The sequence below is a fragment of the Janthinobacterium sp. Ant5-2-1 genome, assembly GCF_001445815.1.
Classification (GTDB): Bacteria; Pseudomonadota; Gammaproteobacteria; order Burkholderiales; family Burkholderiaceae_D; genus Janthinobacterium; species Janthinobacterium lividum_E.
Map to the genome: position 1 here is coordinate 56,718 of NZ_LNCE01000010.1, position 229,294 is coordinate 286,011.

Consider the following 229,294-nt stretch of genomic DNA (forward strand, 5'->3'; position numbering starts at 1 on the left):
CGGCGGACAGCCAGCTTTCCAGGGCCGGGATGCCCAGGTCTTCATATACGCCGCCGCTGGCGCGGTCCGAGATCGACACGAGGCCGATAATCAATTCGTCTTCTATCGTGGTCATGGGGCACCTGTCTATGTCGTAAAAAAACCGGGTTGATCCCGGTTTTTCGTCAATGCTGGGGTCAGACCCCAGTTTTTTTACTCGTCGTCTTCGCCTTCAACGTCATCTTCGTCGGCATCTTTCTTGCCGCCGTTTTTCTTCTTGGCGATCTCTTTCAAGATCTGGAAGATTTCGCGGTAGGCTTTTGGCGGCTTGTTCTCGGCTTGCTCCTTGCGGGCATTGCGGATCAGGGTGCGCAGGTGCTGCACGTCCAGCTCCGGGTTTTCCGACAGCAAGACGGTCAATGCCTTGTCGTCCGTCAACAGCTTGTCGCGGCGGCGTTCCATCGCGTGCATATTGGCCGTGTCGGCTTTCGACAAGCCTTTCCAGCTATCGATGGTGCGTTGGATGGCGGCAACTTCTTCCTCATCCAGGGTGCGCATCTTCTTGCCCACGTATTGCAGCTGGCGGCGGCGGCCTTCGTGGTCCTTGATTTGCTGGCATTCGAGAATGGCGTCGCGCACGTCTTCCGGCATCGGGACGCGCTTGACGCGGTCACGTGCCTCATTGACGAGTTCTTCGCCCAGCTTTTGCAGGACGGTCATCTGGCGCTTGAGTTCCGACTTCGAAGGACGTTCATATTCCTGTTCGAATTCGGTCGATTGGAAGCCGCAAGCTCCCCGGTTTGGATTTGGCATGATAAGGCGGGATTGGCCGCGTAGGCCGCACCTGTAAACTGTAAACGACTGCTATGATAACCTTTTTAGCGGCTTTCCGAAGAAAACAGCGCATGAACGACTCCGTATTTACCCATAGTCAAGAGCAATTGCAGCAACTGGCCCGTGATGTGTTGTCTTTTGCGCGGGAAGCGGGCGGTACCGACGCTGCCGTCGAAGTCAGCGAAGGCGGTGGCCTGTCCGTTTCTGTACGAAAAGGCAAGATCGAGACGATCGAGCAAAACAAGGACAAGGGCATGGGCGTCACCGTGTTTGTCGGCAAGAAGCGCGGCAATGCCAGCACCTCCGACTTTTCGCCGTCCGCCCTGCGCGCCACGGTGGACGCCGCCTACAACATCGCCCGTTTCACGGCCGAGGACGATTGCGCCGGCCTGGCCGACGCCGACATGCTGGAAATGTCCCCCCGCGACTTGCAACTGTTCTATCCCTGGCTCATTTCGACCGAGGAAGCCGTCGTACTGGCCCAGCGGGCCGAAGCGGCCGCGTTCGCCGTCGACCCGCGCATCACCAACAGCGAGGGCGCCAGCGTGCACGTGCAGCAATCGCACTTCGTTTCCGCCAATTCGCGCGGCTTCATCGGCGGCTACCCGTTTTCGCGCCACACCCTGTCCGTGGCGCCCATCGCCGGCAAGGGGGCCAAGATGCAGCGCGACGACTGGTATTCATCCGTGCGCGACGCCGCCAAGATGTCGAGCCCGGAAGCCATCGGCCGCTACGCCGCCGAACGCGCCCTGTCGCGCCTGAATGCGCGCAAACTGGGCACGCGCACTTGCCCCGTGCTGTTCGAGGCGCCGCTGGCGGCCGGTTTGCTGGGGACCTATGTGCAAGCGACCTCGGGCGGCGCCCTGTACCGCAAGTCCACGTTCCTGAACGATTCCCTGGGCACGCAAGTGCTGCCCTCGCACGTGCAGATCTTCGAAGACCCGCACGTGATCGGTGGCGTCGGTTCGGCGCCGTTCGATGAAGAGGGCGTGAAAACCGTCAGTCGCGACGTCGTCAAGGATGGCGTGGTGCAAGGCTATTTCCTGTCGACTTACACGGCCCGCAAGCTGGGCATGCAAACGACGGGCAACGCGGGCGGCTCGCACAATCTGTACCTGACTTCGAAGCTGACGGCCGCCACCGACGATTTTGTTGTCATGCTGAAAAAGCTTGGCACGGGCTTGCTGGTGACGGAACTGATGGGACAAGGAACGAACTACGTGACGGGCGACTATTCGCGCGGCGCGTCCGGTTTCTGGGTGGAAAATGGCGTAATTCAATACCCGGTGGAAGAAATCACCATCGCCGGCAACATGAAGGACATGCTGCGCAACATCGTGGCCGTGGGCGCCGACGCCTTGCGCCGTGGCACCAAAGAGACGGGTTCCATCCTCATCGAGAGCATGGTGGTGGCGGGCGGCTGAGCTGTTGCCTGTCAACCGCGGCAACGCCGGGCAGGCGCCTCTTTACTGCTGGACCTGATAGCCATCCGTCAGGGTAGCCAGGAATTTCACCATATCCTCGATCTCGCCCGCCGTCAGCGCGGGCGCCATGCCACGCTTGCGGTCGAACGGCGCTTCGCTGACGTTCACGTTGGCGCGATACCTGGCGGGTACGTCATTGAATTTCTGCACTTTTCCCCGCTTGTCGCGCGGATACCATTCTTGCGGATGGGTATCGCGCCGCACATAGAAACGCAGGGCATCCGTCAGGTTGTCGAATACGCCGTTGTGGAAAAACACCTGCCGCGTTGCCACATTGCGCAGGCTGGGTACCTTGAAGGCGCCGCATAACTCGCCTTTCGTCGTCAGGTCCGTGCGGTCGGGGCCGCACAAGCCCAGGTCGAAATAGGCGGGGTCGGCCGTGGCGGGAATGCGCGTATTGCGCGGCACGCCCAGATTGTCGAAGCTGAAGTCCGTAAACAAGGGCGGCGCGCCCTGTTCGCCACGCACGCTGGGGTGGCAAGCGGCGCAATTGCCCTTGCGTTCATCGTTGAACAGGGCCAGGCCCCGCAGTTCGGCCAGCTCCAGCGGAACTTTGTTGGCCATGTAGAGGTCATATTTGGAATCGTAGCGGTGGAAGTCCGGTTCTTCCTGTTGGAATTGCTGCAAGGCATAGGTGATGCGCTTGAATGCCTGTTGTGGCTGCGCAAAGATGGCATCGCCAAAGACGCGCTGGAATGCTTGCGCGTAACTGCCCTTGCGCAGCCGTTCCACCACCGCATCCGTGCTGGCATTGGCCATTTCGTGCGCTGCCAGGAATGGCCGCTCCGCCTGTTCTGCCAGGCTGGCGGCGCGGCCGTCGCGGTTGATGCCGCCGTTGGGTGCGCCTTCCTCATCAAAGCGGAAGGGCGGAGTGTGTTCGAGGTAGCGCAGCGATGGCGTGGCGCGGTAGCCGTGCGCCTGGCCATCGACACCCCCCAGTTGCACGGCCAGCTTGTTGCCAGGTGCATAGGCGTGGGCCGGGTCGTGGCAGCTGGCGCACGACTGCTTGCCCGAGGCGGACAGGCTGGCATCGTGGAAGATGCGCTTCCCCAGCTGTGCGGCAGGGCTGAGTTCGGCCGCCGTGCCTGACATGCCATGCAAGCTGGCAAACAAGAATATGCACACGTGTGCAAATTTGCTGCTGAAAAAGCGCGCCACGGCGCATGGCTGGTCTCGAGTGGTCATAGGCAGGATGAGTTGTCGGCAAGAAGGAGGACAGAAGTGCTGGGGCCAGTATAGGCAGCAATGGGCGGTGTGGCAACGATTTACGATGTTGCGCTGCGCAAGAAAGTGGCAGGAAAATAGCCGGCGGCAGGGGCGCCGCCGGCCTGGCCTGACCCGTCACAGTATGTGTGGCGGGCCAGTATCTCGCGGGATCAGGCGCGCAAGGTCGACAGGATAGGTTGCAGCACGGCCGCGCCCAGGGCGGCGCTGCGTGCGCCGCTCCAGCCCGTTTGCGGGTCGGGATCGTTGGCATTGTCCTTGAACGGCAGTTCCAGGGTCAGCGACAGGCAACCGAAGGCGTGGGTGATGTGGGGCGAGCCCATGGTCAGCACTTCCGGCGTGAACGGGCCGTCTTCGTAGCCATGCTCATCCTGGAAGTCGGGGCTGGCCACCTTGAAGTCGGCGATGAAGCGGTCTTGCTCGGCTTTTTGTGCTGGCGTGAAATTTTCCAGCGCGTCGCTTCCGGCCACGAAGACGTAAGGCAAGCCTTCGTCGCCATGCACGTCGAGGAACAGGTCGCAGCCGATTTCATGCATTTTCTGTTTCACCAGGAACACTTCCGGGCTGCGCTCCATCGTCGGCGTCATCCATTCGCGGTTAAGGTTGGCGCCGGCCGCGTTGGTACGCAGGTTGCCATGCACGGAACCGTCCGGGTTCATGTTCGGCACCACGTAGAAGACGGCGTCCTGCAGGCACTGGCGGGCAAACGGATTGGCCTGGTCCAGCAAGGCTTCCAGCATGCCTTCGACAAACCATTCAGCCATCGTTTCGCCCGGATGCTGGCGCGCGATGACCCAGACTTTTTTCTCCGCATCGGCGTCGCCGACCACCAGCAGATTCATGTCGCGGCCTTCCACGGTGCTGCCCAGGTCGATCAGGCGCACCAGCGGGGACGCTTGCGCGCTGTCGATCAGGGCCAGGTGGCGGTCCCATGGATACGGCTCGAAGTAGGCGTAGTACACGCTTTCTTCTTCCGGCGTATGTTCGATGGTCATCACCGTGCCGTCAAAGCTGGTCGGCACGCGGAACCAGGTTTCGCGGTCGTAGCTGGCGACGGCCTGGTAATCTTTCCAGCCGTCCGGGTAGGCCGACTTGCCTGCGTTCATGAAGCGGATCGTGCACGCTTCGCCTTGCGCACCTTGCAGGCGGAAGTAAAACCACTGCGTGATGTCGGCGTGGGAATCCTTGCGGATGTTCAGCTCGATGGATTGGGCATCGTCGGCGCGCAGCACCTCGATCGCGCCGGCGTCGAATTGCTGGCTGATTTTAATGGTCATGTGTGTTCCTGATAAAAACGTATGGGTTTTGCATCGTGTGCAATGGCGCGATGATACCCGTTTTAGCCGCGCCTTTGTGCTGGCGCAAACGACGACGGACGTGCTTTGCTAACGTGGAAGTTCCAACACGGGAGAGCATCATGGACGATAACGGCAACCACATACGCGAGCTGGAAAAGAAAGTCAGCGCCCTCAGCGACGCCCTGGCGCACCTGGGCAAGGGCACGACCTTGCAGGAATTGCTGCGCATCCTGCGTTTCCCCGGCTATACCACGCCGGCCGAATTCACCTTCAACGTCGCCATCCTCGACACCATGCTGGTGCAGGCCAACGCGCTGGAAAAGCTGGGGCAGGATTTATTGGCGGGCGCGAAACAGGTGGTGGTAAAGCAGTGAGCAGGCAGTGACTTATTCCTGAACGCCTGAAAAATGTTCAGGGCAAGGCGCAGGGTCGCAGGCAGTACGAACGTACGCCCAGGCCCTGCAACGCCGCCATGGACGTTTTGTCAGGTGTTCAGGCCGCCGAAACGTTCGTAGAACCACGGCTCGACATCCGGCGCCTGCGCATCCTCGCGCCGCAATGTCGCCAGGATATGTTCCTCGGCCGCAGCATACGTGATGCGATACAGGTCACGCGCCAGCGCATAGGCTTGCGTGCCGGGCCACGGTTCGGGCAGCAGTTCGACGGGCAGTTGCGGGTCGTGCAATTGCACGCGGCGGTAGGCGTGCGTCAGCAGCGAGCGAATGACGAATGCCTGCTCCGCGTCGAACACGGGTTCTTCCTGCAGCAGGGTCAGCAGGGGCTGGAAGCTGGCGATGAATTTTTCGTAGCCGGCCATCACTTCCGACAAGTCCCAGCAGTCGCCCACCATGTCGCGCAGGGGGCGCGTGCTCACGCCCGGCAATTCCGTGGTGTGGCAGACGTACAGCTTGCCCTGCACCTCGTTGCGCACGAGGATATCTTCCAGCGCTTCCGCATTGCTGGCCGGGTGGCCAAAGATGCCGGGAGAGATCAAGCCATAGCCGGCCCATAATAATTCCTTGCGCAGCGCCCCCCGCTCGGCCGCGCCGATGCTGCCGGCCGGCCCGATCACCAGGGTCCAGCTGCCATCCCAATGCACAACCAGCGGCGCATAGATGCGGCGGTAGGCGCGTTCGAAGCGGGCCAGCGCCTCCGGGCGTATCGTATAGGCGCTGCGGCGGCCATCGCGCTGCGAGCTGAGCCAGCCTTCCTGCGCCAGGCGGAACACGCTGGTGCGCAATAGCCGGTCATTGACGCCGAATGGCGCCAGCAGTTCGATCAGGCTGCCCAGCCAGATGGCGCCGCCGCGCGGCACGATAGCGTCGCCAAAGATGGTCATCACCAGGGACTTCGAGCGCGGTGGGTCGCTTTCCAGGAAATCGGCTATCCATGCCGTGCAACGGGTGTTCTTCATGTGGTTCCGGTCTGGCCGTGTTGCGGTCGAATCAATAAAAGCAGCAGTTTACTTGGCTGCGCGGGTAGCGCGGCAATAATTTGCCGGAAGCGCTGGTGGCGCCTCATGGTGTTTTCTCATAAGCAATATCATACGCACAAAAAAGCGGCACAAGATACGATTTTTTAAAATGATTCATATCAAGTGTATGCAAATCGTTTTTTGTATCGTATTATTGCTTCATCGCGCTGCGCTGCTGCGCAACATCAAGACATGGGAGACACATCATGTACGCACAAATGGTTGAAACCGGCCTCAAGAACGTCCGTTCCCTCGACGATATGGGCCAGGAAGAGCGCGCTTTCCAGGCGCGCATCGACGAAGGCATCAAGATCGAGGCCAAGGACTGGATGCCGGATGCCTACCGCAAGACCCTGATTCGCCAGATTTCGCAGCACGCGCACTCGGAAATCGTCGGCCAATTGCCCGAAGGTAACTGGGTCACGCGCGCACCGACCCTGAAACGCAAATCCATCCTGCTGGCGAAGATCCAGGACGAAGCAGGCCACGGCCTGTACCTGTATAGCGCCGCAGAAACCCTGGGCGTGTCGCGCGACGACTTGCTGGCTGCCTTGCACTCGGGCAAAGCCAAGTATTCCAGCATCTTCAACTATCCCACCCTGTCGTGGGCCGACATGGGCGCCATCGGCTGGCTCGTCGACGGTTCCGCCATCATCAACCAGATTCCCCTGTGCCGCTGCTCGTATGGGCCGTATGCGCGCGCCATGATTCGCGTGTGCAAGGAAGAGTCGTTCCATGCGCGCCAGGGCTACGACATCATGATGTCGCTGTGCAAGGGCACGCCCGCGCAAAAAGCCATGGCGCAAGATGCCTTGAACCGCTGGTGGTGGCCTTCCTTGATGATGTTCGGCCCGTCCGACGCCGCCTCCGTCAACAGCGCCCAATCGGCGCAATGGCGCATCAAGCTGTTCTCGAACGATGAATTGCGCCAGCGCATGGTCGACCAGACCGTGCCGCAGATCGAATACCTGGGCCTGACCGTACCCGATCCCGACCTGAAGTTCAATGCGGAAACGGGCCACTATGAATTCGGCGAGATCGACTGGTCCGAGTTCAACAATGTCCTGAAGGGCAATGGCCCGTGCAACCGCGAACGCCTGCAAACGCGCGTCAAAGCGTATGAAGACGGCGCATGGTTCCGCGATGCCTTGGTCGCGTATGCAGACAAGCAAGCTGCTAACAAAGCGGCAGCGTAAATACACAAGACAGATAGGGGATAGCAACATGAGCAAAGAATGGCCATTGTGGGAAGTTTTCATCCGCAGCCAGCACGGCCTGGCGCACAAGCATGTGGGCAGCCTGCACGCCTCCGACGCCACCATGGCGGTCAACCACGCGCGCGACGTCTACACGCGCCGCAATGAAGGCGTGAGCATCTGGGTGGTGCGCGCGGCCGATATCGTCGCCAGCAGCCCCGGCGACAAGGGCGCCCTGTTCGAACCGTCGAACAGCAAGGTGTACCGCCATCCCACCTTCTTCCCGATGCCGGAAGAAGTCAAGAACCTGTGATGGGAGCGCCTGCAATGGATGACAAGGTCAATTACCTCTTGCGCCTGGGCGACAATGCCCTGATTCTCAGCCAGCAGCTGTCGCAGCTGTGCGGCAAGGGGCCGGCGCTGGAAGAAGACATGGCGCTGACCAACGTGGCGCTGGACTTGCTGGGCCAGACGCGCTTGTGGTTCAGCTATGCGGCCGAGCTGGAAAACGCGGGCCGCGACGAGGACGACATCGCCTTTTTACGCGACGCCCACGACTTCAAGAACTGCCTGCTGGTCGAACAGCCGAACGGCAATTACGCCGACACCATGATGCGCCAGTTCTTCTTCGACAGCTGGCACTACTTCCAGCTGCTGGAACTGACCAAATCGACGGATGCACGCATCGTCGAGGTGGCGCAAAAGTCGATCAAGGAAGTGACCTATCACTTGCGCCGCAGCGGCGACCTGATCGTGCGCCTCGGCGACGGCACGGCCGACAGCCACGCGAAAACGCAGGCCGCGGCCGACAAGCTGTGGATGTACACGGGCGAGATGTTCAAGTACGACGCCGTCGACCAGGCCATGGTTGCCGCCGGCATCGCGCCGCCATCGGACGTGCTGCGCCGGGCTTTCCTCGAACACGTGGCCGAGATCTTCGCCGAAGCCACCTTGACCATGCCGGCGCCCGACGCCTGGATGCAAAAGGGCGGCAAGCAGGGCACGCACACGGAGCACCTGGGTTTTATTTTGGCCGAGATGCAGTTTCTGCAGCGCGCCTACCCCGGGGCGGAGTGGTAATGAACGCGGCCACGGCAGCGCTGGACGCCGCCCAGGTCTGGGCCTGGCTGGGCGACGTGCCGGACCCGGAAATCCCCGTCATTTCGGTGGTGGACCTGGGCATCGTGCGCGCCGTCGATGTGGTCAGTGGCGAAGAGTGCATCGTGACGATCACGCCCACGTATTCGGGCTGCCCGGCCATGCAGGTGATCGCCGACGCCGTCACGGATGCCTTGCGCAGCCACGGCGTGGCCAAGGTCACGCTGGTGAACCAGCTGGCGCCCGCCTGGACGACGGACTGGATGAGCGAAGCGGGCAAGGCCAAGCTGAAAGGCTATGGCATCGCCCCGCCGCAGCAGCAGGTGATCGATATCAGTGGTTTGCGTGGTGGCGTCAAGCGCCAGGCGATGCCGAAACTGGATGTGATCTGCCCGAACTGCGGCTCGACGCACACGCAGCTGACCAGCCAGTTCGGCTCCACGCCGTGCAAGGCCCTGTACAAATGCATGGCTTGCCGCGAACCGTTTGACTACTTCAAGTGCCACTAAAAAAACAGGCACACGTTCCGAAGAAACTGGAGATGAAGCATGAGTAAATTTTATCCGCTGTGCGTAGCGAACGTGCGCAACGAAACGCGCGACACCATCGCCGTCACGTTCGACGTGCCATTTGAGTTGCAGCAGCAGTTCCGCTTCCAGCAAGGCCAGTACCTGACCCTGCGCGCCAACATCAATGCGGAAGACGTGCGCCGCTCGTATTCCATCTGTTCGGCGGTGCAGGACGGCACCTTGCGCGTGGCCATCAAGCGCACGCCCGGCGGCGCCTTTTCGACTTGGGCGAACGACACCCTGAAGGCCGGCGCCACCATCGAGGTGATGCCGCCCATGGGCCACTTCAACGTGCCGCTCGACTGCGTCAACCGCAAGCACTACCTGGCGTTCGCGGCCGGCAGCGGCATCACGCCCATCCTCTCCATCATCAAGACGACCCTGCTGACGGAACCCCTGAGCCGCTTTACCCTGTTCTACGGTAACCGCGCCTCGTCATCCGTCATCTTCAAGGAAGAATTGACGGACTTGAAGGATGTGTACCTGGAGCGTCTGAACCTCGTCTACGTGATGAGCCGCGAGCAGCAGGATATCGAATTGTTCAACGGCCGCATCACGCAGGAAAAATGCGAACAGTTCCTGCAGCACTGGATCAAGGTCGAAGACTACGACAACGCCTTCATCTGCGGCCCGGAAGACATGATGCTGGGCGTGTCCGCCGCCCTGCAGGCGGCCGGCATGCCCAAGCAGAATATCAAGATCGAACTGTTCGCCGCCAGCATCCCGAAAAACGCCCACAAGCCGCGCGCCCAGTTGGCCGCCGACGCCGTGCAGGAAACGGAAGTGACCGTCATCATGGACGGCAACCACACCACCTTCACGATGGACAAGGACAAGGAATCCCTCCTCGACGCGGGCCTGCGCGCCGGGCTGGACATGCGCTACTCGTGCAAGGGCGGCGTATGCTCGACCTGCCGCTGCAAGATCCTCGACGGCAAGGTCGAAATGGACGTCAACTACGCGCTGGAAGACTACGAAGTGGCGCGCGGTTTCGTCCTCAGTTGCCAGAGTTTTCCGCTGACCGACAAGGTGGTGGTCGACTTCGACCAGGCTGAATAACATCAGACCCCAAGCGAAGACTGGGGTCGGACCTTAAGGTCCGACCCCGGCACTTGTCCTTGGGTTGAAAACTAAAAACCGAGACACGCCATGACCTACCAAAACATCCTTTTCACCATCGAACAGGGTATCGCCACCCTGACCCTGAACCGTCCCGACAAGCTCAATAGCTTTACGCAAGCCATGCACGAGGAAGTGCGTGATGCGATCGCCAAGGTGAACGCCGACAGCACCGTGCGCGTCTTCGTGCTGACGGGCGCGGGCCGCGGTTTTTGCGCGGGCCAGGATTTGTCCGATCGCGCCGTGGAACCCGGCTCGAAGGGCGTGGACCTGGGCGAATCGGTGGAAAAGAACTATGCGCCGCTGGTGCTGGCCTTGAGGGCATTGCCGATGCCTGTCATCTGCGCCGTCAACGGCGTGGCCGCCGGCGCGGGCGCCAACCTGGCGCTGGCCTGCGACATTGTCATCGCCGGCAAGTCGGCCAGCTTTGTCGAAGTGTTCTGCAAGCTGGGCCTGATCCCGGACACGGGCGGCACCTTCTTCCTGCCGCGCTTGATCGGTTCGGCGCGCGCCATGGGACTGGCCATGCTCGGTGAAAAACTGACGGCGGAAAAAGCGGAAGACTGGGGCCTGATCTGGAAATGTGTCGAGGATGCAGAACTGGCGCAGGAAACGCGCAAGCTGGCCGTGCACTTTTCCACGGCGCCGACCAAGGGCCTGGCCTACACCAAGCAGGCGCTGGCCGCCAGCGGCGCCAATACCCTGCCGCAGCAGCTGGCGCTGGAAGCGCGCATGATGAGCGATCTCGGTAACAGCGACGATTACCGCGAAGGCGTGGCCGCCTTCATGGAAAAGCGCGCACCGCAATTCAAGGGACATTGATATGGCAGCTCTGGACAACAACAGTATCGTCGCCGTCATCGGCAGCGGCGCCATGGGCGCCGGCATCGCGCAGGTGGCGGCGGCCGCCGGCTATCGCGTCAAACTGTACGATACGCGCGCGGAAGCCGTCAGCAAGGCCTTGCTCGACATCGGCAAGATGTACGCGAAGCTGGCCGAGAAGGGGCGCATGACGGCGGACGAAGCCACGGCCGCCACGGCGCGCCTGCAGGCGGCCGGCAGCCTGGCCGATGTGAGCGATTGCGCCCTGGTGGTGGAAGCCATCGTGGAAAACCTCGACGTCAAGCGCGGCCTGTTCGCCGAACTGGAAGCCTTGGTCAGCGACGACTGCATCCTGGCGACGAATACGTCGTCGATTTCCGTCACGGCGATTGCCGCCAAGCTGCGCCGCCCGGAACGCCTGGTCGGCATGCATTTCTTTAATCCCGTGCCCCTGATGGCGCTGGTGGAAGTGATCAGTGGCCTGGCCACCAGCGAGCAGGTCGCCGCCACCGTCTATGACACGTCCATCGCCTGGGGCAAGAACCCCGTGCATGCGAAATCGACACCGGGTTTCATCGTCAACAGAGTCGCCCGTCCGTTTTACGCGGAAGGCTGGCGCTTGTTGAACGAGCAGGCGGGCGACGCCGCCACCATCGATGCCGTGTTGCGCGAAGCGGGCGGTTTCCGCATGGGGCCCTTCGAATTGATGGACCTGATCGGCCACGACGTGAATTTCTCCGTCACCCAATCCGTGTTCGGCGCCTATTTCAACGACCCGCGCTTCACGCCTTCCGTGCTGCAGCAGGAAATGGTCAACGCCGGTTTCCTCGGCCGCAAATCGGGCCGTGGCTTTTACCCGTACGGCGAAGGCGCCAGCGCGCCTGTGGCGCAGGCGGAAGGCGCGCAAGCGAAACCGGAATTCGTCGCCCTGTCGGCCGCCATCGGCGGCGATGGCCGTGGCCACAGCGGCATCATCCACAGTCTGGTGCAGCGCCTGGAGCAGGCGGGCATCACCGTCAGCCGCCGCGTGACGCAGGAAGGCCAGGCGCATGACGAGGCGCCCGCCCTGCATTGCCACGGCGCCGCGATTTACCTCACCGATGGGCGCAGCGCCACCCAGCGTGCGCACGACAACCAGCATCCGGACACGGTGCTGTTCGACCTGGCGCTCGATTACGCCGGTGCCAAGCGCATCGCCGTGGCCCGTGCCGACCAGTGCAGCGACGCCGCCTACGCGGCCGTCGTTGGCCTGTTCCAGGCGGCCGGTTTCATCGTCACGCGCCTGGACGACGTGCCTGGCCTGGCCGTCATGCGCACGGTCGCCATGCTGGCCAACGAGGCGGCCGACGCCGTCAACCAGGGCGTGTGCACGGCGGCCGCCGTCGATATCGCCATGCAGAAGGGCGTCAACTATCCGCGCGGACCGCTGGCCTGGGCCGATGCCGTCGGCGTCCAGCACATCGTCACCGTATTGCAGCACCTGGCGCTGGGCTATGGCGAAGACCGCTACCGGGTCTCGCCGCTGCTGCGCCGCAAACTCGCCAATGGAGTACCGTTTCATGCCGAATGATATGTCAAATAAGGACCACAACATGACCGCGCAAGCCCTGGCCGAAGCGGCCGCCGCTTCCATGCTGTCGCGCGATAACGCCACCGCCGCCATGGGCATTGCCCTGTCCGACGTGGGTCCTGGCCATGCGCGCATGACGATGACGGTGCGCGCCGATATGCTCAACGGCCACCAGACTTGCCACGGCGGTTTTATCTTCGCCCTGGCCGACAGCGCTTTCGCCTTTGCCTGCAACAGCTACAACATGAACACCGTGGGCGCCGGCTGCACCATCGACTACCTGGCGCCGGGCCGCGAAGGCGACGTGCTGACGGCGCATGCCGTCGAGCAGGCGCTGGCCGGCAAGAGCGGCGTCTATGACGTCAAGGTCAGCAACCAGGAAGGGCGCGCCATTGCGCTCTTCCGCGGCAAGTCGATCCGCGTGGCGGGTGAAGTCATCAGCAATTGAAGTGACAAGAGCAGGCTTGAACTGCCGGTACAAATTACACAGTGATAGTAACGATTCAGGAGACAGAGATGGTCCAGAGAACCCCAGCACCGAATGACCTCGAGCCGATCGAGCGCGCCAGCAAGGATGAACTGCAGGCGCTGCAACTCGAACGCATGAAATGGACGCTCAAGCACGCGTATGACAACGTGCCCCATTACCGCGCCGCTTTTGACGAAGCAGGCGTGCATCCGGACGACCTGAAATCGCTGGCCGACCTGGCCAAATTCCCGTTCACCGATAAAAAGGTCTTGCGCGACAATTACCCGTTCGGCCTGTTCGCCGTGCCGCGCGAGCAAGTGGTGCGCATCCACGCGTCGAGCGGCACGACTGGCAAGGCCACGGTGGTCGGCTACACGCAGAACGACATCGATACCTGGGCCAACGTGGTGGCGCGTTCGATCCGCGCCGGTGGCGGCCGCGCGGGCGACATGGTGCACATCTCCTACGGCTACGGCCTGTTCACGGGCGGCCTGGGCGCGCACTACGGCGCCGAGCGCCTGGGCTGCACGGTCATCCCGATGTCGGGCGGGCAGACGGAAAAGCAGGTGCAATTGATCCAGGATTTCAAGCCATCGATCATCATGGTCACGCCATCGTACATGCTTAACATCATCGAGGAATTCACGCGCCAGGGTCTCGATCCGGCCGAATCGTCGCTGAAGGTGGGCATCTTCGGCGCCGAACCGTGGACGGACGCCATGCGTTCGGAAATCGAGGCGCGCGCCGGCATCGACGCCGTCGATATCTACGGCCTGTCCGAAGTGATGGGCCCTGGCGTCGCGTCCGAATGCATCGAAAGCAAGGACGGTCCCGTCATCTGGGAAGACCATTTCTACCCCGAGATCATCGACCCGGAAACGGGCGAAGTGCTGCCGGACGGCGAAGAGGGCGAACTGGTGTTTACCTCGCTGTCGAAAGAGGCGCTGCCCATCATCCGCTACCGCACGCGCGACCTGACGCGCTTACTGCCGCCGACGTCGCGCTCGATGCGCCGCATCGGCAAGATCACGGGCCGTTCCGACGACATGCTGATCATCCGCGGCGTGAACGTCTTCCCCACGCAGATCGAAGAGCTGATCCTCAAGATGCCGCGTCTGGCGCCGCAATACCAACTGGTGGTCACGCGCGACGGCCACCTCGACAAGCTGGAAGTGATCGCCGAGCTGCGTATCGACCTGACGGCCACCATCTCGGCCAGCGAAACGGACGCGCTGGCGCGCGAGCTGGAACACCGCATCAAGACCCACGTGGGCGTGAGCACGCGCGTGCGCCTGGTGGCCGCTGCCGGCATCGAGCGCACCTTGACGGGCAAGGCCCGCCGCGTGGTCGACCAGCGCCCGAAGATTTTCTCCTGATAGCCCGAACAAGGAAGCAAACATGAACGAAGCCTTTATCTGTGACGCCGTACGTACTCCGTTTGGCCGCTATGGCGGCGCGCTGTCCAGCGTGCGCGCGGACGACCTGGGTGCGCTGCCGATCGCCGCGCTGATCGCCCGCAACCCGTCCGTCGACTGGTCCGCCATCGACGACGTGTTCTACGGCTGCGCCAACCAGGCGGGCGAAGACAACCGCAACGTGGGCCGCATGGCCGCGCTGCTGGCCGGCTTGCCGGCGGCCGTACCGGCCAATACCATCAACCGCCTGTGCGGCTCCAGCCTGGATGCCGTCGGCATGGCTGCCCGCTCCATCAAGGCGGGCGAGGCGGAACTGATCATCGCCGGCGGCGTGGAAAGCATGACGCGCGCGCCTTTCGTGATGGGCAAGGCCGACAGCGCATTTTCGCGCGCGGCGAAGATCGAAGACACGACCCTGGGCTGGCGCTTCGTGAACGGCAAGATGAAGGCGCAGTACGGCATCGACACCATGCCGGAAACGGCGGAAAACGTGGCCGTGGAATTTGGCATTAGCCGCGCCGACCAGGATGCGCTGGCCTTGCGCAGCCAGCAGCGCTGGGCCGCCGCCCATGCGGCCGGCGTGTTCGAGCGTGAAATCGTGCCCGTCGCCGTGCCGCAAAAAAAGGGCGACCCGAAGATGGTCACCAGCGACGAACATCCGCGCCCGGATACGTCGATCGAGATGCTGGCAAAGCTCAAGGGCGTGGTCAAGCCGGATGGCACCGTCACGGCTGGCAATGCATCGGGCTTGAACGATGGCGCTTGCGCCATCCTGCTGGCGTCCGCCGCCGCCGTGGACAAATACAAGCTGACGCCGCGCGCAAAAGTGCTGGGCATGGCCACGGCCGGCCTGGCGCCGCGCATCATGGGCTTTGGCCCTTCGCCCGCGTCGCGCAAGGTGCTGGTGCAAACGGGCCTCACCATCGAGCAGATGGACGTGATCGAACTCAATGAAGCGTTTGCGGCGCAGGCCCTGGCCGTCACGCGCGACCTGGGCCTGGCCGACGACGCGGCCCACGTGAACCCGAATGGCGGCGCCATTGCCATCGGCCACCCGTTGGGCGCATCGGGTGCGCGCCTGGTGATGGCGGCTCTGAACCAGCTGGAACGCACGGGCGGGCGCTATGCGCTGTGCACCATGTGCATCGGCGTGGGGCAGGGTATTGCTGTAGTAATTGAACGCGTATAAAAATGAAAACAAAAGGCGCAGGCTTGTAAGAAAAGCGCCGACCATAATTGACCGTAGTGCCAACCTGGTGGAGACCACAATGATTGCCAATATCTTCAAGAAAACCCTGATCGCCGGCGTGCTGGCCATGTCCGCAGCGGGTGCGTATGCGGCCGACAACATCAAGATCGGCTCCGTGCTGTCCGTCACGGGACCGGCCGCCTTCCTGGGCGACCCTGAACTGAAAACCCTGCAGCTGTATATCGAGAAGATCAACGCAGCCGGTGGCGTCCTGGGACGCAAGCTGGAACTCGTGCATTACGACGATGGCAGCGATGCGGCCAAGGCCAACGGTTTTACCAAGCGTTTGATCGAGTCCGACAAGGTCGACGTGCTGATCGGCGGCACGACCACGGGCGCGACGATGGCGATGGCGCCGCTGGTGGACCGCGCCAGCATGCCCTTCATTTCGCTGGCGGGCGCCGTGGTGATCATCGACCCGGTCAAGAAATGGGTCTTCAAGACGCCGCATACGGACCGCATGGCGGCCGAGAAGGTGTTCGAGGACATGAAGAAGCGCGGCATCAGCAAGGTGGGCCTGCTGTCGGAAACGAGCGGCTTTGGCGCCTCGGGCCGCAAGGAATCGCAAATCGTCGCCTCGAAATACGGCATTACCCTGGTGGCCGATGAAACCTACGGCCCGAAAGATACGGACATCACGGCGCAACTGACCCGCATCAAGAACACCAAGGGTGTGCAAGCCGTCTTCGTCTTTGGCCTGGGCCAGGGCCCGGCCGTCGTGACCAAGAACTATGGCCAACTGGGCATGGCCGCGCTGCCGCTGTACCAATCGCATGGCGTGGCGTCGGACGAGTATCTGAAACTGTCGGGCAAAGCCGCCGAAGGCGTGCGCCTGCCAACGCCGGCCCTCTTGATCGGCGCCATGCTGCCAGACAGCGACGCACAGAAGGCTGTCGTCGTCGGCTACGACAAGACGTACAAGGATCGCTACAAGATCGATCCGTCGACCTTTGGCGGCTATGCGCTCGACGCCCTGAACCTGTCCGTCGACGCCATCAAGCGCGCCGGCGGCACGGACCGCGAAAAAGTGCGCGCGGCGCTGGAGTCGACCAAGGGCTTTGTCGGCACGACGGGCGTGTTCAACATGTCGGCCAAAGACCACATGGGCCTGGACCTGTCGGCGTTCCGCATGGTGGAAGTGAAGAACGGCGAATGGCAATTGTCGAAATGATGTTCGAAATACGGTAAGCCAGAAGTACCTGCGCGAGGCCGCCCTCGAGGCGGCCCGCGCGTAGCCGAACATATTGGAGACACCATGGAAGTCGCACAATTTCTACAATTTCTGTATTCCGGGATGACGGTCGGTTCCGCCTATGCGCTGGCTGCGCTGGGCTTTACCATCATCTACAACACCAGCGGCGTGATCAACTTCGCCCAAGGCGAATTCATCATGCTGGGCGGGATGCTGGCCGCCGTGATGTCGGCCGCCGGCGTGCCGCTGCCGCTGGCCATCATTCTGGCCGTCATCGCCACCGGCCTCGTTGGCCTGTTGATGGAAAAAACCGTGATCGAGCCGGCGCAAAATGCGCAGGTCATCACCCTCCTGATCATCACCATCGGCGCCTCGCTCGTGCTGCGCGGCCTCGTGCAAATCTGGCTGGGCAAGGATACACATTCGTTGCCGGCGTTTTCCGGCGATGCGCCGATCGAATTCCTCGGCGCCAGCCTGCTGCCGCAAAGCCTGTGGGTGCTGGGCGTGACGGTCGTCATCGTGCTGGTGCTGGGCTGGTTCTTCGGCCGCACCCTGATGGGCAAGGCCATGCTGGCCACGTCGCACAACAAGCTGGCCGCGCAGCTGGTGGGCATCAATACGCGCAAGGTGCTGTTGTTCTCGTTCGGCCTGTCGGCCCTGCTGGGCGCGGCCGGCGGCATTCTGGTCGCACCGATCACTTACACGTCCTACGACGCGGGCATCATGCTGGGCCTGAAAGGCTTTGTCGCCGCCGTCCTCGGTGGTCTCGGTGGCGGCGCGGGCGCGATTGCCGGTGGCCTGATCCTTGGCATCGCCGAAGCCATGACGGCCGGTTACATCTCCTCGGCCTACAAGGACGCGGTGCCCTTCGTGCTGATCCTGCTGATCCTGTTCTTCCTGCCGCAAGGCTTGTTCGGCGCTAAAAATTCGGAGCGTGTATGACTAATTTTTTCACACGCTCGCGTCACGGCGGCCTGGTATTACTGGCCCTGGTGCTGGCCATCCTGCCCCTGTTCCTCACGAATGCGTTCTACTATGACGTGGCGATCCGCATTGCCCTGAACGCCATCGTCGTCATCGGTCTGAATCTGTTGATGGGCTACACGGGCCAGATCAGCCTCGGTCACGCGGGTTTCTATGGCCTGGGCGCGTATGCGTCGGCCGTGCTGACCACGCACTATGGCTGGCCGCCGCTGGCCGCCCTGGCCGCCGGCGCTGTCGCCACGGGGCTGCTGGCGTTGCTGCTGGCGCGCCCGGTCTTGAAGCTCAAAGGCCATACCTTGGCCATGGCGACCCTGGGCCTGGGCATCATCATCTCGATTGTCATCAACAACGAGACGCAGTGGACGGGCGGCCCGGACGGCATCGGCGTCTCCGCCTTCAGTGTCGCCGGCCTGGACATCGCCGGTGAAAAATCGTGGTATCTGGTGTGCGCCGTACTGCTGTTGCTGGTCACGTGGCTGGCCCTGAACCTGATCGATTCGCCCGTCGGCCGCGCGCTGCAGGCGATTCACGGTTCGGAAGTGGCGGCCCGCGTGGTCGGCGTCGATACGACCCGCTTCAAGGTGCGGGTGTTCGTGCTGTCGGCCGTCGTTGCCAGCATCGCGGGCAGCATCAGCGCCCATTACATCGGTTTCATCACGCCCAACCTGGCCGGTTTCTTCCACTCGATCGAGCTGGTGACGATGGTGGTGGTGGGCGGCATGGCGTCGATCTTCGGCTCCATCATCGGTGCGGCGCTATTGACGATCTTGCCGCAACTGCTGTCCAGCTTTGAAGGATGGGAAACGGTGGTGTTTGGCGTGATCCTGATGGCCACCATGATCTTCATGCCGAAAGGCCTGGTGCCGAGCCTGGCCAGCCGTTCGCGCAAGCGTTCTGCTACGCCGAAAGCACCGCCCAAATCTGCACAGGAGGTCTGAGATGCTGACGATTAATAACCTGAGCAAGAGCTTCGGCGGCGTGCACGCGGTGCAGGATGTGAGCTTTACCGTCAAGGAAGGCAATATCCACTCCGTGATCGGGCCGAACGGCGCCGGCAAGACGACCCTGTTCAACCTGATCACCGGTGTCTACACGCCGACCAAGGGCGAGATCCTGCTTAATGGCGAGAACGTGGCCGCCATGTCGCCCGATGCGTTGGCGCGGCGCGGCATGAGCCGTACCTTCCAGAATCTGCAAGTGTGCATGAACATGACTGCCATCGATAACGTGATGGTGGGCGCGCATCTGCGCCTGAACCAGAACCTGTTCGCCTCCATGCTGCGCTTGCCGTCCGTGCGCCGCGCGGATGCGGCCTGCCGCGACGAGGCGGCGGGCCTGATGGAGTTTGTCGGCGTGGGCCGGCATATCGATGACGAGGCGGGGCAGATGTCGTATGGTGCCTTGAAACGCCTGGAAATCGCCCGCGCGCTGGCGGCCAAGCCGAAAGTGCTGCTGCTCGATGAACCGGCGGCCGGCTTGAACCACACGGAGACGGGCGAGATCGAAACCCTGATCCGCAAGGTGGCGCAATCGGGCGTGACGGTGGTGCTGGTCGAGCATGACATGAAGCTGGTGATGAATCTGTCGGACCATATCCTGGTGCTCGACTATGGCAAGAAGCTGGCCGAAGGGACCGCCGCCGAAGTGCGCGCGAATCCCGACGTGGTGGCGGCGTATCTGGGAGTGGCGGCATGATGAAGATGGAAAAACCTCAGACACCGCTGGTGCTCGACATCCAGGGATTGACCAGCCATTATGGCCGCATCCAGGCCCTGCACGGCATCGACCTGCAGGTGCGCCAGGGCCAGCTGGTGGCGCTGGTAGGCGCGAATGGCGCCGGCAAGACCACCCTGCTGCGGGCGATTTCCGGCGTGCAGCCGATCAGCGCCGGCAGCATCGTTTTCGCCGGCCAGGACGTCAGCCGCATGAGCGCGGACAAGCGCGTGCGCGCGGGCATTTGCCAGGTGCCGGAAGGGCGGCAAGTATTCGGCCCCATGACGGTGGAAGACAATCTGCGCCTGGGCGCGTTTACCCGTCCGCCGCAGGACGTGGCGGGCGACATGGAGCGCATGTACGGCCTGTTCCCGATTTTGAAGGAAAAGCGTTTGCTGCTGGCCGGGACGCTATCTGGCGGACAGCAGCAGATGCTGGCCATGGCGCGCGCGCTGATGGGCCGCCCGCAACTGTTGCTGCTCGACGAGCCGAGCATGGGCCTGGCGCCGCTCCTGATCGCGGAGATCTTCCGCATCGTGGCCGAACTGCGCGACCAGGGCATCACCATCTTCCTCGTCGAGCAGAACGCGCACGCCGCCCTGTCGATTGCCGACGTGGGCTACGTGATCGAGACGGGCGCCATCACCTTGTCCGGGCCTGGTCCCGAATTGCTGCATAACGAGCAGGTACAGAGCGCGTACTTGGGTATGTGAAGACGTAGGTCGGATTAGCGCTTGCGCGTAATCCGACATCAGCCGCTACGGCTGGCAATAATGTTTTGGAGAGCAACATGGTCAAAGTCTACGAAATCAACGGCGTCACCCCCGTCGTCCACCCCAGCGCCTATGTGCACCCGTCGGCCGTGCTGATCGGCGACGTGATCGTCGGTCCGCGCTGCTATATCGGTCCGCTGGCCTCGATCCGCGGCGACTTCGGCCGATTGATCCTGGAAGAGGGGGCGAACCTGCAGGACACCTGCGTCATGCACGGTTTCCCTGGCTGCGACACGGTGGTCGAAGTCGACGGCCATATCGGCCACGGGGCCGTGCTGCACGGCTGCCGCATCGGCCGCAATGCGCTCGTCGGCATGAACGCCGTGGTGATGGATAACGCCGTCATCGGCGAGGAATCGATCGTCGCGGCCATGAGTTTTGTGAAGGCGGGCATGATCGTTGCACCGCGCAGCATGGTCGTCGGCACGCCCGCCAAGATCATCCGCGCGCTGACCGACGATGAAATCAAATGGAAAAGCTCGGGCACGGGCCAGTACCACGAACTGGCCGTGCGCTCGATGCAGACGATGCGCGAAGTGGAAGCCCTGACGCAAGTCGAGGCGAACCGCCAGCGATTGAATTTCGAATCCGCCTTGCCGCTGCACCTGCACAAGAACGCAGCGGCGCAGTAAGCAATATGGGCGTAGGTCGGATTAGCGGGGCCAAGCCCCGCGTAATCCGACGCCACCGCCAACATCATTTATGGAGAAAAAAATGGCTCAAATATCCACCCTGCAAAGCCTGATCGCCGGCCGCTGGCTGGGCGAAAGCGCCGCCGTGCCTCTGCACAGCGCCTTGAACAACCGCGTCATCTATCACACGCATGCGGAAAAGATCGACTTCGACGAAGCCGTCACGTATGCGCGCAAGACGGGCGTGCCGGGCCTGATGGCGCTCGATTTCCAGCAGCGCGCCGCGCGCCTGAAGGCGCTGGCCCTGTACCTGGTCGAACGCAAGGAAGAGCTGTACGCGATCTCGCACCTGTCGGGCGCCACGCGCGCCGACAGCTGGGTCGATATCGAAGGCGGCACGGGCACCCTGTTCGCCTACGCCAGCATGGGCAGCAACGAGCTGCCATCGTCGAACGTGCTGCACGAAGGGCCGGCCATCGCGCTTGGTAAAAAAGGCGGTTTCGCCGGCACGCACATCCTGGTGCCGCGCGGCGGCCTGGCCGTGCATATCAACGCCTTCAACTTCCCCATCTGGGGTTTGCTGGAAAAATTCGCGCCCAGCTTTCTGGCGGCCATGCCCTGTATCGCCAAGCCGGCCACGGCGACTAGCTATCTGACGCAGGCCGTCGTGCGCATGATGCATGAATCGGGCTTGCTGCCGGCCGGCAGTTTGCAGCTGGTGATCGGCTCCACGGGCGACTTGCTGGACCGCCTGAACGGCCAGGATTTCGTCACGTTTACGGGATCGGCCGCGACGGCCGCCAAGCTGCGCACGAATCCCAACCTGATCGGCCAGTCCGTGCCCTTCAACGGCGAAGCCGATTCGCTCAACTGTGCCATCCTGGCGCCGGACGTCACGCCCGACGACGTGGAATTCGACCTGTTCGTCAAGGAAGTCGTGCGCGAGATGACGGGCAAGTCGGGCCAGAAGTGCACGGCGATTCGCCGCATCATCGTGCCCGAGCACCTGATGGACGCCGTCGGCACGCGCTTGCGCGAGCGGCTGGCCAAGGTGGTGGTGGGCGATCCGTCCATCGAAGGCGTGCGCATGGGGGCGCTGGCGTCGAAAGAGCAGCAGAACGACGTGGCCGAGCGCGTCGCCACCCTGTCGCAGGGGAATGAAGTGGTGTTCGGCGCGGCCGACGGTTTCAATCCGCTCGGTGATGGCGCGCAGGACGGCAGCTTCTTCTCGCCGACCTTGCTGATGTGCCGCGACGCCTTCGGCAACGACGCCGTGCATGACGTCGAAGCGTTCGGCCCTGTCAGCACCATGATGGGCTACCACGATATCGACGAAGCGCTGGCCCTGGCCGCACGCGGCAAGGGCAGCCTGGTGAGCACCCTGGTGACGCGCGATCCGAAGATCGCCGCGCGCGTGGTGCCGCAAGTGGCGGCCACGCATGGCCGCGTGCACGTGCTCGAGCGCGTCGCGTCCGTCGATTCGACGGGCCATGGCTCGCCCCTGCCGCAACTGAAGCACGGCGGCCCTGGCCGCGCGGGCGGCGGCGAAGAGCTGGGCGGCGTGCGCGCCGTGCGCCACTACCTGCAACGGGCGGCCGTGCAAGGCTCGCCAACCATGCTGGCGGCCATCACGGGTGAATATGTGCGCGGCGCGGACGTCAACGAAAGCCCGATCCATCCGTTCCGCAAGCACTTCGAGGATTTGAAGACGGGCGACTCGCTGCTCACGCACCGCCGCACCGTCAGCGAAGCGGACATCGTCGCTTTTGGCGGCATCTCGGGCGACTTCTTCTACATGCACTTCGACGAAATCGCAGCGAAAGAGTCGCAGTTCGGCAAGCGCATCGCCCACGGCTACTTCGTGCTGTCGGCCGCCGCCGGCCTGTTCGTCTCGCCCGGCGTTGGCCCCGTGCTGGCCAACTATGGCTTGGACAACCTGCGCTTCGTCGCGCCGGTGGCGATTGGCGACACCATCCGCGCCCGCCTGACGTGCAAGCGCAAGGTCGACCGCAACCGCAAGGACGTCTTTGGCGTGGGCCAGGGCGTGGTCGCGTGGGACGTGCAGGTGACGAACCAGAACGAGGAACTGGTGGCCAGCTACGACATCCTGACCCTGGTCTCGAAGCGCGAATAAGCATCGACTGCAGCACTGGTGTGAACGGCGCCGCCCGCGATCTTCGCGCGGGCGGCGTTTTTTATTCGGCTTGTCTTGAATTATCCATAAGTGTATGAAAAATATAGCGTAAGTGTGGTTTTGCACCGCGTGCTATTTAGATAAACCCCTCTAGAACGCGTGCTTTTTCCGTGAAAAGAGGTGAATTCGTTCATTGCCTCAAGAAAACTTTCCAACGTAAAACCTTTTCTCTGTAGCATGGTTTTACTCACTGGTTACGCCGCCATCACGCCCAAGGCGATGGCGGCGCGAAAAAAACGGACCCGGCCTTTTACGGCCGGTGAGCCATCGACCTCGAGCCCACTCCACGTTCACCGCTACGGGTATTTAATTACTATGAATAAACACGTCCTGATTTTCCTGCTGGCCATGCCCCTGGCCATCAGCCATGCCTATGCCGAAGAGGCCACCGGCCCCGCGGTCAAAGTCAGCGGCTACGGCACGGCCGCCCTGACCATGGCCGATACCGACAATGCGCAGTTCGCGCGCCCGAACCAGGCTGCCGGCGCCGGCCGCACTGCCCGCACGGGCGTCGATTCCAACCTGGGACTGCAAGCCAATGTGACCGTCAATCCATGGCTGTCGGCCACCGTGCAGGGCTTGGCGCGCAAGGATGGCGAGGATGATTTCGGCGCCGAACTGGCGTGGGCCTTCGCCAAGGCCAAGGTATCGGACAGCTTCAGCGTGCGCGTCGGCCGCATGGGCCTGCCCGTCTTCATGATTTCCGATTACCGCAACGTCGGCTATGCCAACACCATGCTGCGTCCGCCCGGCGAAATGTATTCGCAGGTACCGCTGAACAGCATTGACGGCATTGACGGCACCTACCAGTTCAGCGCGGGCGACACCAGCATCACCACGCAGCTGGCGCTGGGCCGCACCAAGGCCACCCTGGCCACGGGCCCCGCTTCGACGGTGCAGGTGGAAGGCAAGTCCATCGTCGCCCTCAACGTGGTGGCCGAGCATGGCCCCGTCACCGTGCGCTTTGGCCGTGCCGAGACCAAGCTGACGATCAACGATTCGCCGAGCCTGAATACCCTGATGGGCAGCTTGCGCGCGGCCGGCAGCGGCTACAGGATGGTTCAGCTGGGCGCCCTGGCCGATGCGCTGGAAGTCAAGGACAAGAAGGCGTCCTTCACGTCCGTTGGCCTGGGCCTGGACTGGAACAACGTGCTGCTGCAGTCCGAATATGCGAAGCGCAAGACGGACAGCTATGTCAGCGACAGTACCTCGTGGTACGTGATGGGCGGCTACCGCATCGGCGCCTTTTTGCCCTACTACAGCCACGCCAGCCTGAAGGCCGACGGCCGCGTGAACAACACCGTGCCCGCATCCTGCCCGGCGGGCTATCCGGCCGCCTGCACGCCGACCCTGCGCGCGCTGTCGGCCGGCGTCGACACCCTGGCTTATACGCGCAACCAGCTCGAGCAATCGACGGACAGCATCGGCGTGCGCTGGGATTTCCACCGCTCGGCCGCGCTGAAGGTGCAGATCGACCGCATCAAGCCGAAGAATGGCCCGGGCCTGTTCGTGCAAGCCAAGCCAGGATTCCATGGCCCCGTCACGGTGGCTGCCGCCGCCATCGATTTTGTTTTCTAAGGAGCGCCGCATGAAACCTTACATTTTTGCGGTTGCCTTGCTGGCGCTGTCGACCGCTGTTCCCACCATGGCCGAAGTGGTCGTGGTGGTCAATGCTAAGAGCGCCGCCGGCGCCATGACGAATGAACAGGTGGCGCAATTTTTCCTCGGTAAGTCGACGGCCATGACGCCGGTCGACCAGCCGGAAAGCGCTCCCGTGCGCGCCGAATTCTACAAGAAGGTGACGGACAAGGAACCGTCGCAAGCGAAGGCCCTGTGGTCCAAGCTGGTCTTCACGGGCAAGGCCACTTTGCCGAAGGAAGTGGCCAATAGCGCCGACGTGAAGAAGGCCGTGGCCGCCGATCCGAAAGCCATCGGCTATATCGAAAAGAGTGCCGTCGACGCCAGCGTCAAAGTGGTGCTGACGGCGCCATAAAGCCGGCCCGGGCCGCGCGACATGCGGCGGCCCGGTACACATACATCAGGAGACAGCAATGAGCATCAAACGCAAGATATGGGCGCTGCCTGTCGTCTCGGCCGTGATTTTCGGACTGGGCCTGGCCGTCAGCGCCTATCTGTCCACGGCCACGCTCAATTCCATCCACGCCACGGAAAGCGCTGACTATCCCGTGCTCGACATGGCCAAGTCGCTGACCCTGGACGTGGCTGCCGTGGGCGACGCCTTGCGCGACGCCGTCAGCGAAGGCGACAAGGAGCGCATCGGCCAGGTCGGCGGCCAGGCCGTCAAGCTGCGCGAAAAATTGGCCGCCTTTGCGGCGATTCCCGGCCAGCGCGAGCAGGGCCAGCGCCTGGCCAGGGAATTCGATGCCTATTACGCGCCGGCCCTGAGCGCGGCGCGCATCATGCTGGAAATGGAAGAGGGCGACCCGCAAGCGACCGTGGCGCGCATGCAGGGCGCGCTGGCCGTGCTCAACACGGACCTGGCCAAGACCAACGAACAGGCGCAATTGCAGTTCAAGCAGGGCATCGAACGCAGCGCGGCCAATGTGCGCAATGCGCTCAATACCAGCATCGCCGTGGCGCTGGCCGTCATCGTCTGCCTGGTGGCCGTGTCGCATTTCGTCGTGCGCGCCATCTGGCAGCAGCTGGGCGGCGAACCCGAATACGCGCGCCAGATCGCGCGGGCCGTGGCCGATGGCGACCTCTCGATGGAAATCGCCACCGAGCCGGGCGATCAGGCCAGCTTGCTGGCGGCGTTAAAGGAGATGCGTGGCCGGCTGGCCGGTATGGTGTCCGGTATCAAGGCGTCGGCTGAAACCATCCAGGTGGCCAGCGCTGAAATCGCCCAGGGCAATGCGGACCTGGCCGCGCGTACGGAATCGCAGGCGGGCAGCCTGGATCAGACGGCGCGCAGCATGGACAGCCTGACCTCCACCGTGCGCGACAACGCCGCCAACGCGGGCCAGGCGCACGAACTGGTGATGTCGGCATCGTCTGTGGCCGTGAAGGGCGGGCAAGTGGTCAGCCAGGTGGTCACCACCATGGGCGAGATCAATGATTCCTCGAAACGCATCGTCGACATCATCGGCGTCATCGACGGCATCGCCTTCCAGACGAACATCCTGGCCTTGAACGCGGCCGTGGAAGCGGCGCGCGCCGGCGAGCAGGGACGCGGCTTTGCCGTGGTGGCCTCCGAAGTGCGCAGCCTCGCGCAGCGCAGCGCGGCAGCGGCGCGCGAGATCAAGCAGCTGATCGGCGATTCGGTCGCCAAGGTCAACGTGGGTTCGAAGCTGGTCGACGAGGCGGGGCTGACCATGGGGCAGATCGTCGATTCCGTGAAAAAGGTGGCCGACATCATGGCCGAGATCAGCGCCGCGAGCCAGGCGCAAAGCGCCGGCATCGGCGACATCGGCGTGGCCATCGGCAGCATGGATCAGATGACGCAGCAAAATTCCGCGCTGGTGGAAGAAGCGTCGGCGGCCGCCGAATCGCTGCAGGAGCAAGCCGTGCAGCTGGGTACGGCGCTGGCCGTGTTCAAGCTGGCGCAGGGCGTTGTGGTGTCGGATTACGCGCGCAGCGCTCCTGCGGCTTACCTGGCGTTGCGGTGATGTCGGATTACGCGCAAGGCGCTAATCCGACCTACCTGACATTGGTGTGTGCGTAGGTTGGATTAGCGCAGCGTAATCCAACACCCGGCTTAAGCTTGCAAGCCGAACGGATCGTCGATGCTGTGCGCTGGCTGCGTGAACCAGCGGGGACCGTTTTCCGTCATGTAAAAATGGTCTTCGTGGCGGATGCCGAATTCGCCGGGGATGCAGATCATCGGTTCGTTCGAAAAGCACATGCCCACGTCGAGCGGCGTCGTGTCATTGCCCACCAGGTAGGGCCACTCGTGGATGTCGAGGCCGATGCCGTGGCCCGTGCGGTGCGGCAGGCCCGGCAGCTTGTAGCCGGGGCCGAAGCCGTCTGCCTCCAGCGACACGCGGGCGGCGCGGTCCACGTCGCCGCAGGGTACGCCCAGCTGCGCGGCGGCGAATGCGGCGGCCTGCGCGGCTTTTTCGCTGTTCCACACGCTGCGCTGGCGTTCGCTGATGGCGCCAAACACATAGGTGCGCGTGATGTCGGAGATGTAGTTCATCACCTGGCAGCCCGTGTCGATCAGCACCGTGTCGCCTGCCTTCAAGGTCTGCACGTAGTTGACGCCATGCGGATACGCGGTCGCTTCACCGAACAGCACGATGCAGAAATACGAGCGGGGCGCGCCTACCTTGCGGTGCGCGCGCTGGATGAATTCTTCCACTTCCACTGTCGTGATGCCTTCGTACAGCATGCTGGCCGTGGCCACGTGCACGGCCAGGGTCATGTCCATCACGCGCTGCATCAGGGCGATTTCCGCAGCCGACTTGCGGCTGCGGCAGTAGGCCGTGACGGCGCGCGCGTTTTCCAGCGCATAGCCGGGCGCCAGCGGCTTGATGCCATCGTAGATGAAGAAGGCGGCGCTTTCGCAGATGCCCACGCGCGGCGGGGCAGCCGCATCCTGAGCCACGCCCATGCGCGCCAGCACGTCGACGAACAGCCGGTACGGGCTTTCATGCTCTTCCCAGCAATTGACACGGCCTTCAATGAGCATGAAGCCTTGCAAGGTGCTTTCCTCGAACGCGGGAGCGATGTATTCGATGTCGCCGCTGGCCGGCAGGATGGCGCCCACCATGCGTTCGCTGGCATACCATTTGGTGCCCGTGAAATAGGTGAGGTTGGCGCCCGCGTTCAGGTAGATCGCGGCGATGCCCTGCTGGCGCATGAACGCTTGCGCCTTGGCGATGCGTTGCGCATGTTCGTCCTTGCCGATGGCGACCATGCCGCCCGTCATGTCCGACAGCGATGCCAATGCCTGTTCGATGGAAGTGCCACCTATGCTCATGCCTGCTCCTTTGATCGATGCTGAATATGGAATGCGGGCATGATATCAGTTCGCGCCTTTCGGCTTGAGCCCGGGCGCGCCGCCGGCGGCATCGGGCGGGGCCAGCACCAGGTCGTGCGGATACGTGAAGTGCCAGTCCGCGTAGCGTTGCTTGCGGCGCAGGCTGGCGTCTTCGTCGAGAAAATTGTCCTGCTTGATGGGCAGTTGCGGCGACAGCGAATGGATGCCGACGATGCGTCCCTCCTGCCGCAGCAGGCCCCATTCCGCCTTGCCCGTGACGGGGTCCGCATACACGCGGCGCAAGTGCCGCCGGGCGTTGGCAAAGCGCGGGTCGCGCAGCAGCTCCTGCAGGGTCAAGGGATAGCGGGGCCGCCCGTCGCCCGGTGTGCTGTCGTAGTAGCGGCCCAGCGCATTGCGGAATTCATGGCCGATGAACAGCAGCTCGCGCTCCTTGTCGCGCCGCGCGGCCGTGGCATGCAATTCGCTGGCCAGCACCAGGCCCACGCCCATGAAGGCCACCAGCATCAGGGTCCAGATATATGCGAAGCCCCGTGCGCGGCGCCGAAAATCACAGCTGCTCAAAGGGAATGCCCTCGCGCGTCTTGCCCTTGGCGCCGCTGCGCACGTCGGCCACGCCGCCGATCTCGCCATTCGGTGAAGGGATCAATTGCCAGGTGGCGGCGGACTCAGTGACGGGATCGAGCGGCACGCTGCGGAAGTAATGGTGGGTCACCAGGTCGTCCAGCGCGGCCGGATATTCTCCCTTGTCGGCATAGTATTTATCGAGGCCGCTCCTGAGCACCTGCAGGTTTTCTTTCAGTGCGACTTCCTTCGATTTTTCCACGGAACCGAAATAGCGGGGGATGGCGATCGTCAGCAGCAGCGAAATGATCGCCAGCACCACCAGCAGTTCGACCAGGGTAAAGCCGCGGCGTAGAGAAGAGGCAGGCATCGGGTTCACCATTGATTGAGCGGCACGCCGTTCAGGCCCACCTTGGTCGAGCGCGAGGCGACGTCGAACACGTCCTCGCCTTCGCTGGGATTGTCGGGCGGCGAGGCATAGGCGCGCTTGCTCCAGCTGTCGGCGGCGCTGCCTTCTTCCCTGGGCTGGAACGGGTCGCGCGGCAAGCGGCGAAGGAAATAGATGTTTTGCTTGGACGGGCTGCGCTGGTCGGGCACGCCCTCGACCAGTTCCTCGAGTTTTTTCGGATAGCCGGAGGCGCCCAGCGACAGCTTGATGCGGCCATTGTCCGAAGCGCGCTTGTAGGCATCGATCGCTTCGCGCATCTCGATCAGGGCGCTGCGCAACTGCTGTTCCTTGGACCGTTGCAATGCCACCTGCGCCATCGGCACGGCCACCGTGGCCAGGGTCGCCATGATGGCCAGGGTGATCATCAGCTCGATGAAGGTAAATCCCCTTGGCTTCACTGGCCACCCTTGCCTGATTTTTCGCCGGCGGCGGGCGCCTCGTCGCCGCCCGTCATGGGCGAGCCGGTGCGCGGCGCTGCCTGCTCGGGTGCGGCAATCGCCTCGGGAGAGCCGCCCACGCTGGCGCGTCCGCCCACGGATGCCTCGGTGCCCGAGTTGAATTCGGCCGTCATCAGGTCCGGGCGGCGGATGCTGCGCAGCAGGCGCGGCGTGATCGACAGCACGATCTCGCTGCGCATGGCGTCGTCCTTCTGGCTGCCGAACAGGCGGTTCAGCACGGGCAGTTCGCCCACGCCCGGCACCTTGTTGGCCGTGCCACGGTCTTCATCGCTGATCAGGCCTGCCAGCACCTGGGTCTCGCCATCCTTCAGGCGCAGGACGGTGGACGCGCTGCGCGTGCCGATCTGGTAAGCCTGCGTGCCCGTCTTGCTGATCACTTCCTTGACGACGTTCGACACTTCCAGGTTGATCTTGATGGCCACTTCGTCGTCCAGGTAGACGTTCGGTTCCACGTCGAGCTTCAAGCCCACGTCGATGTAGTTGACGCTGTCGGAACTGACGCCGTTATTCGTCGTGACGGTGATGACGGGCACGCGGTCGCCGATGAGGATCTTGGCTTTTTCCTTGTTGCGCACGCGGATGCGCGGGTTGGCGAGGATATTGCTGTCGCTGTCCGTCTTGTTGGCGTTCAGGGTGACGCCGCCGATGCCCAGGTTGATATTGTCGCCATTGATGCGGTGTAGGTCCGCCACTTTCAGGCCACCCAGGCCTCCCGTAATACCTGCAGCACCGGCCAGTGTCAGGCTGGCCTGGTCCGGCCAGCGCACACCCAGTTCCATCAGGCGCGTGCGCTTGACTTCCAGTACTTCCACTTCCAGCATCACTTCCGGGTCGGCCAGGTCTTGCACGTTGATGATGCGCTCGGCCATGCGCACCATTTCCGGCGTATCGCGCAGCATGATGATGCCCAGGCGTTCATCCGTGACGACATCCTTGGCCTTGAGCAGGGTCTTGATGGAAAACGCCACCGTCTTGACATCGGCATTGGCGAGGAAAAAAGTGCGCACGACGAGCTGCTGGTAATCCTTCACTTTTTGCGGCGTGTTCGGGTAGATCGTGATCGACTTGTCGCTGGTGACGCTTTGCTCCAGCTGGTTCGCTCCCAGCAGCATGGCAATCGCCTCTTCGATGCTGGTATCGCGCACGGAGATCGTGGCGCGCAGGGCCGGGTCGACCTCCTTGTCGAAGACGAAGTTCAGGCCCGACACCTTGCTGATGAAGTCGAACACGGAGCGCAGCGGCGCGTCGCGAAACTCGAGGGTGACGGGTTTGCGGTAGGCCGCCGCCAGCTTGCCGCCGGCCGGCAGGCTTTTCGACTGCGCCTCGCCGATGCGGCTTTTCAGAGCCAGCGCCTCGCGCTGCGCGGGGCGCTCCTGCAGCACCTGGCGCAAGGCTTCCTGCGCCTGCGCGACATTCGCCTCGCCACCGCGCTGGTAGCTGGCCTGCGCTTCCTGCACCAGCTTGCGGTGCCGTTCATCCTGCGCCACGCCGGCCAGGCCCCGCTGCGCCACGTCGTTGCTGGCATCCAGTGCCAGCGCCTGCTGGTACAGCGCCTGTGCTTCGGGCAGCTTGCCTTGCTGGCGCAGCGCCTCGGCGCGGCCATTGAGGTTGTTCAGCGCGCGCATCCTGCCGTTGGTGACGGCGATGCGGTACTTGGCGTTGGTCGGCTCGGCTTGCGCCGCCTGTTCCAGCAGGGCCAGGCCCTGTTCCGTGCGGCCGGCGCCCAGCATGGCCTGGCCATCGTTATAGGCCTGGTTGCCGGCGCAGGCTGCCAGCAGGGACAGCATCGGCAGCAGGGTGATGAGATTACGAGACATGGGTGCGGCGCGTCGTTTCAATTGAGATCCCCTACGGCGAGTGTCTGTTTCAGGTTAAGCGGCAGATAGGTAAATTGCAGAGAACCCTGCACCATGCCGTCGAAGCGGTAACGCTCTTCGAGCGTGTCGCCTGGGCGCGCCACGACATTGCGTTCACCCGCTTGCAGGAAGTAGGCCGCCTTGCCTTCGTCGACAAAGCGGCCAAGGAATTGAAATGGCAGCGGTGGCGGCGCGTTCGCATCGACGCGGGCAACGGGCAGCGCGGCCTGGGCCACCTGCTGGTCGAGCATGATCTTTTTTGGCGTCTCCGGCTGCCAGCTTTGCTTGGCGAACAGGTTGGCCGCTTCCTCGTCGTCGAGTCCCCGGCGCGGTTCGATGGCCAGCGCGCGATTCGTTTGCGCAGCTGCAGCGGCGGCGATGGGCGCTGGCGCCACCCGCTCCACCTGGCGTGGCGTGGCCGTGGCCGGTCCCACGATGCTGCCTTCGTCCTCTGGCGCGAAGAGAGCGGCCAGCAAGGTCGTCACGGCGGCGGCTCCCAGTACGGCTTTTTTCATCGACGCACCTCCGCCTTCTTCACCAGCAGGATGAACTGGATGCGCGCGTCGATTTCGCCCGCCTCGATCTGCTCGCGCTTGAAGAGCACAGAGTCCAAGGTCAGGGTGGGCAGCGCTTGCAGGGCATCGACGATAAAGGTTTGCAGCTGCGCGTATTCGGCCTTGACGGGCAGGGTGATCTGGTAACGTAAAAAGGCCGTGTTGCCGTCTTCCTGCGGCTTGTAGTCGGCCTTGGCCAGGGTGACGCCGCTCTTTTGCGCCACTTCCAGCAATGCCTTCAATTGTTCGGGAATGCTGTCATGCGCGGGCAGGTAGGCGTGAAAGGCGGCCAGGCTGTCGGCATCCGCATCGAGCGTGACAGGTGCCGGCGGCAGCGCCGCCTGTTTCGCCATCATGGCCAGCTGCGCGCGTAATTGCTGCTGGCGTCCGGCCAATGCATCGCCCTGCTGCACGGCGAAAGCGGCCAGCGCCAGGCAGGCCGCGCCGAGGGTACAAGGCCAGCCCAGGGTGCGCCCCAGCCGCTGCGCTTCCCACGCCAGCCGCGGCGGCACGTGCAGCTGCAGGCGCGCGCGGGCCACGGGCGTGCCGGCTTTTAACACGGGTTTTATTGCCGCCATTGCGCCTCCAGCTGAAAACGGTAAGGGTGTTCGGGGGCGTTCGCATTCATCTCGTGCTTGAGCAGATACACGGAGCTGAACATGGGTTGCTGGTTCAGGAAGGCCAGGTAATTGAGCATGTCTTGCGGCGTTTCCGCCTCGGCGGCGATCTTCAGGACGCTGGCGCCATCCTGTCCCTGCTGTGCGTTCAGGTCCAGCCCCAGCAGGGCCACGCGCACGTCACGCGGCGCCTGCACTGTCTTGATCAGGCGCGTGACGGGCAGGTTAAGCTGGCGCACGGCGGCGGCCACCTGTTTCAGTTCGAGGTCGCGTTCGCGCTGCTGGCTCACCGACAAGGGCGCGCGCACGGGGCGCGCGGGCTGCAGCTGCGCCAGTTGCGCTTCCAGGCGCCGCGTTTCCTGCGCCTGCACCAGCCAGTACCCGGCGGCCAGCAGCAGCATCAAGCCGCCCGCCAGGCACAGGGCCAGGCGCCAGCCCTTGAAGGTCTGCATTGCGCTGGGTGGCAAAAATTCCAGGCGGCTCAGGCCCATGCGGCCTCCCGCATCAGGTGGGCACCGCTGGCCACGGCGACGGGCACGAAGCGCTCCGGCACGTTCGCTTGCGGCACGCCGCTCAAGTCGAGCAGCGTCACCTGTTCGATGGCGTCGAGCTGCGGCGCGCGCAAGTTCCAGCGCCGCCAGGCCCGTTCCAGTTCATCGCCCCAGTCCGCGGCGCAGGACTGGCTGTGCAGGGCCGTGATGCGTCCGTCGCTCGCCGTTGCCAGCAGCAGCCTGCCCGCTTCCACCAGGGCGAAGGCGGCCGGTTTGCCGCCGGCGATGCTGCGCCAGGCCGGTCCGGCGATCGGCTCGATGGACAGGCAGCGCCGGCCATGTGCTGCCGCCGCATCCTGCACGCCTTGCAGCAGGGCCGCATCGATGCCGCAGGCCAGGCGCGGCTTGCCATAGGGGGCGTCGTCGGCAGCCAGGCGCCAGGCGCGTGCGCCCTCGCCATACACGGCGCCGAACTGGCTGTGCAGGAAGCGCTGTGCGCTGGCCCGGTCGAGCAGGGCGCCGCTCCACGGCACCACCTGCATGGCGCACCAGCGGCTGGCCAGGCTGACGGCCAGCGGCAGTTTTTTAGCGCCAGCGTGTTCAAGCCAGCCGCGCAGGGCGGCCAGCGCCACTTCCCAGCTGGCGTCGGGATTCGCAATGGGCAGGTGGAAGGCGCTGTCCGCCACGGGACGGCCGGCGCGGCGCAGCACGCCGTGCAGCCCGTGCGGCGCCAGGTGCAGGCACACGGTGGCGCGGGCAAGGTGTTCAATAAGTGACACGATTGAGCTCCGCTAAAGTGGTTTCGCCGCGCCGCACCAGGTCCAGGCCCGCTTCGCGCGCCAGGCGAAAACCGTTGCGCGCCGCTTCTTCCTTCATCTGGCTCAGGGGCGCGCGCGTGCAGATCATTTCGCGCATGGCGTCGCTGAGCATCAAGACTTCGGCGACGGCCTTGCGGCCCTTGTAGCCGGTGCCGCGGCAATGGCCGCAGCCCTTGCCGGCCATGAACTGCCAGTCCTGCACCTGGTGCAGGGCCAGGCCGCTGTCGCGCAATTGCTGCGCATCGGCCAGCACCTCGGCGCTGGCGTCGACGGCGCAATGGGCGCAATTGAGGCGCAGCAGGCGCTGCGCCACGATACCGTTCAGGGCCGCCGCAAAGCTGTAGGCGTCGACGCCCATGTGCAGGAAGCGCCCGACCACGTCAAAGACGTTGTTTGCATGTACGGTGGTAAACACCAGGTGGCCCGTGAGCGCTGCCTGCACGGCGATCTGCGCCGTTTCATCGTCGCGGATTTCGCCGATCATGATCTTGTCCGGGTCGTGGCGCAGGATGGAGCGCAGGCCGCGCGCGAACGTCAGCCCCTTCTTTTCGTTGACGGGAATCTGCAGCACGCGCGGCAAGCGGTATTCGACGGGGTCCTCGATGGTGACGATCTTGTCGCGTCCCGTATTGATTTCAGTGATGGCCGCGTACAGGGTGGTGGTCTTGCCGGAACCCGTGGGTCCCGTCACCAGCAGCATGCCGTGCGGCTTGGCGGCCAGGCGGCGGATCTGCTCGATGGCGTCCTCGTTCAGGCCCAGGCTTTCCAGGCGCAGCGCCTGCGCCGCCTCCGTCAGCGCGCGCCGGTCCAGCAGGCGCAGCACGGCGTCTTCGCCAAAGATATTGGGCATGATGGAAACGCGAAAATCGATCTCCGCCCCTTTCACGCGCACCTTGAAGCGGCCATCCTGGGGGATGCGCCGCTCGGCGATATCGAGATCGGCCATGACCTTGATGCGCGAGATAATCTGCTCGGCCATCTGTAGCCCCTGCACCTGGCCCGCCTGCACCAGCACGCCGTCGACGCGGTATTTGATGACGAGGCTGGCCACGTCGCATTCGAGGTGGATGTCGCTGGCCTGGAATTTCAGGGCGTCGTAGATGGTGGAGTTCACCAGTTTGACCACCGGGCTGCTGTCCTCGCTGATGCGGATCAGCGAGATGTCCTCGATGCTCTGGTCCAGCCCTGGAATGTCATCCCCATGCTGCATTTCCTGCATCGCCTGCTGCACGCTTTCCTGTTGCAGCAGATAGGCGGCCAGGTCGTCCGGGTGCGCCAGCGCCACCGTGAAGGGCGTGGACAGGGCGAAGTCGGCCCACTGCAGCAAGTCTTCGGCAAACGGGTTGCCGATGACGAGCACGGGCGGCGCGCCGGGGACGCCTGGCTGCAGCAGCACGCAGTCGCGTTGGGCGCAATCCGTGTAGGGCAGCAGGCCGAACGCGGGCAAGGCTGCCTGCAGCTCGGCCATCGTCCACGCCGGGTAGCGGAACAGGGCGGCCAGCTGGCGCAAAAAGACTTCGGGCGGCAGGGCCGCCGTTTCCTGCAGCACGGCCATCTGCGGGCGGCCCTGTTGCAGCGCGCTGGCGTGGGCGCGGCGCAGCATGGCGGCATCGAGCACGGCCCGTTCCTCGTCGCGTGCGTTCATGTCATGACTCTCACGATAAGCTCCCGGCCAGTTCAAAGATCGGCATGTACATCAGCACCACCACGCCGCCGATGACGACACCGATGATGGTCATCAAGAGCGGTTCGAGCAGGCGCGACGCCCAGTCCACCCAGCGGGCGAATTCCTCGTCGTGGAACTTGGCCGAGCGTTCCAGCATGTCGCCCAGGCGGCCCGTGTTCTCTCCCACTTTCAGCAGCGATTGCGCCACCGGCGTAGCCATGTCGGCCTGTTCCAGCGCCGTGGAAAACGGCATGCCTTCCTGTACCGCGCGGCGCGCCAGCGCCAGTTGCTCCTGCTGCGCCGGCAGCAGCATGGGGCCGACCATGGCCAGCGCCTTGTGCAGCGGGATGCCGGCGTGCAGCAGCAGGCTGAGGGCGCGGTAGAAGCGGGCCAGGCGGAATTCCGCCGCCTTCCCGGCCAGCACGGGCAGGCGCAAGAGGCGCAGCACCAGCGCCATGCGCATGGCGCGGTTGGCGATGCCAAAGACCACGGCGCCGACCACGGCGGCCAGCGCGCCGGCGCACAGCAGCGGATGCGCGGCCAGGGTCTGGCCAAAGCCGAGCAGCATTTGCGACATCCACGGAATCTCGCGGCCCGAGCTTTCGTAGACAACGCTGAACTTGGGCACCACGTAGCCGAGCAGGAACAGGGTCACGAGGCCGCCGACGACGAGCAGCATGCACGGGTAGATGGCGGCGGAAATGAGTTTTTTGCGGATGGCGTCGAACTGCAGCTGGTAGGCGACGAAGCGCGCCAGCGCCTCGGGCAGGTTGCCCGAGCGTTCGGCCGCGTGCACGGTGGCGATGTAAATGTCGGGGAAGATGTCGGGAAAACCGGCCAGGGTGTCGGAAAAGCTTAGGCCCTGCTGCAGGGTGAGGACGATGGCGGCCAGGGTGGCCTTGGCGCCCGCGCGCGTTTCCTTGTTGTGCAGGGTGGCCATGGCCTCGCCCAGGTTCAGGCCCGCTTCGAGCAGGGCCAGCAGCTCCTGGCTGAATTGCAGCAGGGGCAGGCCCTGTTTGCCGGGACGCAGCGCGACGCCCGCGTCCTGCGCAGCGCCGTCATCGACTGCCAGCACGCGCCAGCCGCCGCGCACGGCCGCGCGGATCGCCTCGGCCTCGCTGGCGGCGTCGATGGCCAGCGCCTGGCTGCCCGCCGGACCCTGCACCTGGAGGTGGAACTGCATCGTCGGCTCAGGCGAGCATGGCGAGGGCCTGGGGCGTGAAAATGGGGTGATGTGAAAAGGGTACAGCGCGTGCGGACAAGGTCGAAGTAGGCATCGGTCAGGAACAATCCAAAAAAAAGTTCAATTCGTCGCGGGTACCGGCAGCAGGCAGGAGGCAATCACGGCCTCAGGGTAGACTGGAATTGCCAGGAAATCAATCGTGCCGTGCGGGCAAGCCCTGTATCGATGGCTTGCCCGCATGTTCAGCCGCTTACTGGGTAACCAGGCTGACCTTGTCGATCACGAACGAGGTTTGCAGCGATGCATCCTCGGTCGCGGCAAACGAGATCTGCACGGTCTGGCCCTTGTAGGCGATCAGGTCGAAGGTGCGGATCTGGTAGCCGGCAGCCTTGTTCACGTTCGAGTACGAGGCCAGGGTGCCCAGCACCGTACCGGCGCTGTTCTTCACGGTGACGACCAGCTTGTCGTACACGGTATTGCCCGTTTCAGCCGTGTCGATATGCAGCGCGAAGGTCAGGCTGGCGGACGTGGTGGCGGCCGGAATGGCCACGCTTTGCGTCAGCGATTCGCTGGCCGTGGCGCCATTGCCGCCCAGCCAGGCGTACTTCGTGCCTTCGTACGCGGTCTGGCCCGTGAAGGTGCCGATGGCGCCCGTGGTGCCGCTCCAGCCCGTGGCGCCGGACTCGAAGCCGCCGTTCGTCACGCGCTCGGTGGCGCTGCTCGTGCCGACCGTCAGGGTGGCGTTGTTCGACGTGGCCGTCACGGCAGGCGAGGACGAATCCGTCACCGTGGCCTTGAAGACGGCGCCGCTGTCGGCCGCCACGGTCGTGAAGCTGTAGGCTGGCGACGTGGCGCCGCTGATCACGGCGCCGTTGCGGTACCACTTGTAGGTGTACGGCGCCGTGCCGCCGCCCGCGCCCACGGCGAACGAGGCGGTGGCGCCCGGTGCGACGGTGATGCTGGCCGGCTGGCTGGTGATGGTCACCGCGCCGCCCGTCGTCGATTCATCGACGTCGGCGCCCACGTTGATGGCCGCATACGCGCGCTTGACGGCGATGGACTCGGCGCTGCCCACGCCATACAGTTCCTCGGCTGCCTGCAGCACCTTGTTGCGCGCGTCGGCGTAGTTGGTCGACGAGGTGAACTTGGTGGTGGCTGCCTTGAACCAGATGCGGTACGCCTTGTCGCTGCCGATACCGGTCATGGCCAGCGGGCTTTTGTTCAGGTAGGAGCTGTAGTAGTCGCTGCTGGACGTGGAATTCGAACCTTGCGACAGGAAGTAGAACATGCGGTTGTTTGGACCGCTGCTGTAGTGGACGTCCAGGTTCTTGATGGTGCTGCTCCACGCATTCGGGCTGCTGCCATCCTTGCTCGGCTTGTACAGCCAGCGCAGCGGCTGGCCATTCTTGGCGATTTCCTTGCCCGTCATCCAATCGTTGCCCGTGTTCGGAATCGTCGTGCCCGTGCCGCCGGCGCGCGCATAGGCTTCCACCATTTCGCCGGCGATGTCCGAGCTCGATTCGTTCAAGCCGCCCGACTCCTGCGAGTAGATCAGGCCCGAGGTGGCGTCCGTGATGCCGTGGCCCATTTCATGGCCGATCACGTCGATGGAACCGAGGTTGTTGAACGAGCTGCCGCCGTCGCCGATGTACATGCACTTGCAGTTGCTGTCGTAGTAGGCGTTGTCGTAGGCCGTGTTGACGTGGGCGGCGATGTGGGTGGCTGTGTTGTTGCCGTCCAGGCTGGACCAGCCCAGCACGTTCTTGTGCGTGTCGTAGGTGTTCATCAGGCCCCACATCGCGTTCACGGCCGCCGTCTGTCCGTTGGCGTTGGTGGTGCTGCCGCCGTTGATGTATTGCTGGCCGTCGCCCCAGGTATTGCTGGTGCTGCTGTACACGCTGCCCGAGGTGGTGCCGTGGTTGGCATTCGTGATGGCCATGCCGCCGAAGCTGCCGCCCGTGCCGCGGCTGGGGTCCTTCATGGTGTAGGTGCTGCCCGTGAGCGTGGTGTTGAGCGGCACCTGGCCGTTGTACTGGCTGTTGCCGATGCCGGCCACGGTTTTCAGGGCTTTCCATTGACGCAGGATGCGGCCATCCCTGGCGCTGACGACGGTGTCGTAGTAGACCGGTTTGCTGCCGCTGATCATGCGCGTCTGCACCAGGTAGGCCAGCTCGTAATGGTCGACCACGTCCTGCACGTCGAGGGCGTTCAGCGCGGCTTCCGACTTGTTCTCGGCGCCGGCCACGCGCACGGTTTTCATGACGGGGTAGATCAGCAGCTGCGCATGCGGCGGCACGTGGTCGACGGCGCGCACGCCAATGCTGTCCACGGCGGCGGCGATGGCGGCGGCGGCGCTGATGGCCGGCGTGGTGTCGATATCGGTGGTGGCGCTGCGGGTGACGGAATTGACGCCGCCGCTACCGAGGCCGGACGCGCGGTCCGACACGGATTCGCTGACGATGTCGCCGGCGCTGTTGCTGACCACGACCGTTTCGGAACCGAAGACGGGCAAGCCCTTGTAGGTGTGCTGTACGCGGCTCACGCGCGTGCCGCTGACACCAGGATGCTGGGCGCCGACGGCAAAGCCATGTTCGGTATTCAGGCCGCGGCTGCGCGCCTGCGCTGCCAGCTTGTTGACCAGGCTGGCGGTCTCTTGTGGAGAAGCCAGGGCGACCGGGGCAGCCATCAGGGTGTGTGGCAGCGGCGTGGCGGCGTCTGCCGTGGTGGCCATCAGCGGCAGGGCGGCGATGGATGCGGCAACTATCGTCAAACGTAAATTCATTTCTGCTCCATGGTATCGGTTAAGGAAATGGTGAATGAGCTGGCCGCGATGCCTGATGGCCACCCCGGCGTGCCTGGCGGCGGGCGGATAGCCTGCCGTTTTGTGGTGGCATGACGCCGGGTAGGGCGACACTAAACTTGTCGAGATCGCCATGTCAAAAAATTCAAGAAATGGGTCACTCCACGAATTTTTGTTAAAAATTGAACATTTATCGGCGCCGGATCGTTGGAAAGTTTGATCTACCACAAGCTGCAACTTTTGTTATGGACTACTTCCCCTAATGGAGCGTTCTGTTGGAAAAACACTGTTGCCTTTTCTAAATGTTGCGATCTACACTAGCTCTTCGCGTTGTCCCCAGTGGACCAGGCGAAAACAAAAAAAGCGCACGCGGCAATGACCGCGTCCAGATACAGCGCATCGGGAAAAAAATCGGGAGTTTCACATGACGTCAGTTCTATTTTCTGCTGTGGGTTTCAGCCATTTCCCCTCTGGAGCGGCATTCATGCTGCATCCGCCTTCCTAGCGGCCGCCAGCCGGCTCTTCCCCCGCGAGGGGTTCTTTTCCGCGAGTCCGACCGCGCCGCCCGGCGTGGCCGCTGGCGCAGTGCATCCTTTTTTCAGGAAGGGTTGCCGGCTCCTGGTGCGTGCACCGGAATCACCGGCCCGAAGAACTATGCTTTCGATAGCGACCAAAGTGGAACAGATCGTGATGGAATCGGCCTTTCTCAGCGAGGGATTGGGCCGAGGCTTGCTGAACCTGTCGGAACTGGCGCGCCAGCTGCAGCCGCAATTGCAGACCGACTTGTGGAAGCCGGTGGGGCAGGCCGCCGTGGTGATGGCGCTGCGCCGCCTGGCCGAACGCATGCCGCAGCAGAAAAGCGGCGAGATCATGGTGGCGCATCGCGCGGGCGAACTGTCCACGCGCAGCGAATTGATGATTTTTACCTACCGCTATTCCGACCAGACCTATGACTGCCAGCGCCAGTTGCTGGCGCTGGCGGCACCCCAGCGCGGCACCTTCATTACCGTCACGCGCGGCGTCAACGAGGTGATGGTGATCTGCAGCCGTTCGCTGCATGCGCTGGTGGAAGAGGTTTTCGGCGAAGAGCAGGAACTGGCGCGCCTGGAGCGGGTGACGGCCGTGACCTTGCACCTGGCGCCCGAAACCTGCTATACGCCGGGCGTGTATCACGCCATCCTCAAGCGCCTGGCGTGGGAGCGGATCAACCTGATCAACATCATCTGCACGTATACGGAGCTGACCTTGCTGCTGGAGGCGTCGCAGACGGGGGCGGCTTTTTCCGTGCTGTCGAAAATCGTCGCGCAATGAAAAACGCCCCGCTGCATCGCTGCAGCGGGGCGCTGGCGGTACGCAGCCCGTTTATTTTTCCAGCTGCGTACGCACGCGGGCGATCGCGGCGCGTACCTGGCGTGGCGCGGTGCCGCCCACGTGGTCGCGCGCGGCAACGGAGCCTTCCAGGGTCAGCACGGCAAACACGTCTTCGTCCGTCAACGGGGAAAACGCGCGCAGCTGCTCGAGCGACAGGTCGGCCAGGTCGCAGCCGGCGTCAACGCAGGCGCGCACGGCCAGGGCCACCGCTTCATGCGCGTCGCGGAACGGCAAGCCCTTCTTGACCAGGTAGTCGGCCAGGTCGGTCGCCGTGGCGTAGCCCTGCAGGGCGGCCGCGCGCATCGCTTCCGGTTTCACCGTGATGCCGCCAGCCATGTCGGCGAAGATGCGCAAGGTGTCGATGACGGTGTCGACGGTGTCGAACAGCGGTTCCTTGTCTTCCTGGTTGTCCTTGTTGTAGGCCAGCGGCTGGCCTTTCATCAGGGTCAACAGACCAATCAGGTGACCGTAGACGCGGCCCGTCTTGCCACGCGCCAGTTCCGGTACGTCCGGGTTTTTCTTTTGCGGCATGATCGACGAGCCGGTGCAGAAGCGGTCGGCGATGTCGATGAAGCCGATGCGTGGGCTCATCCAGATCACCAGTTCTTCGGCCATGCGCGACACGTGCATCATCAGCACGGCGGAGGCGGCGCAAAATTCGATGGCGAAGTCGCGGTCCGACACGGCGTCGAGCGAGTTGTGGCACACGTCGTCAAAGCCCAGCGTTTTTGCCACGCGCAGGCGGTCGATGGGGAAGGTGGTGCCGGCCAGGGCGGCGGCGCCCAGCGGCAGGCGGTTGACGCGCTTGCGGCAGTCGGCCATGCGCTCGGCGTCGCGGCCGAACATTTCGACATACGCCAGCATGTGGTGGCCGAAGGTGATCGGCTGGGCCACCTGCATGTGGGTAAAGCCCGGCATGATGGTGTCGGCATGCTGCTCGGCCAGGTCCGTCAGCGCGCTGCGGAACGTCGCCAGCAGGGCGGTGATGTCATCGATGGCGGAACGCACGTACAGACGGATATCGGTCGCCACCTGGTCGTTGCGCGAACGGCCCGTGTGCAAGCGCTTGCCCGCATCGCCTACCAGTTCGGTCAGGCGTTTTTCAATATTCAGGTGGACATCTTCCAGGTCCAGCAGCCATTCGAACTGGCCGGCGGCGATTTCCTGCGAGATTTGCGCCATGCCGCGCTGGATTTCCGCGTAGTCGGCCGGGCTGATGATGGCTTGCGCATGCAGCATTTCCGCATGGGCCAGCGAACCTTCGATGTCGAACAGCGCCAGGCGCTTGTCAAAAAATACAGAAGCTGTGTAGCGCTTGACGAGGTCCGAGACCGGTTCGGAAAACCGGGCCGACCAGGCTTCGCCCTTTTTGGAGAATTGATCAGTCATGAAAGAAGTCCTTTAGTGTAGGGCGATTATAAACAAGGTTGGCCGGCGGTAGGGCTTTTAGGGGCTTGCAGGGCGCTGAAATGGCCAGGAATGGGGCTGGCAAGCGTCAAATGCCGCGGCGATGGCCTGTTACGCGTTTCATCCGGGCTTTTTGTATTCTGTCCCGCGTATCGTGCGTTTGGTCGCAATCCGATGGCAGTTCAGGGGCGATCGGCCTACAGTTCAATCATCGCAGCACACAACCAGCCACCCAAAGGACACCATCATGAACATCGCTAAAAACATGGAAGCCATCTTCGTTGCCATCATCGCCGTTGCCGCCGCCACCAGCCTGGCCACCGCCGCCGTGCCGAAGTTCCGTGCCGCGCCAGCCGCTTCCGCCGCCCTCGCCGCCAGCGCCGATCAAGCCACCATGCACACCGTGTATGTCAGCGCCAAGCGTTTGAATGCGGAAGAAAAAGCCGCCCTGTAAGCGTGGCGGCGTAACGCCGGCATGATCAGTAGCAGCAGGCCGGACACCATCACCGGCAGTCGGGACGGGCGGCGCCTCCGGTCCTAGCCAGCCCGGATGACAGCAGCGCGCAAATCGCCGATGATCATATGTTTTCACGACAGGCGGACAGTGCGATGCCACATTTGAATATCAGCAGCGACAAGGCAGAACTCGACGTTCCAGCCATCCATCATTTTCTCAGTACCCAATCTACATGGGCCATCGGCATCCAGCTGGCCACCGTGCAGCGCGCCATCGAGCATTCGCTCTGCGTGGGCGGCTATATCGACGGCCGCCAGATGGCGTTCGCCCGCGTGGTCAGCGACTACGCCACGTTTGCCTATCTGGTCGATGTGTATGTGCTGGAAGAATACCGCGGCCGCGGTTACAGCAAACGCCTGATGGAGGCCGTGATGGAGCATCCTGACTTGCAGGGCCTGCGCCGCTTCATGCTGGCCACTAGCACGGCGCATGATTTGTATGGACGCTACGGCTTTACGGCGCCGCTCAGGCCGGGGACGCTGATGGAGCGGTATTTCCCGGACATATACCAGCGTTGACAGCTGGCGCGGTTTGCGCGTGGCCCCGGTCTTGCTCTGATATCCCGATTTTCTTGATCAACAACGCGACAGCCCACTATCGGACCCTGATTCCATGACATCCTCCTTCCTTTGGCCTCTCCTTGCCGTTTCAATGACGGCGACTGGCGCACCCATGCCGGAGGCATTCAGCCCGGCGCCTTGCGAGACGGGGATATTTCGCAAGGATCAGGCGACCTTCGTCTCCCTGACGAAAGGGGGCAAGGGATACGGCTACACCTTCAGCGACGGGACGGTCGGCAACACACAGGATGCGGGCGCCCTGGTCGCATGCGGCAAGGACGAGCTGCTTGTCGGCGGCTGGGAGCGCTGGCCGAAAGTGGCATTGCTCGAATCGGATACGCGCTTCGAGTCGCATGGCGTTATGCTCGCCGGCCGCCTGATGGAAGCGCCGGGAGCAGGCAAGGACACGCCGCTGGTCGTGTATGCCCATGGCTCCGAAGGCAGCGGCTGGATAGACCGCGCGCGCGATCCTTACCAGATGGTCGGCCGCGGTGTGTCGGTGTTCGTGTACGACAAGCGCGGCAGCGGTCTGTCCGAGGGGGAGTACACGCAGAATTTCCCGCGCCTGGCCGATGACCTGGTGGCCGCGTCGCGTGAAGCCAGGCGGCTGGCGCAAGGCCGCCACGGCCGTTTCGGTCTGTTAGGCGTCAGCCAGGGCGGCTGGATTGTCCCGCTGGCGCAGGCGCGCGCCAAGGCCGACTTCATCGGTATCGGCTATGGTCTGGCGGTCGATATCGCGGAGCAGGATGCGGCGCAGGTTGCCAGGGAAATGCGGGAGCGCGGTTACGGCGATGACATTGTCGCCAAGGCCCGTGGCGCGACGGATATTACGGCGCGGCTGGTGAAATCCGGCTACAAGGACGGCCTGGACGACTTGTCGGTATTCCAGCAGCAGTTTGGCAAGGAACCGTGGTTTGTCCTCATCAAGGGTGGCTACACGGGCGTGTTGCTGGGCATGCCCGTCGAGGAACTGCGCAACCATGGCGTGCCGCAGTTCGACAAGCTTGGCGTCGACTGGTCGCAAGATCCCGTGCAGGTCTTGCGCCAGGTGACGGTACCGCAGTTGTGGGCACTGGCAGAGGAGGACCACCAGGCCCCGCCGGCCGTCACCGTGGAGCGCTTGACGGCGTTGCGCGGCCAGGGCCAGGCCATTTCGATCTATCTTTTCCCGCAGACCGATCACGGCATGCGCAGCTACGCCCAGGCACCGGATGGCACGCGCAAGCCCACCGTCATCACGCCCGGGTTTTACGACCTGATGGCCGACTGGGTAAAGGGCCGGGTCCAGGGAAATTACGGACAGGCATATCGCAAATGAAGCAAAAGCCACGGCGACCGTGCATCGTCGTGGCTTTTTTTATTGCCAGTGCATCAGGCACGGTGGTATCAATAGCAGCAGCGCCAGCACCAAGTAAATCAGCTGCAGCGGGATCATCCACTTGGCCCAGGTAATCCAGGGCACGCGCGCCAGCGCCAGCACGCCGACGGTGATGCCGGAAGTGGGGATCATCGGCGTGGTGAATTCGCCGAACTGGAAGGCCAGTATGGCGGTCTGGCGCGTCACGCCCACGAGGTCGGCCAGCGGCGCCATGATGGGCATGGTGAGCGCCGCCTGGCCGCTGCCCGAGTGGATGAAGAAGTTGATCACCGACTGCATGAAGAACATCTTTTGCGCGGCGAAGACGGGGCTGGACGAGGCCACCAGGGGCGTGAGCGCATGCAGTATGGTGTCGATGATCTGCGCGTCGCGCGCCAGGATCATGGTGCCGCGCGCCAGCGCGATGACGAGCGCCACGCTGACCATGTCGCGCGCGCCCTGCACGAAGGACGCCACCAGGCTGTCCATGTCGAGCCGGCCGACCAGGCCGACGATGATGGCCATCACCAGGAACAGGGCGGCGATTTCATCGATGAACCAGTCGTACTTGACGACGCCGACGACCATCGTCAGCAGGGTCGCCATGAAAATCCACAGCACGGCGCGGTGCGTGCGCGTCATGCCGGCAAAGCTGTCCAGGTCCATCGAGTGCTCGCTGCGCTTCTCGATATCGAGCAGGTAGGTCGGGCTTTTCTCCGGATGGCGCTTGATGCGCGCCGCATACCACATCAGGAATACGATGCTGACCGCCGTGGCGATGGCCCACACGATCAGGCGATAGCCGATGCCGGAAAAGATCGGCACGCCCGCGATACCCTGTGCGATGCCGACGTTGAACGGGTTCAAAAAGGCGGCGGAAAAGCCCACCTGCGAGCCGATGAAGGGAATCGACACGCCCGTGATGGTGTCATAGCCCAGGGCCAGGGCCAGCGGCACGAAGATCAGGATGAAGGGGATCGCTTCCTCGTTCATGCCAAAAGTAGCTCCGCCCAGCGAGAACATGGTGAAGAAGACGGGGATGATGGCGGCGCGCACGAAGCGCGAACTGGTGTGCGCCTTGGCGATGGCCTTGATCAGCGCATCGAAGGCTTCCGTTTTTTGCAGCACGGCGAAGGCGCCGCCGACGATCAGCACGAAGCCGATGATCAGGCTGGCATCGACGAAGCCCTTGATGGGCGCCATCATCAGGGCGGCCAGGCCCTGCGGCTTGTTGTCGACGTAATGAAACGTGCCGGGGACGATCAGCTGCTTGCCGTTCACCAGCTGGGTGTCGAATTTCCCGCCCGGCACCAGCCACGTCGCCACGGCGATCATGGCCAGGATGGCGCACAGCAGGACGAAGGTATTGGGGAGCTTGAATTTTCTCATGGGTGTCACTTATTGGCTCAGCAGGCTGCCGCCGCGGAAGGCTATGCTGCCGGCGACCTTGCCGACGTTCATGCCGCGCAAGACGTGGCGGTGGGCGCTGCGCGCAAAAAAGACACCGGCCACGGTGCAGCGCAAGGTTGTCGTCTCGCCGCTGACGGGGTCGATCAGGTCGGCCACCGCGTCGCCGGCGGCCAGCACGTCGCCCATTTCGCGCAGGTAGACCAGTACGCCGTGATGCGGCGCGAGGATCGGTTCCACGCCGGCCAGCGGCGTCGGCTGGCATTGCGGCGCGGGCAGGTTGTCGCCGGCGCCGGCTATCTCCAGCACGCCCTCGATGGCGAGAAAGCGCAGCAGGGCGGCAGCGTCGCGTTCGGCCAGGGCGTAGCTCACTTCCACTTCGCCGCGCAATTCGACGGTGGTCGACAGGCAGGCGGCGGGAATCGGATAGCGGCCGCCGAAGTGCGCATCGAGGTCCCACCATAACCGGCTGCAGGCTTCGTCGAACGGCTCTTCGCCGGCCGCCAGTTCCAGCAGCACGGCACGCGCGCCCAGGAGCGCGGACAGGGGCGCGATCTGCGCCGCCAGCGGCGTGCCCGTATAGATGTGCAGGGCCGCCTCGTTATCGCAGTGCAGGTCGAGCACGATGTCGGCGTCGATGGCCATGCCCAGCAGGATTTTCTTCAGGGTTTCCGCATCCGTGCCCGGCCGCCAGGCGGCGACGGCGGCGCGCGCGTGCTCGCGTATCAGCGCCACATTGACTTGCGCATCCTGTCCCAGCTTGTCCGCCAGCGTGGTTTTCAGTTCATCGGCCACGTGGCGGTAGGCGCGGTTGAAGTTGATGCCGGTGGTCAAGTCGAAGCGGCCGAACGGCGCGCCATGGATGGCTTGCGCCAGGCCGATCGGGTTGGCGGCCGGCACCAGGATGATTTCGCCGTGGATCTTGCCGGCCGCCTCCAGCGCCAGCAGTTCGCGGCGCAGGAATTGCGACACCAGCATGCCCGGGACCTCGTCCGCGTGCAGGGCCGCCTGGATGTACACCTTCTTTCCGCTGCGGCTAGTGGCGGCCGCAGTGCCGAAGTGGAAGCTGCTCAATTGGCTGGACATGCTGGCGTGCGCGGTGGAGATGGGATGCTGTTGTACGTGCATGGTGGGTGCCCCGAAAAGGTGCATGGTTGATGGATTCCGGTCGATTATGTAGCAATATTTTCACGAAGTAAATCAATGAAAATCCTTTTACAAATATTTGTTGAGTTTTCTTTTTGATATGAGTACAGTAAGTTCCAGCGACCCGATTTCGCCTTCCGCCAGTGATACGCCGTACCCAAGAATACAGGCCGCCAGTGATATGAGAGCATCCGCCAGTCCTGCCTGCAGCAGCGCATCCACGCCAGTGGCCACCACGCTGGCGTCGCCCGATGCCGCGTTCGCGCAATCGCCGCTGGGGCAGGCGCTGATGCATGTGCTGGCCAGCGGCTCGGCGTCGCAGCGGCAGATCGCCGATTACCTGCTGCGCAACCAGATGCGCGTGACGGCGCTGGGCATCGAGGAGCTGGCCGACAGCTGCCAGGTATCGACGGCCACCATCAGCCGCTTCGCGCGCGATATCGGCCAGAAGAATTATTCGGCCATGCGCGGTGCCATGGCCGAAACCCTGCAATCGCTGCTGCAGCCGGTCGACAAACTGCGCCGCACGATAGAACGGCGCGCGCGCGCCACATCGCCCGTCACGGAAAGCCTGGAATATGCGGCCGCGAACATCGCCGCCACCTCCGACGCCCTGTCGCCGCCCGCCATGCAGGCCGTGGTGCGCCGCCTGACGCGCGCCAAGGTGGTGTATGTGATGGGTTTTGGCCTGTCGGCCAATCTGGCCGGCATGCTGGTGCAGCATCTGCAGCCGTTTTGCCCGCACGTGGTGGAAGTGGTGGGTTTCGGCGGCTCGGAAGTGGCGGCCGGCCACCTGGTCAACCTGACGGCGCACGACGTGCTGGTGGTGATCTCGTTCCCCCGTTACACGCTCGACTGCATCGGCCTGGCCAGCTTCGCGCGCGACCGCGGCGCCTGCATCGTGGCGCTCACCGACTCGCCCGCGTCGCCCCTGGCCGAACTTGCCGACCACGCGCTGTACGCGCAAAGCACGCATCCCGTCCTGCCCAGCAGCGCCAGCACGGCCCTGGCCATGATCGAGGCGCTGGCCGTGGCGCTGATGGTATCGAACAGGAAGAACGTAGAAAAAGCGGCCCGCTTGAACGAAGTCATCGCCGCCTATCTGTATGGCGGTGAACATGGCATGCAGGGGACGCGCAAAGCAGCTTCAAAACAACGCAAGGCAGCCGCAAAATCATTATAAAAGTCAGGCATCAACATCCGGGGAGAATGACAATGCAAATGAAAAGACAGGAGGGCGGCTCCTTGCCGCGCGAGTCGGTGCTGGCGCAAGGCGTGCGCCTCGCGCTGGGCACCTTGAGCGTGTCGGCGGCGCTGGGCATGCTGGCCGGCGGCGCGCAGGCACAAGAGCAGGCGCAGGCGCAGGATGGCGAACCTGCGCCGAAAAAAATGCAGCGTGTGGAGATCACGGGTTCGGCCATCAAGCGCTTGGAGTCGGAGACGGCGCTGCCCGTGCAGATCATCACGCGCGCCGAGATCGAAAAGGCGGGCGTGACGACGGCGGCCGAGCTGATGGCGCGCGTGTCGGCCAACGTGGGCGGCCTGACGGACGGCGCCAGCATCAACGTGGGCGGCGACCAGCGCGGCTTCAACAGCGCCAACCTGCGCGGCGTGGGCACCTCGTCGACCCTGGTGCTGCTCAATGGCCGGCGCATGGCCAACTTTGCCTCGCCCGGCGACGATGCGGGCGTGGACTTGAATAACATTCCCGCCGCCGCCCTGCAGCGCGTGGAAGTGCTGCTCGACGGCGCTTCGGCCCTGTACGGCACGGACGCCATCGGCGGCGTCATCAATTTCATTACGCGCAAGGATTACCAGGGCGTGGAGCTGAACGTCTATGGCAGCCGCACCGATGAAGGCGGCGCGGGCAAACGCACGGCCAGCATCACGGCCGGCACGGGCGACCTGGCCACGGATGGCTACAATATCTTTGCCGTGGTCGACCTGCAAAAAACGGACCGCCTGCGCTCCTCGCAGCGCAAGTTCATCCCGAACCTGCAGATTCCGCAGCGCCTCGGGCATTTGCTGTCGAACTTTACCAGCCCGGCGAATATCCGTCTGTCCAGCGCCCAGCGCGATCACCTGCAGGACAATGGTTTCCTGCTCAATGGCCAGCCGATCACCAACCGCCAGATCAATTTTGGTATCCCGAACTGCGCGCCGCCGGCCAATCTGTACCTGCCGGCGGGCACGGGTGGCGTCGATGCCTGCACCTACGACTACATGGGCGACACGGAGCTGTATCCGAAGACGGACAAGCAGAATCTGCTCACGCGCGGCGTGCTGAAACTGAATAACGATCACCAGCTGTACGCGGAAGTGGCGCTGAGCCGCTCGCGCAGCCATTACGTGGGCTCGTCGGCGCGCGTGACCGGTTTTCTTGATTACAGCAAGGTGCCGCAGCTGGCCAATGCGGGCTTCGATACGCTGCTCGATGACGATGGCAAGCAGGTGGAGCGTGAACTGGAGCTGCGCATGCGCCTGAACGAGGCGGGCATGCGCACCAGCCAGCTGACCAGCGAAAGCCAGCGCTTCGTGGTGGGCGCCACCGGCACGCTCGCCGGCTGGGATTACGACGTGGGCTTCAATCACAGCGTCAACGTCGTCAAGGACCGCGATACGCATGGCTACGTCCTGTACGACAAGCTGATCGAAGGGATCGCCGCCGGCGACATCAACCCGTTCGGGCCCTCCGGCGCAAAAGGCCGGGCGCTGCTCGACAGCATCCAGATCGACGACGAGGTGCGCCATGCGCGCGGCACCATGGATGGCGTGGACTTCAAGGCCTCGCGCGCGCTGATGGCCATGGGCGGGGGCGACATGGCGCTGGCCGTGGGCGGCGAAGTGCGGCGCGAACGCACCGAGTTCCGTCCATCGGCACTGCTGATGAGCGACAACATCAACAACGATGCGGCGCCGGAAGGCGGCAAGGGCACCAGCGACAGCCGCAACGTACAAGCCGTCTACGGCGAATTGCTGCTGCCGTTTACCAGGCAATGGCAGGCGCAGTTGTCTGGCCGCTACGACCATTACGAGCAGGTGGGCGGCGCCCTCAGTCCCAAGGTGGGCCTGACCTACATGCCCAGCAAGCAGGTGCTGCTGCGGGCCTCCGCCGGCAAGGGCTTCCGCGCGCCGTCCATGTCGGACTTGCACCGCCCCACCGTCTACAGCAGTACGGCGACCTTGCCCGATCCCGTGCTGTGCGCCACCGTGGAAAACAATTATGCCGATTGCGCGCAGAACTGGGATACGCGCCGCTACAGCAACGACAAGCTGAAACCGGAACGCAGCCGCCAGTTTTCGGCCGGCCTGGTGCTCGAACCGAGCCAGCACTGGACCTTCAGCGTCGATTACTGGAACATCAAGCGCACGGACCTGATCAGCGAAATCGGCGACGACATCATCCTGGGCAACCTGGCCAAATATGGCGACCTCGTACACCGCAACGGGGACGATGAAATCGACTACATCGAGCTGCGCAAGGAAAACCGCGGCGCGCAAAAAGCCTCGGGCATCGATATCACGGCCGACCTGCATGGCGTGAAAACGGCATGGGGACGCTTTGGCGGGCACCTGAGCGGCACCTATGTGCTGGACTCGAAAATCCAGACCAGCCCTGGCGACACCTTTGTCAGCAATCTCAATCGTTTCGTCACGGACGGCGTGGTGCAGCGCTGGCGCCACACGATCACCCTCGATTGGGACAACGGCCCGTACTCGGCCAGCCTGTCGAACACCTATTCGAGCGGCTACGCTGACCAGAACTCGGCCATCAACACGGACGACGGCAGCGTCGTCAAACCGAACCGGGTGAAGGCGTACACCTTGTGGGACATGTCGGCGGCTTATGCGGTCAGCCAGCAGTTCAAGCTGCGCGCTGGCATACAGAATCTGTTCAATACCAGCCCGCCGTACTCGAACCAGGCCTACTTTTTCCTGTCCGGCTATGACCCCAGCTACACGGACCCGCGCGGCCGGCGTTTCTATGCGAGCGCCAATTACAGCTTCAAGTAAGCGGTTTTACATAGAAGCGCGGAGATACCGCAACAACGCCGTCATCTGCGGCGGGTAGTATCGTCATTCGGTGGAGTTGGGTTGCAAGCAGCAGTTTTGGCAGCAAGGGCGCGCGCCTGTATCGACAAGTGCGCGCCACTTTCCTTGTATTCGAAAGGCACCATGAAATCATCTTCAAGCCTGTATCACACCTTCCGCGCCGCGCTGCTGTTCGTGCTGGCATTGTGCAGCGTCCATGCCGTGGCGGCACCCGCAGGCAGCGCCATCGGCAGCGCGCCGCAGGGCACCCTCGTCATTATTGGCGGCGGCCTGCGCGCCGACAATGCCGAAGTCTGGCAGCGCATCGTCAAGCTGTCGGGCGGGCCGGGCGCGCGTATCGCCGTGCTGGCATCGGCCGCGATGAACCCGGAAAAATCCGGTGAAAGCATCATCAGGAAACTCAATCAATATGGCGCCGACGCCTTTTTCGTGCCGCTGGCCGTCAAGCTGGCCAATCGCGATTACCGCAAGGCGGCCGAAGACCCCGCCATCGTCGCGCAGATCAAGTCGGCCACCGGCATCTACTTTGCCGGCGGCGACCAGGGGCGCATCACGCAAGCCTTGCTGCGCCCGGACGGCAGCCGCACGGCCGCGCTGGAAGCCATCTGGTCGGTATACCGCAACGGCGGCGTGATCGCCGGTTCCAGCGCCGGCGCTGCCATCATGAGCACGACCATGTTCTACGACGCCAAACCCGTGCTCGACATGCTCAAGATGGGCGTGACGGATGGCCGCGAGATCGCGCCGGGCCTGGGCTTCATCGGCAGCGACGTTTTTGTGGACCAGCATCTGCTGGTGCGCGGGCGCTTTGCCCGCATGATTCCCGTGATGCTGAAAAAAGGCTATCACCTGGGACTGGGCATCGATGAAAACAGCGCCATGGTGGTCGACGCCATGCGCGACGTGGAAGTCATCGGTTACAGCGGCGCGCTGCTGATCGACCTGTCTGGCGCCATCAGCGACCGTGGCGTGAAAAATTTCAATATCAGTAATGCGGCCATCAGCTATCTGGACCGGGGCGACAAATTCAACCTCGTTACGCGCGTGTTTACGCCGTCACCGGACAAGGCAGACAACAAGCTCGATCCGAATCAGCCCGACATGCGCGAACCCGTGTTTACCAACGATATCCTCGGCAACAACGCCGTGCTCGACCTGATGGGCAATTTGATCGACAACGCGCAGCAGGAAGCCATCGGCATCGCCTTTGGCAATCCGCGCGACCCGTACCCGGACCTGGGCTTCGAATTCCGCTTCAGTAAAACCGTCAACAGCGTCGGCTACAGCTCGACCGAGGCGGAAGCGTATTCCGTGCTGAAGTTGCGCCTCGACATCCGCCCGATCCAGCTGCGCCAGCCGCTGTACCGCTACAAGTAAGCGGCGCGCTGGCGCCGCCAGCGCGGCCACGCGGCGATCGTCAGGGCCCGCAGCAGCCATTCGACGGGGCCATAAGCGTGGCCGCGCAGCCACCAGCGGCTCAAAGGCAGCTGCACGCCAAAGATGACGGCGGCCAGCGCCAGGGCGCCCAGCGGCGAGACGCTGCCCATCAACCGCGCGCCGTATGCAAGGAACAGCACGGCGCAGACGGCCGACTGCAGCAGGTAGTTCGACAGGGCCATGCGGCCCGTATCGGCCAGCAGCGCAAACAGCGCGCCGTCGCGCAGGCGCTCGAACAGGGCCAGCGCCAGCGAAAGGTAGGCGCCCGCCAGCAGCGGCGCGGTGGCCAGGCCCACGGCCAGTCCCGCCACCTGCCATGCCTGGCTGTCGCCATACACGGAGGTCCACGCATAGAAGGCGGCGCCGGGCAGGCCCACCAGTGCGCCGGCCCGCAGCAGGCGGCGGCGCAGCGGCAGATAGTCGCTCGCGTGCAGCAGCATTTCGCGCTTGCCGGCGACCAGGCCGCACAGGAACATGGCCAGCGCACACGGCGCCTGCACCAGCAGCAGGACGAGCCAGATGTCACTCAGTTCGCGCAGGTGCTGATGGACGACGGCGGCCGGCGTGGCGCGGTAGGCGGCCAGCGCACTTGCCGCCTTTTGCGCCATCGCCACGGCGTTGTCCGCGGCGTCGCCTGCCGGCTGCAGGCTTTGCAGCCATGCCATGCCTGCCCAGAACGCCACGCAGACGGCGACGAGCATCAACGCCAGCGACAGTGCCTGGCGTTCGCCGCAGCGGTGCAGCGCCAGCAGCACGATGCCCAGCACGGCGTAGGTGGTCAGTATGTCGCCATGAAACAGGAGAACGGCATGCAGGGCGCCTATCCCCCACAGGCCCGCTTGACGGCGCAGCATGCGCGGTACGAACGGCGCACCGGCGCGCGCGGCCGCCTGCAACTGCAGGGTGAAGCTGTAGCCGAACAAAAAGGAAAACAGCAGGTAGAACTTGGTCTCGAACAGGAGGGCGACGAGAAAGTGCGTGGCGCGGTCCACGCCGCCGTGAAAGGCGGGATCGGTCAAGCCCAGGCCGAACCAGGGCGTGGCGAAGGCGCCGATGTTGACGACCAAAATGCCGAACAGGGCGCAGCCGCGCAGGGCGTCGACGTCGGCGATGCGCGCGGGCGGCGTACTCAGTGAGCTGCTCATGGTGGCGCTCATGTCAAAGCAGGGCGCAGGAAGCGCGCCAGTAACAGACGCAGGCTGGCCTGCTGCGCCAGCGGCGCGTAATCGGGATCGACGGCGACCCGGTTGAAGATGCCGTCGATCAGCGCGGCGATCCAGCTGGCCGTTTGCGCGGCGTCCAGCGTGGCGTCCGTCTGGCACTGCGCGGCCGCTTCTTCCAGCAAGGTTTGCAGACCGCCGCGCAGGCTGGCGTCGTTGCGCGCCACCCTGGCCGCGATGTCCGTGTCGCGCATCGCTTCGGCCGCGATGTCCAGCGCCAGTCCCGCAAAATCCGCGTCGGCCGCCAGCGCCAGCACCAGGTCCATGAAGTCGAGCAGGGCGCCGTAGGCATCGGCGCTGCCTTGGACGCCGGCGAAATAGGCTGCCGTCTCGCTGCCTTCCTGGTCGACGATGGCGGCGATGATCGCTTGCTTGGTGGGGAAGTAATGAAACAGGTTACCGGGACTCATGCCCGCCTGCGCACAGATGGCGGCGGTGCTGGTCTGGTGAAAGCCCTTGCGCGCGAAGCAGTGGCGCGCAGCGGCGAGAATGGCGTCGCGGCGCGCCGCATGTTTGTCGGGATCGATGGTGCGCATGGGCTTACCCTTTTAATTAGTAGACTGGTCAATCTAATATAAGCCGATTGCCTTGCCGGGTCAAGCAAATCGCGTGAAATGGCCGCTTTGCACGCCCGCTTCCTGTCGCTACAATGTGCCGCAGCGGTTTTTCCCGCGCCTAGCGGCAGGCCCGCCGATTGTTTGGAAAACCGATCCCTTTACCTGTTTTTCTACCGTTTTAGGAATGACATGCAGCAGACCTCGATTCGATCCTTCCTCTGCGCGCTGGCGCTGGCCGCCGGCATCGTCCCTGCCGCGCAAGCAGCCAGTGCCGCCCAGCCGGCCACCATGCGTCTCGATTACCAGCACAGCGGCAATGCGCTGGGCGAGCATTATGCGGTCGAGCGCGTGCTGGTCGAGCCCCTGCCATGGGCGGGCAACCTGGCGCGTCCCATCGACGACAGCAACCGTGGCAACAATATGCTGGAAGTGGTCGACATCAAGTCGGGAAAGGTGCTGTACTCGCGCGGTTTTTCCACCATCTTCGGCGAGTGGGCCAGTACGGATGAAGCGAAAACCACCACGCGCGCCTTCCAGGAGTCCGTGCGCTTCCCGCAGCCCGAGCAGCCCGTACGCGTGCGCATCCTCAAGCGCGACGAGCGCGGCCTGTTTTCCATTGTATGGAGCACGGACGTCGATCCTGCCGCGCAGGACGTGATCCGCAAGCAGCCGCCGGCGCCCGTCAAGCCGATCCCGATCCGCATCAGCGGTCCATCGTCCGGCAAGGTCGACCTCTTGATCATGGGCGACGGCTATACGGCGGCGGAAATGGGCAAGTTCGAAGCGACGGCGCGCAAGCTGGCCGAGCATCTTTTCACGGTGTCGCCGTTCCGCGAGCGGGCCAATGACTTCAATGTATGGGCCATGGCCGCGCCCACGCAGGAGTCGGGCGTGTCGCGCCCATCGACGGGCGTGCACCACGCTTCGCCACTGGGCACGCGCTACGACATCTTCGGCAGCGAGCGTTATGTGTTGACGACGGACAACCGCGCGCTGCGCGACCTGGCGCAGTACGCGCCGTACGAATTCATCGAAATCCTCGTCAATAACGATACCTACGGCGGCGGCGGCATCTTCGGCCAGTTCAGCACGGCGGCGGCGAACAATGACTGGGCCAATTACCTGTTCGTGCATGAATTCGGCCACCATTTCGCCGGCCTGGCCGACGAGTACTACACTTCGCCCGTGGCCTATCAGTCGAATGGCGAACGCCAGGAACCGTGGGAGCCGAACGCCACGGCGCTGCGCGATCCGGCCAAGCTGAAATGGAAGAGCCATGTGACGGCTGGCACGCCGCTGCCGACGCCATGGCCGAAGGAAGCGTACGACAGCCATGCGCGCGAATACCAGAAACAGCGCGCGGCCCTGCGCGCGGCCAACCGCCCGGAAAGTGAAATGAGCGGCTTGTTCAAGGCCGACCTGGCGTACACGCAGCAGCTGTTCTCGAAGGCGCCGCAGCGCCATGCGGTGGGCGCCTTCGAAGGCGCCCACTACGAGTCGTCCGGCTACTACCGGCCCGAAATGCAATGCATCATGTTCGATCGCAGCGAAACGTTCTGCTCCGTATGCCAGGACGGCATCAGCACCATCATCGACCTGTATTCGCGTCCCGCCCCGGTGGCGGAGAAATAAGGCTGCTCTGTCGTTTTAGTAAAGCATGGTGGGCCATGTTGCATCGCAATAGCATGGCCCCCATTTTTGCCCGTTCCCGCCTGGCGCCTCGTGCCAGGTCGCCCCACCGCTTGTTTTCCAGGCAATCTCTCCTTCTTTTGCACGGCCGCTTTTCTGTGTGCCAGCCCCACGATGTTATCAAACAAGCACCGCGATTCGCTTGCTTGTCAATTAGTTCATTTAAATAATATTGATGTAGAATTTGATGTATATCAATGTTGCATTGCCGCAATCGCACTTATAGTTGACCTAGCTCAAAACGATAAGCATGCGGACCGGACTCATCGCGAATCACGTATCTAAATGCTGTAGAGTAATTTTCGCCCTGTACCAGTTCCCCGAGAATGCACTGGTGCCGGCCTCGAATTTCAGTCACGGAAGCCGATTCATGAAGATGCAGACCCCCGCGCCTGACGCGTGCAGTACCCTCCATCCCCACACTCCGATTGCCTTGCCGTATGCGCGCGCCGGCGGCGTTACGCTGGCCATGTGCGCCGCCGCCATGCGCGCCGGTGCCGTGCGTAGCGTGCAGGCGGCTACGCCGTGGCCCGCCCTGCGTCCGGTCCCGGCATGACGGCCCCCTTGCCGCACCTGCCCTTGCAGGGCAAGCGGGGGCTGGTGGTGGGCATCGCCAATGCGCAAAGCATCGCTTGGGGCTGTGCCAGCGCCCTGCGCGCGGCCGGCGCCGAACTGGCCGTCACCTGGCTCAATGACAAGGCCAGGCCGCACGTGGAACCGCTGGCGCTGCAAGTGCAGGCGTCCATCATGGCGCCGCTCGACGTGGCCGTGCCGGGTCAATTGGAAGCGCTGTTTGCGCAGATCGAACGGCAGTGGGGGCGCATCGACTTCGTCGTCCATTCCATCGCCTATGCGCCAAAACACGACCTGCATGGCCGCGTGACGGACAGTTCGGCCGACGGCTTTGCGCAGGCGATGGATGTCTCTTGCCACTCCTTCATGCGCATGGCGAAACTGGCCGAACCGCTGATGCCGGACGGCGGCAGTTTGATGACCATGAGTTATCTGGGCGCCGAGGAAGTCATCGCCGACTACGGCCTGATGGGGCCCGTGAAGGCGGCGCTGGAAGCATCCGTGCGTTACCTGGCCGCCGAACTGGGGCCGCAAGGCATCAGAGTCAACGCCATTTCTCCTGGCCCACTGGAGACGCGGGCCGCTTCCGGCATCGCCCATTTCGACCGCCTGATGGCCGACGCCATCGAACGTTCGCCCATGCGCCGCTTGGCCACCATCGAGGACGTGGGCGCGCTGTGCGCCTTCCTCGCCGGCGACGGCGCCCGCGCGATTACGGGCGGCACACTGTACGTCGATGGCGGCTACAACATTCTGAATTGACTGGAAGATGATGACCATGGCTGTTTTCACTTTGCCGCACCGCGCCATGCTGGCCGCGCTGGCAACCACGCTGTCCCTGGCCGGCTGCGCCTCGATGGCGCCGCCGTATGCGCCGCCGCCGCTGCCCGTGGCGGCGCAGTATCCGGAAAGCGATCCGGCCGGCGCGCATGCGCCCGACGTCGCCTGGCAAAGCTACTTTGCCGATCCGCGCCTGCAGGCGCTGATTGCGCAGGCGCTGGCCAGCAACCGCGACATCCGCATCGCCGCCTTGCGCGTGGAAGAGGCGCGCGCCGCGTATGGCATCCAGCGCGCGGAGCAATTTCCCACCATCGCGCTGGGCGCCTCGGGCAGCCGCGCACGTGTGCCCGGCGACCTGAGTCCGACGGGCCGCGCCATGACGAGCGCGCAGTACCAGGCGGGCTTGAACGTGAGCGCCTGGGAACTCGATTTCTGGGGCAGGGTGCGCAGCCTGAAAGACAGCGCTCTGCAAACCCTGCTGGCCAGCGACGAGGCGCGCCGCGCCGTCGGCGTGGCCCTGGTGGCGCAGGTGGCCAACGGCTACCTGGGCTTGCGCGAACTCGACGAAAGGGTGGAACTGGCGCGCGCCACCGTCGACAGCCGCGCAGAATCGCTGCGCATCTTCACGCGCCGTTTTGAAGTCGGGTCGATTTCCAAGCTGGACCTGACGCAGGTGGAAACCCTGCTCAGCCAGGCCCTCTCGCTGTCGGCCCAGCTGGAACAGGCGCGCGCCGTGCAGGCGCACGCGCTGGCCCAACTGGTGGGCGGCCCCGTCGATCTGACGCCGGTGGCCGGTGAGGTGCGCCGCTTCGACGACGCCAGCGTGCTGCAGCCGCTGCATGCGGGCTTGCCTTCGTCCCTGCTGGCGCAGCGTCCCGACCTGATCGCGGCCGAACACCAGTTGCGCGCCGCGCAAGCCAATATCGGCGCCGCGCGCGCCGCCTTCTTCCCGACGATTTCGCTGACGGCCGCCTATGGCACGGCCAGCGCGGAATTGAACGGTTTGTTCGATTCGGGCAGCGGCGCCTGGAATCTCGCGCCGCGCCTGGTGCTGCCGATCTTTGATGCGGGCCGCCTGCGCGCCAATATGGATCTGGCCGAGGTGCGCCGCGACATGGCCGTGGCCAATTATGAAAAAAGCGTGCAGGGCGCCTTCCGCGAAGTGGCCGACGCGCTGTCGAACCGGCGCTGGCTGGCGCTGCAGGTCGACATCGGCAAGACGACCCTGGCCGCGCAAAGCGAACGGGCGCGTCTGGCCAAGCTGCGCTACGACAATGGCGCCGCGCCCTACCTGGAAGTGCTCGATGCGCAGCGCGACTTGCTGACGGTCGAGCAGCAGCTGGTGCAGACGCGCCGCGCGCTGCTCTCGAGCCAGGTCAGCCTGTATGCGGCCCTGGGCGGCGGCGCGCCCGTCGCTTCCGCCGCCGCTTCCACCCACTAATTTGATCGCCCCGATACCATGAATGCTCAACTGAAGAAAAAACTCATCCCCGCGGCGCTCGTCGCGGCCGTTCTCGTGCTGGGGTATGTGGCCTGGCAAAAAATGCGTCCCACGGGCCCCGGCGAAGGTTTTGTCAGCGGCAATGGCCGCATCGAAGCAACGGAAATCGACGTCGCCACCAAGCTGGCCGGCAGGGTCAAGGAGATCCTCGTGCGCGAGGGCGACTTCGTCAAGGCGGGCCAGCCGCTGGCCACCATGCAGGTGGACTCGCTGGCGGCCCAGCGCGACGAGGCCCGTGCGCGCCAGCAGCAGGCATCCGATGCGGTGGTCGGCGCGCAGGCGCAGGTGGCCGTGCGCGAGAGCGACAAGGCGGCCGCGCTGGCCATGGTGGCGCAGCGCGAAAGCGAACTCGATGCGGCCAAGCGCCGCCTGGCCCGTTCCGACATCCTGTCGAAAGAGGGCGCGTCTTCGGTGCAGGAACTCGACGACGACCGCGCCCGCGTGCGCAGCGTGGCCGCCGCCCTGAATGCGGCCAGGGCGCAGGTGACGGCGGCGCAGGCTGCCATCGACGCGGCAAAAGCGCAGGTGGTCGGCTCGCGTTCCGCCGTCGTGGCGGCCGAGGCGACGACGGCGCGCATCGATGCAGACCTGGCCGATGGCCAGCTGGCGGCGCCGCGCGACGGCCGCGTGCAATACCTGGTGGCGCAGCAGGGCGAAGTATTGGCCGGCGGCGGCAAGGTGCTCAACCTGGTCGACCTGTCGGACGTCTACATGACCTTCTTCCTGCCCGAGACGGCGGCCGGCAAGGTGGCGCTGGGCGGCGAAGTGCGCATCATCCTCGATGCGGCGCCCCAGTACGTGATACCGGCGACGATCTCGTTCGTCGCCGCCAGCGCGCAGTTCACGCCGAAGACGGTGGAAACGGCCAGCGAACGCCAGAAACTGATGTTCCGCGTGAAGGCGCAGATCAGTCGCGAACTGCTGCAAAAGCATCTGGCGCTGGTGAAAGTAGGCTTGCCCGGCGTGGCCTGGGTGCGTCTCGATGCGAAGCAGGCTTGGCCCGCTGAACTGACGGCGAAGGTTCCGCAGTGACTGTGGCTTCCACTTCCCCTGTCGTCAGCATCCGCGGCGTCAGCCAGCATTACGGCAAGACGGTGGCGCTGGCCGGCATCGACCTCGACGTGCCGGCCGGCCGCATGGTGGGCTTGATCGGTCCCGATGGCGTGGGCAAATCGAGTCTGCTGTCGCTGGTGGCCGGCGCGCGCGCCGTGCAGCAGGGCAGCGTGATGGCGCTGGGCGGCGACATGCGCGATGCGCGCCACCGCGACGACGTCTGCCCCCGCATTGCCTACATGCCGCAAGGCCTGGGCAAGAATCTGTATCCGACCCTGTCGGTCGAGGAAAACCTGCAGTTTTTCGCGCGCCTGTTCGGCCACGACGCGGCCGAACGCCGCCGCCGCATCGACCAGCTGACCCGCAGCACGGGCTTGCAGCCGTTCCTCACGCGCCCGGCGGGCAAGCTGTCGGGCGGCATGAAGCAGAAGCTGGGCCTGTGCTGCGCGCTGATCCACGATCCCGACCTGCTGATTCTCGACGAGCCGACCACCGGCGTCGATCCGCTGGCGCGCGCCCAGTTCTGGGACCTGATCGCCGGCATCCGCGTGCAGCGCCCGCAAATGAGCGTGATGGTGGCCACCGCCTACATGGACGAAGCGCAGCGCTTCGACTGGTTGGTGGCCATGGACGACGGTAAGGTGCTCGACACGGGCACGCCGGCCGAACTGCTGGCGCGCACGGACAGCGGCAACCTGGAAGCGGCCTTCATCAAGCTGCTGCCAGAAGCGAAGCGGGCGGGCCACCAGCCCGTCGTCATTACCCCGCTGGACGCCGCCAGCGCGCAGGACGTCGCCATCGAAGCGCAAGACCTGACCATGCGCTTCGGCGATTTTACGGCCGTCGATCATGTGAATTTCCGCATCGGTCGCGGCGAAATCTTCGGTTTTCTCGGCTCGAACGGCTGCGGCAAGTCGACCACCATGAAGATGCTCACGGGCTTGCTGCCGGCCACGGAAGGCAAGGCCTGGCTGTTCGGCAAGCAGGTCGATTCCAGCGATATCGACACGCGCCGCCGGGTCGGCTACATGTCGCAGGCGTTCTCGCTGTACAGCGAACTGACGGTGCGCCAGAACCTCGTGTTGCACGCGCGCCTGTTCCACGTGCCAGAGGGCGAGATACCTGCGCGCATCGACGAGATGGCGCAGCGCTTCGACTTGCGCGCGGTGATGGACGACTTGCCCGACAGCCTGCCGCTGGGCATACGCCAGCGCTTGTCGCTGGCCGTGGCCATGGTGCACAAGCCGGAAATGCTGATCCTTGACGAGCCCACGTCCGGCGTCGACCCCATCGCACGCGACAATTTCTGGCGCCTGATGATCGAGCTGGCGCGGCGCGACCACGTCACCATTTTCATTTCCACCCACTTCATGAACGAGGCCGAGCGCTGCGACCGCATCTCGCTGATGCATGCGGGGAAAGTGCTGGTCAGCGATGCGCCGGCCGAACTGGTGCGCAAGAAGGGCGCGCCTTCGCTGGAAGCGGCTTTCATCGCCTACCTGGAAGAGGCGGGCGGCGGCACGGCAGCGGCGGCAGTGGAGGACACACCGGCGCGGGAAGCTGCAGTTCAGGCGCCGCAGCAGGAACACCGGCGCAGCCGCTTCAGCCTGGGCCGCATGCTCAGCTACATGTGGCGCGAGACGCTGGAATTGCGCCGCGATCCCGTGCGCCTGACCCTGGCGCTGGGTGGCTCCGTGCTGCTGCTGTTCGTCATCGGCTTCGGCATCAGCCTCGATGTGGAAGACTTGAGTTACGCGGTGCTCGACCACGACCAGACCACGTTGAGCCAGAATTACACGAACAACCTGGCCGGCTCGCGCTATTTCATCGAGCGAGCACCCCTGCGCGACTACGCCGATATCGACAAGCGCATGCGCAGCGGTGAACTGTCGCTGGCCATCGAAATCCCGCCCGGCTTCGCGCGCGACGTGCAGCGCGGCGCTCCCGCCCAGGTGGGCGCGTGGATCGACGGCGCCATGCCGATGCGCGCGGAAACCGTGCAAGGCTACGTGCAGGGCATGCACCAGCTGTGGCTGGCGGACCAGGCCCTGCACCGCTATGGCGTCACAATGAGCAATCCCGTCGCCATCCAGACGCGCTTTCGCTACAACCCCGACGTGAAAAGCCTGCCCGCCATGGTGCCGGCCGTGATTCCCTTGCTGCTGCTGATGCTGCCGGCCATGCTGGCGGCGCTGTCCGTCGTGCGCGAAAAGGAACTGGGGTCCATCATCAACCTGTACGTGACGCCCGTCACGCGCCTGGAATTCTTGCTCGGCAAGCAGGTGCCGTATGTGGCGCTGGCCATGTTCAACTTCCTTCTCATGGCGCTGCTGGCCGTCACCGCCTTTGGCGTGCCGGTCAAGGGCAGCCTGGCGGCCCTGATCGGCGCCACCTTCATCTTCAATATCTGCGCCACCGGCATCGGCCTGTTCGCCTCGACGTTTACGCGCAGCCAGATCGCGGCCCTGTTCGTGACCATGATCGGCACCATGATCCCGGCCATCCAGTTTTCCGGCCTGCTCAACCCCGTCTCGTCGATGGAGGGCGTGGGCAAAGCCATCGGCCTGATGTACCCGGCCACGCACATGCTCAATATCAGCCGGGGCGTGTTCAACAAGGCGCTGGGGTTGGGCGACCTGCACGCCTCGTTCTGGCCGTTGATCGTGGCGATACCCGTGATCCTCGGCGTGACCGTGGCGCTGTTGAAGAAGCAGGAGAGTTGACATGCGCCACCTTGAAAATATCTACCGCCTGGGCGTGAAGGAAATCTGGAGCCTGATCCGCGATCCGATGATGCTGATCCTGATCCTCTACACGTTCACTTTGGCGATCTACGTGGCCGCCACGGCCAAGCCGGAAACCCTGCACATGGCGTCGATCGCCATCGTCGACGAGGATGGCTCGCCCCTGTCCGGGCGCATCGCCTCGGCCTTCTTCCCGCCCCAGTTCACGCCGCCGGCCATGATCAACCAGAGCCAGGTCGACGCGGGCCTGGACGCGGGCCAGTACACCTTCGTGCTGACGATCCCGCCCAAGCTGCAGGCCGACGTGCTGGGCGGACGCCAGGCGGAATTGCAGCTGAACGTGGACGCCACGCGCATGAGCCAGGCCTTCAGCGGCAGCGGCTACATCCAGCAGATCGTCGCCGGCGAAATATCGGAATTCGCCAAGCGCTACCGGGGCGCAACCGTCTCGCCCGTGGAGCTGGTGATGCGCGCGCGCTTCAATCCGTCGCTGAGCCAGGCCTGGTTTGGCTCGCTGATGGAGCTCATCAACCAAGTGACGATGCTGTCGATCATCCTCACCGGCGCGGCGCTGATACGCGAACGTGAACACGGCACCATCGAGCACTTGCTGGTGATGCCCGTGACGCCGGCCGAAATCATGCTGGGCAAGGTCTGGTCGATGGGCCTCGTGGTGCTGCTGGCCGCCGCCCTGTCGCTGAACCTCGTGGTGCGCGGCATGCTGCACGTCCCGATCGAGGGCTCGATCGCGCTGTTCCTGTGCGGCGCGGCCCTGCACCTGTTCGCCACGACGTCGATGGGCATTTTCCTCGCCACCGTGGCGCGCAGCATGCCGCAGTTCGGCATGCTCTTGATCCTCGTGCTGCTGCCGCTGCAGATGCTGTCGGGCGGCAGCACGCCGCGCGAAAGCATGCCGCAACTGGTGCAGAACATCATGCTGATCGCCCCGACCACGCATTTCGTCGAATTGAGCCAGGCGATTTTGTACCGGGGCGCCGGCATCGATGTGGTGTGGAAACCGTTCCTGGCCCTGCTGGCCATCGGCACGGCGCTGTTCACGTTTGCCCTTGCCCGTTTTCGCAAGACCATCAGCCAGATGGCGTAGCCCCCGCGCCGGAATGGTCCGGCGTGTGTTTGCATGAAAAGGATAGCCATGAAGACCGAAGCTGCACCATTTTTTTCCGCCGGCGGCTTGCCGTCGCTGGGCGTGCTGGGCGACTATGCGCGCGACTCGTGGCAGCGCATCGTGCTGTACGCGGACGTGATGCGCCGGCGCGGCAACCAGTACCAGGAACACATGGCCGAGGAAGTGCCGAACGTGCTGGACTTCCCCGCCGAACTGGTGATGTCGGGCCTGGAGCTGCCGCGCCCCGTCAACTACGGCCTGGCGCGCATTCTGACGCCCGATGCGCCCGAACCTGATCCATCGAAACGCCCATTCGTCGTCGTCGATCCGCGCGCGGGACACGGTCCCGGCATCGGCGGCTTCAAGGCTGAGAGCGAGATCGGCGTGGCCCTGCGCGCCGGCCATCCATGCTACTTCATCGGCTTCCTGCCCGATCCCGTGCCGGGACAGACGGTGGAAGACGTGATGCACGCCGAGGCGGCCTTCCTGGAAAAAGTCATCGCCCTGCATCCGCTCAGCGAGGGGAAACCCGTCGTCATCGGCAATTGCCAGGCGGGCTGGCAAATCCTCATGACGGCGGCCATGCGCCCGGAATTGTTCGGTCCCATCATCGTGGCCGGCGCGCCCGTCTCGTACTGGGCCGGCTGGCATGGCCGCAATCCGATGCGCTACGCGGGCGGCCTGATGGGCGGTAGCTGGGCCACGGCGCTGGCGGGCGACCTGGGCAACGGCCGCTTCGACGGCGCCAGCCTGGTGCAGAATTTCGAGAAGCTGAACCCGGCCAACACCCTGTGGAGCAAGCAGTACAACTTGTACGCGAACATCGACACGGAAGCGCCCCGTTACCTGGAATTTGAAAAATACTGGGGCGGCCACGTCTTCCTCAACGACGTCGAGATGCAGTACATCGTTGACAATCTGTTTATCGGCAACCGCCTGGCCACGGCCGAATTGATCACCTCCGACGGCGTGCGCCTGGACTTGCGCAATATCCGTTCGCCCATCGTCGTGTTCTGCTCGAACGGCGACAACATCACGCCGCCGCCGCAGGCCCTGGGCTGGATCACGGACCTGTACCGCGACGACAAGGACGTGCTGATGCACGACCAGACCATCGTCTACGCCGTGCATGACAGCATCGGCCACCTGGGCATTTTCGTGTCGGCCAAGGTGGGGCACAAGGAACACCAGAAATTCGCCAGCAATATCGACCTGATCAACCTGCTGCCGGCCGGTATCTACGAAGCGCGGATCGTCGACAAGACGCCCGATACGCCGAACGCGGACCTGGCCAGCGGCGACTACGTGTTGCAGGTCGAGCACCGCGGCATCGACGACGTGCGCGCCATTGTGCAACCGAGCGTGGAAAACGACCGCAAATTCGCCGCCGCCGCGCGCGTGTCCGAGGTGAATCTGGCCCTGTACCGCACGTTTGCGCAGCCGTGGGTGCGCGCCATGGTCACGCCGCAGACGGCGCGCTTCCTGCAGCTCGCGCATCCGCTGCGCGTGTCGTACGAGCGCTGGACGGACCACAATCCGCTGGCCAGGCTGGTGGCCAGGGAAGCGGAAAAAGTGCGCGCCCAGCGTCAGCCGGTGGCGCCCGATAATCCGCTGCTGGCCATGCAGGAGGCCGTCTCCGGCGCCATCATGGCGGGCTTGAACGGCTGGCGCGACTGGCGTGACATGGTGCAGGAAACGACCTTCGACCTGGTGTACGGTTCGCCCCTGGTGCAGGCGCTGACGGGACAAGCCATCGGCGACACGACGCCGCCGCGCCCCCATCCCGGCATCTCGCCCGAGCATTGCGAATACGTGCGCTGCGAAACGCGCAAGATGGACGAGGACATGCAGCGGGGCGGCCTGGTGGAAGCGGCCGTGCGCGCGCTGTTCTACATCTACCGCTTCCGCATGATCGCCGACGAACGCAGGGTCAACCTGGCCCTCAAACTGATCAAGCCGCAATACCGGCAGGATGTCGGCATGGAGGAATTCCGCGCTATCGTGCGCCAGCAGGCACGCCTGATGCTGCATGATTTCGACGCCGCCATCGCCGCCTTGCCGGCCTTGCTGTCGCGCGCCGATCCAGATGACATCGGCGCGCTGGCCGAATGGCTGCAGCAAGTGCTGCAAGTACCCGAAGCGCCGACGCCGGACGAGGAAGCGAGCCTGCTGCAGATGCTGGACGTCTTCGACCGCGCGGTCAAGGCGCAGTCTCCGGCAGTGGGCGCATCTGAAGTCGCACCCCAGTCTGGCCCCAAAGCCAAACCGGCCAAACACATTACCCCTGCATAGAAGACCACGATGACTACTCCTCAAGACGATGATCTGAATATCGTACGCAACCGCACCTTCGACCAGATCGCCGTCGGCGACACGGCCAGCATCACGCGCACCCTGAGCATGGACGATATCGCCCTGTTCGCGGTGATGTCGGGCGATGACAACCCGCAGCACCTCGATACGGAATTTGCCGCCGCCACCCGCTACGAGGGCGTGATCGCCCACGGCATGTGGGGCGCGGCCCTCATTTCCGCCGTGCTGGGCACGCGCCTGCCCGGCGCCGGCACCGTCTACACGGGCCAGACCTTGCGCTTTTTGCAGCCCGTGCGCGTGGGCGATACCCTGGCCATCAGCGTCACCGTCACGGCGCTCGAGCCGCGCAACCGCCACGTGACCCTCGCTTGCCGCTGCGTCAACCAGCATGGTGCCGTGGTGCTCGATGGCGAGGCGCAGGTGATCGCGCCGGCCGAGCAGATCGAACGGGCGCGCGCCACCTTGCCCGAAGTGCGCCTGCATAACGGCGACGGCACGCGGCGCCTGCTCGAGCACGCGCGCACCCTGGGCCCGATCAGGGTGGCCGTGATCCACCCTTGCGATGAACTGAGCCTGTCAGGCGCGCTTGACGCCTACGCGGCCGGCCTGATCACGCCCGTGCTGGTGGCGCCGCGCGCGCGCCTGGAAGCCGTGGCGCTGGAAGCGGGGCTGAGCCTGGATGGCATCGCCATCGAGGACGTCGAACATAGCCATGCCGCCGCCGCGCGCGGCGCCGAACTGGCGGGCAAGGGCGAAGTGGAAGCCTTGATGAAGGGCAGCCTGCACACGGATGAACTGATGTCGGCCGTGCTGTCGGCCAGCGCCGGCCTGCGCACCAAGCGCCGCATCAGCCACTGCTTCCTGATGCAGACGCCCGCGTATCCGCGCCCCTTCATCATCACGGATGCGGCCATCAATATCGCGCCGAACCTGGCCATGAAGGCCGACATCGTACGCAACGCCATCGACCTGGCGCACGTGATCGGCGTAGCCTGCCCGCGCGTTGCCATCCTGGCCGCCGTGGAAACGGTGAATGCGGACATGCCGGCGACCCTGGACGCGGCCGCCCTGTGCAAGATGGCCGACCGTGGCCAGATCACGGGCGCGATCCTCGACGGCCCGCTGGCTTTTGATAACGCCGTGTCGATCGCCGCCGCCACCGTCAAAGGCATCGTCTCGGAAGTGGCGGGTCGTGCCGACATCTTGCTCGTGCCCGACCTGGAAAGCGGCAACATGCTGGCCAAGCAGCTCGAATACATGGGCGACGCGGACAGCGCCGGCATCGTGCTGGGCGCGAAAATTCCCGTCATCCTCACCAGCCGCGCCGACTCGCGCGCCAGCCGCATCGCCTCGTGCGCCATCGCCGTGATGCTGGCCAAGCATTACCGGAGCACGCCGCCATGAACGCAGCAGTCCAACATGCCGATGTCACCCTGATCCTGGTGCTCAATTGCGGCTCGTCGAGCATCAAGTTCGCCCTGTTCGAGCAGGCGGGCGGCGTGCTGCCGCAGCAGGCGCAATGGAGCGGCAAGGTCGAAGGCATCGGCCGTGAAAACGCCACGTACCGCGCCGGCGGCCTGCCGGCAGTCGCCTTGCAGCTCGATGCGACGCAGCCGCATCACGCGGCCCTCGAATACATCCGCGCGCAAGTCGTGGCGCAGCTGGATGGGCGCCCGCTGCGCGCCGTGGCGCACCGCGTGGTGCACGGCGGCAGCAAGTATTTCGCCCCCGTGCGCATCGATTTCACCGTGCTGGCCGACCTGAAAAGTTATGTGCCGCTGGCGCCCCTGCACCAGCCGTTCGCGCTGGAGGCGATCGAGGTGCTGCTCGAATCGCGCCCCGACATCGCCCAGGTGGCGTGCTTCGACACGGCCTTCCACCACACGGTGCCGCAGGTCGAGCAGATGCTGGCCCTGCCTTACGACGCGTGGGAGCGGGGCTTGCGCCGCTATGGCTTCCACGGTCTGTCGTACGAATACCAGTCGCTGGTGCTGGAGCAGCGCTTCGGTCCAGTCGCGCGCGGCAAGGTCATCGTGGCCCACCTCGGCAGCGGCGCCAGCCTGTGCGCCATGGACAATTTGCACAGCGTGGCCACCACCATGGGTTTTTCCGCGCTCGACGGCCTGATGATGGGCACGCGCTGCGGTTCGCTCGATCCGGGCGCCGTCATCTACCTGATGGAGATCGAAAAGCTGTCGCTGGAAAAAGTGGCGCACGTGCTGTACCACGAGTCGGGCTTGCTGGGCGTGTCGGGCGTGTCGGCCGACCCGCCGGTGTTGCTGGCGCAGCAGGACCGGCAGGATGCCACGGGCGAGCGCATCCGCGCTGCGCTGGCTTTGTATATCCGCCGCATCGTGCGCGAAATCGGCGCCCTGACGGCCGTGCTGGGGGGGCTGGACATGCTGGTGTTTACGGCCGGTATCGGCGAGCACAGCGCCGAGCTGCGCCAGCGCATCTGCGACGAGCTGGGGTTTATCGGCCCCGTGCTCGACGGGGAGGCGAATGCGCGTAACGCCAGCCGCATTTCCACCGATGCCAGCCGCATCGTGGTGGGCGTGGAGCCGGCCAACGAGGAGTGGGTGGCTGCCCGCCACGCGGCCCTGGCCGTGGGCGCATGAGGATATGAGGCCTGCATCGCACCCAATGGGGAATTTGCCGAATTGCACATATTTTCCGTTGAGTGCGCTAACGCACTGTGTGGTTTGCCAGATATCTTTACTATGAAGTCATGCCATTGCGCTACATCAAGAAACAGCGCGATGCCTGGCAAATTTTGAACATTTTGCCCGCCTTTAGTAAGAATAAAATTAAACCATATTGAAAGGTCTCATCATGAACAAATTACTCGCCACCCTGATCGCTACCCTGTTTGCCACCGCTGCCATCGCGCAAACGGCGCCAGCTACCCCAGCCGTTGCCAGCGCCCAGGCGTCTGCGCAGCATGACATCAACAAGGCTGCCAACAAGGAAGCCAAAGTCGATGCCAAGGCCGACGCCAACGTCGCCAAGGCCGAAATGAAGGCCGACGAAAAGAAAGCCGACGCTCAGCACAAGGCAAATAAAACCAAGGCCAAGGCCCACGATAAAGTGGTCGACGCTGATCCGGAAGACAAGATGAAGGCGCAAGCCAAGGCTGACAAGGCCGCTGCCAAAGCCGATGCGAAATCGCACAAGGCCGCCGTGAATGCGGATGCCAAAGTGGCCAAGGAAAAAGTGGAAGCTAACCAGGATAAAGCCATCGCCGCCACCAAGACGGAAGAAGCCAAGGCCAAGGCCGACGCTGAAGTCAAGGCTGCCGCCGCCAAGTAATGCACCGTTTGCGGGCCACGGCCTGCAAGCCCCCAAAGACAGCTTCGGCTGTCTTTTTTTTCGTCCGCCACTTTTCCCTGGCCCCGCTTGCCAGTCTTGATCTTGCGCAAATGCTCCTCTTTTCGCCGTGCCATAGTGAATTGGCACACAGACGAAGGAGACATCATGAGCACCGTTAAAACGAAAAAAACGCCTGCCACCGGTTCGGCGGAAGGCGCGCCAGCCATGTCCGCCACGCAGTCCATGCCGGTTGAAGGCGACATGCAGGCCGGCGCCGATGCGGCGGGCGGCGACGCCATGCCGGGGCAGCGCCTGGGCGTGTCGTATGCGGACCAGGCGGCGCTCGCCCAGGGCGCGACGGCCGCGAATGGCGGCGACATGCCGGGCGGCGGCATGCAGCAGGCATCGCAGGCCATGGCCGGCGCCAGTTGCATGCAGGTGGGAGGTGGCGGCGGCATGGGGGGCGATGGTGGCGGGAGTGGCGGCATGGGTGGTGATGGAGGACAGGGCGGCGGGCAGGGCGGCGGCACCCCGCAGACGCGCACCTGCGCCACGATGGACGTGCATCGCCGCCTGCTCACAGAAGATCCGGCGTACGCGAACGTGCGCGCCGATATCGAAAACCTGGCCGGACTGTACGAGGGCGACGGCAGCATTGCCGGGCGTGCCGGCGTGACCCACATCCCGGTGGTCGTGCACGTGGTGTGGAATACGGCCGCGCAGAATATCTCGGATGCGCAGGTCGCCAGCCAGATCGATGTGCTCAATCGCGACTTCCGGCGCGTCAATCCGGACGTTAACAGCACGCCGGCGCCGTTCTTGCCGCTGACGGCTGATGCGCGCGTGGAGTTTGCGCTGGCCACGACCGATCCGCATGGCGCGGCCACCAGCGGCATCGAGCGGCGTCAGACGACGGTGGCCTCGTTTGGCGCGGACGATGCCGTCAAGTCGCAGGCGACGGGCGGCATGGATGCCTGGCCGGCCGACAGCTACCTGAATATCTGGGTCTGCCAGCTCGGTGGCGGCTTGCTCGGTTACGCGCAGTTTCCCGGCGGCCCGGCCGCCACCGATGGCGTGGTGATACTGCAATCGGCCTTTGGCACGACGGGCACGGCGGCGCCGCCGTTTCACCTGGGGCGCACGGCCACGCATGAAATCGGCCACTGGCTGAACCTGAACCATATCTGGGGCGACGACGGCACCGGGTGCTCGGGCACGGACAACGTGTCCGACACGCCGAACCAGGGCGGGCCGAACACGGGCCAGCCCTCGTTTCCCCAGGTGTCGTGCAATAACGGGCCGAATGGCGACATGTTCATGAACTACATGGATTACGTCGACGATCCCGCCATGTTCATGTTCACGGCAGGTCAGGTGGCGCGCATGCAGGCTTGCCTCGATGGCCCGCGTGCCAGCATCGGCACGGGCGGGACGGGCGCAGGCGCTACGCCGCGCCAGAGTTCTTCCCCCGTCGTGGCCTGGGGCGCAAGCCGCCTCGACGTCTTCGTGGTGGGCACCGACCGCGCGCTCTTCCACAAGGCCTGGAATGGTACGGCCTGGGCGCCGTCCGTCACCGGCTATGAAGCGCAGGGCGGCATTTGCACCAGTGCGCCGCAGGTGGTGTCGTGGGGGCCGAACCGGCTCGACGTGTTCGTCACGGGCACCGACAGCGGCTTGTTCCACAAATGGTGGAACGGCACGGCCTGGGGACCGTCTCTGACCGGCTATGAAGCGATGGGCGGCCTGTGCGTGGGCGACCCGCGCGCCGTGGCCTGGGGCCCGAACCGCCTCGACGTGTTTGTCGTCGGCACGGACCGCGGCCTGTATCACAAGTGGTGGAACGGGTCCGCCTGGGGGCCATCCTTGACGGGCTATGAAGCCATGGGCGGTCTGTGCCTGGGGCAGCCGGAAGCCGTGGCCTGGGGGCCGAACCGCCTCGATGTCTTCGTCGTCGGCACGGACCGGGCCCTGTACCACAAGTGGTGGGACGGCACGGCCTGGGGACCGTCGCTGACGGGCTATGAACGCCTGGGCGGCATCTGCACCTCGTCGCCGAGGGCCGTGGCGTGGGGACCGAACCGCCTCGACGTCTTCGTCACGGGTACCGACGGCGCGCTGTACCATAAATGGTGGGATGGCGCGAAATGGGGGCCTTCCAACGATGGTTTCGAACGCCTGGGCGGTGTCTGCGTGGGCGAGGTGGAAGCCGTGTCGTGGGCGCCCAACCGGCTCGACCTGTTCGTCATCGGCACGGATAGCGCCCTGTATCACAAGGCGTGGAATGGCACGGCCTGGGCACCGTCCCTGACGGGCTTTGAAAACCTGGGCGGCGTGTGCACCTCGCGTCCGCGCGCCACGGCCTGGGCGCCAAACCGCCTCGACGTCTTTGTCACGGGCACGAATGGCGCCCTGTTCCACAAGGCGTGGAACGGCACGGCCTGGTCGCCCTCCGTGACTGGCTATGAAAACCTGGGCGGCGTGGTATCGTGTTTCTGAGGGAGGGATCGCCATGCATGGCATGACAACGGCACTGCCCAGCGGTAGCTGGACGCACTCGTTCGAGGAGGATGCGGACGGCATCGAGGTGTACCGGCCCACGGCCACGTTCGCCTTTCCTCCCAGCCGCAAGGGGCGCAAGGTGCTGGAATTCGGCGCGCCCGCCGGCGCCATGGCGCAAGGGGCTGCGACCTTGACGTCGATGGCGCCCGGCCCCGACGACCGGCCCCGCGCCGGCCCCGTGTCCCGGCTGGTGCCCCTGGGCATGGGCCGCTATGCGCTCGGTGATGGCGCCGGCGCGCAAGACGTGATCGACATCGTCGAAGCGACGCCCGAGGTGCTGCGCCTGTCGCGGCGCTAAGGCTGGCCGCGCAGCTTGTGCGCGAGCGCCGTGCGGTTGCCCACGTCCAGTTTCTGGTAAATCGCATGCAGCTGGTTGCGCACGGTGGCCGGCGACTTCCCCAGTTCCCTGGCGATGCTTTTATACGGCAAGCCTTCGGCCGCCATGGCAGCCACCAGCCGCTCGGCCGGGGTCAAACGCTGCATGGCGCCGTGCCTGAAAATTGACTTGTCATCGCTGTTCTCCTGTCCGGGGGCGGCATGCCGGTGACATGCCTGCAGGGATAACGGGGACGCGGCGCGTATTTGTAAAACTATTTGTAAAACTATTTTTCCCGCGGTGATGGGCGAAAAAAAAGACAGGCGAACCTGTCTTTTTTGTATGGCGCGATGCCGGTCAGCCGATGGCTGCCATGGACACAGGTTTCAGCTTGGCCGCCAGCGCCTTGCCTTTCTTCGAACGCTTGCCGAAGTGGTCGGCCAGGGCCGTGGCGCCCAGCGATGCATCCTGCGGTTTCGACGCCCGGCCGATGCCCGAGACCACCACGCCGCGCTGCGTGATCGGTTGCACGGCCAGCAGCTTGTCCTTGGTATCGAGGTCGATCAGCTTGACGCCGGTGCCGCCCTTGGAGAGGGTCTTCATCTCATCGAGGCCGAACACCAGCAGACGCGCGCCTTCCGTCAGGCAGGCCAGGGCGCTGGCTGTCTCGGCGATGACCTTCGGTTCGAGCGGCACGTCGCCGTCGTCCAGGGTGATGAAGGCCTTGCCGCCTTTCAGACGGCTCGTCATGTCGCCCGCCTTGGCGATGAAGCCGTAGCCGGCGCTCGACGCCAGCAGCAAATTGGTGGCGCCATTGCCCGCAAAGTAGTGCAAGATGCGCACGGCGTTGCCCGGGGTGCCGCCGCTCAGGTCGCACAAGGTCGTGATCGGCACGCCGTCGCCGCGCGCGTTGGGCAGCGCCGAGACGGGAACCGAGTAAATCTTGCCGTTGTTGCCAAAGCCCAGCAGGGTGTCGACCGTGCGGCACTCGAAGGCGCCATGCAGGCTGTCGCCCGCCTTGAAGGTGAACTGCGCCGCATCGTGGCCGATGCCGGTACGCGCGCGCACCCAGCCTTTTTCCGAAATGATGACGGTGACCGGTTCATCGACGACCTTCTGTTCGGCCACTGCTTTCTGCGCTTCCTCGATCAGGGTGCGGCGCGCGTCGCCGAACTGCTTGGCGTCCGCTTCGATTTCGCGGATGATGGCGCGCTTCATCGAGCCCGGGTTGTCGAGCAGGTCTTGCAGCGATTTTTCTTCCTTGCGCAGCTCGGCCAGCTCCTGCTGGATCTTGATCGTTTCCAGGCGCGCCAGCTGGCGCAAACGGATTTCCAGGATGTCGTCGGCCTGGCGTTCGGACAGATTGAACGCGTCGATCAGGGCCGCCTTCGGTTCATCCGAATTGCGGATGATCTGGATCACCTTGTCGATATTGAGCAGGATCGCTTCGCGCCCTTCCAGGATATGGATGCGGTCCTTGACCTTGCCCAGTTTGTAGCCGGTGCGGCGCGTGACGGTTTCGAAGCGGAAGTCGATCCACTCGCGCAGGATGTCGCCCAGGCCTTTCTGGCGTGGACGGCCGTCGCCGCCTATCATCACCAGGTTGATCGACGTCGACGATTCCAGCGAGGTGTGCGCCAGCAGCATCAGCATGAATTCCGTCTGGTCCTGGTTCTTCGACTTCGGCTCGAACACGAGGCGCACGGGCGCGGCGCGGCCCGATTCGTCGCGGATGGTGTCGAGCGAATTGAGGATCAGCGCCTTCAGGGCCACCTGGTCCGGCGACAGCGCCTTCTTGCCCAGCTTGATCTTCGGATTCGTCAGTTCTTCGATTTCTTCCAGCACTTTTTGCGACGAGGTGCCAGGCGGCAGTTCCGTCACGACGGCTTGCCACTGGCCGCGCGCCAGTTCCTCGATCTTCCAGCGCGCGCGCACCTTCATGCTGCCACGGCCGCTCGCGTACATGTCCTGGATCTGCGACGGCGGCGTGATGATCTGGCCGCCGCCGGGGAAGTCCGGGCCGGGAATGATGGCCATCAGCTCGGCGTGCGTCATCTTCGGATCGCGGATCATGGCGACGGCCGCTTTCGCCACTTCCGCCAGGTTGTGCGACGGGATTTCCGTCGCCAGGCCCACGGCAATGCCGGAGGCGCCGTTCAGCAGCACCATCGGCAGGCGCGCCGGCAGCAGCTTCGGTTCTTCCGTCGAGCCGTCGTAGTTGGGCTGGAAGTCCACCGTGCCCATGCCGATTTCATCCATCAGCAGCTTGGCGATCGGCGTCAGACGCGCTTCCGTGTAACGCATGGCCGCCGCGCCGTCGCCGTCGCGCGAGCCGAAGTTGCCCTGGCCATCGATCAGCGGGTAGCGCAGCGAGAAATCCTGCGCCATGCGCACCAGCGCGTCGTACACGGACTGGTCGCCGTGCGGATGCAATTTACCGAGCACGTCGCCGACCACGGCCGCCGATTTGCGGGGCTTCGCGGTGGAATTGAGACCCAGCTCGTTCATCGCATACAGGATGCGGCGCTGCACGGGCTTCTGGCCGTCGCAGACGTCGGGCAGGGCGCGGCCCTTCACGACGGAGATGGCGTAATCGAGATAGGCGCGCTCGGCAAAGGTGGACAGGGTCAGCGCTTCGCCGTCGAATACCGGTTCATCCGGCTCGATCGGCTCAGGCTGGGCATCGTCAAATAAATTGGTTTGTGTGGACATGGCGCTTGTTTCGGTGTTGAGTGGTTGCGGTTGAATTCGTGGGGCTGATTATGACAGCCGGGATTTGGAAAAGGACTTGCCGTACGTCAGATACATATAGCGCAAGGTCAGATACAGCACGGCCAGGGCCAGCTCGACGCTGTGATGCATCACGGGCATGGCGCGGATGGCGGGGGCATGGCCGGCCAGCACGACGCTGGCGAGGGACGGCACCAGCACGACCGGCCAGATCGTCTTCCATTTGAAATCGGTGGGGGAAAACAGCAAGCCGGCGCACGACCAGGCATACAGCGCGGCGCCGACGAGGGCGGCCGGCAACTGCTGCACATACAGCAAGGACAGCAAGCCCGCACAGCCGATCAGCCATGCGGCGCGCAGGCGGGGCAAGAGCGATTCGCGCCAGCCGCAATCGCCATACAGGCCGGTGGCGCAGCGCAAGGCCAGGGCCGCCAGGCAAAACATCAGCGGCATGGCATCGCCGATGGCCAGCGCCGACGGGCCTTTGCCGCTCATGAACATGGCCGCGAACAGCGATAGGCCCAGACACAGGAGCAGCAGCATGCCATGCAGCAGCTGGCGGTTCATCGCATACGCGAGCAGGGCGGACGCGCACAAGCCGGCGGCGGTGACGAGGCGCATGCTGTCGCTGCGCTCGGGCAGGAACAGCAGCAGTGTCAGCACGAGGTAGGGCGCGATCCAGCCCAGTTGCCGCAAGCCGGGCCGCTGCCACAGCACGGGCAGGCGGTTCTGCAGCGATTCTTGCAGCATGTCGAGTTGCGCAAACAGGGGCGCCGGCCAGCGCAAGGCATGCATGGCCAGCAGGGCAAAGGCCAGCGCCTGGAAGCCCAGCAGGCTGGCATAGGCGGCCGTGTCGCCGAGCTTGAAGCCGGCCGCATCGAGCACGCCCGCGAGCATGAAGTGCAGCACGAAACCGAGGCCGCCCGAGGCCAGCGCCGTCTGCTTGAAGTAGCGCTTGGCATGGACGGCGTGTTCCCATCGTTCGAACAGGTCCGTATCGAGGTTGTAAGCGAGCATCTCGCCGTGCTGCCAGCGTATCGCATGCAGCAGTTCGCGCAGTTGCAGCGTGAATTTTTGGTCGAACAGCTGGCGCGCGTAGGCCGAAGGCGGCTGTTGCGACATGATGCAGTCCAGGCCTGGGTAGCTGTCGCGGTTGTCGCTGAAATGGGCGAACGAGCGGTCGGCCCGGTAGCGCTGCACTGCGCTGCGCACCAGATCCCCATGGCTGCGCGCCAGGTAGGAAAAATCGCGGTCCCAGCCCAGTTGCTCGAACAGGGCCTGGCGCAGCGACAGGTCATAGCCGGCGCTGGCGCAGTAGCGCAGCGCGCATAGCTCGAATTCCTCGCGTACGTCGAGGTTGAGCATGGCGTCGTCATGCAGGATGCCGGCCAGTACCTCGCTGCCATCCGCGTGCCGCGACTGTTCCAGGAATGCCTGCCACAGGCTGGCCGCTTCCTGCGCCGGATCGATGGCGACCACGCCCCATAGTTCCGGCGGCGGTGCGGGCTCCTGGGCAATGACGCCCCACAGTTCCGCAGGCGCCTCCTGCGCTTCCTGCGCGGGTTCGTCGATGACGCCCCACAGCTCGGCCGGTTCCATGGGCGGCGCTTCTGGCGCTGCCGCTTTGGCTTCGACTTCGGCTTCGGCCGCTTGCGCTTCCGGGAACTCCTCGGCAAACAGGTGGGCATGGCGCAGCGCGTATTCATACGCGTCGCGCAGTTCCTGGAAGGCGGCCGGATCGTCCTCGGGACGCGTCACCTTCAGGCGCTTCGCATACGCGCGCTTGAGGGCGCGCTCGTCGCCGGTCGGCTCCGTGCCCAGGATTGCCCACAGGCTGCGCTGTCCGTTGTCCATGCCGCCGTCCATTTACAGGAAGCTCTCGCTCTCGACCTGGCGCAACACGTCATCCAATGCCTGGCGCGCCTTGCGGATGGTGTTCGGGTCCTGCGTTTCCAGCGCGGCCTGGAAGTTGGCCGTGTGCGCCGCCAGGTACTGGCGCACGTCGCCCAGAGACTGTTCGTACAGGCGGTCGGCGCGCGTGACCAAGGTACGGTTTTCCAGCTGCTCGCGCGGGTGGATCTTCAGGTCGGCCAATTCCGCAAAGCGCTGCTCGATCTGTTCCGGCGTCATCACGCCCGCGTTGTCGCTGATGATCATCTTGTGGCGTTCCTGCGTGGCCAGCACCGTCACTTCCGCTTCCAGCACGCCGCTGATGTCATAGGTGAAGCGCACGTCGATGCCGATCTCGCCCGCCTTTTTCGCGGGGATCGGAAAGCTGATCTTGCCGAGGAAAACATTGTCGGCCACCAGGCGCGATTCGCCCTGGAAGATCGCCACGTTGATTTCCTTCTGGTTGTCGTGGATGGTGGTGATGTTTTCCGTGCGCGAGACGGGCACCACGGAATTGCGCTCGATGATGGGCAGGTAATGCCCGCCTTCATACTGGTTCGCGCCGACCTGGCGCGAAATGGAAATGCCCAGCGAGTACGGCGCCACGTCCGTCATGACCACTTCGTCGAGGGCCGCGTCGCGCATTTTCAGGCCCGCCTGCACGGCGGCGCCCAGCGCCACGGCTTCGTCCGGGTCCAGGTGAATGGCGGGGAAGCGGCCGAACATGCGCGAGACGAGCTTGCGCACCAGCGGCATGCGCGTGGCGCCGCCGGCCAGCACCACTTCATTCAATTCCGCGGCGCGGATGGTGGCGTCGCGCAGCGCCCGTTCCACGGGCAGGCGCAGGCGGGCCAGCAGCGGCTCGCACAATTGCGCCAGCTTGTCTTCGCCGATCTCCCAGCTGTACTCCCTGTCCTGGTAGCGCGTGGCCATGCGCACGGACGGCTGCTCCGACAGCAAACGCTTGACGCGCTCGGCCTCATCGCGCAGCAGCTGCTGCTGGCGCGGGTCGAGCAGGCGGCTGCCGACGGCGTCGCGCAAGCCGCTGCCTTCCATGAAAGCGTCGACCAGCACGGTAACGAAGTCTTCGCCGCCCAGAAAATTGTCGCCGGCCGAGGCGCGCACTTCCATCACGCCTTCGAACAGCTCCAGGATCGACACGTCGAAGGTGCCGCCGCCCAGGTCGAAGACGAGGAATTTGCTTTCCTGTTCCTTGTCGCGGATGCCGTAGGCCAGCGCGGCGGCCGTTGGTTCGTTCAGCAACCGCTCCACGCGCAAGCCCGCCAGTTGGCCGGCGATGCGCGTGGCCTTGCGCTGCGCATCGCTGAAATACGCGGGCACGGTGATGATGGCTTCCTCGACCTTGTGGCCGAGGAAGGCTTCGGCATCTTCCTTCAGCGCGCGCAGCACCATCGACGACAGCTCTTCCGGACGGAATTGCTGCGTGCCGAGGGTGATCTTCTTTTCACTGCCCATGTAGCGCTTGAAGACGGCCGCCGTCAGTTGCGGGTGCGTCTGCAGGCGTTCGCGCGCGGCGCGGCCCACCAGTACGGTGCCGTCGTCATCGATGCTGACGCACGATGGCGTCAGGTGTTCACCGAGCGCATTCGGGATGATGGAAGCCTTGCCGTCGCGCCAGATGGCGACCAGGCTGTTGGTGGTGCCCAGGTCGATGCCGATGATCATCAGATATCCGCCTCCGCCTCATTGCCGTGTTCCTCGATCCAGGCGCGGCGTCCGGCCGCTTCGCCCTTGCCCATCAACATATTGAAGCGCGAGGCCGAGGCCATGTGGTCGACTTCACCGAGCGTGACGGGCAGCAAACGGCGCGTGTCCGGGTTCATCGTCGTTTCCCACAGCTGTTCGGCGTTCATCTCGCCCAGGCCCTTGAAGCGCGAGATCGACCAGGCGCCCTGTTTCACGCCTTCCTTGCGCAGCTTGTCCTCGATGGCCACCAGTTCTCCGTCGTCGAGCGCATAGATCTTCTGCATCGGCTTCTTGCCGCGTGCCGGCGCGTCCACGCGGTACAAGGGCGGGCGGGCGATGCAGATGTGGCCCTTGTTGATCAGGACGGGGAAGTGCTTGAAGAACAAGGTCAGCAGCAGTACCTGGATGTGCGAGCCGTCCACGTCAGCATCGGACAGGATGCAGATCTTGCCGTAGCGCAGGCCGGACAGGTCGGGTGTATCGCCCACGCTGTGCGGATCGACGCCGATGGCCACGGCGATGTCGTGGATCTCGTTATTGGCGAACAGGCGGTCGCGGTCCGTTTCCCACGAGTTCAAGACCTTGCCGCGCAGGGGCAAAATCGCCTGGAACTCCTTGTCGCGGCCCATCTTGGCCGAACCGCCCGCCGAGTCGCCCTCGACGAGGAACAGTTCATTGCGCGTGATGTCCGACGATTCGCAGTCGGTCAGCTTGCCGGGAAGGACGGCGACGCCCGAGGATTTTTTCTTTTCCACTTTTTGCAGCGAGCGCTGGCGCGACTGCGCCTGCTTGATCACGAGTTCGGCCAGCTTCTTGCCGTAATCGACGTGCTGGTTCAGCCACAGTTCCAGCGGCGGCTTGGTGAAGGTCGAGACGAGGCGCACGGCGTCGCGCGAGTTCAGGCGCTCCTTGATCTGGCCCTGGAATTGCGGGTCCAGCACCTTGGCCGACAACACGAACGAGGCGCGCGCGAACACGTCTTCCGGCAGCAGCTTCACGCCTTTCGGCAGCAGCGAGTGCATTTCGACGAAGTTTTTCACGGCGCCGAACAGGCCGTCGCGCAAGCCCGATTCGTGCGTGCCGCCATTCGAGGTGGGGATCAGGTTGACATACGATTCGCGCACGATGGCGCCTTCTTCCGTCCATGCCACCACCCAGGCCGCGCCTTCGCCTTCGGCAAAGCCTTCCGAGTCCGGGCCCGCGTATTGCGCGCCTTCGAACAGGGGAATCAGGGTTTCGCCATTTGATACCTGCGCCAGCGTTTCGGTCAGGTAGCCGCGCAAGCCTTCCGCGTACTGCCAGGTCTGCGTGTCGCCCGTCTTCGCGTTGGTCAAGGTGACGGTCACGCCCGGCAGCAGCACGGCTTTCGAGCGCAGCAGGCGTTGCAGCTCCGTTTGCGAGATGTTGGGCGAATCAAAATATTTTGCATCGGGCCAGGCCGTGACGCGCGTGCCGGACTTCTTGCCGTCGCGCGGGGCGGGGCGGGAATTCAATGGCTCGATCACGTCCCCATTCGCAAACACCATGTGGTGCAAGCCGTTGCCGTCGCTTTCCTTGCGCCAGACGGTGATTTCCAGGCGCGTGGACAGCGCATTGGTGACGGACACGCCGACGCCGTGCAGACCGCCCGAGAACGCGTAGGCGCCGCCCGAACCCTTGTCGAACTTGCCGCCCGCGTGCAGCCGTGTAAACACGATTTCCACCGTCGGCACACCTTCTTCCGGGTGCAGGCCGACGGGAATGCCGCGGCCATTGTCTTCGACGGTGATGCTGCCATCCGTGTTTTGCGTGACGGCGATATGCGTGCAATGACCGCCCAACGCCTCGTCGGAGGCATTGTCGATCACTTCCTGAATGATGTGCAGCGGATTTTCAGTGCGGGTGTACATCCCCGGGCGCTGCTTGACGGGTTCCAGTCCTTTCAGGACACGGATGGATGATTCGCTGTAGTCGGATGCTGGTTTTTTAGTGGCCATACGTGTTCAAGCTAAGTAAAGACAGTGGTTGGAACGCCAGGCCAGGGCACTGCGGGCGCAATGACAGCGGCGGCGATAACTGTATGAATATACAGTATATCCCGTCCAGCGTCACTGGGGGAGGGCAGTGCGGCAGGCTTGGCGTCCTTGTGCGGACGCTCGCGCATTCTATCTTGATCGGCGGGCAATAGCGCTACTCCAAGGCAACAACAGTGCGCCGCGCGCGTGCTTTTGCGCCAATTGTGATGGATTTTATGCGGTAAAGCCGCCGTTTTTACATCTTGTTTACAGCCGCCTCCCCAGTCTTTACGAATTTTTTAGACCCTTTTGGCTAATCTGCTCACTATCAAAACAAACCTGTGTGAGGGTGGGAATGGATCTCGTGTATCTCGGCTTGATTGCCGTGTTTTTCGTCCTGGCGGCCGGCTTTGCCGTCGCCTGCGACAAATTAGGGAGCGTCAAATGAACGCGTTTTATGTGCTGGGTGCCGTTGTCTCGGCTTGCCTGCTCGTGTACCTGCTGGTGGCGCTGCTGAAGGCGGAGGAACTGTGATGACGACGCAATCGATACTCTTATTGGTGGCCTTCCTGGCCGTGCTGCTGGCCGCCGGCTATCCGCTGGGCCTGTACATGGCCAAGGTGGCCGGCGATGCGCCCGTGCGCGGCCTTGGCTGGCTGCAAAAGCTGGAAAACCTGCTGTACCGCTGGTCCGGCCTGCCCGCCGACAAGGCCATGGGCTGGAAAAGCTATGCCATCGCCCTGATTGTCTTCAATACCGTGGGCGCCGTCTTCGTCTACGGCCTGCAGCGCCTGCAGGGCTTCCTGCCCTTGAATCCGCAGGGACTTGGCGCCGTCAGCCCCGATTCCTCGTTCAATACCACCGTCAGCTTCGTCGCCAACACCAACTGGCAGGGCTACGGCGGCGAACAGACCATGAGCTACCTGACCCAGATGCTGGGCATGGCATGCCAGAACTTCTTTTCGGCGGCCACCGGCATCGCCGTGATCTTCGCGTTGGTGCGCGGCTTCGCCTCGCGCTCGGGCAAATCGATCGGCAATTTCTGGGTCGACCTGGTGCGCTCGACCCTGTACATCCTGCTGCCGCTGTCGCTGGCCCTGTCCATCGTCTTCATGGGCGAAGGCATGATTCAGAATTTTTCCGCCTACAAGGAAGTGACCCTGCTCGACCACGTGTCGTATGAAACGCCGAAAATGACGGCAGACGGCCAGCCCGTGCTGGATGCGGCCGGCAAGCCCGTGATGGAAGCGCAAGTGGCGACGACGCAGACGATCGCCATGGGCCCTGTCGCATCGCAGGAATCGATCAAGCTGCTGGGCACGAATGGCGGCGGCTTCTTCAACGCCAATTCCTCGCACCCGTATGAAAACCCCACCGTGCTGTCGAACTTCCTGCAGATGCTGGCCATCTTCCTCATTCCCGCCGGCCTGTGCTTCACCTTCGGCAGCATGGTGGGCGACATGCGCCAGGGTTGGGCCGTGCTGGCCGCCATGACCCTGATCTTTGTCGTCATGACGGCCGGCGTGATGAGCGCCGAGCAGCAAGCCAATCCGGCCCTGCAAACGCTGGGCGTGGACCAGCAGGCCAGCAGCCTGCAATCGGGCGGCAACATGGAAGGCAAGGAAACGCGTTTCGGCATCAGCTCCTCGACCCTGTTCGCGGCGGTGACGACGGCTGCGTCGTGCGGCGCCGTCAACTCCATGCACGACTCCTACATGCCACTGGGCGGCATGGTGCCGCTGCTGCTGATGCAGTTCGGCGAAGTGATTTTCGGCGGCGTGGGCACGGGCCTGTACGGCATGCTGATGTTCGCCATCCTGGCCGTCTTCATCGCCGGCCTGATGATAGGCCGCACGCCTGAATACCTGGGCAAGAAAATCCAGGCCTATGAAATGAAGATGGTCTCGCTGGCCATCCTGATTACGCCAGCCCTGGTCTTGACGGGTACGGCGATCGCCGTGATGGTCGAACCGGGCAAGATTGGCGTGGCCAATCCGGGCGCGCATGGTTTCTCGGAAATCCTGTACGCCTTCACGTCGGCGGCCAACAACAACGGCAGCGCGTTTGCCGGCCTGTCCGCCAACACGCCGTTCTATAACGTGATGCTGGCGATCGCCATGTGGTTCGGCCGCTTCGGCGTGATCGTGCCCGTGCTGGCGGTGGCCGGTTCGCTGGCGGCCAAGCAGCGCCTGTCGGCCAATGCCGGCACCATGCCCACGCACGGCCCCATGTTCATCGGCCTGCTGATCGGCGTCGTCGTGCTCGTCGGCGTGCTCAATTACGTTCCCGCGCTGGCCCTGGGCCCGATCGTCGAACACCTGCAACTTTTTACAAAATAAGAGGCTACCATGTCACGCACAAGCCTGACCTTGTTTGATTCCGCACTGATTGGCCCCGCCATCGTCGATGCGTTCAAAAAACTCGACCCTCGCACGCAGTGGCGCAGCCCCGTGATGTTCGTCGTCTACGTGGGCAGCATCATCACGACCCTGCTGGCCATCCAAGCCCTCAATGGCCAGGGTGAAGCGCCGTTCGGCTTCATCGTTGCCGTCGCCGTGTGGCTATGGTTTACCGTGCTGTTCGCGAACTTCGCCGAAGCGCTGGCCGAAGGCCGCAGCAAGGCGCAGGCGGCATCGCTGCGCGCCCTCAAGCAGACGGTGATGGCAAAGAAAATGCAAACGCCGAAATACGGTACCTCCTGGCTGCCCACGCCGGCGACCGACCTGCGCAAGGGCATGACGGTGCTGGTCGAAGCCGGCGACGTGATTCCCGCCGACGGCGAAGTGACGGCCGGTGTGGCCTCCGTCGATGAAAGCGCCATCACGGGCGAATCGGCGCCCGTCATCCGCGAATCGGGCGGCGATTTTTCCGCCGTCACGGGCGGCACCCGCGTGCTGTCGGACTGGCTGCTGGTGCGCGTCTCCGTCAATCCTGGCGAAGCCTTCATCGACCGCATGATTGCCATGGTCGAAGGCGCCAAGCGCCAGAAGACGCCGAACGAAATCGCCCTGACGATTCTGCTCGTCGCCCTGTCGATCGTCTTCCTGATCGTCACTGTGACCCTGCTGCCGTATTCGCTGTTTTCCGTGGCGGCGGCCGGCACTGGCACGCCCGTGACGATCACGGTGCTGATCGCGCTGCTCGTGTGCCTGATTCCAACCACCATCGGCGGTCTGTTGTCCGCCATCGGCGTGGCCGGCATGAGCCGCATGATGCAGGCCAATGTGATCGCCACGTCGGGTCGCGCCGTGGAAGCGGCCGGCGACGTGGACGTGCTGCTGCTCGATAAAACGGGCACCATCACACTGGGCAACCGCCAGGCGTCGAGCTTCGTGCCGGCGCCCGGCGTGACGGAGCAGCAGCTGGCCGATGCGGCGCAGCTGGCCTCCCTGGCCGATGAAACGCCGGAAGGGCGTAGCATCGTCGTGCTGGCCAAGCAGAAGTTCAATATCCGCGAACGCGAAATGGCCAGCCTGCACGCCACCTTCGTGCCTTTCACGGCGCAAACGCGCATGAGCGGCGTGGATATCCCGGGCGAGCAGCAGGTGCGCCAGTTGCGCAAGGGCGCGGCCGATTCCATGAAAAAGTACGTGGAAGCGCTGGGCCAGCCGTATCCGGCCGAGGTGGGGCGCGCCGTCGACGATATCGCGCGCCGCGGCAGCACGCCGCTGGTGGTGGTCGACGACGGCCGCGTGATGGGCGCCGTGGAGCTGAAGGATATCGTCAAGGGCGGCATCAAGGAACGCTTCGCGGAATTGCGCCGCATGGGCATCAAGACCGTCATGATCACGGGCGACAACAAGCTGACGGCCGCCGCCATTGCGGCCGAAGCGGGCGTGGACGATTTCCTTGCCGAGGCGACGCCGGAAGACAAGCTGAAACTGATCCGCAGCTACCAGGCCGAAGGCCGCCTGGTGGCGATGACGGGCGACGGCACCAACGACGCCCCGGCGCTGGCGCAGGCCGACGTGGCCGTGGCCATGAACTCGGGCACGCAGGCGGCAAAGGAGGCGGGCAATATGGTCGACCTCGATTCGAACCCGACCAAGCTGCTGGAAATCGTTGAAATCGGCAAGCAGATGCTGATGACGCGCGGTTCGCTGACGACGTTCTCGATTTCGAACGACATCGCCAAGTACTTCGCCATCATCCCGGCCGCCTTCGTGGGTACCTATCCACAGTTAAAGGCGCTGGACATCATGCATTTGGCCAGCCCCGCCTCGGCCATCATGTCGGCCGTGATCTTCAATGCATTGATCATCGTCGTGCTCATTCCGCTGGCGCTCAAAGGCGTGCAATACCGGGCCATCGGCGCGGCCAGCCTGTTGCGCCGCAACCTGCTGATCTATGGCCTGGGCGGCATCGTCCTGCCCTTCATCGGCATCAAGCTGATCGACATGCTGCTGTCCGCACTCAATTTAGTCTAAAGGAACCATCATGAGCACCATCGTACGTCCCGCCCTGGTCCTGTTTGCCGCGCTGACCGTGATCTGCGGCGTCGTCTATCCATTCGCCACGGCCGGCATCGGCCAGCTGGCTTTCAGCGATGAAGTCAACGGCAGTATCGTCGAGCGTGGCGGAAAACCCGTCGGCTCGACCCTGATCGGCCAGTCATTCACCTCGCCCAAGTACTTCTGGGGCCGTCCATCGGCCACCGCGCCGATGGCGAATAACGGCGCCGGTTCGGGCGGCTCGAACCAGGGGCCGACCAATCCGGCCCTGGTGGACGCCGTCAAGGCGCGCATCGCGGCCCTGAAGGAAGCTGACCCGGGCAATCGCAATCCGATTCCCGTCGACCTGGTGACGGCGTCGGGCAGCGGCCTGGATCCTGAAATCAGCCTGGCGGGCGCCCTGTACCAGGCGCCACGCGTGGCCCGTGTGCGCGCCGTGCCGCTGGCGCAGGTGGAAAACGCCATCGCCAAGGTGCAGAAAACCGCGTATATCGGCTTTTTCGGCGAACCGCGCGTCAATGTGCTGGAACTGAATCTGGCGCTCGATGCGGCCGCAAAGTAAGCTGGCAACGGCGCGCAGGTCAGCAAACGTCGGCCTGGGTCGGCGTAGGTCGGCTTAGCGCAGCGTAAGCCGACACCGCCACTGTCCAGGCCAACGATGTTGTCGGATTACGCGCTTGCGCGCTAATCCGACCTACAAAGCCCAAGAAGATTAAAATACAACATGCTCCCCAACGACAGCCAACGCCCCGACCCTGATGCCCTGCTGGCGCAAGTGCAGGCACAGGAAAAGAAAGCCGCGCGCGGCCGGCTGCGCATCTATTTTGGCGCCTCGGCCGGCGTCGGCAAGACCTATGCGATGCTGGCGGCCGCGCGCAAGCTGCTGGCCGATGGCCAGGATTTGCTGGTGGGCGTGGTGGAGACGCATGGGCGCCAGGATACGGCGGCCCAGCTGGACGGTTTGCCCGTGCTGCCCCTGAAGGCCATCGAGTACCGGGGCAAGACCCTGTACGAGTTCGACCTTGACGAAGCGTTGCGCCGCGCGCCGCCTTTGATACTGATGGATGAACTGGCCCACTCGAACGTGGCCGGTTCGCGCCATCCGAAGCGCTGGCAGGATGTCGAGGAATTGCTGGCGGCCGGCATCGACGTGCTGTCCACCGTGAACGTGCAGCACCTGGAAAGCCTGAACGACGTGGTGGGCGGGATCACGGGCGTGCGAGTGGCCGAAACCTTGCCAGACACGGTGTTCGACCGCGCCGACGAAGTGGTGCTGGTCGATATTCCCGCCGACGAACTGCTGCGCCGCCTGAAGCAGGGCAAGGTGTATCAGCCGCTGCAGGCCGAGCGGGCGTCGCAGCATTTTTTCCGCAAGGGCAATCTGATCGCCTTGCGCGAACTGGCCTTGCGCCGCACGGCGGATCGGGTACAGGACGACGTGCAGGCCTACCGCGTCGAAAAATCGATCAACCCCGTATGGAAGACGGGCGCCGCGCTGCTGGCCTGCGTGGGACCGCACGCGGGAGGCGAACACGTGATCCGCAGCACGGCGCGCCTGGCCAGCCAGCTGAATGCGGAATGGCATGCGCTGTACGTGGAAACGCCGCGTTTGCAGCGCCTGCCGGCGGGCCAGCGCGAGCGTATTTTGAAAACCCTGAAACTGGCGCAGGACCTGGGCGCGCGCACTGCCATTGTGCCGTCGGCCGACATCGCCGGCGCCGTGGTCGAGTATGCGCGCAGCGCGAATATCTCGAAAGTCATCGTGGGCCGTGGCCGTGCCAACTTCAATGCGCTGGCGCGCCTGTGGCAGGCGTCGCCGGCCGCGCGCATGGCCAGCCTGGCGCCCGATATCGATCTGATCGAGGTGGGCTTGCCGCCAGCCGATGCGGCGCCCCGGCGCGCAGCCGGCGACGATGCGGAAGCGCCGCGCCGGCCATCGCGCCATTGGCGCTACATCCTGGCCGCCGGCGCCAGCCTGGCCACGGCCCTCGCCTCCGTTCCATTGCAGCCTTATCTTGACCTGGCCAATATCGCCATGCTGTCCTTGCTGACGGTGGTGCTGGTGGCCGTGCGCCTGGGGCGCGGGCCGGCGGCGTTGGCCAGCCTGGTGGGCGTTGCCTGCTTCGATTTCGTCTTCGTGCCACCGCGCTTTTCGTTTGCCGTGGGCGACTTCCAGTACGTGATCACGTTTGGCGTGATGCTGGCCGTGGGCCTGATCACGGGCCACCTGACGGCTGGCCTGCGCTTCCAGGCGCGCGTGGCTTCGCACCGCGAAGCGCGCGCCCGCGCCCTGTATGAATTTTCGCGCGAGCTGTCCGGCGTGCTGCAGACGGAACAGATTTTCGACATCACGAAAAGCGCCATCGAACGGGCTTTCCGTGCGCGCGCCACCTTGCTGCTGCCCGATGACGAGGGAAGCTTGCAGGCCCCGAACGGCGGCGAGGCCCTGGATATCGGCATCGCGCAGTGGGCCTTCGACCATGCGCAGGCGGCGGGGACGGGCACCGACACCTTGCCGGCGTCGCCCATTTTCTACCTGCCGCTGATTGCACCGATGCGCACGCGGGGCGTGCTGGCGCTGCTGCCGCTCGAGGGAACGCAGCGTGGACGCTGGCTGCTGGTGCCGGAACAGCGCCAGCACCTCGATACCTTTGCCGCCCTGGCGGCCATCGCCCTCGAGCGCGTGCACTACATCGACGTGGCCCAGGGCGCGCTGCTGCAGATGGAGTCCGAGCGGCTGCGCAATTCGCTGCTGGCGGCCCTGTCGCACGACTTGCGCACGCCCTTGACGTCGCTCGTGGGCCTGGCCGAATCGCTGGCCTTGTCCCGGCCCGCGCTGTCGCCCGCGCAGCTGGACATGGCGCGCTCGCTGCAGTCCGAGACCGTGCGCATGAGCGCCCTGGTGGCAAACTTGCTGGACATGGCGCGCATCGAGAGCGGCCAGGTACGCCTGAACCTGCAATGGCAGGCGCTGGAAGAAGTGGTGGGCAGCGCGCTGCGCGCCAGCGGCCCGCAATTGCAGCAGCATGCCGTGCAGACGCAGCTGGCGCCGGACTTGCCGCTGGTGCGCTACGACGCCGTGCTGGTCGAGCGTGTGCTGTGCAACCTGCTGGAAAACGCGGCCAAGTACACGCCGGCCGGCAGCACCATCACTGTCGCGGCCGGGGTGCACGGCCAGTTCCTGCAGGTGACGGTGCTTGACGATGGCCCGGGCTTGCCGCCGGGCCGGGAAGAGGCCATCTTTGAAAAATTCACGCGCGGCGAGCGCGAATCGAACAAGCCGGGTGTCGGCCTGGGGCTGGCCATCTGCCGCGCCATCGTCGAAGCCCACGGCGGCACCATCCACGCGCAGCCGCACGCGCCGGGACAGGGCGCCGCCATCGTCTTCAGCCTGCCGCTGGGCACGCCGCCGGCGCCGCCGGAGCTCGAGCTCGATGACGCGAACGACTTTGAAACAGGAAAACCAATATGAACGAACCTTCCGCCACCGCCTTGCTGGTCGAGGATGAACCGCAAATCCGCCGCTTCGTGCGCGCCGCGCTGGAAGACGAGGGCTGGCAGATTTTCGAATCGGCCAACATGCAGCGGGGCTTGATCGATGCGGGCACGCGCCGGCCCGACCTGATCGTGCTGGACCTGGGGCTGCCCGACGGCGACGGCATCGATTTTATCGCCGACATCCGCAAATGGTCGGCCGTGCCCATCATCGTGCTGTCGGCGCGTGTCGACGAGCAGGACAAGATACGCGCGCTCGACGCGGGCGCCGATGATTACTTGACCAAGCCGTTTGGCGTGGGCGAATTGCTGGCCCGCGTGCGCGCCACCCTGCGCCGCCAGCGCCAGCCCGCCGCCAGCGACGATGGCGTGGTGCAGTTTGGCGACGTGCGCGTCGACCTGAAGGACCGGCTGGTGACGCGCAACAAGCAGCTGGTGCACATGACGCCGACGGAATTCCGTTTGCTGTCGGTGCTGGTGAAAAACGCCGGCAGGGTGGTCACCAATCCGCAGCTGCTGCGCGAAGTGTGGGGGCCGTCGAACAGTGAAAACGGCCACTATCTGCGCATCTACATGGGCCATCTGCGCCAGAAGCTGGAAGCCGATCCGGCCCAGCCGCAGTACCTGCTGACGGAAACGGCCGTCGGCTACCGGCTGCTGCTGCCGCTCTAACACCTGTTATTTCCCCTGTTTGAAAACAGGCGCCGCGCGCGCCAGGGGGACGCTTTACTTAAAATTTTGCAGCGATTTTTTGCAGCGGCGGGCCAGCTGCGCCATGTTGGCAAAGGCCCATACCACCCATGAAGAAGAACAACCATGAACAAAATGCTACTTGCACTTGCCGTCGCCACTGCTTTTACGGGCAGCCTGGCCCACGCGGACGAGGCCAAGCCGGACAATGAAGTGAGTTTCAACGTGGCCGGCGTGTCCGATTACCGCTACCGCGGCATCTCGCAGACGCGTTTGAAACCCGCGCTGCAGGGTGGCGTCGATTATGTCAACAACCCCACGGGCCTGTACGCGGGCGCCTGGGCTTCCACCATCAAGTGGACCAAGGATGCGGGCGGCAGCGGCGACGTGGAAGTGGACCTGTATGCGGGCAAGCGCGGCCAGCTGACCAGCGATGTTGGCTATGACGTGGGCGTGCTCGCCTATGTGTATGCGGACAACGGCTTGAAGCACGTCGCAGGTCTGGCCGACGCGGATACGCAGGAAGTCTACGGCCAGCTGTCGTATGGCCCCGCTTATATCAAGTATTCGCATGCCGTCTCGAACCTGTTCGGCATCGTCAACAGCAAGAACAGCGGCTACCTGGACATCGGCGCGAATATCGACCTGACGAACGGCTGGACCGGCAACCTGCACGCGGGCCACCAGAAGGTCAAGAACAATGATGCATCGAGCTACACGGACTGGAAAGTGGGCGTCACGCGCGACTTCGGCTTTGTTTCGGGTGCGCTGGCCGTGATCGGCACGAACGCGGGCAAGTCGGCCTATGCCTCGCCCGTGAATGGCAAATTCATGGGCAAGACGGCGTTGCAGCTGACGCTCAGCAAGACGTTTTAATTGACAGAGAAGAGAGGCGGCGCATGCGCCGCCTTTTTTGCGTGCCAGGCCAGGCTAAGTAGGCAGGTTGAAAACGGCGCAGTACAGCTGCCCCAGGCTGACCACGCGGGCGGCGGGAATCTGCGCGGCCAGGGCATGGACGGGCGCCGCTTGCGTGTCCGTTGCCAGCAGCACGCGCAGGCCCGGATTGACGCCGCGCGCATGTGCGATGCGGCGCGCCAGGCCTGATTGCGCGGCGGCGTCGACGACACCGTCGAGCGGCACCACCAGCACGCGCGCGGCGATCAGGGCCGAACGGCTGCCCATGGAGTCGCGGCCTTCGCTGTCGATGACGATGTCGTGGTAGCAGCGCACCAGGTGTTCCAGTTCCGGCTGCAAGCCCTTGGCGCTGATGGCGCGCGCCATCAGGCGCGGCCGCGTCAGGCTGCCGTGCATGGCGCCGTCGTGCATATTGCTCGCCTGCGCCATGGCGCCCTGGCGCGGATCTGCATCGAGCAGCAAGACCTTGCGCCCGGCCAGCGCGCGCGACGCGGCCAGCCGCCCGGCCAGGATGGATTTCTCCATCCCTCCGCGTTCATCCGTGATGGCGATGATCATCTTGGCGCACGGCTGGCATGATGTTGGCAGGGGAAACCAGCTGCAGCAGACAGCCTTCGCGCGGCTCTTCCCTGTCGCTGGCCGTCCATACGGGCAGTTCCAGCAGTGGCTCGAGCGCCGCGGCCAGGGCGGCCTGGCCGGCTGCCGACATGGGTGTCATCGGCAGGCGCAAGGCGTTGCGCACCTTGCCCTGCATGGCCAGCGCTGCTTTGACGGGAGCGGGATTCGGTTCGGCAAACAGCAGGCGGATGGCGGGCAGCATGGTCTTGAACAGGGCGCCTGCCGCGCCGTGGCGACCCTGCTTGACGAGGTGATACAGCTGCGCATACAGGTCGGGACGCACCTGGGCGGCGGCCGACATGGCGCCGTGGCCGCCCATGGACAGGCTGGCCAGCAGCAGCGCATCGTCGCCGCACAGCACGTCCAGGCGCGTGTCGAGCAGCAGTTCGCCCAGCTGCTGCAGCTTGCCGCCCGCTTCCTTGATGGCGACGAAGTGCGAGTCGCGCGCCAGCAGGGCGGCCGTTTGCGGTTCGATATTGACGCCCGTGCGGGCCGGCACGTTGTACAGCACGATGGACTGGTCGGTGGCGCCGGCGACGGCCTGGAAGTGGCGCACGATGCCGTCCTGCGAAGGGCGCACATAGGCGGGTGCGGAGACCAGCAGGCCGGCCAGCGGATGGTCGTTGTAGCGCTGCACCGTGGCGACGACGCTGCGCGTATCGCTGCCGCCTATTCCCATCACGACGGGGAAGCGGGGGCCGACGGCTTCGAGCACGCTGTCTAACAGCATGGTCTGTTCGGCGGCGCTCAGCATGGCCGCTTCGCCCGTGGTGCCGCACACCACCAGGCCGTCGATGCCGCTGGCGGCCAGCTCGCACGCGAGCTGCTGGGCCGCGTCGAAGTCGATGTCGCCATCGCCATCGCGGAAGGGCGTGACCATCGGCACCCAGATGCCCTGGAAGTGCGCGGTGATGCGCAACGAGGACATCGCCTGCTCGCAGGAATACTGGTTCATAGCGATTTCCCCTGGCTGATGCGGCCAAATTCCGCTGCCGGCAACAGGCGCATGACGGCGTCCATCGTCAGGCGCAGGGCCGGTTCCGTCACGCACAGCCACACTTTCATGCGTTCGGCGTGGTCGACCGCCTCGACGCGCATGAACGACAGCATGCCGCCGCACGTCCTGACGACCAGCTGGCGCAGCTCGGCCAGGCAGGCTTTGTCGACCGTGATATGCATGAGGAAGGTGGGCAGGCGAGGGTGGCGGTGGGGCAGTGCGTGATGTGCGGACAGGCGTGAATGGGGTTCCATGGTGGCTTTGCAGCGGTGGTTGAGGTACGTTCAAGATTAGCAGCGGGGGCGTAAAGATTCTCTAAAAAGCGGGGCCGCCGGCGTAAACGGATCGTATGCGTTTGCCGCCGGCGTGTTGCGTGGATGCCCCGCAGGTATGCTTTTGTTACAAAATTGAATCGTGCTTTTGAAGGCAGGGGTTTATATTGAAACCGTTCTCCGCTTTCAGTCAGCCCCGCCATGTCAGACGAAAAAGATCCCCAGCAGCCCCCGTCCACCGATCAAGCGGCGCCAGAGCCGGCACCGGCGCGGCCCGACCGGGTGGGCCGCCGGGCGCCCGATGACGAGCACCGCGCGCGCGACGCCGCCCCCCGCTACCTGAAGGATAACGACACGCCGCTGGCGCTGGCCTGGCGGGTTATCTCGTCGCGCTACCGTTCCATGCGCGACAAGGCCAGCCGCGATTTCATGCGGCGCACCCTGCGCATCGGCATCTCGGCGCGCATTTTCCACCCCGAGCCTGGCGCCACTGGCCTGCGCAGCAAGAACCTGCAATACCTGGAAGAGTCGATCGCGCAGTGGGTCATGTCGCGCGACGTGCTGGTATTCATGATCCCGACGGTCAATACCAGCGGCCAGCTACATCCGAGTAACATCACCCTGCGCCACTATGCGCGCCACCTCGATGGCCTGGTGCTGCAGGGCGGCGCCGACGTCTCGCCGCAGACGTATTCCGAGGCTGCCACGCGGCCCGAATGGAACGGCGACCGCGCGCGCGACCTGTACGAACTGGAACTGCTGCACGAATTCGTCGACGCGGGCAAACCCGTGCTGGGTATATGCCGCGGCTGCCAACTGATCAACGTGGGCTTTGGCGGCACCCTGTACCAGGACATCGCCTCGGACGTGGAAGGCGCCACCTCGCACGTCAACGACCTGTATGACCGTCACCGCCACACCATCGTCTTCCCGAAAGGCTCGTCGCTGGCGGGCATGTTCCCGAAGGCGGGCGAGGCGCTCGTCAATTCCATCCACCACCAGTCGGTCAAGGACCTGGGGCGCGACGTCACCGTGGAAGCGTATTCGCAAGGGGACAACATCGTCGAAGCCATCCGCTACCAGCGGGCGCGCTTCGTCATGGGCTTGCAGTGGCACCCGGAATTCCATTCGGCGGGCGGCGTCGAACTGCTCGATTGCACGCCCATCCTCGATAACTTTTTGCGCGCGGCGCGGGAGACGCGGTTTTGAGTGCGCACCTGATCCGCCGGCGCACGCTGCTGGCCGGCCTGCTGGCGCTGCCCCTGGCGGGCTTGCGCGCGGCGCCGCGCCCGCACGACGGCCCGCTGCCGTTTGCGCTGACCTCCGCCGCGCGGGCCCGCACGCTCAAGGCGCAGGTGGCGCCGGCCATTGCCGAACAGGTGCTCAAGGCGGCGCGCAAGGATGCGGCGCGGCCCGTGCACCTGATGGCCGAAGTGCGCACGGGCGGCTTGCTGAAGGGAGAGGGCGGACGCGAAACCAGCCAGAAGGCGCAGGAAGACTGGCGCCAGGCGCGCTTGCAGGCCCTGGCCTGGCGTCTGTCGGGCGAGATGGCGCATTTCGAGGCGGCGCGCCAGCTGCTGCTGGCCTGGAGCGGCAGTTATCAGCCCTCGTTCAGTCCCGTCGACGAGACGGAGCTGGCCAGCTTGCTGATGGGCTTTGACCTGGTCCAGGAACGCTTGAACGGCGCCGAACGCGAGCAGGTGCAGGCGTTTTGCCGCACCCTGGCGAACGGCTATCTGAGTGATCCCATCAAGGTGGGCGGCCCGTCCACGGCGCGCAATAACTGGCACAGTCACCGCATCAAGATCGGTACGGCCGCCGCGTATGTCACCGGCGACGCCTTGCTGATCGCGCGCGCGAAGGAGCGCTTCCTGGCGCATGTGCCGCGCAATATCGGCGCCGGTGGCGTGCCGTTCGACTTCGAGCAGCGCGACGCCATGCACTACACCACCTACAGCCTGGAGCCGCTGCTGACGACGGCCCTGATGGCGCAGGCGCATGGCGACGACTGGTATGGCGCGCCTGAAGCGCGGCGCCTGGCCGAGGCGCTGGCCTGGCTGGCGCCGTATGCGCAGGGCAAAAAGACGCACGAGGAATTCGCGAAAAGCGCCGTACCCTTCGATCGCAAGCGCGTGGCGGCCGGCGAAAAGGGCTTTACGGGGAATTGGGAACCGAAGGGCGCCGCCAATGTGTATTTGCTGGCGGCGCGCTTCGATCCCGCTTACCTGTCCCTGGCGCTGGAATTGCGTCCGCCAGCTTGGGCGCTGGCGCTGTATGGCAGCTGATTAAAACTTCGTGCGCACGGTCAGCATGACATTGCGCGGTTCGCCGTAAAAGCCCGTCTGGAACAGGCCCAGGCCCGTCATGTTCTTTTATCCCGCGCTCGCAATGTTGTCGGATTACGGTTCCAGAGGGAGCAACATCAGTAATTCATGCGTTGTCGGGGTAAAAGCGGGTAGGTCGGATTAGGTCCGAAGGACCGTAATCCGACAACACTGTTGACGGCGCCAGTCGGATTACGCTTGGGCTGCGTCAGTAGTTCATCGGCTCGCCCCGGAAGCAGCGGATCGCCGAATCGACCATGCCCTCGGCGCTGCCCTGCACATTGCGCTGCTTGCGCAGGTATTGCGCGTCGCTCCATTGCTTGGCTACGTCTGACAGGTGTTTCAGGGCTGGCGTGCTGCCCAGCGCCTCGGCGTGCGGCTCCATCTTGCGCAGGGTGGTCATGATGTCTTCGCGCAGCGACATCGTTTCGTAGGTTTTCGGATGCGTGATGGCGCCATCGAGGCCGAAGCGGCAAGCCTGGAAGCGGTTGTAGTTATACACGAGGTAATCGTCTTCCACCGGCGGGGTTTCGCGTCGTTCGAGCAGGTAGCGGCATAGCGCCTGCAGATAGGCGGCCAGCGCGGCGGCCCGTTCCACCGTCAGTGGCGTGTCGCACACGCGCAGTTCGATGGTGCCGAATTCCGGCTTGGGACGGATATCCCAGTAAAAATCCTTCATGCTCTTGATGATGCCCGTGTTCTCCATCTTGGCGAAATACTCGTTGGAGAACTGGTCCCAGCTCAGGGTGAATGGCGCGCGCCCGCTCATGGGAAACGCGAACACGGAGTTCAGGCGGGCCGAATCGAACAGGGTGTCGCGCCCCTGCACGTAGGGCGAGGACGCCGACAGGGCGATGAAGTGGGGGATGTAGCGGTTCAGCGAATGCAGCAGGAACATGGCGTCATCGCCCGAGGCGCAGCCGATGTGCACGTGCTGGCCGAAGATGGTGAACTGCTTGGCCAGGTAGCCGTACAGTTCCGAGATTTCCTGGAAGCGGGGCTTGGAAAAGATCTTTTGCGAGGACCATTGCTGGAACGGATGCGTGCCGCCGCCCGCGATGCCGATATTGAGCTTGTCGCCGGCCGTGATCAGGGTGTCGCGGATTTCCTGCAACTGCTCCAGCAAAGGGCCGTGATGCGTGTGCACGCTCGAGTTGATCTCGATCATGCTCTCGGTGATTTCCGGCGTGACGTTGCCGGGGAACGGCTTTTTATTCAGCAGATGCAGCAGGTCGGGACTGGCGGCCGTCAAGTCGTAGTCCGACAGGTTCACCAGTTGCAGTTCGAGTTCGACGCCGAAGGTCAGCGCGGCCGATTGGCCAAAGGGTTCCAGCGGCATTTAGCGCTCCTTGATTTCGTGGGTTTCTTTGGCCAGCATCAGCACGCGCTGCACCAGCACGGGGCCGACCAGTTCCAGGCCCAGGGTGACGGCGGCCAGGGCGTTCAATTCGTCGCCGAAGTTCACGCCGTGCTGGCGCGCGTGTTCGAGCAGCAGGATGATGAAGACGGAAACGGGCGTCAGCGCCACGCCCGTCAGCACGCCCTTGCGCCAGGAAATGCCGCTGACGTGCGAAAACGCGGCCACGCCGGCGACCTTCGTCAGCAAGCGTCCGCCGACGACGGCCAGGGCCAGGCCCGCGCCGGCCGTCACGCTGGCCCACTCCAGGGTCGAGGCGGCATACACGAACAGCAGCACCGTCAGCAGCTCGCCCATGGCGCCGAAATTGCGCTGCGCCTGGCTGAAGGCCACCCTGCGGTGGCGCGCCACCAGGCCGAAGGTGAGCGTGGCCAGCAGCGGCGACAGGCTGGTGGTGTAGGTCAGGGCGACGAGCAGCATCACCGACAGCGCGAACGCCACGGTGGCGTCCTGCGCCATGTTGCCCAGGCGGCGCAGCATGGCCGGCACGACGATGCCGAAGACGGTGCCAGCGGCCACCGAGGCGGCCAGCACGGCGGCGCTACTGCTGCTCGCCTCGATCAAATCGGTGGAACTCTGGAACATCCAGAAGCCGACGATGATGTTGAACGTGAAGACAGCCAGCACGCAATTCAAGGCCGTGAGGTGGACGATGCGTTCCGTGACCTGGCCCGAGCTGCGTTCCTCGTTGATGACGCGCATGATGGTGGCCGGGGAGGTGGACATGGCCAGCGATGCCAGCAGCAGCGCCGTCATCGAGGTGCTGCCGAATTCGATGCCGATGAAGTAGACGACGGCAAAGGTCAGAAGGGATTCGACCAGGCCCGTGACGGCGATCCACGGATTGTTCTTCAGCCAGCGCAGGTTGATGCGGTAGCCCACCTCGAACAGGATCAGGCCGAAGGCCACATCGGCCAGCACCAGCATGGGGCCGGCGTCCGTCTGCGGCAGGATGCCGACCTGCGTTTGCGCGAGGACGAAGCCGATCACGCCGTAAAAACTGATGCGCGGCAGGCCCGTCCAGCGGTGGCCGAATTCGCCCACCACCCAGGCCAGGGTAATGGCGAACGGCCAGGACAGGTCGGCGGCGATCGAGATCAGACTTTGCATGCTCATTCCTTTGAAAATGGCGCTGGCACCGGCCGGCAGCACGGGGGCTGGCGCGGCTATGTCGTGGTGCAGCGATGGTGCATTGTTTGCGCAGAGCGATGCGCCGATTCTACCGGAGCAGAAGGCGCGCACGATGTGCGCAATCGAACAGTGTCGCGGCCATGGCGGCCGCGCACAGGATGCAGCAGGGTAGGGCAGGGCTGGTATCAGCGTATGGTACCCGCCCGCGGCGGAGATGCTCCGCACGGTAGTGCCGTGTCGCAGTGTACGGCATGGCGGCCCCCTGCCGCCATGGACTTTTTGTTAGGCGCTTTTATTTACTGAGCAGGCGCATGCCCCGCTCCAGCCCGTCGATCGACAGGGGGAACATGCGGTTGTTCATCAACTGCCGCATCACGCCGATGGACTGGCGGTATTGCCACAAGCCTTCCGATTCCGGATTGAGCCAGATGAATTTCGGGAACGCCTGGGTAAAGCGCGCCAGCCACGTCGATCCCGCTTCCTCGTTGTTGTATTCGACGCTGCCGCCCGGCTGCAGGATTTCGTAAGGGCTCATGGTGGCGTCGCCGACGAAGATCAGCTTGGTGTCGGGCGGGTATTTGCGCAGCACGTCCCAGGTGGGAAAACGCTCGGCGTTGCGGCGCCGGTTGTTCTTCCACAGGTAGTCGTAGACGCAGTTATGGAAGTAAAAGAACTCCATGTTCTTGAATTCCGTCTTCGCCGCCGAAAACAGTTCCTCGGTGCGCTCGATATGGTCATCCATGCTGCCGCCCACGTCCAACAGCATCAGCACCTTGATGCGGTTCTTGCGCTCGGGCCGCATCCTGATGTCGAGGTAGCCCGCGTTGTTCGCCGTGGCGGCGATGGTGGCGTCCAGCGCCAGTTCGTCTTCCGCCCCTTCGCGCGCGAACTTGCGCAGGCGGCGCAGCGCCACCTTGATGTTGCGCGTGCCCAGTTCGCGCTCGCCGTCGTAATCCTTGTAGCTGCGCGCTTCCCACACTTTCACCGCCGTGCGGTTGCCGCCCTTGCCGCCGATGCGGATGCCTTCCGGATTCGTGCCGCCATTGCCGAACGGCGACGTGCCGCCCGTGCCGATCCACTTGCTGCCGCCTTCGTGGCGCTCCTTCTGCTCCTTCAGCAGCTCGTTCAGGCGATCCATCAGCTTGTCGTAGCCGAATTTTTCCAGCTGCGCCTTCTGCTCCTCGGACAGCTCGCGCTGCATGCGTTTCAGCAGCCAGTCGAGCGGAATCGCCGCGTTCGTGTCGAAGGCCGCGTTGACGCCCTTGAAATACTGGGCAAACGCGCGGTCGAACTTGTCGAAATGGGCTTCATCCTTGACCAGGGTCAGGCGCGACAGATAGTAAAAATCATCCATCGAGGCTTCGATGACGTTCTTTTGCAGCGCCTCAAGCAAGGTCAAAAATTCCTTGATCGAGACGGGAATCTTCGCGTCCTTGAGCGTGAAGAAGAAATCGATCAGCATGGCGACCGCTCTCCCGCGCGGGGCAGCGCGGCGATGGGGCGCTGCGCCAGCTTGTAGCGCAGGTGGGCGGCAATCTCGGGCCACTCGCCGCGCGTGATGCTGTACATGACGGTGTCGCGCACGGTGCCGTCGCGGCGCAGCGCATGGTGGCGCAGCACGCCATCCTTTTTCGCGCCCAGGCGTTCGATGGCCGCCTGCGAGGCGTGGTTGAAATTATCGGTGCGCAGGCCCACCAGCGCGCAGCCGAGCGTGTCGAAGGCGTGCGTCAGCAGCAGCAATTTGCAGGTGGTGTTGACGTGGCTGCGCTGGCAGCGCTTCGCATACCAGGTGTAGCCGATTTCCAGGCGCCCGATGGCAGGCACCACGTCGTGGTAGCTGGTGGTGCCGAGCACCTCGCCGCTGGCCGCGTCGACGACGGCAAAGGCGAAGCGCGTGGGGCGCATCTCGATGCCCTTGAAAATGTACTGGTCCACCTGGTCCGGCTCGGGCACGGAGGTGACGCGCAGATTCCACAGTTCGCCATCCATGGCCGCCGCGCGCAGGCCGGCCGCATGGTGCGGCGCCAGCGCTTCGAGGCGGATGCCGTGCAGTTCCAGGGGGACGAAGACTTTGTCGGGGCTGATGTCGTTCACCGGCGCTCCTTAACGGTTGGTGCGCGACATGAACATCAGGCGCTCGAACAGGTGCACATCCTGCTCGTTTTTCAGCAGCGCGCCGTGCAGCGGCGGCACGACGGCCTTGTTGTCCTTGCTGCGTAACGCTTCGGCGGGAATGTCCTCGGCCAGCAGGAGTTTCAGCCAGTCGAGGAATTCCGACGTCGACGGCTTTTTCTTTAGTCCCGGCACGTCGCGCACTTCATAGAAGGTTTGCAGCGCCTGCGCCAGCAATTCCTGTTTCAGGTGCGGGTAGTGGACGGCGACGATCTGCTCCATCGTGTCCTTGTCCGGGAATTTGATGTAGTGGAAGAAGCAGCGGCGCAAAAAGGCGTCCGGCAATTCCTTCTCGTTGTTCGAGGTGATGATGACGAGCGGACGGTGGCGCGCCGTGACCATTTCGCGCGTCTCGTACACATAGAATTCCATGCGGTCCAGTTCGCGCAGCAAGTCGTTCGGGAATTCGATGTCGGCCTTGTCGATCTCGTCGATCAGGAGCACCACCGGTTCGGGCGCCGTGAACGCCTGCCACAGCACGCCCTTGACGATGTAGTTCTGGATGTCGCGCACGCGCTCGTCGCCCAGCTGCGAATCGCGCAGGCGCGACACGGCGTCGTATTCGTACAGGCCCTGCTGCGCCTTGGTGGTCGATTTGATATGCCATTGCATCAGCGGCATGTTCAGCGCGGCGGCCACTTCCTCGGCCAGCATGGTCTTGCCCGTGCCCGGTTCGCCCTTGATCAGCAGCGGGCGTTGCAGGGTCAGCGCCGCATTCACGGCCAGTTTCAGGTCGGCGGTGGCGACGTAGCTGTCGGAACCTTCGAAGCGTTGGCCTTGCTGGGTGTGCTGTGCTTGCATGAGCGGTCTGCCAAAGTGGGGAAATGGTGAGTATAAACAGAACTGTGGCGCAGCGTCACGCGGACGGCCTGTGCCTGCCTGCCTACAATGCGGGTTTTATAGGTGGACTTGCAAGAATATCTTGGCTAGAATCGGCAAGCAGCAGATTAATTGGCAACCTTAATTGTCAACACATAAAATCAATAAAAACCAGCTCTGGCGTTTCTCCGATTACCTTTGTTCACATTGCCACTATGAAAAAAATATTTGCACTTCTCGTGCTTGCCGGCATAGCAAATGCCGTCACAGCGGCTGACATTGTAGGAAACGCCAAGGCAGCCCCTGCCAAGGTGGAAATGTGTATCGGCTGCCACGGCATCCCCGGTTACAAGGCAACCTTCCCTGAAGTATTCCAGGTGCCGATGATCGGCGGCCAGCCGGCAAAATATATCGAGAATGCGCTGCAAGCCTACAAGAAGGGCGACCGCAAGCACCCCAGCATGAAGGGCATCGCCAGCAGCCTGTCGGACCAGGATATCGCCGATGTCGCCGCATATTACGCGCAACAAGCCAAGCCGAACTGAGGACCAGCCAGATGATGAAAACACTACTCGCCGCCCTCGTTTGCGCCACCGTCTCGTTCGGCGCCAGCGCCGCAGGCAATATCAATACGGGCAAGGCCCTGGCCGAAAAATACAGCTGCGCCACCTGCCACGGCAAGGATTACGGCTCGCCCATCGACCCGTCGTACCCGAAGCTGGCAGGCCAGCACAAGGATTACCTGGAACACGCGCTGACCGCGTATAAACGGGGCGACAAGGCCAACGGCCGCAACAACGCCATCATGACGGGCCAGGTAAAACCGTTGAGCAACCAGGACATCAAGGACCTGGCCGCCTATCTGCACAGCTTGCCGACCAGCCTGGTGACCCACCGCTGAGCGGTAACGCCGGCTCAGGCTTTTAGCCCCACCCGGCGAGCAAGTTTATGCAGATTGCTGGCGTCCAGCCCCAGCTGCCGCGCGGCAGCAGCCCAGTTATCCTGATGCAGCACCAGCGCTTGCCGGACGGCCTGGCGCTGGCTCGCTTCCACGATCTGATGCATCGATAGCAGCGGTGCCGCCGGCGTGCCGCACGCGGCCGGCGCCAACGGCAGCGCGTCCGTGCCGGCCGGCGCTTCCAGCGCATCGAGGTCGAGCATATCCGTTTCCAGGGTCACGATATCCTTGCGGTCCGCGCCGCGTATGACGGCTTTCAGCGCGGCCCGGCTGATCACATGTTCCAGTTCGCGCACATTGCCCGGCCAGCGGTAGTGGCACAAGGCGTTTTCCGCCGCGGCGGACAGGCGCAGGCTGCGCAAGCCCAGGCGCGCGCGGTTCAGTTCCAGGAAGCCGCCGGCCAGCAGCAGCACGTCATTGCCCCGCTCGCGCAGCGGCGGAATCGGCACGGGATACACGGATAAACGGTGATACAGGTCGGCGCGGAACGAGCCGTCGCGCACATGTTCGCGCAAGCTGCGGTTGGTGGCGGCGATCACGCGCACGTTGACCCGGCGCGGCCGGTCCGCGCCCAGGCGCTGGATTTCGCCATTTTGCAAGGTGCGCAGCAGCTTGGCCTGTATCGACAATGGCAATTCACCCACTTCATCGAGAAACAGGGTCCCTCCTTCGGCCGCCTCGAAGCGCCCGGGCCGGTCGCTGACGGCGCCGGAAAACGCACCGCGCACATGGCCGAATAATTCGCTTTCGGCCAGGGACTCGGGCAAGGCCGCGCAATTGACGTGGATCAGGGGCTTGCCCGCGCGGCGCGACAGGCGGTGCAGGCGGTGCGCGCACAATTCCTTGCCCACGCCTGTTTCTCCCAGCAGCAGCACGGGCAGCTCGGAATCGGCCACCACCTGCAATTCGTGCAGCAAGTGCGTGATGGCGCCGCTCTGGCCGACGAAATCGTGTTCCTCGCGCGGCGCCTGCGCATCGGCCAGCAGGGCGCCGCCCGACAGGCGCAGGGCGCGGATTTCCGTTTCCAGGCGGGTCACGCGCACGGCTGCCTCGATGGCGCAGGCCAGTTCGCCCAGGTCGCGCTGCGCCTGCGTATCGAAGGTGCCCACCTGCAGAGCGTCGAGCGTGATCACGCCCCAGCGTTCGCCTTCCAGGTCCAGCGCCATGCCCATGCAGTCGTGCACGGGCAGCGGCTCGCCGGCCCGCTCGGCGATCAGGCCATCGTAGGGATCGGGCAGCGAGCTGTCGTGATGGAAGCACAGCACGCCGCGCCGCTGCAGGATGGCGGCCAGGCGCGGATGGTCGGCGACGGCGAAGCGGCGTCCCAGCGCGTCGCTGGCCAGGCCGGCCATCGCCACGGGGCGCAAATGCTCGCCATCGAGCTTGAGCAAGGCCACGGCTTCGCAGCCGAAGTGCGCGCGCAGGCTGCCGACGAGGCGCTGCAGGCGCACGGCCACGGGCAGGTCGGCGACCAGGTCGGTGAGCAGCAGCAGGTGGATGGCGGTGGTGGTCATAAGTACCATGCAGGGTACAACGGACCACGCTCAAAGAGGGTCATACCGACCCTGCATTTTTCAAATCGTTGATTTAAAACAAGTTTTCCCTGGCACACGGTTTGCCTAGGTAAGAGTGCCGAACCGGCATACAAGACCAAGGAAAGCTTGATGAAAACGACTCCCTCCCTCCGCGCCATTGCCGCCGCCGTCTGCGTGCTGGCCATGCCCCTGTCCGTGCAAGCCCAGGCCAGCCTCCCGGCTAGCGCCGCCACCACCGCCGTCAAACCCGCTACCGCCGCAGTCAAGCGCTATGAACTGCAAACCAATATCGTCGACGGCAAGATGGTGTTCATCGACGCCAAGGGCCAGGTCAACCCCGTGCTGGCGGCCAAGGTGGGCGACACGGTGGAACTGGTGCTGAAAAGCGGCGAAGGCGCCGAGCACGATCTGCTGATCCCGGAACTGAACGTCGCATCCGCCAAGTTCAGCGCCAATAGCGGCAGCACCACCGTGCGCTTCAAGGTCACGCGCGCCGGCACGTTCACCTATTACTGCTCGATCCCCGGCCACCGCCAGATCGGCATGGAAGGCAAGCTGGAAGTGAGCGGCACCTCGCTGGCCGAAGCCGGTGCACCGAAGGCTGCCGGTGCCGGCAGCGCTGCCAGCGAATCGAGCCAGGCCGCCGCGCTGGCCCTGTACACGCCCGCGCCGTCGCCGATGCGCGGCCCCGACCCATCGGCCGTCAACGTGGCGGCCAATCCCGCCTCCGTGCCAACCGCCATCGGCGCGCGTGCGCCGCAAACCTTGAAATACCGGATGGAGACGGTGGAATTGCCGGGCAAGCTCGATGACGGCACCAGTTTTACCTACTGGACATTCAACCGGCAAGTGCCCGGCCCCATGCTGCGCGCGAAGGTGGGCGACACGGTGGAACTGACCCTGTTCAACGCCAAGGACAGCAAGATGATCCATTCGATCGACCTGCACGCCGTGACGGGCGGCCATGGCGGCGGACAGCATACGCAAGTGGCGCCGGGGCAGGAAAAAACCGTCACCTTCAAGGCGCTCAATCCGGGCCTGTTCGTGTACCACTGCGCCACGCCGCTGGTGCCGCAGCATATCGCGGCCGGCATGTACGGCATGATCCTGGTCGAACCGGAAGGCGGCCTGTCGAAGGTCGACCGCGAGTACTACGTCATGCAGGGCGAGATGTACACGGGCCGTCCGCACGGCGCACCCGTACACCAGGAAGCGAACCTGGAAAAAATGGCCAATGAACTGCCCGACTACTACGTCTTCAACGGTGAAGTGGGTGCTCTGAGCAAGACGCACAAACTGCAGGCGAAAGTGGGCGAGACGGTGCGCATCTATTTCGGCGTCGGCGGCCCGAACAAGATTTCATCGTTCCACATCATCGGCGAGATCTTCGACAAGGTGTACAGCGAAGGCTCGATCAGCAGCCCGAAACACGACGTGCAGACCACCCTGGTGGCGCCGGGCGGCGCGACCATCGTCGAACTCAAGGTACAGCATCCGGGCAGCTATCTGCTGGTCGACCATGCGCTGTCGCGCGCCGGTAAGGGCGCCGTGGGCGTGCTGGAAGTGACTGGCGAACCCGTACCCGGCGTCTACCACGCGGGCGCGGTGCAATAAATCTACCTATTCATCCTCAAGGAACCATTATGGAAATGATCGAGCTATCCCTGGGCCAACTGGCCCGCCGCATCCCCGGCGCCACGCGCCTGTTCGATGCCCACCGCCTGGATTTCTGCTGCGGTGGCAACAAGACCCTGCGCGCGGCGGCCGAAGCGGCCGGCGTGGACACGGCGCCCATCGTCAAGGAACTGCAACTGCTGGCAGGGCGGGCTGACGCCAGCGGCGAGCGTGACTGGCAGGAGGCTTCGGCCACGGAACTGGTGGAACATATCCTGTCGCGCTACCACGCCGTGCACCGCGAGCAGCTGCCCGAGCTGATACGCCTGGCACGCAAGGTCGAGCAGGTGCATGGCGACCGTGCCGACTGTCCGCACGGGCTGGCGGAACACCTGTCGGCCATGGCGCAGGAGCTGGAAAGCCATATGCGCAAGGAAGAAGACGTGCTGTTTCCCATGATCGTGCGCGGCCAGGGCCCCCGGGCCGGCGCGCCCATCAACGTGATGCGCATGGAGCACGACGACCACGGCGTGGCCTTGCGCGCGATGGAGGAAATGACGAACGATATCACCGCACCTGGCGGCGCCTGCACCACCTGGCGCGCGCTGTACACGGGCTTGCGCACCTTCCGTGAAGACCTGATGGCGCATATCCATACTGAAAACAATATCCTGTTCGAGCGCTTTGCGCCGGCCGTGGTGCACTGACAAAGGAAAGACCCATGGGGCAATACAAAAAACTCTGGTTCACCCTGATCGGTGTACTGATCGTGACGTTTTCGCTGCTCGGCTACTACGGCGCCGAAGTGTACCGGCAGGCGCCGCCCATCCCCTCGCAAGTGCTGGCGCAGGATGGCCGGCAGCTGTTCGACCGCGAGGGCATCCTCGACGGCCAGACGGCCTGGCAATCCGTCGGCGGCATGCAGCTCGGTTCCATCTGGGGCCACGGCGCCTACCAGGCGCCCGACTGGACGGCCGACTGGCTGCACCGCGAACTGACGGCCTGGCTGGAACTGGCTGCGCAAGAGCAGCATGGCAAGGCCTACGCGGCGCTCGACGGCCCCGCACAGGCGGCGCTGCGCGAAGCGCTCAAGCTCGAATACCGGGGCAACCGGACCGATGATGCGCAAGTGCTGCGCCTGTCGCCGCGCCGCGTGCAAGCGATCGCCAACACGGCGTACTATTACGACCAGCTGTTCTCCGACGCGCCGGCGCTGCAAAAAAGCCGCGAGCATTTCGCCATGAAGGAAAACACCCTGCCCAGCGTCGAGCGGCGCGCGCAGATGACGCAATTCTTCTTCTGGACGGCGTGGGCTGCCGCCACCGAGCGCCCTGGCCAGAAAGTGACCTATACGAACAACTGGCCGCACGAACCGCTGATCGGCAACCAGCCCAGCGGCGAAAACCTCGTCTGGTCGGTTGCCAGCGTGGTGGTGCTGCTGGCCGGCGTGGGCTTCCTCGTCTGGGGCTGGGCCTTCTTGCGCGACCATGACGAAGCGCTGCCGGCTGCCGGTCCGCGCGACCCGCTCACCACGTTCGCGCTGACGCCTTCGCAGCGGGGACTGGGGAAATATCTGTTCCTGGTCGTGGCGCTGTTCATCTTCCAGGTCTTCATCGGCGGCTTCACGGCGCACTACACGGTGGAAGGGCAGCAGTTCTACGGCATCGACGTGTCGCGCTGGTTCCCGTATGCGCTCACGCGCACCTGGCACATCCAGGCCGCGCTGTTCTGGATCGCCACGGGCTTCCTGGCCGCCGGCCTGTTCCTCGCGCCCCTGATCAACGGCGGCAAGGATCCCAAGTGGCAGCGCCTCGGTGTCGACGTGCTGTTCTGGGCCCTCGTCGCCGTCGTCGTCGGTTCCTTCATCGGCAACTACTTGGCCATCGCGCAAGTGATGCCGCCCGAGTGGAATTTCTGGCTGGGCCACCAGGGTTATGAGTATGTGGACCTGGGACGCTTGTGGCAGATCGGTAAATACATCGGCATCCTGTTGTGGCTCGTGCTGATGCTGCGCGGCGTCGTGCCGGCCCTGCGCAAGCCGGGCGGCGACAAGAACCTGCTGGCGCTGTTGACCGCATCCGTGGGCGCCATCGGCCTGTTCTATGGCGCCGGCCTGTTCTACGGCGAGCGCACGCACCTGTCCGTGATGGAGTACTGGCGCTGGTGGGTGGTGCACCTGTGGGTGGAGGGTTTCTTCGAAGTGTTCGCCACGACGGCGCTGGCCTTCATCTTCTCGACCCTGGGCCTGGTGTCGGTGCGCATGGCTACGGCGGCCAGCCTGGCGTCGGCGTCGCTGTTCATGCTGGGCGGGATACCCGGCACCTTCCACCACCTGTACTTCGCCGGCACCACCACGCCCGTGATGGCCATCGGCGCGAGCTTCAGCGCGCTGGAAGTGGTGCCGCTGATCGTGCTGGGCCATGAAGCGTGGGAAAACTGGCGCCTGAAGGAACGCGCGCCATGGATGGAAAGCCTGCGCTGGCCCATGATGTGCTTTGTCGCCGTCGCCTTCTGGAACATGCTGGGCGCAGGCGTGCTGGGCTTCATGATCAACCCGCCCGTGGCCCTGTACTATATCCAGGGCCTGAATACGACCCCCGTGCATGCGCATGCGGCGCTGTTCGGCGTGTACGGTTTCCTGGCGCTGGGCTTTACCTTGCTGGTGCTGCGCTATCTGCGTCCCGACTACCGTTTCAGCCCTGCCTTGATGAAGACGGCGTTCTGGGGCTTGAATGTGGGCCTGGTGCTGATGATCTTTACCAGCTTGCTGCCGATAGGCATCATCCAGTTCCACGCCAGCGTGACGGAAGGCCTGTGGTATGCGCGCAGCGAAGCGTTCATGCAGCAGCCGCTGCTGCAGAACCTGCGCTGGGTGCGTACTTTCGGCGACGTGGTCTTCATCGGCGGCGCCATCGCCATGGCGCTGCAGGTGGTGCTGGGGTTGCTGGACAAGGCGCCGAAAGCGCCTGTACTGCAGCCGCAGGCGGTGCGGCCCGGTTAACGCCTGCGGACGCAGTCGATGTAGGCTTCAGTATCCGGCGGCAAGCCCGAGCGCTGTGAAGCCCAGATCATCTGGCCCAGGCATTCCATCACTTCGTGCTGGGCCGCATGGGCCGAATCGAGGCGCTGGGTCAGTTGCTGGACGGCCGGGCGGATGCCGCGCGGCTGGTCCACCTGCACCTGCTCCGTGATCGACAGATGCATGGACAGGTGCAGGAACGGGTTGGCCTGGCCCCCTTCGACGGAGTAGTCGCGCGCCAGCGCCGCTTCGACGTCGGAGAGCTCGTTTTCATACTCGGGGTGTTCGAGGATCCAGTCGAGCGCGATGGCTTCCATCGGCGTGAGGATTTCATGAGCGCGGTGCTTGCGCAAGGTGTCGCAAAAGAAGCGGCGCACGTCGTCGGAAGAGGGGTTGAACATGGCTGAATGGCTATGGCTAAAGGGCAGCCGGCATTGTACCGCGTACGTCAACGAAGGGCATCGAGGATGCCCTTTTTGCCGTCTGGCGTCCGCTTTCATGACCCGATAGTCACCGAAATTTAATACCCTGCAGTAAGTATTATCCACTACCGCCACGGCCCGGCGGCGCCAAATAACGGTGATAAAATCGCCGCTCTTGATATTTGCACTGGACATGGCGGCGATTTTATTGCCATTCCCCTGTTTCCATTGCCCGCACTTTTGCCACCAGATCTTGCTCCTGGCTTATCCCGGAGCGCGGCAGCATGCCTATCACCATCGACCTTGACCTGTCCGGCCGCCCTGGCGTTCCGGCTGGCTGGCTGTTTGCATTTCATACAGCGATGGTGCCGCCACGGTGGCGCGCAAGAATCATCCTTCAGTATTCATAAACGGAGTTACGTATGCGTAAATCGCTATTACTTTTGATGTCGTGCCTGATCCTGGCGGCATGTAACAAGACCCCTCCGGCTTCGTCCGAAAAACCGGTCGACGTGCTGCTGATCGGCGCCGGCACCATGAGCGCCACCCTGGGCAGCATGCTCAAGGAACTCGACCCGTCGCTGACGATGGAAATGGTCGAGCGCCTCGATTCCGTGGCCGCCGAAAGCTCGGACGCGATGAACAACGCAGGCACGGGCCACTCGGCGTTTGCCGAACTGAACTACACGCCGGAAGCGGCCGATGGCAGCATCGAGACCAAGAAAGCCGTTGCCATCAACGAGCAATTCGAAATTTCCAAGCAATTCTGGGCCTATCAGGTGGCCAACAAGCACCTAGGCGCGCCGCAAACCTTCATCAACAATGTGCCGCACATGGCCTTTGTCTGGGGCGACGACAATATTGCCTTTTTGAAGAAGCGCTATGCCGCGCTGCAAAAGGAAAACCTGTTCAAGGGCATGCTGTACTCGGAAGACCAGGCGCAGATCGAGCAATGGGCGCCGCTCGTCATGCAAGGCCGTGACAAGGGCCAGAAAGTGGCGGCGACGCGCATGGAAATCGGTACCGACGTCAATTTCGGCAACCTCACGCGCGGTCTCGTGAAATACCTGACGGACAGCCATGGCATGGTCCTGCACCTGCGCCACCAGGTGGAAAACATCCAGCGCGGCGCCGATGGCGTGTGGAACGTGACGGTGAAAGACTTGAACGCAGGCAAGGAAAAGACCATGCGCGCCAAGTTCGTCTTCATCGGCGCCGGCGGCGGTTCGCTGCCGCTGCTGGAAAAATCGGGCATCCCTGAAGCCAAGGGCTACGGCGGCGTGCCGGTGGGCGGCCAATGGCTGGTGACGACCAATCCGGAACTGGTGGCGGCGCATGCGGCCAAGGTCTACGGCAAGGCGTCCGTCGGTTCGCCGCCGATGTCCGTGCCGCATCTGGACACGCGCATCATCGATGGCAAGAAAGCCTTGCTGTTTGGCCCGTTTGCCACCTTCTCGACCAAGTTCCTGAAAAACGGTTCGTGGATCGACTTGCCTGCCTCGATCGGTACGGGCAACGTGAAACCGATGCTGCAAGCCGGCTATGACAATATTCCGTTGACGAAATACCTGGTGGAACAGGTCATGAACACGCCGGAAGACCGTTTGAAAACCCTGCGCGAATACTTGCCGAACGCCAAGATGGAAGACTGGACCTTGCAAAACGCCGGCCAGCGCGTGCAGATCGTCAAGGATGACCCTGTCAAAGGCGGCTTGCTGCAGTTCGGCACGGAAGTCGTCGGCGCCGCCGATGGCAGCATCGTCGCCCTGCTGGGTGCATCGCCAGGCGCTTCGACCGCGCCGCCGATCATGATCAAGGTGCTGCAAACGGCATTCAAGAGCCGTCTGGCAACACCGGAATGGCAAGCGAAGATGGTGGAAATGGTGCCGTCGTACGGCCAAAAGCTGAACAACGACCCTGCCCTGGCCAACAAGATCCGCCACTACAGCAGCAATATCCTGGGCTTGAAAGCGATCACCCTGGACGTTCCCGCCGCTGCGCCAGCGCCGGCAGCAAACTAAGCCAGCCTGACCGGCAGGGAAGTTTCCTGCCGGCATGAAAAAAGGGGCAGCCTGTTCAGGCTGCCCCTTTTGCGTGGGAGAGTGCGTTCATTGCGGCGGACTACTCCTTGCCCGGCAGAATCAGCTCCGGCGTACACCCTTCGGCGGCAATGCCGTCGCAAGGCTTGGCCACAGTCGTACCGTCCTGCGCCCGTGGCGCATGGGGCTGGCGCAGGTAGCGCGATGTGTGGCGGTGCGCTTGCTGTGCGTTGCCATGCACGGGCCAGGTCAGGAAGCGGGACAGCTCCTGCAAGGCGCGCTGGTAAACATCGCGTTTAAATTCAATGACGACATCGAGCGGGACCCAGTATTCATGCCAGCGCCAGGCGTCGAACTCGGGATGGTCGGTCAGGCGCAGATTGACGTCGTTATCGCGCGCGCACATTCTCAGCAGAAACCAAATCTGCTTCTGGCCACGGTAATGGCCGCGAATCTCGCGCTTGATGAAGTGGTCTGGCACTTCATAGCGCAGCCAGTCGCGGGTGCGGCCGACAATTTTGACGTGTTCCTGTCTGAGTCCGATTTCCTCTTCAAGTTCGCGAAACATGGCTTGTTCCGGTGTTTCGCCATATTTGATACCGCCTTGCGGAAACTGCCATGAGTGCTCGCGCACCCGCTTGCCCCACCACACCTCGTTCTGGGCGTTTAGCAGGATGATGCCGACGTTGGGCCGAAACCCTTCACGGTCGAGCATAATGCACCTCAAACTTTCTGCGACAGTGCGTCCTTTTTTACATAATTACCCACAACTTCGCAAGCCGGTGACCTTTTCGGGGTGCGAAAAGCGCCGGAATCGCACCAATTGAGCGCATTTGTGTAAAGTATGGACGCATCAGCCAGCTAATCCTTTAAAATTAGGTTGATTATAACCCTCTCTTTTTAAAAAGAATTCACCGTTATGCGCGCCTCCCGTTTTTTTATTTCCACACTTAAAGATGCACCTTCTGACGCGGAAATCGTCAGCCACCAATTGATGATGCGTGCAGGCATGATCAAACGCCTCGGTTCCGGCATCTATACCTACATGCCGATGGGCTTGCGCGTGATCCGCAAGGTGGAAGCCATCATCCGTGACGAGATGAACAAAGCCGCCGGTATCGAACTGCTGATGCCGCTCGTGCAGCCAGCCGAACTGTGGCAAGAGACGGGCCGCTGGACCAAGATGGGCGACGAACTGATGCGCGTGAAAGACCGCCACGGCCGCGAATACGCGATCCAGCCGACGTCGGAAGAAGTCATCACGGACGTCGTGCGCACGGAAATCAAGTCCTACCGCCAGCTGCCGTTGAATTTTTATCACATCCAGACCAAGTTCCGCGATGAGCGCCGCCCGCGCTTCGGCCTGATGCGCGGCCGCGAATTCACGATGAAAGACGCCTATTCGTTCGACCGCGACCTGGCCGGCATGCAAGCGTCGTACAAGGTCATGTTTGACGCCTACACGCGCATCTTCACGCGCTTCGGCCTGAAATTCCGCGCCGTGGCAGCCGACAACGGCGCCATCGGCGGTTCCGGTTCGCATGAATTCCACGTCATCGCCCACACGGGCGAAGACGCGCTCGTGTACTGCCCGACGTCCGACTACGCGGCCAACATGGAAGCGGCCGAAGCGCTGCCGCCAGCCGGCGAGCGCCCGGCTGCCGTCCAGGCACTGACGAAAACGGCTACGCCGGACACCGTCAAGTGCGAAACCGTGGCTGCCCTGCTGGGTATCGAGCTGTCGCGCACCGTGAAAACCATCGCCCTGACCGTGGAAACGACGGGCAAGGACGAGAAAGTCACGAAACAGCATTTCATGTTGCTGCTGCGCGGCGACCATGAATTGAACGAGATCAAGGTGGGCAAAGTTGCCGGCCTGGCCGGTCACCGTTTCTCGACGGAAGCGGAAATCCTGGAAGTCTACGGCACGATTCCCGGTTACCTGGGCCCGATCGGCACGAAAGCCCCCGTCACCGTGGTGGCGGACCGCACGGTTGCCCACATGAGCGACTTCGTGTGCGGCGCGAATGACGCCGGTTTCCACTACACGGGCGCCAACTGGGGCCGTGACGTGGCCGAGCCTGCCATCGTGGCCGACTTGCGCAACGTCGTCGCCGGCGACGCTTCGCCGGACGGCCAGGGCGCGCTGGCGATCGAACGCGGCATCGAGGTGGGCCACGTGTTCCAGCTGGGTACGGCGTACTCGGAAAGCATGAAAGCTACCTTCCTCGATGAAAACGGCAAGCCTGCGCCGCTGCAGATGGGCTGCTACGGTATCGGCGTGACGCGCATCCTGGGCGCCGCCATCGAACAGAACTTCGACGACAAGGGCATCATCTGGCCAGCGTCGATCGCGCCGTTCGAGGTCGTGCTGTGCCCGATGGGCATGGACCGCAGCGAACTGGTCAAGGAAGAGACGGAGAAGCTGTACGCAGCCCTGCAAGGCGCTGGCGTGGACGTCATCGTCGACGACCGCGGCTTGCGTCCAGGTGCCATGTTCGCCGACTGGGAACTGATCGGCGTGCCGCACCGCATCGTCATCGGCGAGCGCGGCCTGAAAGAAGGCAAGCTGGAATACCAGGGCCGCCGCGATGCGGAAGCGACCGGTGTGGCGCCGGACGAGATCGTCGCCTTCATCCAGGGCCAAATGGCGCAGTGAAGCGCCTATCAGTAAGCAAGACGGCTGGCGCGCTCGCGCTGGCCGCCTGCCTGGCCTGCGTCTCTCCGGCGCAGGCTGGCAACCAGAAGGAGGAGGCGCTGGCCGACTCCGTCCGCCTGGCCCTGTCGCATGCGATCCGCGACGAACGCCCGCCGCAACCCAAATTTGCCACGCCCGCCGACTTGCAGCGCTACCAGCAATGGCTGGCGCAGATGTCGCAGCGCCTGCAGCGCAAGCTGCCGGACGCCCAGCTGCGCACGGAATTCCTGGAAACCGTATGGTACGAATCGCGCCGCGCGGGCCTGGAGCCGGCCCTCGTGCTGGGCCTGATCCAGGTCGAGTCGGCCTACCGCAAATACGCCGTCTCGCTGGCTGGCGCGCGCGGCTACATGCAGGTGATGCCGTTCTGGACGGGCGTCATCGGCGACCATGACCGCAGCAAGCTGTTCCACATGCAGACGAACCTGCGCTACGGCTGCGCCATCCTGCGCATGTATCTGGATATGGAACGAGGGGATTTATACCTGGCGCTGGGGCGGTACAACGGCAGCCGGGGGCGTGCCGAGTATCCGAATGCCGTGCGGGCGGCTTGGCGGCAGTGGGAATTCAAATGAAGGCTGGGGTCGGACCCCAAGGCAGCGTTGGCGCAGAGCTCTGTGTTAACGGTGTTGAGGGTCTGACCCCGGGTAAATGGCAGCCAAAAAAAATGCCCCGCTCGCAGTAAAGCGGCGGGGCACTCACACGGCGCAAAACGCCCTGTGCGTATCTGATTATTTCAAATGATCGGAGATCAGTTTGGTCATTTCAAACATGGAGACTTGGGCTTTGCCGCCGAAAACTGCTTTCAGCTTGTCGTCCGCATTGATCATGCGGCGGTTGGCCGGATCTTGCAGATCGAGTTTTTTGATGTAATCCCATACCTTTTTGGTCACTTCCGTGCGCGGCAGTGGTGCTGCGCCAACAACGGCGGCCAGCTCTTTCGATGGCGTCATTGCTTTCATGAATGCTGCGTTTGGCTTGCGTGGTGTTGCCGGTGCTGCCGCTTTCTTCGCCGCTGCTGGTTTAGCTGCTGCCTTGGCTGCGGGTGCTGCTTTCTTGGCGGCTGCAGGCTTGGCTGCTGCTGCTTTGGCTGGCGCTGCTACTGGGGTTTTTTTGGCTGTTGCCATCTTCGAGCCTCCTTAACAAACACATGGGAAATTGCGCAATTAATCGCACGGCTAATATTGGTGTGGATTTACCTTGTATGCAAGTGTTTTTCACGTTTTCACGAGGAAAAAGCAGGGAAATGGCCATGCTGTCGCCCGGGCGCACCGCTTGGGAGCGCAGAACGGCGTTTTTGCCCCTAAATGGCATGGTTGCTGGCTATGCGGGGAGGGGTGCTGCGGAGGGAGGGAAGAGTGATGCCGGACACATGAAAATGCAATCCGGCATTATTTAGAACGATGTTTTTTGACTTGAACTACGCCTCACGCGGCGTAAAAAAGGCCTTCAAAATCACAGCGAGCGGATGGTATTTGTGGCCGAGAAGCGCAACCGTACTAAAGTACGGTGAGCATCGCCGGCCGCAAAGACCACCGCGCAGCGGATTTTGAAGCCTTTCCTCATAGCGGATTTTGACGCCTTACCTCATTCCCGGCATCATGCCTTTCATACTGCGCATCATCTTCATCATCCCGCCGCCCGACAATTTCTTCATCATCGTCTGCATTTGCTCGAATTGCGTCAGCATGCGGTTTACTTCCTGCACCTGCACGCCGGCGCCGGCGGCGATGCGGCGCTTGCGCGTGGCCTTGATCAGTTCAGGCTTGGCGCGTTCCTGCGGCGTCATCGAATCGATGATGCCGCACATGCGGCGCACCTGTTTGTCGGCTTGATCCATGTTCTTGCCGCCTGCCGCCTGCTGGAACTGGGCCGGCAGCTTGTCCATCAGGTTGGCCATGCCGCCCATTTTCTTCATCTGGCCCAGTTGCGCCTTGAAGTCGTTCATGTCGAACTTGCCGCCGACCTTGATCTTTTGCGCCAGGTCGGCCGCCGCCTTGCTGTCGACGCCCTTGCGCGCTTCTTCCACCAGCGCGAGGATGTCGCCCATGCCCAGGATGCGGTTGGCCATGCGGGTCGGGTCGAACGCTTCCAGGCCGTCGAGTTTTTCCGAGACACCGGCAAACTTGATCGGTTTGCCCGTGATGTGGCGCACGGACAGGGCGGCACCGCCGCGCGCATCGCCATCGAGCTTGGTCAGCACGATACCGGTCAGCGGCAGCGCATCGTTAAAGGCTTTCGCCGTGTTGATGGCGTCCTGGCCCAGCATGGCGTCGACGACAAACAGGGTTTCGATCGGTTTCACGGCGCCGTGGACGGCGGCGATTTCGCGCATCATCTCTTCGTCGATACCGAGACGGCCTGCCGTATCGATGATCAGCACGTCGTGGTAATGCTTTTTCGCCCAGTCCAGCGCGGCCAGCGCGATATCGACCGGCTTGTCCGTGCTGGTGGACGGGAAGAAGTCGGCGCCCACCTGGGCGGTGACCGATTGCAGCTGGGCGATCGCGGCTGGGCGATACACGTCGGCCGAAACGGTCAGCACTTTCTTCTTCTTTTCTTCCTTCAGGTACTTTGCCAGCTTGCCGACGGTGGTGGTTTTACCCACACCCTGCAAACCGGCCATCAGGATGATGGCGGGCGGCTGCTGGGCAAAGCTGATCTGCGACGCTTCCGGTCCCAGGTCGGCGCCCATCAGGGCGGCCAGCTCGCGCTGCACCACGCCCACCAGGGCCTGGCCTGGCGTGAGCGAGGAAATGACATCCTCGCCCATGGCTTTTTCTTTGACTTTGGCGATGAATTCGCGCACGGCGGGCAGGGCGACGTCGGCTTCGAGCAGCGCCAGGCGCACTTCGCGCAGCATGTCGGCGGTGTTCGCTTCGGTCAGGCGCGCCTCGCCGCGCATGGTCTTGACGACTTTGGCAAGCCGTTGGGTGAGATTATCTAGCATGATGAACCTGCAATGAAAAGCTTGGGAGTGGGCGGCGCAAGCCGGACGATGGCCGCCATTTTACCCCATCGCGGGTGGCTGGCGGTCCCGCGCTGCACCGCCTGGCGGTTGGCCGGCGTTTGAATTAGTTGGTATTTCTGGCAATGCCGCGATTGCATGAATGGCAGTAACGCGGTTAGAATGAGAATAATTCTTATTTACATTCTCGGGCGCCGCACGCCCGGGCGGAAAGGGATGCCATGTCGGCCGCCGATTTTGCACAGCAACAAGACCTGCACGCGCTCTACAGCAGCCATCACGGCTGGCTGCAGGGCTGGCTGCGGCATAAGCTGGGCAATGCGGGCGAGGCGGCGGACCTGGCGCAAGACACCTTCGTCAGCGTGCTGACGGCCGATACCGCGCCGCAGATCCGTGAAGCGCGGCCTTTTCTCGCCACCATCGCGCGCCGCCTGGTGGCGCATCGCCACCGCCGGCAAGTGCTGGAAGACGCCTATCTGGAAGCGCTGGCCTGCCTGCCGCCCGAAGTGGCGCCCGCGCCGGAAGAGCGGCTGCTGGCGCTGGAAGCCTTGCAGGAAATCGACCAGGCCCTGGCTGGCTTGCCCGCGCCCGTGCGCACGGCGTTCCTTATGGCGCAACTGGAAGGACTCAGCTATGCCGAGATCGCCGCGCGCCTGAAGGTGTCGGCCAGCTCGGTCAAGCAATACCTGACGCGCGCCAACCGCCAGGTGTTTTTCTCGCTGCCGGCATGAGCAAGGTGGGCAATGCTGCGGCCCCGGCGGCCATCCGCGAGGACGTGCAGCAGCAGGCGGCCGAATGGCTGACCATGCTGATGTCGGGCGAGATAGACGCGGCGCAACAGGCCGCCTGGCAGCGCTGGCGCGAGGCGGATCCGGAACATGAGCGGGCCTGGCGGCATATCGAAGCCGTGTCGCAGCGCTTCAACGGCTTGCACCGCGGTGCGGCCGCGCAGGCGCTGGCTGGCACGCAGCAGAAAGCCGTCAACGGCAAGCGGCGCCAGTTGCTGGCGTGGCTGGGCGTGGCGGCCGGCGGCGGCATGCTGGCCGCGCAGACGGATGCCTGGGATGGCGTGCGCGTCCTGCGCGCCGACTACCGCACGGCCACGGGCGAGCGGCGCGAGGTGGCGCTGGACGACGGCAGTGTGCTCAGCCTGAATACGGGATCGGCCGTGAACGTGCGTTTCGATGCCAGCCGCCGCCTGATCGAGCTGCTGGCCGGCGAAATCCTCGTCACCAGCGGCCATGGCGCCGGCAGCGGCGCGCCTTTGGTGGTGGCCACGCGCGAAGGCATGGTGCGCGCGCTGGGCACGCGCTTTGCCGTGCGCCAGCAAGATGACTACAGCACCGTGGACGTGTTTGACAGCGCCGTTGAAATCCGTCCCCGCGACGGCGGCGGCGCACCCCTGCTGCTGGAGGCCGGGCACGGCGTGGCATTTTCCCGCCATGCGCTGGACGCGCCGCACGCCCTCGGTGCGTATGCGGACGCCTGGTCGCGCGGGCAGCTGATCGTCGATGACGTGACCCTGGGCGATTTCCTGGCCGACCTGGCCCGCTACCGCCCCGGCGTGATCGACTGCGCACCGGCCGTGGCTCAGCTGCGCCTGTCGGGCGTGTTCCCGCTGGCCGACACGCAGCGCATTTTGAACATGCTGCCCAATTCCCTGCCGGTGCAGGTGCGCAGCCGCACGCGCTACTGGGTGACGGTCGAACCGGCCCCGTAGTACTCCACAAAAAATATTTGCAGTCGGACTGCCCGTTTTTCGTTTTCGCGGCACCTACAGAGTAGGGCGCCTGTTTTTCACCGTCTGATGACGCCACTATCAGGAACTTGCATGTCGCACGCTTTGAATTTTGTCAGTTTGCTATCACCTCACTCCGCATTGCGTCCGCTGGCGCAAGCGGCGGCGGCCCTGTGCCTGGCCGCCAGCCTGCCGGCCATCGCGCAGCAGGCGCCAGCCACTCCCGCCACCGAACAGACCATGCTTAGCGTGTCCGTGACGGCGGGGCGCGATGCGACAACAGAGGGCAGCGGCTCGTATACGACGGGCGTGAGCAATACGGCAACCAAGCTGAACCTGTCGCTGCGCGAGACGCCGCAGTCGGTCAGCGTGCTGACGCGCCAGCAGATCGACGACCTGGGCATCACGACCCTGGACGACGCGGTGCAGTCGATCACGGGCCTGGTCATGCAAAAGGGTAACTTTACGGGCGATTCGGGCAGTTTCAGCGCACGCGGCTTTCCAATCGACAACATCCTGTTCGATGGCTTGCCCACCAGCCTGGGCGCGAACGGCACCTTCAATGGCGACAATGACGACCTGGCCATCTATGACCGCATCGAGGTGGTGCGCGGCGCCACGGGCTTGATGACGGGCAGCGGCACGCCCAGCGCGGCCATCAACATGGTGCGCAAGCGCCCGACGGCCACGCCGCAAGCCACGTTTTCAGCCAGCGTGGGCAGCTGGAGCAACTACCGCCTGGAAGCCGATGCGGCCAATGCGCTCAACGAAGCGAAAACCCTGCACGGGCGCATCGTCGTGACGGTGCAGGACAAGAAGGATTTTGTCGACGTGCTGCATGGCCGCAATCACCAGCTGTACGGCATCATCGAAGCGGACCTGCGCCCCGACACCACCTTGACCGTGGGCGCGCACTACCGCAAGACGGACAACGACGGCGTCGCGACGGGCGTGGTGACGGCCGCCGACGGCCGCTTCCTGGATTTGCCCCGCTCGACCTATCTGGGCAGCGATTTCGACGACTGGCGCCAGACGGACAAGACCATCTTCGCCGAACTGGAACACCGCTTTGCCAATGGCTGGAAGGCCAAGCTGGCCGCCACGCGCAAGACGCCCGAGATCGACACGACGTTTTCCGGCATCAACCGCCGCGGCGACACCCTGCGCTTCAATTCGCAAAGCTACCGCGCCGAGCTGGCCAACACCAGCTATGACGCGTATGCGAGCGGCAGCTACAGCCTGTTCGGCCGCCAGCACGAGCTGACCGTCGGCGCCAGCCACCGCCGCTCGTCGAAAAACAGCTATGGCGGCTGGGCACCGTACAGCTGGGGCGCGGCGGCGCCCGTGCTCGACCCGTTCCACTGGGATGCGGGCAGCGTGGGGCGCCCCGTCATCAATTACGCGCAGTGGCGCACGGCCAGCATCACCGAGCAAAGCGGCGTGTATGCGGGCACGCGCATGCGCCTGGCCGACCCGCTGTCGCTGGTGCTGGGCGGGCGAGTGAGCTGGTACAAGGACGATGCCGGCTACTCGGTGGCGCGCGAATTCACGCCGTACGCCGGTGTCGTGTATGACCTCGACAAGCAGCATTCCGTGTACGCCAGCTGGACGGAAATCTTCCAGCCGCAGGCGGCCACCGACGCCCATGCGCAGCCATTGAAGCCGATCAGCGGCACCAACTATGAAGCGGGCGTGAAGGGTGAATACTTTGGCGGCGTCCTCAATGCCAGCGCGGCCGTGTTCCAGATCCGCCAGCAAAACCGTGGCGTGGACGACCTGGCCGGCCCGAACCCCTGCCCGGGCAGCACGTGGGGCTATTGCCAGCGCGCGTCGGGCGAAGTGCGCAGCGAAGGCGTGGAACTGGACGTGGCGGGCGCGCTGACGCCGGACTGGCAGCTGTCGGCCGGTTTTACCTATGTGAAGGCGCAATTCAAGCGCGACAGCGATCCGGCCAATATCGGCAAGGATTTCAACAGCCGCTATCCGCGCCAGCAGCTCAAGCTGGCCACCAGCTACCGCCTGTCCGGCGCGGCGCAGGGCTGGCGCGTCGGCGCCTCGGTGTACGGGCAAGGCGCGACCGAGTCGAACGACGGCACCTATCATCTGCGCCAGGGTCGTTACGCGATCGTGGGCTTGAACGCGGCGTGGCAGATCGACAGCCGCGCCGAGCTGCGACTGAACGTGAACAATGCGCTCGACAAGCACTATTACCAGAGCATCTATTCCGATGTCTTCGGCAACATGGTGGGCGCGCCGCGCAACCTGATGCTGACCTTGAACTACAAACTGTAAATAACCGCTTTTGAATGATCTATCTTGATGAAGGATGCATGGCTTATGGAAGTGCAGTTGAATCTGGCCCGCGACGGTGTGAGCCAGCGTATGCCACAGGGAGCGCCGCGATGATGAAATCGGCCCACATGATGTTGTTCTCGCGCGTGCTCGCCGCCATCTTTGGCGGCTATGCACTGACGTCCGGCGTGGCCGTGCTGCTGTCGGCCGTGCTGCCGCTGTCGCGCGCCGAAGCCGTGCTGACGGCCACCCTGAGCGCCTTCGTCGTCTACACCTGCGCCGTGATCTGGGTCTTTGCCGTGCAAGACCTGCGCCGCGCCTGGTTGGGCATGCTGCTGCCGGCCATCGTCTGCGGCGGCCTTGGCCTGCTGCTGTCGCGGGGTGCGGCATGAACGCCGTCAAGGTAGACAAAGTGATCAAGACGCCGCAGCAGGGCGGCTTGCGCCAGGCCATGGCCTGGCTGCACACGTGGAGCGGGCTATGGATTTCGTGGCTGCTGTTCGCCATTTTCCTCACCGGTACCCTGGCCGTCTTCGATGAACCGATCACCCACTGGATGACGCCCGAACATGCACTGGAAGAGGCGGCGCATGCGAACGATCCGCCGCTGCCGAAGGTCACGGACCGTGGACACCGCCTGGAACTGGCGCTCGACTTCATGGCCAAGGAACATCCGAAGGCGGACATGTGGGAAATCTGGCCCGTGCAGCGTCCGGGCCACGGCCTGTCCGCCTACTGGTTCCAGCCCGCCGGCGGCTACGGCTCGGCGGACCTCGATCCGCTGACGGGCGCCGTCATCGAACATGCGCGCGAGGCAACGCAGCGCGACACCATCGGCGGCCATCATTTCGTCGATTTCCACTACGAACTGCACGCGGGACGCATCGGCGTGTGGATCGTCGCCATCACCACCATGATCATGCTGGTGGCGCTGGTGAGCGGCGTCATCACGCACAAGCGCATCTTCAAGGATTTCTTCACCTTCCGCCCGGCCAAGGGCCAGCGTTCGTGGCTCGACGCGCACAACGCGGTGGCCGTGCTGACCTTGCCGTTCCAGTTCATGATCGCCTACACGGGCCTGGCATTTTTTAGCGATGACTATGTGCCGGCCCCCGTGGTGGCGCAATACGGCATGGACAATGCCAAGAAGGCCTTCCTGGCCGACTGGAACGATGTGGGTAAACCCGCGAAGACAGGCCAGCCGCTGGCCATTCCCGCGCTGGAATCGTTCGCGCTGCGCGCCGAGCAGGCCATCGGCCAGGAAATCCGCGCCGTGGTGCTGGACAACCCGAACGACGCCTCCATGCGCGTGTGCATGTACGGCTGGAATGAAGAGACGGACACGATGGAACGCATCAGCGCCAACACGGGCAGGGCCTGCTATGCGCTGGCCACGGGCGAACAGGTCGCCTTGCGCCGGCCCGGCGAGTCGGATACGGGCGGCGCGGGCCTGACGCGCTCCGTCATGTCGAACCTGCACATGGCGGGCTTCGGCGGCACGCCGATGCGCTGGCTGTACTTCTTCTGCGGCCTGGCCGGCACGGCCATGATGGGCACGGGCGCCATCCTGTTCATGGTCAAGCGCCGCCAGAAGTCCGGCGGCGAGTTCGGCGCCTACACGCAGCGCGTGTACCGCATCGTCGCCTGCCTGAACGTGGCGGCGATTGCCGGCCTGTCCATCGCCTGCGTGGGCTTCCTGTGGGCCAACCGCCTGATTCCCATCGGCGTCGAGCACCGCGCCGGCTGGGAAGTGCGCGCCTTCTTCGGCGTGTGGTTTGTGATGCTGGTGCACGCCTGCCTGCGCGCTGAAAAGCGCGCGTGGATCGAACAACTGGGCTTGCTGGCGGCCCTGTGCCTGCTGCTTCCCGTCCTGAATGTACTGAGCACGGGCGACAACCTGGCGGCGCAAATCGCGCGCGGCGACTGGGAAAGCGCCGGCGTGGAACTGGGCGGCATGGCCTTCGGCCTGCTGGCCGCCTGGGGCGCGTGGAAAGTCCATAAGCGCAAGGAAAAACCGGCCAGCAAGGCCGCCGCCAGGGAAAGCGCCGCGCCCACGGCCAGCCTGCAAATCAATACCGAAGGACAGTCATGATCCCTACCATCCTCTGTGCGCTGGGCCTGTCGTATGCGGGCATGGCCAGCCTCTCGCTGGCGATGGACCGCCACCATGGGCAGGTCTGGGGCCGGGATGCGGCGCCGAACGTGCGGCGCGCGCTGCAGCTGGCCGGCACCTTCCTGCTGGCGCTGGCCATCTGGCCCTGCGTGGCCGGCTGGAGCGCTACCGTCGGCGTCGTCGCCTGGCTCGGTTTCATATCGGCCGGTGCGCTGCTGGTGGCCCTGCTGCTGCCGTATGCCCCCCGCTTGCTGTTTCGTAGTTCCCTGCTGGCAGCCGTCGCCGCGCTGGCAGGTCTTGTGACGTTCCTGCAGTGATGTTGACTGCCATTTTCAAGGATAGACCGATGCACTTTTCACGCCTGGCGACACCGATTGATGTTTTGAATGTATTGAAAGCGGCTGCCTGATGGCGGCCCGCCTGCCTACCCGCCGCGCCCGCATCCTGGGCGGCGTGGTCTTGCTGGCGCTGTTCGGCGCCGGCGCATTGTGGGCCACGCGCGGCCCGAAAACCGTGTTCGACACGGCGCCCGTCAAGCGCGGCAATATCGAGGCCAGCGTCACGGCCATCGGCACCCTGCAGTCGCAAACCTATGTCGATGTGGGCGCGCAGGTGTCGGGCCAGATCACGCGTTTGCACGTGCAGCCGGGCAGCGACGTCGATAAAGGCCAGTTGCTGGCCGAGATCGACCCCAGCGTGCAGCAAGCCACGGTCGATGCGGGCCGTGCCGCGCTGGCGGGCTTGCGCGCGCAGCTGGCCGACCAGCAGGCGCAGCACCGCCTGGCGGGCCAGCAGCATGTGCGCCAGAAGCAGATGGCCAAGTTCGATTCGACCCCCTTGGCCGACCTGGAAACGGCCGAAGCCACCCTGGCCTCGGCCGGCGCCAAGATCGACCACCTGAAGGCGCAGATCGACCAGACCCAGGCCAGCCTGAAGGCGGACGAGGCGCGTCTTGGTTACACGCGCATCTACGCGCCGATGGCCGGCAAGGTGGTGGGACTGGACGCGAAAGAAGGGCAAACCCTGAACGCCACGTACCAGACGCCGAACATCCTGCGCATCGCCGACCTGTCGGCCATGACCGTGTGGACGGAAGTGTCGGAAGCGGACGTGCGCCGCGTGCGCCCTGACATGCCCGTGTACTTCACCACCCTGGGCGGCGACCAGCGGCGCTGGAGCGGCAAGGTGCGGCAAGTGCTGCCGGCGCCGCCAGTGCCCGGCGGTTCCGCCGCCGGCACGGCCCTGGCGCCGTCGACCAGCAAGGTGATCCTGTATACAGTGCTGTTCGACGTGGATAACGCCGATGGCGAACTGATGCCGCAGATGACGGCGCAGGTGGTGTTTGTCACGGCGGCGGCGAACAATGTGCTGGCCGTGCCCTTGCCGGCCCTGAAACCGTCGACGGAAGAAGGCGCCAAGCCGGGGCAGTTCACGGCCCGCGTGATGGATGCGGATGGCAAGGTCGATACGCGCGCCGTCACCGTCGGCGTGCGCAACCGCCTCAGCGCGGAAGTGCTGCAAGGCTTGCGCGAAGGTGAGTTGCTGGTCACGGGCGAGCAGCCGGCCGGCAGCGGCAGCAGCAGGTTCCAGCTGTGAGCGCGATGAGCGAGGCCAGGTCGCTGGGACAAGCAGGAGAGCCTGGCCGGGCGGCGCCATTGATTGAACTTGCCGGCATCCGCAAGCGCTACGGCGGCCATGACGGCGCGCCGGCCGTGGAAGTGCTGCGCGGCCTGACCTTGGCTATCGGCGCCGGTGAATTCGTCGCCATCGTGGGCGCCTCCGGTTCCGGCAAGTCGACCCTGATGCATCTTCTTGGATGCCTGGACCGCCCCAGCGACGGCACGTACCGCTTCGCCGGCCAGGACGTGGCCAGCCTGAATCCCGATGAACTGGCGTGGCTGCGGCGCGAAGCGTTCGGCTTCGTCTTCCAGGGTTATCACCTGATCGCCACGGAATCGGCGCGCGAAAACGTGGAAGTGCCGGCCCTGTACGCGGGCATGCCCGCCGCCGCCCGCCATGCGCGCTCGGAAGCGCTGCTCAAGCGCCTGGGCCTCGGCGAACGCCTGGACCACCGGCCGAACCAGTTGTCGGGCGGGCAGCAGCAGCGCGTGTCGATCGCGCGCGCGCTGATGAATGGCGGGCGCATCATCCTCGCCGATGAACCGACGGGGGCGTTAGACAGCAGCAGCGGCGCCGAAGTCATGGCCCTGCTGGGCGAACTGGCCGACGCGGGCCACACCATCATCCTCATTACGCATGACCGCAAGGTGGCGGCCCAGGCGCGCCGCGTGATCGAGATCAGCGATGGCGAAATCGTCGAAGACTCGGGCGCCATCGCCATTTCCGCCATGTCGACGACCTTGCCGCCGCTGGACATGTCGCGCGCCGCCCACGATACCGGTGCGTCGCTGGGCACGGAATTGCTCGACGCGGCGCGCGCGGCCTGGCGCGTGCTGTGGATCAACCGCTTCCGCACGGGCTTGACCCTGCTCGGCATCGTCATCGGCGTCGCTTCCGTGATCGTCATGCTGGCCATCGGCCTGGGCACGCGCCAGCAGGTGATGGCGCAGCTGGGGGCGTTCGGCTCGAACCTGCTGTACATGGCGTCGCGCGGCGAAAGCTCGCGCATTCCCGGGCGCAGCATCACCCTGGCCGACCTCGATGCGCTCAAGGATGTGCCGGGCATTTCCCACGTGTTGCCGAACGTCACGGGCAACAAGGTAATACGCCACGGCAACCTCGACGTGCAGACCTATGTGCGCGGCACGGGGCCGGCCCTGCCGCAGATCCAGACCTGGCCCGTGGCCAAGGGCGGCTTCTTTACGGAGGAAGACGAGCGCGAGATGGCCACCGTGGCCGTGCTGGGCGCGCACCTGGCGGAAAAGCTGATGCCCGACGTGCCCAACCCCGTGGGGCAAAGCATCCTGATCGGCAACGTGCCGTTCCAGGTGATCGGCGTGATGAGCGCGAAGGGCGCGCTGACGGGCGAGAAGGATGAAGACGACGTGCTGCTGCTGCCGTTTTCCACGGCCGGCATCCGCGTCTTCGGCCAGCGCGAGCCCACGTACACCGTCATGGCGGTGGACGACGTCAAGCGCGTGACGGAGGTGGAGGCGGCAGTCGACGCCACCATGTTCGAGCGCCACCGCATCCGCGACTACGGCATCAGCAACGCGGCCGCGTCGATCGCCGCCGAAGCGAAGACGCAGGACAACATGACCATGATGCTCAGCCTGATCGCGGCCGTCTCGCTGGTGGTGGGCGGCATCGGCGTCATGAACGTGATGCTGATGACGGTGCGCGAGCGCACGCGCGAAATCGGCATCCGCATGGCGACGGGCGCGCGCCGGCGCGACATCCTGCGCCAGTTCCTCACCGAAGCCGTGCTGGTGTCGGTGGTGGGCGGCGTGGCCGGCATCGTGGTCGGCGTGACGGTGGCCGGCCTGCTGCTGGTCTGGGACGTGCCGGTGATCTTTTCGCTCAGCGCCATCGCCGGTGCGTTTGCCTGCGCCGTGGTGACGGGGCTGGTGTTTGGCTTCATGCCGGCGCGCAAGGCGTCGGGACTCGATCCGGTCGTGGCGCTGGCTGGCCAGTAAGCCGGCTGTTGTAAGAACGCCGGCGCAGTGCCTGCCATCGCGGCCAGGCATGGCGCCGGCGTCAAGGGCGAGCTGCCGGGCCACACGTATCAACCTCGGCTTTCACTCCAGCTTGCCAGCGCCTTGTTCATGGCGAAGACTGTCGCCAGCAACGAGACGGCGAGAAAGCCGATAACGGTCCACGCGAACGACGCCACGTCTGACCGGTCAAGCAAAATGCCGCCGACAACGCCGCCGCTGGCCACCGCCGTGTTCCAGCCCGTCGTGTACATCGATTGCGCCACATCAACCGACTCGCCGGCAAAGCGGGACAATGCCGTTTGAGTGATGGTCGCAAAGCCGCCCACAGCGAGGCCCCATACCGCCACGGAGGGGTAGACCACCTGCGACAGGTCGCCCCAAAGACCCAGCAGCGCGGATGCGACGGCGAAGACCATGACGCTTGCCACGGCAAGAAACTGCAGCCGCCTATCGACCATCGCACCGACGACCCATAGGCCGATGATCGAACCGAGTCCGAAGACGAACAGGACGGTCTCCACGTTCGCCGACAAGCCCGAAGGCGCGAGCAATGGCTCGATATAGATGTAGAGAATGTTGTGGGCGACAACGAAGGTGAAGACAACGAACAGCACGGCGCGAATGCCGGTCTTGAAAAATATGCTGGAAAGCGCTTGGCGTTGCCCCTTGCTCTGGCCAGGAAAGTCGGGGACGATGGCAATGATCCACACCATGAGCAAAAGTGCCAGGGCGCTCATCAGGCCAAACGCGCCTTGCCAGCCGATGGCGCGGCCAAGCAGCGCTCCCAGCGGTACACCGAGCACCAAGGCGATGGTCGCGCCGGCACCGGATATCGCAATCGCCCGTCCGCCGAGATGAGACGGCGACATGCGCACCGCATAGCCAGCCAGGAGCGTCCAGACGATTCCGCCGAAGACACCGGCGAAGAAGCGCGCCACCAGAGAGACGCCATAGCTATCGGACAGCGCGGTGACGAGATTGACAAGCGCAAAGCCGAAGATCGCCGTCAATAGCAATGGACGCCGCCGCATGCCTTGCGTAAGCATGGTGACCGGAATCGCCGCGACCAGCGCGCCGACTGCGTAGGCGGTAATGAACTGGCCTGCCAGGCTGTCAGAGACGCTCAAGCCTTGCGCAATGGAAGAAAGCAGGCCGGCGGGCATGATCTCGGTCAGCAAGGTGACAAAAGCTGCCATTGCCAAGGCAAGCAGTCCGCCCAAGGGCAATCGCTCGGCGCTCTTGTGTCGAGCAGATGTTGTTGTCTGATGCATAAACTAGGTTCCTCAAGTTGAAGTCATTCTGGTGTGGAGTATCAGTACGCATGCTGCCTGCTGACCAACAAAAGAAAAATAGGCTACAGTGAACAATATATGTGACATAGCAGTCATTAATCGACGGGCTTCAATGGAAAATCTTGGTTCTCTCGACCTCTTTGTACGTGCGGGGGAGGCCCGCAGCTTCACTGCGGCCGGGCAGCAGCTGGGCATTTCCGCATCCGCCGTCAGCAAGGCCATCGCGCGGCTGGAAGAACGCCTGGGGGTTCGTCTGTTTCACCGCTCCACGCGCACCATCAGCCTGACATCGGAAGGCGCGTTGTTCCTGGAGCGCTGCCGCCGTATCCTTTGCGAGGTGGAGCTGGCCGAAGCCGAACTCTTGCAGACGCAAAGCGCCCCGCATGGCAAGCTGCGCATCAGTCTGCCATCGCTCGGCACCGTGTTCATGCCCAAGCTGGCGGCCTTCCAGCGGTGCTATCCCGCTGTCGCGCTGGACATCGACTGCTCGGATCGCCTGGTGGACGTGATCGAAGAAGGCTACGATGCCGTGATCCGTACCGGAGAACCCAGCGATTCCCGCTTGATGGCACGCACGCTGGGCGTCTATCGACGAGTCATCGTCGGCGCTCCCGGCTATTTCCAGCGGGCTGGACTTCCGCAGCACCCTGAAGACCTGGCCAGCCACGCCTGCCTGCTGTACCGCTATCCCACGACGGGCAAAATGGACGCATGGCCGTTGAGCAGGAACGGTCAGCCCCTTTCCATGGATTTGCCGGGCAGCATGGTAACGAATTCGCTGGACCCGCAGATCTGCTTTGCCGAACAAGGCCTCGGTATTGCCTGCGTGCCTGACATCGCCGTGCGTCGTCAGCTGGACGACGGCCGGCTCGTCACTGTGCTGGACGAATACAACCAGGACCGCACCACATTCCGCATATTGTGGCCTTCCAGCAAACATCTGTCGCCGAAGCTCAGGGTGTTCGTGGACTTCATCGCGCAGAACTTGTTTCCGCTTTGACAGTGGGCATTGCGTGATGTGCAGTGCTTTATGTATGCCGTCATACTGGGCATATATTGCATAGTGAAATAAAAAAGATTGCTCCTGGCTTAACACACGGTACTATCTCCCCATAATAAAAAAGCAGTGTTTCACGTGCCCTTGCGGGCACACACCAACCACCACAGGAGAACCCGATGCAGAAAAAATCAACTTTGAAGACCGGTATCGCCGCCGCCCTCATGCTGGCCTTCGGCATGGGCGCCGTGCAGGCGCAGGCGCAGGAAGTCGTGCGCCTGGGTAATTTGAAATTCGCCCATTACGGCGCCGTGTCGTACATCAAGGAAATCGCGCCCAAGTGCGGCATCAAGGTCGAAGAGCATATCTTCGCCAAGGGCCTCGACGTGATGCAGGCGATTATCGCGGGCGAGCTGGACGTGGGCGCGACGGCGTCCGAAGCAGCCATTTCCGGCCGCGCCGGCGGTGCGCCGATCTATGTGGTGGCCGGTTTTGCCAAGGGCGGCGCGCGCCTGGTGGGCGGGGCGGGGCAAAAGATTACCAGTGTCAAGGAACTCAAGGGCAAGCGCGTGGGCGTGACGCGCGGCGGCATCCAGGAAGTGCTGCTGCTGGCCGAGCTGTCGCAGGCGGGCCTGACGTATTCGGAAACCAAGGGCAAGGACGTGCAGCTGGTATTTCTCGCCTATGCCGACTTGAATCAGGCGCTGATGGGCAAGAATATCGACGCCATGATGCAGTCCGAGCCGCAGTCATCGCAGGCGATCAACAAGGGTTTCGGCACCGAAGTCATCAAACCGTACGATACGCCGATCGGCGAACCCGTGCGGACCATGGTGATGACGGAAAAGTTCTACAAGGAACGCCGTCCCGTGGCGGAAAAGTTCATGCGCTGCTTCGTCGAAGCCACCAAGACCTTTATCGACAACAAGGCGACGGCGGAAAAATATGTGCGCGAAGTCGTGTTCCGCGGCCAGATCACGAAGGATGACTTCGACGACGCGATCAGCAATTCGCCGTATTCGTACGACATCTCGCCCGAGCATATCCAGATCACCACGGACGTGATGGTGAAAACGGGCGTGGGCCGCATGACGAAGCCGCCCGTGGCCAAGGACTGGGTCAAGACGGACTTGCTGGAGCAGGCGAAAAAGAGCCTGAACGTGAAGTAAATCAGACAGCCATGAAAAAAACCTCCGCACCAGCGATGGCGCGGAGGTTTTTTTGTGAAGGAGTGGCTTTAGCGGGCGTTAAAACCCATCCAGCCTTTTTCCGTCTGGCGGAAGCTCAGCGTGTAGATGCGGGTCAGTTCATCGCCTTTCTTCAGCTGGCGGCTGATGATGGCGCCGTAATTGTCTTGCACGATCTGGTCCGACCATTGCATCAGGTTGTCGAAACGCTCGGCCGTCATCGCCGCCTGGCGCGCCAGCAGTGGTGCGGGAATCGCCTTCTTTTCCTGCTGCTGCACCCAGAAGTCGCGGAAGACCTTGTTTTCGCCGTTCATGCCGCGCGCCATCAGGCCCAGGCCCATGGTCATGCCCACGGAGCCATCCGTCTTTGCCTGCGCCTCGAGCTTGTCGGCCACGTCGGCCAGCAATTCCAGGTAGCCCACCTTGGCGCGCAGCACGGCCGAGCCCTTGATTTCATACTGTTCGTTCTCTTTCCAGCCGTTGAGCTTTTCCAGCTTCGCGATGTCGAAGTACTCCTTGTACAGGTCATAGCTCTGGACGGATGTGCGGAAATACTCTTCGTACGTGGATTGGGAAGGCGCATCTTTCATGCAGCCGCTTAATATAGTGCAGGCGGCCAGCAGGAGACAGGTCCAGGACATTTTTTTGAAAGAGAACATGGCGGTGGGGGCGAGTGGCGAAAGGTGAAAGATTGTTGCTCTATGGACATAATTATAGGACTGCCTCATCCAGATGGCAACGTGCCTGCGGCGCGGCGGCAGTGCGCCGCAGGAAAGATTGCCGAAATCTTGAGGCTGCGCCACCCCGCCGCGGCCGAGGCGCGATATCATGGCAGGCTTGCGGTATCGGCTGGCGGCAAATTGCCCACGGCCCATACTGCCGCTTGAATCGCGCTTGCCGGCTATGGTGTAAACTTAAACTATGCAGATCTATTTCTTTTTCATCGCCGCCCTGTTGTACGCGGCGTGCGCAGTGCTTCCCTCGTCCCGTGCCCGGCTCATTGCCGGCCTGACCGGCGCCGCCTGGCTGGCGCACGCCGCCACCCTGTGGTTCGACCTGATGGCGCCGGGCACCTTGCGCTTTGGTTTTTCCGCCATGCTGTCGGCCGCGCTGTGGGTTTCGGTGGGCGCCTACTGGATAGAGAACCGCAATTTCAGCCTGGATGGCCTGCGCCGCATGGTCATGCCCAGCGCCGTCCTCGCCATCGGCCTGGCCTGGGCCTTCCCTGGCAGCCAGGTCAGCATGGAAGGCAAGTCGGCCGTCTTCGGCTGGCATATTGCCGTGGCCGTGCTCGCCTACAGCACCTTGACGATTGCCGCCTTTCACGCCGTGCTGATGGCGCTGCAGGAATCGCGCTTGCATACGCGCAGCGAAAGCCGTGGCTTCATCGGCACGGCGCTGGACCAGCTGCCAGCCTTATTGACGATGGAAAAGCTGCTGTTCCGCATGATTGGCCTGGGATTTATTTTGCTCAGTCTGACCGTGCTGTCGGGCATCGTGTTTTCTGAGCAACTGTTTGGCAAGGCGCTCAACTGGGATCACAAATCCGTGTTTACCATGCTGTCGTGGCTGCTGTTTGCCTCGCTGCTGGCAGGCCGGCGCTTTCGCGGCTGGCGCGGCAAGACGGCCCTGAGCTTTACCCTGGCCGGTTTCGCCACCTTGCTGCTGGCCTATGTCGGCAGCCGTTTTGTACTGGAAGTGGTTTTACACCGAGGATTCGCATGACACGTGTTTTATTCTGGCTGGCGCTGGTGTTCCTGGTGCTGTTTGCGATCCGCAGCAAGATCCGTGGCATGCAGCAGCGCGCCCGCGCGCAGCAGCAACAGCAGCCGAATCCGTTTGCGCCGCCCGGCCGGCCGCAGGAATTGCCTGATGCCGAGCTGATGCTGTGCTGCGCCCATTGCGGCGTGTATTACCCGGCCTCGGAAAACGTGCAGGCCAAGGGCCACGATTACTGCAGCCACGCGCACGCCACCTTGTAAGGGCAGGCCGGCAGGTTCGCGCGCGTTGCTCATCCGTATCGTAACGTCCTCCGGCCTCCGTCCGGCGTAGCATCTGCATGAGGCGGTTCGTCGCCGCCATTGCGGAAAGGCGCGCTTCCATGTCCCGTCCCAATCCTGGTCCGGATACCGTGACCGCCACCGGCATGCCGCCGGCGCCGCAACTGAGCGGCAACTCGCTGCCCATGCAGGCGCTGCGCGCGCAGATCGGCCGCATCGCCCGCTGTGGCGCGCCGGTGGCCATCCGCGGCGAATCGGGCACGGGCAAGGAACTGGCGGCGCGCGCCATCCATGCCCAGGGCGCGCGCGCCAGCTTCCCGTTTATCGCCGTCAACTGCGGCGCCATTCCCGAAGCGCTGATGGAAGCGGAATTCTTCGGCTGCCGCCCGGGCGCCTATACGGGCGCGCTGCACGAACGCCAGGGCTTGTTCCAGGCGGCCCACGGCGGCAGCCTGCTGCTCGACGAAGTCGACGATCTGCCGCTGGCCATGCAGGTAAAGCTGTTGCGCGTGCTGCAGGAGCACCGCGTGCGCAAGCTGGGCGGCAGTAGCGACGAAGCCGTCGACGTGCGCATCCTGTGCGCGAGCCAGCATGGCCTGGCGCGGGGCGTGGCCGCCGGCACATTCCGCCAGGACCTGTTTTACCGCCTGAATGTGATCGAGCTGGTGTTGCCGCCGCTGCGCGAGCGGCGCGGCGATCTGCAGGTATTATGTGAGGTGATTCTCGCGCGCCTGTCGCCACGCCGGACCGTGAGTCTGGCGCCGCCCGTTCTGGCGGCCCTGGCCGCGCATGCGTTTCCCGGCAATGTGCGTGAACTGGAAAACGTGCTGGAGCGGGCGCTGGCCTTTGCCGACGGCGGCGTGATCGCGCTCGACGGGCTGGTCTTGCCATCGGCGGCGGGCGACATGCCGTTGCGGGCGCCGCCGCCATTGCCGGACTTGCCGGAACGGCAACTGTGCCTGCCAGGCATGGCCGCGCATGGCGTGGCCCCCGTCCTGCCGCTGGACGTGTATTTGCGCCAGGCCGAGCGCGACATGATCATGCTGGCGCTGGCACAGGCGCGCTACCACCGCGCACGGGCGGCGCGCCAGCTGGGCCTGAGCGTGCGCCAGTTGCGTTACCGCATGCAGAAATTGACGATACAGGAAGCTTTACTTGATGAGCGGATGGACGATAGATGAAGACGGCTGGTGCGACGGCGCGCTGCGCTATGACTCGCCGCACCACGATGCGCGCCCGGACGGTGCGCAAGTCGACTTGCTGGTGATTCATAACATCAGCTTGCCGGGCGGCCACTTTGGCGGGCCGCATGTGTCGGACTTGTTTACGGGCCGGGTAGATTATAATGCCGATCCTTCTTTCGCCGACCTGCGTGGCTTGCAGGTGTCGGCGCACTTTTTTGTGCGGCGTGATGGTGCGTTGTTGCAATATGTTTCTACTGATCAACGTGCCTGGCATGCGGGCGCGTCCATGTTCGAAGGACGCCCGCAGTGCAATGGCTATTCCATCGGTATCGAAATGGAAGGCGCAGATGACGTGCCCTTCCAGCAGCGGCAATACCATGTGCTGGCGGCAGTGACGGCGGCGCTGGTGGCGCGCTACGGGCTGTCCCAGGTGCGCGGGCACGAGCATATCGCGCCGGGGAGGAAGACGGATCCGGGGCCATTTTTCGACTGGCATTTTTACCAAGTATGCTGGCTGGAAACCCTGCGCGGGCAGCCTGCGTTAGCGCTTACTTCGCGGGGATTGGGCTTTCCATCCATGCCCTGAAAAGTCAACCGAAATCGTATATGACAATACAAAAAATTACGCCAACGGATGCCGGAAAACTATTGCATCACCCTCCGATGGCTACTACAATTAGTGCAGAAGTTGGATGTAAAGACTATATCTAGTGCCATCACAGACGTTTTCAGAATTATTGTCAAAGCTACCCGGATTGCTGATAAAGCACTGGAACTGGCGGTTTATCACCCTTGATCGTGTTTCGCGCCAGCCGGGCAGTACGGTGTGGCGATATGGCTTCTGACACTGTTTTATGCATTAAGAATTTACTATTTAGCAACAAATACCTGAAGAAACCCTGACCATCGGGCGTTCTATTCAACAACACACGCGGCAGCAAAACTGCAGGCTGACTTTAGCTGACAACGGGAGCTTCAATGCAATCACCACAAGATATTTCCATCCATCCAACGCCAGTATCGCCAGCGCCAGGCGCGGCCAACAGCGTGGCGAGCACGGGCGCGGCATTGGGCGACTATCGCATCATCCGCCGCAACGGCGCAGTGGTGGCATTTGAGCCTTCGAAGATCGCCATCGCCATGACCAAGGCGTTTTTGGCCGTTAACGGCGGCCAGGGCGCAGCCTCGGCACGCATCCGCGAACTGGTGGAACAGCTGACCGACGGCGTCGTCGCCGCGCTGGTGCGCCGCCATCCGGGCGGCGGCACCTTCCATATCGAAGACGTGCAAGACCAGGTGGAACTGTCGCTGATGCGTTCGGGCGAGCACGACGTGGCGCGTGCCTACGTGCTGTACCGCGCCAAGCACATGGAAGAGCGCCGCTTGCAGAAGGAAGCGCAAGGCGCGTCCGCGCAAGTGACCGCACCCCAGCTGAACGTCACCGACAACGGCGTGCGCCGCCTGCTGGACATGCAGGAAGTGCGCGACCTGATCAACGCCGCCTGCGCCGGCCTGGAAAAGCACGTCGATGCCGACGCCATCCTGGCTGAAACGGTGAAAAACCTGTACGACGGCGTGCCTGTCGAAGAGCTGCACAAGTCGGCCATCCTGGCGGCGCGCGCGCTGATGGAAAAAGACCCGGCCTACAGCCAGGTCACGGCCCGCATCCTGCTGCACACGGTGCGCAAGGAAGTGTTCGGCAAGGAAGTGCCGCAAGCGGCCGCTGCCGCCGAATACCTGACCTATTTCCCGCAATACATTGCCAAGGGTATCGCCGCCGAGCTGCTGAACCCGGTACTTGCCAGTTTCGACCTGGAGCGCCTGGCCAAAGCCATCGTCGCCGACCGCGACTTGCAGTTCGGCTACATCGGCCTGCAAACCCTGTATGACCGTTACTTCCTGCACATCCAGGACGTGCGCATCGAAATGCCGCAAGCCTTCTATATGCGCGTGGCCATGGGCCTGGCGCTGAACGAAGCGGACCGCGAAGCGCGCGCCATCGAGTTCTACAGCCTGCTGTCCTCGTTCGACTTCATGAGCTCGACGCCGACCCTGTTCAATTCGGGCACCCTGCGCTCGCAGCTGTCGTCGTGCTACCTGAGCACCGTCTCCGATGACCTGGAAGGCATCTACGACGCCATCAAGGACAATGCGCTGCTGGCCAAGTTCGCCGGCGGCCTGGGCAACGACTGGACGCCAGTGCGCGCCCTGGGCGCCCACATCAAGGGCACCAACGGCAAGTCGCAAGGCGTGGTGCCGTTCCTGAAAGTGGTCAACGACACGGCCGTGGCAGTCAACCAGGGCGGCAAGCGCAAGGGCGCCGTCTGCGCCTACCTGGAAACCTGGCACATGGACATCGAGGAATTCCTCGACCTGCGCAAGAACACGGGCGACGACCGCCGCCGCACGCACGACATGAACACGGCGAACTGGATTCCCGACATGTTCATGAAGCGCGTCATGGAAAAAGGCGATTGGACCCTGTTCTCGCCATCGGACACGCCAGACCTGCACGACAAGGTCGGCAAGGCATTTGAACAGGCTTACCTGGGCTACGAAGCCAAGGCCGCCGCCGGCGAAATCCGCGTCTTCAAGAAGATTGCCGCGCTGGATCTGTGGCGCAAGATGCTGTCGATGCTGTTTGAAACGGGCCACCCATGGATCACGTTCAAGGATCCTTGCAACATCCGCAGCCCGCAGTCGCACGTCGGCGTCGTCCACAGCTCGAACCTGTGCACGGAAATCACGCTGAACACGGGCCCTGACGAAATCGCCGTCTGCAACCTCGGTTCCGTCAACATGCCGGCGCACATGAAGGAAGGCAAGCTCGATCACGTCAAGCTGGCCAAGACCATCCGCACCGCCATGCGCATGCTAGACAACGTCATCGACATCAACTACTACGCCGTCGAGAAGGCGCGCAATTCGAACATGCGCCACCGTCCGGTCGGCATGGGCGTGATGGGCTTCCAGGACTGCCTGCACATGATGCGCGTGCCGTTCGCCTCGGACGCCGCCGTATCGTTTGCCGACACCTCGATGGAAGCCGTCTGCTACTACGCCTACCTGGCGTCGACGGAACTGGCCGAAGAGCGCGGCCGCTATGAGTCGTACGCCGGTTCGCTGTGGGACCGCGGCATCCTGCCGCAGGATTCGGTCAAACTGCTGGCCGAAGAGCGCGGCGGCTACCTGGAAGTCGATTCCTCGTCGGCCATGGACTGGACGCCGGTGCGCGAACGCATCGCCAAGTTCGGCATGCGCAACTCGAACTGCGTGGCGATTGCCCCGACGGCGACGATTTCGAACATCATCGGCGTGTCGGCTTGTATCGAGCCGACGTTCCAGAACCTGTACGTGAAATCGAACCTGTCGGGCGAATTCACCGAGATCAACGGCTACCTGGTGCGCGACCTGAAGGCGCGCGACCTGTGGGATGAAGTCATGATTTCGGACCTGAAGTACTTCGACGGCTCGCTGGTGAAGATCGACCGCATCCCGCAAGACCTGCGCGATATCTACGCCACGGCCTTTGAAGTGTCGCCAAGCTGGCTGGTGGAAGCGGCTTCGCGTCGCCAGAAGTGGATCGACCAGGCCCAGTCGCTGAACATCTACATGGCTGGCGCATCGGGCAAGAAACTGGACGAGACCTACAAGCTGGCATGGCTGCGTGGCCTGAAAACCACCTACTACCTGCGTACCATCGCCGCTACCCACATGGAGAAATCGACCTCCAAGACGGGCGCCCTGAACGCCGTGGCAGTCGACGGCGGCATGTCGGCCAGCGCGCAAAGCGCCCAGGCAGCGGTCGTGGCGGCAGCAGCGGTGGCCGTGGCACCAGTGGTGGCATCGGCAGCGGACGACGCCGATGGCGAAGCATGCTACCTGCGTCCGGGTGATGACGGTTTCGAAGAATGCGAAGCCTGCCAGTAAGATTTTAGTTGTCAGCCCAGAGCGTCTGGGCTGATTCAATGTTGTCAATATCCGCATTGTCCGATTCAACGGGCCTGTTGCGGATCGCCGGCTCGCCGGCATGGAAAGGAAGAAGAATATGTCGTTGTCCTGGGATGATGAAACCACGTCGGCAGCTGTGCCGCGTCCGGCGCAGCAAGCGCCACTGGGTAATACTGAATTGAACCTGCCGGCAGGTGCCGAGCCGTCCGAAGCGAACGCCGAGCAAGTGGCGCGCCGCGTGAATGCCGACGACAAGCGCATCATCAATGGCAAGACGGACGTCAACCAGCTGGTGCCGTTCAAGTACAAATGGGCATGGGACAAATACCTGGCCGGCTGCGCCAACCACTGGATGCCGCAGGAAGTGAACATGCAGCGCGATATCGAGCTGTGGAAAAACCCGAACGGCCTGACGGACGACGAGCGCCGCCTGGTCAAACGCAACCTGGGCTTCTTCGTGACGGCCGACTCGCTGGCCGCCAACAATATCGTGCTGGGCACCTACCGCCACATCACGGCGCCCGAGTGCCGCCAGTACCTGCTGCGCCAGGCGTTCGAGGAAGCGATCCACACGCACGCTTACCAGTACATCGTCGAATCGCTGGGCCTGGACGAAGGCGAGATCTTCAACGCCTACAACGAAGTCAAGTCGATCCGCGACAAGGATGAATTCCTGATCCCGTTCATCAACACTCTGACCGACCCTGCGTTCGTCACCGGCACGGTGGAAAACGACCAGAAGCTGCTCAAATCGCTGATCGTGTTTGCCTGCCTGATGGAAGGCCTGTTCTTCTACGTCGGCTTCACGCAGATCCTGGCGCTGGGCCGCCAGAACAAGATGATGGGCGCGGCCGAGCAGTACCAGTACATCCTGCGCGACGAATCGATGCACTGCAACTTCGGCATCGACTTGATCAACACGATCAAGATGGAAAACCCGCAGCTGTGGACGGCCGCCTTCCGCGAAGAGATCAAGGATCTGTTCATGAAAGCCGTGGAACTGGAATACGCGTACGCGGAAGACACCATGCCGCGCGGCGTGCTGGGTCTGAACGCACCGATGTTCAAGGGTTATTTGCGCTTCATCGCCAACCGCCGCGCGCAGCAGATCGGCATCGAGCCGCTGTTCGCCCAGGAAGAAAATCCATTCCCGTGGATGAGCGAAATGATCGACATGAAGAAGGAACGCAACTTCTTCGAGACGCGCGTGACCGAGTACCAAACGGGTGGTGCGCTGAACTGGGAATAAGCCAGTACTGAAGTAAAAATACAAGGCGGGGTGCCTTATCCCGTTTTGCCGAAGCGCCGTCATCTGACGGCGCTTTTCTTTTGTGACGGAACATTTACTTGATCAACACGATCAAGATGGAAAACCCGCCGCCGTGGATGACGACCTGCCGCGAAGAGATCAAGGATCCGTTCATGAAAGCCGTGGAACTGGAATACGCATACGCGGAAGACACCATGCCGCGCGGCGTGCTGGGTCTGAACGCGCCGGTGTTCAAGGGCTATTTGCGCTTCATCGCCAACCGCCGCGCGCAGCAGATCGGCATCGAGCCGCTGTTCGCCCAGGAAGAAAATCCATTCCCGTGGATGAGCGAAATGATCGACATGAAGAAGGAACGCAACTTCTTCGAGACGCGCGTGACCGAGTACCAAACGGGTGGTGCGCTGAACTGGGAGTAATCCTTTTTCAGTCAACACCAAGAAGCGCCGTCATCGTGACGGCGCTTTTTTTTCGCGTGCATGGCGTCGGAAAATGCGTGCATTATCGGGCCATGCGACGACGCTTGCGCCAGGATTTTCGGATCCCGCGAATGGCCGTATCACGAACCCAAAAAATCATTTCCGGACACGCTGGCGGCGGCATTTGCCGCGCGATTGTGCGATACCACGCGTATCGTGCAAAAAAGCGGGCGAAAACGTGTCGTGCCGGTTGCGCATTGACAAGGTTTTCGTGTACTTTATGAGATTGCAAATGCGAGCGTTAGAATGCGGGGTTTTTTAACCAGCGCGGTAGCGAAAAAACCTCGCAAAACAGGGATACAGATTTACACGGATATGCACAAAACCACACCGTTTTCGTCTGCCGCCGTGCCCGAATTTTTTCAGGCATGGCGGTTTTTTATTTGACGCATCGGTGTTGTGGCGAGCGCGATGCGAGGAGCGAAAAAACGCACGGCATCGAAAACGAATGACCGAATTCAGACTTTGCCACCAGCTGCGAGATAAAGCAGGGTGGCACCGACGATGGCTGAAGTGCTGCAAACGTGAGGAGTTGCAGCAGTTCAGCTGGTGCCGAATTCATTAGCGCAAACGACCGTTTGCGCCGATGAATAATTCGCCTGGCCTATCCCTGTGGTGGGTCGGACGGGTTTAAATCTTGTAGCTTAAATTTCTCATCTCAGATGAAGGAGAGACAAATGGCAACAGCCGCTAAGAAATCAGAAGTAAAGAAACCAGCCGCCAAGGCTGCTCCTGCCGCGAAGAAGCCGGCAGCCGCAGCGAAGACGGTTGCCGCTAAACCAGCTGCCAAAGCCGCAGCGAAACCAGCAGCGAAACCAGCCGCCAAAGCCGCAGCCAAGCCTGCAGCAAAAGTGGCTGCCAAGCCAGTAGCGAAAGCCGCAGCGAAACCAGCGGCCAAGGCAGCAGCGAAACCGGCCGCCAAGTCGGCCGCCAAGCCGGCCGCGAAAGCCGCAGCGAAACCTGCCGCCAAGGCAGCAGCCAAGCCTGTCGCGAAAAAAGCCGCAGCCAAACCGGCCGCCAAGCCAGCGGCAAAAGCCGCAGCAAAACCAGCGGCCAAAGCAGCAGCCAAGCCAGCAGTGAAAAAAGCTGCAGCGAAACCTGCAGCCAAGGCAGCAGCAAAACCGGCCGCCAAGGCAGCAGTCAAGCCAGCAGCGAAAAAAGCCGCAGCGAAACCAGCAGCCAAGCCGGCCGCCAAAGCAGCAGCTAAGCCAGCAGCAAAAGCTGCAGCCAAGCCAGCAGTGAAAAAAGCCGCAGCGAAACCTGCAGCCAAGGCAGCAGCGAAAGCGGCAGCCAAGCCAGCGGCGAAAAAAGTCGTCGCCAAGGCAGCAGCGAAGCCAGCCGCTAAAGCAGCAGCCAAGCCAGCAGCAAAAGCTGCAGCGAAGCCAGCGGCCAAAGCGGCAGCCAAGCCAGCAGCCAAGGTAGCAGCCAAGCCAGCAACTAAGGCGGCAGCCAAGCCAGCGGCCAAGGTAGCAGCGAAGCCGGCAGCAAAAGCAGCAGCGAAGCCAGCGGCCAAGGCGGCAACGAAGCCAGCAGCCAAGGTAGCAGCGAAGCCAGCAGCCAAGGTAGCAGCGAAGCCAGCAGCCAAGGTAGCAGCGAAGCCAGCGGCAAAAGCTGCAGCCAAGCCAGCAGCGAAACCTGCCGCCAAGGTCGCAGCAAAACCTGCAGCCAAGCCAGCAGCAAAAGCTGCAGCCAAGCCAGCCGCCAAGCCTGCAGCAAAAGCAGCAGCGAAACCTGCCGCCAAGCCAGCCGCAGCGCCAGTCGTGGCAGCCGCACCAGCAGCAGCGCCGGCAGCAGCTCCAGCGGCACCAGCCGCCGTGGCCGCCAAGCCAGCCGCCAAGAAGGCCGCGCCTAAAAAGGCCGCACCGAAGAAGGCAGCTCCTGTCGCCAAGCCATCGGCACCTATCGCACCTGTAGCAAAAACCGTGTTGGCACCGGCTGCAGCCTGGCCATTCCCAACCAGCACCCGCCCATCGTAATTTCAACGATACGGGTGCCTGGATGAGGCAACACGCCGCTGTGTGACTCAATCACACAGCGGTTTTTTTTTGGAGAATTAGTCGTGCTGATCGTTATCCTTACATTGATCGTTGATACCATCGCTACCTTGCTGGGCGGCGTGTTGCTGCTGCGCTTCTGGATGCAGGCGGTGCGCGTGCGGCCGCCCTCGTCGGTGGCGCAATTCACGTTTCAATTGTCCGACTGGCTGGTGCGTCCCCTGCGCCGCGTCGTGCCGGGCGTGGGCGGGTATGACTGGGCCAGTCTGATCGGCGCCTTCCTGATCGTGCTGCTGGCCAGCTCGATACTGTTTATTTCCGGCTATCCCGTCGAAGTGGTGCTGCTCAAGTCGCTGCAACGCTTCCTGCAATGGATACTCTACGGTTTCATGGCCTTGCTGATCATCGAAGCCATCTTCAGTTGGGTCAACCCGCATGCGCCGCTGGCGCCGTTCGTACGGGCCTTGAACGAGCCGCTGCTGCGTCCGATCCGCAAGGTCGTGCCGCTCGTCGGCAGCCTGGATTTGTCGCTGCTGGTCGCGCTGATCCTGCTGCAGATCGCGCAGGTGCTGGTGGGGATGATTATTGTGGTGCGATGATGGTGGCGTAGGTCGGGTTAGCGTAGCGTAAGCCGACATCAGCACTTGCCATGCCAACGATGTTGTCGGATTACGCGCGGCCTCGCCACGCTAATCCGACCTTGTATTATTCCCTTCATGCCGTTCGTGATATTGCGAACGGCATCGACCGCTGTCAAAATCTTGGTAGGCATATCAAGACCGGGTAACTGGATGCCGTATCCGCCCTTAGGCTCCAAGCCAGTTTCGTAGATCTCGCACCAGTTACCCATCCTCAATGTCAAGATCGGACAGTATCTTTGGCACCGGCATGCCGGTTAGCCCGCATTCACAAGGTAGATCGCAAGAGGACAACAGCATGTTTAATCTGGGAATCGACGTTGCCAAGGCCAAGCTCGATTGCGCGCTGCGCCTGCCCAATGGCAAGCATCGTAACAAGGTAGTAGACAACAATGACAAAGGATACGCCGAGCTGCACGCATGGCTGCTCAAGCACGACGCCGACAGCCCGCGCGTATGCATGGAAGCAACCGGCATCTATTGGGAAAGGGTGGCCGAATATCTGGCGGGACTGGGCATGCTGGTCAGTGTCATCAATCCGGCGCAGATCAAGGCCTTCGCTGCCTCGCGCCTGGTGCGCACGAAAACGGACAAAGTCGACGCGCAGCTGATCGCCGACTTCGCCCATGAACGCCAGCCCGAGCCATGGCTGGCGCCGTCGTCCGCCGAACAGGCACTACGCGCCATGGTACTGCGCCTGGAAGCCTTGCAAGCCATGCGCCAGCAGGAAAGCAACCGGCTCGATGTGGCGCGTGCAGCGGTACGCCAGGGCATTGTCGATCACATCACCTGGCTTGATGGCTAGATCAAGGAACTGATCCGAGCCATCAAACGGCATATCGATGACGACCCGGATTTACGCGGCAAGCGTGAGCTGCTCGACACCATTCCTGGCTTGGGAGAGCGGACGATTCCAGTGCTGCTGTCCTACTATGCCAATCCCGAGCGCTTCGACAGCGCCAAGCAAGCCGTGGCGTTTGCGGGGCTCGACCCGCGCCAGCACGAGTCTGGCTCCAGCGTACGTGGCAAGCCACGCATGTCGAAGGTCGGCCACAGCTTCCTGCGCAAAGCCATGTACATGCCAGCCATGGTGACCGTGTATCGGACGGACTGGGGCAAGCGCTTTGGCCAGCGCCTCCGTGCTGCTGGCAAGGCAAAGAAACTGATCATCGGCGCCATGATGCGCAAGCTGGTGCACGTGGCATTCGGCGTGCTCAGGTCGGGAAAAATATTTGATCCGACCTTGCACGCCGCTTGACGGGGATAACAGTATCTACGACCTGCATATTAATAGCGGTAACCGAACGCCGCTTCGAACTGGTCGGCGATGCTCTCAGGCGTAAACACGTGGTTCTGCGCGCCCTGGGTGGCGATCTTGATGGCGCCCAGCAGGCTGGCCAGGCGGCCGCTGGTTTCCCAGCCCAGGTCGTTGGTGATGCCGAACAGCAAGCCGGCACGGTAGGCGTCGCCGCAGCCGGTCGGGTCCAGCACTTCCTTGGCGGTCACGACAGGAATGTCGATGCGCTTGCCGTCCGTATAGATTTCCGACCCTTTTTCGCCACGCGTGACGATCAGCGCCTCCAGGCGGCTGGCGATGTCCGGCAGGGTCAAGCCCGTGCGTTCCATTAACATTTCCATCTCATAATCGTTGGCCGACACATACGTGGCTTTGTTGATGAAGTCGATCAACTGTTCGCCATTGAAACGTGGCAACTGCTGGCCCGGGTCGAACATGAAGGGGATGCCCAGCTCGGCCAGGTCGGCGGCGTGCTTGAGCATGCCCTGGTCGCCGTCCGGCGAAATGATGGCGACCTTGGCCGGGCCTGCATTGGCGATCGGGTTTTCATGCGCAAACGACATGGCGCCCGGGTGAAAGGCGTTGATCTGGTTATTGTCCGCGTCGGCCGTGACGAAGCACTGCGCGTTGTAGCTGTCCGCCTTGATCAGGATGTTGGCGGTGGAAATGCCCAGCTTTTGCAGGCGCTCCAGGTAGGCGGCGCTATCTTGCCCCATGACGCCGACGATGCGCGGGTCGCCGCCCAGCATTTTCAGGCTGTAGGCGATATTGCCCGAGCAGCCGCCGAACTCCGTGCGCATGGTGGGCACGAGGAAGGACACGTTTACCTTGTGCAACTGGTCGGCCAGCAGGGATTCGCCGAAGCGGCCGGGGAATTGCATGATGGTGTCGGTGGCAAGCGAGCCGCAGATCAGCGATGTTTTGGTCATGATAGTGTCGGTTAAGGGTAGAAGATGGCGATATGGTAGCCAGACGCCGTAAGCTGGTCTAATGCAAAATACAGTTTGATGGTTTGTTCCGAGCGCGGCGCAAAGCCCTTGCTCACGTCGATATTGGCTGGCAGGTAGTCGCGCGGCGCGATCACGCGGCGCAAGACGGGCTTGTCGTTGGCGTCGTTGAGGACCAGTTCGATGCTGGGCCAGGCCTGCACGCTGCGGCTCTGGTTGCGCAGCAGCGAGACGTAGGAAAAGGTGTGGTCCTTCAATGTCTGCAACTCGCCTTGCTCGATGGCCAGCGCCTCGATCTGCGCCGGCAAGTCGACCTGGCAGCCACTGAGCTTGCACAGCGCGACCAGGGTCGGCTTCCACTGCGGAAATTGCGCCGCCAGCGGATTGCGGAAGGTGGTCATTACTTGCAGGAATAGCAGCAAAAGCAGTACTGTCGAGCCGGCGGCCATGGCCACGCGCAAAGCCTTGCTGCTCTGTTCGCGGCGCCGGCCTTGGGTGACGAAGGCTGGTTCGTCGTCGGCTGGCGGCAGGGCGGGTTCTTCCCGAGCTTCGGCGGGCGCTGGCGCAACGGCGGCGGGCAGTGCTTCGAACGAGTGGTCGGTCAGCGTCGGTTCCCGGCGCGCGGGCGCTGGCTTGTCCAGGCTGACCTTGTCTGCTGGGGTGATCGGGGTTGCTGCGGCTTCCAGATTCGGTTCGCGGCGGCTATCGCGCAAATACGTGGCGAAGGCGGGCGCGTCATCGACCTGGCGGCGCTTGAAAGGCGCCATCGGCTGGGGCAGGGGCTGTTCGGGCAGTTCCGCCGGTGTTTCTTCAGCTTCAGGTATATTGAGCGGTGTGTCGAGCGGTGCGGCGGCCGGTACCTCTTCGGGCAGTGCCACGTCGAGGTCCAGCTCGATGTGCTCGCCATCGTCTTCATCGTCCTTGAGCTGCGCCGTTTCCGGCAAGATGCCGAACGGGTCGAACGAGGTGTCGAAGTCGAGGGAATAGATGGGTTCGTCGTCCGTGGCGGACGGCAGGCTGTTGTCGGCAGGGTAACTGGCCGGCAGCGGGGCGGCAGTGCCGGGGGCCGATGTTAAAAACGGCGATGCCGCGGCCGGATCGACCAGCGCGGCATTGCCGTCAAACACTTCTCTGCACGTGCCACAGCGCACGATGCCCCCACGTAACTTCAATTGGTCAGCAGCGACCCGAAATATCGTGTTGCAATGGGGGCATTTGGTGGCGAGGGCCATTGCTGTGCTTATGCACCTTCCGCGCGGGGCGCAGGCGCTTGCGTGCTGCCCAGGCGGCCATGCAGCGCCACCCAGCCGTCTTGCTCGGCCCACACACCGAGCTCGATGAACGGTGCGTACGCAGCGGCCACTTCTTCGGCCTGGCGTGCCAGCACGCCGGACAGGATCAGCGCGCCGCCATCGGCGACACGGCCCGACAGCATCGGCGCCATCAGCTTCAATGGGCTCGACAGGATGTTGGCGACGACGATGTCAAACTTGGCCGTGGCATGTGCCGAGGTGGCAAACGTGTCTGGCAAGAAATATTCGATGTCGCATTGGTTGCGTTCGGCATTGTCGCGCGCCGATTCGATCGCTTGCGGGTCGATGTCGACGCCGGCCACCGTTTGCGCGCCCAGTTTCTTGGCCACCATGGCCAGGATGCCGGAGCCGCAACCGTAGTCGAGCACGGTCTTGCCTGGAGCGGGATTCGCTTCCAGCCACTCCATGCACAAACGCGTGGTCGGATGGCTGCCCGTGCCGAAGGCCAGGCCAGGGTCCAGTTCCAGGATCAGGCCGTCTGGGTCCGGTGCCTCGTGCCAGCTGGGCACGACCCAGATATTCTTGCCGATGTGAATCGGTGCGAATTGCGATTGCGTCAGGCGCACCCAGTCCTGCTCTTCCACAGGACGCATGGTAAAGGCGGGCACTTCCGTCATGCCGACAGCCTGGGCCGCGGCGGCCACGATGGCGGCCTGGTCGGCGTCGACGTCCGTCAGCGCCACCACGCGGCTGCGTTCCCACGCCGCTTCCTTCGGTTCCATGCCGGGTTCGCCAAACAGGGGCTGCTCGGCATCCGTGCCTTCATCGGCGTCTTCCACCGACACCGACAGGGCGCCCGCTTCCATCAACGCGTCGGACATGGCCTCGGCGTTGTCACGGGCGATTTCGATGACGATTTCCGTCCAGCTCATGCGCCCGCCTTGATTTCGGACTTCTTAGCGATGCTGGGGCTGCCGCCATTCAGGTTCTTGCCCAGGTCCGGCATGTCGGCCAGCTTCTGTTCCAGATAGTGAATGTTGGTGCCGCCTTCGATGAAGCGCGCGTCGATCATCAGTTCGCGGTGCAGGGCGATATTCGTGTTAATGCCTTCGACCACCATTTCGGACAGGGCGATCTGCATGCGGCGGATCGCTTGCTCGCGCGTGGCGCCGTAAGCGATCACTTTGCCGATCATCGAGTCGTAGTGCGGCGGCACGTAGTAGCCGGCGTAGGCGTGCGAGTCGACGCGGATGCCAGGGCCGCCCGGTGCATGCCACGACACGATCTTGCCTGGCGATGGCGTGAACTTGAATGGATCTTCGGCGTTGATGCGGCACTCGATGGCGTGGCCCGACAGCAAGACGTCGCGCTGGCGGAAACGCAGTTTTTCGCCGGCGGCGATGCGGATCTGTTCTTGCACGATGTCGATGCCGGTGATCATCTCGGTGACCGGATGTTCCACCTGCACGCGGGTATTCATTTCAATGAAATAGAACTCGCCGTTTTCGTACAGGAACTCAAACGTGCCGGCGCCGCGGTAGCCGATCTTGCGGCAAGCTTCGGCGCAACGGTCGCCAATTTTCTCGATCAGCTTGCGCGGGATGCCCGGCGCTGGTGCTTCTTCGATCACTTTCTGGTGGCGGCGCTGCATGGAGCAGTCGCGCTCGCCCAGCCAGACGGCGTTCTTGTGTTCGTCGGCGAGGATCTGGATTTCCACGTGGCGCGGATTTTCCAGGTACTTCTCCATATACACTTCAGGGTTGCCGAAAGCCGTGCCGGCTTCCGTCTTGGTCATCGCCACGGCGTTGATCAGGGCCGCTTCCGTGTGCACCACGCGCATGCCGCGTCCGCCACCGCCGCCGGCGGCCTTGATGATGACCGGGTAGCCGATCTTGCGGGCAATTTGCACGATCGCTTTCGGATCGTCGGGCAACGCGCCTTCCGAGCCGGGTACGCACGGTACGCCAGCCTTGATCATGGTTTGCTTGGCCGATACTTTATCGCCCATCAAACGGATCGATTCGGAGCGGGGGCCGATGAAGACGAAGCCCGATTTCTCGACGCGTTCGGCAAAGTCGGCATTTTCCGATAGGAAGCCATAGCCTGGGTGAATCGCTTGCGCATCCGTCACTTCAGCGGCGCTGATGATGGCGGGCATGTTCAGGTAGCTCAGGGACGACTGTGCCGGGCCGATACAAACGGATTCGTCGGCCAGCTTGACGTATTTCGCGTCCTTGTCGGCTTCGGAGTGGACTACAACCGTTTTAATGCCCATTTCGCGGCAGGCGCGCTGAATACGGAGGGCAATTTCACCACGGTTGGCAATCAGGATTTTTTCAAACATGGTAGGTTCGCGTATGTCTGTGAGAGCCGGCGAGCCGGCGAAACAACAAGTGTGAGGGGCTAAAACTGCAAACGGCCGTTGCCGGCCGTGTGGACTGGGTTTTAGCCGATCACAAACAAGGGTTGACCGAATTCGACCGGTTGGCCGTTTTCGACCAGGATCTGGGTCACGACACCGGCTTTGTCGGAGTCGATTTCATTCAGGAGCTTCATCGCTTCGATGATGCACAGGGTATCACCTTCCTTGACAGTCGAGCCCACTTCAACATAGGCCGCGCTGCCAGGAGCGGAGGAGCGGTAGAAGGTACCGACCATCGGCGACTTGACCACATAGCCCGTTGGCTCGGCGGCGACCACGACGGCGGCTGCCGCAGCGGGGGCGGCGGCTGGCGCGGCTGGCTGGTACTGGGCTTGCATGCCTTGCGGCTGCATCATGACCATCTGGTTTTGCGGCATGGCCGACGATTTGACGATGCGAACCTTGCTTTCGCCTTCGGTAACTTCCAGCTCTGCGATATCCGATTCGGCGACCAGGTCGATCAAGGTCTTGAGTTTTCGTAGATCCATGTAAAACCCCTAGGAATGTAGTTTGTTTTTTGAGTGATGCGGTGATGTCCAAGAACCTATCGCCGCGCTAAATGCGTGCAGATCGCGTAGATTAACGTTTTTTAAGCGCAAAGTCGATGGCAAACCGATATCCATCGATACCCAGCCCGCAGATCGTCCCCTGCGCGATCGCGCTGAGAAATGAGTGATGTCGAAACGTCTCGCGTTGATAAATATTCGAGATATGGACTTCCACGAACGGGATGGCGACCCCGGCCAGCGCATCGCGCAAGGCAACGCTGGTATGGGTCAGGCCGCCCGGATTGATGACGATGGCATCGATCCCTTCCGCTCGCGCGGCATGGATGCGGTCGATCAGCGCGCCTTCGTGGTTGCTTTGAAAGCAGACCAGGTCGGCGCCGGCCGCCATGGCTTGCGCCATTGCTGCCTGCTCGATATCGGCCAAGGTGCTGGCGCCGTAGACCTCAGGCTCGCGCGTTCCCAGTAAATTCAGGTTGGGACCGTTGAGCAGAAGGAGGTTTTTTGCCATGTATGGAAGACCGTTTTAGCGAAAGTTCCGCATTTTGCCGCCAAAGATACGCATTGGCAAGAGAAAAAAGCACGCTCCGAATTTACAATTTATCCAGATCGGCGCGCAACTGATCAAATTTCAAGCGGCCCAGATAGGTCTTTTTGACTTCGCCATCGGCGCCGATCAGCACCGTAAAGGGCAAACCGCCCGTGGCATTGCCAAAATGGCGCGACAGGTCGGTACCGCTCATGCCGGAGACATACACGGGATAGGCGATCTTGAACTTGCTGGCAAAGGTGGCAATATTGCTGGCCGAATCGATGCCGATGCCGATCACCTGCAGGTTTTTCGCCGCATAGTGGCCTTGTACTTCGGATAACTCCGGCATTTCTTCTACGCAAGGCGGGCACCACGGCGCCCAGAAATTGACGAGCACATTCTTGCCTTTCCATTGCGACAACGCTTGCGTGGCGCCGGCCGCGTCGGGCAGGGACAGCGCATACAGCTCGGTGACGGGACCCGTCGCGCCAGGCGCGATGGTCGTCGTCAGCGGGCCCGCTGCTTTGGCTTTTTCCTTGCTCAAACCGACGTAAGCGCCCATGCCGCCAAACATCAGCGCCACGATGGCGCAGGCGATCCAATTCTTTTTTGTCATAACTTTATCTATATCAATGTTAGTCGGCAGCCGGCGCGCCATCGGCGAGGCTGGCGGCCAGCAGGCTGCGCAGCCCGGCAATATCGGTGCGCAGCACCTTGCCGTCCGCCTTGGCTTTCAGCGCACCGCGCATATCGTCGAGCTCATACATGGCCGCGTGCACGCCTTCGTTTTTCCACAGGAAACTGGCGGTCTCGACCGCATCATAACGCGCCCCCTTGAAATGCGGGCTTTCCGACATGTCGAGCACGACATTTTTATTCAGCAGGAAGATGTGGATTTCCTTGGCGCTCTCGGCAAACAGCTGCAAATAGATCTCGTCGTGCGGACCGGCCGTGCCATTGAGCACGGGACCGCTGAGCAAGGGATGAAATTGTTGCAACGCTTCCATCACCTGCAGCGCGATCGTACGCAGCTGAAACAGCCGTGCCGGCTGGCTGTCGGCCAGGAACAGGGCATTGTATTGCCGCACCTGCTCCTCGATCATGTCGTTGTCGGGCAGGATATTGGGCCGGTTCGGCGCGTCGCCGAGGACTTGCCGCGCCGCCTTGCGCTTGGCGCTGCCATAATCGGCGCCATCCTGCGCCACGAGGCGCGCGGCAGCGGCGGCGATTTCCAGGCGCAACTGCGCGCTATCGTCAAATGCATCGTTCGTCATGAGCGAGATGATACTCCGAAGCGGAAAAAGTCATGGCGTCAGGTAAAATCCTGCACTTGCTGTTTTTTATCTCACCGTCTTACTTACTTAAGCGTGCGCCTTTCGCACTGATCACATGCATATTCATATTCTCGGCATTTGCGGTACCTTCATGGGCGGCCTGGCTGTCCTGGCCAAGGAAGCCGGCCATAAAGTTACCGGTTGCGATGCCAACGTGTATCCGCCGATGAGCACCCAGCTGGAATCGCAGGGAATCGAACTGATCCAAGGCTTCGATCCGGAACAAACCAAGCTGAATCCGGATTTGTATGTGATTGGCAATGTGGTCTCGCGCGGCAACCCGTTGGTGGAAGAAATCCTCAACCGCAGCCTGCCGTATGTGTCCGGCCCGCAGTGGATCGGCGAACACATCTTGCGCAACAAATGGGTGCTGGCCGTGGCCGGCACGCATGGCAAGACGACAACATCAGCCATGCTGGCCTGGATACTTGAAGATGCGGGCTACGCGCCGGGCTTCCTGATCGGCGGCGTGCCGATGAACTTTGGCATTTCCGCCCGCCTCAGCGGCACAATCGACGGCAAGAGCGCCGATTCCGACTTCTTCGTCATCGAAGCGGACGAATACGACACGGCCTTCTTCGACAAGCGCAGCAAATTCGTGCATTACCACGCGAAGACGGCCATCATGAATAACCTGGAATATGATCACGCCGACATATTCCCCGATCTGCACGCGATCGAGACGCAATTCCACCACCTGGTGCGCACCGTGCCCGGCATTGGCCGCCTCGTGTTCAACGGCGACGAAGCATCGCTGCAGCGCGTGCTGGCGCGCGGTTGCTGGAGCGAAAAGGAAAGTTTTGGTCAAGATGCCAACTGGCAACTGCAAGAGCAGGCCGATGGCAGCTTCGACGTGTTCTTCAATGGCAAGCAGGAAGGCCACGTGGCGTGGGCCCTGACGGGCAAGCACAACCGTAGCAATGCGCTGGCGGCTATCGCCGCCGCGCGCCACGTGGGCGTACCGATAGCCCAGGCGTGCGCCTCGCTGGCCACGTTCGAGAGCGTCAAGCGCCGGATGGAAGTGCGCGGCGTCGTCAACGACATTACCGTGTACGACGATTTCGCGCACCACCCGACAGCCATTGCCACCACCGTGGGCGGCCTGCGCCAGAAGATAGGCAGTACCGGCCGTATCCTGGCCGTGCTGGAACCACGTTCGAACACCATGAAGCTGGGCGCCATGAAAGATGCGCTGCCTGGCAGCCTCAAGGATGCGGACCTCGTCTTCGGTTTCGGCAGCCAGCAAGCGCTGGGCTGGAGCCTGGGCGACGCGCTGGCGCCGCTGGGCAAGATTGCCAGCGCCTACGAAGACATCGATACCCTGGTGGCGGCCGTGGCGGCCAGCGCCCGCCCCGGCGACCAGATCGTGGTCATGAGCAACGGCGGCTTTGGCGGCGTGCACCAGAAATTGCTGGAGGCCCTGGGCCGATGATTCTGTACCTGCATGGATTTCGCTCGTCGCCCCTGTCGATGAAGTCGCGCCTGCTGGCCGCGCAGATGCAGGCGCTGGGCCGCGAAGCACAGTGGCTGTGCCCGCAATTGCCGGCTTCGCCCAAGCTGGCCATAGCACTGGCCCTGTCGCTGGTCAAGGATGTGGCGCCGGCCGAGCTGACGATAATCGGCTCCTCGCTGGGCGGCTATTACGCCACCTGGCTGGCCGAGCAGCTCGGTTGCCGCGCCGTATTGCTCAATCCTGCCATCGTGCCCCTGATCGACCTGGAGCAGCATGTGGGCGTGACGACGGAATTCCATTCGGACAAGCCGTTCGAGTTCAAGCGCGAGTACATCGATGAGCTGCGCACGTTTGCCGTAGAGAAAATTACTGAGCCACAACGCTATTTCCTGATTGCCGCCACCGGCGATGAAGTGCTCGACTACCGCGACATGGTGGCGCATTATCAGGGGGCGCGGCAGTTGGTCATCGACGGCAGCGACCATGGCATCAGCGAATTTGCCGACTACTTGGCGCCCGTGCTGGCCTTTTGCGGCATCGATGCGGACGCTGCCCAGTGAGGCCGGGTTCGCTGCGGCAGGCACAATGGCATGCGCACGTGAACGCCGTCAATGCGCCGCCGGCCTTGCGCCACTGGCTCACGGGCGGCGGTTCGCTGACGGCCAAGCTGAAAGCGCATAGCCAGGCATTTCGCGTGCAATGCTTGCACCAGGAAACGGCACGTTGCTTGAGCGACGAGGCTGCCATCATCGGTTTGCACCGCGCGGGCCGCGTGTGGGAACGTGAAGTGCTGTTGCGTTGTGATGACAGACCGGCCGTGTTTGGCCACACCGTCGTGCCCATGCAGGCGACGGCCACGGACTGGCCCTTGTTTTCCGCGCTGGGCGAGCGTTCGCTGGGCACGACCCTGTTTGGCGACCGCATGGTGCGCCGCGGCGAACTGGAATTTGCCCGCTTGCGCGCCGGGCACCCGCTGGTGCAGCGGGCGCAGGCGGCGCTGGCGCTGGAAGGGCGGCGCGCCGACGGGCAGGCGCTGTTTTTTGCCCGCCGCTGCCTGTATCAGCGTCACCAGGGCTTGCTGCTGGTAACGGAAGTATTTTTGCCGGCGGTGCTGGAGTTGACGCCCGTCACTCGCACCGTTGCAACCGACACATTAATAAACAAAGCATAACAATGAATCTATTTTTTGAAGAATCCGGCGATTTCAAGGTCGGCACGGTCCTGTCGCAAGCGGGTGAAGCGTACCAGGTCGAAATGGCCAGCGGCAAGCGCACCAAGGTCAAGGTCAAGGACGTGCTGTTGCAGTATGAAAAGCCGGCCCCGGCCGAGCTGCTGGAGCAGGCCAAGGCCGTTGCCGCCGAGATCGATCTCGATTTCCTGTGGGAAGTGGCGGGCGAAGACGAGTTCGGCTTTGCCGAGCTGGGCGCCGAGTATTTCGGCCACGCCCCGTTGCCGCCGGAAGCGGCTGGCCTGATCCTGGCCCTGCATTCGGCGCCCGTGTATTTCTACAAGAAGGGCCGTGGCCGCTACAAGGCGGCGCCGGAAGCGTCCTTGAAGGCGGCCCTGGCCGGTATCGAAAAGAAAAAGCAGCAGGCATTGGTGCAGGCAGGCTATGTGGAAGAGCTGAAACAGAACCGCTTGCCCGCTTCGATGCAACCCATGGTGCTGCAACTGTTGTTCAAGCCGGACAAGAACACGATCGAATACAAGGCGCTGGAAGCGGCCTGCACGGAGTTGCACACGACGCCGCCGCGGCTGATGCTGGCCGTCGGTGGTATTGCTTCACCGAAAGACTTGCACCTGTCGAAGTTCCTGTTTGAGAATTTCCCGAAAGGCGCCGGTTTCCCGAGCGTGCCCGTGCCGTCCGTGACGGCCAAGCTGCCGCTGGCCGACGTGGCCGCCTTCTCGATCGACGACGTGACCACGACCGAGATCGACGATGCCTTCTCCGTGCAGCCCTTGCCCGATGGCACCGTGAAAGTGGGTATTCACATCGCCGCGCCGGGCCTGGGCATCCGTCCGGAAGACGTGATCGACAAGATGGCGCGCCAGCGCATGTCGACCGTCTATATGCCGGGCGACAAGATCACCATGCTGCCGGACGAAATCGTCAACGCGTTTACGCTGGCGGAGGGCACGACGTGCCCGGCCCTGTCGCTGTACGCGACCCTGGACCCGAAAGCGGACTGGGCCGTGGTCAGCACGCAGACGCGCGCCGAACTGGTGCCAATCGCCAGTAACTTGCGCCATAACCAGCTCGACGATCTGGTCAACGAGGAAACCCTGGCCAGCGGCGAAGGCGAGTACCCGCACAAGGCCGATTTTGCCGTGCTGTGGCAATGGGCGCAGCAGCTGGAACAGGGCCGCATGAAGAAGCGCGAAGCGTTTGGCCTGAAGCCGGAACAGAATAACCGCGTCGATTTCAACTTCTATGTGGAAAACGACATCGTCACCGTGGCGCGCCGCAAGCGTGGCGCGCCGCTCGACAAGATCGTCGCCGAATTGATGATTTTTGCCAACAGTACCTGGGGCAAGATGCTGCACGACCATGGCGTGCCCGGCATCTACCGCAGCCAGGGCGGCGGCAGCGGCAATAGCTGGGCGGCAAAGATGCAGGTGCGCATGGTGACCCATGCGGCGCCGCACCAGGGCCTGGGCGTGGACCAATATGCGTGGAGCACCTCGCCCCTGCGCCGCTACACGGACCTGGTGAACCAGTGGCAAATCATCGCCTGCGCCGAGCATGGCGTGACGGCGCCGCTGGTGGCCCCGTTCAAGCCGCGCGATGCGAATCTGTTCGCCATCGTTTCGGCGTTTGATGCCGCGTATGCCGCGTATGGCGATTTCCAGTCGAACATGGAACGCTACTGGTGCTTGCGCTGGCTGCACCAGGAAAACGCGCGCCAGGTCGATGCCGTCGTGCTGAAAGACGAGATCCTGCGCCTGGTCGACATTCCGCTGGTCATCAAGTTGCCGGGCATGCCATCGGTGGCGCGCGGCGCCCAGGTGAAACTGGACTTGCTGCGCTGGGATGAAGTTGACCTGAGCATCGAAGCACGCTTGCTGGAAATCGCCGCCGTACCCGATGCGGCGGCCGATGCCGAGCTGGACTACGAGGAAGAGGCGGGCGACGCAGGCGCGGAAGAAGGCGACGTGGCGGCCGAGCCATCGCCGGAAGCGGCGAACCAGGTCAGCGACGCCGATGCGGAAGTGGCGGAACTGGCCAGCGAAGACGTGGTCAGCGAACCCGAGGTCAAATAAGGCCGTCGTCACGCCACAAAGGCGGTGCTGAAAACTGTTGCCGGCGCCGCCCTTTGACGTAGAATTCAGCCATCTTGTATCTTGTGTTGTAAGGAACTAGGTTGCGCGTGAAGTCTTTCCGAGAGAATCGTTTCCTCATGATCGCCGTGGCGGTATCGCTGCTGGCGCACGGCGCCTTGCTGGCGATGCATTTTGTCGCCCCGGCCCCGCAGCGGGCCGTGGCCACCGATCCCGGCCTGGAAGTGATCCTGGTCAACGCCAAGCATGCGAACAAGCCGCTGAAGGCCGACGCCCTGGCGCAAGCCAACCTCGATGGCGGTGGGCAAGCCGACAAGGGCCGCGTCAAGTCGCCCTTGCCCGACATGCGCAAGGTGGAAGAGGGCGACAGCGTCAAGGCCAGCGCCCGCCGCATTGCCGAACTGGAGCAGAAGCAGCAGGAACTGCTGACGCAGGCGGCCAGGCCGACGCCTTACAGCGCCGCGCCCGTCACGGAAAAGGACAAGCCCAATCCCCTGGCCACCGGTTCGGACTTGATGGAAAGCAGCAAAGCCATCGCCCGCATGGCGGCCGAGATCAGCCAGACCGTGGAAGACCAGAACAAGCGTCCGCGCAAGACGTTCATTACACCCAGTACGCAAGAGGTCGGCTATGCCATGTATTACAAGACCCTGCAAAAGCGCATCGAGGAAATCGGCACCCTGAATTTCCCGCAAAAAAATGGCCGCAAGATGTATGGCGAACTGGTCGTCTACATCCCAATCTTCCAGGACGGCACGATTTACCAGAAAGAAGGCGGCGCCCGCGTGGAAAAAAGCTCGGGCAATCCGGCACTGGATGCGGCGGCCCTGGCCATCGTGCGCCGCGCGGCGCCGTTCGGCCGTTTCCCACCGAATATGTTGTCGAGCGATAAGGATGACTTGTGGGTCGTCATCACCCGCTTCAAATTTACGCGCGAAGAAAAAATGGAAGCTAACCTGACTGGCGGCAGCAATTGAACAAGCAAGCAATGAATCCTGATCAATATTGTGTCTTCGGCAATCCCATCGCCCACAGCAAGTCCCCATTGATCCACGCCGCGTTTGCCCTGCAGACGGGCGAGCCCATCGTCTATGATCGCCGGCTGGCGCCGCTCGACGGCTTTGCCCTGGCGGCCCGTACCTTCGCCGCCGAGGGCGGCAAGGGTGCGAACGTGACCGTGCCTTTCAAACTGGACGCGTGTGCGCTGGCGACCGAGCTGACGCCGCGCGCGCAGGCGGCCGGCGCCGTCAATACCCTGCGTTTCGATGGTGACACCATTCTTGGCGACAATACCGATGGCGCGGGCCTGGTGGCCGACATCGTGCGCAACGCGGGCGTGAGTGTCGCCGGCAAGCGCGTCCTGCTGCTGGGCGCGGGCGGCGCCGCGCGCGGCGTCGTGCTGCCCTTGCTGGAACAGGGACCGCAGGAAATCTTCATTGCCAACCGCACCGTGGCCACGGCCGAGGCGCTGGTGGCGCAGTTTGCCGCTGCGCTGGCGCACCCCGCTCAGCTGCGCGCCGGCGGCTTCACGCAGCCCGATGGCGTCTTCGATATCGTCATCAATGCCACCTCGGCCAGCCTGGCGGGCGACTTGCCGCCCGTGCCTCCCGGTATCTTCGGCAGCCACACCCTGGCGCTGGACATGATGTACGGCGCCCAGCCTACCGTCTTCATGGACTTTGCCGCCCAGCATGGCGCGCAGGTGCGCGATGGCCTGGGCATGCTGGTGGAGCAGGCGGCCGAAGCGTTTTACGTGTGGCGCGGCGTGCGGCCGCAGACGCAGGACTTGCTGGCGCAGCTGCGCAGTGCCCTGTGAGCGCCGGCAAGAAGGGCCAGCGCAAGACCGGCCGTGGCAGCCGCTACGGCTGGATCAAGTGGCTGTTCATCGTCCCCGTGCTGGCCTTTATCGTCGTGCAACTGTATTTCTTCCTGCAAATCTGGTGGTGGGTCGACCATAACCCGTCCAGCACGGCTTTTATGCGCGAACAGTTGTCTGTCTTGCAGGACAAGAATCCCAATGCCACGATCAAGCAGACGTGGGTGCCGTACAACCGCATTTCGAACAACTTGAAACGGGCCATCATCGCCTCGGAAGACGCGAATTTCTCCGAGCACGAAGGCGTGGACTGGGAAGCCTTGCAAAAGGCGTATGAAAAAAACAGCAAGAAGCAGAAGGTTGTGGCCGGTGGCTCCACCATCACGCAGCAACTGGCGAAGAATCTGTTCCTGTCCGGTTCGCGCAGCTATGTGCGCAAGGGCCAGGAACTGATCATCACGTACATGCTGGAAAACCTGATGGAAAAAGAGCGCATTTTCGAGATTTATCTGAACGTGGTGGAGTTTGGCACGGGCACCTTTGGCGCCGAAGCGGCAGCGCGCCACTATTACCGGGTCAGCGCGGCGGGCCTGAGCGCGGGACAGGCGGCGAAACTGGCCGTGATGCTGCCGAATCCCCGCTTTTACGACCGTCACCGCGATACGGGCTACCTGAACCGGCGCACGGGCGTCATCCTGCGCCGCATGGGGGCGGCCGAATTGCCTTGATGGCAGCGGGCTTTCTTTGCATAAAATCAAAGCTGCCTGATTAGCACTATTGCGACGCAGCATCTTAATCGACCCCGGTTGGTGCAACGCCGCACTTTTTCCGTGAAAAAGCGGTGCCGGGGGTGGTCGTGAAAAGGCCTTTGCGGGTACACTTGCGCTGTTTTCATTTTTGGCGCCAGCGCCAGCACATCACGATAACCCCACATCCGGCTGAGAGCGCGCATGATCAATGTCTTTGTATTACAGAATGGCCGGCTCAACCAGGTGCCGATCGACAGCCGCGCAGACCTCGAAAACGCCGAACCGGTATGGGTCGACCTGACCGACCCTACCGATGATGAACGGGCCTGGGTCAAGGCCATCTACAACGTCACCCTGCCGGGCGAAGACGAAGTCAAAGATATTGAAGCGTCGGCCCGCTATTACGAAGCGGAAAACGGCGACTTGCACCTGCGCACGGATTTCTTGCGCGAAGAGGACGATGGCCCGTCGCGCGTCATCACCGTGGCTTTCATCCTGGCCCGCAAGATTTTGTTTTCCATGCATACGGACGACTTGCCCGTGTTCCGCCTGGTGCGCATGCGCGCCCGTTCGCGGCCCGGCTCGATTGCCGACTACATGGACGTGCTGCTCGACCTGTACGCCACCGATGCCGAATATTCGGCCGATGTGCTCGAAGGCATCTACCAGAACCTGGAAGAAGTCAGCACGCGCGTGCTGCAAAAGGAATTTACCGATGCGCACGCGGCTGAAGCGCTGAATGCGATTGCCCACGAGGAAGATTTGAATGGCCGTATCCGCCGCAACATGATGGATACGCGCCGCGCCGTGAGCTTTCTGATGCGCGGCCGCTTATTGAATTCCGAGCAGTTCGAGGAAGCGCGGCAGATTTTGCGCGACATCGAATCGCTCGATGGCCACACCTCTTTCCTGTTCGATAAGATCAACTTCCTGATGGATGCCACCGTCGGTTTCATCAACATCAACCAGAACAAGATCATCAAGATCTTCTCGGTGGCCAGCGTGGCCTTCCTGCCGCCGACCCTGATCGCCAGCGTGTACGGCATGAACTTCAAGCTGATGCCGGAACTGGAATGGTCGTTCGGCTATCCATGGGCCTGGGGCCTGATGATCACCAGCGCCATCGCGCCCTTCCTGTACTTCCGCCACCGCGGCTGGCTGAAATAAGCGCTTGTCGCCGGGGCGCTCGCGCGCTCCGGTTTCAGGACGAGCGCAGCAAATTCAAAAATCGGCGATAATCACTGGTATTGCGTGGTATTTAATTGGTATTGTATATTTGCTGATTCATGCCTGCCGGCTGCTGTGCAGAAAAGTATCGTCATTCAGACGTTTTCTGCGTGGTAGCGTCCGCCTGTTCCACCTATGATCGTTACAATGCCGGCCTTGGCCGGCTGGCCGCCGCATTTCCCGTCACCGTTGTCTTCTGGAGAGTCCATGCCTGATACCGCCACCACCCCACCGCGCTTTACCCATCTGATCAGCGACTGCGATGGCGTGCTGATCGACAGTGAAGCCGTGGCCCTGCAAGCGCTGCTGGAGTTGCTGGGACCGCGCCTGCCGAACCTGCCCGAGGGCGTCACCCTGCAAGGCTTGATCGAGCCGCGCCTGGGCCAGCGCCTGGTGCCGCTGATGCAGGATATTTACAAGGAACTGCGTTTGCCGCAATTGCCGGCCGACGAGATCATGGCCATCGGCAATGCCGTCGATGCGGCCTGCGATGCGCAATTGCGCGCCGTGCCCGGCGTGGCGCAGGCGCTGGCCGCCATTCCGCTGCCCAAGGCCGTCGCGTCGAACAGCGTCAGCGCACGCGTGCTGTCGGCGCTCGAGCGCACCGGCATGGCGCCGCTGTTCGACAAGCGCGTGTTCACGCCGGACCTGGTGGGCCATGCCAAGCCGCACCCGGGCGTCTACCTGGCGGCGGCTGCCGCCTTTGGCGTGCCGCCAAGCCAGTGCCTGGTGCTGGAAGACAGCGTCACGGGCGTGACGGCGGCCGTGGCGGCGGGCATGACGGTATTGGGATTCATCGGCGGCGGACATATCGCCGCCGGCCAGGAAGCGCGCCTGAAGGCGGCCGGCGCGCATGTCGTGTTCAACGACATGGCCAGCCTGCCGGCGCTGGTGGCCGCGGTGATGGACACCGCAACCGTATAAAACGCTTAGGCGAGGGCGGCAAACACCTTGCGCGCGGCGGCGATGGTGGCGTCGATGACGGCATCATCGTGCTGCGCCGAGACGAAGCCCGCTTCGAAGGCGGCGGGCGCGAAGTACACGCCTTCGTCCAGCATGGCGTGGAAGAAGGCGTTAAACTTGCTGCGGTCGCCGGCCATCATTTCCGCGTAGCTGGTCGGCGGCGTTTCGCTGAAATAAATGCCGAACATGCCGCCGATGTAGTCGGCGCAGAAGACCACGCCCGCTTCCTTTGCCGCGCTTGTCAAACCTTCGGCCAGGCGCTTGGCCGTGGCGCCCAGCTGCTCGTAGAAGCCCGGCTGCTGGATCAGTTTCAAGGTGGCCATGCCGGCCGCCACGGCGACCGGGTTGCCCGACAAAGTGCCGGCCTGGTAGACGGCGCCCAGCGGCGCCATGTTGTGCATCAGCGCCGCGCTGCCGCCAAAGGCCGCCACCGGCATGCCGCCGCCGATCACCTTGCCCAGCGCCGTGAGGTCCGGCTTGATGCCGTACAGCGCCTGCGCGCCGCCCAGGGCCACGCGCAAGCCGCACATGACTTCATCGAAAATGAGCAGGGCGCCGTGCTGCGTGCACAGTTCGCGCATCGCCTGCAGGAATTCCGGCGTCGCTTTCACCAGGTTCATATTGCCTGCCACCGGTTCGACGATGACGCAGGCGATGTCCGCGCCGAAGCTGTCGAAGGCGTCCTTCAGCTGTTCCACGTTGTTATAGTCGAGCACCAGGGTGTGTTTCACGAAGTCTTCCGGCACGCCGGCCGACGTCGGGTTGCCGAAGGTGAGCAGGCCGCTGCCCGCTTTCACCAGCAGCGAATCGGCGTGGCCGTGGTAGCAGCCTTCGAACTTGACGATCTTGTCGCGTCCCGTGGCGCCGCGCGCCAGGCGCAGGGCGCTCATGGTCGCTTCCGTGCCCGAAGAGACCAGGCGCACCTGCTCGATCGACGGCACCAGGCGCGTGATTTCCTCGGCCATCAGCACTTCGCCTTCCGTTGGCGCGCCGAACGACAGGCCCAGCGCAGCCGCATCCTGCACGGCTTTCACCACTTCCGGATGGGCGTGGCCGACGATGGCCGGGCCCCAGGAACCGATATAGTCGATATAGCGCTTGCCGTCCGCATCCCAGAAATACGGGCCTTCGGCACGCGTGATGAAGCGCGGCGTGCCGCCCACGGAGCGGAAGGCGCGCACGGGCGAATTGACGCCGCCTGGCGTGGTTTTTTGTGCGCGCGCAAACAGGATGTCGTTCTGTGAAGTCGTCGTCATGATAATCGTGCCTTGAAAGTGGATCGTTGTCTGTGTCGTCTGTCTGGTCTACTACAGAATTATTGGGCGCCGCGCTGGGGCTGCTGTCGGAACAGCCGGTTCGGCACCAGCTTGCCCATGCCGTGGCGCCGCGCGTGCGCCAGCGCGCCGGCCGTGAATTCCTGCGCCGCCACGACCACCTGCGGCACATCGTCTTCGTTTTCCGCCAGGGCCAGCAGAGCGGTGGCGGCGGCCGACAGGGTGCTGCCGGCGCCGTTGAAGATGCCGGGCAGGTGCTGCCATACGTCGTGGCGCACCACGCCGTCCTCGCCGAACAGGGTATTGGCGCGCAACTTGCCTTCGGCCGTGCCGGACTTGCTGGCGTCGGCCGGCATGCCGGTGACGAGCACGTATTCGCAGCCCAGCGCCACCAGGTAGTCGACGTCGTTTTGCAGGGTGTCGTCCGGGTCGGCGTCGCGCCAGGTCTCGGCCAGGCGCTCCAGTTCCACCGGCGAGAGCACCAGCAGGGTCGTTTGCGGAATCAGGAGCTGGCGCACGGCCGTGAGGATGTCTTCGTCGTCCATGCCCTGTTCCGGCAGCGCCGAAATGAAGGGATCGAGGATCAGCGGCACGTCCGGATAGTCGGAGACGATTTCGGCGATGGCCGTGACGTTTTCCACGCTGCCCAGCGCGCCGATCTTGATGGCGGCGACGGACATGTCTTCCAGCAGCACGCGCGCCTGGTCGGAAACCCAGTCCGGGTCGACCGCCTGCACGTCTTCCACGCGGGCCGTATCGCTGATCAAGAGGCCCGTGGTGACGGACAAGCCATGGCAGCCGAAGGCTGAAAAAGTGGCCAGGTCGGCCTGGATACCGATCGCGCCGACCGGATCGGACACGCCGAAGCTTAATATGAGGGGAGAAGTTTGGTTTTGCACGGCGGGTAGATTAAGATACCTAATTCAGCATTTTACTTGATTGAAGGGTGGCAGAACGTGAGTAGCAACGAAACAACGCAGCAATTCCAAACGTGGATGTGTCTTATTTGCGGCTGGGTTTATGATGAAGCGGCCGGCCTGCCCGACGAAGACATCGCTCCCGGCACGCGTTGGGCCGATGTGCCGATGAACTGGACCTGCCCTGAATGCGGCGCGCGCAAGGATGATTTCGAGATGGTGGCCATTTAATCAAGCATGATGCGCAAGCACGCCGCTGCCGCCCATGAAATGGCGGCACGCCTGTGCTATGGTATGAAAGATTATCGAATAATCACATGACGCGTCCTTTCCTGCCCGCGGTATCGTCCGATGGCGCCTGCGAGGGCGTGACGATACTCGTCATCGACGACAGTGCGACGATACGCAGCGCGGCCGAGAAGGTCTTGCGCGAAGCCGGTTACCGCGTGGTGGTGGCGGAAAACGGCTTCGAGGCCCTGGCCAAGATCGCCGACTGCCAGCCGGCGCTGATCGTGTGCGACATCGTGATGCCGCGCCTGGATGGTTACCGCACGTGTGCGCTGATCAAGGCCAGCGCCGCGTATCACGCCACGCCGGTGCTGATGCTGTCGTCGAAGGAAGGCTTGTTCGACCGTGCGCGCGGCGCTATGGCTGGCGCCAGCGCCTGCCTGGTCAAGCCGCTGGCGAACGAGGCGCTGCTGGAAGCCGTGCGGCTGCACCTGGCCGGGCATTTTGAGTAAGTGGTTTATTGATTACAACGCAGCAAGGAAGCAGATGGCCATACACACAATTCTGATCGTCGATGACTCGCCGACAGAACGCTACTACCTGAGCGAGATGCTGGTGCGTGCCGGTTACGCCGTTCTCACGGCGCAGGACGGCGCCGACGCATTGGCGCAGCTGAAGCAGGCCAGGCCCGATCTGATCCTGATGGACGTGGTGATGCCCGGTGCGAATGGCTTCCAGATCACGCGCGCCATCGCCCGCGATCCCGAACTGCAGGACGTGCCCGTGATTATCTGCTCGAGCAAGAGCCAGGAAACGGACCGCATCTGGGGCTTGCGCCAGGGCGCGCGCGATTACCTGGTCAAGCCGGTGGTCGAAGCCGAGCTGCTGGCCAAGATCGCCGCGATTTCCTGAGAATGCACACGATGCCAGGTCACGGCGTGTCCACAGCGGCCTTTGCGCCAGCCGCTGCCGCCATGCCATCTTTCGAGACGGGCGCGCGGCAGGGGCGCTTGCGCCAGTATCAGCTGCAATTGATCGAGCGGATACAGGCTGCGCGCAGCGGCGCGCTGGCCGCGCGCAAGGAACTGGGCGTGATGCTCGGCGGCCGGGCGTGCCTGCTCGACCTGACGCAGCTCGGTGAAATCGTCATTGCCTCCGGTGTGCAGATACAGGGCGTGCCGCTGGCGCAGGACTGGTACCTGGGCCTGGCGGCCATGCGCGGACGTCTGACGGGAGTCGTCGACCTGGCCCGCTACATGGGTGGACCGGCCTGCGCGCCCGGCAATCACTGCCGCATCATCACCTTTTCTCCCCGCCTGGGCCTCAATTGCGCCCTGCTGGTCGAGCGCGTACTGGGCTTGCGCCAGCTGCGCGCGATGCAATCCGTACCCGTTCAGGATGCGGCGCAGGGTGTGCTCCCATCGTGGGCGGCGCAAACGCTGCGCGACAGTGAAGGGCAGCAGTGGCTGCGCCTGGACCTGGCCCAGCTGGCGCAATCGGAACGCTTCCTCGACGCCGGCTTTGGCGGCCTTGCCGTCCACAAGGATATGTGCTGATGGGCGCCAATTCCCCCATCCTGGCGGCCGGCATGCCTGAAGCGGAGCACGCGCCCTTGGAGCCGGCATCGGCGGCCGACCTGCCGCTGCGCCTGCGCGACGCGCTGGGGCGGCGCAAGTCGCTGGCCAGCGCGCCTGCCCGCGACTTGCAGCTGCCGCTGATCGGCCACCTGCCGCTGCAAAAACAATTGAGTATCCTGTCGACGGTGATGGCCCTGAGCCTGGCCGCCAGCCTGCTGTTTGTCGGCCTCAATACGCGCAGCGGCAATATCGCCTCGGCGCAGACGCAGCTGGCCAGCGATGCGCTGATGCATTCGCAGCGCATCGGCAAGGCTGCGCCGAACGCCGTGCAAGGCAACCCGGAAGCGTTCCGCCAGCTCGAGGAAAGCCGCAATGAACTGAACCAGGATTTCCGCCTGATGCTGCGCGGCGGGACGTATCACGGCCGCGATATCGGCGAGTCGCGTTCCGCCCTGCTGGCGGCGGTGGCGGACGCGCGTAAAAAATGGGCCAGCAGCGACCGCGCGGCCAGCACCATCTTGCGCCTGAAGCCGGAGCTGGGCGAATTCGACAAGACCTTGCAGCAATTGAACGCGCTGTCGCCGGCGCTGCTGGCGCAGACCGAGGAAATCGGGGCCCTGAAGGTGCAGCGCGGCGGCAATGCGCGCGACCTGGCCGTCATCGGCCGCCTGATGATGCTGAGCCAGCGCATGAGCCGCAGCGCCAGCGAGTTCCTGTCGTCGGGCAGCATCAGCTCGGAAACGGCATTTTCGCTGGGGCGCGACACGACGTATTTCCGCACCGCCGTCGAAGGCCTGCTCAACGGCAGCGTGTCGCTGCAACTGGCGCCCACGCGCGACGCCGAACTGCGCGACCGGATGGTGGCGCTGAAAGCCAGTTTCGACACGTACCAGAAGCTGGTCTCGTCGATACTTGACCGCCTGGATAAATTCAGTTCGGCGAAAAGCGCGGAACAGCTGATCTTCAACGAAAACGAAGACCTGCGCCAGCGCTTGACCCTGCTGCAGCAGATGTACCACGCGAACCAGGAAACCCTGGGTGTCGCCTTCTGGATGATGGTCGGCGGCGTGTTGCTGACCCTGATCGCGGCGGCCGGCATCGGCAGGGTGCTGCTGCAGGACTCCGTCAACCGCACGCGCGACGCCGAGCGGCGCCGCCAGGAAGCGGAAATCCGGCGCCTGCAGTCGCAGGAAAAAGAGGAAGTGGCGAAGGCCAGGAATGAGCAGAACCAGGCGGCCATCCTGCGCCTGATGAATGAATTGCAGAAGGTCGCCGACGGCGACCTGACGGTGCAGGCTACCGTGTCGGAAGACATCACGGGCGCCATCGCCGATTCCGTCAACTACACGGTCGAGGAATTGCGCGGCCTGGTGGGGCGGGTGACGGCAACGGCCGAGCAGATCAACCGCGCTTCGACGCAGGCGCAAAGCATCTCGAGCAAGCTGCTGATCGCGTCGCAGCAGCAATCGCGCGAAATCCAGGGCGTCAGCGCCACCGTCGTCAAGATGGCCAATGCGATTACCGACGTGTCGAAGTCGGCCAGCGTCTCGGCCGACGTGGCGCGCCAGTCGGTGGCGGCCGCGCAGCAGGGTTCGACGGCGGTGGAAAACGCCATCAAGGGCATGCATGAAATCCGCGAGCAGATCCAGGATACCTCCAAACGCATCAAGCGCCTGGGCGAATCGTCGCAGGAAATCGGCGAAATCACCGAACTCATTTCCGACATCACCGAGCAGACCAACGTGCTGGCGCTGAACGCCGCCATCCAGGCCGCATCGGCCGGCGAGGCGGGACGGGGCTTTTCCGTCGTCGCCGAGGAAGTGCAGCGCCTGGCCGAACGCTCGGCCGCCGCCGCCAAGCAGATCGGCGCGCTGGTGCGCACCATCCAGGCCGATACCCAGGATGCGACGCGGGCGATGGAAACGTCCACGCAGGGCGTGGTCGAGGGCGCACGCCTGTCCGACGCGGCCGGCGCGGCCTTGAACGACATCAGCCAGGTATCGAAACATCTGGCGGAACTGATCCAGGGCATCTCGTTCGCCACCGGCACGCAGGCCGGTTCGGCCAGCGGCGTGGCCTTGAATATCCAGCATATCCTGAGCGTGACGGAGCAGACCCAGGACGGCACGCAGCAAACGGCGCAGTCGATCCATAAACTGTCGATGCTGGCGCAGGAACTGAAAAATTCGGTGTCGCGCTTCCGCGTCGCCGCCTGAACGCCGCGCCAGTCCAGGGCGATTTCCTTACCGAGGCATGCATGAGCACACCAGATAGTCCACAGCAATCCAAGCCGTTCGACAGCGAACCTCTGTCGTGGGTGATGGTGGAAATCCGCGAAGCGCTGGGCCGCTCGAAAACGGCCCTGTTCGAAGCGGGTGGCCGCGAGCGCGAGGAACGCGCCACGGCCCTGCAGCATGCGCGCTCGCATCTGCACCAGGCGCATGGCGCGCTGGTGATGGTGGACGTGGCCGGCGCCAGCCTGCTGACGGACGCTGCGGAACAGGCGCTGGCGCGCTTTCGCGACGGCAGCCTCGAATACACGCTGGACCATGCGCAAGTCGTCGCCGAACTGTATCAGGCCCTGAGCGAATACCTGGAAGACCTGGTGGCCGGCACGCCGCCGCAGCCGGCACGTTTGTTCCCCTATTACCGCGATTTGCAAACCATGCTGGGCGCCGAACGCATCCACCCGGCCGACCTGTTTTTTCCGCCAGCGTCGACGCTGGAAGGGCATGCCATCGCGCTGGCGGAATCGCCACCAAGCGCCGATTACCCGGCCTGGCGCGGGCGCTTTGAAAAATCCCTGCTGCCCTTCCTGAAGGCGCAGGATGACGCAACGCGGCGCCTGCACGCCAGCGACCTGCACGCCACCTTGACCCTCGTGGCCGACGCGCAGCAGGAAGCGCCTGCGCGCACCTTCTGGTTCGCCATGCAGGCGTTTGCCGGGCTGGCGGCCAGCGGCGAGGGCATGGGCACGCTCAACGTCAAGCAGTTGTTCGGCCTGATCAACCTGCAGTTGCGCCGCCTGGCGCAGGGGACGGCCAGCCTGCCTGAAGCGATGTTGCGCGATGCCCTGTTCTTCATCGCCGCGGCACGCGAGCCGACGCCGGAGGCACGCCAGTTGCGCGCCGCTTTCGCCCTGGAAGGCATGCTGCCCGCTGACGTGGAAGCGCGGCGCTACGGCCAGGTCGACCAGGATGCCTTGCAAGGCGCCCGCACGGCCCTGGCGCAGGCGCGCGCCAGCTGGAGCCGCCTGGCGCAAGCCGACCTCGATCCAGTCCTGGGTACGGATTTCGACGCGTCGTTGCAAGAAGTGGCGGCGCATGTGGAGACCTTGAAGCAGCCGGCCCTGGCCAGCCTGCTGCGCGAATGCGCGGCCGTGGCGCGGCAAGCCGTGACCAGCGGGCGCAGTGGGGCCCTGGAAAATGAAATCGGCATGGCGCTGCTGTTTGCGGACACGGGCCTGGAGCAGTTGCGCCGCCTGCCCGACGATTTCGCCGGCAACGCGGAAACTATCGCCGCGCGCCTGCAGGCGCTGTTGGCCGGCGAAGCGCCGCCGCCCGTTACGGCGGGCGAACTGTCGCGCCAGATCGAACAGGGCCAGACGGTGGCCGCGCTTGCCGAGGAAATGAAGACGGGCTTGCGCCAGGTGGAAAAGGTGCTCAATGCCTATTACGCGGATGCAGCGGGTGCAGCGCAGGCGCAGGCGGGAGCTCTCGACGGCGTCGCGCCCGTGCTGGAGCAGTTGCAGCAACAGCTGGCCGGACTGGGACAGGAAGATGCGCGCGCCGCCGTGCTGCAAGTCGATGCGGCCGTGCGGCAACTGGCCGGTGCCGGCGCCAACGCGGATGGGCGCGCCGAGGCGCTCGACGAGATCGCGCAAAATGTCAGCGCGCTGGGCTTTTTTGTCGATATGCTGGGCCGCAACGCGCAGGCGGCCAGCGGGCGTTTCCATTTCGATGCGGCCGCCGGTACTTTCCGCGCGCTGCCATTTGAAAAAGTCGCCGCCGCCGGCGCCGTGCCGGTGCCCTTGCTCGACCAGGCCCTCGCGCCCGCCGCGCCAGCCGGCATGGATGCCGCGCCGGCAGTGACCGATGTCGACGCCGAGATGCTCGACATTTTCATCGCCGAAGCGCGCGAAGTGCTGACCTTCATCGACACCACCCTGGCCCTGCCGCGCGAGCAAGCCGCCAGCGGCGACCACCTGGCCATGCTGCGCCGCTCGTTCCACACCTTGAAGGGCAGCAGCCGCATGATCGGCCTGGCGCAGTTTGCCGAAGCGGCCGGCGCGATCGAACGCGTCATGAATACCTGGCTGGCCGAGGCGCGCCCCGTCAGCGACGACTTGTTTACCTTGCTCAATTACGGCTGGTATCAGCTCAGCGAATGGGTGGCGGAACTGGAAGGCGGCGCGGGGCGCGAGCGCGAGCCCGGCATGCTGCTGATGGCGGCCGAGCGCGTGCGCGAAGGCGGACCGTTCGAACTGCGCAAGCCTCGCTCGGCATCGGCCGCGCCCGTGGCCAGCAATGGCAATGTGATCGGACTGCCCTTGGCCACGGCGCCGACGCTCCACGAAGCGCCTGACGATCACCTCAAGCACGTGGGCGAACTGCGCATCAGCCTTCCCTTGTACAACATTTACCTGGCCGAGACGGATGAATTGCTGCGCGTGCTCACGCGCGACTTCGGCGAATGGCGCCATGAACAGCGCGCCGTCAGCGCCGAGGCGCTGCAAGCCGTGCATACCCTGGCGGGAACGTCGGGCACGGTGGGCTTCCAGTCCTTGCGCGACTTGGCGCACGCGCTGGAAACGGTGATCGAAACGGTGGTGCCGCCGCTGGCCGGCTTGCGCGCCGAACAGCACGACGTGCTGGAACAGGCCACGCAGCGCATCGGGCAAATGCTGCAGGCATTCGCGCTGGGCGACCTGGCGCCAACGCAGCCGGACATGATCGAAGCGCTCAACACTCTGTGGCGCGCCTTGACGGCGCCGCCCGGCGAGAGCAAGGAAGACCGCCTTGACGCCCTGTTCGCGGAAGCTTATGCCAGCATCGTCGGCGCGCCGGCGCAGCCTGCCGAGCCGCTGGCCGAAGTCCCGCTGCCGCAACTTGAGACCCTGTTCGAATCGACGTATGCAAGCATCGTCGCCGATGCGCTGCAGCCGGAGGCTGCCGACGTGCCGGTACCGGTGCAGGACAGCGGCGCCAGCGACGACCTGTTCGACGCCGGTTTCGAGCACGCGCCGCCATTGGAACATGCGGCGCCGGAAGCGCCAGCGCCCGCCATCATGCCGGCCGATGCGGCCGCGCTACTGGCGGCCAGCGCCGGCATCAGCGATGAACTCGACCTCGATCTCTTGTCCGTCTTCCTGGAAGAGGGCGCCGACCTGCTGCCGCAGATCGGCGAGGCGCTGCGCAGCTGGCAGCAGCAGCCGCACGACAGCGGCCAGGCGCAGATGCTGTTGCGCACCCTGCATACGGTCAAGGGCAGCGCGCGCATGGCCGGCGCCATGCGCCTGGGCCAGCATGCGCATGAAATCGAGACGCATATCGAAAACATGCTGCACGCGGGCACCGCCACGCCGCAAGCCTTCGAGGAATTGCTGGCCCATTACGACCATGCGCTGCACCTGTTCGAGCAATTGCAGCAGCCCTTGCTGCCCTTGCCGGGCATGGAAGACACGCCGGCCGCCGAACCGAAAGCGGCGCTGGTGCGCGTGCGGGCCGATATCCTCGACCGCCTGGTGAACCAGGCCGGTGAAGTGTCGATCACGCGTTCTAAAATGGAAAATGAAGTGGGCGTGCTCGGTGCTTCGCTGTCCGAGTTTTCCGACAACCTGGCGCGCTTGCGGCGCCAGCTGCGCGAAGTGGAAATGCAGGCCGAATCGCAGATCGCCTCGCGCATGGCAGTCGGCAGTGAGCGCGAATTCGACCCGCTCGAATTCGACCGTTTTACGCGCCTGCAGGAACTCACGCGCATGATGGCCGAAAGCGTCAACGACGTGGCGTCCTTCCATGAAAACCTCAGCCACAGCGTCGATGCGGTCACGGACGACCTGGTGCTGCAGGCGCGCTTGACGCGCGAGCTGCAGCGCGACCTGATGCAGATCCGCATGGTGCCGTTTGCCAGCATCGCCGAACGGCTGTTCCGCGTGGCGCGGCAAAGCGCCAAGGAAGTCGACAAGCGTGTCAACCTCGACATCCGCGGCGGCGGCGTGGAAATCGACCGCAGCGTGCTCGAACGCATGGCGGCACCCTTCGAGCACCTGCTGCGCAACGCCATCGTGCACGGCGTCGAGCCGCGCGATGCGCGTCTGGCTGTGGGCAAGAGCGAGACGGGCGAGCTGCTGGTGCAGGTCAGCCAGCAGGGCAATGAAGTGGCGATCGCCTTTTCCGACGATGGCGCGGGGCTGGACCTGGAGCGCATCCGCGCCAAGGCGCACGGCGCCGGCCTGGTGGCGACGGACGCGCCATTGACCAACACGCAGGCGGCCGAACTGATTTTCACTCCCGGTTTTTCCACCGCCGACAGCCTGACGGAACTGGCCGGACGCGGTTTTGGCATGGATATCGTGCGTTCCGAAGCGCTGGCCCTGGGCGGGCGCGTGGAAACGCTGACGCAGGCGGGCCTGGGCATGCGCTTCACCATCCACCTGCCGCTGACCCTGGCCGTCACCCAGGTGGTGCTGCTGGCGGCTAACGGCAAGACGTATGCCTTGCCATCGGTGCTGGTGGAGCAGGTGCTGCACCTGAAAGGCGAACAGCTGGAGCAGGTGCGGGCGGCCGGGCGCATCGAGTCGCACGGGCAGTCGCTGGCGCTGCACCACCTTTCGGCCATGCTGGGCGAGACGCCGGCGGCACAGGCCACGCAGCGCTACGCGCCCGTGCTGTTGCTGAGGAATGGCAATGACAGGCTGGCTTTGCAGGTCGATGACGTGGTGGGCAACCGCGAAGTCGTGGTCAAGCACGTGGGGCCGCAGCTGGCGCGCATGCCGGGCATCGCCGGCGCCACGGTGCTGGGCACGGGCGACATCGTGCTGATCCTCAATCCGGTGGCGCTGGCTCAGCACCTCGAGCATCATCCGGAACTGTTGTCGCAATATGCGCTGGCCAGCAGTGAGCAGCATGCCGCTTCCAGCGCGCTGGCCGCACCGGCCGTGCGCGTGATGGTGGTTGACGATTCGCTGACGGTGCGCCGCGTGATGCAGCGCCTGTTCGAGCGCGAAGGCTACCAGGTGCTGCTGGCCAAGGATGGCGTCGATGCGCTGGAACAGCTGCATGCGCTGGAACCGGCTGGCATGCCGGCCCTGCTGCTGGTCGACGTGGAAATGCCGCGCATGGATGGCTTTGATTTGACGCGCAATGTGCGCAGCGATGACAAGACGCGCGCCATCCCCGTCATCATGATCACCTCGCGCAGCGCCGACAAGCACCGCGCGCATGCGTTCGAACTGGGCGTGAATGCGTATTTCGGCAAGCCGTTTCAGGAGGAGGAATTGCTGGCGGAGGTGGGACGGTTGTTGGGCGGTGGCGTGGTGTAACCGGCGCCAATGCCAACAATGTTGTCGGATTACGCGCGGCTTTGCCCCGCTAATCCGACCTACGTCTGTTGATTGACGGCGCATGTCGGGTAGGTCGGGTTAGCGCGTAGCGCGTAACCCGACATCACCGTAATGCCAATCAATTACCTGACTACGCCACCACCTTCACCACCGCATAACGCTCCAGGGTTTCCTTGCGCGCCTCGTCGTGCTGCACCAGCGGTTCCGGATAATCGCGTCCCAGCACGATGTTTTTTTGTTCGAGCAGCATGCGCGGCACCAGCCAGGGCGCGTGGATTTCCTTGTCGCCCAGCGCCTTCAGCTGCGGCAGGTAGCGGCGGATGAAGCGCCCGCTGGCATCGAATTTTTCCGACTGGGTGACGGGATTGAAGATGCGGAAGTAGGGCTGCGCGTCGCAGCCGGAGGACGACGCCCATTGCCAGCCGCCGTTGTTCGACGCCAGATCGAAGTCATTGAGGTGGAGCGCGAAATACGCTTCGCCGCGGCGCCAGTCGATGCCCAGATCCTTGATCAAAAAGCAGGCCGTGACCATGCGCAGGCGGTTGTGCATATAGCCCGTCTGGTTCAGCTGCGCCATGGCCGCGTCCACCAGCGGATAGCCGGTGCGCCCTTCGCACCAGGCGGCAAACGCGGCGTCGGCGTCAAGCCCCGTTTCCCAGGCGATGGCGTCGTAGGCCGGTTTGAAGGCGCCGCCTTCCACATGCGGGTTCTGGTACAAGATCATGGCGTAGAAATCGCGCCAGATCAGTTCTGCCAGCCAGACGGGCGCGCCATCGCCGCCACAGCCCCGGTCCATCAGGTCGACGATGGTGCGTACCAGGTAGCGCAGCGACACGGTGCCGAAGCGCAAGTGCATGGACAGGTAGGACGGCCCCTTCAGGGCGGGGAAATCGCGCGCCACGTCATAGCGTTCCACGCGCGGCAAAAAATCCTCGAACAGTTGACTGGCGCCCGACATGCCGGTGGGGATGGCCAGTTCGGCCAGGTTGCTGGCCTCGAAACCAAGTTCGTCCAGGGTGGGCAGGGGCGCCGGCGTGCCGGCGCGCGGCGGCGCCAGGTTGGCCGCATGCGGCTCGATGTCGAACGGCGCCAGGCAGCCGGGCTCGGCGCGCATTTTCTTCAGCCAGGCATTCTTGTACGGCGTGTAGACGGTGTACGGCTTGGCCGACAAAGTCAGCACCTCGTCTTTTTCAAAGATCACCTGGTCCTTGAAGCTGAACCACAGGCGCGCGTCGTGCGTGAGCGCGGCGGCCACGGTGGCGTCGCGGGCGATCGCTTGCGGCTCGTAGTCGTGGTTGGCAAAGACGGCATCGGCGTTCAACTCGGCGGCCAGGCGCGGGATGGCCTCGGCCGCGTCCCCGTGCAGCACGATCAGGTCGCCGCCGAGCTGGCGCAGCTCGGCGGCCAGCTCGGCCACGCTGGCATGGATGAAATCGACCCGCCGGTCGCGGCGCGGCAGCGCAGCCAGGATGGCGGTGTCGTATACAAAGATGCAATGCACGGCCTGGCTCTGGCGCAGGGCGTGATGCAGTGCAGCATGGTCAAACGCGCGCAGATCGCGCCGGAACCACACCAGGGAAGTCTTGATTGTCATTATTTCGCGTGTTCAGGGTCAAAGATAGGCCATTTTTTGCCGCCAACAGGGCTGTATGGCCGCTCGCGTCGCGCCTTTGGCGTCGCTGCGGCGGCAATTCAGTGTAAACTACCGGGTATGTTCGCGGTACTTTATGTGCGACAGCGATTTTGCAATCAATTTTACAATTGGCATCGAAATGCGCCCGCAGGCAAAGCGAATTGATCATTAATTTATAACATAACAAGAATAACGCCTGGCACCACGGTGCGCGCCGCCCAAGATTCGCGGCAGCTTGCGCCAGGCGTACGATAGCGGGGTAAGCGAGACTTGCCAGCAAGCCCACAGAGAGAGCATCGCGTATGAAAAAGAGTAAAATCGACCAGACTCTACCAGGACATCGTCTGATGCAGGGTGTGGGAGAACCGGCCGCGACCGGTTCCTCCACCCTGAATCTGGCCAACCATTTCCTCATTGCGATGCCGGCCATGCAAGATCCGATCTTCGGCGGCACGGTCGTGTACGTGTGTGAACACAATGAAAACGGCGTGCTCGGCGTCGTCATCAACAAGCCCACCGACATGACCATGGAAGTGCTGTTCGACCGCATCGACCTGAAACTGGCGGCCGGCAGCGATACGCCCATCATCAATGAACCGATCATGTTCGGCGGCCCCGTGCAGGACGACCGCGGCTTCGTGCTGCATACGCCGGGCGCGCGCTATTCCTCGTCGCTGACGGTGACCGATGAAGTGGCGTTTACCACCTCGATCGACGTGCTCGAAGCCGTCGCCAAGGGCGATGGTCCCGAGCGCATGCTCGTCTCGATCGGCTACTCGGGCTGGAGCCCGGGCCAGCTGGAAGACGAGATCGGCCGCAACGGCTGGCTGACGGTGGGCGCCTCGGCCGACATCCTGTTCGATTTCCCCATCGAGCAGCGCTACGTGGCGGCCATCAAGCTGCTCGGTATCGACCCCCTCATGCTGGCAAGCGAGGCTGGCCACGCATGAGCGGTGACGTCATCGACACCATCCTCGCCTTCGATTTCGGTTTGAAACGCATCGGCGTGGCCATCGGCAATACCATAATTTGCCAGGCCAAGCCGCTCAGCGTGATCACGGCCACGGCGAACGAGCCGAAGTTTGCCGCCATCGATAGCCTGATCAAGGAGTGGGGCGCCAGCCGCATTGTGGTGGGCCTGCCCAGCCATCCCGATGGCACGGAACACGAGATGAGCGCGCGCTGCCGCCGTTTCGCCAACCAGGTGCATGGCCGCTTCAACCTGCCCGTGGAACTGGTCGATGAGCGTTATTCCTCGGCCGTCATCGCCGCCAAGCGCGGTGAAGTCATCGACGACCGCGCCGCCGCCATCATCCTGCAACAGTATTTCGACGCGAATTATTAATCTGATCCTAGACTCCCTCCCTGAATGATTAAGAACTCTATGCCGCATCCTACGAATCCATCCCAACTCGACGCCGAGGCCCTGTACGCGGTCTTGCTGCAGCAAGTGCAGAGCGGCCTGGCGGGCATCCCCAACGTGGCCATCGTCGGCATCCATTCGGGCGGCGCCTGGCTGGCCGAACGCCTGGCGCGCGACCTGAACCTGCTCGACCGCCTGGGCGTGCTCGACGTCTCGTTCTACCGCGACGACTTCGCCCAGAAGGGCCTGCATGCTGACGTCAAGCCGACGCAGATCAGCTTTGACGTGGCCGGCGCGACCATCCTGCTGGTCGACGACGTGCTGTACACGGGCCGCACCACGCGCGCGGCCATCAACGAACTGTTCGACTATGGCCGCCCGGCGAAGATCATGCTGGCCGCCCTGGTCGACCGCGGCGAACGCCAGCTGCCGGTGGCCGCCGATTTTGTGGCCGCCTTCACTGCCGTGCCGCCGGGCCAGGCCCTGGTCCTGAAGCAAGCCGACGATGGAAAATTCACGCTCACCATAGATACCCACCATGCTTAATCCGCAACTGAATAAACACGGCGAACTGCAACATCTGCTGACGATTGAAGGCTTGCCGAAGTCTATCGTCAACCACATTCTCGATACGGCTTCCTCGTTCGTCGGCATTTCCGACCGCGACGTGAAAAAAGTGCCGCTGATGCGCGGCAAAAGCGTTTTCAACCTGTTCTTTGAAAACTCCACGCGCACCCGCACCACCTTTGAGATCGCCTCGAAGCGCCTGTCGGCCGACGTCATCAACCTGAATATCCAGGCCTCGTCGGCCAGCAAGGGCGAGTCCCTGCTCGACACCATCGACAACCTGTCGGCCATGCATGCCGACATGTTCGTCGTGCGCCATGCGCAGTCGGGCGCGCCCTACCTGATCGCCAAGCACCTGATCGACACCAAGCAGCCGCACGTCCACGTCGTCAACGCGGGCGACGGGCGCCATGCGCATCCGACGCAGGGCTTGCTCGACATGTACACGATCCGCCACTACAAGAAGGATTTCACCAATTTGACGGTGGCTATCGTGGGCGACATTTTGCACAGCCGCGTGGCCCGTTCCGACATCCACGCGCTGACCACCCTGGGCGTGCCCGAAGTGCGCGCCATCGGCCCGCACACCCTGCTGCCGGGCGGCCTGGAACAGATGGGCGTGCGCACCTTCACCAACATGGATGAAGGCTTGAAAGGCGTCGACGTGATCATCATGCTGCGCCTGCAAAACGAGCGCATGAGCGGCGCGTTGCTGCCATCGGCGCAGGAATATTTCAAGAGCTACGGCTTGACGCCCGAGCGCCTGGCGCTGGCGAAACCGGACGCCATCGTCATGCATCCGGGTCCGATGAACCGCGGCGTGGAAATCGATTCGGCCGTGGCCGACGGTCCGCAGGCGGTGATCCTGCCGCAGGTGACGTTCGGTATCGCCGTGCGCATGGCGGTGATGAGTATTTTGGCTGGTAATCAGGGCTGATAGCCCAAGGACGAGTAAGCGAGCATGACGACACTACATATCAAGAACGGCCACCTGATCGACCCTGCCAACGGCATCGATGGCTTGCAAGACCTGTTTATCGCCGACGGCAAGGTGCTGGCCGTGGGCAGCGCCCCGGCCGGCTTCACCGCCGACACGACGTTCGACGCGGCCGGCCTGGTGGTTTCCCCCGGCCTGGTCGACCTGTCCGCGCGCCTGCGCGAGCCGGGTTACGAATACAAGGCGACCCTGGAATCGGAACTGCAGGCGGCGCTCCAAGGCGGCGTCACGAGCCTGGTGTGCCCGCCCGACACCGATCCCGTGCTGGACGAGCCGGGCCTGGTCGAGATGCTGAAATACCGCGCCAAGACGCAGAACAAGGCCCACGTGCACCCGCTGGGCGCACTGACCATGGGCTTGAAAGGCAAGTCGCTGACGGAAATGGCGGAACTGACGGAAGCGGGCTGCATCGGCTTCGCGCAAGCGGAAGAGCCGATCGAAGACACGACCGTGCTGCTGCGCGCCATGCAGTACGCGAACACCTTCGGCTACACAGTCTGGCTGCGCCCGCAAGACCCGCATATCGGCCGTGGCGGCATCGCCCACAGCGGCCCGCTGGCGTCGCGCCTGGGCTTGTCCGGCGTGCCCGTGATGTCCGAAACCATCGCGCTGCACACGATTTTCGAATTGATGCGCGCCAGCCGCGCGCGCGTGCACCTGTGCCGCATCTCGTCGGCGGCCGGTCTGGAACTGATCCGCGCGGCGAAAGCCGAAGGTCTCCCCGTCACCTGCGACGTGGGCGTGCACCATGTGCACCTGACGGACGCCGACATCGGCTTCTTCGATCCGAACGCCAGGGTCACGCCACCGTTCCGCAGCCAGCGCGACCGCGATGCGATCCGCGCCGGCCTGCTTGACGGCACGGTCGACGCCATGTGCTCGGACCACACGCCCGTCGACGACGATGAAAAACTGCTGCCGTTCGGCGAAGCGTCGCCCGGCGCCACTGGCCTGGAGCTGCTGCTGTCCTTGGCCCTGAAATGGGCCGACGACTACGCGCTGGGCCAGCCGCAAGCGGGTGCACGTCCGCTGGCGCGCGCCGTGGCCAAGGTCACGTCCGACGCGGCCCGTGTCGCCGGCATCCCGGCCGGTAGCCTGGCCGTGGGCGAAGCGGCCGACATCTGCGTCTTCGATCCCGCCGCGCGCTGGACCGTGTCGTCGGCCTCGCTGGCCAGCCAGGGCAAGCACACGCCTTTCCTCGGCTATGAGCTGAGCGGCATCGTCAAGGCGACCATCGTTGCCGGACAGGTGGCGTTTCAGCGTTAATTATTTGTATCGGAGCCGTAGGTCGGATTAGCGCTACGCGTAATCCGACAAGTCCATGGCGGCTCCTGTCGGCTTACGCAGCGCCTCGCCGGCGCAGCTAAGCCGACCTACGCGGCTGTATGGATTTGCTTCCAACCTTGGTGTCATTTGAAACTTCTGCTTACCTACCGCCTCGCGCGCATCGCCATTCACCTGAGCTGCGGCATGGCCAAGAGCGCCGTGCTCTTTCCCTGGCTGGACCTGGAGGGACGCAACCGGCGCATCCGCCGCTGGTCGACGCAGCTGCTCGACATCTGCGGCGTGCACGTGGCGCAGCCGGCAGACAGCGTGCCGGCACTCGACCATGCGATGGTGGTGGCGAACCACGTTTCGTGGCTCGACATCTTCGTCATCAACGCCGTCCACCCTTGCCGTTTCGTCGCCAAGGCGGAAATCCGCGCCTGGCCGATCCTGGGCTGGCTGGCGGGGCGCGCCGGCACCATCTTCATTTCGCGCGGCAGCAAGCGCGACCTGCGTTTGATCTTCCAGGGCTTGGTGGATAAATTGACGGCGGGCGAGCGCATTGCATTCTTCCCCGAAGGCACGACCGCCGCGCAAGGGCAGATCCTGCCGTTCCACGCCAACCTGTTCGAGGCGGCCATCGACGCGCAAGTGCCCGTGCAGCCGTTCGCGCTCGTGTATGTGGATGACAAGGGGGCGCTGCATCACGCCGTCGATTTCATCGGCGACATGAGTTTTGCGCAAAGCATGGTGGCGATCTTGAGCGGCCCGCCCATCACGGCGCGTTTGACCTGTCTGGCGCCCGTGGCGACGACAGGCGCGCACCGGCGTGAGCTGGCGGCGGCAACGCAGGCGGCCGTGGCCGCCGCGCTGCCGCTGGAGAAGGCCGCTTAATTTTTGACGTGCAGCCAGCGCGCATGCGCTGCGCGGGCCAGGTAGTCGAGGATAAAGCCTAAAATCCCTATCAGCACGATGGCGGCCATCAGTTCCGAATACGCGAGGCGGTCGCGCGTGTCGAGGATGAAGTAGCCCAGGCCCGCCGACACGCCCAGCATCTCCGCCGGCACCAGCACGATCCAGATGATGCCAATGGCCAGGCGCACGCCTGTCAGGATATCGGCCGTGATGCCCGGCAAAATCACCTTGAAGACGATTTCGCTGCGCGTGGCCGACAAGCTGCGCGCCAGCAGCAGCCAGTTCGGATCGAGCCGCGCCACGCCGGCCGCCGTATTGAGCAAAATCGGCCAGACGGCCGCAAACGCCAGCAGGAAGTACACGGGCGCGTCGCCGACGCCGAGCACCATCACGGCGATCGGCATCCACGACAGCGGCGAAATCATGCGCAGCAACTGGAACAGCGGCATGGCCGCGCCGGAAAAGCTCTTCGACATGGCCACCAGCACGCCGAGCGGCACGCCGATGACGATGGCCAGTCCCAGGCCCACGGCTACCCGTTGCAGGCTCAAGACCACGTGCAACCAGATATCCGCACCGCCCACCATCTCCTTGAACGCCAGCGCCGTGGGCAAGGGCGCAAAAGCGGTGGCGATGGGCGTGGATTTCTCCAGCGCCGTCACGCCCATGGACCACAGCAGCAAGGCACAGGCCAGCCCCACCAGGGGCAGGCCGAACTTCGTAAACAACTTGCTTGCCATTGTCAGACCGCCACGGTTTCGCTGCGCAGCAGGTTGGCCGGCAAGCCGAAAGCGGCCGGACCGCCGACCGCCGTGATGGCCTTGCGCACGAAGCGGTCATCGACCAGGTCGCGCGCGGCGAATTTCGGATCGAGGTTGGCCAGGAAGCGCGTGTCGCCCTCGACCTTGGTGCGGCCGATGGCGCGCACCAGTTCTTCCGTGTACGAAGCGAACGGATACGGCTGGAAGTCGATGCGGCGCTGCTGCCAGTTCTTGTGCACGATCAGGCCCTGCTTTTCATAGCCGGCGTAATCGGTGGTGGCCAGCACCTTGGTCAGCACTTGCAGCGGATGCGGCGTGTAGCGGTGCTCGCCCACGTTCGACAGCAGTTTGGCCGTGTCGACCTGGTTCGAGCGCGTCCACAACTGCGCCTTGACGATGGCGTTGGTGACCTTTTGCGCCCATTCGGGACGCGTGTTGATGTCGCGCTCGGACAGGAAGGTGACGCAGCACGCATGGTTTTTCCACACGTCGCCCGAGAAGCGCAGGATCTTGCCGATGCCGGCGTTTTCCGCCGCCGCATTGAACGGTTCGGCCACGATGTAGCCGGCAATCGACTTGCTGGCCAGCGCCGAGACCATTTCAGCCGGCGCCAGCACGATCAGGTTGACTTCATTCGGCTTGATGGCCGCGTTGCGCGCGCGCGTGACCGGCGTCAAGCCGTTGGAGGACAGGATTTGCTGCAGCAGGATGTTGTGGATCGAGTACCAGAACGGGATCGCGACCGTGCGTCCGCCCAGGTCGGAAACCTTGTTGATCTCGTTGGCCACCGTCAGCGCGGAACCGTTGACGTGGTTCCAGGCGACGACCTTCGCCGGGAATTTGGCGCCGTAGCGCACCCACAGCGTGGCCGGCGACAGCAAATGAATCACGTTGACCTGGCCGGCGACGAACGCTTCGATGATTTGCGCCCAGCTGCGGAACAGCCGCGGCGTTTCCGCCTGCAAGCCTTCCGCTTCGAACAGCTTGCGGGCGTGGGCGACGAGCAGCGGGGTGGCGTCGGTGATGGGCAGGTAGCCGATTTTGACGGGCTGGTCGTCGCCTTTCGGGCCTTGCTGGGCCATGGCGTCGCCGGCGAACAGCAGGGGCGAGGCAACGCTGGCCGTGGCCAGGGCCGACATGCGCAGGAAGTCGCGCCGCGTCAGGCCGCAGTCGCAATCGGACGAGGCGCAGATGTGCAGGGGTTTGTTGTGGTCTTCGAATGTCATGGGAATGTTCCGGTCGATTAAATGTGAGCGAAGGCGGGTGCTTGATCCTGCGTTTGCAGCGCCTGCAGGGCGTCGAGGATGTCCATTTTCAGGGCGATCACCTCGGCGCTGTGGCCGATGCGTGGCTGTTCGATGGCGACGGGCCATTCGCGCACGATGTTGCCCGGCTTGCCGCCCATGAGCAAGATGCGGTCGGCCACGAGGATCGCTTCGTCGATATCGTGCGTGACGAGCAGCACGGCCGTGTGCCAGCGGTGCACTACGTCGACCAGCAACGACTGCATCTCGGCGCGCGTGATGGCATCAAGGGCGGAAAACGGTTCGTCGGCGAACAGCAGTTCCGGTTCGCGCGCCAGCGCGCGGGCCAGGGCCACGCGCTGCGCCATGCCGCCCGACAGCGCGGACGGATACAGTTTTTCGTGTCCTTTCAAACCGACCGCTTCGATGGCTTGCTCCACGCGCGCCTGGTGCGCCTCGCGCGTGAGCTTGGGCTGGTGCTTGAAGTCCAGGCCGAAGCCGGCGTTGCCCGTGACGTTCAGCCAGGGCAAGAGGCTGGCCTGCTGGAAGACAAGGGCGCTGCGCGGGTCCGGTTCGCGCATGGGAGCGTCGAGGAACTGGATCTCGCCCGTGGACGGCGGCTGCAAGCCGGCCAGCACGCGCAGCAGGCTCGATTTGCCGCAGCCGCTGCCGCCCAGCAGGCAGACGATTTCGCGCTTGCGCACGCCCAGCGAGATGTGCTGGAACACGGGCGCGGCACCAGCATACGAGAAGCTCAGATCCTGCGCCTGCAAGGCCCAATCGGCAACGCTCATGCCTGCGCTCCCGCCGCCTTGGCTGCCTGCTGGCTGTCGAACAGCTGCAAGGCCGATTGCAACTGCGTCAGGCTGGGGGTGACTATGGGGATGAACGACGATTCGCGCCAGCGACGGGCAAAGCCCTGCTGTTCGGCGTTCAGGTAGGCGCGCCCGCCCATGGCTTGCAGCTCCAGCATCAGCGCCTGCTGCAGCACGTCGGCCAGCTGTATGCGCAAGCGGAACATGGCCGGTGCTTCTTTTTTGAAGCGGCCATCGTGCACGCCGGCCAGCAGGGTAGCGACGGCTACCTCCAGGGTGGCTTGCAGCGCTGCGATGCGTGGCGTGAGCTGGTTGCGCGAGCCGGCGGAAATTTGCGCCGCCTTTGCCAGGCTGGCGCGCGCCAGGCCGATCGACAGGCCGCACTGCATGCCGAGGAAAGCCGGGCGTACTTGCGGCAACCAGGCGGGCGCATTGTCGCTGATGATGTCGGTGGCGGGGATGTGCACCTGCGCCAGCTTGACGGAGGCCGTATTGCTGCCGCGCAGGGCGATCAGGTCCAGGTCGTCGCTGCGCTTGACGCCTTCCGTGCCGCTGTCGAAGGCGATGATGACGGGCGGTGCGCCGTCGTCCGGCGCCACGGCCGCTGCCGCGACAAAGCCCGCCTTGCGCAAGTTCGTCACCCACGCAAGTCCGCCGTCGACGAGTAAGCCGTCGCCGTGGCGCGCGCCCGTGATTTGCAGCTGTTCGATGCCTGACAAGAATTTCATGGCGTTCGACAAACCGCTGGCGCCGGCCTGCGTGCCAGCCAGCAGGCCGGGCAAGCGGCGCTCGGCTAGCGCGCGGTTCTCGCTTTGCAGCAGGAATTCGATGAAGCAGCGCTGGCCCCAGAAGACAAAGGCGGCCGTCACGGATTCTTCGGCCACCCTGGCGATGGCCTCGATGGTGTCGCGCACGTCGCCGCCCGCGCCGCCATGTTCCTGCGGCACGCCGATGGCCAGCAGCTTGTCGCCGGCCAGCGCCGGTAATACGGTTTCAGCCAGTTCCGACGATTGGTCGAGCTGGTCGGCATGCATGTGCAGCCAGTGATTGAGGCGGCCCATGTCAGACGGCGCCAGGCAGGTAGGGCGTCAATTGCGGATTGACTGGCGTGTCGGCCAGGCTGTTGGAGAAATTGCACAAGGTGGCCAGGCTGATGCCGAGCACGACTTCCAGCGCCTGCTGCTCGTTGTAGCCGGCGGCCAGAAAGGCTTGATATTCGCTGTCGCTGACGGCGCCGCGCGTGGCGATGACGGTCGTGGCGAAGGTGGCGACGGCGTCGAGCTTCGCATCGCCCGTCGGCTGGCCGTGCTGCAGGGCGCGCACCGTGTCCGGCGTCTGGCCCGCTTTTTTCAGCGAGATGGCGCTATGGCCGGCGATGCAGAAATCGCAGCCGTGGATGCGCGCGGCCGTGATCTGCACCACTTCGCGTTCCATTAACGTCAGGCTGGCGCGCGCATTGATGCCGGAGACGGTCAGATAGGTTTCCAGGGCCAGCGGGGCATTGGCCAGCACGCCGATCAGATTGGGCAGGAAGCCATTGTTGGCGATGGCCTTTTCCACGAAGGGGCGGCTATCGGCCGGGGCGGTATCGAGAGTGTGCAGCGTCAGACGGGACATGGGGTACCTTGCTAAGTTGGTAAGTCACCCGGCCATTATATCGGCCATGCCGTGCACGCAACAGACGTCAGCGTCGTCCTTTTGTGCTCGTTCGTCTTTGATTTCGCAAACCTTGATCTCAGTTTGCCAGCTGCCGCAATCGCTGGTCGCGCCGGTAGGCGCCCGGCTGCTCGCCCGTGACCCGCTTGAAGGCGCGCGTGAAGGCGGCGTGCGAGCGGTAACCCACCAGTTCGGCCGCGCGTTCGACGGAAACGCCGTCGTGCAGGCGGCGTGCGGCGATCTTCATGCGCAGCAGGAGCAGGAACTGGGCTGGCGAATGGCCGCTGGCGCTGGCGAAATGCTTGCAGAAGCTGGCGCGCGACATGCAGGCCGCCTTGGCCATGTTCTCGATCGACCAGTCGTCGGCGGGTGCATCGAGCATGCGTTCGAGCAGCGGTGAAAACGCGGGCTGGTGCAGCAGCGACAGCAGGCCGGCCGCCACCTGCTCGCCCTGCGCCACATGGCGGATCAGGTAAAAGAACAGCAGTTCGACCAGCCGCGAGGTCAAAGGCGACGGCTGCTCCGGATCGCCGCCCGCTTCCGCCAGGATCAGGTCGAACAGCGCGGCAGCGGCGCTGAAGGCGGGCGCATCGCCGCGTATCAGCAGATACGGCGGGAACGAGTCGACGATCAGGGCGGAGAGGGCGCCGCGAAATTGAAAGAAGCCGCAGGCCAGCGCCGTCGCCGGCTGCTCCGTGGGCGTTTGCAGCGGCAGCATCGCCTGCGCGCTGACCGCCTGCAGCGGATCGCTGTGGGGACTGAGGAAGTGCGGCAGGTCGCGCAGCAGGAAGACGCCATCGCGCGGGCCGAGCGCAATGGGCGCCGCGCCATCGAGGTGCAGATAGCAGTGGCCATCGAGCACCAGGTGGAAGCTGCCCAATTCCCGGCCCGCCGTGGAAGCGCGCCAGCGGCCGCAGTACTGGCCCACATGCAGGACGGCGGTGTCGAGTTCCAGGCTGCCGAGCAGCCAGCGCGCCAGTCGGTCGGTATCAGGATGCATGGGGTCGCAAAGGCAAAAGCTTCATCATACGGGCCAGGCGCGGCAAGGCCAACGACCGATTTCGACTAAGCATATACGCATGATGGCTGCCATTTACCGCTTGCCGCTGTGCTGCTGGAACGTGGGGCAGTCGACTTGCAGCAGCGAGCGGTCTTCCAGGCACACGGCCGACAGTTTCCCGCCCCACACGCAGCCGCTATCGAGCCCGATCAGGTGCGGCCGCAACTGCAGGCCCAGCGCCGACCAGTGGCCGAAGACGATGGTGTTGCCGGCGCTGCGCCGGCCTGGTACGTCGAACCAGGGCAGCAGGCCGGAGCCGGGCGGCGGGCTGCCGCTTTCCTTCATCTTGAAGTCCATCACGCCGTCCGGCGTGCAAAAGCGCAGCCGCGTCATGGCGTTGACGATGCAGCGCAGCCGGTCGGCGCCCTGCAGGTCGTCGCGCCAGGCGGCCGGCTCGTTGCCGTACATGGTGCGCAGGAAGGCCACCCAATCATCGCTGCGCAGCATGCTGGACACCTCCCCGCTCAGGGACAGGGCCTGGGCCGTGCTCCATTGCGGCAGCAAGCCCGCATGCACGAGCACATGGCCGTCGTGTTCCAGTGCCAGTGGTCGCTGGCGCAGCCAGTTGATCAACTCCTCGCGGTCAGGGGCATCGAGGATTTCGGCGAGGGTGTCGGATGCATGCTCGGGCCGGATGCCGTTGGCCACGGCCAGCAAGTGCAAGTCATGGTTGCCCAGGACGCTGTCGGCCAGGCCTTGCCGCGCCAGAGAATAAATGTGGCGCAGGGTGGCCAGCGAGGCCGGGCCGCGATTGATCAAGTCGCCCGCGAACAGCAGGCGGTACGGGCCATCCGCTGCCGCCCGGATCCGTTCGATCAGTTCGACGGTTTGTGCATGGCAGCCTTGCAGATCGCCGATAAAATAAGTTTTCATATATGCCGGGGTGAAGTGGACTACGCGCCTGCATTATAAGCATGCCTGCCCTTTGGCGTTGGATGCATTGCCGGCAGGTGCCCGATTGCGCACATGGCCGGCTGGAAGAAAAAACGCTGCCGATTATGTTGTATGGGGATTTAATTGATCTGCATTTTTCGTTGTCATATATCGGTCATAATCCGCCGGTACGGCTGACGGAATGAATAAGCGCACTACACCAGCCTTGCTGAAATGCAATTTCATCCATGTTTATTCAATTTTCCACGCGCTTCCGGCATATTCTTCATTTAATCTTAATGCGGGGCCGATAAATAAGCCGGAGGCGTGATTCAATTGGCGATAGATTATGCAATGGTGCGCAAATATTTATACAATGTAGTATATTCCACGTGATTTTATTATTTAAATTAATATAAAGGATGTACCAATGGATCTGTCAACAATGACGATGCTGGAATTGCGCAAACTGGACGATAATGTCAAACAGGAATTGGACAGCCGCGAGCGCGAAGACTTGAACAAGGCGCGCGAACAGATCATGGCCATCGCGCAGCAGGCGGGCATTCCGCTGAAACAGCTGATACTCGATGGTTTGCACCCGCGCACGGGCAAAGTCGCGGTACGTTACCGCCATCCTGACAATACCTCTGAACAATGGACAGGCCGCGGCCGCCAGCCGCTGTGGGTCAGGCAGTGGGTGGAATCGGGCAAGTCGATCGATCTGCTGCGCGTATAATTCGGTATACTCTTGGCGCAGTAGCAAGCTGTCAGCCGCGGGCGGCACCTTGCCAGGCACCTTATTTATTCCCTTATTCGTCCCTTACTTATACCGCTCACACCATGCTTCCATTGTCCAGAACGATCTTCAAGGCCTACGATATTCGCGGCATCATCGCTAAAACCCTCGATGCCAGCGTGGCCCACAAGATCGGCCAGGCATTTGGCCAGGCCGCCCTGGCCAAGGGCGAGCAGCGGGCCGTGATCGGCCGCGATGGCCGCCTGTCGGGACCGGAATTGACGGCGGCGCTGGCGCAGGGCCTGCAGGCGGCAGGCGTCGACGTGATCGACCTGGGCGTGGTGGCTACGCCGATGGTTTACTTCGGTACGAATGTGCTCGATACGCGCTCCGGCATCATGGTCACGGGCAGCCACAATCCACCCGACTACAACGGCTTCAAGATGGTGCTGGCCGGCGAAGCGATCCACGGCGAAGCGATCCAGGCGCTGTACCACAGCATCGTCGCGCACGACGGCAGCGCCAGCAGCACGCCAGGCAGCTATGCCACGCACGATATCCGCGCCGCCTACCTCGAACGTATCCTGGGTGACGTCAAGCTGGCGCGCCCGATCAAGATCGCCGTCGATTGCGGCAATGGCGTGGCCGGCGCATTTGCGGGCGACCTGTTCCGCGGCATGGGCTGCGACGTCATCGAACTGTTCTGCGAAGTCGATGGCAACTTCCCGAACCACCATCCGGATCCGGCGCATCCGGAAAACCTGCAAGACCTGATCCGCTGCCTGGCCGAGACGGATGCGGAAATCGGTATCGCCTTCGATGGCGACGGCGACCGCCTGGGCGTGGTCACCAAGGATGGCCAGATCATCTACCCTGACCGCCAGATGATGCTGTTTGCTGCCGACGTGCTGACCCGCCACCCTGGCGCGCAGATTTTGTACGACGTCAAATGCACGCGCCACCTGGCGCCGTGGATCAGCAAGCATGGCGGCGTGCCGCTGATGTACAAGACGGGCCACTCGCTGGTGAAAGCCAAGCTGCGTGAAACGGGTGCACCGCTGGGCGGCGAAATGAGCGGCCATATCTTCTTCAAGGACCGCTGGTACGGTTTCGACGACGGCATGTATTCGGCCGCGCGCCTGCTGGAAATCCTCACGCGCGAAGCGGATCCGTCAAGCCTGCTGAACTCCCTGCCGCAGTCCGACAGCACGCCGGAACTGCACCTGGAACTGAAGGAAGGCGAAAACGTCGCGCTGATGGACATGCTGCGCCGCGACGCCGTCTTCCCTGGCAATGAACAGATCATCACCATCGACGGCTTGCGCGTGGAATACGCGGACGGCTTCGGCCTGGCTCGCTCGTCGAACACGACGCCGGTGATCGTCATGCGCTTCGAGGCGGAAACGCCGGAAGCCCTGGCACGCATCCAGGGTCAGTTCAAGAGCGTGATCCTGGCCGCCAAGCCTGACGCCGTCCTGCCGTTCTGACAGCATGGCCGGTCAACCTGGCGCACAGGCGCCCTTGAAAATCCTGCTGGTGCGGGTGTCTTCGCTGGGCGACGTGCTGCATAACCTGCCGATGGTGGCGGACATCGCCCGCCATTTCCCGAACGCGACCATCGATTGGGTGGTCGAAGAGGGCTACACGAGCCTGGTGCGCCTGAACCCGCGCGTGAATACGATCTTTCCGTTCGCGCTGCGGCGCTGGCGCAAGAGCCTGGGCAAGAAGGAGACGCGCGCGGAAATCGCCGCCTTCTTCCGCAGCCTGCGCCAGACGCGCTACGATTACGTGTTCGATACCCAGGGCTTGCTCAAGACGGGCATCATCATGGGCGCCGCGCGCCTGGCGTCGGGCGGACAGAAGGTTGGCCTGGCCAATGGCAGCGAAGGCTCCGGCTACGAAGGCATCTCGCGCATTTTTCACACGAAAAGCATCCCCCTCGATCCGCGCACGCATGCGGTAGCGCGCGGCCGCCTGGTGGCTGGCGCGGCACTCGGCTACACGGTCGACACGCCTGCCGATTTCGGCTTGCCGGAAGTATCAAGCAGCGAGCCGCGCCCGGACTGGATGGGCGATGCGCCCTACTGCGTGTATTTCCACGGCACGGCGCGCGACGCCAAGAAGTGGGCACCGGAAAACTGGATCGCGCTGGGCCAGGCGCTCGCTCCCATGCCGATTCTGCTGCCCTGGGGGTCGCCCAAGGAAAAGGCGGAAGCCGAACAACTGGCGGCCGGCCTGCCGAACGCGCGCGTGCTGCCAAAGCTGTCGATGGGCGACGCGACCCTGCTGGCGCGCCACGCGGCGCTGGTGGTCGGCGTCGACACGGGCCTGACGCACATCGCCGCCGCCTTTGTGCGCCCGACGGTGGAAATCTATGCCGATTCGCCGCTGTGGAAAACGGAAGGCAACTGGTCGCCGAAAATCATCAACCTGGGCGACAAGGGCGCGCCGCCCGGCGTGCCGGAAGTGCTGGCCGCGGCACGGCGCCTGCTGGCAGACTATCCTCCCGCCTGACTTTAATATTCAATAAACATGCGACTTCTTTATACCCCCGCCTGGTGGCTGGCCTTGCCCCTGGTGCTGGCACGGCTGTGGCTACGCGGCCGCCAGGAACCCGGTTACCGCCAGCACTGGGGCGAGCGCCTGGGCTTTTACGGCCGCCAGCCGGCATCTGCCACGGACACCATCTGGCTGCACGCCGTCTCTGTCGGAGAGACGCGCGCGGCCGAGCCGCTGGTCGATGCGCTGCTGGCCGCCTGGCCCGATTGCCGCATCGTCCTCACGCACATGACGCCGACGGGGCGCGCGACAGGTAAATCCCTGTTCGCCAAGCATGGCGCGCGCCTCGTGCAAAGCTATCTGCCCTACGACACGGGCGCCATGCCGGCCCGTTTCATCCGCCATTTCACGCCGCGTATCTGCATCCTGATGGAGACGGAAGTGTGGCCGAACCTGATCCACCAATGCAATCGCTACAAAGTGCCCGTGGTGCTGGCCAATGCGCGTCTGTCGCAGCGTTCGCTGGGCAAGGCGCAGCGCCTGGGTAAACTGATTGCGGACGCGGCGCGCGGCATCACCCTGGTGGCGGCGCAGACGCAGGACGACGCCGATCGGGTGCGCCAGCTGGGCGTGCGCGACGTGGTCGTCACGGGCAGTATCAAGTTCGACGTCGTCGTGCCCGAGGCGGCACTGGCGACGGGGGCTGCGCTGCGCAGCGCCATCGGCCAGCGTCCCGTGCTGCTGTGCGCCAGCACGCGCGAAGGGGAAGAACAGCTGATCCTCGATGCCTATGCCCGCGCCAGCTTGCCCGCGAATGCGCTGCTAGTGATCGTGCCGCGCCATCCGCAGCGCTTCGACGAGGTGGAAAAATTGATCGCGGCGCAGGGCCTGGCCGTGCAGCGCAGATCCAGCCTGGCGCAGGACGATGCCGTTGCTGCGGGCACGCAAGTGCTGCTGGGCGACTCGATGGGCGAGATGTTTGCGTATTACGCGGCCTGCGATTGCGCTTTCGTCGGCGGCAGCCTGCTGCCGCTGGGCGGACAAAACCTGATCGAGCCGGCGGCCCTGGGCAAGCCCGTGCTGATCGGCCCCCACACCTTCAATTTTGCACTGGTGACCGAGCAGGCGATTGCCGCCGGCGGCGCCGCGCTGGTGGCGGACGCCGATGCGCTGATGGCGCAGGGGGCGGCCTTGCTGCAGGATCCGGCGCGTTTATCTTCCATGGGACAGCGGGCGCTGGCGTTTGCCAACCAGCACCGGGGTGCCACGCCGCGTACTATCGCTGCCATCCAACCTCTGCTGCGATAGTTTAGTGCTGCGGGGTCTTGGCAGGAGTCAACTGATGCAGTGCCAGTTCATGCGTGAGCAACGTGCTGTATTGCTCGTCGTGCACTGTCAACAGCGCGCGCAGCGCTGCTTGTGCGCGCTCTTGTGACAGAAGGTCATGCTGTTGACCATTCGGCTCACCGGTAATGCGGTGAGCATCCCTGATCCAACGCAGCAGTTCATGGTCCAGGTACGTCTGGGGTGGCCCGTGTGGTGCGTGCGCCAGGGCCAGGTGCGCGATGGTCGCGAGCCATTGCCACTTGCTGCCGGAAGCGTAGCGTAGTAGCAGATAATGCTCCCCCCTCGCTTCCAGCAAGGGGCGCAGTGTGGCGAAGGGAATGAACGCACCCTGACGCGATACCATTTGGCAGGCAAATTTCTGCATGCCTGGCGCTACGTCGCCTGCAGCTTGCAGGGCGATCGCGTCTTTATCGGATGGCGCCGCCTTGAGCCAGGCGTTGTAGGCAGCCAGGCGCACGGATGGCAGCTTTGACTGCGTAAAGGCACGAATCAGCTCAAGATCTTCTGGCGCGCGCAGGCTGCCCAGCGACAGCAGGCTGACACGAATGGCCTGCGTGTTCGATGCCGGATTGGCCAGAATGGCGCGGTAGCTGATGCGTACATCCTCTCCCATTGTTTGAAGGCAGGCGACGGCCAGGTAGCGTACCGACGCTTGGGCATCCAACAGGCTTGCCAACGCCAGCGCGCGCATGTCCTGGCCGCCAGGCGCTTGCGTCAGCGACAATAACGCACTGGTACGTATCCGGCCGAAAGGCGACAACATCGCCTTGAGGTATAGCGCCGTTTGTACGTCGGGTGCGGTGCTGGCGCACAGCCTTAGTGCTTGCGTTGCCAGCACCGTATCTCCGCGCGTGGCAAGCGCCATACCGATGTATTGTGCTCGGTCGCCCAGGCCGTACTGGTGCAGCATGTAGAAGCAGCTCCTGGCGACGTGGACGTTCTTGCCACAGACGCCATCGAGCAAGTCTTGCACGCTCAGCAGTTCAAGTACGGTGCGTTCAAAGTGCTGCAGCCAGTCCGCATGGTCGCTCCTGCTCATTTCACGCAGGCGCAGAACGTTCGGTAGTATCTGCAATAACTGGGGGACTGGCGCCAGTGGCAATAGGCGCTGCATGGTGACACGCGCTGCATGGCGCACGGCAGGCACCCAGTCATTGAGGCGCACGATGACCAAGGGCAGCATGTCTGTCCTGTCCAGAGCGGCACAGCGTTCCAGCGCGGCCTGTCGTTCATAGCCGGAATAATGGTTCAGTTCATCTTCCAGCGAGGGCTGGTCACTGGGCGCTGCGGGCAATGACTGGCTTGCTGGCGCGGTGGCCGCCCTGGCGCCAAACAGCATCTTGAAAATATTCATGGACGAAATGGGCAGGATGGAGCATCCAGTATCCCATGCCTACGGCGCAGGCGGTCGTGCCGTCTTATTGGAACAAGACGGGCAACTCCTGCGAACGCTTTCTGAGCGCCTGCTTGGCCCCATCGTAATCGGGATAAATCGATTCCACGGTGGCCCAGAAGCGGGGGCTGTGGTTCATTTCCAGCAGGTGCGACAGCTCGTGCGCCACCACGTAGTCGATCAGCGGCAGGGCGAAGTGGATCAAACGCCAGTTCAGGCGGATCTTGCGCTCGATGGTGCAACTGCCCCAGCGCGTGCCGGCTGACGACAGCGACAGCGAGTCGTACTGCACGCCCAGCTTGTCCGCATATACGTCCAGGCGCGCCTCGAACAGCTGGCGCGCTTCGTGCTGGAACCAGCCCTTCACTTTTTCCTTCAATTGCTGCTCGCTGCCCGTGGGCGTGACCCATACGTGCAGTTCATTCGTCTCGCGCTGGAAGCTGGCGCGGTGGCGCGGCGCCTGGTGCAATCGCAAGGTGATCTCGCCGCCGAGGTAGGGCAGCACGGCGCCGTCGACCCAGGCCACGGGCGGGCGCTGCTGGCGCTGTACCTTGCGCTCGCCCCGTTCCAGCAGTTTCGAAACGATCCAGCTTTGCTTGGCGCGGATGGCGTTGTCGATCTCGGCCAGGGTGACGCGTTTGGGGGCCGTGACGCGCAAGCCGTTATCGTCGATCATGAAGCCGATGGAACGGCGCGTGGAGCGGCGCAGCGCGAATTCGACGAGGTGGCTGCCCAGCTGCAGCTGGCGCAGTGGCGGACCATCGGCGGTGCGTGGCGGGGAAGGCAGGGCAGGGCGAACGATGGGCGGCGCGGGCGCCACTACCGGTGGCGCCACGGGCGGCGCTGGCGGTGCCGTGGGGCGCACCGCCGGGGGCGTGCTGGTCGAGACGTCATGCGCGAACAAATCCAGTTGCTGGTCGCCGACCTTGATGGTCTTCATCTGCTGGCGCAGTGTCGGCTCCTGGATGACCGCGCTGATGCCGTCTAGCCAGCGTTGTAGGCGTGAGGCGAAATGACGCGCATTTCTGATTCTATCCAATTTTCCACCTGTTGCATCATGCTGTCCGGGGTTTGCCCTTCCGGCGAAATCGGTTTGCCTATCGAGACGGTGATCAGCCCCGGGCGTTTGAGGAATGACTGCTTGGGCCAGCACTCGCCTGAATTGTGCGCAATCGGCACCACCACGGCGCCCGTGGCAATGGCCAGACGCGTGCCGCCGCTCTTGTACTTGCCCGCCTGGCCCACGGGAATGCGGGTCCCTTCAGGGAACATGATAATCCATTGGCCATCAGCCAGGCGGCGCTTGCCATGTGCGACGACGCTCTTGAACGCATGCTTGCCCTGCTTGCGGTCGATGGGGATCATGCGCAGCAGCGCCATGGCCCAGCCGAAGAAGGGGATGTACAAAATCTCCTTCTTGAATACATACACGAGCGGACGTGGCAGGCTGGGAAGCAAGAAGATGGTTTCCCATGCCGACTGGTGCTTCGACAGCACGATGGCCGGCGCGTCGGGGAAATTCTCGGCGCCCTTGACTTCATAGCGGATGCCGCAAATGACCTTGGCGCACCACAGGATAAACACGTTCCAGCGCGAGGTGACCCAATAACGCTTGTTGTAGCTCAATGGCGCGGCAAAAAAGCACACGCAGGCCCAGACGATAGTGGCCACGATCATGATGATCATGAACAGCAGGGATCGCAGGAACAGGGAAATATTACGCAATGCGGTTCTCCGAAGATTAGATACTGAATGCCACGGTGGGCGCTGGTGCCGCTGGCGCCTTGAGCAGGTGGCTGACCACGGCGGCCAGGTCGGGGAAGACCTGGGTACCCGGCGGCAGGCCACCCGTCTCGTTGGTTTTTTCGCCCTTGCCCGTCAATACCAGGTAGGGCACGCAGCCGCTGATGAAACCGGCCTGCAGGTCGCGCAGCGAATCGCCAACAGTCGGCACGCCTTTCAGGCTGGTGTTGTAGCGCTGCGAAATTTCATGGAACATGCCCGGTTTCGGCTTGCGGCAGTCGCAATTATCCGCGCCCGCATGCGGGCAAAAGAAGATGGCGTCGATATCGGCGCCCACCTGCTGCGCCAGCGTGTGCATCTTCTGGTGGATCGCGTTCAGCACCGTCATGTCGAAGTATTCGCGTGCGATGCCCGACTGGTTCGAGGCGATGACGACGCGATAGCCGGCCTGGTTCAGGCGGGCGATCGCTTCGAGCGAGCCGGGGATCGGCAGCCATTCGGCCGGCGACTTGATGAAGTCCGGCGAGTCATGATTAATGACGCCGTCGCGGTCGAGAATAATCAGTTTCAGCGCCGGAGTACCCATTATGCCGCCAGCTTGGAAATGTCGGCCACGCGGTTCATCATGCCGTGCAGGGACGACAGCAAGGCCAGGCGGTTGTTGCGCAAGGCGACATCCTCGGCCATCACCATCACGTCATTGAAGAAGCCATCGACGTCGTCGCGCAGCTGCGCCAGGGTTTGCAGGGTGCTGGTGAAGTCGCCCTTGGCAAAGGCCGCGTCGACTTCCGGCTGCACGCGCGAGACGGCGGCGGCCAGTTTTTTCTCCGCTTCGTCCTGCAGCAGCGCCACGTTGACGCCGCCGGCGGCGACCTGGCTCACGGCTTCCTCGTTCTTTTTCAGGATGTTCGTGATGCGCTTGTTGGCAGCTGCCAGCGAGGCGCTTTCCGGCAAGGCGGCAAACGCCTGCACGGCTTCCAGGCGCTGCACGATGTCGTCCAGGCGGTCCGGATTCTGTGCCACGACGGCTTCGATTTCATTCGGCGAGAAACCGCGCTCGCGCAGGATGCCGCGCAGGCGGTCCAGCATGAAGGTGGTGACATCCGCCACCGGGTCCTTGAAGCCGGGCACCGATGCGAACTGCGCGGCCGCATCCGCCAGCAAGCCCTGGATCGACAATGGCAGGCGTTTTTCCAGCAGCATGCGCAGCACGCCCAGCGCGTGGCGGCGCAGCGCGAACGGATCTTTGTCGCCCGTTGGCGCCAGGCCGATGGCCCAGATGCCGACCAGGGTTTCGAGCTTGTCGGCCAGGGCCACGGCGGTGCCGGTGGCGGTCGACGGCAGGCTGTCGCCGGCAAAGCGCGGCTGGTAGTGTTCGGAGGCGGCCAGCGCCACTTCTTCCGCTTCGCCGTCATGGCGCGCGTAATACGTGCCCATGATGCCTTGCAGTTCGGGGAATTCGCCCACCATGTCGGTCAGCAAATCGGCCTTGGCCAGCAGTGCGCCGCGTTCGGCCAGGGTCACCTCATATTGCAGCTTGGCGGCGATGGCGCCGGCCAGCGATTTGACGCGCTCTGTGCGGGCAGCCTGCGTACCCAGCTTGTTGTGGTAGACGACGTTGGCCAGCAGCGGCAGACGCGATGCCAGGGTTTTCTTCTTGTCCTGCTCGAAGAAGAACTTGGCGTCGGACAGGCGCGGGCGCACGACGCGCTCGTTGCCGCCGATGATGTGCTCGGGCGTGTCCGTCTCGATGTTCGAGACGATCAGGAAGCGCGAGCGCAGCTTGCCTTCGCTGTCCGTCAGCGCAAAATATTTCTGGTTCGTTTGCATGGTGAGGATCAGGCATTCCTGCGGCACGGCCAGGAATTCCTCCTCGAAGTGGCATTCATACACGACCGGCCATTCGACCAGGGCCGTGACTTCGTCGAGCAGCGCTTCGGGCATCAGCACCTGGTCGGCGCCGGCCTTGTCCAGCAACTGGGCGCGGATGCGTTCCTTGCGTTCCTCGTTGCTGGCGATGACGCTGGCGTTGAGGATCAGCGAGGGCGCATAGTTTTCCGCGTGCGCGATGGTGATCGGTTCGCCATCGGTGAGGAAACGGTGGCCCAGGGTGGTGCGGCCGGCCGTCAAGCCCAGCAGGGTCAGGGGCAGGATATTGATGCCGTGCAGGGCGATCAGGCTGTGGGCTGGACGCACGAATTGCACGGTGGTGCCGTCCGGGCGCTGATAGCTCATCAGCTTTGGTATCGGCAGCTTGGCGGCCGACTCGGTCAAGGCCGCTTGCGCGCCGGCGGCGAGCTGGCTGCCTGGCGCCGTGTACGTATAGAAGAAGCTTTCAGCCTTGCCGTCGACGGCGCGTTCCAGCTCGGCCACCGTCAGGTCGGGGAAGCCCAGCGCGGCCAGTTTCTTGGCCAGCGGCGGCGTGCCGTTGCCGTTCGCATCCAGCGCGACGGAGACGGGCAAGACTTTTTCGCGGATCGATTTATCGGGTGAGACTTCGCGCACGTTGGTGATGGAGACGGCCAGGCGGCGCGGCGAGGCGTAGCTGGTGGCGACGCTGTCGGCTTCGAGGAAGTCGCGCGCTTTCAGACCGTTGACGATGCCGGCCGTGAAGGCGGCGCCCAGTTTGGCCAGCGCTTTCGGCGGCAGTTCTTCGGTCAGCAGTTCGATGAGCAGTGTTTGGTTCATGGTGTTCTTGTCTGGTACGGCGGTGTATGAGCTAGGCGATCAAGCGGCGGCGGGTTGGTCTGCGGCGGGCAGCATCGGAAAACCGAGGCGCTCGCGCGAGTCGTAATACGCTTGCGCCACCAGGCGCGACAGGGTGCGTACGCGGCCGATGTAGGCGGCGCGTTCCGTCACCGAGATGGCGCCGCGCGCATCGAGCATATTGAAGCTGTGCGACGCTTTCATGATTTTCTCGTAGGCGGGCAGGGTCAGTTGCAGCTCGATCAAACGCTTCGCTTCCGCTTCGTAGTTGCCGAACTGTTCGAACAGCAGGTCCGTATTCGCGTGCTCGAAGTTGTAGGTCGATTGCTCCACTTCGTTCTGGTGGAAGACGTCGCCGTAGGTCAGTTTTTTCGTAGTGCCGTTCTCTTCCCACTCCGTCCATACCAAGTCATACACGTTTTCCACGCCTTGCAGATACATGGCCAGGCGTTCGATGCCGTAGGTGATCTCGCCCAGCACGGGCTTGCAATCGAGGCCGCCTACTTGCTGGAAGTAGGTGAATTGCGTCACTTCCATGCCGTTCAGCCAGACTTCCCAGCCCAGGCCCCAGGCGCCCAGTGTCGGGCTTTCCCAGTCGTCTTCGACGAAGCGCACGTCATTCTGTTTCAAGTCCAGGCCCAGCGCGGCCAGCGAACCCAGATACAGGTCGAGGATGTTTTCCGGCGCTGGCTTCAACACCACCTGGTACTGGTAGTAATGCTGCATGCGGTTCGGGTTTTCGCCATAGCGGCCATCTTTCGGACGGCGCGAAGGCTGCACATACGCTGCGCGCCAAGGTTCCGGGCCGATCGCGCGCAGGAAGGTGCCGGTGTGGAAGGTGCCGGCGCCGACTTCCATGTCGTAAGGCTGGAGCAGGGCGCAACCTTGCTTGTCCCAATAGGTTTGCAAGGTCAGAATAATTTGTTGAAATGTGAGCATCGTATGAGTTCGCCGCGCGGGAGGCTGCGCTTTGTTAAGGTTTGCTTGAAGCCCGGACGCATGCTTGGCAGCGCGTCCGGGCCGGGGTTTTGCTAATTTTAGCGGTTTTTACGGGCCCACTGTGACTCTTCGGGCAATATCGGCCGCTTATTGCTGCGCGGCGCGGCCGCGGCGGGCGGCGCGCGACAGCAGGAAGGCCGTCAGCAGGGCCAGCGCGGCCAGGGCCAGCACCAGTTTATTGCCGTACAGAATGTATGGCGTCATGCCGCCCATGCCTTGCACCTTGGCCGCCAGGGTGGCTTGCTGTTCCGGCGGCAGCAGGCTTTGCACGACGCCCTTGCCGTCGATGACGGCGGTGGCGCCCGTGTTCGTCGAGCGCAGCATCGGGCGGCCCGTTTCCAGGCTGCGCATCTGCGAAATCTGCAGATGCTGCGGGATGGCGATCGAGTCGCCGAACCAGGCCAGGTTCGAGATATTGAGCAGCACGGACGCCGACTGCTTGCCATTGCGGTGGGCGCTGGCCAGCTGGCCGGCGATTTCCTCGCCAAACAAGTCTTCGTAGCAGATATTCGGCAGCACCAGCTGATCGCGTACCTGCAGCGGCGCCTGGACGTCGGCGCCGCGGCCCATGTCGCCCAGCGGGATGGCCATCATGGCGACAAACCAGTGCAGGCCGGGCGGCACGAATTCGCCGAACGGCACCAGATGATGCTTGCGGTACTGGTAGTACGGTCCCGGCGCGCCGTTGGGCGTGATCCCCACGGCCGCATTGTAGAAGCGCTGCTGTTCGTCGAGCACGGGCATGCCGACCAGGATCGTGCTGCCCGTCTGCTGTGCATAGGTGCCCAGGCTATCCAGATAGCCGGGCGGCAGCTGGTGCGGCAGCACGGTGACGGCCGTTTCCGGCGTGGCGATCAGGTCGGCCGGCGTGCTGGTGATGGCGCTCTGGTACATCTGCAGGGCGCCCAGCACGAAGCCGGGGTCGAATTTCTGCTGCTGCGGCACGTTCCCTTGCAGCAGGCGCACGGTGATCGGGCGTCCGACAGGGTGGGTCCAGTTCACGTACTGCAAGCCGAAGCCGGCCGCGTACAGCGCGATGACGCCGCCCAGCGCGCTCCAGCGCGTGCGGTGCGTGAGCAAGAGCAGGGCGCCGGCGGACAGGGCCGCCAGCCAGCCCAGGCCATACGCGCCGACGATGGGGGCAAAGCCGCCCAGCGGGCTGGTATTGTGGGCGTAGCCGGTGGCCAGCCACGGGAAGCCCGTAAACAGCCAGCCGCGCGTCCATTCGAACAGGGTCCACGTGGCGGGCAGCACCAGCAAGGTCATGGCGGGCAGGGACAGCACCCAGCGCTGGCGCAGCCAGGCGGCCGCGCCCATGGCCAGGGCCACGTAAATGGCCATCAAGAGGGCCAGCAAGGCCACGGCGATGGCGGCGATCGGTGCGGCCATGTCGCCATAGCGGTGCATGGAGATGTACAGCCAGTGCGTGCCGGCCGCGCACCAGCCGAAGCCGTAGGCCCAGCCGATCAGCGCGCCGGCCTTGACGTTCGATGCGCGCAGCACCTGGTAGAACAGCACGCCCAGGCTGAGAATTTGCAGGGGCCAGTAACCGAAAGGGGCGAACGCCAGCACCGCGACGGCGCCGGCGATGGCGGCAGTCAGCATGCGCGCCCACGTGCTGCGGGGCGGTTTGGCGGGGGCGTTGGGGTCGGCGCGTCTGAAACGCATTTACAGCACGCGCATGTCAGAGTTCCAGTTCCGGCACGTTGGGCAGGCGCTCGACGAGCAGCACGTGCACCTGGCGCGCATCGGCGCGCAGCACCTCGAAACGCAGATTGCCGAGGTCGAAAATATCGCCCTTGTGCGCCATGCGGCCCAGGTACTTCGACACGAGGCCGCCGATGGTGTCGACGTCGTCGTCGACCAGGTGGCTGCCCACTTCTTCGTTGAACTGTTCGATCTCGGTCAGCGCCTTGACACGCCAGCGGGGGCCGAACTGGCCTTCCTTGAGCGAGAGGATATTGTCTTCGGCTTCGTCGAAGTCGTATTCATCCTCGATATCGCCGACGATCTGTTCCAGCACGTCTTCGATGGTGATCAGGCCGGCGACGCCGCTGTATTCATCGACGACGATGGCCATGTGATTGTGGTTGGCGCGGAAATCGCGCAGCAGCACATTCAGGCGTTTCGATTCGGGGATGAAGATGGCGGGGCGCAGCATGTCGCGGACGTCGAAAGTTTCTTCTGCGTAATAACGCAGCAAGTCTTTCGCCAGCAGGATGCCGATGACCTTGTCGCGCTCGCCTTCGATCGCGGGGAAGCGCGAGTGGGCGGTGGACAGGACTTCCGGCATCCATTCCTCGATCGGCTTGCTGATGTCGATGACATCCATTTGCGAACGGGGAATCATGATGTCGCGCGCGCAGAGATCCGATACCTGGAACACGCCTTCGATCATCGACAGGGCGTCGGCGTCGATCAGCTTGCGTTCATGCGCATCGTGTAGAACTTCGAGCAATTCTGCACGGTTCTCTGGCTCGGGGGAAATGAGTGCGGTCAGGCGTTCAAACAGTGACCGGTGGGGCTTGACGTCAGTTCTGACGCCACTAGGGTGCTCGGGCATAGGAGGCGTGAGCCGTTGTTGCGAAGGGATATAGGATACACCAAAAGTGGGGCAATACCGGATTTCCCCGCTTTTGATGCAAATTTAATACGTTGAAGTGCGCCGTTGCGCGATCTTTTACGCCGCTTCCGGGCCCAGCACACGCGCGCGCAAGGCCGCCACGTCGGCCTGCCAGTCGGCGAAATGCTCGCTGTCCTGCCACAGCTGGCGCAGCTCCGACGACTCGGCCGTGATGCGCTCGAAGGCCAGGCGCGCTTTTTCCAGCAGCGGCGGCGTGACTTTCTTTTTGCAGGCGGTCACCCATTCGTCCACTTCCGCGGTGGCCGGGTCGTCCGCGCCGTCGCCAGGCTGGCCCTGCAGGCGCGCGATCACTTCCAGCGCGGCCAGCGCTTCGGCGGCGAACGGCGCTTCCAGTTCCGCTTCCTGGCTGTCGATGACGTTGTCGAGCGTCGTCTCGACCAGTTCCAGGGTTTTATATTCGTGCAAATCCTGCGCCCAATCCATGGCGTAGTCGTTGCCAAAGGCGTCGGTGGCCCAAGTGCCCATGGTCTTACTCCTTGTACGGGTCGGTAATGCCGAGCTTGGCGAGGATTTCCGTTTCCAGGCCCTCCATCTCGGCCGCTTCCTCGTCATCCATGTGGTCGTAGCCTTGCGCATGCAGCACGCCATGCACGATCAAATGGGCCGTGTGCTCTTCCACGCTCTTCTTCTGTTCCGCAGCTTCCTTTTCCAGCACGTCCGTGCACAGGATGATGTCGGCGCGCGTCGGCTCATCGTCGCCCAGTTCTTCGCCTTCGTTGTAGGCAAACGTCAGCACGTTGGTGGCGTAGTCCTTTTCGCGGTAGTCGCGGTTCAGGGTGCGGCCTTCCTCGGCATCGACGAAGCGGATCGTGAATTCGGCTGGCGCGAACAGGGCCGCCTTGACCCAGCGGCGCACTTTCGGGCGCGTGATCAGGGTTTCCAGGCGGGCATCCGGGTATTGCACGGACAAGGACAGTTTATTTTTTTCGGACATTTTTGGCGGCAGCTGGTTTCAATAAGGAGGGTAACTGGGCGGCGTCGGCACTGGCCGCCTGCGCCGTTTCATAGGCGTCGACGATGCGCGCCACCAGCGGATGGCGCACCACGTCGGTGCTGTTAAATTGCGTGAAGCCGATGCCGCGCACGTCCTTCAGCACATGCACGGCGTCGATCAAGCCGCTCGTCTGGCTTTTGTGCAGGTCGACTTGCGTCACGTCGCCCGTCACCACGGCCTTGCTGCCGAAGCCGATGCGCGTCAAGAACATCTTCATCTGTTCGACGGTGGTGTTCTGCGCCTCGTCGAGGATGACAAACGCGTGGTTCAAGGTGCGTCCGCGCATGTAGGCCAGCGGGGCGATCTCGATCACCTGTTTCTCGAACAGCTTCTGCGTGCGGTCAAAGCCGAGCAAATCGTACAGCGCGTCGTACAGGGGACGCAGATACGGGTCGACCTTTTGCGCCAGGTCGCCCGGCAAAAAGCCCAGGCGCTCGCCCGCTTCGACGGCAGGGCGCGTCAAAATGATGCGCTTGACGGCATCGCGTTCGAGCGCGTCGACGGCGCAGGCGACGGCGAGATAGGTCTTGCCCGTGCCAGCCGGGCCGACGCCAAAGCTGATGTCGTGTTCGAGGATGTCGCGCAAATAGGCGATCTGGTGCGGCGTGCGGCCGCGCAGGTCGGAGCGTCGCGTTTTCAGCACGGGGCTGGCGATGTCCGGCTCGACGAAGGTGCTGGCGGGCGCGTTGGCGTGGTGTTCCGACGCGGCGGACAGGCCCGCGCGCTGTTCCACCAGGGCCAGCTGCACTTCTTCCAGCGGCACGACCTTGTTGGCGATGGCGTAGAACTGCTCGAGGATTTCCACGGCGCGTTCGGCATTGCTGCCGCCGACGATGAATTTCTCGCCGCGGCGGAAGATCGTCACGTCGAGGGCGGCGGAAATCTGGCGCAGGTTTTCATCGAGCGGTCCGCACAGGTGCGCCAGGCGCGTGTTGTCGAGCGGCTCGGGGATGAAGTAATGCGGCTGTATCGGGGCTTTGGTTTTCAACTGGCTCTTTTCAATGCGGGTGCGCTGGCGACGAGTTCGCCGCGCAGGGTGTAGGAATGGCTTTCGGTGATGCGCACGTCGACCAGCTGGCCGATCAATTGCAAACCGTCCGGGCCGGCGTCGAAATTGACTACGCGGTTGTTCTCCGTGCGGCCTTGCAGCTCACTGTCATCGGTGTCCTTCTTCGAACGGCCTTCGACGAGGATGGTTTGTACCGTGCCCACCATGGCCAGGCTGTATTTGCGCGTGTTGGCGTCGATGGCCGCCTGCAGCTGCTGCAGCCGGGCCAGTTTCACCTCGTGCGGCGTGTCGTCTTCCAGGCTGGCGGCCGGCGTGCCGGGGCGCTTGCTGAAGATGAAGCTGTAGCTGTTGTCAAAGCCCACGTCCGCGATCAGCTTCATCATGGCGTCGAAGTCGGCCTGGGTCTCGCCAGGAAATCCCACGATGAAGTCGGATGAAATGGCCATGTTCGGGCGCACGGCGCGGATGCGGCGGATGATGGACTTGTATTCGAGGCCCGTGTAGCCGCGCTTCATGGCGCCGAGGATCTTGTCGGAGCCGTGCTGCGCCGGCAGATATAAATGGTCGACCAGTTGCGGGATCTTCGCGTAGGCGTCGATCAGGCGCTGCGTGAATTCCTTCGGGTGGCTGGTGACGAAGCGCATGCGCTCGATGCCGGGGATATCGGCCACGTATTCGAGCAGCAGGGCGAAGTCGGCGATCTCGCCGCCTTCCATCGCGCCCCGGTAGGCGTTCACGTTCTGGCCCAGCAGGGTGATTTCCTTGACGCCCTGGGCGGCCAGGCCCGCCACTTCCGTCAGCACGTCCTCGAAGCGGCGCGACACTTCCTCGCCGCGCGTGTAGGGCACGACGCAGTAGCTGCAGTATTTGCTGCAGCCTTCCATGATGGAGACGAACGCCGAAGCGCCTTCCACCTTGGCCGGCGGCATGTGGTCGAACTTTTCGATTTCCGGGAAGCTGATGTCCACTTGCGCATCGCCGCTGGCGCGGCGCAGTTCGATCATCTGCGGCAGGCGATGCAGGGTTTGCGGTCCGAAGACCATGTCGACATACGGCGCGCGCTTGACGATGGCGTCGCCTTCCTGCGACGCCACACAGCCGCCCACGCCGATCAACAGGTGCGGCTTGGCCAGTTTCAGCTCGCGCAGGCGGCCCAGGTCGGAAAACACTTTTTCCTGCGCCTTTTCGCGCACGGAGCAGGTGTTGAGCAGGATCACATCGGCGTCTTCCGGCGTGTCGGTGCGCACCAGGCCGTCGGAGGCGCCCAGCACGTCGGCCATCTTGTCCGAGTCGTACTCGTTCATCTGGCAGCCGAAGGTTTTAATGAATACTTTTTTCTGCATGGAGTCGGGCGCTTATCGGTAAATGTGGCGGCAAACAGGATGGGTGAGCAGGATGCTGCAGCGCAGGGGGCCGCTCAGGGCGGAGCGCGGTGGATGACCGGCCGGGCGCCTCTGGCTGCCCGGTGGCAGGCTCGCTGCAAGTTCAGGTCATAGTTTAGCGTAAATCGCCGGCACGGGCCATGTCGTGCTGATCTTGCCGACAAGATTGCCGCCAGCATATTGCGCCATTTATTGCGATGCTCAAAAGCATTTATTTCTGTACGGCACCATTGATTTGTAACAAGTTGCTGCAAAGCCTTGTGTGCGCCCGCTGGCATCCTAATGTGTTGAAATAGCATCGTTGCCAAGCCAACCAGCAGCTTGATTGATATTTAACAATCAGGAAGTTTGCGCGAGGCGCAGATGCCGCGTGTTTGGGTTAGTATATTGTCTTATATGCAATTCATTTTGATGGGTTGCAGTGCTTTTACTTACGCGGCAAGTTGCGTATGTTGGCTGGGCGTGGCTGTGCGAGTCCTGTGCGGGCAGTGCGATAAGGAAAGGGCGGGGGAGGGCAGAGTCCGATGGAAAGACGTTTATTTAAACACTCTAAGCCAGCCTTAAGTTCGTATCGGCATTATTTTCTACATTCACCAGACGAGGAAAAATCATGGCACATCATGCATTAGCATCGCAAGAGAGTTACAACCCGAACCACCTGCTGGATATTCTGCTGAGCAAGATGCAGCTGAAGAACGATGCAGCCCTGTCGCGTCTGCTTGAAGTGGCGCCACCGGTCATCAGCAAGATCCGCCACCACCGCTTGCCGGTTGGCGCCTCGCTGCTGATCCGCATGCACGAAGTGACGGGCATGAGCATCCGTGACCTGCGTGACTTGATGGGCGACCGCCGCACCAAGTATCGTCTGTCCGACGCCCAGGGCCGTCCAAAAGCGGAAGACCGCGGCGATGCGCAAGAATCGAATTACGCGCACTGATGTGGCGGTTGTACGCTGACCGTGCCGCTTGCGTAGCTGCTGGCGGCAACAGGCTGGCGTGGACCGGGCAGCATGGACGTACCGTCATACCCCTAACGGCTTTCGCTTCGCAGCGAGAGCCGTTTGCGTTTGCGGCTTTATTTAGCTCAGCAGTGCCGAAGTGATTTCGTCGTAGCGCAGCTCCGTTTCGCGGAACAGCTGCAGATACGCGTCTTCGCCCAGGCCCAGCGCATCCCAGGCCACCGGCGAGACGCGCGGCACCATGTCGTCGCCCGCCTGCGCCAGGTCGAGCGCGCAAACAATCGCGTTGGCCACGTGGATCAGCGATGCGAGAAAGCCTGCCCCCGGTGCTTCCGGCTGCAGATAGTTGCCCAGCGCCAGGCGCATGGTGTCGGAAAAATTCCAGTGTTCGGCCAGGGCCACGCCCGCCTGCACGTGGTCCACGCCCAGCACGGCCTGTTCCGCTTCGAGCAGGCTGCAATCGTGCGCGGCCTGGTGCGCGATGACTTGCGCGTAGTGGGCGGGAAAGCTGCTGACCAGCACCAGGCGGCCGATGTTGTGCAGCAAGCCGGCCGTGAACGCGTAATCCTGGTTGAAGCGGATCTGCCGCGCCAGCACCTTGGCGCAAGCGGCCGTCGCTACCGAATGGCGCCAGAAGGCCTTGTCGTCGAAACCGGGGCAGAGACCTTCCGGGAAGCAACCGGTGATGGCGGCCGACGTGATCAGGCTGCGCGTCGTCTGGAAGCCCAGGTACGTGATCGCCTGCTGGATGGTGGTGGCCTTCACTTGCAAGCCATAGTGGGATGAATTGGCCAGGCGCAGGGTTTTCGCCGTCAGCGCCTGGTCGTACGACACTTTTTTGGCCAGCACGGAAATATCGACATCTTCCTGGTCTATGCTGTTGAGCAACTCCATGACGACGGCGGGCAGCGAAGGCAGGTCATCGAGGTGGGCGACGATATCGTCGAGCGTCAGATGGGTGCTCATGCGGCCTCTCCCGTGCCCAGGCGGTAAGCCGTGACATAGCTGCGCAGCAAGGTGGTGGCCGCGTCCAGGGGATCGTCGGGATCATGCTTGCGGAACAGGTAAGCCAGCCGTTCGCTGTCGGCCGCCTGCTGTGCGGCGATTTCTTCGGGCGAAGGGGGCGGCGCCTGGATCGGCAACATGTCGATGTTGTGGCGGGGCATCAGGGCCAGCATGTTTTCCGTCAATACCGCCCCTTGCGGCAACAGCACTTGTCCATGCGCATCGAGCAAGACATCCGACAAGATCATGCCAGGACGAACTTGTTCCAGGGGTAGATGTTGATGCGTGACCGCCATGACGACTCCTTAGATGATTGCGGGATATTACCATTGCCATGACGCAATGTCTCAACCTGCGTCAAAGTCCCTATCGAAAGTGGGAATACTGTAAATCTTGCCAATAAGCATGTCATACCGTACATTTGATTCAGGCCCTTGCATTGCCGACGTATCAGCGCCCGCGCCGCGGGCCGGCGGCTGGCCTGGCCCGGGGAGTGTTGATTGATGGTGAGTATCCAAGTCCGGCTGACCCTGCTTTTTGTCGTGATCGTCACCTTGGTGCTGGGCATTTCCGGCAGCTATACACAATATACATTGAGCAAGGAACTCGAATCGGGCAGCGCGCGCCTGCGCAGCGGTGTGCTCACGCGCTTGCAGACGAGCTTGCCTTCGGCCCTGTGGGACCTCGACAAATCCAAGGTCGACAGCATCGTCGCGGCCGAAATGCTGCCGCCGGAACTGGTCGGCATCCGCGTCTACGACGCGTCCGTCGGCCTGTTCGCCGGCGAAGTGCGCGACGCGGGCGGCACCCTGGTGCCTTTGAGCGCCGACGTGGCCATGGGCGGCACGCCCGTCGAGGCGCCGCTGGTGTTCCGCGACGCCGTGGCGGCGGCCACGGGCGGCAAGCCGGTGATCGTCGGCAAGGTCATCGTCAATTTCAGCCGCGCGCAGATCGATGCGGCCCTGCACGCCGAAGTGCGGCGCAAGGTACTGGAAGTGTTGCTGCTTGACATCATCCTCGTGGGCGCCCTGGCGCTGAGCCTGCGCATCGTCTTCGAACCGCTGAAACAGTTGCGCGACGGCTTGTTCGACCTGGCCACGCGCGGCAGCGATGAGGTCGAAGAGCTGCCGGAAAACCGGCGCGACGAACTGGGCGACGTGATCCGCGGCTTCAATGCCGTGCAGCGCAAGCTCAAGTCCATCATCGAGGGCAGCCGCGAGGCGGAAGACATGGCGCGCCGCTCGCAGCAGGCGACGGCGCAGGCCATGGACGAGCTGCGCCGGGCGCAGGAATCGCTGCTGCAATCGGAACGCCTGGCCTCGCTGGGCAGCCTGGTGGCCGGCGTGGCGCACGAAATCAATACCCCTGTCGGCATCGCGCTGACCAGCGCCTCGGTGCTGAAGGAAGCCACCGATGACATCAGCGCGGCCGTGGCCGGCGGCAGCGTGAAGAAGACCGACATCGTGCGCTACCTGGAAACGGCCGGTGAAAGCGCGCGGCTGATCATGAACAATGCCTACCGCGCCGCGCACCTGATCCACAGCTTCAAGCAGATCGCCGTCGACCAGGTCAGCGAGGCGCGCCGTTTGTTCGAATTGCGCGACTATATCGGCGAGGTGATTTCGAGCCTGCAGCCGACCCTGAAAAAGACGCGCATCAGCATCGATATCGATTGCCCGGCTGACATCATGCTCGACAGCTATCCGGGCGCGCTGGCACAGGTGCTGACCAACCTGGTGTTGAACTGCGTCGAGCACGCCTTCGATGCGGACACGGCCGGCAACATTCATATCGGCGTGCGCCGCGATGGCGACGCGATCGCCATGCAGGTGCGCGACAACGGCCGCGGCATCGCGCCCGACATGCTCGACCGCGTGTTCGACCCGTTTGTCACCACGCGGCGCGGGCAGGGCGGCACGGGACTGGGCTTGAATATCGTGTTCAACTTGATCGCCAAGCAGTTTGGCGGCACCATCACGGTCAGCAGCACCCTGGGGCAGGGTGCGACGTTCCTGCTGCGCCTGCCCACGGTGACGCCGTTGCCGGAAAGCACCAGCAGCCAGGCATAGGCAAGGAGACAACATGGCACAGATAGAAAACAGTCAGCAAGTGGCGCTGTTGCGCGGGATTAATGTGGGCCGCGCCAAGCGCGTGGCCATGGCCGACTTGCGCAAGCTGCTGGGCGACCTGGGTTTTGCGCAGGTGCGCACGGTCCTCAACAGCGGCAACGTCGTGTATGACGGTGGCAAGGTAGCACCGGCCGAGGCCGCTGCCCGCATCGAGGAAGCGCTGGTGCTGAAACTGGGCGTGGCGGCCAGAGTGACGGTATTGTCGGCCAGCCAGTTTGCCGAGCTGGTCGAACAAAACACCCTGGCGCCGGCGGCCGATGCGGCCCGTCTGCTGACCCTGGTGCTGAACAATCCGGCCGACGTGCAGCGCCTGGCGCCGCTCCTGCAGCAGTCGTGGCAGCCGGAAGCGCTGGCGCTGGGGCGCTGGGCCGCGTATGCCTGGTGCCCCGATGGCGTGCTGGCCAGCAAGGTGGTGGCGGCGCTGGGCGTGCTGCTGGGCGACGGCGTCACGTCGCGCAACTGGGCCACCATGCAGAAACTGCATGCGCTGCTGAACGGAGCCGATGCGCCAGCCACGTCCTCATTTACCAAGGAGCACTGATGCCTTTCATTACCGGTACCTTCGACGTCACCATCACCCCGGAAACCTTGTCGGACACGGCCGCGCAATCGGGACTGGGACGCTTGTCGCTCGACAAGCGCTACCACGGCGCCCTCGAGGCCCGCGCGCAGGGCGAGATGCTCAGCGCGCGCGCCAGCGTGACGGGCTCGGCAGGCTATGTGGCGCTGGAACGGGTGGAGGGTACTTTGGACGGACGCCACGGCAGTTTTTATTTGCAGCACAGCGGCACGATGACGCGCGGCGCGCCCGCCTTGTCGGTGACGGTGGTGCCCGATACGGGCACGGAGCAGTTGCAAGGGCTCACGGGCAGCCTGGCCATCCGCATAGAGGACGGCAAGCACTATTATGATTTCACGTATGACATTGTTGAGACGCAATGAACTGGGATATCGTCAAGGGTGTATTGATCGTGCTCGTCGCCATCAGCGTGGTGGTGACGGCCTTCGTGCTCATTTCCGCCTCGGGCCCGGACAAGGCGGGCTGCATCGCGCGCGCCCTGAAGTCGGGCATTCCGGTGGGGAACATCGAACGGGTCTGCCGCCTGCTCGACAAATGATGGCGCCATAACAAAACATTCCGCACCAGGCGGAATGTTCTTCAGCAGCGCCTTGCCAGTGCCGGCGCCATCAGTTATCGAATTTTTCCTGTTTTTCGCCGTGCAGGCTCAAGGCCACCAGGCCCAATCCCACCAGCAACATCGAGTACATGCTTGCTTCCGGCACGGGCGCCGGCACGTTGGCTTGCTGTGCGGGCGTGGCCGTCATGGGCCGGGCTGGCGCCAGGGCCACGTGACGCGCGCCACTGGTGCTCCAGTGCGGTGCCGCGCTCGCGCTGCTGCTGGCCAGCAGGCGTGCATACGGCAAGTCTGGCGTTTCCCAGCCGGGATTGTTATTCAAGCTGATGCTTTCATCGATCGTCACGCGTTCGCCGGCTTCCTGCAGCTTGCCGGCCGTCGTGTCGCTGACTGCCGCCATGCTCCATGTACTGGCCGACAGCGCCAGCAAGGCCACGCATAACGGCGGATAGATTTTCATCGTGCTCTCCCTGTGGTTCACCGCGCGGCGCAGCCGAAACCGGCTTGCGCATGGACGGACAATTCGCCTGTACGGGGGCGTATCATGGTTTTTCTGCTGTTCTCCCATTACAGCATAGATCGTGACAATTTTGATACGCTTATTTCCTCTTTATTACGAATATTTGTCATTTTGATAGCGTAAACATGATCGCTGCCGCACACTTTGCATGGGCACGCTATCGGCGAAAAAACACTGTTGTTTTTTTGTGCGAATCGCCAGCAGGAAAACAATATATTGATTAGTATATTGTTTATCGTACGCTATTCAATATGACCGCCTGTGGGAGGGCAAGATGGAGACAGTCGCAACACAACACGCCGAATACAACCTCGACGCCATGCGTGGCTCGGCCTACAAGGCCAGCTCGCTGCTCAAGGCCATGGGCAATGCCGATCGTTTGATGCTGCTGTGCCAGTTGTCGCAGGGCGAGCATTGCGTCAGCGACCTCGAGCAAAAAGTGGGCATCGGCCAGCCGACCCTGTCGCAGCAGCTGGGTGTGCTGCGCGAAGAGATGCTGGTGGCCACGCGGCGCGACGGCAAGCAGATTTATTACCGCGTTGCCAGCGCGCCCGTGCTGGCCGTGCTACAAGTGCTGTACGCGCAATTTTGCGCGCCGCGCGCCCCGTTCAACGACGAAGCGGACTGACCGCTGTCATGACCATAGACTGGCAGCACTTCACGCCGTGGGCCTCGCTGGCCGGCGGCATGCTGATCGGCCTGGCGGCTGCGCTATTGGTCCTGTTCAATGGCCGCATCGCCGGCATCAGCGGCATCGTCGGCGGCTTGCTGCGTCCGCGCAGTGGCGACCTCGGCTGGCGCATCGCCTTTCTTGCCGGCCTGATCGGCACGCCCCTGCTGTACCAGCTGTGGCAAACCTTGCCGCCCGTACAGATCGATGCAGGCACGCCCGCCCTGATCGTGGCGGGCCTGCTGGTGGGCGTGGGCGTGCGCTATGGCGCCGGCTGCACCAGCGGCCACGGCGTGTGCGGCCTGTCGCGCCTGTCCCCGCGTTCGCTGGCGGCCACGTGTGTCTTCATGGCGGCCGGATTCCTCACCGTCTATCTGTTGCGCCACCTATGAATAAACTGATTCTTTCCCTGTTGAGCGGCCTCGTCTTTGGCCTGGGCCTGATCGTCTCCGGCATGTCCAATCCGGCCAAGGTGCTCGCTTTCCTCGACCTGGCCGGCGCCTGGGACCCGTCTTTGGCGCTGGTGATGGGCGGCGCCATCGGCGTGGCCTTGCCCGCCTTCTGGCTGGCGCGGCGGAGAACCCGGTCGCTGCTGGGTGAAGCCATGCAATTGCCGGTGTCGCGGCGCATCGACCGGCGCTTGCTGCTGGGCAGCCTGGCTTTTGGCGCGGGCTGGGGCATCGCCGGTTTCTGTCCCGGTCCCGCCCTCGTGTCGCTGCTGGCGGGCCAGCCGAAAGCGTGGATGTTTGCCGGCGCCATGCTGGCAGGCATGGCCGTGTTTGAAGTGCTGGAGCGCCGCAAGCTGCCCACGCCGACCTGAGACGGTACAATCTGGCGCATCGCCACTTTGGATACCGCTTACATGAAGACCGAGATTTTCCGTGCCGGCGCGCGCGCCGCCCTGCTGAGCAGCGTGCTGGCGCTGGCCGCCTGCGGCAGCCTGCTGAAGAAGGAAGCCCCGCCCGCTCCCGCGCCTGTGGCCGACGCCTTGCCCAATCCGCAAGTGCTGCTGCTCGGTGAAGTGCATGACAATGCGCAAGGCCAGCGCCTGCGGGTCGATGAATTGCAGCGCCGCCTGGCGGCTGGCTGGCGTCCCGTGATTGTCATGGAGCAGTTCGACCGCGAAAACCAGGCCTTGCTGACGCGCGCCGCGCGCGAATGCGCCGACCCCGACTGCATCATCCGCGTGATGGAACAGCCGCGCTGGGACTGGAGCGTGTACCGGCCCGTGCTGGACCTGGTCGTCAGCTACCAGCTGACCCTGGTCGCCGGCAATTTGTCGCCGGCCGATGCCTCGCGCATCGTGCGCGACGGCATCCAGTGGTCGATGCCGCCCGCCATGGTGGCTACTTACCTGGCCGCGCCCGTGCCGGCCGATATCCTGGAAGGGCAAAAGAAGGAAGTGCAGGCGGCCCGCTGCAATATGCTGCCCGACATGATGGTGGGTGGCGTCGTCAACGCCCAGGTGGCGCGCGATATCTGGATGGCCAAGCTGATCCGCGACCAGGCGCCGCGCGACGTGGTGCTGATTGCCGGCAATGAGCATGTGCGCAAGGATATCGGCGTGCCCCGCTGGCTGAAGCTGGCCGACCCGCAACTGAACGTGCGCAGCATCGGCTACCTGGAGCAGGGCGGCAGCGGCTACAAGGGCACGTTCGACCTGACGCAAACGATGCCGGCGCAGCCGCGCCCCGACCCGTGCGCCAAGTTCAAGAAATAAGGTTCAAGAAATAAGCCTACTGCTGCACCCGCACCAGCGCGCTGACCCGGCTTGCCGTCTCGAGCAGTTTCGGCAAGCTGTGTTCCAGCAGGTGCGCCACGGACGGCCCCGCCGTCTGGCCGCTGACGTTGATCGCCGCCACCACCTTGCCGGCCCGGTCGAACACGGGCGCGGCCAGGGCGATCAAGCCCTGTTCCAGTTCTTCCTGCACCAGGCACCAGCCCTGGCGCCGCACTTGCGCAATCTCTTCCATCAAGATGTCGATATCGACCTTGGTCGCCGGCGTGATTTTCAGCAGCGCCATCTTCGACAGCCGTTCGCGCAGCACGTCGGGCGCCAGTCCCGACAGTAAAACCCGTCCCATTGAGGTGCAGTAGGCGGGCAGGCGGCTGCCGATACCCAGGTTGATCGACATGGTGCGGTGCGCGGACAAGCGCACGACATACACGATGTCGTCGCCGTCGAGCACGGTGGCCGAGCACGACTGGCGCAAGATCTGCATCAGTTCTTCCAGCAGCGGCTGGGCCTGCGTCCACACGGGCAAGGACGACAGATAGGCGTAGCCGAGGTCGAGCACCTTGGGCGTCAAACGGAACAGCCGCCCATCCGCTTCCACGTAACCGAGATGCAGCAAGGTATGCAGGATGCGCCGCGCGCCCGCGCGCGTCAGCTGCGTCCGTTCCGCCACTTCACTCAAGGTCTGTTGCGGCGCGTCCGCGCCAAAGCTGCGCAGCACGGCCAGGCCCCGCGCGAACGATTGCACATAGCTGTCGCCAGGGCGGGGCGCACCGTCGGCATCAGGGATTTCTTCGGCGGAAGGGGCGGTGTTGCTGCGTGCGGTCATGGCAATTCCAATTGGTCAAGGTGGCAATTATAGCCATGGCGCTGGCGAAAACGGCAAATTGACAAGCGCCCCGATCAGGCATATTCTCACGAATAAGTTCTAAATACGAATATTTGTTCTTTATGCGAACAAATTGCCGATGGGTTTGATTGGAAGGAGACCGCAATGATCGACAAACTGCGTTCCAGCGTGCTTGACGCGCTGGCCGATATCCACGATGGCGCCACCGTCATGATTGGCGGCTTTGGCGGCGCGGGCCAGCCGGCCGAGCTGATCGACGGCTTGATCGCCCAGGGCGCGCGCGACCTCGTCATCGTCAACAACAATGCGGGCAATGGCGACACGGGCCTGGCCGCCCTGCTGAAAAACGGGCAAGTGCGCAAGATCATCTGCTCGTTTCCGCGCCAGGCCGATTCCCACGTCTTCGACGCCCTGTACCGGGCGGGCCAGCTGGAGCTGGAGCTGGTGCCGCAGGGCAACCTGGCCGAGCGTATCCGCGCCGCCGGCGCCGGCATCGGCGGCTTTTTCACGCCCACCGGCTATGGCACGGACTTGGCCAAGGGCAAGGAAACGCGCGAGATCGACGGCCGCATGTATGTGTTCGAGTCGCCGATCCACGCCGATTTCGCGCTGATCAAGGCGGAGCAGGGCGACCGCTGGGGCAACCTGACTTACCGCAAGACGGCGCGCAACTTCGGCCCCATCATGGCCATGGCCGCGAAAGTCAGCATTGCTTCCGTGCACGAGGTGCTTGACTTGGGCAGCATCGATCCCGAGCACGTCATCACGCCGGGCCTGTTCGTGCAGCGCATCGTGCAAGTGCCGCGCACAGCCACCGGCCCCGCCGGCTTCAAAGCTGCCTGAGGAGTACTAAATTGAATAAATGGAATCGAGACCAAATGGCGGCCCGCGTGGCGGCCGACATCCATGAAGGCAGCGTCGTCAACCTCGGTATCGGCTTGCCGACCCTGGTGGCGAACCACTTGCCGGCTGGCGCGGACATCATCCTGCACAGCGAAAACGGCGTGATCGGCATGGGGCCCGCACCGGCGCCCGGCGAGGAAGACTACGACCTGATCAACGCAGGCAAGCAGCCCGTCACATTGCTGCCCGGCGGCAGCTATTTCCACCATGCCGACAGCTTTGCCATGATGCGCGGCGGCCATCTGGACATCTGCGTGCTGGGCGCGTTTCAAGTGTCCGCCACGGGCGACCTGGCCAACTGGCATACGGGCGCGCCGGACGCCATTCCCGCCGTGGGCGGGGCCATGGACCTGGCCATCGGCGCGAAAAAAACCTGGGTCATGATGGAACTGCTGACCAAGACGGGTGAAAGCAAGCTGGTGCAGGCCTGCACCTATCCGCTTACGGGCATCGGGTGCGTCAGCCGCATCTACAGCGACCTGGCCGTGCTCGATTTGTCGCCGGCTGGCGCCACGGTCGTCGAACTGGTCGATGGCTTGAGTTTTGAACAGCTGCAAGCGTTGACGGCCGTGCCGCTGACGGACGGACGTTAATTCAGCATCAATACGCAATACCCTTTCTTGGAGGAAAGAACATGACCCACGCTTATATCTGCGACGCCCAGCGCACGCCATTCGGCCGCTATGGAGGAGGACTCGCCGGCGTGCGCGCCGACGACCTGGGCGCCGTGCCCATCCGTGCCTTGATGGCGCGCAATCCCGACGTGGACTGGACTGCCGTTACCGACGTGCTGTACGGCTGCGCCAACCAGGCGGGCGAAGACAACCGCAACGTGGCGCGCATGGCCGCCCTGCTGGCGGGCTTGCCCGACAGCGTGCCGGGCGCCACCCTGAACCGCTTGTGCGGCTCGGGCCTGGACGCCATCGGCAGCGCCGCCCGCTTCATCAAGAGCGGCGAAGCGGGCTTGCTGATCGCGGGCGGCGTGGAAAGCATGAGCCGCGCGCCGTTTGTCATGGGCAAGGCCGACAGCGCTTTTTCGCGCGGCATGAAAATGGAAGACACGACCATCGGCTGGCGCTTCATCAATCCGCTGATGAAAGCGCAGTACGGCGTCGATTCGATGCCGGAAACGGCGGAAAACGTGGCCTGCGACTTTGGCATCAGTCGCGCGGACCAGGATGCGTTCGCGCTGGCCAGCCAGGTCAAGGCGTTGGCGGCGCAGCAGGCGGGCGTGTTCGACAGTGAAATCTGCCCCGTCAGCATCGCGCAAAAGAAGGGCGAGCCCATCGTCGTCGTCCGCGACGAGCATCCGCGCGCCACCACCCTGGACACTCTGGCCAAATTGAAACCCGTCGTGCGCGCGGACGGCACGATTACCGCCGGCAACGCATCGGGCGTCAACGATGGCGCGGCGGCCCTGCTGCTGGCCGACGAGGCGAACGCGGCCCGCTTTGGCCTGACTCCGCGCGCCAGGGTCGTGGCCATGGCCACGGCTGGCGTGGCGCCGCGCATCATGGGCATCGGTCCCGCGCCCGCCACCTTGAAAGTGCTGGCCATGACGGGTTTGACCCTGGCCGACTTCGACGTCATCGAATTGAACGAAGCGTTTGCCGCGCAGGGCCTGGCCGTGCTGCGCCAGCTGGGCTTGCCCGACGACGATGCGCGCGTCAATCCGAACGGCGGCGCCATTGCCCTCGGTCATCCGCTGGGCGCCTCGGGCGCGCGCCTGGCCATGACGGCCGTCAACCAGCTGCACCGCACGGGCGGGCGCTATGCGCTTTGCACCATGTGCATCGGCGTGGGGCAGGGCATTGCATTGGTGCTGGAACGGGTCTGATCGGCAGCGCCTGAAGGCGAAAAAAAGTTGCCGGCGCTACGTATTAACCCGTATGCCGGGCGGCTTTTTGACACTGATCAAGGGCGTATGATGCAAAACCAGCCTGGGAAACCGGGCTGGCGTTGGCTTTTTCACACGAACAAGAAGATTGATATGACATCCCACGATACTCCGCATGACGTTGCGCAGCTGACTTCCCAGCAGCGCATCAAGGCCATCATTGGCGCTTCCTCCGGTAACCTGGTCGAATGGTTCGACTTCTATATTTACTCGTTCTGCGCGCTGTACTTCTCGCACGCCTTTTTCCCGTCCGGTAACCCGACGACGCAGCTGCTGCAGACGGCCGGCATCTTTGCCGCCGGCTTCCTCATGCGTCCCGTGGGCGGCTGGCTGTTCGGCCGCATCGCCGACAAATACGGCCGCCGCCAGTCGATGATGATTTCCGTGCTGATGATGTGCGGCGGCTCGTTGATGATCGCCGTCATGCCGACCTATGACACCATCGGCGCCTTCGCGCCGTTCCTGCTGCTCGTGGCGCGATTGTTCCAGGGCCTGTCCGTGGGCGGCGAATACGGCACCAGCGCCACCTACATGAGCGAAGTGTCGGAGTCGGGCAAGCGCGGCTTCTTCGCCTCGTTCCAGTACGTGACCCTGATCGGCGGCCAATTGCTGGCCTTGCTGGTGCTGGTGGTCTTGCAGCAACTGCTGACCCTGGAAGAGCTGCGTGCCTGGGGCTGGCGCATCCCGTTCGTCTTCGGCGCCCTGGCGGCTCTGGTGTCGCTGAACCTGCGTAAATCGCTGACGGAAACGACCACCGCCAGCGAACGCAAGGACAAGGATGCGGGCAGCCTGCGCGGCTTGCTCAAGCACAAGCGCGCCTTCATCACGGTACTTGGCTTTACGGCCGGCGGCTCGCTCGTGTTCTACACGTTTACCACCTACATGCAGAAATACCTGGTCAACACGGCCGGCATGGATACCAAGACGGCCAGCGCCGTCATGACCTGCGCTCTGCTTGTCTACATGATTCTGCAACCGGTATTCGGCGCCTTGTCCGACCGCATCGGCCGCCGTACCTCGATGCTGTTCTTCGGCGGCCTGGCCACCCTGTGCGTGCTGCCCATCATGCATGCCTTGAAGGACATCAGCAGCCCGTACGCGGCGTTCGGCCTGATCATCATCGCGCTGGCCATCATCAGTTTCTACACGTCGATCAGCGGCTTGATCAAGGCGGAAATGTTTCCCGTCGAAGTGCGCGCGCTGGGCGTGGGCCTGTCGTATGCGGTCGCCAACGCCATGTTCGGCGGTTCGGCCGAATACGTGGCGCTGCAGTTCAAGGCCTGGCACGTGGAAGAGTATTTCTACTGGTATGTGACCGTCATGTGCCTGATTTCCTTCATCGTCGCCATCCGCATGCCGGACCCGAGCCGCTCGGGACTGCTGAAGTAACGTTGTCGTAAAATGAGGGACACTGCGGTGTCCCTTTTTCATCACCGCCTTTTTATCGTGCCGATCAGGAGTTTTCATGCCGTATGTCATTGCCGCACCGATCCAGCCCAGCGTTCCCGTCACGGGCAGCGCCGACAGCTTTCCCGTCCACCGCATCTATTGCGTGGGCCGCAACTACGTCGACCACGCCAAGGAAATGGGCCACACGGGCCGCGAGGCGCCGTTCTTCTTCATGAAACCAAATGACGCCGTGCTGCCCGTGCCCGTTGGCACGACGGGCGAACTGCCGTATCCCGCGCAGACGCAGGATTTCCAGCACGAGATGGAACTGGTGGTGGCCATCGGCAAGGGCGGCAGCGACATCGGCGTGGCCGACGCGCTGAGCCACGTGTGGGGCTATGCGATCGGCCTGGACATGACGCGCCGCGACGTGCAGGGCGCCGCGAAAAAACTGGGCCGTCCATGGGACACGGGCAAGGCCTTCGAACATTCGGCGCCCATCGGCCCCATCACCCCGGCCGCACAGGCGGGCGACGTCAACCATGCCGCCATCACCCTGCACGTGAACGGCGAGTTGCGCCAGGCGAGCACCATCGACATGCTGATCTGGAACGTGGCCGAAACCATCGCCGACCTGTCCACTTACTTTACCTTGCAGCCGGGCGACCTGATTTACACGGGCACGCCGGCCGGCGTGGCGGCCGTGCAGCGCGGCGACGAGCTGGTGGGCGCCATCGATGGCCTGGGCACTTTGCGAGTGAAAGTGGTCTAAGTTCTCAAGGAGACGCACATGATGAACGACACATATTCCGTAGCACAACCGGCGCGCGCCGAGATCGACGCCTTGACCGGGCCGGCCTTGCTGGAATTCGGCACGGGCTGGTGCGGTCACTGCCGCGCCACCCAGGCGCCGCTGGCTGCCGCCTTTGCGCAGCACCCCGGGGTGCCGCATATCCGCGTGGAAGACGGCCCCGGCCGCGCCCTGGGGCGTTCGTTCAAGGTGAAACTGTGGCCGACCCTGGTTTTCCTGAAAGATGGCCAGGAAGTGGCGCGCCTCGTGCGCCCGCTCGACAGCCGCGAGATTGAGCAGGCTTTTGCATTGATTGATGCCTAGGTCGGCGTAGGTCGGCTTAGCGCAGCGTAAGCCGACACCACCGCACATGCTCCATCACAACTTCTTGCCGCACCGCACCACTGCGCGTATCATAAGCCGCTTACAGCAAGATCAACCGCATCCTTAGGGATGCAGCGCGATCATCGCCGGCCCGCTCCACCCGGAGGGGCCGCAGGCAAGGATTCACCACAAATGACCGATGCCGCGATGCCGACGCGCGGGTCTGGTACGGAATGCCTGGCGATACGCCGGGCTTGATACACGTCGCCCATCCCCTGACGCCTTTCCTGCCGTGCCCCGGGTAACCGGATGGCGCACGACCGTTGTTTCTCTAAATCAGCACTGATCACGGCGCGATAGCGCGCGTTGGTACACCGTTGTCTGCCGTTAACAACGGCGTGTTGCAGCGTGGAATTTGTTTGCGAATTTAATAGCAATTTCGCAGCAATTACGCCCGCGCACAGCTATGATATGTGAACCGCGCGCCTAGACAACGTGCTGTGCTGCTGCCTGAAAAAACATCCAGAGAATGGCCTTTAGACACCCTCCCCAAGGAGCGCAGTAAATGAGCACCCCCCCTAAGAAAAATTCCCCCGGCACGGTGCTGTTCGCCAGCCTGATCGGCACCACCATCGAGTTCTTCGACTTTTATATCTACGCCACCGCCGCCGTGCTGGTGTTCCCGAAACTGTTCTTCCCCGCCGGCGACCCGTCGGCCGCCGTGCTGCAGTCGCTGGCCACGTTCGCCATCGCCTTCTTCGCCCGCCCCATCGGTTCGGCCGTGTTCGGCCACTTCGGCGACCGCATCGGCCGCAAGGCCACCCTGGTGGCAGCCTTGCTGACCATGGGTATCTCCACCGTCATCATCGGCTTGCTGCCGACGTATGCCGCCATCGGCACCCTGGCGCCGTTGCTGCTGGCGCTGTGCCGTTTCGGCCAGGGCCTGGGCCTGGGCGGCGAGTGGGGCGGCGCGGTGCTGCTGGCCACGGAAAACGCGCCACCGGGCAAACGCGCCTGGTACGGCATGTTCCCCCAGTTGGGTGCGCCGATCGGCTTCTTCTTGTCGGGCGGCATCTTCCTGCTGCTCAGCGAAACCATGACCGATGAGCAGTTCTTCAGCTACGGCTGGCGCATCCCGTTCCTGGCCAGCGCGCTGCTGGTCATCGTCGGCCTGTACGTGCGTCTGAAGATCACGGAAACGCCGGACTTCCAGAAAGTCATCGACAAGAACGAAGTCGTCAAGCTGCCGGTCGCCACCGTGTTCCGCCAGCATGGCCGCATGCTGTTCCTGGGCACCATCATCGCCCTGGCCACCTTTGTGCTGTTCTACCTGATGACGGTGTTCGCGCTGAGCTGGGGCACGACCAAGCTGGGCTTCACGCGCAAGGAATTCCTCATCGTGCAGCTGTTTGCCGTGCTGTTCTTTGCCCTGACGATTCCATTCTCGGCCGTGCTGGCTGACCGCCGTGGCCGCCGCGCCACCCTGATCTGGGTCTCCGTCGCCATCGCCATCTTCGGCCTCGTGCTCGCGCCAATGTTCGGCTCGGGCGTGACGTGGGAAGTGACTGTCTTCATGGCCGTCGGCCTGGGCTTGATGGGCATGACCTACGGACCGCTGGGCACCATGTTGTCCGAGCTGTTCCCGCCGGAAGTGCGCTATACGGGCGCTTCGCTGACGTTCAACCTGGCCGGCATCCTCGGTGCCTCGCTGGCGCCGTACATCGCCACCTGGCTGGCGACCAACTACGGTTTGCAATACGTGGGCTATTACCTGTCGCTGGCAGCCGTGCTGACCCTGGGCGCGCTGCTGATGGTGGGCAAGCCACGCACGGGCAAGGAAGCGTGGGAATAAACCGCCCGCATTAGCTGAATCCCCCGAAAGCCGCCAGCTGCACAGCTGGCGGCTTTTTTTTGTCGGTAAAACACCACGCCGCACGCCTGCCGAGATTCTTGTTGACAGTCAAAATCGGCTGGTGGTAAGGTGTGCACACGTGTGCAATGCAGTGCAAACCCCTGGAAAGCACATCCGGGACAGTGACACCGCAAGATAGCGGTGCGGTCTGAAGTACCTCAACGACAACAAACTTGGAGTGAGACGATGAAGATGCGCAATGTTGCGATTGCTATAAGCCTGGCCCTGCCGATGACGGCCATGGCCGCCGAGGAACGCCTGTCCGTGCTGTGCTCGGCCGACATGGAATGGTGCCAGCTGATGAAGAACCGCTTCGAGGCGGAAAGCAAGATCAAGGTGTCGATGATCAGGAAGAGCGCGGGGGAAGCCTACGCGAAGATCCGCGCCGAAGCGTCGAACCCGAAATCGGACATCTGGTGGGGCGGCACGGGCGACCCGCACCTGCAGGCGGCCGCCGAAGGCTATACGGAAGAATACAAGTCGCCGACCCTGCCCAAGCTGCAGCCGTGGGCGCTCAAGCAGGCCGAGACGGCCAAGTACCGCACCGTTGGCATCTATATCGGCATCCTGGGCCTGGCCTACAACGAAAACGTGCTGAAGAAGAAAAACCTGCCGCCGCCCCAATGCTGGAAAGACCTCGTCAAGCCCGCCTACAAGGGCGAGATCGAGATGGCCAATCCGAACTCCTCGGGCGCCGCCTACAACGCGCTGGCCACCGTGGTGCAGCTGATGGGGGAAGAGGAAGCGTTCGATTTCCTTGCCAAGATGGGCCAGAACGTCAGCAAGTATCCGAACGCGGGCGTGGCGCCCGGCGAGGACGTGGGCCGTGGCGAAGCGGGCGTGGCCATCGGCTTCATGCATGACCTGATGAAACTGACCGTGGCTGGCTTTCCCGTGAAAGTCTTGCCGCCCTGCGAAGGCACGGGCTACGAGATCGGCTCGATGAGCATCGTCAAGGGCGCGAAAAACATGGAGCAGGCGAAAAAATTCTATGAGTTCGCCCTGCGTCCCGACGTGCAGAGCGAAGCCGTGAAAGCGCTGGCCTTCCAGATCCCGTCGAACGTGGCCGCCGCCATTCCCGCCGCCTCGCCGCGCCTGGAAAACATCAAGACCATCAACTACGACTTCGCCAAGTATGGCGCCTCGGACACGCGCAAGCGCCTGCTGCAACGGTGGACCACGCAAATTTACTCTGCCGGCAATTAACGCACGCCAAAACTTACTGCGCGTCGTGATTTGCAGCCTGCGATGCTCACTGTGCTGAAGCACAGCTGCGCGTCTCGGCCACAACTCACTGCCGCTCGCTACAGTTTTGGCAGGCGTTAAACCTATATAAATTGTTCAAAACGTCTGGAAAACCAGGGCGCATCGCGCAACAGAATTTCAGACGTTCATAGTTGGATGAAACTCATGAAAAAGATATTTTACGGCTGGCTGCTGCTTGCCCTGGCAGCGTTGTGCCTGTTGCCCTGGCAGCAGCAGGAAGCGGGACTGTTCACCGGCGAATGGCTGCGCGACGGCCAGTTCTTCAGTGACCGTGGCGCACCGGCCGTGCTGCACGTACTGTCGTTCGGCGCCTGGCCGCTGGGCGTGTTCTTCGCCCTGATCGCCGCCAGCGCCGCGCTGGTGGCCGGCAATCCCCACCGCAAGACCCTGGGCCTGGGCCAGATCGCCATCGGCGGCGCCGGCCTGCTGTGGCTGGCATGGCTGGGCTGGGGGCCGCTGGCCGCCGGCACGGGCCTGGGCTTCGGCGCGCTGCTGCTGGCGCTGTGCCTGCTGTTCCTCCTCACGTCGGGCGCCGCCGCTTGCGGCGTATGCCGTGGCGACGCCTTCGTGGCCGGCGCCATCGGCCTTATCATTTGCCTCATTTCCCTGTTCGTGCTGTTCCCCGTCGCGCTGATCCTCGTCAGCGCCGGCCAGCCCATGGATGATGGCGGCACGGGTGCCGCCGCCCTGGCGCGCCGCCTGGCCGACCCCGGCATCTGGAGCCTCAATTGCGTGTCCGGTCCCGGCCGCTGCGGCGTGGCCTGGAATACCCTGGCGCTGGCCTTGCTGACGGGCGTGTCGGCCACCTTCCTCGGCCTCGTCTTCGCCCTGCTGGTGACGCGCACCAATGGCCGCTGGGTACGTCCCATGCGCGCCATCACCATCTTGCCGATCGTCACGCCGCCCTTCGTGCTGGGCCTGGCCCTGATCCTGCTGTTCGGCCGCAACGGGGCCATCACGGGCCTCGTCGGTGAGCTGTTTGGCATCGAGCAAAGCCGCTGGCTGTACGGCATGACGGGCGTGTGGCTGTCGCAGATGCTGGCCTTCGCGCCGATTGCCTTCATGACATTAATTGGTGTGGTGGAAGGCGTCAGCCCCTCGCTGGAAGAAGCGTCGGGCACCCTGGGCGCGAGCAGTTGGCAAACCTTCGTCAAGGTGTCGCTGCCGCTGATGCGTCCCGGCATCGCCAATGCCTTCCTGCTGTGCTTTATCGAAAGCATGGCCGACTTCGGCAATCCGATGGTCTTGGGCGGCAACTTCCACGTGCTGTCGACGGAAATCTTCTTTTCCGTGGTGGGCGCCTCGAACGACCAGGGCCGTGCGGCGACTTTGGCCATCGTGCTGCTGACGTTTGCCGTGGGCGCCTTCTTCATCCAGAACCTGTGGCTCGGCAAGAAATCGTATGTGACGGTGACGGGCAAGGCCGACCATGGCGGCCACGCCTCGCTCAACCCGCGCCTGAAAACCACCTTGTGGACCATCGCCCTGCCATGGTTCGCCTTCACGGCCCTGATCTACGGTACGGTGGTGGCGGGCGGCTTCGTGAATAACTGGGGCCAGGACAACGCCTTTACCTTGCGCCATTACATCGACGCCTTCGGCATCACGGCGGGCGCTTCCGGCTGGCACTGGACGGGCCAGGCCTGGCCGTCGCTGTTCACGACCTTGACGATTTCGGCCATCGCCGCACCGTTGACGGCCTTTGTCGGCATCCTGTCGGCCTGGCTGCTGGTGCGCCAGCAATTCGCCCTGAAAAGCGCGTTCGAGTTCGGCACCATGCTCAGCTTTGCCATTCCCGGCACGGTCATCGGCATCAGCTACATTCTCGCGTTCAACTCGGCGCCCATCGAGTTGACGGGCACGGCCACGATTTTGATCCTGTGCTTTGTCTTCCGCAACATGCCGATGGGATTGCGCACGGGCATCGCCGCCATGCGCCAGCTCGACGGCAGCCTGGACGAAGCGTCGATCACCCTGGGCGCCAGCAGCTGGACCACCATGCGCAAGGTCATCCTGCCGCTGCTGCGCCCGGCCATCGCCTCGGCCCTCGTGTATGGCTTCGTGCGCTCGATTACGTCGATCTCGGCCGTCGTCTTCCTCGTCAGCGCCGATTACGACATGGCCACGTCCTACATCATCGGCCTGGTGTCGAATGGTAACTACGGTACGGCGATTGCCTACGCCACGGTGCTGATCGTCATCATCCTGCTGTGCATCCAATTGATTCATTTGCTGGTCGGCAAGCGCCGCCTTCGCCGCGTCAGCGCCGAGAAAACGCTGCCGGCCGCCGTTCCCAACCTGGAAAAGAGCTACGCATGAACCACTTTACTACCCATGAAACAGCCATCGCGGCGCTGGAATTCGACGGCGTTACCAAGCGCTACGGTAAGGCCCTGGCCGTCAACGATGTGTCGTTCACGATCGCGCCGCGCACCATGGTCACCCTGCTGGGCCCCAGCGGCTGTGGCAAGACCTCGACCTTGCGGCTGATCGCGGGCCTGGAGCGCGTCAGCGCCGGGCGCATCCTGCTGGCCGGCGAGGACGTCACCTTGACGTCCGCCGCCGAGCGCGACGTCAGCATGGTGTTCCAGTCGTACGCGCTGTTCCCGCACATGACGGTGCTCGACAACGTGTGCTACGGCCTCATCGTCTCCGGCGAGACCAAGCCGCGCGCCGTGGAACGGGCGCAGGAAAGCTTGCGCCTGGTGGGCCTGGCCGACTTTGCCGCGCGCTTCCCGAACGAGTTGTCGGGCGGCCAGCAGCAGCGGGTGGCCGTGGCCCGTTCGCTGGTGCTGCAGCCCAAGGTGCTGCTGCTGGACGAGCCGCTGTCGAACCTCGACACGAAACTGCGCCGCCGCGTGCGCGACGAGATCCGCGACATCCAGGTCAAGCTGGGTCTCACAGCCGTGTACGTCACGCATGACCAGGAAGAGGCGCTGGCCATTTCCGACCAGATCATCGTCATGAACCGGCAAGTGATCGCGCAAAAAGGCACGCCGCACGAGCTGTTCGAATCGCCGGCCGACAAGTTCGTCGCCGACTTCATCTGCAACGCGAACATCGTCGATGGCGTGATCGAATCGGTAGCCGACGGCAAGGCCGTCTGCGTCATGGGCAAGCTGCGGCTGCGCCTGCCATGCCGCAGCCAGCGCAGCGGCGAAGCGAGTTTCGCCGTGCGTCCGGAAGCGATCCTGCTGTCGCCTGCGCAGCCCGACAGCGCCATGGTGGTGCGCGTGGCCCGCGCCACCTATCTGGGACGCGAAATGCAATACACGCTCGATACGCCGGTCGGCGAACTGTTTGCCGTCTCGCACGACTTGAGCCAAGTTTTCACGCAAGGCACATCGGTCGCCATGACCGTACACGAACATGGCGCAGCCATCATTGGAGGACAAGCATGACAGATATGACACAGGCAGCGGTACTGGCCGACGCGGCGACCCTGGAACGCTATGCCTACGCCCGGCACATCATCCGCCAGGCGGGCGAGATTGCGCTGGGCATGTTCCAGCGCCGCACGGAACTGGTGATCGAGGAAAAGGGCTTGCAGGACATGGTCAGCATCGCCGACCGCATGGTGGAGGATTTCCTGCGCGCGCAGATTGCCGAGCGCTTCCCGGCGGACGCCGTGGTGGGCGAGGAGCGGGGCGGCGGGGCCTCCGATGCGCGCTGCGTGTGGGTCATCGATCCCATCGACGGCACGGCCTGTTTCGTCAACGGCATGCTGGCCTGGTGCGTGTCGATCGGCGTGCTGGTCGACGGCAAGCCCGCCATCGGCGCCGTGTACGACCCGAATGCGGACGAGCTGTTCCACGCCTGCCAGGGGCAGGGCGCGCATGTGGCGGGGAAGGCCGGCGAAACGCGGCTGCGCGTCAACGACGTGGCCAGCTTGCAGGGCGGCGTGCTGGGCGTGGGCTTTTCGCACCGCGTGGGCACCGGTACTTTCCTGCCCTTCCTGCTCGACGTGCTGGAAGAAGGCGGCATGTTCATCCGCAACGGTTCCGGCGCCTTGATGATCGCCTACGTGGCGGCCGGGCGTTTGATCGGCTATTTCGAGCCGCACATCAATTCCTGGGATTGCCTGGCCGGTATCGTGCTCGTCAATGAAGCGGGCGGGCGCTGCAATGATTTCCTGGCCGATAACGGCCTGGAAAAGGGTAACCCCATCCTCGTGGGCGGTCCCCGTTTGTATCCGCAACTGGCGGCGCTGGCCTTGCCGCGCTGCGCCTGAACACATGGACTGGAAAGGAGGGCGGGCGTCCGGCGAGGGACGCATGTAGTGGCAACACGCTGTTGAGCATCATGAGTAATCCACCACCATAAAAACAAGCAGGAGACAAAATGAAAAACGGGATGAAAAAGAGCACCATGCAGTTGAACAAGATCGCCGCCGTATTGTTGCTGGCCGCGCCAGGCTGTGTGCTGGCCGAATCGAGCGTCGTCGTGTACGGCCGCATCCATGCTGGCTTCGACCGTATCGAGACGTCGAGTTCGGCCACGGCGCCGAACGGCGAATCGGTATCGCGCGTATCGGACAATTCCTCGAAGATCGGTTTTCGCGGAAGAGAAGACTTGGGCAATGGCAACACTGCCTTCTTCCAGATCGAGGGCAATGCCAAGCTCGACGATGGCACGGGTGCCATCAACAGCAAGGATACCTTTGTCGGGCTGGAAAACCCTGCCTATGGCCGCATCGCGCTGGGCCGCTTCGCCACGCCGATTCGCCAGATCAACGGCTACACCAACCGTTTCGTGGGCGAAGGCATCCAGGATGACGCCAACATTTCGCAACTGGGCGGCGAAGGCTTCAACCGCCGCAGCTCGAACGCCGTCAGCTACCGCACGCCCGTGCTGCAAGGTTTCAGCGCGACGATTTACCGCGCCAGTGAAAACGAGGCATCGAACGGCGACCGCATCTATTCGGGCATCGTGCAATACGCGAACGGCCCCATCAAGGGCGCCGTCGGCTATGAAAAGCACAAGGACTTGCGCCCCGGCTTCAGCGAAAAGATGTTCCGCGCCGTGGGCAATTACAACTTCGGCGGCGGCGACGTGGGCGTGGCCTGGAACCGCATGGTGTATGACGTTGCCGGCGGCGACTTGCAGCGCGACTACTTCACCATCACGGGCGCCTACAAGGCGGGCGGCGGTTCCTTCATCGGCCGTTTCGGCGTGGCAGGCGATGTGTCGGGCAGCGCGCCCAACGGCAGCAGCGTGACCGTCAAGGCGACCACTCTCGTGCGCGGCGATGACAGCGGCGCCAAGCAGGCGACCCTGGGCTACGAGTATTACCTGTCCAAGCGCAGCACCGTCTACGCCTACTACACGCAAACGAATAACGACAAGAATGCCAACTACACGTTTGGCGGCAATGCCTTCGCCGCCACCAAGAAGGGTGCCAAGCTCAGCGGTGTAATGCTGGGCGTCATCCACCTGTTTTAACTTTTTTGCCCGAATTTGCACACGTGTGCATTTTCGGGCGACGTTATACCGACTATCAAGGAGATGAAAATGATTCAAGTGGCATTGTTCGGCGCCGGGCGCATCGGCCGCATTCACGCCGGCAATCTGGTACGCCAGCCTGGCGTGCGCCTGAAATACGTGGTCGACGTGCATGCGGGCGCGGCGGCGGAAGTGGCGGCCCTGCATGGCGCCAGCGTCGCCAGCGTGGAAACTGTGCTGGCCGACCCTGAAGTCAAGGCCGTGCTGATCGCGTCGAGCACGGATACGCATGCGGACCTGATCGTGCGCGCGGCGGCCGCCGGCAAGGCCATCTTTTGCGAAAAACCCGTCGACCTGACCCTCGAGCGCGCACGCGCCGCCGCCGCTGCCGTCAACGACGCTGGTGTGCTGTGCATGATCGGCTTCCAGCGCCGCTACGACCCCACGTTTGCCGCCGTCAAGCAGCGCATCGCAGCCGGCGAGATCGGCGCGCCGGAGTTGCTCATCGTCACCAGCCGCGATCCGGGGCCGCCACCCGTCAGCTACATCCAGGTGTCGGGCGGTATTTTCAAGGATATGCTGATCCACGATTTCGACATCTTCCGCTGGATACTCGACGATGAAGCGGTCAGCGTGCACGCGACGGGCAGCTGCCTGGTCGACCCCGCCATCGGCGCGGCGGGCGACCTCGATTGCACGGCCGTGACCATCCGCACGGTAAAAGGCCGCTTGTGCCAGATCAACACGACGCGCCGCGCCGCCTATGGCTACGACCAGCGCTTCGAAGTGCTGGGCAGCGCCGGCATGCTGCAGGCGGGCAACCACAAACCGACGGAAGTGACGGCCTATGGTTCGGTGAACGTCAGCGTGGACAAGCCGGAAGATTTTTTCCTGGAACGCTACCGCGCCGCCTACGCCAGCGAAATGGCGCATTTTTTCGATGCCTTTGCCCACGGCGCACCCCTGCGCACCACCGTCCACGATGGCTTGAAAGCGCTGGAACTGGCCGAAGCGGCCACTGTGTCGTGGCGCGAGCAGCGCATCGTGCAACTGTCATAAGGAAAGCATGTGATGAAGAATACGACTGAATTTGCCCAGGGCCGCGCGCTCGACGTGATCTGCCTGGGCCGCCTGGCCGTGGACCTGTACGCGCAGCAGATCGGCAGCACCCTGGAAGACGCCACCAGTTTCGCCAAATACCTGGGCGGCTCGTCGGCGAACATCGCCTTCGGCACGGCCCGGCTGGGCTTGAAGTCCGCCATGCTGTCGAAAGTGGGCGACGACCACATGGGCCGTTTCCTGACCGACACTTTGGCCAAGGAGGGCTGCGACGTCAGCCACGTGGGCGTCGACCGCGACCGTCTCACGGCTTTGGTGATGCTGGGCATCAAGGACAAGAACACCTTCCCGCTGATTTTCTATCGCGAAAATTGCGCCGACATGGCCATCGACGCCTCGTCGGTGGATGCGGCCTTCATTGCCTCTAGCAAGGCGTTGTTGATCACCGGCACGCATTTCTCTACTAGTGCCATGCACGCCGTCAGCACGCAGGCGTTGCAACTGGCCCGCGCGAACAATGTGCGCACCGTGCTCGACATCGATTACCGGCCCGTGCTGTGGGGCTTGTCGGGCAAGGCCGATGGCGAAACGCGTTTCGTTTCGAACGAAGGTGTGACGCGCCACCTGCAGGCGATCCTGCCTCATTTTGATTTGATCGTCGGCACGGAAGAAGAATTCATGATCGCCGGCGGCGGCGCGGATATCATGGCCAGCTTGCGCGCCGTGCGTTCGGTGAGCGGCGCCACTCTCGTCGTCAAGCGCGGGCCGCTCGGTTGCGCCGTGATCGAGGCGGCCATACCGGCCAGTCTCGATGAAGCATTCAACTATCAAGGCGTGCGCGTGGAAGTGCTGAACGTGCTGGGCGCGGGCGACGCGTTTCTGTCGGGCTTCCTGAAAGGCTGGCTGCGCGGCGAGGATTACGAAGCGTGCTGCCGCTACGCGAATGGCTGCGGCGCCCTCGTCGTGTCGCGCCATGGCTGCGCGCCGGCCATGCCATCGCCCGTCGAGCTCGATTATTTTCTCGCCAATGCAGTCAAACTGACGCAGCCGGACCAGGACGCCACCCTGGCGCGTTTGCACCGCACGACGGTCGCGCGCAAAGAGTGGAACGAGCTGTGCGTATTTGCTTTCGACCACCGCACGCAATTCTTTGAGCTGGCCCAGCAGGGTGTCAGCGATGAAGCGCGGATTTCACAGCTCAAGCAATTGTTCGTGCAAGCCGTGGGCGAGACGGAAGCGTCGCGTGGCTTGCAGGGCGGCACAGGCGTGCTGATCGATGACCGCTATGGCGCCGACGCGCTCAACGACGCTACGGGGCGCGGCTGGTGGATCGGCCGTCCCGTCGAGATGCCGGGCTCGAATCCCCTGCAGTTCGACTGGGGCCGCTCGCTCGCTTCGCGGTTGACGCAGTGGCCCAAGGAGCACGTGATCAAGTGCCTGGTGCAACTGCACCCGGACGATATGCCGGAAAACCGACTGGAGCAGGAAGCGCAGATCAAGGGCCTGTATGATGCAGCGCAAATCACGGGGCATGAGTTGCTGCTGGAAATTATCCCTGCCAAGTCCTTGCCGCAGCACGACGATACGGTGTTACGTGCCGTCAAGCGCCTGTACAACCTGGGCATCTATCCCGAATGGTGGAAGCTGGAAAGCATGTCAGCCCAGCAATGGCAAGCCATCGATGCCCTCGTGCATGAGCGCGATCCGTATTGCCGTGGTGTCGTCCTGCTGGGTTTGAATGCGCCGATTGCCGCCCTGGCCGACAGTTTCGAGCAAGCCAGCGCCAGTACGACGTGTCGCGGTTTCATGGTGGGCCGCACCATCTTCCAGGAACCGAGCCGCCGCTGGCTGGCGGGCGAACTCGACGATGCCGGCCTGATCGCCGCCGTGCGCGCCAACTTCGAGCAGCTCATTGGCCTGTGGCAGCGTACACGCAACCGCCTGGAGCGTGCGGCATGACTACACAAAATAAGACGATTCGTTTGACCATGGCCCAAGCGCTGGTGCGCTACCTGGCTGCCTTGCGCACGGACGATGGACAGCCGCTCTTCGGCGGCGCCTTTGCCATCTTTGGCCACGGCAACGTGGCCGGTATCGGCGAAGCGCTGTACCAGTACAAGGATGTGTTCCCCACCTACCGCGCCCACAATGAACAGGCGATGGCGCATTCGGCGATTGCCTATGCCAAAGCGCACATGCGCCGGCGCATGATGGCCGTGACCAGCTCCATCGGCCCGGGCGCGACCAACTTGCTGACGGCCGCCGCGCTGGCGCACGTGAACCGCTTGCCCGTATTGCTGTTGCCGGGCGACGTGTTCGTCTCGCGCGCGCCCGACCCGGTGCTGCAGCAGCTGGAAGATGGCACGGATGGCAGCGTTTCCGTCAACGATGCGTTCAAGCCGCTGTCGCGCTACTTTGACCGCATCGTCTATCCGGAGCAGTTGCTCACCGCCTTGCCGCGCGCCATTGCCGCCTTGACAGACCCGGCCGCTTGCGGTCCCGTCACCTTGTCCCTGCCGCAAGACGTGCAGACGATGGCGTATGACTATCCGGTCGATTTTTTTGAACCGCGCATTGTGCGTTTCCGTGCCGTGCCGCCGATTGAACAGGAACTGGAAGAGGCGGCGCTGCTGTTGAAAAATGCGAAGCAGCCGCTGATCGTCGCCGGTGGCGGCGTGTTGTACGGCCAGGCCAGCGCCGCCTTGCAGGCGTTTGCCGAACGCCATGGCATTCCCGTGGCGGAAACCCAGGCCGGCAAAAGTTCTCTGCCATGGGACCACCCTTTGCAGCTGGGCGCCATCGGCGTGACGGGCTCGCCTGCGGCGAATGCCCTGGCGGCGGACGCGGACGTGGTGCTGGCCATCGGCACGCGCTTGCAGGATTTCACGACGGGTTCCAATTCCCTGTTTGCGCAGGCGCAACTGGTGAGCCTGAACGTCAACCGTTTTGATGCACTGAAACGCCGCGGCCTCGGTGTGCAGGCGGACGCGACCTTGGGCTTGCAAGGCCTGTCGCGCCTGCTGGTTAGCTGGAATAGCGCGGGCCAATGGATGGACCGTGCACAGCAGGCGGGCCACGCCTGGCGCGACACCGTGGCATCCATCACGGGAAAACGCGACTTGGCCGGCTTGCCGTACGACGGCGAAGTCATCGGCGCCGTGCAGCGCTCTTCAGCGGACTCGACCAGCAACGATATCGTCGTCTGCGCGGCGGGCACCTTGCCGGCCGAGCTGCATAAACTCTGGCGCACGTCGACGCCGGGCGGCTATCACATGGAATACGGCTACTCGTGCATGGGTTACGAGATCGCCGGCGGCCTTGGCGTCAAGATGGCCAAGCCGGAATCGGAAGTGATCGTCATGGTGGGTGACGGCAGCTATCTGATGATGAATTCGGAAATCGCCACCTCCGTCATGCTCGATAAAAAACTCATCATCGTCGTGCTCGACAACCGCGGTTACGGTTGCATCAACCGCCTGCAGCAGGCCTGCGGCAATCCTTCGTTCAACAATATGTTGCCCGATAGCGCCCCGCGCATCGACTTTGCCCTGCATGCGCAATCCTTGGGCGCGCTGTCCGAGCACGTGGCCTCAATTGCCGAGCTGGAACAGGCGATGCTGCGCGCCCGCGCCGCTTCCCGCACGTATTTGATCTGCATCGATACAGACGACACGCGCACGACCGAAGAGGGCGGTTGCTGGTGGGAAGTGGCCGTGCCAGAGGTCTCCACGCAACCCGGCGTGCAAGCTGCGCGCGCCCGTTATGAACTTGACCGCCAAGGACAACAACAATGAACGCAACGACATGGAATGTGAAGATCGGCATCAACCCGATCTCGTGGATGAACGATGATTTGCCCAGCCTGGGCGGCGAAACGCCGCTGGAAACAGCGTTGAAGGAGGGCGCCGAGATCGGCTACGTGGGTTTTGAATTGGGCAACAAGTTTCCGAAAGATGCCCCGGCCCTGAATGCGGTGCTGGGGAAATACCAACTTGCCTGTGTTTCCGGATGGTATTCGGGACGGCTGGCGCACCGGTCGGTCGAGGAAGAGATCGCTTCCGTGGCGTCGCACTTGCGCTTGCTGGCCGACAGCGGCGCCACCGTCATGGTCTACGGCGAAGTGGCCGACGCCATTCAGGGCGAAGCGCGCCCGCTGTATAAACGCCCGCGTTTCCAGTCGCAGCGGCAATGGCAGGAATACGCCAACAAATTGACGGCCTTTGCCGCGCATTTGCTCGCGCATGGCGTACGCCTGGCCTACCACCACCACATGGGCGCTTATGTGGAAACGCCGGCGGACGTGGACCAGTTGATGGCCTTGACGGGATCGGAAGTCGGCTTGCTGTTCGACACGGGCCACATCACGTTTGCCGGCGGCGACGCGCTGGCGGTGCTCAACAAACAAATCGACAGGATTTGCCACGTGCATTGCAAGGACGTGCGCCCCAACGTGGTGAAACTGGCGAGAAATGGCCACTGGAGTTTCTTGCAGGCTGTCATCAATGGCGCTTTCAGCGTGCCCGGCGACGGCAGCATCGACTTTCCGGCCATCCTCACGCGCCTATATTTGCACGGCTATGAGGGCTGGCTGGTGGTGGAAGCGGAGCAGGACCCGGCAGTCGCGCCCAGCTACGAATACGCGAAGCTGGGCCACGATTACCTGGCGCGCCTGGTTGATGCGATTCCCCGCTTGAAACGGGAGGCGGCATGAGCCCGCTATTGGTCAAAGCGAACAAGGCCGGCGGCAAGATCGTTGAAGTCACGCCCGCGTCCGCCGGCTGGACGCATGTCGGTTTCGCCGCGCACCGTCTTCCAGCGGGCGAGTCCTTGCAGCTGGACACGGGCAAGCGCGAATTGTGCATCGTCGTGCTGACGGGCACGCTTACCGTCCAGGCGGGTGGACAGACCTGGGAAAATATAGGTAATCGCCAGAGCGTCTTCGAGGATCGTTCGCCGTACGCCGTGTATGTCCCGCTGGATACGGCGGTCGGCATCACGGCCGTGGGCAATGCCGAAGTGGCCTTGTGCAGCGCACCGGGCATCACCCACC

The 229,294-nt window shown here is 63.7% G+C and carries 205 protein-coding genes and 2 pseudogenes (1 of these 207 running past the window's edge); 129 read left to right on the plus strand and 78 right to left on the minus strand.

The window, feature by feature from the left end:
• Both mog and yjgA read right to left on the minus strand, forming a co-directional pair.
• Nucleotides 1–115, minus strand: the 5' end (the start) of a protein-coding gene (mog, locus tag ASN89_RS02990; protein ID WP_058048219.1) for a molybdopterin adenylyltransferase. 515 nt of this gene lie to the left of the window's left edge; the window shows 115 of its 630 coding nt (coding positions 1–115); it begins with the start codon at nt 113–115; the stop codon falls past the left edge of the window.
• 77 nt (nt 116–192) lie between these two features.
• Complete coding sequence (gene yjgA / locus ASN89_RS02995) at nt 193–792, minus strand: ribosome biogenesis factor YjgA (protein ID WP_034746337.1); 600 nt, start codon at nt 790–792, stop codon at nt 193–195.
• 92 nt (nt 793–884) lie between these two features.
• Between yjgA and pmbA the strand changes: the two genes are divergently transcribed.
• Nucleotides 885–2,237 (plus strand): metalloprotease PmbA, encoded by a 1,353-nt coding sequence (gene pmbA, locus ASN89_RS03000; RefSeq protein ID WP_046684318.1) that lies wholly within the window; start codon nt 885–887, stop codon nt 2,235–2,237.
• 42 nt (nt 2,238–2,279) lie between these two features.
• Here pmbA and ASN89_RS03005 read toward each other — a convergent pair whose 3' ends face one another.
• Both ASN89_RS03005 and ASN89_RS03010 read right to left on the minus strand, forming a co-directional pair.
• A complete protein-coding gene (locus tag ASN89_RS03005; protein WP_235501833.1) occupies nt 2,280–3,422 on the minus strand; it encodes a cytochrome-c peroxidase in 1,143 nt (380 codons plus the stop codon).
• A 251-nt stretch (nt 3,423–3,673) separates the two neighbouring features.
• Nucleotides 3,674–4,798 carry a M14-type cytosolic carboxypeptidase gene (locus ASN89_RS03010; RefSeq protein WP_034746346.1) on the minus strand — a complete coding sequence of 375 codons (1,125 nt, stop codon included), beginning with the start codon at nt 4,796–4,798 and terminating at the stop codon, nt 3,674–3,676.
• Between the two features lie 140 nt (nt 4,799–4,938).
• On the opposite strand from ASN89_RS03010, the gene ASN89_RS03015 reads away from it, so the two are divergent.
• A complete protein-coding gene (locus tag ASN89_RS03015) occupies nt 4,939–5,193 on the plus strand; it encodes a hypothetical protein (RefSeq protein WP_046684316.1) in 255 nt (84 codons plus the stop codon).
• Between the two features lie 110 nt (nt 5,194–5,303).
• On the opposite strand, the gene paaX is transcribed toward ASN89_RS03015, so the two are convergent.
• Complete coding sequence (gene paaX / locus ASN89_RS03020) at nt 5,304–6,233, minus strand: phenylacetic acid degradation operon negative regulatory protein PaaX (RefSeq protein WP_058048220.1); 930 nt, start codon at nt 6,231–6,233, stop codon at nt 5,304–5,306.
• Between the two features lie 266 nt (nt 6,234–6,499).
• Between paaX and paaA the strand changes: the two genes are divergently transcribed.
• From paaA to ASN89_RS03120, 20 genes are all read left to right on the plus strand, one after another.
• Nucleotides 6,500–7,489 (plus strand): 1,2-phenylacetyl-CoA epoxidase subunit PaaA, encoded by a 990-nt coding sequence (gene paaA / locus ASN89_RS03025; RefSeq protein ID WP_058048221.1) that lies wholly within the window; start codon nt 6,500–6,502, stop codon nt 7,487–7,489.
• A 28-nt stretch (nt 7,490–7,517) separates the two neighbouring features.
• On the plus strand, nt 7,518–7,802 hold the full coding sequence (gene paaB, locus ASN89_RS03030) for a 1,2-phenylacetyl-CoA epoxidase subunit PaaB (protein WP_034746356.1): 285 nt from the start codon (nt 7,518–7,520) through the stop codon (nt 7,800–7,802).
• A 14-nt stretch (nt 7,803–7,816) separates the two neighbouring features.
• Nucleotides 7,817–8,569, plus strand: a complete 753-nt coding sequence (paaC, locus tag ASN89_RS03035; RefSeq protein WP_058048222.1) for a 1,2-phenylacetyl-CoA epoxidase subunit PaaC — start codon at nt 7,817–7,819, stop codon at nt 8,567–8,569.
• Complete coding sequence (gene paaD, locus ASN89_RS03040) at nt 8,569–9,096, plus strand: 1,2-phenylacetyl-CoA epoxidase subunit PaaD (protein WP_058048223.1); 528 nt, start codon at nt 8,569–8,571, stop codon at nt 9,094–9,096. Before paaC ends, paaD begins: the two co-directional genes overlap by 1 nt.
• Nucleotides 9,097–9,135: 39 nt before the next feature.
• Nucleotides 9,136–10,215: a 1,2-phenylacetyl-CoA epoxidase subunit PaaE gene (paaE, locus tag ASN89_RS03045; protein WP_058048224.1), complete on the plus strand. Its 1,080-nt coding sequence runs from the start codon at nt 9,136–9,138 to the stop codon at nt 10,213–10,215.
• Nucleotides 10,216–10,305: 90 nt separating this feature from the next.
• Nucleotides 10,306–11,097 carry a 2-(1,2-epoxy-1,2-dihydrophenyl)acetyl-CoA isomerase PaaG gene (gene paaG, locus ASN89_RS03050; RefSeq protein WP_058048225.1) on the plus strand — a complete coding sequence of 264 codons (792 nt, stop codon included), beginning with the start codon at nt 10,306–10,308 and terminating at the stop codon, nt 11,095–11,097.
• A 1-nt stretch (nt 11,098) separates the two neighbouring features.
• Entirely contained in the window at nt 11,099–12,667 is a 1,569-nt protein-coding gene (paaH, locus tag ASN89_RS03055) for a 3-hydroxyacyl-CoA dehydrogenase PaaH (RefSeq protein ID WP_058048226.1), read from the plus strand.
• 22 nt (nt 12,668–12,689) lie between these two features.
• Nucleotides 12,690–13,115, plus strand: a complete 426-nt coding sequence (gene paaI / locus ASN89_RS03060; protein ID WP_414842500.1) for a hydroxyphenylacetyl-CoA thioesterase PaaI — start codon at nt 12,690–12,692, stop codon at nt 13,113–13,115.
• 68 nt (nt 13,116–13,183) lie between these two features.
• Nucleotides 13,184–14,512, plus strand: a complete 1,329-nt coding sequence (gene paaK, locus ASN89_RS03065) for a phenylacetate--CoA ligase PaaK (RefSeq protein ID WP_046684308.1) — start codon at nt 13,184–13,186, stop codon at nt 14,510–14,512.
• 22 nt (nt 14,513–14,534) lie between these two features.
• A complete protein-coding gene (pcaF, locus tag ASN89_RS03070) occupies nt 14,535–15,740 on the plus strand; it encodes a 3-oxoadipyl-CoA thiolase (RefSeq protein WP_058048228.1) in 1,206 nt (401 codons plus the stop codon).
• Nucleotides 15,741–15,819: 79 nt separating this feature from the next.
• Nucleotides 15,820–16,971 carry an ABC transporter substrate-binding protein gene (locus ASN89_RS03075; protein WP_046684306.1) on the plus strand — a complete coding sequence of 384 codons (1,152 nt, stop codon included), beginning with the start codon at nt 15,820–15,822 and terminating at the stop codon, nt 16,969–16,971.
• An 84-nt stretch (nt 16,972–17,055) separates the two neighbouring features.
• Complete coding sequence (locus ASN89_RS03080; RefSeq protein WP_046684305.1) at nt 17,056–17,934, plus strand: branched-chain amino acid ABC transporter permease; 879 nt, start codon at nt 17,056–17,058, stop codon at nt 17,932–17,934.
• Nucleotides 17,931–18,914 (plus strand): branched-chain amino acid ABC transporter permease, encoded by a 984-nt coding sequence (locus ASN89_RS03085; protein ID WP_058048229.1) that lies wholly within the window; start codon nt 17,931–17,933, stop codon nt 18,912–18,914. The genes ASN89_RS03080 and ASN89_RS03085 overlap by 4 nt, the downstream gene beginning before the upstream one ends.
• 1 nt (nt 18,915) lies before the next feature.
• A complete protein-coding gene (locus tag ASN89_RS03090) occupies nt 18,916–19,671 on the plus strand; it encodes an ABC transporter ATP-binding protein (RefSeq protein ID WP_046684303.1) in 756 nt (251 codons plus the stop codon).
• Nucleotides 19,671–20,402: an ABC transporter ATP-binding protein gene (locus ASN89_RS03095; RefSeq protein WP_082127740.1), complete on the plus strand. Its 732-nt coding sequence runs from the start codon at nt 19,671–19,673 to the stop codon at nt 20,400–20,402. Before ASN89_RS03090 ends, ASN89_RS03095 begins: the two co-directional genes overlap by 1 nt.
• A gap of 77 nt (nt 20,403–20,479) precedes the next feature.
• Entirely contained in the window at nt 20,480–21,094 is a 615-nt protein-coding gene (gene paaY, locus ASN89_RS03100; protein WP_046684302.1) for a phenylacetic acid degradation protein PaaY, read from the plus strand.
• Nucleotides 21,095–21,176: 82 nt separating this feature from the next.
• Nucleotides 21,177–23,228 (plus strand): phenylacetic acid degradation bifunctional protein PaaZ, encoded by a 2,052-nt coding sequence (paaZ, locus tag ASN89_RS03105; protein WP_046684301.1) that lies wholly within the window; start codon nt 21,177–21,179, stop codon nt 23,226–23,228.
• 375 nt (nt 23,229–23,603) lie between these two features.
• Entirely contained in the window at nt 23,604–24,866 is a 1,263-nt protein-coding gene (locus ASN89_RS03110) for a hypothetical protein (protein ID WP_058048230.1), read from the plus strand.
• Between the two features lie 10 nt (nt 24,867–24,876).
• Nucleotides 24,877–25,281, plus strand: a complete 405-nt coding sequence (locus tag ASN89_RS03115; RefSeq protein WP_058048231.1) for a hypothetical protein — start codon at nt 24,877–24,879, stop codon at nt 25,279–25,281.
• 58 nt (nt 25,282–25,339) lie between these two features.
• On the plus strand, nt 25,340–26,914 hold the full coding sequence (locus ASN89_RS03120) for a methyl-accepting chemotaxis protein (protein ID WP_058048232.1): 1,575 nt from the start codon (nt 25,340–25,342) through the stop codon (nt 26,912–26,914).
• An 89-nt stretch (nt 26,915–27,003) separates the two neighbouring features.
• Here the strand turns inward: ASN89_RS03120 and ASN89_RS03125 are convergent, their stop codons facing one another.
• The 12 genes from ASN89_RS03125 to ASN89_RS03180 all read right to left on the minus strand — a co-directional run bounded on the left by ASN89_RS03125 (nt 27,004) and on the right by ASN89_RS03180 (nt 39,682).
• On the minus strand, nt 27,004–28,227 hold the full coding sequence (locus ASN89_RS03125) for a M24 family metallopeptidase (RefSeq protein WP_058048233.1): 1,224 nt from the start codon (nt 28,225–28,227) through the stop codon (nt 27,004–27,006).
• A gap of 45 nt (nt 28,228–28,272) precedes the next feature.
• The gene (locus ASN89_RS03130) at nt 28,273–28,752 is read right to left on the minus strand and encodes a hypothetical protein (RefSeq protein ID WP_058048234.1); all 480 of its coding nucleotides are present in this window, start codon (nt 28,750–28,752) and stop codon (nt 28,273–28,275) included.
• Nucleotides 28,753–28,795: 43 nt separating this feature from the next.
• Nucleotides 28,796–29,179, minus strand: coding sequence for a type IV pilin protein (locus ASN89_RS03135; protein WP_152988424.1), 384 nt, complete (start codon nt 29,177–29,179; stop codon nt 28,796–28,798).
• Nucleotides 29,180–29,184: 5 nt separating this feature from the next.
• Nucleotides 29,185–29,655 carry a type II secretion system protein gene (locus ASN89_RS03140; RefSeq protein WP_268747017.1) on the minus strand — a complete coding sequence of 157 codons (471 nt, stop codon included), beginning with the start codon at nt 29,653–29,655 and terminating at the stop codon, nt 29,185–29,187.
• The gene (locus ASN89_RS03145; protein ID WP_058048236.1) at nt 29,652–31,532 is read right to left on the minus strand and encodes a secretin and TonB N-terminal domain-containing protein; all 1,881 of its coding nucleotides are present in this window, start codon (nt 31,530–31,532) and stop codon (nt 29,652–29,654) included. The genes ASN89_RS03140 and ASN89_RS03145 overlap by 4 nt, the downstream gene beginning before the upstream one ends.
• Nucleotides 31,533–31,549: 17 nt before the next feature.
• Nucleotides 31,550–32,086: a hypothetical protein gene (locus tag ASN89_RS03150; protein WP_058048237.1), complete on the minus strand. Its 537-nt coding sequence runs from the start codon at nt 32,084–32,086 to the stop codon at nt 31,550–31,552.
• Nucleotides 32,083–32,703, minus strand: coding sequence for a type 4a pilus biogenesis protein PilO (gene pilO, locus ASN89_RS03155; protein WP_058048238.1), 621 nt, complete (start codon nt 32,701–32,703; stop codon nt 32,083–32,085). Before pilO ends, ASN89_RS03150 begins: the two co-directional genes overlap by 4 nt.
• Nucleotides 32,691–33,233 (minus strand): hypothetical protein, encoded by a 543-nt coding sequence (locus ASN89_RS03160; protein ID WP_058048239.1) that lies wholly within the window; start codon nt 33,231–33,233, stop codon nt 32,691–32,693. The genes pilO and ASN89_RS03160 overlap by 13 nt, the downstream gene beginning before the upstream one ends.
• The gene (locus ASN89_RS03165) at nt 33,224–34,012 is read right to left on the minus strand and encodes a hypothetical protein (RefSeq protein ID WP_152988425.1); all 789 of its coding nucleotides are present in this window, start codon (nt 34,010–34,012) and stop codon (nt 33,224–33,226) included. The genes ASN89_RS03160 and ASN89_RS03165 overlap by 10 nt, the downstream gene beginning before the upstream one ends.
• Nucleotides 33,999–35,696 carry a GspE/PulE family protein gene (locus ASN89_RS03170; RefSeq protein WP_058048241.1) on the minus strand — a complete coding sequence of 566 codons (1,698 nt, stop codon included), beginning with the start codon at nt 35,694–35,696 and terminating at the stop codon, nt 33,999–34,001. Before ASN89_RS03170 ends, ASN89_RS03165 begins: the two co-directional genes overlap by 14 nt.
• Before the next feature lie 10 nt (nt 35,697–35,706).
• Nucleotides 35,707–36,900 (minus strand): type II secretion system F family protein, encoded by a 1,194-nt coding sequence (locus tag ASN89_RS03175; RefSeq protein ID WP_058048242.1) that lies wholly within the window; start codon nt 36,898–36,900, stop codon nt 35,707–35,709.
• 250 nt (nt 36,901–37,150) lie between these two features.
• Nucleotides 37,151–39,682 (minus strand): M4 family metallopeptidase, encoded by a 2,532-nt coding sequence (locus tag ASN89_RS03180; RefSeq protein WP_058048243.1) that lies wholly within the window; start codon nt 39,680–39,682, stop codon nt 37,151–37,153.
• A gap of 672 nt (nt 39,683–40,354) precedes the next feature.
• On the opposite strand from ASN89_RS03180, the gene ASN89_RS03185 reads away from it, so the two are divergent.
• A complete protein-coding gene (locus ASN89_RS03185) occupies nt 40,355–41,011 on the plus strand; it encodes a hypothetical protein (protein ID WP_058048244.1) in 657 nt (218 codons plus the stop codon).
• A gap of 51 nt (nt 41,012–41,062) precedes the next feature.
• Here the strand turns inward: ASN89_RS03185 and argH are convergent, their stop codons facing one another.
• On the minus strand, nt 41,063–42,460 hold the full coding sequence (gene argH / locus ASN89_RS03190) for an argininosuccinate lyase (RefSeq protein WP_046684286.1): 1,398 nt from the start codon (nt 42,458–42,460) through the stop codon (nt 41,063–41,065).
• A 265-nt stretch (nt 42,461–42,725) separates the two neighbouring features.
• On the opposite strand from argH, the gene ASN89_RS03195 reads away from it, so the two are divergent.
• The 3 genes from ASN89_RS03195 (at nt 42,726) to ASN89_RS03205 (ending at nt 44,873) form a co-directional block, all read left to right on the plus strand.
• On the plus strand, nt 42,726–42,932 hold the full coding sequence (locus tag ASN89_RS03195) for a hypothetical protein (protein ID WP_058048245.1): 207 nt from the start codon (nt 42,726–42,728) through the stop codon (nt 42,930–42,932).
• A gap of 155 nt (nt 42,933–43,087) precedes the next feature.
• Nucleotides 43,088–43,513, plus strand: a complete 426-nt coding sequence (locus ASN89_RS03200) for a GNAT family N-acetyltransferase (protein ID WP_058048246.1) — start codon at nt 43,088–43,090, stop codon at nt 43,511–43,513.
• 154 nt (nt 43,514–43,667) lie between these two features.
• Nucleotides 43,668–44,873 (plus strand): alpha/beta hydrolase family protein, encoded by a 1,206-nt coding sequence (locus ASN89_RS03205; protein WP_058048247.1) that lies wholly within the window; start codon nt 43,668–43,670, stop codon nt 44,871–44,873.
• A gap of 39 nt (nt 44,874–44,912) precedes the next feature.
• Here ASN89_RS03205 and ASN89_RS03210 read toward each other — a convergent pair whose 3' ends face one another.
• Both ASN89_RS03210 and ASN89_RS03215 read right to left on the minus strand, forming a co-directional pair.
• Nucleotides 44,913–46,301, minus strand: a complete 1,389-nt coding sequence (locus ASN89_RS03210) for a YfcC family protein (RefSeq protein WP_058048248.1) — start codon at nt 46,299–46,301, stop codon at nt 44,913–44,915.
• A gap of 9 nt (nt 46,302–46,310) precedes the next feature.
• Nucleotides 46,311–47,447, minus strand: coding sequence for a succinylglutamate desuccinylase/aspartoacylase family protein (locus ASN89_RS03215; protein ID WP_058048249.1), 1,137 nt, complete (start codon nt 47,445–47,447; stop codon nt 46,311–46,313).
• Between the two features lie 199 nt (nt 47,448–47,646).
• Here ASN89_RS03215 and ASN89_RS03220 point away from each other — a divergent pair, with 199 nt between their 5' ends.
• The 3 genes from ASN89_RS03220 to ASN89_RS03230 all read left to right on the plus strand — a co-directional run bounded on the left by ASN89_RS03220 (nt 47,647) and on the right by ASN89_RS03230 (nt 52,895).
• Nucleotides 47,647–48,648 (plus strand): MurR/RpiR family transcriptional regulator, encoded by a 1,002-nt coding sequence (locus ASN89_RS03220; protein WP_058048250.1) that lies wholly within the window; start codon nt 47,647–47,649, stop codon nt 48,646–48,648.
• 32 nt (nt 48,649–48,680) lie between these two features.
• On the plus strand, nt 48,681–51,479 hold the full coding sequence (locus tag ASN89_RS03225) for a TonB-dependent receptor (protein WP_058048251.1): 2,799 nt from the start codon (nt 48,681–48,683) through the stop codon (nt 51,477–51,479).
• 162 nt (nt 51,480–51,641) lie between these two features.
• Entirely contained in the window at nt 51,642–52,895 is a 1,254-nt protein-coding gene (locus tag ASN89_RS03230) for a cyanophycinase (RefSeq protein ID WP_058048252.1), read from the plus strand.
• On the opposite strand, the gene ASN89_RS03235 is transcribed toward ASN89_RS03230, so the two are convergent.
• Together ASN89_RS03235 and ASN89_RS03240 are read right to left on the minus strand one after the other, a co-directional pair.
• Nucleotides 52,886–54,100: a DUF418 domain-containing protein gene (locus ASN89_RS03235; RefSeq protein ID WP_235501834.1), complete on the minus strand. Its 1,215-nt coding sequence runs from the start codon at nt 54,098–54,100 to the stop codon at nt 52,886–52,888. The two genes, ASN89_RS03230 and ASN89_RS03235, sit on opposite strands and share 10 nt — an antisense overlap.
• Before the next feature lie 8 nt (nt 54,101–54,108).
• A complete protein-coding gene (locus ASN89_RS03240) occupies nt 54,109–54,711 on the minus strand; it encodes a TetR/AcrR family transcriptional regulator (RefSeq protein ID WP_058048253.1) in 603 nt (200 codons plus the stop codon).
• A 210-nt stretch (nt 54,712–54,921) separates the two neighbouring features.
• On the opposite strand from ASN89_RS03240, the gene ASN89_RS03245 reads away from it, so the two are divergent.
• From ASN89_RS03245 to ASN89_RS03300, 13 genes are all read left to right on the plus strand, one after another.
• On the plus strand, nt 54,922–56,364 hold the full coding sequence (locus ASN89_RS03245; protein WP_058048254.1) for an IgA Peptidase M64: 1,443 nt from the start codon (nt 54,922–54,924) through the stop codon (nt 56,362–56,364).
• 427 nt (nt 56,365–56,791) lie between these two features.
• Nucleotides 56,792–56,977 carry a hypothetical protein gene (locus tag ASN89_RS28520; RefSeq protein ID WP_046684276.1) on the plus strand — a complete coding sequence of 62 codons (186 nt, stop codon included), beginning with the start codon at nt 56,792–56,794 and terminating at the stop codon, nt 56,975–56,977.
• The gene (fabI, locus tag ASN89_RS03250) at nt 56,974–57,756 is read left to right on the plus strand and encodes an enoyl-ACP reductase FabI (protein ID WP_200968967.1); all 783 of its coding nucleotides are present in this window, start codon (nt 56,974–56,976) and stop codon (nt 57,754–57,756) included. The genes ASN89_RS28520 and fabI overlap by 4 nt, the downstream gene beginning before the upstream one ends.
• A gap of 10 nt (nt 57,757–57,766) precedes the next feature.
• Nucleotides 57,767–59,215, plus strand: a complete 1,449-nt coding sequence (locus tag ASN89_RS03255) for an efflux transporter outer membrane subunit (RefSeq protein WP_058048255.1) — start codon at nt 57,767–57,769, stop codon at nt 59,213–59,215.
• Nucleotides 59,216–59,233: 18 nt separating this feature from the next.
• Nucleotides 59,234–60,307 (plus strand): HlyD family secretion protein, encoded by a 1,074-nt coding sequence (locus ASN89_RS03260; RefSeq protein ID WP_058048256.1) that lies wholly within the window; start codon nt 59,234–59,236, stop codon nt 60,305–60,307.
• Nucleotides 60,304–63,051 carry a ribosome-associated ATPase/putative transporter RbbA gene (rbbA, locus tag ASN89_RS03265; RefSeq protein ID WP_058048257.1) on the plus strand — a complete coding sequence of 916 codons (2,748 nt, stop codon included), beginning with the start codon at nt 60,304–60,306 and terminating at the stop codon, nt 63,049–63,051. Before ASN89_RS03260 ends, rbbA begins: the two co-directional genes overlap by 4 nt.
• Before the next feature lies 1 nt (nt 63,052).
• Nucleotides 63,053–64,177 (plus strand): ABC transporter permease, encoded by a 1,125-nt coding sequence (locus ASN89_RS03270; RefSeq protein WP_058048258.1) that lies wholly within the window; start codon nt 63,053–63,055, stop codon nt 64,175–64,177.
• A 48-nt stretch (nt 64,178–64,225) separates the two neighbouring features.
• Complete coding sequence (locus ASN89_RS03275; protein ID WP_058048259.1) at nt 64,226–66,490, plus strand: DUF3141 domain-containing protein; 2,265 nt, start codon at nt 64,226–64,228, stop codon at nt 66,488–66,490.
• Nucleotides 66,491–66,499: 9 nt separating this feature from the next.
• Nucleotides 66,500–67,915 carry a bifunctional enoyl-CoA hydratase/phosphate acetyltransferase gene (locus ASN89_RS03280; RefSeq protein WP_058048260.1) on the plus strand — a complete coding sequence of 472 codons (1,416 nt, stop codon included), beginning with the start codon at nt 66,500–66,502 and terminating at the stop codon, nt 67,913–67,915.
• The gene (locus tag ASN89_RS03285) at nt 67,912–69,129 is read left to right on the plus strand and encodes an acetate/propionate family kinase (RefSeq protein WP_058048261.1); all 1,218 of its coding nucleotides are present in this window, start codon (nt 67,912–67,914) and stop codon (nt 69,127–69,129) included. Before ASN89_RS03280 ends, ASN89_RS03285 begins: the two co-directional genes overlap by 4 nt.
• A gap of 214 nt (nt 69,130–69,343) precedes the next feature.
• On the plus strand, nt 69,344–69,820 hold the full coding sequence (locus ASN89_RS03290; RefSeq protein ID WP_058048262.1) for a hypothetical protein: 477 nt from the start codon (nt 69,344–69,346) through the stop codon (nt 69,818–69,820).
• A gap of 165 nt (nt 69,821–69,985) precedes the next feature.
• Nucleotides 69,986–72,316 carry a M43 family zinc metalloprotease gene (locus ASN89_RS28000; protein WP_200968959.1) on the plus strand — a complete coding sequence of 777 codons (2,331 nt, stop codon included), beginning with the start codon at nt 69,986–69,988 and terminating at the stop codon, nt 72,314–72,316.
• 13 nt (nt 72,317–72,329) lie between these two features.
• Entirely contained in the window at nt 72,330–72,677 is a 348-nt protein-coding gene (locus tag ASN89_RS03300; protein WP_152988426.1) for a hypothetical protein, read from the plus strand.
• Here the strand turns inward: ASN89_RS03300 and ASN89_RS03305 are convergent.
• The 5 genes from ASN89_RS03305 to ASN89_RS03325 all read right to left on the minus strand — a co-directional run bounded on the left by ASN89_RS03305 (nt 72,674) and on the right by ASN89_RS03325 (nt 80,998).
• Nucleotides 72,674–72,862, minus strand: a complete 189-nt coding sequence (locus tag ASN89_RS03305; RefSeq protein ID WP_034746472.1) for a helix-turn-helix domain-containing protein — start codon at nt 72,860–72,862, stop codon at nt 72,674–72,676. The genes ASN89_RS03300 and ASN89_RS03305 overlap by 4 nt on opposite strands.
• A gap of 190 nt (nt 72,863–73,052) precedes the next feature.
• Nucleotides 73,053–75,407: a DNA topoisomerase IV subunit A gene (gene parC, locus ASN89_RS03310; RefSeq protein WP_058048264.1), complete on the minus strand. Its 2,355-nt coding sequence runs from the start codon at nt 75,405–75,407 to the stop codon at nt 73,053–73,055.
• Nucleotides 75,408–75,455: 48 nt separating this feature from the next.
• Nucleotides 75,456–77,279: a J domain-containing protein gene (locus tag ASN89_RS03315; protein WP_152988427.1), complete on the minus strand. Its 1,824-nt coding sequence runs from the start codon at nt 77,277–77,279 to the stop codon at nt 75,456–75,458.
• 12 nt (nt 77,280–77,291) lie between these two features.
• Nucleotides 77,292–79,001 (minus strand): molecular chaperone HscC, encoded by a 1,710-nt coding sequence (locus ASN89_RS03320; protein WP_046684267.1) that lies wholly within the window; start codon nt 78,999–79,001, stop codon nt 77,292–77,294.
• Entirely contained in the window at nt 79,001–80,998 is a 1,998-nt protein-coding gene (locus ASN89_RS03325; RefSeq protein ID WP_058048266.1) for a DNA topoisomerase IV subunit B, read from the minus strand. The genes ASN89_RS03320 and ASN89_RS03325 overlap by 1 nt, the downstream gene beginning before the upstream one ends.
• Nucleotides 80,999–81,460: 462 nt before the next feature.
• On the opposite strand from ASN89_RS03325, the gene kdpF reads away from it, so the two are divergent.
• The 7 genes from kdpF (at nt 81,461) to ASN89_RS03360 (ending at nt 90,528) form a co-directional block, all read left to right on the plus strand.
• Nucleotides 81,461–81,550 carry a K(+)-transporting ATPase subunit F gene (gene kdpF, locus ASN89_RS03330; protein WP_058048267.1) on the plus strand — a complete coding sequence of 30 codons (90 nt, stop codon included), beginning with the start codon at nt 81,461–81,463 and terminating at the stop codon, nt 81,548–81,550.
• On the plus strand, nt 81,550–83,355 hold the full coding sequence (gene kdpA / locus ASN89_RS03335; RefSeq protein ID WP_058048268.1) for a potassium-transporting ATPase subunit KdpA: 1,806 nt from the start codon (nt 81,550–81,552) through the stop codon (nt 83,353–83,355). Before kdpF ends, kdpA begins: the two co-directional genes overlap by 1 nt.
• 9 nt (nt 83,356–83,364) lie before the next feature.
• Nucleotides 83,365–85,443, plus strand: coding sequence for a potassium-transporting ATPase subunit KdpB (gene kdpB / locus ASN89_RS03340; protein ID WP_058048269.1), 2,079 nt, complete (start codon nt 83,365–83,367; stop codon nt 85,441–85,443).
• A 10-nt stretch (nt 85,444–85,453) separates the two neighbouring features.
• Nucleotides 85,454–86,029, plus strand: a complete 576-nt coding sequence (gene kdpC / locus ASN89_RS03345) for a potassium-transporting ATPase subunit KdpC (RefSeq protein WP_058048270.1) — start codon at nt 85,454–85,456, stop codon at nt 86,027–86,029.
• Nucleotides 86,030–86,191: 162 nt separating this feature from the next.
• Nucleotides 86,192–88,939 carry a DUF4118 domain-containing protein gene (locus ASN89_RS03350; protein WP_058048271.1) on the plus strand — a complete coding sequence of 916 codons (2,748 nt, stop codon included), beginning with the start codon at nt 86,192–86,194 and terminating at the stop codon, nt 88,937–88,939.
• Nucleotides 88,936–89,634 carry a two-component system response regulator KdpE gene (gene kdpE, locus ASN89_RS03355; protein ID WP_058048272.1) on the plus strand — a complete coding sequence of 233 codons (699 nt, stop codon included), beginning with the start codon at nt 88,936–88,938 and terminating at the stop codon, nt 89,632–89,634. Before ASN89_RS03350 ends, kdpE begins: the two co-directional genes overlap by 4 nt.
• A gap of 144 nt (nt 89,635–89,778) precedes the next feature.
• Nucleotides 89,779–90,528, plus strand: a complete 750-nt coding sequence (locus ASN89_RS03360; protein ID WP_058048273.1) for a TorF family putative porin — start codon at nt 89,779–89,781, stop codon at nt 90,526–90,528.
• A 54-nt stretch (nt 90,529–90,582) separates the two neighbouring features.
• Here ASN89_RS03360 and ASN89_RS03365 read toward each other — a convergent pair whose 3' ends face one another.
• Genes ASN89_RS03365 through ASN89_RS03375 form a run of 3 tightly spaced genes read right to left on the minus strand, consistent with a single transcriptional unit; the run spans nt 90,583 to nt 92,436 of the window.
• Entirely contained in the window at nt 90,583–91,125 is a 543-nt protein-coding gene (locus ASN89_RS03365; protein WP_058048274.1) for a division plane positioning ATPase MipZ, read from the minus strand.
• Nucleotides 91,103–92,140 carry a 4-hydroxy-tetrahydrodipicolinate synthase gene (dapA, locus tag ASN89_RS03370; RefSeq protein ID WP_058048275.1) on the minus strand — a complete coding sequence of 346 codons (1,038 nt, stop codon included), beginning with the start codon at nt 92,138–92,140 and terminating at the stop codon, nt 91,103–91,105. The genes ASN89_RS03365 and dapA overlap by 23 nt, the downstream gene beginning before the upstream one ends.
• Nucleotides 92,137–92,436, minus strand: coding sequence for a hypothetical protein (locus ASN89_RS03375; RefSeq protein ID WP_225242621.1), 300 nt, complete (start codon nt 92,434–92,436; stop codon nt 92,137–92,139). The genes dapA and ASN89_RS03375 overlap by 4 nt, the downstream gene beginning before the upstream one ends.
• Before the next feature lie 219 nt (nt 92,437–92,655).
• Here ASN89_RS03375 and ASN89_RS03380 point away from each other — a divergent pair, with 219 nt between their 5' ends.
• Complete coding sequence (locus ASN89_RS03380; protein WP_200968961.1) at nt 92,656–93,663, plus strand: gamma-glutamyl-gamma-aminobutyrate hydrolase family protein; 1,008 nt, start codon at nt 92,656–92,658, stop codon at nt 93,661–93,663.
• Entirely contained in the window at nt 93,660–94,739 is a 1,080-nt protein-coding gene (locus ASN89_RS03385; RefSeq protein WP_058048276.1) for an alginate lyase family protein, read from the plus strand. The genes ASN89_RS03380 and ASN89_RS03385 overlap by 4 nt, the downstream gene beginning before the upstream one ends.
• Nucleotides 94,740–94,986: 247 nt before the next feature.
• Here ASN89_RS03385 and ASN89_RS03390 read toward each other — a convergent pair whose 3' ends face one another.
• The 5 genes from ASN89_RS03390 to ASN89_RS03415 form a co-directional block, all read right to left on the minus strand.
• Nucleotides 94,987–96,117, minus strand: a complete 1,131-nt coding sequence (locus ASN89_RS03390; RefSeq protein WP_046684257.1) for a YbdK family carboxylate-amine ligase — start codon at nt 96,115–96,117, stop codon at nt 94,987–94,989.
• Complete coding sequence (locus ASN89_RS03395; protein WP_058048277.1) at nt 96,118–97,305, minus strand: cation:proton antiporter; 1,188 nt, start codon at nt 97,303–97,305, stop codon at nt 96,118–96,120. It abuts the gene before it with no gap.
• Nucleotides 97,306–97,618: 313 nt separating this feature from the next.
• On the minus strand, nt 97,619–98,788 hold the full coding sequence (locus tag ASN89_RS03405; RefSeq protein WP_058048278.1) for a vWA domain-containing protein: 1,170 nt from the start codon (nt 98,786–98,788) through the stop codon (nt 97,619–97,621).
• Nucleotides 98,782–99,420, minus strand: a complete 639-nt coding sequence (locus tag ASN89_RS03410; protein WP_058048279.1) for a GNAT family N-acetyltransferase — start codon at nt 99,418–99,420, stop codon at nt 98,782–98,784. Before ASN89_RS03410 ends, ASN89_RS03405 begins: the two co-directional genes overlap by 7 nt.
• A gap of 9 nt (nt 99,421–99,429) precedes the next feature.
• Entirely contained in the window at nt 99,430–100,299 is an 870-nt protein-coding gene (locus tag ASN89_RS03415) for an AAA family ATPase (protein WP_034746522.1), read from the minus strand.
• 233 nt (nt 100,300–100,532) lie between these two features.
• On the opposite strand from ASN89_RS03415, the gene ASN89_RS03420 reads away from it, so the two are divergent.
• Nucleotides 100,533–100,862, plus strand: a complete 330-nt coding sequence (locus tag ASN89_RS03420) for a c-type cytochrome (protein WP_046684254.1) — start codon at nt 100,533–100,535, stop codon at nt 100,860–100,862.
• 14 nt (nt 100,863–100,876) lie between these two features.
• Nucleotides 100,877–101,218: a c-type cytochrome gene (locus ASN89_RS03425; protein ID WP_046684637.1), complete on the plus strand. Its 342-nt coding sequence runs from the start codon at nt 100,877–100,879 to the stop codon at nt 101,216–101,218.
• Between the two features lie 14 nt (nt 101,219–101,232).
• On the opposite strand, the gene norR is transcribed toward ASN89_RS03425, so the two are convergent.
• On the minus strand, nt 101,233–102,789 hold the full coding sequence (gene norR, locus ASN89_RS03430) for a nitric oxide reductase transcriptional regulator NorR (RefSeq protein ID WP_058048280.1): 1,557 nt from the start codon (nt 102,787–102,789) through the stop codon (nt 101,233–101,235).
• 150 nt (nt 102,790–102,939) lie between these two features.
• Here norR and nirK point away from each other — a divergent pair, with 150 nt between their 5' ends.
• The 3 genes from nirK to ASN89_RS03445 are packed head-to-tail and all read left to right on the plus strand — an operon-like array spanning nt 102,940 to nt 107,425.
• Entirely contained in the window at nt 102,940–104,424 is a 1,485-nt protein-coding gene (gene nirK, locus ASN89_RS03435) for a copper-containing nitrite reductase (protein WP_058048281.1), read from the plus strand.
• A 29-nt stretch (nt 104,425–104,453) separates the two neighbouring features.
• Complete coding sequence (gene ytfE, locus ASN89_RS03440) at nt 104,454–105,131, plus strand: iron-sulfur cluster repair protein YtfE (RefSeq protein WP_058048282.1); 678 nt, start codon at nt 104,454–104,456, stop codon at nt 105,129–105,131.
• A gap of 14 nt (nt 105,132–105,145) precedes the next feature.
• Nucleotides 105,146–107,425: a nitric-oxide reductase large subunit gene (locus ASN89_RS03445; RefSeq protein ID WP_058048283.1), complete on the plus strand. Its 2,280-nt coding sequence runs from the start codon at nt 105,146–105,148 to the stop codon at nt 107,423–107,425.
• Here the strand turns inward: ASN89_RS03445 and ASN89_RS03450 are convergent.
• A complete protein-coding gene (locus ASN89_RS03450; protein WP_034746547.1) occupies nt 107,422–107,844 on the minus strand; it encodes a DUF1841 family protein in 423 nt (140 codons plus the stop codon). The two genes, ASN89_RS03445 and ASN89_RS03450, sit on opposite strands and share 4 nt — an antisense overlap.
• A gap of 443 nt (nt 107,845–108,287) precedes the next feature.
• Between ASN89_RS03450 and mqo the strand changes: the two genes are divergently transcribed.
• Nucleotides 108,288–109,886: a malate dehydrogenase (quinone) gene (mqo, locus tag ASN89_RS03455; RefSeq protein ID WP_058048284.1), complete on the plus strand. Its 1,599-nt coding sequence runs from the start codon at nt 108,288–108,290 to the stop codon at nt 109,884–109,886.
• Between the two features lie 100 nt (nt 109,887–109,986).
• On the opposite strand, the gene ASN89_RS03460 is transcribed toward mqo, so the two are convergent.
• Nucleotides 109,987–110,619, minus strand: a complete 633-nt coding sequence (locus ASN89_RS03460) for an RNA pyrophosphohydrolase (protein WP_058048285.1) — start codon at nt 110,617–110,619, stop codon at nt 109,987–109,989.
• A gap of 204 nt (nt 110,620–110,823) precedes the next feature.
• On the opposite strand from ASN89_RS03460, the gene ASN89_RS03465 reads away from it, so the two are divergent.
• Both ASN89_RS03465 and ASN89_RS03470 read left to right on the plus strand, forming a co-directional pair.
• Nucleotides 110,824–112,563 (plus strand): proline--tRNA ligase, encoded by a 1,740-nt coding sequence (locus ASN89_RS03465; protein WP_058048286.1) that lies wholly within the window; start codon nt 110,824–110,826, stop codon nt 112,561–112,563.
• Nucleotides 112,560–113,177 carry a lytic transglycosylase domain-containing protein gene (locus ASN89_RS03470; protein ID WP_046684247.1) on the plus strand — a complete coding sequence of 206 codons (618 nt, stop codon included), beginning with the start codon at nt 112,560–112,562 and terminating at the stop codon, nt 113,175–113,177. The genes ASN89_RS03465 and ASN89_RS03470 overlap by 4 nt, the downstream gene beginning before the upstream one ends.
• A 156-nt stretch (nt 113,178–113,333) precedes the next feature.
• Here ASN89_RS03470 and ASN89_RS28005 read toward each other — a convergent pair whose 3' ends face one another.
• Entirely contained in the window at nt 113,334–113,729 is a 396-nt protein-coding gene (locus tag ASN89_RS28005; RefSeq protein WP_071653383.1) for an SWIB/MDM2 domain-containing protein, read from the minus strand.
• Nucleotides 113,730–114,184: 455 nt separating this feature from the next.
• Nucleotides 114,185–115,552 (minus strand): signal recognition particle protein, encoded by a 1,368-nt coding sequence (ffh, locus tag ASN89_RS03480; protein ID WP_034746567.1) that lies wholly within the window; start codon nt 115,550–115,552, stop codon nt 114,185–114,187.
• A gap of 239 nt (nt 115,553–115,791) precedes the next feature.
• Here ffh and ASN89_RS03485 point away from each other — a divergent pair, with 239 nt between their 5' ends.
• From ASN89_RS03485 to ASN89_RS03520, 8 genes are all read left to right on the plus strand, one after another.
• Entirely contained in the window at nt 115,792–116,301 is a 510-nt protein-coding gene (locus ASN89_RS03485) for a sigma-70 family RNA polymerase sigma factor (RefSeq protein ID WP_058048287.1), read from the plus strand.
• Nucleotides 116,298–117,290, plus strand: coding sequence for a FecR domain-containing protein (locus ASN89_RS03490; RefSeq protein WP_058048288.1), 993 nt, complete (start codon nt 116,298–116,300; stop codon nt 117,288–117,290). Before ASN89_RS03485 ends, ASN89_RS03490 begins: the two co-directional genes overlap by 4 nt.
• Nucleotides 117,291–117,401: 111 nt before the next feature.
• Nucleotides 117,402–119,600, plus strand: coding sequence for a TonB-dependent siderophore receptor (locus tag ASN89_RS03495; protein WP_161911729.1), 2,199 nt, complete (start codon nt 117,402–117,404; stop codon nt 119,598–119,600).
• A 110-nt stretch (nt 119,601–119,710) separates the two neighbouring features.
• The gene (locus tag ASN89_RS03500) at nt 119,711–119,992 is read left to right on the plus strand and encodes a hypothetical protein (RefSeq protein ID WP_082127733.1); all 282 of its coding nucleotides are present in this window, start codon (nt 119,711–119,713) and stop codon (nt 119,990–119,992) included.
• Nucleotides 119,989–121,692, plus strand: a complete 1,704-nt coding sequence (locus ASN89_RS03505; RefSeq protein WP_058048290.1) for a PepSY-associated TM helix domain-containing protein — start codon at nt 119,989–119,991, stop codon at nt 121,690–121,692. Before ASN89_RS03500 ends, ASN89_RS03505 begins: the two co-directional genes overlap by 4 nt.
• Nucleotides 121,689–122,030, plus strand: coding sequence for a DUF3325 domain-containing protein (locus ASN89_RS03510; protein ID WP_058048291.1), 342 nt, complete (start codon nt 121,689–121,691; stop codon nt 122,028–122,030). The genes ASN89_RS03505 and ASN89_RS03510 overlap by 4 nt, the downstream gene beginning before the upstream one ends.
• Before the next feature lie 91 nt (nt 122,031–122,121).
• Nucleotides 122,122–123,309: an efflux RND transporter periplasmic adaptor subunit gene (locus ASN89_RS03515; protein ID WP_058048292.1), complete on the plus strand. Its 1,188-nt coding sequence runs from the start codon at nt 122,122–122,124 to the stop codon at nt 123,307–123,309.
• Between the two features lie 5 nt (nt 123,310–123,314).
• Nucleotides 123,315–125,309, plus strand: coding sequence for a MacB family efflux pump subunit (locus ASN89_RS03520; RefSeq protein WP_058048293.1), 1,995 nt, complete (start codon nt 123,315–123,317; stop codon nt 125,307–125,309).
• 89 nt (nt 125,310–125,398) lie between these two features.
• Here the strand turns inward: ASN89_RS03520 and ASN89_RS03525 are convergent, their stop codons facing one another.
• A complete protein-coding gene (locus ASN89_RS03525; protein WP_058048294.1) occupies nt 125,399–126,601 on the minus strand; it encodes an MFS transporter in 1,203 nt (400 codons plus the stop codon).
• A gap of 133 nt (nt 126,602–126,734) precedes the next feature.
• Between ASN89_RS03525 and ASN89_RS03530 the strand changes: the two genes are divergently transcribed.
• On the plus strand, nt 126,735–127,622 hold the full coding sequence (locus ASN89_RS03530; RefSeq protein WP_058048295.1) for a LysR family transcriptional regulator: 888 nt from the start codon (nt 126,735–126,737) through the stop codon (nt 127,620–127,622).
• A 176-nt stretch (nt 127,623–127,798) separates the two neighbouring features.
• Nucleotides 127,799–128,788, plus strand: a complete 990-nt coding sequence (locus tag ASN89_RS03535) for an ABC transporter substrate-binding protein (protein WP_409929618.1) — start codon at nt 127,799–127,801, stop codon at nt 128,786–128,788.
• Between the two features lie 68 nt (nt 128,789–128,856).
• Here ASN89_RS03535 and ASN89_RS03540 read toward each other — a convergent pair whose 3' ends face one another.
• Entirely contained in the window at nt 128,857–129,396 is a 540-nt protein-coding gene (locus ASN89_RS03540; RefSeq protein ID WP_058048296.1) for a hypothetical protein, read from the minus strand.
• Nucleotides 129,397–129,727: 331 nt separating this feature from the next.
• Here ASN89_RS03540 and ASN89_RS03545 point away from each other — a divergent pair, with 331 nt between their 5' ends.
• The 7 genes and pseudogenes from ASN89_RS03545 to ASN89_RS03575 all read left to right on the plus strand — a co-directional run.
• Nucleotides 129,728–130,531: an inner membrane protein YpjD gene (locus ASN89_RS03545; RefSeq protein WP_058048297.1), complete on the plus strand. Its 804-nt coding sequence runs from the start codon at nt 129,728–129,730 to the stop codon at nt 130,529–130,531.
• On the plus strand, nt 130,528–130,788 hold the full coding sequence (locus tag ASN89_RS03550) for a PP0621 family protein (protein WP_034746591.1): 261 nt from the start codon (nt 130,528–130,530) through the stop codon (nt 130,786–130,788). Before ASN89_RS03545 ends, ASN89_RS03550 begins: the two co-directional genes overlap by 4 nt.
• Nucleotides 130,789–130,907: 119 nt before the next feature.
• Nucleotides 130,908–131,987, plus strand: a complete 1,080-nt coding sequence (locus ASN89_RS03555; protein ID WP_058048298.1) for a sigma 54-interacting transcriptional regulator — start codon at nt 130,908–130,910, stop codon at nt 131,985–131,987.
• A complete protein-coding gene (gene ampD, locus ASN89_RS03560) occupies nt 131,965–132,576 on the plus strand; it encodes a 1,6-anhydro-N-acetylmuramyl-L-alanine amidase AmpD (RefSeq protein ID WP_058048299.1) in 612 nt (203 codons plus the stop codon). The genes ASN89_RS03555 and ampD overlap by 23 nt, the downstream gene beginning before the upstream one ends.
• Nucleotides 132,577–132,968: 392 nt before the next feature.
• Nucleotides 132,969–135,920, plus strand: coding sequence for a ribonucleoside-diphosphate reductase subunit alpha (locus ASN89_RS03565; RefSeq protein ID WP_058048300.1), 2,952 nt, complete (start codon nt 132,969–132,971; stop codon nt 135,918–135,920).
• Nucleotides 135,921–136,038: 118 nt separating this feature from the next.
• Complete coding sequence (locus ASN89_RS03570) at nt 136,039–137,190, plus strand: ribonucleotide-diphosphate reductase subunit beta (protein ID WP_034780261.1); 1,152 nt, start codon at nt 136,039–136,041, stop codon at nt 137,188–137,190.
• 92 nt (nt 137,191–137,282) lie between these two features.
• Nucleotides 137,283–137,627: pseudogene (locus ASN89_RS03575) on the plus strand (ribonucleotide-diphosphate reductase subunit beta); the annotation flags it as partial.
• A gap of 718 nt (nt 137,628–138,345) precedes the next feature.
• Here ASN89_RS03575 and ASN89_RS28905 read toward each other — a convergent pair.
• Together ASN89_RS28905 and ASN89_RS28910 are read right to left on the minus strand one after the other, a co-directional pair.
• A complete protein-coding gene (locus ASN89_RS28905) occupies nt 138,346–139,092 on the minus strand; it encodes a hypothetical protein (RefSeq protein WP_161911730.1) in 747 nt (248 codons plus the stop codon).
• 32 nt (nt 139,093–139,124) lie between these two features.
• On the minus strand, nt 139,125–139,493 hold the full coding sequence (locus ASN89_RS28910; RefSeq protein ID WP_058048302.1) for a hypothetical protein: 369 nt from the start codon (nt 139,491–139,493) through the stop codon (nt 139,125–139,127).
• Nucleotides 139,494–139,746: 253 nt separating this feature from the next.
• Here ASN89_RS28910 and ASN89_RS03590 point away from each other — a divergent pair, with 253 nt between their 5' ends.
• Both ASN89_RS03590 and ASN89_RS03600 read left to right on the plus strand, forming a co-directional pair.
• The gene (locus ASN89_RS03590) at nt 139,747–140,280 is read left to right on the plus strand and encodes a YggT family protein (protein ID WP_235501835.1); all 534 of its coding nucleotides are present in this window, start codon (nt 139,747–139,749) and stop codon (nt 140,278–140,280) included.
• A gap of 337 nt (nt 140,281–140,617) precedes the next feature.
• Nucleotides 140,618–141,577: pseudogene (locus tag ASN89_RS03600) on the plus strand (IS110 family transposase).
• A 29-nt stretch (nt 141,578–141,606) separates the two neighbouring features.
• On the opposite strand, the gene ASN89_RS03605 reads toward ASN89_RS03600, so the two are convergent.
• The 8 genes from ASN89_RS03605 to ASN89_RS03640 form a co-directional block, all read right to left on the minus strand.
• Nucleotides 141,607–142,545: a carbohydrate kinase family protein gene (locus tag ASN89_RS03605; protein WP_034746615.1), complete on the minus strand. Its 939-nt coding sequence runs from the start codon at nt 142,543–142,545 to the stop codon at nt 141,607–141,609.
• A gap of 11 nt (nt 142,546–142,556) precedes the next feature.
• Nucleotides 142,557–143,795, minus strand: coding sequence for a DUF3426 domain-containing protein (locus ASN89_RS03610; protein WP_082654377.1), 1,239 nt, complete (start codon nt 143,793–143,795; stop codon nt 142,557–142,559).
• A gap of 8 nt (nt 143,796–143,803) precedes the next feature.
• Complete coding sequence (gene prmA, locus ASN89_RS03615) at nt 143,804–144,748, minus strand: 50S ribosomal protein L11 methyltransferase (RefSeq protein WP_058048306.1); 945 nt, start codon at nt 144,746–144,748, stop codon at nt 143,804–143,806.
• Entirely contained in the window at nt 144,745–146,160 is a 1,416-nt protein-coding gene (accC, locus tag ASN89_RS03620; protein ID WP_034746622.1) for an acetyl-CoA carboxylase biotin carboxylase subunit, read from the minus strand. Before accC ends, prmA begins: the two co-directional genes overlap by 4 nt.
• Nucleotides 146,161–146,261: 101 nt before the next feature.
• Nucleotides 146,262–146,726 (minus strand): acetyl-CoA carboxylase biotin carboxyl carrier protein, encoded by a 465-nt coding sequence (gene accB / locus ASN89_RS03625; RefSeq protein ID WP_046684231.1) that lies wholly within the window; start codon nt 146,724–146,726, stop codon nt 146,262–146,264.
• A gap of 91 nt (nt 146,727–146,817) precedes the next feature.
• The gene (gene aroQ / locus ASN89_RS03630; protein ID WP_034746628.1) at nt 146,818–147,255 is read right to left on the minus strand and encodes a type II 3-dehydroquinate dehydratase; all 438 of its coding nucleotides are present in this window, start codon (nt 147,253–147,255) and stop codon (nt 146,818–146,820) included.
• An 82-nt stretch (nt 147,256–147,337) separates the two neighbouring features.
• Nucleotides 147,338–147,892: a TlpA family protein disulfide reductase gene (locus ASN89_RS03635; protein WP_034746631.1), complete on the minus strand. Its 555-nt coding sequence runs from the start codon at nt 147,890–147,892 to the stop codon at nt 147,338–147,340.
• A 19-nt stretch (nt 147,893–147,911) separates the two neighbouring features.
• Nucleotides 147,912–148,550, minus strand: a complete 639-nt coding sequence (locus ASN89_RS03640) for a hypothetical protein (protein WP_046684229.1) — start codon at nt 148,548–148,550, stop codon at nt 147,912–147,914.
• 115 nt (nt 148,551–148,665) lie between these two features.
• Between ASN89_RS03640 and mpl the strand changes: the two genes are divergently transcribed.
• The 9 genes from mpl (at nt 148,666) to ASN89_RS03685 (ending at nt 158,058) form a co-directional block, all read left to right on the plus strand.
• Nucleotides 148,666–150,042 (plus strand): UDP-N-acetylmuramate:L-alanyl-gamma-D-glutamyl-meso-diaminopimelate ligase, encoded by a 1,377-nt coding sequence (gene mpl / locus ASN89_RS03645; RefSeq protein WP_082654378.1) that lies wholly within the window; start codon nt 148,666–148,668, stop codon nt 150,040–150,042.
• Nucleotides 150,039–150,623 (plus strand): YqiA/YcfP family alpha/beta fold hydrolase, encoded by a 585-nt coding sequence (locus ASN89_RS03650; protein WP_058048308.1) that lies wholly within the window; start codon nt 150,039–150,041, stop codon nt 150,621–150,623. The genes mpl and ASN89_RS03650 overlap by 4 nt, the downstream gene beginning before the upstream one ends.
• The gene (locus ASN89_RS03655; protein ID WP_058048309.1) at nt 150,620–151,234 is read left to right on the plus strand and encodes a chorismate--pyruvate lyase family protein; all 615 of its coding nucleotides are present in this window, start codon (nt 150,620–150,622) and stop codon (nt 151,232–151,234) included. The genes ASN89_RS03650 and ASN89_RS03655 overlap by 4 nt, the downstream gene beginning before the upstream one ends.
• 2 nt (nt 151,235–151,236) lie before the next feature.
• The gene (locus tag ASN89_RS03660; protein WP_046684225.1) at nt 151,237–153,324 is read left to right on the plus strand and encodes a ribonuclease catalytic domain-containing protein; all 2,088 of its coding nucleotides are present in this window, start codon (nt 151,237–151,239) and stop codon (nt 153,322–153,324) included.
• Nucleotides 153,325–153,461: 137 nt separating this feature from the next.
• Nucleotides 153,462–154,319 (plus strand): energy transducer TonB, encoded by an 858-nt coding sequence (locus ASN89_RS03665; RefSeq protein ID WP_058048310.1) that lies wholly within the window; start codon nt 153,462–153,464, stop codon nt 154,317–154,319.
• A gap of 11 nt (nt 154,320–154,330) precedes the next feature.
• On the plus strand, nt 154,331–155,158 hold the full coding sequence (gene aroE, locus ASN89_RS03670; protein ID WP_058048311.1) for a shikimate dehydrogenase: 828 nt from the start codon (nt 154,331–154,333) through the stop codon (nt 155,156–155,158).
• Nucleotides 155,155–155,886: a monofunctional biosynthetic peptidoglycan transglycosylase gene (gene mtgA / locus ASN89_RS03675; protein WP_046684223.1), complete on the plus strand. Its 732-nt coding sequence runs from the start codon at nt 155,155–155,157 to the stop codon at nt 155,884–155,886. Before aroE ends, mtgA begins: the two co-directional genes overlap by 4 nt.
• Nucleotides 155,887–156,108: 222 nt before the next feature.
• On the plus strand, nt 156,109–157,074 hold the full coding sequence (gene corA / locus ASN89_RS03680) for a magnesium/cobalt transporter CorA (RefSeq protein ID WP_034746658.1): 966 nt from the start codon (nt 156,109–156,111) through the stop codon (nt 157,072–157,074).
• Between the two features lie 267 nt (nt 157,075–157,341).
• Nucleotides 157,342–158,058, plus strand: coding sequence for an HAD family hydrolase (locus ASN89_RS03685; RefSeq protein ID WP_058048312.1), 717 nt, complete (start codon nt 157,342–157,344; stop codon nt 158,056–158,058).
• Nucleotides 158,059–158,063: 5 nt separating this feature from the next.
• On the opposite strand, the gene hemL is transcribed toward ASN89_RS03685, so the two are convergent.
• Together hemL and thiD are read right to left on the minus strand one after the other, a co-directional pair.
• Nucleotides 158,064–159,353, minus strand: a complete 1,290-nt coding sequence (gene hemL, locus ASN89_RS03690; protein WP_046684221.1) for a glutamate-1-semialdehyde 2,1-aminomutase — start codon at nt 159,351–159,353, stop codon at nt 158,064–158,066.
• A gap of 59 nt (nt 159,354–159,412) precedes the next feature.
• Nucleotides 159,413–160,270, minus strand: a complete 858-nt coding sequence (gene thiD, locus ASN89_RS03695) for a bifunctional hydroxymethylpyrimidine kinase/phosphomethylpyrimidine kinase (protein WP_046684220.1) — start codon at nt 160,268–160,270, stop codon at nt 159,413–159,415.
• A gap of 96 nt (nt 160,271–160,366) precedes the next feature.
• Here thiD and ASN89_RS03700 point away from each other — a divergent pair, with 96 nt between their 5' ends.
• The 6 genes from ASN89_RS03700 to ASN89_RS03725 all read left to right on the plus strand — a co-directional run bounded on the left by ASN89_RS03700 (nt 160,367) and on the right by ASN89_RS03725 (nt 169,633).
• Entirely contained in the window at nt 160,367–160,519 is a 153-nt protein-coding gene (locus tag ASN89_RS03700; protein ID WP_038488910.1) for a rubredoxin, read from the plus strand.
• A gap of 86 nt (nt 160,520–160,605) precedes the next feature.
• On the plus strand, nt 160,606–161,028 hold the full coding sequence (locus tag ASN89_RS03705; RefSeq protein ID WP_046684219.1) for a response regulator: 423 nt from the start codon (nt 160,606–160,608) through the stop codon (nt 161,026–161,028).
• A 34-nt stretch (nt 161,029–161,062) separates the two neighbouring features.
• The gene (locus ASN89_RS03710) at nt 161,063–161,428 is read left to right on the plus strand and encodes a response regulator (RefSeq protein ID WP_034780235.1); all 366 of its coding nucleotides are present in this window, start codon (nt 161,063–161,065) and stop codon (nt 161,426–161,428) included.
• 26 nt (nt 161,429–161,454) lie between these two features.
• A complete protein-coding gene (locus ASN89_RS03715) occupies nt 161,455–162,072 on the plus strand; it encodes a chemotaxis protein CheW (RefSeq protein WP_313902983.1) in 618 nt (205 codons plus the stop codon).
• Nucleotides 162,072–164,309 carry a methyl-accepting chemotaxis protein gene (locus ASN89_RS03720; RefSeq protein WP_058048313.1) on the plus strand — a complete coding sequence of 746 codons (2,238 nt, stop codon included), beginning with the start codon at nt 162,072–162,074 and terminating at the stop codon, nt 164,307–164,309. The genes ASN89_RS03715 and ASN89_RS03720 overlap by 1 nt, the downstream gene beginning before the upstream one ends.
• Nucleotides 164,310–164,350: 41 nt before the next feature.
• Nucleotides 164,351–169,633: an Hpt domain-containing protein gene (locus ASN89_RS03725; RefSeq protein ID WP_058048314.1), complete on the plus strand. Its 5,283-nt coding sequence runs from the start codon at nt 164,351–164,353 to the stop codon at nt 169,631–169,633.
• Between the two features lie 151 nt (nt 169,634–169,784).
• On the opposite strand, the gene ASN89_RS03730 is transcribed toward ASN89_RS03725, so the two are convergent.
• The gene (locus ASN89_RS03730) at nt 169,785–171,248 is read right to left on the minus strand and encodes a cryptochrome/photolyase family protein (RefSeq protein ID WP_058048315.1); all 1,464 of its coding nucleotides are present in this window, start codon (nt 171,246–171,248) and stop codon (nt 169,785–169,787) included.
• A 386-nt stretch (nt 171,249–171,634) separates the two neighbouring features.
• Between ASN89_RS03730 and ASN89_RS03735 the strand changes: the two genes are divergently transcribed.
• The 6 genes from ASN89_RS03735 (at nt 171,635) to ASN89_RS03760 (ending at nt 176,374) form a co-directional block, all read left to right on the plus strand.
• Nucleotides 171,635–172,237, plus strand: coding sequence for a YqgE/AlgH family protein (locus tag ASN89_RS03735; RefSeq protein ID WP_034746689.1), 603 nt, complete (start codon nt 171,635–171,637; stop codon nt 172,235–172,237).
• Nucleotides 172,234–172,632 carry a Holliday junction resolvase RuvX gene (gene ruvX / locus ASN89_RS03740; RefSeq protein ID WP_235501837.1) on the plus strand — a complete coding sequence of 133 codons (399 nt, stop codon included), beginning with the start codon at nt 172,234–172,236 and terminating at the stop codon, nt 172,630–172,632. Before ASN89_RS03735 ends, ruvX begins: the two co-directional genes overlap by 4 nt.
• Before the next feature lie 39 nt (nt 172,633–172,671).
• The gene (gene pyrR / locus ASN89_RS03745; protein WP_034780225.1) at nt 172,672–173,196 is read left to right on the plus strand and encodes a bifunctional pyr operon transcriptional regulator/uracil phosphoribosyltransferase PyrR; all 525 of its coding nucleotides are present in this window, start codon (nt 172,672–172,674) and stop codon (nt 173,194–173,196) included.
• Nucleotides 173,189–174,154, plus strand: a complete 966-nt coding sequence (locus ASN89_RS03750) for an aspartate carbamoyltransferase catalytic subunit (RefSeq protein ID WP_034746695.1) — start codon at nt 173,189–173,191, stop codon at nt 174,152–174,154. The genes pyrR and ASN89_RS03750 overlap by 8 nt, the downstream gene beginning before the upstream one ends.
• A 24-nt stretch (nt 174,155–174,178) precedes the next feature.
• Nucleotides 174,179–175,480, plus strand: coding sequence for a dihydroorotase (locus ASN89_RS03755; protein ID WP_046684216.1), 1,302 nt, complete (start codon nt 174,179–174,181; stop codon nt 175,478–175,480).
• Nucleotides 175,481–175,627: 147 nt separating this feature from the next.
• On the plus strand, nt 175,628–176,374 hold the full coding sequence (locus ASN89_RS03760) for a lysophospholipid acyltransferase family protein (RefSeq protein WP_058048316.1): 747 nt from the start codon (nt 175,628–175,630) through the stop codon (nt 176,372–176,374).
• Here the strand turns inward: ASN89_RS03760 and ASN89_RS03765 are convergent.
• The 7 genes from ASN89_RS03765 to ASN89_RS03795 form a co-directional block, all read right to left on the minus strand.
• A complete protein-coding gene (locus tag ASN89_RS03765; protein ID WP_058048317.1) occupies nt 176,371–177,135 on the minus strand; it encodes an ABC transporter permease in 765 nt (254 codons plus the stop codon). The two genes, ASN89_RS03760 and ASN89_RS03765, sit on opposite strands and share 4 nt — an antisense overlap.
• 2 nt (nt 177,136–177,137) lie before the next feature.
• The gene (locus ASN89_RS03770) at nt 177,138–178,382 is read right to left on the minus strand and encodes an ABC transporter substrate-binding protein (RefSeq protein WP_035822077.1); all 1,245 of its coding nucleotides are present in this window, start codon (nt 178,380–178,382) and stop codon (nt 177,138–177,140) included.
• A gap of 17 nt (nt 178,383–178,399) precedes the next feature.
• On the minus strand, nt 178,400–179,194 hold the full coding sequence (locus ASN89_RS03775; protein WP_058048318.1) for an ABC transporter ATP-binding protein: 795 nt from the start codon (nt 179,192–179,194) through the stop codon (nt 178,400–178,402).
• Complete coding sequence (locus ASN89_RS03780; protein ID WP_058048319.1) at nt 179,191–180,276, minus strand: acyl-CoA dehydrogenase family protein; 1,086 nt, start codon at nt 180,274–180,276, stop codon at nt 179,191–179,193. The genes ASN89_RS03775 and ASN89_RS03780 overlap by 4 nt, the downstream gene beginning before the upstream one ends.
• 1 nt (nt 180,277) lies before the next feature.
• Nucleotides 180,278–180,832 carry a carboxymuconolactone decarboxylase family protein gene (locus ASN89_RS03785; protein WP_058048320.1) on the minus strand — a complete coding sequence of 185 codons (555 nt, stop codon included), beginning with the start codon at nt 180,830–180,832 and terminating at the stop codon, nt 180,278–180,280.
• A gap of 118 nt (nt 180,833–180,950) precedes the next feature.
• Complete coding sequence (locus ASN89_RS03790) at nt 180,951–181,871, minus strand: AraC family transcriptional regulator (protein ID WP_058048321.1); 921 nt, start codon at nt 181,869–181,871, stop codon at nt 180,951–180,953.
• 93 nt (nt 181,872–181,964) lie between these two features.
• Nucleotides 181,965–182,804, minus strand: coding sequence for a symmetrical bis(5'-nucleosyl)-tetraphosphatase (locus ASN89_RS03795; protein ID WP_058048322.1), 840 nt, complete (start codon nt 182,802–182,804; stop codon nt 181,965–181,967).
• 430 nt (nt 182,805–183,234) lie between these two features.
• Between ASN89_RS03795 and ASN89_RS03800 the strand changes: the two genes are divergently transcribed.
• The 4 genes from ASN89_RS03800 to waaA all read left to right on the plus strand — a co-directional run bounded on the left by ASN89_RS03800 (nt 183,235) and on the right by waaA (nt 187,350).
• Nucleotides 183,235–183,543, plus strand: a complete 309-nt coding sequence (locus tag ASN89_RS03800; protein WP_046684208.1) for an H-NS family nucleoid-associated regulatory protein — start codon at nt 183,235–183,237, stop codon at nt 183,541–183,543.
• A 104-nt stretch (nt 183,544–183,647) separates the two neighbouring features.
• Nucleotides 183,648–185,030 carry a phosphomannomutase/phosphoglucomutase gene (locus ASN89_RS03805; RefSeq protein ID WP_058048323.1) on the plus strand — a complete coding sequence of 461 codons (1,383 nt, stop codon included), beginning with the start codon at nt 183,648–183,650 and terminating at the stop codon, nt 185,028–185,030.
• A gap of 4 nt (nt 185,031–185,034) precedes the next feature.
• Complete coding sequence (gene waaC / locus ASN89_RS03810; RefSeq protein WP_058048324.1) at nt 185,035–186,057, plus strand: lipopolysaccharide heptosyltransferase I; 1,023 nt, start codon at nt 185,035–185,037, stop codon at nt 186,055–186,057.
• 18 nt (nt 186,058–186,075) lie between these two features.
• A complete protein-coding gene (gene waaA / locus ASN89_RS03815) occupies nt 186,076–187,350 on the plus strand; it encodes a lipid IV(A) 3-deoxy-D-manno-octulosonic acid transferase (protein ID WP_058048325.1) in 1,275 nt (424 codons plus the stop codon).
• A gap of 1 nt (nt 187,351) precedes the next feature.
• Here the strand turns inward: waaA and ASN89_RS03820 are convergent, their stop codons facing one another.
• The 12 genes from ASN89_RS03820 to miaB all read right to left on the minus strand — a co-directional run bounded on the left by ASN89_RS03820 (nt 187,352) and on the right by miaB (nt 200,220).
• The gene (locus ASN89_RS03820; protein ID WP_058048326.1) at nt 187,352–188,743 is read right to left on the minus strand and encodes a hypothetical protein; all 1,392 of its coding nucleotides are present in this window, start codon (nt 188,741–188,743) and stop codon (nt 187,352–187,354) included.
• Nucleotides 188,744–188,807: 64 nt separating this feature from the next.
• The gene (locus tag ASN89_RS03825; protein ID WP_058048327.1) at nt 188,808–189,722 is read right to left on the minus strand and encodes a M48 family metallopeptidase; all 915 of its coding nucleotides are present in this window, start codon (nt 189,720–189,722) and stop codon (nt 188,808–188,810) included.
• 44 nt (nt 189,723–189,766) lie between these two features.
• Complete coding sequence (locus ASN89_RS03830) at nt 189,767–190,507, minus strand: lysophospholipid acyltransferase family protein (RefSeq protein ID WP_034746739.1); 741 nt, start codon at nt 190,505–190,507, stop codon at nt 189,767–189,769.
• A 16-nt stretch (nt 190,508–190,523) separates the two neighbouring features.
• Nucleotides 190,524–191,111, minus strand: coding sequence for a D-glycero-beta-D-manno-heptose 1,7-bisphosphate 7-phosphatase (gene gmhB, locus ASN89_RS03835; protein ID WP_058048328.1), 588 nt, complete (start codon nt 191,109–191,111; stop codon nt 190,524–190,526).
• Nucleotides 191,111–193,213 carry a glycine--tRNA ligase subunit beta gene (gene glyS, locus ASN89_RS03840; protein WP_058048329.1) on the minus strand — a complete coding sequence of 701 codons (2,103 nt, stop codon included), beginning with the start codon at nt 193,211–193,213 and terminating at the stop codon, nt 191,111–191,113. Before glyS ends, gmhB begins: the two co-directional genes overlap by 1 nt.
• Nucleotides 193,214–193,252: 39 nt before the next feature.
• A complete protein-coding gene (gene glyQ, locus ASN89_RS03845) occupies nt 193,253–194,170 on the minus strand; it encodes a glycine--tRNA ligase subunit alpha (RefSeq protein ID WP_034746745.1) in 918 nt (305 codons plus the stop codon).
• A gap of 147 nt (nt 194,171–194,317) precedes the next feature.
• Nucleotides 194,318–195,898 (minus strand): apolipoprotein N-acyltransferase, encoded by a 1,581-nt coding sequence (gene lnt, locus ASN89_RS03850; RefSeq protein WP_058048330.1) that lies wholly within the window; start codon nt 195,896–195,898, stop codon nt 194,318–194,320.
• Between the two features lie 16 nt (nt 195,899–195,914).
• Nucleotides 195,915–196,793 (minus strand): HlyC/CorC family transporter, encoded by an 879-nt coding sequence (locus ASN89_RS03855; protein WP_034746750.1) that lies wholly within the window; start codon nt 196,791–196,793, stop codon nt 195,915–195,917.
• Between the two features lie 117 nt (nt 196,794–196,910).
• Nucleotides 196,911–197,339, minus strand: a complete 429-nt coding sequence (locus ASN89_RS03860; protein WP_046684198.1) for a DUF4259 domain-containing protein — start codon at nt 197,337–197,339, stop codon at nt 196,911–196,913.
• 4 nt (nt 197,340–197,343) lie between these two features.
• Nucleotides 197,344–197,808 (minus strand): rRNA maturation RNase YbeY, encoded by a 465-nt coding sequence (gene ybeY / locus ASN89_RS03865; protein ID WP_058048331.1) that lies wholly within the window; start codon nt 197,806–197,808, stop codon nt 197,344–197,346.
• Nucleotides 197,792–198,856: a PhoH family protein gene (locus ASN89_RS03870; RefSeq protein ID WP_058048332.1), complete on the minus strand. Its 1,065-nt coding sequence runs from the start codon at nt 198,854–198,856 to the stop codon at nt 197,792–197,794. The genes ybeY and ASN89_RS03870 overlap by 17 nt, the downstream gene beginning before the upstream one ends.
• Nucleotides 198,853–200,220 carry a tRNA (N6-isopentenyl adenosine(37)-C2)-methylthiotransferase MiaB gene (gene miaB / locus ASN89_RS03875; RefSeq protein ID WP_058048333.1) on the minus strand — a complete coding sequence of 456 codons (1,368 nt, stop codon included), beginning with the start codon at nt 200,218–200,220 and terminating at the stop codon, nt 198,853–198,855. The genes ASN89_RS03870 and miaB overlap by 4 nt, the downstream gene beginning before the upstream one ends.
• Before the next feature lie 649 nt (nt 200,221–200,869).
• Here miaB and ASN89_RS03880 point away from each other — a divergent pair.
• Nucleotides 200,870–201,196 (plus strand): hypothetical protein, encoded by a 327-nt coding sequence (locus ASN89_RS03880; RefSeq protein ID WP_034746769.1) that lies wholly within the window; start codon nt 200,870–200,872, stop codon nt 201,194–201,196.
• Nucleotides 201,197–201,337: 141 nt separating this feature from the next.
• On the opposite strand, the gene ASN89_RS03885 is transcribed toward ASN89_RS03880, so the two are convergent.
• Both ASN89_RS03885 and ASN89_RS03890 read right to left on the minus strand, forming a co-directional pair.
• On the minus strand, nt 201,338–202,183 hold the full coding sequence (locus tag ASN89_RS03885) for an HDOD domain-containing protein (protein WP_046684194.1): 846 nt from the start codon (nt 202,181–202,183) through the stop codon (nt 201,338–201,340).
• Nucleotides 202,180–202,518 carry a hypothetical protein gene (locus tag ASN89_RS03890; protein ID WP_046684193.1) on the minus strand — a complete coding sequence of 113 codons (339 nt, stop codon included), beginning with the start codon at nt 202,516–202,518 and terminating at the stop codon, nt 202,180–202,182. Before ASN89_RS03890 ends, ASN89_RS03885 begins: the two co-directional genes overlap by 4 nt.
• Nucleotides 202,519–202,725: 207 nt before the next feature.
• Here ASN89_RS03890 and ASN89_RS03895 point away from each other — a divergent pair, with 207 nt between their 5' ends.
• From ASN89_RS03895 to ASN89_RS03910, 4 genes are read left to right on the plus strand one after another with little or no spacing between them, the layout of a single operon-like run.
• Nucleotides 202,726–204,291 (plus strand): sensor histidine kinase, encoded by a 1,566-nt coding sequence (locus ASN89_RS03895; RefSeq protein WP_046684192.1) that lies wholly within the window; start codon nt 202,726–202,728, stop codon nt 204,289–204,291.
• 13 nt (nt 204,292–204,304) lie between these two features.
• Nucleotides 204,305–204,892, plus strand: a complete 588-nt coding sequence (locus tag ASN89_RS03900; protein WP_058048334.1) for a DUF1697 domain-containing protein — start codon at nt 204,305–204,307, stop codon at nt 204,890–204,892.
• On the plus strand, nt 204,892–205,293 hold the full coding sequence (locus ASN89_RS03905; RefSeq protein WP_058048335.1) for a DUF3224 domain-containing protein: 402 nt from the start codon (nt 204,892–204,894) through the stop codon (nt 205,291–205,293). The genes ASN89_RS03900 and ASN89_RS03905 overlap by 1 nt, the downstream gene beginning before the upstream one ends.
• Entirely contained in the window at nt 205,290–205,469 is a 180-nt protein-coding gene (locus ASN89_RS03910) for a hypothetical protein (protein ID WP_034746783.1), read from the plus strand. Before ASN89_RS03905 ends, ASN89_RS03910 begins: the two co-directional genes overlap by 4 nt.
• Nucleotides 205,470–205,539: 70 nt before the next feature.
• Here ASN89_RS03910 and ASN89_RS03915 read toward each other — a convergent pair whose 3' ends face one another.
• A complete protein-coding gene (locus ASN89_RS03915) occupies nt 205,540–205,947 on the minus strand; it encodes a PEP-CTERM sorting domain-containing protein (RefSeq protein ID WP_046684189.1) in 408 nt (135 codons plus the stop codon).
• Nucleotides 205,948–206,281: 334 nt separating this feature from the next.
• Between ASN89_RS03915 and ASN89_RS03920 the strand changes: the two genes are divergently transcribed.
• The 4 genes from ASN89_RS03920 to ASN89_RS03935 are packed head-to-tail and all read left to right on the plus strand — an operon-like array spanning nt 206,282 to nt 208,397.
• On the plus strand, nt 206,282–206,635 hold the full coding sequence (locus ASN89_RS03920) for an ArsR/SmtB family transcription factor (RefSeq protein WP_034746789.1): 354 nt from the start codon (nt 206,282–206,284) through the stop codon (nt 206,633–206,635).
• Nucleotides 206,636–206,643: 8 nt separating this feature from the next.
• Nucleotides 206,644–207,069 carry a YeeE/YedE family protein gene (locus ASN89_RS03925; protein ID WP_058048336.1) on the plus strand — a complete coding sequence of 142 codons (426 nt, stop codon included), beginning with the start codon at nt 206,644–206,646 and terminating at the stop codon, nt 207,067–207,069.
• On the plus strand, nt 207,066–207,497 hold the full coding sequence (locus tag ASN89_RS03930; RefSeq protein WP_058048337.1) for a YeeE/YedE family protein: 432 nt from the start codon (nt 207,066–207,068) through the stop codon (nt 207,495–207,497). The genes ASN89_RS03925 and ASN89_RS03930 overlap by 4 nt, the downstream gene beginning before the upstream one ends.
• A gap of 42 nt (nt 207,498–207,539) precedes the next feature.
• Nucleotides 207,540–208,397 carry a ChaN family lipoprotein gene (locus tag ASN89_RS03935; RefSeq protein ID WP_058048338.1) on the plus strand — a complete coding sequence of 286 codons (858 nt, stop codon included), beginning with the start codon at nt 207,540–207,542 and terminating at the stop codon, nt 208,395–208,397.
• A 16-nt stretch (nt 208,398–208,413) separates the two neighbouring features.
• Here ASN89_RS03935 and ASN89_RS03940 read toward each other — a convergent pair whose 3' ends face one another.
• Nucleotides 208,414–209,253: an IclR family transcriptional regulator C-terminal domain-containing protein gene (locus ASN89_RS03940; RefSeq protein ID WP_414842501.1), complete on the minus strand. Its 840-nt coding sequence runs from the start codon at nt 209,251–209,253 to the stop codon at nt 208,414–208,416.
• Nucleotides 209,254–209,406: 153 nt separating this feature from the next.
• On the opposite strand from ASN89_RS03940, the gene ASN89_RS03945 reads away from it, so the two are divergent.
• From ASN89_RS03945 to ASN89_RS04025, 17 genes are all read left to right on the plus strand, one after another.
• Nucleotides 209,407–210,105, plus strand: coding sequence for a 3-oxoacid CoA-transferase subunit A (locus ASN89_RS03945; RefSeq protein WP_058048339.1), 699 nt, complete (start codon nt 209,407–209,409; stop codon nt 210,103–210,105).
• 11 nt (nt 210,106–210,116) lie between these two features.
• Nucleotides 210,117–210,758, plus strand: a complete 642-nt coding sequence (locus ASN89_RS03950; protein WP_072455091.1) for a 3-oxoacid CoA-transferase subunit B — start codon at nt 210,117–210,119, stop codon at nt 210,756–210,758.
• 41 nt (nt 210,759–210,799) lie between these two features.
• Nucleotides 210,800–212,002, plus strand: coding sequence for a 3-oxoadipyl-CoA thiolase (pcaF, locus tag ASN89_RS03955; RefSeq protein WP_058048341.1), 1,203 nt, complete (start codon nt 210,800–210,802; stop codon nt 212,000–212,002).
• Between the two features lie 153 nt (nt 212,003–212,155).
• Nucleotides 212,156–213,451: an MFS family transporter gene (locus ASN89_RS03960; protein ID WP_058048361.1), complete on the plus strand. Its 1,296-nt coding sequence runs from the start codon at nt 212,156–212,158 to the stop codon at nt 213,449–213,451.
• A 76-nt stretch (nt 213,452–213,527) separates the two neighbouring features.
• Nucleotides 213,528–214,223, plus strand: a complete 696-nt coding sequence (locus tag ASN89_RS03965) for a fumarylacetoacetate hydrolase family protein (protein WP_058048342.1) — start codon at nt 213,528–213,530, stop codon at nt 214,221–214,223.
• 21 nt (nt 214,224–214,244) lie between these two features.
• Nucleotides 214,245–214,565 carry a thioredoxin family protein gene (locus ASN89_RS03970; RefSeq protein ID WP_046684628.1) on the plus strand — a complete coding sequence of 107 codons (321 nt, stop codon included), beginning with the start codon at nt 214,245–214,247 and terminating at the stop codon, nt 214,563–214,565.
• 565 nt (nt 214,566–215,130) lie between these two features.
• A complete protein-coding gene (locus ASN89_RS03975; protein ID WP_046684859.1) occupies nt 215,131–216,417 on the plus strand; it encodes an MFS transporter in 1,287 nt (428 codons plus the stop codon).
• A 246-nt stretch (nt 216,418–216,663) separates the two neighbouring features.
• Nucleotides 216,664–217,683: an ABC transporter substrate-binding protein gene (locus tag ASN89_RS03980; RefSeq protein ID WP_152988428.1), complete on the plus strand. Its 1,020-nt coding sequence runs from the start codon at nt 216,664–216,666 to the stop codon at nt 217,681–217,683.
• A gap of 204 nt (nt 217,684–217,887) precedes the next feature.
• Nucleotides 217,888–220,062, plus strand: a complete 2,175-nt coding sequence (locus tag ASN89_RS03985; protein ID WP_235501838.1) for an ABC transporter permease — start codon at nt 217,888–217,890, stop codon at nt 220,060–220,062.
• On the plus strand, nt 220,059–221,144 hold the full coding sequence (locus ASN89_RS03990) for an ABC transporter ATP-binding protein (protein ID WP_058048344.1): 1,086 nt from the start codon (nt 220,059–220,061) through the stop codon (nt 221,142–221,144). Before ASN89_RS03985 ends, ASN89_RS03990 begins: the two co-directional genes overlap by 4 nt.
• Nucleotides 221,141–221,974 (plus strand): inositol monophosphatase family protein, encoded by an 834-nt coding sequence (locus tag ASN89_RS03995; RefSeq protein ID WP_100428235.1) that lies wholly within the window; start codon nt 221,141–221,143, stop codon nt 221,972–221,974. Before ASN89_RS03990 ends, ASN89_RS03995 begins: the two co-directional genes overlap by 4 nt.
• Nucleotides 221,975–222,084: 110 nt before the next feature.
• Nucleotides 222,085–223,185 carry a porin gene (locus ASN89_RS04000; protein WP_082654380.1) on the plus strand — a complete coding sequence of 367 codons (1,101 nt, stop codon included), beginning with the start codon at nt 222,085–222,087 and terminating at the stop codon, nt 223,183–223,185.
• A gap of 69 nt (nt 223,186–223,254) precedes the next feature.
• Nucleotides 223,255–224,244: an inositol 2-dehydrogenase gene (gene iolG, locus ASN89_RS04005; RefSeq protein ID WP_082654381.1), complete on the plus strand. Its 990-nt coding sequence runs from the start codon at nt 223,255–223,257 to the stop codon at nt 224,242–224,244.
• Nucleotides 224,245–224,256: 12 nt separating this feature from the next.
• Entirely contained in the window at nt 224,257–226,203 is a 1,947-nt protein-coding gene (locus ASN89_RS04010) for a bifunctional 5-dehydro-2-deoxygluconokinase/5-dehydro-2-deoxyphosphogluconate aldolase (RefSeq protein WP_058048347.1), read from the plus strand.
• Complete coding sequence (gene iolD / locus ASN89_RS04015; RefSeq protein ID WP_058048348.1) at nt 226,200–228,038, plus strand: 3D-(3,5/4)-trihydroxycyclohexane-1,2-dione acylhydrolase (decyclizing); 1,839 nt, start codon at nt 226,200–226,202, stop codon at nt 228,036–228,038. Before ASN89_RS04010 ends, iolD begins: the two co-directional genes overlap by 4 nt.
• Entirely contained in the window at nt 228,035–228,955 is a 921-nt protein-coding gene (gene iolE, locus ASN89_RS04020; RefSeq protein WP_058048349.1) for a myo-inosose-2 dehydratase, read from the plus strand. Before iolD ends, iolE begins: the two co-directional genes overlap by 4 nt.
• On the plus strand, nt 228,952–229,294 hold a 343-nt coding region (locus ASN89_RS04025; protein ID WP_200968963.1), incomplete at its 3' end, for a 5-deoxy-glucuronate isomerase. The genes iolE and ASN89_RS04025, both read left to right, overlap by 4 nt.

Bases quoted from the DNA above. Each gene is read 5' to 3' on its own strand.
- ASN89_RS03245 (WP_058048254.1), top strand. From the start codon at position 54,922: ATGCAGCAGACCTCGATTCGATCCTTCCTCTGCGCGCTGGCGCTGGCC.
- ASN89_RS03900 (WP_058048334.1), top strand. From the start codon at position 204,305: ATGGCACAGATAGAAAACAGTCAGCAAGTGGCGCTGTTGCGCGGGATT.
- ASN89_RS03925 (WP_058048336.1), top strand. From the start codon at position 206,644: ATGACCATAGACTGGCAGCACTTCACGCCGTGGGCCTCGCTGGCCGGC.
- paaX (WP_058048220.1), bottom strand. From the start codon at position 6,233: ATGAAGAACACCCGTTGCACGGCATGGATAGCCGATTTCCTGGAAAGC.
- ASN89_RS28005 (WP_071653383.1), bottom strand. From the start codon at position 113,729: ATGGCAACAGCCAAAAAAACCCCAGTAGCAGCGCCAGCCAAAGCAGCA.
- ASN89_RS03135 (WP_152988424.1), bottom strand. From the start codon at position 29,179: ATGCCTGCCTCTTCTCTACGCCGCGGCTTTACCCTGGTCGAACTGCTG.
- ASN89_RS03300 (WP_152988426.1), top strand. From the start codon at position 72,330: ATGCATGGCATGACAACGGCACTGCCCAGCGGTAGCTGGACGCACTCG.
- miaB (WP_058048333.1), bottom strand. From the start codon at position 200,220: ATGCAGAAAAAAGTATTCATTAAAACCTTCGGCTGCCAGATGAACGAG.
- paaD (WP_058048223.1), top strand. From the start codon at position 8,569: ATGAACGCGGCCACGGCAGCGCTGGACGCCGCCCAGGTCTGGGCCTGG.
- pyrR (WP_034780225.1), top strand. From the start codon at position 172,672: ATGCCGCATCCTACGAATCCATCCCAACTCGACGCCGAGGCCCTGTAC.
- ASN89_RS03230 (WP_058048252.1), top strand. From the start codon at position 51,642: ATGAAATCATCTTCAAGCCTGTATCACACCTTCCGCGCCGCGCTGCTG.
- kdpA (WP_058048268.1), top strand. From the start codon at position 81,550: ATGACGACGCAATCGATACTCTTATTGGTGGCCTTCCTGGCCGTGCTG.
- ASN89_RS03995 (WP_100428235.1), top strand. From the start codon at position 221,141: ATGACAGATATGACACAGGCAGCGGTACTGGCCGACGCGGCGACCCTG.
- ASN89_RS03905 (WP_058048335.1), top strand. From the start codon at position 204,892: ATGCCTTTCATTACCGGTACCTTCGACGTCACCATCACCCCGGAAACC.
- ASN89_RS03130 (WP_058048234.1), bottom strand. From the start codon at position 28,752: ATGCTGGTGGCCTTCATGGGCGTGGGCCTGGTGCTGGCCAGCGAATTG.
- ASN89_RS03520 (WP_058048293.1), top strand. From the start codon at position 123,315: ATGAGCGAGGCCAGGTCGCTGGGACAAGCAGGAGAGCCTGGCCGGGCG.
- ASN89_RS03075 (WP_046684306.1), top strand. From the start codon at position 15,820: ATGATTGCCAATATCTTCAAGAAAACCCTGATCGCCGGCGTGCTGGCC.
- ASN89_RS03750 (WP_034746695.1), top strand. From the start codon at position 173,189: ATGCTTAATCCGCAACTGAATAAACACGGCGAACTGCAACATCTGCTG.
- ASN89_RS03255 (WP_058048255.1), top strand. From the start codon at position 57,767: ATGACCATGGCTGTTTTCACTTTGCCGCACCGCGCCATGCTGGCCGCG.
- mpl (WP_082654378.1), top strand. From the start codon at position 148,666: ATGCATATTCATATTCTCGGCATTTGCGGTACCTTCATGGGCGGCCTG.
- ASN89_RS03380 (WP_200968961.1), top strand. From the start codon at position 92,656: ATGTCAGACGAAAAAGATCCCCAGCAGCCCCCGTCCACCGATCAAGCG.
- ASN89_RS03120 (WP_058048232.1), top strand. From the start codon at position 25,340: ATGAGCATCAAACGCAAGATATGGGCGCTGCCTGTCGTCTCGGCCGTG.
- ASN89_RS03665 (WP_058048310.1), top strand. From the start codon at position 153,462: ATGATCGCCGTGGCGGTATCGCTGCTGGCGCACGGCGCCTTGCTGGCG.
- pcaF (WP_058048228.1), top strand. From the start codon at position 14,535: ATGAACGAAGCCTTTATCTGTGACGCCGTACGTACTCCGTTTGGCCGC.
- ASN89_RS03420 (WP_046684254.1), top strand. From the start codon at position 100,533: ATGAAAAAAATATTTGCACTTCTCGTGCTTGCCGGCATAGCAAATGCC.
- paaZ (WP_046684301.1), top strand. From the start codon at position 21,177: ATGGCTCAAATATCCACCCTGCAAAGCCTGATCGCCGGCCGCTGGCTG.
- ASN89_RS03640 (WP_046684229.1), bottom strand. From the start codon at position 148,550: ATGACGAACGATGCATTTGACGATAGCGCGCAGTTGCGCCTGGAAATC.
- ruvX (WP_235501837.1), top strand. From the start codon at position 172,234: ATGAGCGGTGACGTCATCGACACCATCCTCGCCTTCGATTTCGGTTTG.
- ASN89_RS03650 (WP_058048308.1), top strand. From the start codon at position 150,039: ATGATTCTGTACCTGCATGGATTTCGCTCGTCGCCCCTGTCGATGAAG.
- ybeY (WP_058048331.1), bottom strand. From the start codon at position 197,808: ATGTCCGAAAAAAATAAACTGTCCTTGTCCGTGCAATACCCGGATGCC.
- ASN89_RS03260 (WP_058048256.1), top strand. From the start codon at position 59,234: ATGAATGCTCAACTGAAGAAAAAACTCATCCCCGCGGCGCTCGTCGCG.
- pcaF (WP_058048341.1), top strand. From the start codon at position 210,800: ATGACCCACGCTTATATCTGCGACGCCCAGCGCACGCCATTCGGCCGC.
- kdpC (WP_058048270.1), top strand. From the start codon at position 85,454: ATGAGCACCATCGTACGTCCCGCCCTGGTCCTGTTTGCCGCGCTGACC.
- gmhB (WP_058048328.1), bottom strand. From the start codon at position 191,111: ATGGGTACTCCGGCGCTGAAACTGATTATTCTCGACCGCGACGGCGTC.
- ASN89_RS03160 (WP_058048239.1), bottom strand. From the start codon at position 33,233: ATGGGCCTGAGCCGCCTGGAATTTTTGCCACCCAGCGCAATGCAGACC.
- ASN89_RS03320 (WP_046684267.1), bottom strand. From the start codon at position 79,001: ATGATCATCGGCATCGACCTGGGCACCACCAACAGCCTGGTCGCCATC.
- ASN89_RS03825 (WP_058048327.1), bottom strand. From the start codon at position 189,722: ATGAAGACCATCAAGGTCGGCGACCAGCAACTGGATTTGTTCGCGCAT.
- ASN89_RS03930 (WP_058048337.1), top strand. From the start codon at position 207,066: ATGAATAAACTGATTCTTTCCCTGTTGAGCGGCCTCGTCTTTGGCCTG.
- waaC (WP_058048324.1), top strand. From the start codon at position 185,035: ATGGCCGGTCAACCTGGCGCACAGGCGCCCTTGAAAATCCTGCTGGTG.
- ASN89_RS03325 (WP_058048266.1), bottom strand. From the start codon at position 80,998: ATGGCCACTAAAAAACCAGCATCCGACTACAGCGAATCATCCATCCGT.
- ASN89_RS03770 (WP_035822077.1), bottom strand. From the start codon at position 178,382: ATGACATTCGAAGACCACAACAAACCCCTGCACATCTGCGCCTCGTCC.
- ASN89_RS03700 (WP_038488910.1), top strand. From the start codon at position 160,367: ATGTGTCTTATTTGCGGCTGGGTTTATGATGAAGCGGCCGGCCTGCCC.
- argH (WP_046684286.1), bottom strand. From the start codon at position 42,460: ATGACTGATCAATTCTCCAAAAAGGGCGAAGCCTGGTCGGCCCGGTTT.
- ASN89_RS03110 (WP_058048230.1), top strand. From the start codon at position 23,604: ATGAATAAACACGTCCTGATTTTCCTGCTGGCCATGCCCCTGGCCATC.
- parC (WP_058048264.1), bottom strand. From the start codon at position 75,407: ATGTCCACACAAACCAATTTATTTGACGATGCCCAGCCTGAGCCGATC.
- ASN89_RS03965 (WP_058048342.1), top strand. From the start codon at position 213,528: ATGCCGTATGTCATTGCCGCACCGATCCAGCCCAGCGTTCCCGTCACG.
- paaK (WP_046684308.1), top strand. From the start codon at position 13,184: ATGGTCCAGAGAACCCCAGCACCGAATGACCTCGAGCCGATCGAGCGC.
- ASN89_RS03315 (WP_152988427.1), bottom strand. From the start codon at position 77,279: ATGGACAACGGACAGCGCAGCCTGTGGGCAATCCTGGGCACGGAGCCG.
- iolE (WP_058048349.1), top strand. From the start codon at position 228,035: ATGAACGCAACGACATGGAATGTGAAGATCGGCATCAACCCGATCTCG.
- ASN89_RS03450 (WP_034746547.1), bottom strand. From the start codon at position 107,844: ATGTTCAACCCCTCTTCCGACGACGTGCGCCGCTTCTTTTGCGACACC.
- ASN89_RS03175 (WP_058048242.1), bottom strand. From the start codon at position 36,900: ATGCAGTTCCACCTCCAGGTGCAGGGTCCGGCGGGCAGCCAGGCGCTG.
- paaB (WP_034746356.1), top strand. From the start codon at position 7,518: ATGAGCAAAGAATGGCCATTGTGGGAAGTTTTCATCCGCAGCCAGCAC.
- pilO (WP_058048238.1), bottom strand. From the start codon at position 32,703: ATGGCGGCAATAAAACCCGTGTTAAAAGCCGGCACGCCCGTGGCCCGC.
- ASN89_RS03785 (WP_058048320.1), bottom strand. From the start codon at position 180,832: ATGTCCCGTCTGACGCTGCACACTCTCGATACCGCCCCGGCCGATAGC.
- ASN89_RS03705 (WP_046684219.1), top strand. From the start codon at position 160,606: ATGACGCGTCCTTTCCTGCCCGCGGTATCGTCCGATGGCGCCTGCGAG.
- ASN89_RS28520 (WP_046684276.1), top strand. From the start codon at position 56,792: ATGAAGATGCAGACCCCCGCGCCTGACGCGTGCAGTACCCTCCATCCC.
- pmbA (WP_046684318.1), top strand. From the start codon at position 885: ATGAACGACTCCGTATTTACCCATAGTCAAGAGCAATTGCAGCAACTG.
- ASN89_RS03660 (WP_046684225.1), top strand. From the start codon at position 151,237: ATGAATCTATTTTTTGAAGAATCCGGCGATTTCAAGGTCGGCACGGTC.
- ASN89_RS03975 (WP_046684859.1), top strand. From the start codon at position 215,131: ATGAGCACCCCCCCTAAGAAAAATTCCCCCGGCACGGTGCTGTTCGCC.
- ASN89_RS03425 (WP_046684637.1), top strand. From the start codon at position 100,877: ATGAAAACACTACTCGCCGCCCTCGTTTGCGCCACCGTCTCGTTCGGC.
- ASN89_RS03395 (WP_058048277.1), bottom strand. From the start codon at position 97,305: ATGCAAAGTCTGATCTCGATCGCCGCCGACCTGTCCTGGCCGTTCGCC.
- ASN89_RS03855 (WP_034746750.1), bottom strand. From the start codon at position 196,793: ATGCCCGAGCACCCTAGTGGCGTCAGAACTGACGTCAAGCCCCACCGG.
- kdpB (WP_058048269.1), top strand. From the start codon at position 83,365: ATGTCACGCACAAGCCTGACCTTGTTTGATTCCGCACTGATTGGCCCC.
- ASN89_RS03360 (WP_058048273.1), top strand. From the start codon at position 89,779: ATGAACAAAATGCTACTTGCACTTGCCGTCGCCACTGCTTTTACGGGC.
- ASN89_RS03755 (WP_046684216.1), top strand. From the start codon at position 174,179: ATGACGACACTACATATCAAGAACGGCCACCTGATCGACCCTGCCAAC.
- ASN89_RS03775 (WP_058048318.1), bottom strand. From the start codon at position 179,194: ATGAGCGTTGCCGATTGGGCCTTGCAGGCGCAGGATCTGAGCTTCTCG.
- ASN89_RS03720 (WP_058048313.1), top strand. From the start codon at position 162,072: ATGGGCGCCAATTCCCCCATCCTGGCGGCCGGCATGCCTGAAGCGGAG.
- lnt (WP_058048330.1), bottom strand. From the start codon at position 195,898: ATGCGTTTCAGACGCGCCGACCCCAACGCCCCCGCCAAACCGCCCCGC.
- mqo (WP_058048284.1), top strand. From the start codon at position 108,288: ATGCGTAAATCGCTATTACTTTTGATGTCGTGCCTGATCCTGGCGGCA.
- glyQ (WP_034746745.1), bottom strand. From the start codon at position 194,170: ATGCTCACATTTCAACAAATTATTCTGACCTTGCAAACCTATTGGGAC.
- ASN89_RS03985 (WP_235501838.1), top strand. From the start codon at position 217,888: ATGAAAAAGATATTTTACGGCTGGCTGCTGCTTGCCCTGGCAGCGTTG.
- ASN89_RS03765 (WP_058048317.1), bottom strand. From the start codon at position 177,135: ATGGCAAGCAAGTTGTTTACGAAGTTCGGCCTGCCCCTGGTGGGGCTG.
- ASN89_RS04000 (WP_082654380.1), top strand. From the start codon at position 222,085: ATGAAAAACGGGATGAAAAAGAGCACCATGCAGTTGAACAAGATCGCC.
- ASN89_RS03605 (WP_034746615.1), bottom strand. From the start codon at position 142,545: ATGACCAAAACATCGCTGATCTGCGGCTCGCTTGCCACCGACACCATC.
- ASN89_RS03375 (WP_225242621.1), bottom strand. From the start codon at position 92,436: ATGGAACCCCATTCACGCCTGTCCGCACATCACGCACTGCCCCACCGC.
- waaA (WP_058048325.1), top strand. From the start codon at position 186,076: ATGCGACTTCTTTATACCCCCGCCTGGTGGCTGGCCTTGCCCCTGGTG.
- aroQ (WP_034746628.1), bottom strand. From the start codon at position 147,255: ATGGCAAAAAACCTCCTTCTGCTCAACGGTCCCAACCTGAATTTACTG.
- ASN89_RS03085 (WP_058048229.1), top strand. From the start codon at position 17,931: ATGACTAATTTTTTCACACGCTCGCGTCACGGCGGCCTGGTATTACTG.
- ASN89_RS03535 (WP_409929618.1), top strand. From the start codon at position 127,799: ATGCAGAAAAAATCAACTTTGAAGACCGGTATCGCCGCCGCCCTCATG.
- ASN89_RS03490 (WP_058048288.1), top strand. From the start codon at position 116,298: ATGAGCAAGGTGGGCAATGCTGCGGCCCCGGCGGCCATCCGCGAGGAC.
- ASN89_RS03240 (WP_058048253.1), bottom strand. From the start codon at position 54,711: ATGCGCACCATCGATCCCGACAAACATGCGGCGCGCCGCGACGCCATT.
- accC (WP_034746622.1), bottom strand. From the start codon at position 146,160: ATGTTTGAAAAAATCCTGATTGCCAACCGTGGTGAAATTGCCCTCCGT.
- ASN89_RS03885 (WP_046684194.1), bottom strand. From the start codon at position 202,183: ATGAGCACCCATCTGACGCTCGACGATATCGTCGCCCACCTCGATGAC.
- ASN89_RS03795 (WP_058048322.1), bottom strand. From the start codon at position 182,804: ATGAAAACTTATTTTATCGGCGATCTGCAAGGCTGCCATGCACAAACC.
- corA (WP_034746658.1), top strand. From the start codon at position 156,109: ATGATCAATGTCTTTGTATTACAGAATGGCCGGCTCAACCAGGTGCCG.
- ASN89_RS03090 (WP_046684303.1), top strand. From the start codon at position 18,916: ATGCTGACGATTAATAACCTGAGCAAGAGCTTCGGCGGCGTGCACGCG.
- ytfE (WP_058048282.1), top strand. From the start codon at position 104,454: ATGGAAATGATCGAGCTATCCCTGGGCCAACTGGCCCGCCGCATCCCC.
- ASN89_RS03200 (WP_058048246.1), top strand. From the start codon at position 43,088: ATGCCACATTTGAATATCAGCAGCGACAAGGCAGAACTCGACGTTCCA.
- ASN89_RS03500 (WP_082127733.1), top strand. From the start codon at position 119,711: ATGATGAAATCGGCCCACATGATGTTGTTCTCGCGCGTGCTCGCCGCC.
- ASN89_RS03910 (WP_034746783.1), top strand. From the start codon at position 205,290: ATGAACTGGGATATCGTCAAGGGTGTATTGATCGTGCTCGTCGCCATC.
- ASN89_RS03935 (WP_058048338.1), top strand. From the start codon at position 207,540: ATGAAGACCGAGATTTTCCGTGCCGGCGCGCGCGCCGCCCTGCTGAGC.
- ffh (WP_034746567.1), bottom strand. From the start codon at position 115,552: ATGCTAGATAATCTCACCCAACGGCTTGCCAAAGTCGTCAAGACCATG.
- ASN89_RS03960 (WP_058048361.1), top strand. From the start codon at position 212,156: ATGACATCCCACGATACTCCGCATGACGTTGCGCAGCTGACTTCCCAG.
- ASN89_RS04010 (WP_058048347.1), top strand. From the start codon at position 224,257: ATGAAGAATACGACTGAATTTGCCCAGGGCCGCGCGCTCGACGTGATC.
- ASN89_RS03185 (WP_058048244.1), top strand. From the start codon at position 40,355: ATGCTTTCGATAGCGACCAAAGTGGAACAGATCGTGATGGAATCGGCC.
- ASN89_RS03445 (WP_058048283.1), top strand. From the start codon at position 105,146: ATGGGGCAATACAAAAAACTCTGGTTCACCCTGATCGGTGTACTGATC.
- ASN89_RS03485 (WP_058048287.1), top strand. From the start codon at position 115,792: ATGTCGGCCGCCGATTTTGCACAGCAACAAGACCTGCACGCGCTCTAC.
- paaG (WP_058048225.1), top strand. From the start codon at position 10,306: ATGACCTACCAAAACATCCTTTTCACCATCGAACAGGGTATCGCCACC.
- ASN89_RS03270 (WP_058048258.1), top strand. From the start codon at position 63,053: ATGCGCCACCTTGAAAATATCTACCGCCTGGGCGTGAAGGAAATCTGG.
- ASN89_RS03515 (WP_058048292.1), top strand. From the start codon at position 122,122: ATGGCGGCCCGCCTGCCTACCCGCCGCGCCCGCATCCTGGGCGGCGTG.
- yjgA (WP_034746337.1), bottom strand. From the start codon at position 792: ATGCCAAATCCAAACCGGGGAGCTTGCGGCTTCCAATCGACCGAATTC.
- paaY (WP_046684302.1), top strand. From the start codon at position 20,480: ATGGTCAAAGTCTACGAAATCAACGGCGTCACCCCCGTCGTCCACCCC.
- dapA (WP_058048275.1), bottom strand. From the start codon at position 92,140: ATGAACCAGTATTCCTGCGAGCAGGCGATGTCCTCGTTGCGCATCACC.
- ASN89_RS03080 (WP_046684305.1), top strand. From the start codon at position 17,056: ATGGAAGTCGCACAATTTCTACAATTTCTGTATTCCGGGATGACGGTC.
- ASN89_RS03730 (WP_058048315.1), bottom strand. From the start codon at position 171,248: ATGACAATCAAGACTTCCCTGGTGTGGTTCCGGCGCGATCTGCGCGCG.
- paaC (WP_058048222.1), top strand. From the start codon at position 7,817: ATGGATGACAAGGTCAATTACCTCTTGCGCCTGGGCGACAATGCCCTG.
- ASN89_RS03545 (WP_058048297.1), top strand. From the start codon at position 129,728: ATGCAGATCTATTTCTTTTTCATCGCCGCCCTGTTGTACGCGGCGTGC.
- ASN89_RS03150 (WP_058048237.1), bottom strand. From the start codon at position 32,086: ATGAAAAAAGCCGTACTGGGAGCCGCCGCCGTGACGACCTTGCTGGCC.
- ASN89_RS03495 (WP_161911729.1), top strand. From the start codon at position 117,402: ATGTCGCACGCTTTGAATTTTGTCAGTTTGCTATCACCTCACTCCGCA.
- ASN89_RS03540 (WP_058048296.1), bottom strand. From the start codon at position 129,396: ATGAAAGATGCGCCTTCCCAATCCACGTACGAAGAGTATTTCCGCACA.
- ASN89_RS03285 (WP_058048261.1), top strand. From the start codon at position 67,912: ATGAACGCAGCAGTCCAACATGCCGATGTCACCCTGATCCTGGTGCTC.
- ASN89_RS03350 (WP_058048271.1), top strand. From the start codon at position 86,192: ATGCTCCCCAACGACAGCCAACGCCCCGACCCTGATGCCCTGCTGGCG.
- ASN89_RS03290 (WP_058048262.1), top strand. From the start codon at position 69,344: ATGAACAAATTACTCGCCACCCTGATCGCTACCCTGTTTGCCACCGCT.
- prmA (WP_058048306.1), bottom strand. From the start codon at position 144,748: ATGAGCTGGACGGAAATCGTCATCGAAATCGCCCGTGACAACGCCGAG.
- ASN89_RS03145 (WP_058048236.1), bottom strand. From the start codon at position 31,532: ATGTCTCGTAATCTCATCACCCTGCTGCCGATGCTGTCCCTGCTGGCA.
- aroE (WP_058048311.1), top strand. From the start codon at position 154,331: ATGAATCCTGATCAATATTGTGTCTTCGGCAATCCCATCGCCCACAGC.
- ASN89_RS03880 (WP_034746769.1), top strand. From the start codon at position 200,870: ATGGCACATCATGCATTAGCATCGCAAGAGAGTTACAACCCGAACCAC.
- ASN89_RS03990 (WP_058048344.1), top strand. From the start codon at position 220,059: ATGAACCACTTTACTACCCATGAAACAGCCATCGCGGCGCTGGAATTC.
- paaH (WP_058048226.1), top strand. From the start codon at position 11,099: ATGGCAGCTCTGGACAACAACAGTATCGTCGCCGTCATCGGCAGCGGC.
- ASN89_RS03525 (WP_058048294.1), bottom strand. From the start codon at position 126,601: ATGCATCAGACAACAACATCTGCTCGACACAAGAGCGCCGAGCGATTG.
- ASN89_RS03465 (WP_058048286.1), top strand. From the start codon at position 110,824: ATGCGCGCCTCCCGTTTTTTTATTTCCACACTTAAAGATGCACCTTCT.
- fabI (WP_200968967.1), top strand. From the start codon at position 56,974: ATGACGGCCCCCTTGCCGCACCTGCCCTTGCAGGGCAAGCGGGGGCTG.
- ASN89_RS03945 (WP_058048339.1), top strand. From the start codon at position 209,407: ATGATCGACAAACTGCGTTCCAGCGTGCTTGACGCGCTGGCCGATATC.
- ASN89_RS03915 (WP_046684189.1), bottom strand. From the start codon at position 205,947: ATGAAAATCTATCCGCCGTTATGCGTGGCCTTGCTGGCGCTGTCGGCC.
- nirK (WP_058048281.1), top strand. From the start codon at position 102,940: ATGAAAACGACTCCCTCCCTCCGCGCCATTGCCGCCGCCGTCTGCGTG.
- ASN89_RS03570 (WP_034780261.1), top strand. From the start codon at position 136,039: ATGTCGTTGTCCTGGGATGATGAAACCACGTCGGCAGCTGTGCCGCGT.
- ampD (WP_058048299.1), top strand. From the start codon at position 131,965: ATGAGCGGATGGACGATAGATGAAGACGGCTGGTGCGACGGCGCGCTG.
- ASN89_RS03710 (WP_034780235.1), top strand. From the start codon at position 161,063: ATGGCCATACACACAATTCTGATCGTCGATGACTCGCCGACAGAACGC.
- ASN89_RS03170 (WP_058048241.1), bottom strand. From the start codon at position 35,696: ATGAACGCACGCGACGAGGAACGGGCCGTGCTCGATGCCGCCATGCTG.
- paaE (WP_058048224.1), top strand. From the start codon at position 9,136: ATGAGTAAATTTTATCCGCTGTGCGTAGCGAACGTGCGCAACGAAACG.
- ASN89_RS03365 (WP_058048274.1), bottom strand. From the start codon at position 91,125: ATGATCATCGCCATCACGGATGAACGCGGAGGGATGGAGAAATCCATC.
- ASN89_RS03685 (WP_058048312.1), top strand. From the start codon at position 157,342: ATGCCTGATACCGCCACCACCCCACCGCGCTTTACCCATCTGATCAGC.
- ASN89_RS03510 (WP_058048291.1), top strand. From the start codon at position 121,689: ATGATCCCTACCATCCTCTGTGCGCTGGGCCTGTCGTATGCGGGCATG.
- norR (WP_058048280.1), bottom strand. From the start codon at position 102,789: ATGACCACCACCGCCATCCACCTGCTGCTGCTCACCGACCTGGTCGCC.
- ASN89_RS03920 (WP_034746789.1), top strand. From the start codon at position 206,282: ATGGAGACAGTCGCAACACAACACGCCGAATACAACCTCGACGCCATG.
- ASN89_RS03010 (WP_034746346.1), bottom strand. From the start codon at position 4,798: ATGACCATTAAAATCAGCCAGCAATTCGACGCCGGCGCGATCGAGGTG.
- ASN89_RS03275 (WP_058048259.1), top strand. From the start codon at position 64,226: ATGAAGACCGAAGCTGCACCATTTTTTTCCGCCGGCGGCTTGCCGTCG.
- ASN89_RS03635 (WP_034746631.1), bottom strand. From the start codon at position 147,892: ATGACAAAAAAGAATTGGATCGCCTGCGCCATCGTGGCGCTGATGTTT.
- ASN89_RS03895 (WP_046684192.1), top strand. From the start codon at position 202,726: ATGGTGAGTATCCAAGTCCGGCTGACCCTGCTTTTTGTCGTGATCGTC.
- ASN89_RS03180 (WP_058048243.1), bottom strand. From the start codon at position 39,682: ATGAATTTACGTTTGACGATAGTTGCCGCATCCATCGCCGCCCTGCCG.
- ASN89_RS03970 (WP_046684628.1), top strand. From the start codon at position 214,245: ATGAACGACACATATTCCGTAGCACAACCGGCGCGCGCCGAGATCGAC.
- ASN89_RS03550 (WP_034746591.1), top strand. From the start codon at position 130,528: ATGACACGTGTTTTATTCTGGCTGGCGCTGGTGTTCCTGGTGCTGTTT.
- ASN89_RS03195 (WP_058048245.1), top strand. From the start codon at position 42,726: ATGAACATCGCTAAAAACATGGAAGCCATCTTCGTTGCCATCATCGCC.
- ASN89_RS03220 (WP_058048250.1), top strand. From the start codon at position 47,647: ATGAGAGCATCCGCCAGTCCTGCCTGCAGCAGCGCATCCACGCCAGTG.
- kdpE (WP_058048272.1), top strand. From the start codon at position 88,936: ATGAACGAACCTTCCGCCACCGCCTTGCTGGTCGAGGATGAACCGCAA.
- ASN89_RS03735 (WP_034746689.1), top strand. From the start codon at position 171,635: ATGCAGGGTGTGGGAGAACCGGCCGCGACCGGTTCCTCCACCCTGAAT.
- ASN89_RS03505 (WP_058048290.1), top strand. From the start codon at position 119,989: ATGAACGCCGTCAAGGTAGACAAAGTGATCAAGACGCCGCAGCAGGGC.
- ASN89_RS03280 (WP_058048260.1), top strand. From the start codon at position 66,500: ATGACTACTCCTCAAGACGATGATCTGAATATCGTACGCAACCGCACC.
- ASN89_RS03415 (WP_034746522.1), bottom strand. From the start codon at position 100,299: ATGCAAGCACAGCACACCCAGCAAGGCCAACGCTTCGAAGGTTCCGAC.
- ASN89_RS03820 (WP_058048326.1), bottom strand. From the start codon at position 188,743: ATGAATATTTTCAAGATGCTGTTTGGCGCCAGGGCGGCCACCGCGCCA.
- paaI (WP_414842500.1), top strand. From the start codon at position 12,690: ATGACCGCGCAAGCCCTGGCCGAAGCGGCCGCCGCTTCCATGCTGTCG.
- ASN89_RS03205 (WP_058048247.1), top strand. From the start codon at position 43,668: ATGCCGGAGGCATTCAGCCCGGCGCCTTGCGAGACGGGGATATTTCGC.
- iolD (WP_058048348.1), top strand. From the start codon at position 226,200: ATGACTACACAAAATAAGACGATTCGTTTGACCATGGCCCAAGCGCTG.
- ASN89_RS28000 (WP_200968959.1), top strand. From the start codon at position 69,986: ATGAGCACCGTTAAAACGAAAAAAACGCCTGCCACCGGTTCGGCGGAA.
- ASN89_RS03790 (WP_058048321.1), bottom strand. From the start codon at position 181,871: ATGCATCCTGATACCGACCGACTGGCGCGCTGGCTGCTCGGCAGCCTG.
- ASN89_RS03460 (WP_058048285.1), bottom strand. From the start codon at position 110,619: ATGCTCGACCGTGAAGGGTTTCGGCCCAACGTCGGCATCATCCTGCTA.
- hemL (WP_046684221.1), bottom strand. From the start codon at position 159,353: ATGACGACGACTTCACAGAACGACATCCTGTTTGCGCGCGCACAAAAA.
- ASN89_RS03530 (WP_058048295.1), top strand. From the start codon at position 126,735: ATGGAAAATCTTGGTTCTCTCGACCTCTTTGTACGTGCGGGGGAGGCC.
- ASN89_RS03860 (WP_046684198.1), bottom strand. From the start codon at position 197,339: ATGGGCACTTGGGCCACCGACGCCTTTGGCAACGACTACGCCATGGAT.
- ASN89_RS03305 (WP_034746472.1), bottom strand. From the start codon at position 72,862: ATGCAGCGTTTGACCCCGGCCGAGCGGCTGGTGGCTGCCATGGCGGCC.
- ASN89_RS03610 (WP_082654377.1), bottom strand. From the start codon at position 143,795: ATGGCCCTCGCCACCAAATGCCCCCATTGCAACACGATATTTCGGGTC.
- ASN89_RS03125 (WP_058048233.1), bottom strand. From the start codon at position 28,227: ATGAGCATAGGTGGCACTTCCATCGAACAGGCATTGGCATCGCTGTCG.
- ASN89_RS03780 (WP_058048319.1), bottom strand. From the start codon at position 180,276: ATGGGCCGCCTCAATCACTGGCTGCACATGCATGCCGACCAGCTCGAC.
- paaA (WP_058048221.1), top strand. From the start codon at position 6,500: ATGTACGCACAAATGGTTGAAACCGGCCTCAAGAACGTCCGTTCCCTC.
- accB (WP_046684231.1), bottom strand. From the start codon at position 146,726: ATGGATCTACGAAAACTCAAGACCTTGATCGACCTGGTCGCCGAATCG.
- ASN89_RS03115 (WP_058048231.1), top strand. From the start codon at position 24,877: ATGAAACCTTACATTTTTGCGGTTGCCTTGCTGGCGCTGTCGACCGCT.
- ASN89_RS03800 (WP_046684208.1), top strand. From the start codon at position 183,235: ATGGATCTGTCAACAATGACGATGCTGGAATTGCGCAAACTGGACGAT.
- ASN89_RS03225 (WP_058048251.1), top strand. From the start codon at position 48,681: ATGCAAATGAAAAGACAGGAGGGCGGCTCCTTGCCGCGCGAGTCGGTG.
- ASN89_RS03215 (WP_058048249.1), bottom strand. From the start codon at position 47,447: ATGCACGTACAACAGCATCCCATCTCCACCGCGCACGCCAGCATGTCC.
- ASN89_RS03725 (WP_058048314.1), top strand. From the start codon at position 164,351: ATGAGCACACCAGATAGTCCACAGCAATCCAAGCCGTTCGACAGCGAA.
- ASN89_RS03015 (WP_046684316.1), top strand. From the start codon at position 4,939: ATGGACGATAACGGCAACCACATACGCGAGCTGGAAAAGAAAGTCAGC.
- kdpF (WP_058048267.1), top strand. From the start codon at position 81,461: ATGAACGCGTTTTATGTGCTGGGTGCCGTTGTCTCGGCTTGCCTGCTC.
- ASN89_RS03890 (WP_046684193.1), bottom strand. From the start codon at position 202,518: ATGGCGGTCACGCATCAACATCTACCCCTGGAACAAGTTCGTCCTGGC.
- ASN89_RS03405 (WP_058048278.1), bottom strand. From the start codon at position 98,788: ATGCTGATCGATTTCTTCTTCACGCTCAAGGACGCGAAGATTCCCGTC.
- ASN89_RS03390 (WP_046684257.1), bottom strand. From the start codon at position 96,117: ATGCCGCTGGAACCCTTTGGCCAATCGGCCGCGCTGACCTTCGGCGTC.
- ASN89_RS03235 (WP_235501834.1), bottom strand. From the start codon at position 54,100: ATGAGCAGCTCACTGAGTACGCCGCCCGCGCGCATCGCCGACGTCGAC.
- iolG (WP_082654381.1), top strand. From the start codon at position 223,255: ATGATTCAAGTGGCATTGTTCGGCGCCGGGCGCATCGGCCGCATTCAC.
- ASN89_RS03805 (WP_058048323.1), top strand. From the start codon at position 183,648: ATGCTTCCATTGTCCAGAACGATCTTCAAGGCCTACGATATTCGCGGC.
- glyS (WP_058048329.1), bottom strand. From the start codon at position 193,213: ATGAACCAAACACTGCTCATCGAACTGCTGACCGAAGAACTGCCGCCG.
- ASN89_RS03980 (WP_152988428.1), top strand. From the start codon at position 216,664: ATGAAGATGCGCAATGTTGCGATTGCTATAAGCCTGGCCCTGCCGATG.
- ASN89_RS03095 (WP_082127740.1), top strand. From the start codon at position 19,671: ATGAAGATGGAAAAACCTCAGACACCGCTGGTGCTCGACATCCAGGGA.
- ASN89_RS03555 (WP_058048298.1), top strand. From the start codon at position 130,908: ATGTCCCGTCCCAATCCTGGTCCGGATACCGTGACCGCCACCGGCATG.
- ASN89_RS03210 (WP_058048248.1), bottom strand. From the start codon at position 46,301: ATGAGAAAATTCAAGCTCCCCAATACCTTCGTCCTGCTGTGCGCCATC.
- ASN89_RS03565 (WP_058048300.1), top strand. From the start codon at position 132,969: ATGCAATCACCACAAGATATTTCCATCCATCCAACGCCAGTATCGCCA.